Raw genomic sequence first — 230,686 nt, 5'->3', positions numbered from 1 at the left:
GCTCACCAGCACACAACCAATGACCAGAAGCAGTCCATGTACGATGTGGTGATAGTTAATTTTGTATTTCTGTAAGAAGTGGTATCCGACCATGCCACTTGTCATTCCGACTAAAAATGCCGGCATTGCCGATCCAACGAGACTGCTGACCTCTGATGTAATAAGCCCTTCAGTCCAAAAACTGGCTATCGCACCTATCATCTGTAGCATGAAGAAGAACACTAGTGTCGATTTAGCCTGATCTGCAGTCCAAGGCTGCATTGAGGTATACGCAATAACCGGGGGCCCCGCTTCACCAACGCTTGCCCCAAGCACGCCAGAAGCAAACCCTGTTCCCATAGTGACAGGCACTGAAGTTTTGGAGAACGCAGGTTTCGTGCTACGCATGGAGTGAATACTCGATAAAATCAGCACAATACCCATCGTTATTAAAATGTATTGAGATGGCAGGCTAGCCAGCAACTTAGCACCCACAAATGACGCAGGTAACGAACCCGCTACGAGAATCAGACCAGCTTTATACTGAATCGAGTGACGCATTTTCCACACAATAGGGAATGTTACTAACCAACCGAAAATTCCCGCGATCGGCACCGCCATCTTTGCGTCGACAACGAGCGAGAGTAACGGCACAGAAACAAGAGCAAGACCAAACCCGGTCAAGCCTTGCGTAAAGCCCCCTAATGCGATGATCAGGGAGACTAATATGACAGTCATATCCATAGTAGCGTCCTAATGAAGGGCGATGGTTCACCCTAATATGGTTATTGAAAGGAGGTATTACTTCACTGAGAAGCGATGGAGTGTTTTCTCTTCAAACACATCACCAGGGTTTAGCCGAACACTTGGAAAGTGAGGTTGATTTGGGCTATCTGGGAAATGTTGTGTTTCTAAACACATCCCTTCAAATGATTGATATTGATGACCATTTCGACCTAGCCAAGTATTATTAGATAACTTCGAAGCGTTGTAGAACTGAACCGCAGGTTGCGTAGTTAACACTGTCATTACTCGGCCGCTTTTTGGGTCGTAAAGCTCCGCAGCATAATGGTACTCACCTTCATTATTAGACTGGTCGAGAATAAAGTTATGGTCATAGGCTCCATCGAGCACTTTCTTTTTGTTGTCACCGATGACCATCGAAGACGTAAAATCTAAACCCGTATCTTTAACACTCAGCACTTCCCCTGTCGGGATCATATCTTCAGTTACCGGTGTATAAAATTGAGAGAATAACGTGAGATGATGGTTATCGACTGAGCCCGAATCGTGACCACCAAGATTGTAGTAACCATGATTGACTAGGTTGACTACCGTAGGCTTGTCAGTGGTTGCTTTGAAGTTATAGTGAATCTGATTCAATTCATCTAAACCAATGGTATGCGTGACATCCATAGTGCCACCATAACCAGCTTCACCATCCGGTGAGGTTCGGCTTAGATGTATATAAACCGCTTCGGGTTGCTGTTCGACTGCATAATTCCATACATATTTGTCGAACCCCCGGATGCCACCATGCAGGTGTGTACGCGACTGCTCATTGGTATCAAGTTGGAAGACCTCACCATCAAGCTCGTAACGCCCGTCTTTAATACGATTGGCAAAACGCCCCGCCACCGCACCAAAAAAAGGATGCCCGGCAAGGTATTTATCTAGGGTTTCATAACCCAATACCACGTCAGCCTTATTGCCTTCTCTATCCGGTGTTTCTATCGATGTAACAATACAACCGAAATTAGTCAGCTGTACCTTCATACCCTGACTGTTTTCTAGGGTAAATAGCTTAACGGGCATCGCTTGACCATCTACTTGCCCCCAATTTTCGACATCTAGTTTCACGTTATTGTCTCTATTCTAATTATTGTTTTATTTTTGCTTCTAAGCCTGACGTAACACGAAGTTGTTCAAAGACAGATGTCCAGTCTTGACGACCACGCCCTGCAGCTCGAGCAATACTGTAAAGCTCACGAGATGCAGCACCACACGGCATTGGTACATTCACTTGGTTAGCTAAGTCCAAAGCGATACCCAGATCTTTATGTGCTAAATCCACCATGAATGCCGGAGTCAAATCGCCCGCTAGCACTTTACCCGGCCAGGTTGTCGTAAAGTGTCCTTTGCCAGCCGGTGTACCACTCATTACTTGCAATGCCGTTTCGAATTCAAGACCAATTGCTTCAGATAAAGTAGCGGCTTCTGCCGACAACGCATTAAGCGCGATACTCATGTAATTATTGATAATTTTTACGCGAATACCTTTACCCGCACCGCCACAATCTACAGTTTCGGAACCCATGCAATCAAAAAGAGGCTGTGCTCTGTCTATTTGGGCTTTGCTACCACCAGCAAGAATCAGTAACTCGCCTTTAACCGCGTGGTCTGAAGTACGCCCTACCGGAGCTTCCATCATCTGTAGACCTCGTTGATCCATATCAGAAACCAACTTATCCGTTTGGAATGGGTGAATAGTAGACATATCAATCAACAACGTTTCAGGCGTCATTACTTGTGCAATCCCCTGCTCACCAAACAATACATGACGCACTAAGTCGCCATTCGGTAGCATAGTGATAATAAAGTCGACATCTTTTGCAGCGTCTAGCGCTGATTCCGCAGCCGTTGCTCCCAACTCAACCAGTCCGTTTACTGCATCTGCATTTAAGTCAAAAACCTTTACCTCATGGTCACCTTTTAGAATGTTTGAAGCCATTGGGCTTCCCATTTGACCAAGACCAATAAAACCAACGCGACTCATAATCCTTTCCTTTTATAAATACCAACACACTTTGAGTGGGTTAACTATAAACAAATGAACAAATTGAACTGTTGACCATGTCACATTTTGTCTATTTTTGTTGTTTAATGTAAGTTTGTGAGCATTATCGAAGTATTAGGTGACACAGGAAATATAATTTACTCTGTACTTATATTTAGATAGCTGTATTGGCTAAAAGGAAGAAAGATGAAAATTGCTTGCCTAGGTATTACCGTTCTTGACCGTGTTCAGCTTGTTGAAAAACTGCCAACAACAGGGGGGAAGTATGTATCAAAAGACTACTTTGAAATTGGCGGAGGCCCAGCGGCAACAGCGGCTGTCGCCGTTTCTAAGTTAGGGCATGAAGTAGAGTTTGTCGGTCGTGTAGGGAGTGATAGCGTAGCTAATACCATGATCGAAGAGCTCAACAATTACGGTGTTAAAACAAATCATATTGTTCATATAAACAATGCATCTTCATCTTTCTCTAGTGTTCTTGTTGATGATGAAGGTGAACGTATGATCATCAACCACCAAGACCCTATGCTAAGCCGTGACATTCGCATGTTGATGGATGTTGATTTTAGTCAATTTGATGCAGTGCTGTGTGACGTACGCTGGCCTGAAGGCGCTAAGTACCTATTAGAAAAGGCAAAAGAGTATGGAATACCGTCAGTTCTAGATGCTGATTTATCACCGGATCCCATCGATGAATTGGTCAAATTGGCCGATCATGTCGCATTTTCAGAGGAAGGATTGTCAACTTTTGTACAAAATTCAGAGGTTGAAGCAGGATTACGCTTAGCAAAACAAGAAACTTCTGGCAAAGTATACGTCACTGTAGGAAAACACGGCTGTTATTGGTTAGAAAACAACGAGCTGCAACATGAAGCAGCCCCAGTGATTGATGTTGTCGACACAACCGGAGCGGGCGATACATTCCACGGAGCTTTGGTTGTGGCTGTAGCTGAAGGAATGGATACCCGTGCTGCAGTCAAATTCTCAAATATTGTCGCTGCAATCAAATGTACTAAATTGGGTGGCCGAGAAGGTATACCAACTCGCTCAGCAGTGAATAAACACATAAATGAATAATAAGAAGGTTTAGTATGACTAATCCTAGACAAGATAAATTACTAAAGTTAGTTATTGATGAAGGCTACTATACCGTTGAAGATTTAGCGGAAAGCCTAAATGTCTCTACCCAAACCATTCGCCGAGACATCAAAAAGCTCAGTGATGATAAGCTGTTGATTCGTCATCACGGCGGCGCAAGTTCGCCAGCAAGCAAAACGAACTTGGATTACGAGCTACGCCGAAGCGCTGAAACTGACGAGAAAAATGCAATTGCGAAATGTATTGCTGAGTTAGTTCCTGATAATTCGACTATCTTCATCACTATTGGTACAACGGCTGAAACTATCGCTAATCACCTATTAAAAAAGAGCAACTTACAGGTGATTACTAACAGTTTACGCGTTGCAAACATCCTACACTCAAATCCATCATTTGATGTGTTGATACCTAGCGGTAAAGTAAAAGCATCAAATGGGGGTATTGTCGGCACAGAAGCTATCGATTTTATCTCAAAATTCCGTTTTGATTACCTATTAACGAGTGCTGGCTCTCTTGATACCGACGGCACTCTCCTTGAATATGATCTCAACGAAACCGAGTTAGTACAAACTGTCATGAAGTCAGCAAGACACATGTACGTTGGACTCGACTCAACCAAGTTTGTACCTAAAGGTTCAATAGCGCTTTGCCATATTCGTGAAGCAACAACGTTATTTACCGACAAAGCATTACCAAACACTCTAGCCAAAAACCTTCAACACGAAAACATTCTCATTGAAGTGTGTAAGCCAGAATAGCTTGGTTAGCCTATCTAGCAAAAAGCTCCCAAATTAAGGGAGCTTTTTAGTATTAACGATATGTACGCACTGCTATCTAGCTATTCATGAAGGCACTTATCTAGCATCGGCATCAGAATCTCAGCCCAAGCCTGATAAGCCCTGCCATTCAAATGTAAATCATCACACGTGTATTCATTCGACAAGTGTTGATTTGGCGCTAATACCGCATTCACATCTAAAAACTCGATGCCATGCTGCGCACAGTAATCTTTTAGCTTTCTATTTAAAGACTCAACACTTGGGTTTAAGCTTTGCAACTTAGTACCAACATAAAGCGTCGACTGCACCAACACTTGGATACCATTATCTCGCCATATGTTGACCATTTTTACGTAGTTGTCATACACATGTTCAACGCCGTAGCCTTGAGCCAAGTCGTTGATTCCCGCCATGAAACAGACTAACTGGGGATTCACGTTTAACGTGGTGTCAATACGTCGCAACATGCCTGATGTAGTATCACCAGCCAAGCCGCGGTTAACCATAGAAATATCACGAAAAATATCAGCCCACGGCGCCCACTCGGTGATCGAGTCTCCAAACATCACTAAATCCGCTTGAGGTGAAAAGTGGCGATGATTGTCCGATGTCATGATGTAACGACTCATGCTGTGACCTCGCTGCTGAATCTCAGACTGAAGAGCGACTGCCTTGAGGATGTCACTATCTGGTGTAGTGCTATCGAATTGAGCCAACAACCCTTCGATATGAGGTTTAAAAGGACTAAGACGAGTACTCAGTTGGTGGTGTTCTTTAAGGGAAGATAACCTATCTAATAGTGCATATAGAGAGCTATTTTGACCAACTTCTTGGAATAACTGATAGAGATCGAGGACAGGGTGTTGCTGCAGCGCGGCAAGTAATTGCTTGTCTTCCATGGTGTTATCTAACCCTTCAATTATTTGATGATGAACTCAAGATAATATCCGATTGCGTACGGGATAGATAACACTAGAAGCAGAGAATGACTTATTCTAAACAAAGTTGTTTACATACCACGTAAAAACATCTTGCTGTACAAATCTCGTTCCGCCTCAAAAATCAGCACTTCATCATAATATGTATAAGAAATTAACCACATATTGTGACTCCTGTCTCTCAGCCTATCGCCTACTCCTATTGCCACTATTTAACGGAGGATTTATAGATTATCAGGATGGTGAATAATAAGTTAAATCATAATAATAAGGACCTTAACGTGAAACTTTCTCTATCCAATACCGCGTTGGCCGTTGCCGCCATCCTACTTGCAGGTTGTCAATCTGCACCTGAATCTGTTCAAGAATTAACGGCATACCAATGCCAAACGAATACTAATACTAATACCGACGTAAATGACTTGAGGATCTATCAAGTGATGGTTGAGAGCTTTGTTAATGGCGATGACTCAATTGGTCATGGGACAGGATACGGAACTAGCCACCACAAAGGAGATATTCAAGGCATTATCGACTCACTTGATTACATCGAGTCCCTTGGAATGAACGGTATTTGGCTAACCCCAATCTTTAATTCAGAGCCTATCGAAAACCAGGACCATTGGGCTGATAGACTGGATGCCACCGGTTATTTTGCCACTGATTATTTCAATATTGATCCGAGATTCGGCACGATGGAAGAAGCGAAAACGTTAGTTGAAGAAGCGCATGCTCGCGGGCTTTACGTCTTCTTTGATGGCGTATTTGGTCACCACAAAAAAAATGTAGTGCCGTCACCAACAGGTAAACTGCCTCAAGGGGAGGATAATCCAGTCTCATACCCCGAGAGCCTAGCCTTCTACCAAGAAGTTGCAGAGTATTGGATCAAAGAACTCAAAATCGATGGTTGGCGCTTAGATCAGGCTTACCAAGTGCCAAAAGAAGCTTGGAGTCAAATCAGAGAAACGGTAGACACCGCTTCTTCTCAAGTCGAATATGTAAACAGCGAAGGTAAAACCGTGAACCCTCTGGGCTATATGGTTGCGGAAATTTGGGCTGGTGAGAACCGCATAATAGAAACGGGTTATGGCTCAAATGAAGCACCTGCTTTATGTTCTGCGTTTGATTTCCCAATGCGCTACCGACTCACAGAAACCTTTGCTGTAAACGAAGCAGGCGTGGGGAACAAAGGTGGAGAATGGCTTGCAGAAGGCATGTCTTTACATTCGTTATACCCAGACCATGCAAAACCCAATTTAATGATTGGTAACCATGACCTTGTTCGCTTTGGTGACTTATTACAGCGCGGTGATATCGCTTCTCCACAAGACAAAGAGTATTGGCTGCGTTATAAAGCGGCATTTTCATTCCAAGCGGCTTATACAGGCCCAATAACCACCTATTATGGGGACGAAATAGGCGATCAGCTAGAAGGTTTCTCAGATAAAGTATGGACTGATGACTGTGCTATTAATGGCTTGTGCGATGACCACGTAGCACGTACTAGCGGTAAAGTAGAAGGTGTCACAGCTCAACTCAATACCAACGAAAAAGACTTAAAGCAGTACGTTACAAATTTAATGAAACTGAGGGAAACGCACCCTGCTCTATCACAGGGTAAACGTACGAACCTAATCGCCAACGATATCGCATATGTCGATCACAAAGCCTATGACGGCGATGCTGTTATCTACGCAGTGAATGTTACCAACAAAGAGCAGACCATAGAACTAACCAAAGAAAAAGCAGGCTCAAAAGCTGAACTGACGGATATTGAATCAGAGCAATCTATATCAGCAATTGATGGTCATTACTCTATAGTTCTAAACCCTTTTGAGGCTCGTTTCTTGTCGATAACACAACCAAATGAAAAAGGTCCTATAGCGGCCATAATGGCGACAGGAAATGAAGTTGGACAAGGCTTCATGGCTAAATGTAACAATCCAACGATTAACGCTGAAGGGCCAATTTCAAGTCCACTTTATGTGGTTGGCAACTTTGCTGATTCAGGTTGGAAACACGTAGCTAAACGAGAGCTTGAGTATAAAGGTGCTAACACTTACCAAGTCGTTACTACTGAAAAGCCTGGTAGCTATCGCATGCAATACGCGTCTAAAGCTTGGTCACCACAGTTTACAGCGGATGGGCTCAACCTAAAACTGGGGCAACTAAACTCATTAACTAAAGGTGGTTACGGGCAAGATACTGCTATTACCATTCGTAATCCAGGGCAGTATGTATGGAGCTTACAATTCGATGAGGCAGGACAACCATTAAAAATTATGGCTTCCAAATGTGCTGAATAGCCAAGCCTAAGATCCGAGAACAACCAAGTAAAAACCCCTTATTCCTACAAATAAGGGGTTTTCTTTAATCTACATTAGATATTAAGAGACCAGATACGATTAGAACAATATCTCCCCTTGCTTCACTTGCAGGTGATTACGGTTATCGCGGCTTTTCTTAATAAGCTCGTTGCTCTCATCCATTTCATCTGACTTAGCAAGGCGATCATAAAGCAGCACGTTAACTGTCGCAGCCAAGTTCATGCAACCAACCGTTGGTACATACACGACGTGGTCCGCTCTGTCGGCGACATCTTGAGAAATAGAACCGTCTTCAGGGCCAAAGATATAAATGGCATTTTCTGGGTGTTTAAAACGCGGCAGTGGTGTTGCACCCTCAGCGAGTTCTACACAAACAATTTTCGTTTCTGAATCAAGGTTATCCAAAAAAGACTCGACACCCGTTAGTGGGATAGTACGCGCAGCACTCTTGGTATCGGTATGAAATTTAGCGGCTTTTTCGTAGCGTTGCCCTGTGTATTTAACTTCGTCGACTTGGTAACAACCAGCCGCGCGCATAACAGCACCAACGTTTGTCGGGCTCTTTGGGTTAGTTAAACCAATAGTCACATGGCTTTTGTTCATGAATCTTTCTCACTTAACGAATATACATAGCAGGGTGCTACAAAGCGTCGCATTCTACCAAAGCAGCGCCAAATTCAAAAGCATCGTAACAAACCGCTCTTTTTATCATTAAGCCCCTAGTTGCAAGGCTTCTAACGTCAAAAACCTAACCGCCATCATGTTTATAAAACAAAAACATTTCTGGATAACAATTCAACAACAAGTCCATTTACATTTTAAAACCACATTAATAATGTGTTCAAAATTGCATGAGATAATCACACAGGAAGCGTGACATGACCCTAACCATCAAAAACCGCCTTTATATTCTCTCTTTCATTCCCTTGCTACTTATGGCAATCGGCATGATGAGCGTGACGTATATGAAGAGCACCGAGCTAACCGCACAGCAAGTTGAATCGACGCGTAGCAATATGATGGCGATGAAAGAAAAGGAACTCAAAGCGTATCTACAAATGGCCTATTCTTCGATCAGCCCATTTTTGGATAGAGGTGCAACATTAGAAGAAGCCTTACCGACATTAAGAACATTAGAATATGGCGAGTCTGGCTATATTTTTGGTTATGACTCCAAAGGTGTTCGAGTCGTTGTTGGGCAAAATAACGATGGTATTGGTAAAAACTACTACGACCTGCAAGACAAAAAAGGCAACTACCTGATTCGTGACCTGATCAAGAACTCAAAGCTTGGTGAGTTCACTACCTACTACTTTCCAAAACTTGGTCAGTCCGAAGCCCTACCGAAGCTAAGCTACTCGATATTCGTTCCCCAGTGGGACTTGATGCTAGGCACAGGTTTCTATACTGACGACATCGATGCTGTAATCGCAGAGATGAAAGAGAGCTCGAATGTCGCGTTACAAAGCTCATTGACGGCGATCGCTATATTCTGTGGTTTGATTGCCCTAGTAGTTGCTGTGTTTGCCGTTGCTGTCAACCGCACCATCATGCAACCACTCGAGCAGTTTGATCGTTCAATCAGCGCATTCGCGAGTGGCGAAGCCGATTTGACCGCTCGAATGGAAACCTTCAAAGCGCCAGAGTTCACTAAGCTCAGCGAGAACTTCAATGCCTTTGTGGCAAGCCTGCAAACCATCATTCGCAGCGTAAGTGATGTCGGCCAGCAAGTCGTCGCTGAAACCAGCAGTATGTCTGCTCGCGCCGCTCAGGTTGATGAAATTGCTACAGGGCAGCGTGAAGAGACAGAACAAGTTGCAACGGCGATGACTGAGATGACCACAACGGCGCAAGAGATCTCGAGCAACGCTAGCCAAGCGGCGGATTCCGCAAAGGTTGCAGAGGGCAATGCCAAAGAAGCGCAACAGATCGTAAACGCAGCTGCAGATTCAGTTGCAGGACTTGCTAGCGAAGTATCAGAAGCGAACACCGTGGTGTCTCGTTTAGAAGGCGATGTACAGAACATATCTTCTTCATTGGCGGTGATCCAAGACATTGCCGAGCAAACTAACCTACTCGCGTTGAATGCCGCGATTGAAGCTGCACGTGCAGGCGAACAAGGGCGTGGGTTTGCTGTGGTTGCCGATGAGGTTCGTAAACTGGCAAGCCGTACTCAAGAAAGCACTGGCGACATTCACAAGATGATAGAGCAACTAAAAGCTGCCTCAGATGCTGCTGTGAAAGCAATGGATTCAAGTCAAAACCGAAGTGCGCAAACCGTGGAAGAAGCGAATGCCGCAGCCGAAGCACTGGCGAAGATCCAAGCGTCGATTGATACCATCATGGACATGAACTCGCTTATTGCTACAGCCACTGAACAGCAAAATATTGTCGGCCAAGAGATATCTCAACGCATCGTGGTAATTTCTGACCAAAGCTCACAATCGGCCGAACTCGCGAATCAAAACCGTACAGGTAGCCAAAACCTCAACAGTCGTGCAAATGAGCTGTACCACTTAGTAGATCGTTTCACCGTCTAATACATTTTCGGTTTAGTAAGCCGTAATCAAACGCGACTTAACCCTAAAACACGTCGGGCTTCAGAATCTCTATTCTGAAGCCCGAACTTTTTGAGTTATACAATTTTAAGACCAATAGAAAAGTCCCCTCTCCCTCGCTATTCATCTTAAGTTTTGAGTACCTATTTTCAGAAGTTGGTTAAGCTTATTGAGTTGGTGTAGATCATCGATTCGAGTAGAGGAACGCTGCATGTTTAATTCAGATAAGAAGAATGTTCGCGATTTATTGATTGCCACTCGCTTTGGCGTATCGGCGTCGGAGATGAAAACTATTATTGGTGTAGAGCAGAACAAAGCGATGAAGTGTATCCTTCAACTTAAACAAGAAGGCGAAGACATTCGAACACTTGGCGAAGGCACCAACCCAGAAGAGTTGGTTTTATATTCCATCGGAGAAATTGAACCTTAAGCTAACTAAGTTTTAGTATGAGTTTTAGCTTCTAGACAGGTGGCGTTAAGCGGGCAATCGTGACACTTGGGTTTAGGGTTACAAAACTGCTGACCATGTTCGACTAACAAACCATGATAGTAGCCGTACCTTTTGGTATCCAGAGGGATTACGCTTTCCATCAAAGCTCGAAATTTTTCATACGATTTAGGTACATCGAGTCCATTACGAGTGAATATCCTTCTTGCGTAGGCATCAATCACAAAAGACGGTTTACCTATCGCGTACACCAGAATCGCGTCAGCCGTTTCGCCACCGATCCCTTTGACTTCCAATAGCTCTTTTCGGAGCTGATCTTTGTCCTGTTCTCGCACCACCGACATATCGTATTGGTATTTCGAAAACCACTCAGTCACGGCCTTCAACTTAATGGCTTTTTGATTGTAGTAACCACTCGAACGAATCTTTTGGGCAAGATCATCAAGATCCATCTCAGCGACTGACCTTGGGTCGCACTTATCACCTAAGTTGATGAGTGCTTTCTCTGCATTCTTCCAGTTGGTGTTCTGAACCAGAATAGCGCCTAGCACTATCTCGTAAGGGTCTTCCCTTTGCCACCAATCAAAATAGCCATAGTGCTGCTCAAGGGTATTAAATACACTGAGTATCAGCTCACTCTGGTTAGTAAGATCCTGACGTCCGACAGTCATACACTAATCCAATTGTTCAGAAAGGAAGTCCACCAGCAAACGAACTTTCGAAGACAGGTTTCGGTTCTGAGGATAAAGCGCCCATATGCCTTCCTTGTCGTCTCGATAATCGGACAGCACTTCCACCAACTCACCAGAATCAAGGTCTTCACTCACGTAGTATTCAGGTAACTGCACCAAGCCAATGCTCTGCTTAGCTGCGTCTAACAAGGCTAAACCACTGTTGCACTTAATGCGTCCATTAACACGAACTGAGCGAGGGCGACCATTTTCTTTAAAGCGCCAGTGTTCAAATCCACCGACTAAACATTGGTGATTATTTAATTCGGACAATGTATGCGGCTCGCCATAACGTTCAATATATTCAGGGCTGGCACATACATAAAGTTGGCGTTGAGAGAGCTTCTTTGCCACAAGGCTTGAGTCTTCTAATCGGCCAAGACGAATCGCCACATCAACACCCGAATCGATAAGATCGAGCTTTTGATTGGTCAGCATCAGCTCAAGCTCTACTTGCGGGTGAAGCTTTAAGAATTGATGGAGTATTGGAGCGAGTTGGCGTTCACCATAAGTCACAGGCGCGGTGACTTTCAGTAAACCTTTGGGTGTGGATTGCATCTGCGTGACCGCAAGCTCAGCAATTTCTAAACCTTCGACCAGCAACTTACACTGCTGATAATAGAGTTGCCCAGCCTCTGTTAGAGAAACCTTGCGAGTCGTCCGATTGAGCAGTTTCACTGCGAGTCGCTCTTCGAGGTTTGCCACCCTCCGACTGATTTGAGCGACTGACGTAGCGAGTTTCTGCGCCGCACCAGTAAAGCTTTCACGCTCTGCCACTGCAACAAACTCACTTACCCCTTCCCAATTGGCCATGCCTTTACCTTATGCTGAACTTTGGTTACCCATACAGTGTATTGAAGTTAGATATCAGTGTCACCTTGCTTGATTTGCGCTGGGCATAAATCTTCGGCACCTAAAGTCATTCCCTTACAGAACCATATTTTTGTCCTAACATTAATCTCATCCCCTATTGCTAGGGTGAGAATCTCTAAATCACCAGTACAACAAGGTAAGGTATCCCTATGAAGAAATTCATCATACTTGCATCAACTCTTGTACTCAGCACCACAGCGTTTGCAGCAACTAAAACAACGATTCAAGAAACAACGTTAAAATCTGACACATATGCTAGTGAAGCCGAAGCATACGATGCAGGCACCAACCTTATGGATGAGTTAAGCGAAAAAACACCTTTTGAGCTTTCAAGAGAACTGCCACAGTTCCAACAGACAACCAAATACGATTCGTTCAAGATTGATGATGCGAATATGGAAGTGAAAAAAATCACTAACATGAACGGCGACATCCATTACCAAGCGAACGTAAAAGTTGACTACCGTTACACATACAAAGACGGACGTAGCAGCTAACACTGAATGATTGATTTGGTCTAAAAACGGATCACCTAGTCAAAAAGAAAGCCCGCACTCATAGAATGCGGGCTTTCTTGTCGTTCAACGCTAATTAATGGAATTCAAAATGAGCAACTATTATCAGCTCATATTCGTCTGTCTAATTTTGAAAATTACACTTCAAACTGAGACACAAGGCTATCAAGCGCTTCACACTGTTCGGCCAATGCCATACATGCATTTTCTGCGCTGCTCGCCATTTCGACCATTTGCATGGTGCTTTCAGCGATGCGTTGAACATTCTTATTCACTTCTTCAGACACTTGAGACTGTTGCGAAGCCGCCGTAGCGATTTGTGTGTTCATGTCATTCATCTTGCCGATTGAGTTGCGAATCTCACTCAATGAAGACGCCGCCGTTCCTGCCTGAACTATGGTTTTCTCGCCACTCACTTTGCTTTCAGTCATCACGCCAACCGCGTGTTTCGCGCCAACTTCTAAGCGTTCAATCATTGATTGGATTTCGCCTGTACTGTCTTGAGTTTTGCTCGCAAGCGCTCGAACTTCATCAGCCACAACCGCAAAGCCACGACCTTGTTCACCCGCTCGTGCTGCTTCAATCGCCGCATTCAATGCCAATAGGTTAGTTTGTTCTGCAATGCCTTTAATCACACCAAGGATTGAGGCGATGTTCTTCACGTCTGTGTCCAATTCTTGAACCACACCACCCGCGTTCTCGATATCTTGTGCAAGGCGTTCAATCGAAGTCACGGTTAAGCCAAGCGTGGTATCAGCCGATTCCACTTCATGGTTTGCAACGTTACTTGCGGTTGCTGCGTCTAATGCATTACCACTCACCACTTCACTGGTTGCTTGCATTTCATGAACTGCAGCCGCGACCACTTCACTTTCTCGCTGTTGGTTCGATGAAAACTCAGCAACACTTTGCGTGAGTGATTTGATGTTTTCCATCTCGCCACGTACTGCGTTCGATGTGAGAATAACTTGCTCCACGGTGACATGGATCTTGCCAACAAACTGGTTGAAAGCGGAACTCAAACGAGCGATCTCATCATTACCTTCGACCTTCATACGTTGAGACAAGTTACCGTCGCCCGATGCGATCTCATTCATCGCTTTCTCTACGTTCTGGATTGGCTGAACGATAAAGCGATTTGATAACCACATAGCGAAAAGTGCAGCGAAAACAGCAACCGCCATACCCACTTCAATAATCAACTTGCTTGATTCAATAGAGTCATCGGCTTGCTGGCGAAGCTCTTTCTGCTTCAGTTCGATTAGAGTTCGGATATCGCGCAGTTGAGTACGAATGATCGCAAACTCTGCGTCAAGCGCTGGCGAGTAATCAATATTGTATTGGTCTGCGTTTGCTGGATCAGCGAACATTGGCTCGTGCAGTGCCACCCACTTACTCATCGCGTTAACAAGCTTTGCTAACTCGCCACGGGAAGATGGTTCCAACACTCCCGCTTGATACAAGGTTTCGACACTTTGAAAACGAGGAACCGCTTTGTAAGCGTTGTCTTTAAATTCAAACTTTTGGTACTCGATCGCCGCTTGGTCTTTAGCAAGCAACAGACCTTGTGCCGAAGCGATAATTTGGTAGATATCTCGGTAGCCATCTTCTAGGTTATCTAACACTGGCTGAACCACATTATTGAGCTCGTTATTAATCGCAGCTTGAGCATTTGATCTGATAACGTTGAGCACTGTAACGGTAGAAAAAACAATCACAATCACCAACAGCGGGATCGCGATTTTACTCTTAATCGAAAGATTATTGATATTCATTGGGATTAATAACCACACTTCAAATAGGGATGCGCGCGCAATATACAGTACACATATGAAATCCCGCTAAGCTTTTGTGAGCTTCATCTCATAGCAAACGATACCGTAAATTCGCGTGATGTTTTTTCAATCAAAGGTTAACTTTCGGCGACTAAAATACACTCTGATTTAGACTTATTTGCTGCTGATACGCGCAAATACTGGAGAAGTGTTAGAAATAACACCATAATGTAGGGCTCTAAAATAAGTAGGTAAGAACATGAAAATTTGTGGTGTTGAAATCAAAGGTAACGATGCAGTCATCTGTCTTCTTTCTCTATCAGATGGTGTATTTAACATTCCTGATTGCCGAGTTTCTAAAGTTTCAATTAGCGACGCAAACGACACACAGAATATGAAAGACTTTCAATTCTCTTTTGCAAAGTTAATGGAAGATTACCAAGTAGATAAAGTTGTGATTCGTCAACGCCAAACTAAAGGCAAATTTGCTGGCGGTGGCTTTGGTTTCAAACTAGAAGCAGCGATTCAACTGATCGACGGCCTAGACGTAACCGTTGTATCACCAGCAGACATCAAAGAGAGCCTTAAGCGTAACCCTCTAATGATGAAGTTCAAAGAAACTGGCCTTAAGCAATACCAAGAAGCACCGTTTACAACGGCATACGCTTGCTTGATGAAGCGCTAATCAAAAGTCGCTAGCCAATATTTGATACAGAAAGAGCCTGAATATTTAGGCTCTTTTTTGTTTCTAGTCATCGGCTTTAAGTCGGATGAGTTTGGTATACAAACTACCGCTCTAACACTGTTCGACTGCGAGCCTTAATCCATTCTGGCTTCCTCACCACCAAATAAACCGCGGCGGCAGACAAGGCGAAGCCCATCGCGCCATAGATGTCGAACGACTCACCGAAAATAAGCCAGGCTTGAATTGCTGTCGTCGGTGGTACTAAGTAAAACACTGAGGCCACACTTGAAGATGCACCGTGTTCTACCATGTAAAGCAGCAAGAGGATAGCAACACAAGACAAAACAACCACCAACCAAATTAGAGTCAACGTGAATTCTACTGTCCAGTTCACTTGCATCGTTTCGTAACGCACTGCGAACGGCAGAAACAACGCCGCTGAAGCCAAGTATTGCACCATCGCACCGCCTACCATATCTGTCCCCTGACAAAAGCGCTTCTGATACAGAGTGCCGCAGGTAATACCCACCAAAGAAACCAAACACAATAACGTTGCCAAGCCTTTTTGGTCATCTGACTGCCATTCAATATTGCCCATCAACACCAAACTGATACCCGCAAAACCAAGCGCTAAGCCCAGCCACTGCGCGAAATTAAAACGCTGCGAAGTACAGCTGATCATAATCAATGCGGTAAGAATCGGTTGTAAGCCAACAAGTAGAGAACTCAACCCGGCGGGCATACCCATATCAATCGCCAGATAGGTACCACCAAGGTAGAAACCATGAATCAAGATGCCGACCACACTTGCGTGGAAGAATGCTCGACCACGAGGGATACGACGCTTAAGGATTGCAATCAAAACCAAGAACAGCGCCACGTTGGCTACCATCCTTAGTGAAAGTAATGTTGCGGGTTCCGCGTATTCCACACCAAGACGTGCGCCGACAAAACCTGACGACCACAATATTACAAACACAAACGGAATCATTTTAATCAGCATTACAAACCTCTGGTCAACTCTTCATCAATGCTGTTACCTTAGTTGGGTACAGATAACTAATAAAGATACAGATATAACACTTTAAATGGTTACAGATTGAGAGTGAGCAACGAGGGAGAAAAACGTGGAAGCAGAACTCAGCGGCAATAAATACCTTGCTACCGAACAACATATTAAGGCTCAAATCGATAAAGGGCTCTTTCATCCAGACGATCGCCTTCCCTCAATCCGTCAACTAAGCGAACAGCTTGGCGTGAGCAAAAATACCGTGATTCGTGCCTATCAAGAACTGGAGGCGACAGGCTGGGTTTATTCTGTGCCTAAATCTGGCTATCGCGTGAAAGCACCGAGCACCACCAGCTGGGATGCATCAAGCCAACCTCAAAAAGTCGATCTGTTGTCTGTCACTAAATCGGTACTCTCTCGTCCAAAAGGTCGTCTGAAACTGTTGGCCGGCTCCGCGCATCCGAACATCAACAATCCTGCGATTCGTAGCTTATATGCCGAGATTGGCCGCCATAGCCGTTTGCAAACTCAGCTTCCCGGTTATTACCAACTCCCCCCCGGCGACGAGCAATTAGTAAAGCAATTGTTAAAGATCACCCATGATCTTGGTGTACCTGCGGGATCGAAAGAGATTGCGATTACTCATGGTGCTCAACAAGCGATCAGTTTGGCACTACGTGCGCTCACCAAGCCCGGTGACATCGTGGCAGTCGAGTCACCGTGTTACTTCGGCAATCTACTTTTACTTGAATCGCTTGGCTTACAAGCCCTTGAAATACCAAGCAGCGTTAGCCACGGTATTGATATCCCATCACTACAGAGTGCGTTGGACAAATGGGAAGTGAAAACCTTACTGCTAACGCCAAACTTTACTAACCCAACCGGCTCAAGAATGCCATTGGCGAATCGAAAAGCATTACTGGAGATCACCGGATCTTTACCAATTATCGAAGACGATGTGTTCGGTAGCTTGGCGTTCGATACACCAATCGCTAGCCTCAAAGAGCTTGATGACCAAGATAGAGTCATCTACGTCAACTCACTGTCTAAAACCTTAGACTCACGCTTGCGAATCGGTTGGTTACTGTCGGGCCGTTATCAGCCCTTGGTCGAGAAGTATCTACTATGCGACAACATGGGCAGTTCTAACCTGATGCAATCGGCGGTCGGACAGTTTCTCACGACAGGTAAATACCGGAGCCATTTATCTAAGATGAAACGGCTCTATCAAACCAATCAAAAACAATTCCAAAGTCTATTAATACAAGCTCTGGATAGCTACCCGCACCTCGTCGGGCAATACCACCTATCAAAACCGGAAGGCTCTTTTTTAAACTGGATAACACTGCCTGAATCGGTCGATAGCTACGCAGTCTATCAAGACTGTTTAAAGCATAAGTTGGGGATTTTACCCGGAACAGTATTTGGCACCAACGACCAATATAAACACTGCTTGCGCTTCACTGTCGCCAATATTGAAGAGAGCAAAGAGTGGAAAGAAGGGGTTGTGACACTAGCGGAGATAATCGCTAAACACGTACGTTAGATATTTCCAGTATTCGACTAATATTCTCAGTCCAGAGTTAATAGCTTTGACCTTACTAACATATTAAACATTAGAGATTCGCTACACTCGCAGCCTTTCTATGCTTGGCAGAATTAAACGTGGCAACAATAAAAGATGTAGCAGCACTTGCAGGGGTTTCAACAGCAACGGTTTCTCGTGTATTAAACCGAACCTGCTACGTTGAACCTATCACGCTAGAGCGCGTAGAACGTGCAGTAAAAGAGCTCAATTACCATAAAGATGCTCGCGCAACAGCCTTGGCAAGTAGAAGCAGCAATACGCTTGGATTGCTGACAGGTAACCTTGCCGATCCATTTTTTGCGCTGGTCGCGAAGAGTGTCGAGGAAGTGGCTAGAACCAATGGCTATCAATTGGTCGTGGTAAGTGGCGGACACAATGCTCAGCGAGAAAAAGAAGGCCTCGACTTTCTTATCAGCCAAGGTTGTGAAGCAATGGTCATTCATTCAAAGATGCTCGATGACACCACATTACTGCGCTACTCCGCTCAATTACCTGCAATGGTTTTACTCAACCGCACGATTGCTCAAATATCGAATCGCTCTGTATGGGTAGACAATAAACTCGGATCTCAAATATCAGTGCAGCACCTCATCGAGATGGGTCATCGAAAAATCGCCTACGTCTCGAGCGACCTTCCAATCCAAGACAGAACAGACCGTTTACAAGGCTACCAAGAAGCTATGAAAGCGGCCAATATCGAAATACAACCTAGCTGGATCATCAACCAAAACTTTAGTGAATCAGGTGGTGAAGCGGCAGGTGACATCTTGGTAAACCAATGCCCAGAGGTCACAGCCGCAGTCACCTTCAATGATGTAATGGCTGCAGGCTTAATGACTAGCTTGCAAGATCAAGGCATCTCGGTTCCCAACGATATTTCAGTCATCGGCTTTGATGATGTTTTGCTCGCTCGCTACCTTTACCCTCGGCTAACCACCATGCACAACCCTATCGACGAGATGTCGACTTATGCGGCTAACCTTGCCATAAAACTAAAAGCCGCAGGATACGCACCTCCCAAGCAACATAAGTTCGAAGCAACACTGGTTGAAAGACAGACAGTTAAGTCAATCAAGCACTAAAATGAGACAAAATGTGACCAAAATCTCATGTACACACCTCATGTAACCGCTTACATGAAAACAGCATTGAAGTCGCACTTTCGATTTCAGAGCACGCTTATTATCCATTCCGAACAAACCCTACATTCACCTGAGGACAACAAATATGAATAACTCAAAGCCTCTACCATCGTTCGGATTAGCATTAGCACCTATAGCCGTTATGTTTGCGCTGCTTGCTATTGGATACGGTGTTTTAGGACTTCGCATTGAAGTTCTGCTACTCATTTCTGCGACTTTCACTGCATGTATTGCTTGGAAGATGGGCTACAACTGGGATGACATCATCAACGCCATTGTTGAGAAACTCGCAAAAGCGATGCCTGTTATCTTGATATTAGTTTCGGTGGGCGGTCTTATCGCAAGCTGGATGATCAGTGGCACCATCCCTTACATGGTTTACTGGGGACTTAAAGTCATCAGTGCAGAATACATACTCATTGCTGCCTTTTTTGTTACTTCTGTTGTCTCTGTATGTACCGGTACTTCTTGGGGATCTGCGGGTACCGTTGGTGTTGCACTGATGGGCGTTGCGGCGGGTTTAGATGTGTCACTGGCTGCAGCTGCCGGCGCTGTTGTCTCTGGTGCATACTTTGGTGACAAGATCTCTCCTCTTTCTGATTCAACAAACTTTGCGCCTGTCGTTTCAGGCACCACATTGTACGAACATATTCAGCACATGCTTTACACAACGCTGCCTGGTTTTGTGATTGCTTCTGTTGTCTTTTTCTTCGCTGGCCAAAGTGCAGATATCGCGAACGTAGGTGAACCAGAAAAGGTCACTCAAATTCTTGCGGGACTGGATGGCCTATACAACTTCAATATCCTTTTGATCATCCCACCAGTAATGATTCTGTGGGGCGCACTCACCAAAAAGCCTGTTCTACCACTGATGTTAGGTGCCTCGGCTCTTGCGATTGTATTAGGTATGGTTCTACAAGGTTTCTCTCTACAACAAGGCTTCCAAGCTTATGTCGATGGCTTCAATGTCGCTCTGTTTGAAGCGAAAGGTACAGCGATTGATGGACTAATTCCTGATGTGTCCAAGCTGCTAAACCGTGGTGGTTTGTTCTCAATGATGAGCACTATCCTACTGGTTTTCTGTGCGTTCTCTTTTGCAGGTGTTCTAAGCCTAACCGGTGCATTAAATGTGGTACTAGGTCGTTTCTTGCATATGATTCACTCAACAGGACAACTTATTGCATCAACTGTGATCGCGACGATTACAGTAGTTTTCACGACATCTGACGGCAAACTAGCCCTTCTTATTCCAGGTGAATTATTCCAAAACGCTTACCGTAAAATGGGGCTAGACACTAAAAACCTATCTAGAACCATCGAAGATGCAGGCACAATCATCGAACCACTGGTTCCTTGGACTGCTGCAGGTATTTACATGGCAAGCACGCTCGGTGTTGCAACGCTAGATTACCTACCTTGGGCAATCCAATGTTACACAGGTGTCGTTTTCGCTCTGATTTATGGCTTCACTGGGTTTGGTATTGCACGTGCAAAGCCTGAACAATCAGAAGACTCCGTAGAAACTTCTCTAGCTCACAGTACTAAGTAAGGCTCACATCCTATGAATTCTTTCGACAATACGATTAACCGCCGAAACACAGGATCGGTAAAGTGGGATTTTATGGAGCAGAAGCTTGGCTTAGAAGGCACCGACTTGCTACCTATGTGGGTGTCTGACTATGATTTCCAAGCACCTCAACAAGTATTAGAACGGTTAGCTCAAGATATTTCACATGGTGTTTTTGGTTACTCAGAACGTCAGGATGACTACTACCAAGCTGCGATCGATTGGTTTAAAAACCAGCATCAAACCGAAATCAAACGAGATTGGATTACAACGGTGCATGGCGTTTTGCCCGGTATTGCTATGGCGTTGCAAATGCTCACGAAAGTGGATGATCAAATCGTGATTCAAAGCCCGGGCTACGGTTCATTCCGTAAGATCATCGAACTAAATGATCGTAAGGTGTTGAACAATCCATTGATTGAATCAGAAGGTCATTACCAGCTTGATTTCGCACATTTGGAAGACTGCTTTGCGAGTGGTGCCAAAGCGTTGATTTTCTGCAACCCACACAACCCAACAGGCAGAGCATGGAGCGAGCAAGAAATAATGCAAGTTGCCAAGCTTTGCCAAAAATACGATGTGTGGCTAATCAGTGATGAAATTTGGAGTGACCTAGCACTCACACCGAATACATTTCATTCAACATTGAAACTACCAAGTTCGCTAACCAACAAACTTATTGTGGCGACTGCGGCCAGTAAGACTTTTGGCTTGTCATCATTGAGAATCTCTAACTTCATCATTCCCAATGCAGAATTGAAGGGGCAGTTTGTTCGCCGTTTGGATGCTCATGGCATGGATTGCTTCAACAACCTATCAATGTCAGCGGCAACCACTGCTTATCAAGAGTGTGAGACTTGGTTAGAGGACTTAAAGCAATACCTGCAAGACAATATAGAAACGCTAAACGGATTCCTAAAAACAGAGTTGCCTCATATTCGTTTCACAAAACCCGAAGCGACTTACCTTGCATGGCTTGATTGCCGTGCAATGAAGCTAAGTGATACTGAGCTTGAGCAAAAACTCATTGCAGCCGGAATTGTACCGAGTATGGGGTGTGCCTTTGGCGAGGAAGGCTCAGGGTTTATTCGATTGAATCTAGGGTGCCCTGCAGAAGTATTAGCAGACGCTTTGGTACGACTTAAAGTGGCATTAGTTGTAGAACAATAAGTAATTAGAAAACGTAACCCAACCCAAACAACAAAGCCCCACTCAACTGAGCGGGGCTTTCATAATTCTCATATCTTGAGTTGCTTAAATACGATGGTTAGTTAAATGCGATTACCCTTGCCAAGCGAACTGTTCAAATACTTTGTCTACAGGCGTTTTAGCAACGTGGTTTACGTAGTTACTGATCACTTTCTGAGACAGGCCAAGAATCACTTCTAGCACTTGTTGCTGACCGTAGCCCGCTTCGAAAAATGCTGCCATTTCACTTTCAGGCACATTGCCGCGGTTGCGTACCATACTTAACGTAAAGTCGTGCAGTGCTTGCAGCTTTTCAGTGGGTAGAGCCGTGCGATTACGCAGTGCTTCGGTGATTGCAGGATCAACCTTCATTGAATGTGCAATGCCAGTGTGTGCAGGAACACAGTAGTGGCACTCGTGTTCAACGTTAATGGTTTGCCAAACTACCGTCAGCTCTTCTGCATCGAAAGATGACTCGCTAAACGCCTGATGAAGCTGAGTGTAAGCCTTAAGTGTGTTTGGAGATTCAGCCAACACACCAAACAAGCCCGGCACTCTGCCCATCTGCTTTTTGGCGCCTTCAAGAATAGGTTGGCTTTGTTCTGGCGCGGATTCTACTGAGTGAATTTTGAAGTTGCTCATTGCTCTATCCCTATCAATTTACGGTTCTAAAGTTATTCAGTCACGGAGCAATTAATGAATGTTCTCCGTTGGTGTGAAAACAATATAGAACAAACAAGAACGATCGTTCAAGTATTATTTTGAACACTCGTTCAAATTACAGGTTAGAACCTTTCGAATATCTTGTACTCCTAACAAGAAAGCCCAACAGGCAACACCTGATGGGCTTTCTCTTTTCTCAATTTTTATTTCAAGCGGCTACCAATATTCTGCGTGAGCCAAGCCTTTAACGCAGCTCGACTGTTCACTCGCCACTTTAATCTCACCGCCAATCAGCGATTGAGCTATCCAACCGTGAGGGAAACTCAATTCAAAGGGAGCTGGAACCTGCTCAACGGTAATTTGCCCAAAACCCACTTTTGAATAGTAGTCAGGATCACCGTACGTCACTGCAAGCTCAATATCCTGCTCTTTTAGAACCTGCAAACCAAAGTTAATCAGTTGCTGGCCAATACCACGCTTTTGCACCTGAGTGCTCACCGCCACAGGTGAAAGCAAATATGCCTTGGTTTCATCGTCAAATGAAAGCGACGTAAAGATAATCACGCCAACAATCGTGCTATCCGACTCACTAGAATCGTCTTCAGCAACAAAGCAAAGTAGCTCTGTCGGGGCTGTGGTCGTTAAAAGATCGTTGGAAAGCTTGCCCACGGTTTTACCTTCGTTCTCACCTTCTGAATCCGTAAAGGTCTGAGTAAAAACTTGAGTGATTGTTTCGATTTCGTTTGAATTATATTGTCTAAATTTCATGGTGTTACTCATTTACTTTAATTTTTTGAGCACAAAGAACTGATAATCAAAATCACGTTGTTCAGAACCTTTCGAAGGCTGTTGAACCAAACCGTTCTTTGATGTGCTGCTATCGAAAAATTGTTTAACTTCATTGTCGCAATCGACGAGCGCTTTTGAGTTCAGCATCGTTGCTTTAAGCGCTTCTACTCGCTTTTGAAAGGGCTGGTAATACGCAAGCCAACCAGCATCGCTCATTGCAAAGTGATCCAAAACTTCATAACCCGCAGCTTGTGATTGTTTAATTCGCTCGGATACCGTCGTCATGTCTGGGTACTCTTTTTGCCAGAATGTTTGACTCGATTCGTTAGGTTGTTCGGTATTCCACACCAAATCATTGACCACCAATATGCCGTCATCACTGAGTAAATTTCGCCACTGCTTTAGCGCTTTTTCAACACCCATGATGTAAGCGCTGCCTTCCGACCAAATTAGGTCAAACGACTTAGCTTCAAACGGAAGATCCATCATGCTCGCGCATACGGTTTTGACGTTGCTTTCTAAGCCAAGAGCCTGTGCTTGCTGAGCCAGAACATCTAAACTCGGTTGATCATTATCTACCGCCGTTATTTGCACATCCACTTGATGTTCTACTAAGGCTTTCGCTAACACAGAGGTGGCAATACCTTTACCACAACCGATCTCAAGCACACGTTTAGGAAAAACCGGAACTTGTGCCAGCGCCGCTAAAGTATCTTCCGCGGTTCCTGGCCCTAAACGCTGTAAACCCTCAAAGATCACGTCAAAATCCGCCATGTACTGGTCATGATCGTTCATATCTTTTGAAAGCCATTTCAGTCGCAGTGCTTGCTTCTCATCAAAGCCTTGCTTAATTAGCCAATCGAGATGTGCATCAGGCGCCACTTTGTCCATCGATTCATGCCAATCTTGCAAACCACTCTCGCCTAACAAGGCCGATAAAAGATCTCTCGAACGCTGTTTCTGAGCGATCTCTTCGTCTAACTGTTCGAGTCGGTTTTGTAACAAGGAGCGGTCAACCTTGGCATCTAAACACGCCTGACACTCTTTCAACGTCAGGCCACCCGCTTGTAACTGCTGCAACAATTTCACACGCTGCAAGTCGCGTTCGGAATAACTTCGATAACCATTACTGGTGCGTTGAGCTTCAATCAAACCCAACTTTCCATAGTACAAAAGCGTTGAACGGCTCAGGCCAACGAGCTCCGCTAATTCAGATATGCGATACATGCACTTCTCCCTCATTTCTATCTATAAGATAAACTATGAAGTTGTAGTCAGGTCAACACTCAATCAAGCATTTTTCTCATCTTGTTTAGCTTCAAACTGATAACGCTCTTTGGCATGTCTTTTAGCGATAAGCTTTTCCTTTTATAACTAGCCATTATTCTCGCTGAACGTATCTTTGATGGAGGCGTACATTAAGCCGCTAATGACACAAAGAGCTCCCATAATTAAATAGCCGGCACTCATACCAAACAGCTTCACGCTTATCCCCGCGATCAAGTAAGTAAAAAACCACCAGAAATGCGTTAAAGAGAAGTGAGCAGCAAAATACGGGGCGGTGTCCTCTCCCTCACACGCTTGGGTGATCAATAGGCCTGCGGAAGTTTGAATACAAGACATTCCAACGCCCATGGCTAAACACATGACGCCAAAGCCAACCCAACCGGGTGTGAAACTGCCAACGGCAAAAGAGCCGCAAATCGTCAGCAACCCTATCCAATGAAAATGTTGCGGCGAGTGACTCTCTAACCACTTGGGTAACCGCAGTGCCATAAGCATGGAACCCAAACCAACGACCATCATTGCTAATGCGGTTTGCGTTTCGTCACCGTGCAGCACTTCGTGTACGTAGATAACCGTATTCACTAGCACCATCGCAGAAGCACTGGCCGCCGCTAGATATGCGAACCACAGAGCTCTCAACTTGGGTTTATTCAAGTAATTACGCAGCGCTTGCACCGCGCTGGTCTTTTTCGTTTTATGCGCTGATTCTGTCACTCGTTTCAAATTCGGTAATGTACACAGTAAGATCAACACACCAGACAGCAGAAAAGTGGCCGCATCGAGCATGAATAACTGTCTAAAACCGATTAAGCTCAACAATAGAGCCGTTAACATTGGGCTAAAGATCTGTTCGAGATCATAAGCCATTCGGCTGAACGACAATGCTTTCGCGTACTGCGTTTTATCCACCAAGACCAAAGGTAGCGTTGATTGAAACAAGGGAGTAAAACCCGCAGAGCACGCATTGATGAGAAACATCAAGACATAGACTTCCCACACTTCGGTGACAAACGGTAAACAGACAAACAACAGCGCCCTAATCAAATCCAGCGCGAACAAAGTCCTTCGTTTCGGTAACTTATGTGCGATTGCACCAAATACTGGCGCGAGTCCTATGTACGCCAACATCTTCAAAGCAAATGCAATACTCAGCACCATCCCTGCTTCATCGCCTGACAGCTCATAAGCGAGCAAAGCTAAGCAGATGGAGCTCATGCCAGTGCCGACTAACGATATGATTTGAGCAGACAGCAGGCGAATGTAATCTCTATTGCGCCACATTGGAGTAATGTCCATTCTAGTGCTCATTCGCTTACCTCAATCCGACCTACTAAGTCAGAGAATAGACCACGTAACCAAAGTTGAATGCTGTCCCAAAGTCGTACTATCCAAGTTCCTTGATCTACAGATTGCTCCGCCACTAAAGCGAAACTTGCCACCGTATTTCCGTTACTTTTCCAAACAATTTGTCCCACTTCATCCCCTTGCTTAATAGGCGCGAGCAGCGGTTCAGTCATGGCCACCGATTTTTGCAGCGAATCGACTAACCCTCTTGGCATGGTGAGGTACGCATCTTCAGCGATCTTGGCTCCGACTTGTTCTGTATTCCCCTTCCAAACTCGCACCTGAGACTCTATTCGATCCTCTTGCATCACTTGTTTGGTGTCGTAAAAACGAAACCCATAACTCAATAGATTCTTTGAGGCAGAGGTTCGCGCTTGTGGACTAGTCGTGCCCATAACGACCGATATCAAGCGCATCTTCCCTTCCGTCGCCGAGCTGACTAAGCTGTAACCCGCATTCTCGGTATAGCCCGTTTTTCCGCCATCGACATTAATTGACTTGTCCCAAAGCAGCTTGTTTCGGTTGTATTGAATGATCTTATTCCAAGTAAACCGACGCTCTTGGTATAAAGCATAAACGTCAGGTACATCCTGAATAATCGACTTCATCAAAATCGCCATATCCAACGGAGAAGTTTGGATTCCTTCGCCATCTAAGCCATGCGCATTCACAAAGTTAGTATCTTGCAGCCCAAGCGACTTCGCCCAACCATTCATTAGGCTAACAAAGGCTTGTTCACTCCCCGCGATGTGCTCTGCCAGTGCGACAGAAGCATCGTTACCCGATTGAATGATCACCCCTTTCATGAGGTTTGAAACTGAAATCTCATCTCCTGGCTGAATAAACATCTTGGATGACTCTGAGAACTTTGCCGACCACGCGTTTTCACTGACCGAGACTTTATCCTGCCATGTCAATCGACCGGCTTTAACCTCTTGCCCAACGACATAAGCCGTCATCAATTTGGTCAAACTGGCAGGGGCTAAAATGGCACGAGAGTTTTGCTCTGCAATGATGCTCCCCGATTGGAAATCCATCAAAACATAACCTTTGGCCGCCAACTCAGGTGGGTTCGGGGTCACCACCGCAAAGCTTGGAGCACTCAATCCTACTAACAATAAGTAAGCCAATGCTCTCGCCCAGCGAAGATTTTCTTTTAGAAGCCTCTCTTTTAGTTTCTTTTTAACCTTTGCTTGCGCAGCTGATGGCGATGAGAGACTGAGCTTCAATACCGAAATCTTACTCATAACACTTCCTCCAAAGTCAGTGCGGCAACATCGCCAATATAGCGTTGGCGACCGACTTGATTCGTCGTGATGTACTGGTGCGTTTCTGAGCCTTTACCGCACACTAAGATAAGGTCACCGCCGCGACTCAGTTGTTTGGCTAATTGAATGGCTTCATAGCGGTCGCTAATCTCATAGCAAAGCGTGGGGCTAACTTGCGAAGTTAACGCACGAAAAATATCCTCTTGCATCTCACCAAGTGGATTATCGGAAGTAAAAATAACAACATCAGAATGGGTTGCGCATAGTTTGCCGATATCAGCAGCATCTCGTATCCGGTCGCCAGTCACACCAACGACAGTAATCACTCGCTTAGCCGACTGGGATTGGATGCCTTGATAGAGAGCCGATAGACCATCAAAGTTATGTGCGTAATCAACTAAGGCCAATGCGCCATTATCCAACGACAGATATTTTGAACGTCCATCCGGCGCAACAACGCTATTCAAGGCGTTAGCGCTATCAGCTAGAGACCAATTAAGTGCCAACAATGTTGCCGCCATCGCTAAGGTGTTCTCAACGTTAAACAGAAAAGGCAATTGGCTGAAAACGCGCTCTTTGTTGCCTTGATTATTGAGGCTAAAGGTGGCGCCAAATGGCTCAACGTTTAAATCTTCGACATAAAGATCCGCGTCTGAATTATTCATTGAGAACGTTAGGACATTCACTCGGCTGCTTGCTCGCTCTATCGCGACATTGGCATGGGGATCATCAAGGTTAATCACAGCGGTGCCGTTGGGATGAATGCGATCAAGGATCTGCAGCTTAGCCTGAACATAACCATCCAGTGTTTTATGATAATCAAGGTGGTCGCGGCCTATATTAGTGATCACTCCAACAGACAGCGGCACAAACCCTGCTCTATCTTGCACCAACGCATGGCTGCTTAGCTCCATAACATTATCAGTGACCTGCGCATCCGCCATATCTTTGAATAAGTTCAATAATGTCACGCTGTCTGGCGTGGTATTACTCAATTCTTGCTTGTTACCCGCATATTCAACGCCAAGTGTTCCAATATAAGCGCTCTGTCGATTGGTCTTTAGAACCTGATTCAAACCATGTGCAACGGTCGTTTTTCCGTTTGTACCCGTAATACCAATATGGCGAATTTTCTTATGCGGATACTGATAAAAAGCCTTAATGAGCAGCAAGCTTTGGTAGTAGCTTCCCGTTACGAATACTGGTACCGATGCCGATATAGGTTTTGTAGCAATAATGGCAACCGCTCCATTGGTAATCGCACTTTCAATATAACGATGACTATCATGACTCGTCCCTTCACGACAAACGAATACATCCTGACACTGAACGTGTTCACTGTTTGTTGAGAAACGCCTAATTGACAATGCGCCCAGTTGTTTTAAGAAGCTTTTCAATTTCTCGCTCAACATTCATTTATCCTTTCTGTTAGCTAGGAATTATTAATTGAGTCGAGTATATTTTCCTAAATCCCATCGATGAAATTGAACAAATCAATTCAAGTCATCAGCCATTTTGATAACCTGTTTTCTTTAGTGTTATCTCTACCAAATGAGAATATTGCTGTGAAAGATCTAAATTGGCGTGGAATCGACCTCAACCTACTGCTCACTTTTGACGCGCTTTTTCGCTTAAAGAGTGTATCGGCAGCTTCAAAAGAACTGCATTTGGGACAGCCAGCCACCAGTTACAACCTAAAACGACTTCGGGAATTATTGGGGGATCCTCTATTTGAAAGGCAAGGCAATAAGATGCAACCGACGGTGAGAGCGCATGAGATAGCCCCTAAGGTTCAGACGATTTTGTCGATTTTCACGCAAGATATTTTACCGGCAGAACAATTTGAGCCAGAGAGTTACTCTGGACAGTTCACCATTGGTATAAGTGATTACGCAGAACAGATTTTTGGTCCTGAGATTTTCGACACTCTTCAGCAACTCGCCCCGCTCAGTAAAGTCCTGCTCAAGCCGGTCGATAGTGCGAACTGCGTGACATTACTCGAAGACCAAAACACGGACCTCTGTATTGGTGTTTTTCAGGAGTTACCAAGCCATTTGGATACCACCTTTGTTTACCGAGAAAAGCACCTATGCACCTTTGATAACAAGGTGTTGAAGACCACACTCCCGATACCGCTCGATACCTATTTAAAGACACCGCAAATGATAATTACGGCTAACCAAGAACTGACGAGTCAAGTCGATATCACGCTAGAAAATATCGGTGTAAAACGTAATGTGGTGCTTGGTACAACGCGTTTTTTGACCATTCGAAGAATGCTTTCGGGAAGAAATGTATTAGCCGTGATGGCAGAGATGGTAGGCCGCTCTGAATTGATAGATGATGACTTAGTACTATGCGACCCACCTATTGAAATCCCAGATTTTAACGTCGATATGGTGACATTAAAACGCGACGCTAGTCATCCACGTATCCAGTTTCTTACCCAGCTCGTCCAAAACTTGATTCAAGAAAAAGTGAAAGAACTTCGACTCATCAAATGAGTTGAGGTTTACTAGCAAGGGGCAGCAAGGATTCATGAAACAAGTAAGGTTGGCTCCTACTTAGCTCAAGTTAAATCACCACTTAATCGACCACAGATCCCAAAATTATTGAGCGGCCATCAATTTACAAAAGTTATCAAAACGCTAAAACAAACCAATAAGTGAATACTTAAACCAGCCAAGCATACTCCTCACAAATCACTTCTTAACTTTTTTAGAAAAATTCAAAATTTATTAGAAATTAACCCCTAACTTTACTGAGTATTTTGTTAGTCTTGGAAACAATTATTTACAATCCAAACAAAAATTAATTGGATCGCTTGAGGTTGTTTTTCTTGAATATGAAATTATTCGGCAGTTCCCTAATCCTTTCGGGAACGGCATTAGGGGCTGGCATGTTAGCTATCCCAATGGTGTTGGCTCAATTTGGCTTCATGATCAGCTCAGTGTTGATGCTACTTATCTTTATCGGCACCACCTACTCTGCTCTTCTGCTAGCCGAGGCGTGTACAAAAACGAAAGACAATAGTGGCATGAGCAGCGTTGCTTACTTAACGCTTGGCAGTAAAGGCAAACATTTTATCAATGCCCTCTTTTACCTGCTGCTGGTATGCATGTTGATCGCTTATATCTTGGGTGTCGGTGACATCATTCATAAGCTACTGCTCGATGTTGGTGTCGATGTATCGGCATCCGTTGCGTATACCATTTTCAGCCTATTGATGGGCGCTATCGTCGTCTCGGGCAAGTCTTATATCGACAAACTGAATCGTGGACTATTCATCTTAATGGTCGTGATGCTGTTTATCGTTATCGCGTCATTGTTTAGCAATATTCGCCTTGATTACCTCACTCAAACCAGCCAATACACGGCCAATGACGTAGTGCAATACAGCGCGGTCATCTTTACTAGCTTTGCCTCTATGGTGGTGATCCCGTCACTGGTTATCTACAACCGTGAAGCGACTCAAAAGCAGATCCGCAATATGATTCTGTTAGGCTCAGTGATCCCGCTAGTGTGCTACCTCACTTGGTTATTCGCGATTATCGGTAACCTAGGCACAGACGCGATCAGTCAATTCCACAACATTTCAGAACTGATCTCTGCGTTTAGCGGCCAATCCGCTTGGTTGAAAGTGGTGATTGCTCTGTTCTCTGCTTTAGCCTTGGTGACTTCTTTCCTCGGCGTGTCGATGGCGCTTTACGACCAAAACAAAGATGCGGTAACCAACAACAAAGCGTTGGCTTATGCGTTGACCTTCATCTTACCTTTGGTATTAGCAGAGCTGTTCGCTAGCCAGTTTGTAAGCATGTTGGATTACGCAGGTATGGTGCTGGTGTTCCTAGCTATCTGGGGCCCACTCGCAATGGTGGTTAAGGTGCGCAGACCTGACTTCCCTCACCTACAAACCGAAGGCAGCTACACAGCAGCCGGTGGCGATACCGCACTGATGGCAACATTTGGTTTTGGCGCGTTGATTTTCGTGTCTTGGTTTATGGGGTAGATCATCACTCGGTCATAGACCTAAAAAGATACCAAGAAGAGCAGCTTTGGCTGCTCTTTTTTTATGCCTAATATTCTTATCTACAAACTCTGCCTTCATCGCCAAATCCAAATAACTAAGCCTTCAGACAAAGTAATTAGAAACAATCATTTAGATAAACCCTCCCTCAGTATTTCAAACTCCAGCCCTGCTCAAAACAGCATGATCTATGATCATATAAAGTAGATCGATTGCTGATACATCTGATAATTAGATCACAAAACAACCTCAATGGTATTGTATTGGTATTATCTTTTGAAATACCATCATTCGCGTACCCTACAGTACTAAAGGACATAATAATGAAATCGAATAACTTCAAACTGTCTTCAATGATGTTCATTGAATGGTTTATCTGGGGAGCATGGTTTGTTCCCCTATGGCAAATACTCAATACCAATGGATTCACACCAACTGAGATAGCATGGTCTTACGCATGTACCGCGATCGCCGCAATCATTTCACCGATCTTAGTGGGATCGATCACCGACCGATTCTTTGCTGCTCAGAAAGTACTTTCTGTGATGTTGATAGCAGGTGCAGGTTTGATGTACTTAGCGGCACAGCAAACCGAGTTCGCCACCTTCTTCCCACTACTTTTGCTTTACTCTCTGACCTACATGCCGACGATTGCACTGACCAACAGCATTGCTTTCTCTAACGTAGAAGACGTAGAACGTGACTTCCCACGTATTCGTGTCATGGGTACTATTGGTTGGATTGCTTCTGGTATCGCGATTGGCTTCTTACCAGGTTGGTTGGGCTACGGTGATATCTCATCAAGTAATATCCCACTGATTCTGACGGCTCTTGCTTCTGCTGCACTGGGTATCTTCGCATTGACTCTGCCAGACACACCGCCAAAAAGTACCGGTAAACTAAGCCTTAAAGTGATGCTTGGCCTAGACGCTATCGTGTTACTGAAAGACAAAAACTTCTTAGCATTCTTCGTTTGTTCTTTCATGTTCAGCATGCCTCTGGCGTTCTATTACATCTTCGCTAACGGCTACCTAACTGAAGTAGGCATGAGCAATGCGACAGGTTGGATGACGCTGGGTCAGTTCTCTGAAATCTTCTTTATGCTGGCACTACCATTCTTCACAAAACGATTTGGTATTAAGAAGGTATTACTTCTTGGTCTATTTACTGCCGCGGTTCGTTACGGATTCTTCGTTTACGGTAGCGCAGACACTTGGTACCTCTACTCGCTACTGTTCGCAGGCATCCTATTGCATGGTGTGAGCTACGACTTCTACTTCGTAACGGCCTACATCTATGTCGACAAAAAAGCACCGGCTCACATGCGTACCGCTGCGCAAGGCCTTATCACACTCGGTTGCCAAGGTATTGGTAGCTTGCTGGGTTACCGCTTAGGTGGCGTGTTGATGGAGAAGATGTTCGCTTATGACGAACCACAAAACGGACTAACGTTTGACTGGGGTGGTATGTGGGGCTTCGGCGCTATCATGATAGCCATCATCCTCGTTATCTTTATGTACTTCTTCCGTGAGCCAAACGGCGAGATCAAAGAGATCAAAATCGACAACAAATCAGATGGAAACCCATCAGAGCAAACTCAAGTAGAAAAAGCTCAAGCGTAATTTTATACCTGCTCAGTCTCTCTCCTGGTTTCTGACTGAGCAGCTTTTAGATAACCTATTTTTGGTGAAGTAAGATGAACATTTCAAAACAAGACAGAATTTTAGGCACTTTTTATGGTCAAGCATTGGGTGATTCAATGGGAATGCCATCAGAGCTTTGGCCAAGAAGCCGAGTAAAAGCACACTTTGGTTGGATTGACTCTTTCCTGCCGGGGCCAGCTGAAAACAACGCCGCTTGTTATTTCGATGCTTGCCAGTTCACAGATGACACCTCAATGGCATTGGCTCTTGCAGACGCTATCATTGAATGCGATGGCGAAATCTCACCAGAGATTATTGCTCGTAACGTATTAAGTTGGGCTGAAGGTTTTGATGCATTCAATAAGAACATTTTTGGCCCGAGTTCAAAAGCCGCGATGCGCGCTATCAAGGAAGGGACATCAATTGATGAACTAGAAAACAACGGCGTGACCAATGGTGCGGCAATGCGCGTGTCTCCAATGGGCTGCCTAGTACCAACTACCAGCCTAGACACCTTCATCGACCAAGTCGCATTAGCTTCAAGCCCAACCCATAAATCAGACGTAGCGATTTCTGGTGCTGTAGCTATTGCATGGTCGGTATCGAAAGCGATTGAAGGTCACAGCTGGAACGCAATCAAAGATCAACTACCCGCGATTGCGGTTGCAGCTCAAACTAAGAACATCACCACCTTCAGCGCTTCGATGGGGGCACGCATTGAATTGGCTCTGATGGTTGCTTCAGAAAACAGCGGCGTTGAAGAGCGTATGGAAAAGATCTATAACCTTGTTGGCGCTGGTGTGAGCACAATTGAGTCTGTACCAGCAGCAATCGCCATGGTCGAACTAGCTCAAACCGATCCAAATCGCTGTGCCATTCTATGTGCAAACTTAGGTGGTGATACCGATACGATAGGCGCAATGGCTACAGCAATTTGTGGCGCATTGAATGGTATTCAAGCTATCGATGTCGAACTGAAAAAACAGCTCGATGACGAAAACCAACTCGACTTTACCGGTTACGCTGAAACCTTCGTACGCTTAAGAGAGATTAAGGAGCAAGGGTATGCCTCATAGTGCTTTGATTACACTGATTCCAACTCTACAGAACCAACGACAGTTGTGCCTAATCGGCGCTGCTGTGGTCGATATTGTGACAGAAACACCTGCCCTACCGAAACGTGGTACTGATGTCGAGCTCACAGAGAAAGGCATTCACGTTGGTGGTTGTGCTCTCAACATCGCGATTGCTTTAAAAAAGCTCGGCGTTGAATCTATTAATGCTCTACCGATTGGCCAGGGTAAATGGGCGGACATCATCACTGCTGCGATGGCTGAGAAAGGCCTAACAAGTAGCCTGCAAGATCCAAGTGGCGACAATGGTTGGTGCTTAGCGCTCGTTGAGCCAGATGGCGAACGCACCTTCCTATCTGTTAGCGGTGTTGAGAACAATTGGAATCAACAAGCACTTGAGCAGTTGGATCTTCAAGACGATGCAATCGTCTACCTTTCGGGTTACCAATTGTCCTCAGCATGTGGAGAGCAGATTGTTAGCTGGCTTGAAACACTGCCGAGCGGCATTGAGCTATTCATCGATTTTGGCCCTCGCATTGGTGATATTTCAAAGCCCGTGTTTGAGCGACTAATTAAGCTAAAGCCGACTGTGTCTTTGAACCGTCAAGAAGCCGAAGTGCTAGGTATGCAAGACATCAACACCTTTGTTGAGCAATGGCATAACCATTATGGCTGCCCACTAATCTTGCGCATCGACAGCGATGGCGCACTATTCGCCAACCAAGATGGTCATGGAAATGTTGCACCATTTAAAGCGACCGTGGTTGATACTATTGGCGCAGGTGATACCCATGCGGGTGGCGTGTTAGCGGGCTTGGCTTCCGGCTGGGAACTGCCTGACGCGATCTTACTTGGCAATGCGGTTGCGTCTTATGTGGTGAGTCATGTGGGTGGCGACTGCGCGCCAAGCGTTGACGAGATAACTCACTACCTTAACCAATACTAATTCCTGTTAAGTCATGTAGACACAAGGCTCAGTATTACTGGGCCTTTTTGTTATGCCTGTCTTTCTTTTACCTAGCTTTTTTGGCCTTTCTAATATGAATCATTCTTCTGTTATGAACCGTTCTTCTAATGCAAATAACAAAGCGACGAGGATTCTGCTTGCGAGCTGTGGGATCAACCTTTGTATCGGCGTGCTCTATACCTGGAGCGTTTTTAAGAACTCGCTACTAGAACTCGGTTGGAACAACACTCAAGCTTCGATGCCCTACACCATCACTATAATCACCCTATCATTGGCGCTACTCATTGCTGGTCGTATTCAAGATAAAATCGGCCCACAAAAAGTATTAATGGTGGGTTCTTTGATGGCTGGCGCGGGAATGATCTTGGCGAGCCTCTCCCTAACGCCTTGGAACCTTAATGTGAGCTTTGGTCTAGTCACTGGTGCCGGTATTGGATTCGCTTATGCGTGTTTGAATCCAACCGCTATGAAGTGGTTTCACTCTTCTCAAAAAGGCATGGTCAATGGGTTACTCGCCACTGCATTCGGGCTGGCTGCTATTTACTTGGCACCGCTTACTAGCTATCTAATCTCAGAATACGGTCTAGAGCAAAGCCTTCAAATACTTGGGGCAGGTTTGATTCTTATCGCCTTTCCACTGGCCTGTTCTATCAAAAATCCGCCAAAGGGCTATGAGCCTAAAGTCAGCTCATCACAGCCTGACGCATTAACGCCTGCATCAACGGTCAGCCGAAATTACATGTGGAGAGAGATGCTCGCCACCAAACAGTTCTATTTATTGTGGTTCACCTACGCATTCGGCGCGGCAGCTGGCTTGATGATCATCGCCAACATCACCTCTATCGCTGCAGAGCAAGCCAATATCTTAGAAGGCGCGTATTTAATCGTGACTTTATCGATATTCAATTCAGCAGGCCGATTGGTTTCTGGACTTCTCAGCGACAAGATTGGCGCATTGAAAACTTTAGCGATCGCACTGAGCCTGCAAACCATCAATATGCTGCTGTTCAGCCAGTTTGTCTCTAGCCCTACTCTGATGGTGGGTGCCGCTTTGGCGGGCATTGGGTACGGCACTTTATTAGCTGTATTTCCTTCAATCATGGCGGACTTATACGGCCTGAAGAACTTCGGCGCCAACTATGGCGTGCTTTATACCGCTTGGGGTATTGGCGGCTTTATCGGCCCTATCCTTGCGGCAATATCGATGGATTGGTATGGCAGTTACTCAATCGCCTATTTGATCTGTGCTGTCTTGGTGAGTATCGCCACAGTCCTGACCTTCAAAGTAAAACCCATTTCAACGGAGCCTTGTAGCAACAAAGCGTCATCCTCTCGTTATCAGCTGAAACGTTCAAACTAACTGGATAAAACCTCTGAGTGGTGGAATCTTTGTTTCGCCCTCAGATTTCACATTTCTATTAAGTGTGGACTCAGACTTCGGGTATACTTCGGTTAAATATAAAAGCTAAAACAGACCTTTATGAGCGCTTATCAACCACTGCTTACCTTGATTCAGGAACGAATCGACCAGAAAGATAAATCACCTCTGTATCTGAAGATTGCCGATTCAGTAAAGCTCGCGACTGAGCAACAAATGTTGAAGGGCGGTGACTTTATCCCAACGGAACGTGAATTCAGCGACAAGCTTGGTGTTTCTCGAATTACGGTCCGCAAAGCATTGGATATTCTAGATAAGGAAGGTGTGATAGTTCGCTCTCGTGGTTTGGGTACTATGATCAGCGAGACTGTTGAATACTCAAGTAAAGAAGCGACAGGCTTCTCTCAACAAGTGGTTCTAAAAGGCAAAAAACCCGACACATTGTGGATCAAGAAAGATGTGGTTCCTTGCTCTTCAGAAATCGCCAAGATGCTTAAAATTGCCGAGAACGATCAAGTCTTTCTATTGAAGCGCGTTCGTTACATCGACGAGCAAGCAGTATCTATTGAAGAGTCTTACGTCCCTGCTCATTTGATCCATGACCCAGACGAAATTCAATTGTCGCTTTACGACTACTTCCGCAGCCAAGACATATCACCAACCAAAACGCAAAGTCGTGTGTCTGCAAAAATGCCAACTGAAGAGTTCCTAGAAAAACTCAATATCGACGAAACCGTGCCTGTACTGCTTATCGAACAAACCACTTACGATAAAAAAGGCGTTCCGATTGAATACAGCATCAACCGCTGTCGTGGTGATATGTATGTGTTTGTGAGTGAAGATTAAACCTCGCATCCAAAATACAGCAGATACAAAAAGCCCGTTAGTCCTGCTATTAAAAGTAGAGACTAACGGGCTTTTTACTTCTTATTGGAGTGCGTGCTAGTTAGCTCTTAAACGTACTCGCAATATCTTTCAGTGAAGCCGCCAGTTCAGCTTGTTCTTTGGCTGTCGCTGCAATTTGAGTTGCGCCAGTGGTCGACTCGGTCGACTTCTGCTCTACTGCCATCACGTTCTGAGCAATGTCTTGAGTCACTACCGCTTGCTCTTCGGTTGCGGTCGCGATCTGCTCAGTCATGCTAAAGATCTCGCTTACCGATGCTGAGATTCCTTGTAAAGTGTGCTCCACCTCTTTTGAATCCTCAACCGCTTTAGATGACATCTTCTGGCTGTTATCAATCACATTAAACGCGGTTTGCACATCAGACTGTAGCGAGCTGATGAAACCTTCAATTTCAGCTGTCGACTGCTGAGTACGCTGTGCTAGCGTGCGAACTTCATCGGCGACGACGGCGAAACCACGGCCTTGCTCACCCGCACGAGCCGCTTCAATTGCCGCGTTCAACGCAAGTAAGTTGGTTTGTTCTGCTACCGACTTAATCACATCAATCACACTGTTGATGTTGTTGCTGCTTTCGTGTAGGTGCGCGATCTTTTCAGCGAGGTCATTAATTTCAGATGCCAGTTTTTCAATCGAGTGATAAGAATCCTGAACTGTACTCAAACCTTCTTGTGACTGCTCATCGACCATTTTAGCGGAGCTAGCTGTCTGCTGTGTTTTCGCCGCGACTTCGTTCACCGTTGCCGATAGCTCTTCTGTCGCCGTTGCAACCAAGCCAATTTGGTCTTGTTGTTGCACTAGCGTGTTCGAATTGTAGTGACAGGTTTGTGAGGTTTCTTCAGCGGCAGAAGCCAAGGTCAAACTCGATTGAGACAAGTTATCGATGACATTCGAAAACTTCTCTAGCGTTTCGTTGAGTGCCGAAGAGATCAGTCCAAGCTCACTGTTGCCAACGAACTTAGCGCGAACTGTTAAGTCGTTGTCATTACGAACCTTAGACAACATCACTGTAAGATCTTTTACTCTCATCGTCAGGTCGCTGATCGCCTTATAGCTCACGAAGGTCGCGAACAAGGTTATCAAAGCAAACAGACCAATACTCATCATCATCGCAGACTGCGCCTCTGACATTTTAGTCTCTGTCAGTGCGATAAGTGATTGTGCTAGGTGATTTTCAGTTTTCTTCAGCTGAACAATACGCGCGGTAGATTGCGAGAACCAGTACACAGGATCAACATCAAAACCGCTCATCTTAGATTCAGCCAAACCACGTAGCTTTTCTACTTCTGCCACCGAACGATCATTCAATTGCTGTTCAAAGAAACGAACGTTAGCTGGGTTACTCAATACCTCAAAGTTTGAGAAGTAGGTATTTTGCTCAGTCACCAAAGAGATGAATTTAACCAACATGCCTGGGCCAAATTCATTTTTAGAGAAGGTGTTGTTGAGAACCGCACGCTCGATACCCGCTCGCTCTTTACCTTGTAAAAAGTTGTAGTAAGCGATGGTTTCAGTGGTGATGGCAGCATCAGAGCTAAGCTCAGCAATTAACGCCGATACGCTTAGCAGCTTTGCATTCAGTTGGGTGTAGTAACCCAAAGCTTCAGACAGAGGAATCGATTGAGAATCGACTCGATTTCGAATAGAAGTAATTTGATTTAGGCTTTGGCTTATTTCAGTGTTCAGCCGAGTGATCTGCGGTAAATCGATTTCAGCAGATTGCCAGTATTCGGTTTTCAGATTACGTCTATTATCTGCACTGGCTCTTTGTGCGCGTAGTTCACTGACAAACTTAGTGCCCTGTGAGCCGATAAACCCAGCCGTCATTCCACGCTCTTTTTGTAACTCATGCACAAGTTCACTGTACACAACCGACAAACGGGTAAGTTGGTTTAATGAAGACAATTCACTGGTGGTTTCTACGCCTTTTGAAATCGCAGAAACGCTAAGCCATAGAAATCCCAAGATCGGTAAAATAAGCAAAGCGATGATTTTTTGCTTAAAAGACATATCGGTTAATTTCATTATCATTTCCCTAGCAGCTAACAAATTTTTTCAGCCATCTAACTCGCACATCCTTAATAAGATGCGCCTCAATTGTGACTGTATAATTATTCAACTTGATCAATGTGCATCAATTACTGTGCCACACAGATCGCGATGCGATGAAGGTAACATTTAACCTTACAGAACACATTGATTTACCGATAAAACTGTTAGCTAAGCGACCTAACGATAACAAAAACACGCGCAACAACATTTAATTGACGCAAGCGAGTGAAATATGACACATCTTAACTACCCAAAAGGGGTAGTTCTGCACCAATTATGTGCTCAGAGAAAACGATATATTCAGAACTAAATATAGATTCAACGCTCACCAGCGATTGACTCACAACTAGCCAACTCCCTATTCTGCGCTGATTAACTGTCTATTCCTCGTTAACTAAATATGTATAATGCCGAATTATTAAAGTAGAGATTCGCAATAAATATGCGACAAAAACTGAGAGACATTGTATGGATTGTCCCGCTTGCGAAGAACATATCGGTTGGGAATGGGTAGAAGAAGCGGCCATTGAGCCCAATGAGGAATTCGATTGTCCAGAGTGCGAAGCAACATTGATGTACACCATCGATGAAGGCACCTACTACGGCGCTCAGCACAAGACCGTAGAAGTTATTGATGATTAAGAGATTTCCTGATGATCGAGACGTTTTATTAACTCTTTTATGTACTAAGCCTGTGCAAAGCAGCCAAACACACCTTTACTAGAACGGGCGTTCAGCATAAAATATTGAACATATGTTCAGATTAATGAAGTAGATGTTATGGCTAAAACCGCTAAGTTCGATAGACAAGACGTAGTAGATAAAGCAACGAACCTGTATTGGGAAAAGGGCTTTCACGCGACTTCTATGCGTAACCTGCAAGACGTGATTGATATGCGCCCAGGCAGCATCTACGCGACGTTCGGCAGCAAAGAAGGTTTGTTTAAAGAGACACTTGCTCGCTATACCGAACTTGGCATCCTGAATCTGAACCGCTTCCGCAGTGAAACCGAATCGCCTATCAAAGCGTTGGAAAACTTCGTAAAACGCGCCGTTGTCGAATCGAAACAGAGCGCGCCAAATGGCATGTGTATGCTGGCTAAAACGGTCGCTGAACTGACTGATGAACACGCAGAGTTATTAGCAGAAGCAAAGAAATCACTCAAGATCATGGAAGGTGAATTCGCCAAGCTGATTGCAGAATCACAAGAATTGGGTGAGATAAGCAAAGAGCGCGAGCCGACTCAACTCGCTCGTCATGTTCAGGTTCAAATCGCAGGCCTGCGTACCTACGCCAAAACTTGTGACGATATCGATTTACTCAACTCAATGGTTGAAGACGTATTTAAGTACCACCCTTTTTAGTGTCTGACCTGATAGATTGGGCACAATACCAAAAGACTCCACTTTCGCCTTAACAGGTCTGAGCGGAGTCTTTTTAGTTTTGATCTAGTTAACTTTATAGATGATAAACTTTGCGGTTTAAAGAGTTACACCTTTCTCATGATCAACGCCTGAGCATTAAGCATTGCTTCCTTAGTACTGACATCCAAGGTTTTCACGTTCGCAAAGCGTTCAACTTCTTTAATCGCCACATCGTGAGCAAAGATCACCAACCTCGCCCTTTCAATGTCTTTTTGGGTAATTCGATTGCCTATTCCGTTGGCACCTTGGGTTTCGACTTTAATCCGAACTCCAAGATGATGCGCCGCCTTTTCTAACGATTTCGCAGCCAAGAATGTATGGGCAACACCAGACGGACAAGAAGTGATCGCTAATACATCCGCTTGCCCTTCTTCTGTTACTGAACCACCGGTAAACTGATTAGAATTCACTTCACCTTCGACCACGTTCTTCTTCAGAAGAATCACGATAAGAGCTGTTGTTAGAGCTCCAGCTAGTGTGCCGACGATATAGCCAATCTTGCCATCAACCACTGGCAACACTATCCATCCGCCCCATGGTGCATGGTTCACTACATGGAACATAAAGCCAACCACGTTACCGACAATGCCACCAGCAACAACCGCAGGCAGAACGCGCGCAGGATCGGCGGCAGCGAAAGGAATTGCGCCTTCACTGATGCCAATCATGCCCATGATGCCCGCCGCTTTACCGGCTTCACGTTCGTCTCTTTTAAATTTCTTTGGCGATAAGAAAGTCGCCAATGCCATACCTAGCGGTGGCGTACAAATCGCTATCCCGACACCGCCCATCAACCATGGTTGAGTATTCACCTGAGTTTGGGCAAACAGCGTTGCTACTTTATTGATTGGGCCGCCCATATCAAAGGCGGTCATTGCGCCTAAAATACTGCCCAACAGCACTTTTCCTGAGCCTGCCATGCCAGTCAGCATTTGGTTCATCTCTAGCATCACTTGGGCAATCGGTGAGCCTATCACCCACATCACCGCACCACAGGTTACAAAGGTGCCGACTAGTGGATAGATGAAGATCGAGCTCAGCGAGATCATGCTGTCTGGCAGTTTGATCTTCTTAAGTAGATTAACCACAAAGCCCGCGAAGAAGCCGACCACAATCGCGCCAAGGAAGCCGGTATTGTATTGATTGACCGCGACCCAAGAACCAATCATTCCGGGCGCTAAACCCGGTTTGTCGGCCATTGAATACGCGATGTAACCACCGAGTACCGCAGTAAACAGGGTTAACCCCGCAATGCCCATCTGTGCGATGTCAGCCAGAACACCGCTTTCAGGTACTGCGCCATGACCCGACATCATCACCGACAAAGACAAAAGCACACCACCTGCAACCACGAAAGGAATCATATGTGAGGTGCCGTATAATAAGTGTTCTTTGAGGCGATTAAGAGATTGTGCCCAAGGGCTGAGTGGTTCGACATACACTTCATGATGGCTTGAAGCATAACTATCGAACGATTCAGAATTGGCTTCGAGAAACAGCTCTTGAGCTTCCTCAACAGACTCCACCGCCTTTAATTTTGTAACAAAGCCATCTTCGATAAGTCTGGTCGAAATCTGAGCCAGTACCTCGATATGGTGGTCGTCGTTGTTGTCTGGGGAAGCGAGCATAAAGAACACATCCGACAGCTCGCCGCCGTCTGCGCCATAATCGATGCCAGAGCGGCTGATACCTACCGCCACAGCAGGTTTAGCTACGGCAGTGCTTTTCGCGTGTGGAATCGCAATGCCATCGTCAAAGCCTGTATTACCGATAGCTTCACGTTTCCATATATCATCAAGGAATTCACGTTTATTGGAGAGCTTACCGGCACGGTCGAGCAGTTCAACAAGCTCTTCAAATACCGCCTGTTTTGAGTCTGCTTGTAAATCTAAGCAGATGATCTCGGGCTCGATAATGTTGGTGATATCCATATGCTGCTCTGCCTCGCCTGATTTCAGACTGAAGTAATTACGTAAGTGATAAGGTTAATAAGATGAAAAGATTAACGGTGTGAAGGCACTCAATATATAGGACGAAAGGTGCATTAACTGGATTATTGTAACCAAGAACTCAGAGTGTGACTTTCACCTTGGAATAAAAAACGCCAATCCATAAAATCCACAGAACCCATAACAATATCGCCCCTCCCCTATGCGAGCTTTCCATACTGGAGTTCCCATGCAAGATAGCTTTTGCCGGGTAGCTTCTGAAAGGTAGCTTATGTAACGTAACAGGGACGAGATTAAGCCGAGAATAATAATGAGAATTGTAGCGGTAACTGCGTGCCCTACAGGCATTGCGCATACTTATATGGCAGCTGATGCTCTAAATAAAACAGCCCCTAAGTTCAACGTTTCAATAAAGGTAGAGACGCAAGGCGCTATGGGTATTGAAAACTTACTGACCGCCCAAGATATTACCCTCGCAGACAAAGTGTTGATCGTCTCTGATATCGACATCGAACAACCAAGCCGATTTGACCCAGCTAAAACCGTATTTGTTCCAATGGAAGAAGTATTGTTGAGTGTCGATAAAGTCTTTATTAAGCATTGTCGAACTTAAACTTTTGATGAACGAATACCAGATCACCTTCTTCGTTAACGATCCTGCCGCGAACTCACATGTCGCGCAGCCGCTGACTCGCTTAGCGAAGAAGTTCAAAAGCAACATCCGCATTATCAACATCACTCAAAATCGAACCGCTGATCTCTCCAAATCCGTCGCGATGCTGCAAGTAGGTTTACTTCGTGGTGATTTGTGCCAGATAACCGCGGTTGGTATTGATGCTGAGCTGGCCTGCTTCGTTCTCAAAGACGTAATTGCCGAGCATTACGACATGGTTGGCTCACAAGTGAACCATGAGTTCTCTAGCGATTTAATCCAGCGAATGCCGCAGATATGCCCACCTTGTGATATCAAATGGCACCACGCTAAGGCGCAAACCCAGCTGACCAAATTTGAGTGCTTAAAAGGGCTCGCTCACCTTGTTTATCCAGAAGATCCAGATGAACTGATTCTGGCATTTATTAAGCGAGAGGAACGTTCGTCTACGTGTGTGTCACCGGGTATCGCACTGCCGCATGTGATGTTTGAATCGACCAAAGATCTCTCGATTGCGGTTATCGTTAGTGACGACCCGATTGACTGGGCATCACGTATCGGCGAAGTGCATGTAGCCATTGCTCTTGTTCTACCAACCAAGCCACAGCGTGAGCACATTGTGGCGGCGACTAACCTAACTCGAAACCTACTGCACGATCAGGTCAATGAGCGTCTGCAAAAGACTCGAAGCAGTGTCGACCTGCAAGCTCTGTTGATGTACATCTCATCTCGTCTTATCTAATTTTTCTATTCTAATTCATCCCATCTAATTCACCCCACCTGATTCAAGTATTCTGGTCAAGTTCAGCGAATCCATTTATTTCCTGTTATGACACCTATCCAACCCTTCTATGCTCATTTTCTCACACAACAAAAAACGGCTGAGCATTAGAGCTCAGCCGTTTTATGTATAGTTATTTGTTTAACTGGTTAGCTAACTTAAGCTGTTTTTTTCGCTTGTTTCGCATCCTCAACCGAGTCGTCTACAGCTTTCACTAACAGTAGACCAACGATAAACACGATACCGCCACACAGTACGAACATCATTCTTCCCCAGAATGGGTTTGGTAGAGCAAGCATCGCCATCACAGCTACACCAGACACTGCGATCAATGAACCCAGCATGTGACGTTGTTTGTTATCCAGTTTCTTCTGCGCGGTTGATTCAGAGACCAATGGAGTCGCTAGGTTGTTGAAGAAGGTATCAACATCTTTCTGACGAGACGCTTCCAGTGGTTTGTAGAACAGAGTCGAAAGAATGAAGAAGCCAGCAGTAAATGTTAAGTGTGCAATCAGGCCTACTGCTACTTTTAGGTCAGACCATTCACGGCTCGTTAGCGGCTCTAGGTTGAACAAGTTTTGTAGCATCTCAGCGGTAATCACGAAACCAACGATGTAAGACACAATCGCACCGACCACTAGCGTACCCCAACCTGCCCAGTCCGGAGTCTTCTTAAGGAAGAAACCACAGAATGCAGGGATGGTCATTGGGAAGCCGATTAATGCGCCCACGTACATCATGGTGTCGAACAGGCTCAAGCCTTTTAGCGAGTTGATAAACAGCGCGATAAGGATGATGGCAAGACCAAAGAAGGTAGACATCAACTTAGACACAATCATCAGCTCTTTCTCTGTCGCGTTTGGACGAAGAATCGGTTGGTAGAAATTGATTACAAAGATACCAGAGTTACGGTTTAAGCCTGAGTCCATAGAAGACATAGTTGCCGCAAACATAGCTGCGATTAGAAGGCCTACCATACCTGCTGGCATGTATTGCTCTACGAAGTAAAGGTAAGCGAAGTCGCCTGCTTTAGAACCTGCATCTGGATAGTGTGCCGCAAGGTCAACGCCTTGTCCTGCTACGAACCAAGGTGGCATGAACCAAATGATTGGACCGATGGTCATCAGAATACACGCCAACAGTGCCGCTTTTTTCGCGTTCTTAGAGTCTTTTGCCGCTAGGTAACGGTAAGAGTTCAACATGTTGTTGGTGATACTGAACTGCTTGAAGAAGATGAAGAATGCCCAGATTCCGAAGATGCTTACGTAGTTCAGGTTGTTACCAGAAACGAATGATGCGCCTTCTGCTACAGGGAAATCGTTGATAATTTCAGTAACGCCGCCACCTTGCACGATAGCCACAGCGGCACACGTTACGGTTACTGCCATGATGATAACCATCTGCATGAAGTCAGACGCGATAACCGCCCAAGAGCCGCCCGTTACCGACATCACCAGTACAACAAGACCCGTCAGAATAATGGTGGTTGTCATATCGAAGCCAAAGATGCCCGATGCGATAATCGCCAAACCGTTCAGCCAAATACCCGCAGAAACAATACTGTTCGGCATGCCAGACCAAGTAAACACTTGCTCGTTGAAGCTACCAAAACGCATACGAATCGCATCAATTGGCGTTACTACGCGTAGTTGACGGAATTTCGGAGCGAAGTACAGGTAGTTCATCAGGTAACCAAATGCGTTCGCTAGGAAGATAATGGCTACCGCCAAACCATCAGCATACGCTTTACCTGCCGCACCAGTGAAGGTCCAAGCACTGAACTGAGTCATAAACGCAGTTGCGCCAACCATCCACCAAAGCATGTTACCGCCCCCGCGGAAATAGTCACTGGTTGTACTGGTGAACGTTCTAAACATCCAACCTATTGCGATAAGGAAAAGGAAATAAATTCCTACGATCAGAGTATTGAGTTCCATGTATAAGTCTTCTTTATGATGAATATCTGAAGAGCATATTATCTATAGAATTTTTAATTTGTAGTATTATAAGTCAAGGTTGTGATGGGGCGTATAAACCTGAATATTTGATTTCGATGCATGAATTACAACTTAGTAAACAAAGAATAACCAGATGCAAATTAAGCATTTTAAATCAATAACTTAAAAAGATTTCAATCAGTAAACCGGACAACAATAACAAGATTTTGTCGTCTCGATAAGTGGTTTTTAATTTACTTAGCATTCATTAAATGCATCGAGTTAATACATCAACTTTGACAGGTTTAATTCAATAAATAGGTAGCGAAAAATAATAAGTAACACGCAAAGCGAACCCTTAATGTTATTAATTTTGGTTATTTAGTGAAACGGGATAAATAGAGAACGTGCCTAAGATAGGTTTCGAAATAAGGTGTAGAAATAAACAGCAGAGGAGAATACAAAGCGAATTAATCACCACAACACAGGGTTCACTGTGGTGATCTAGTCATACAAATTTCGGTCGTATAGCTCTGGTCAAAAATGGCAATTTGAAGGGATATTAGATTGAACCACGATATTCAGTCGGCGTTCTTCCTGTGCGATTCTTAAACACTCGACAAAAGTAGTTCACATCCTTAAAGCCGCAACGTAATGCCACTTCATTGAGCTTGAAGTTGTACTTTTTGAGCATGAACTTAGCGCGGTCGACTCGAACACGGGTGATGTATTCTGCCAGCGTCATATGGCCTTGCTGACGGAACATTCGCGACAAGTGATTGGATGAAATACTAAAGCGTGAGGCAATGCTGTCTCGGGTGATTTGACGGTGGAAATTCTCTTGAATGTAGATACAAATCCCTTGATACACATCCTGCACGCGGCTGTGAGATTTCTCGACAGGCGCATCCAACATCGTCTTGCTGTATTGGAGCAGAGCTTGCAGCAATAACTCATCCATCGGCTGCTTGTTGCTCTCTCTCGCTAACGAGCTAAGCGCCTCCAAGATGTTATCAATCGCAAACCCTGATCGAGTCTGAATACTGTGTTTTTGGATATCGTAAAAGCTCTCTTCCCCTTTGCGCTTACTCACTAAGCTTAAACCAAGCTGACGACGCCCAAACAACATGCTCAGCACCGAGCAGTCAGTATCCCAGTTAGGTTTATTCCAGCAGTTGGGTGGGATGAAAATCGCGTCTCCGGCTTTGGCAATAACGTTGGTGATCTTGCGATCATGACTCTCCATTTCATTAATATACTCTCCGTCTAACACCAACTCTAAGCGCGGAAAGTTCACCTGATAGCTGCACGCTGAAGGCGTGTGAAAATCTCCAGCAAACCAGATGTTATGAAACGGTTCTCGCTCATTTAACACCGACGAGATTAAGTCATGAAATATCATTATTCGAACTCTTATGGGCAGCAATAAGGCTACGGAAATAGATATACCTGTAACTGAAACATAGCGCTATTGAGCAAAATCACAATTTGAGATCTAGGTTACAAAAATCCAGTCGTAGAAATAAATCTCCAGTGCCGAAACCGATGAAGCACGTTATTCCCCAGATAACAAAACACGCCGAATCCCTTATAAATAAAAGCTTAAAAGCACGACAAACCTTGTCAACACAGACCTAAAAACGCCCGTTCGACCGATCAAAATCACACTCCACTTATAACGCAACAATCATCCAGTAAATGCATTTTTTCTTCACTACAGAAGGTAAGCCGTAGATTCCAGAATACCCCTAACAAAATAAAAACAGAGTAGGGGTTCATTATGATCACGACATTGATCAATCAAGATTTGATTAAGCTTTCGCTTAGCGCTAATTCAAAAGAAGACGTATTTAAAGAGCTGATAAACGTACTTTACGCACAAGGCAGAATCTCAGACAAAGCACAGTTTCTTGCCGACATTAAGGCTCGTGAAGAACAAGGTAATACCGGATTTGAAGAAGGTATTGCTCTGCCACACGCGAAAAGCGCTGCGGTGATAAAACCCGCGGTTGTTATCGGTGTCCACCAACAGGGTATCGAGTACGGCGCAGATGACGGCCAGCCATCAAAACTGTTCTTCATGATTGCCTCTCCTGATGGCGGTGATAACCACCACATCGAAGTACTGGCAGAGCTTTCTTCGAAACTGATTGAAGAAGGTTTCATCGAAAACTTCATGAATGCCGATTCCGAGCAAACCGCGTTGGAACTACTTCTGACGAAACCAGAGCCAGTTCAAACCGAAGAAACGACAGAAGCCCAAGGCTTCATCATTGGTGTGACAGGCTGCCCAGCTGGCGTGGCACACACTTATTTGGCAGCAGAGGCGTTAGAGAAAGGCGCAGCAGCACTTGGCTACGATGTTAAGGTTGAAACTAACGGCTCTATCGGCGTTAAGAACAGCCCAACTCAAGAAGAGATTGAACGTGCCGACGCGATTGTCGTGGCTTGTGATAAGCAGGTCGACATGGCTCGCTTTGCGGGTAAACGCGTTATCTGCACCAACGTAAAAGCACCAATCAAAGACGCGCAAGGCTTGATCAAACAAGCACTCAACGCACCTAGCTACCAAGCAGAACAAACGCCGACCAATCAATCCGTTGCCGAAAAAGCCTCACAAGCGCGTTCAGACCTTTACCGTTACTTGATGAATGGCGTATCACACATGATCCCATTCGTAGTGACGGGCGGCCTTTTGATTGCCCTAGCTTTAGCGATTGGTGGCGAGCCAAGTGAATCTGGAATGGCTATTCCTGCTGGCAGCATGTGGAACCAAATTCTGGAAGTGGGTGTAGTGGCCTTCACCCTGATGATCCCGATTCTGGCAGGTTACATCGCTTACGCGATCGCTGACCGCCCTGCTCTAACCCCTGGCTTGATTGGTGGTTGGATTGCCAACAATGGCTCTTTCTATGGCGCCGACGCAGGCACAGGCTTCATTGGTGCAATCATCGCAGGCCTGTTAGTCGGTTACTTCGTTAAATGGATTACCTCGTTTAACTACCACAAATTCGTTCAACCACTTGTGCCTATCATGATCGCTCCGATCACTGGCTCTCTATTCATCGCAGGCCTGTTCATCTTCGTTATTGGCGCGCCTATCGCGGGACTAATGGATGCGCTTACAGCACTGCTAACCAGCATGAGCACAGGTAACGTGGTTCTGCTTGGCATTGTCCTTGGTGGCATGGCTGGCTTTGATATGGGTGGCCCATTCAATAAAGTCGCGTTCCTATTCTCGGTCGGCATGATTGCTAGCGGTGAAACTCAATTCATGGGTGCAATGGCGTGTGCAATCCCTGTCGCTCCCCTTGGTATGGCTATCGCAACCAGACTTGGCCGTAAGTTCGACCTATTCGAATCTTCTGAGATTGAAGCAGGTAAAGCAGCAGGCGCGATGGGCTTGGTGGGTATCTCTGAAGGTGCGATTCCTTTCGCGGCTCAAGATCCAATGTCAGTTATCCCAGCCAACGTACTTGGCTCAATGACTGCTGCGGTTATGGCGTTCTCATTCGGCATCACCAACAGCGTTGCTCACGGTGGTCCAGTGGTCGCCCTACTTGGCGCAATGAACTACCCACTGCTAGCACTTCTGTGCATGGCATCAGGTGCGGGTGTGACTGCGGTTACTTGTATCGCGCTTAAAAATCTACGCAAAGCCAAGCTAACAGCAGCAGCGGCTTAAGCCATTTCAACTCCAATGGCTTGAACCCACTCTACTCTCACATTTCATTAGATCGAGTAGAGCTCAAGCCATGTTTCCCTTCATGGTGATTTCGATGTCTGATTTTTCTTTAGCGAACGATTCGTTCGTACAACGTTTTTTCTACCCTATGACTAATGTGGTTCAAAACTACGCATGGGGTAGCCCTTCTTCGTTTAGCCAACTGTTTGGCATAGATAACCAGTCTGGTGAGCCGCAAGCAGAGATCTGGATGGGTGCTCACCCGAATGGTTGCTCAATGGTGAACGACAATGGGCAGCAGACCACATTATCGAGCTTGATCTCTAAGAACCTAAACCTGTTTTTAAGCGAGAAAGTTGCAAGTCGTTTTGGCGAGCTGCCTTACCTATTCAAGGTGTTAGCTGCGGAGAAGGCACTGTCTGTTCAAGTCCACCCAAACAAGCAGCAAGCGGAATCTGGCTATGCTCTTGAAGAGCAGCAAGGCATTCCGATGACCGCAGGCAATCGTAACTACAAGGATCCTAATCACAAGCCAGAACTGGTGTATGCCCTAACCGACTACACAGCAATGAATGGCTTTAGGTCGATCAGTGAGATCCTTGAGCATTTTCATTACCTCGACATTCCTGAATTACATTCGATGGTAAACGATCTCGCGGGCGATCAAACACCCAATGGCTTAGCCTGCTTTTTTGCGAGCTTATTGTCTTTGGAAGGTGAACAAAAAGGCATGGCGCTGACCATGTTGATCATGAAGGCCAAGCTTTCTGATAAACGTGTATTCCAATTGATTTCAGAACTGGAAAACCAATACCCAGGTGATGTCGGCCTGTTTGCTCCGCTACTATTGAACGTGATTACGCTAAAGCCGGGGCAAGCCATGTATTTAGATGCAGAAACCCCTCACGCTTACATCAAAGGGACAGGCTTAGAGATCATGGCGAACTCAGACAATGTGCTGCGTGCCGGGTTAACGCCTAAGTACATGGACGTGAACGAGCTGGTTTCTTGTACTCGATTTAATGAAAAGCCTGCGGATAGATTATTGCTCAGCCCGATTGAGCAAGGTGATGTGATGGAATATCAAATTCCAGTTGAGGATTTTAAGTTCTCTATCGTGCAAAACTCACATCAACGCCAGATCACGACCGAAGGTGCCGAGATCCTATTGCCGCTCGACGAATCTATGGTGCTCACTCACCAATGTGGCGAAACCTGCGTGATAGAGAAAGGCCAGTCGGTGTTTATTCCTGCTTATGCCGAGAGTTACAAACTCGACTGCGTTGGACGTGTAGCGCGCGCTTACAGCTAGCTCCATCACCACTAATCACACACTATCTATGCCCTGCTTTTGCAGGGCATTTTTGTTTCTGAAGAGGCCAGTCTACGTGTCAAAAACATAGACAAATACACCATCAAATATGACCCATCTCACACTGGATGAATGATGCAAATCACACTTAATTTTGCTTGGTACAAATGTACAGTGAAGGGCTTTTATTTGCTATTTCGCGAATCAGGTTAATCCATTAATTTTAATTCAAGAACTTCAATAGTGAATGAGTTAATAAATGATCACACAGCTAACTAACGTCAACTTAATTAATAACAACCTTCAAGCGAATAATAAAAAAGAACTGTTTGAAGAATTGGCAGACATGTTATTTGAGAACAACCGAATCAGTAATAAAGAAGCCTTCTTGGCAGACATCGAAATTCGTGAATCTCAAAGTATTACCTCGATGGATGGCATCGCTTACCCACACTCAAAAAGCAAGGCGGTCACTGAGCCAGCGATTGCAGTCGGCGTTAAGCGTCAAGGCATTGAGTATGGCGATGAAGACGGCATCAACCCAACCGTGTTTTTTATGATTGCCTCACCCGATAACGGTGCTGACCATCATATTTATGTACTACAAGAACTATTTGGAAAATTCAGTGATGAATTTATTCAAGATATCCATAACGCAAAAGACGAACAACAAATCCTTAATATTTTAATTAATTCATAAGGCGTAGAAAATTATGAGCACCCTAACAACTCAAGCTACGAATACCACTAATAAAAATAGTAGTAGCGACTTTAAAAAAATCCTTAGTACCATGAAAGGTCACCTGCTTTTCGGAACCTCACACATGCTGCCTTTCATCGTAGCCGGTGGTGTTCTGTTGGCGTTAGCGGTAATGGCATCAGGCAAAGGTGCTGTACCAGCAGACGGTTTACTAGCAGACATCTCTAATATCGGTATCAAAGGCCTTGTTCTTTTCCCAATCATTCTTGGCGGCTTTATTGGTTACTCCATTGCAGATAAACCAGCACTAGCACCTGCAATGATCTCTTCTGGCATCATGGCTGACATGGGCGGTGGTTTCCTTGGCTGTATCGTGGCAGGCTTTATCGCCGGTGGCGTGGTATTCCAACTTAAGAAGATCCCACTTTCTGCGAACATGACGGCGCTAGGTGCGTACTTCATCTACCCGCTTCTAGGCACGTTAATCTCTGCAGGTATCGTACTGTGGGGCATCGGTGAGCCAATCAAACTGTTCATGTCTTCAATGAACGAGTTCCTAGCTTCAATGGCTGGTGCATCTAAGATGGTTCTGGGCACAATCCTTGGCGGTATGACGGCGTTTGATATGGGCGGCCCTATCAACAAAGTAGCGACCCTATTTGCTCAAACTCAAGTAGACACGCAACCTTGGCTAATGGGCGGTGTAGGCATCGCGATTTGTACTCCACCTCTAGGTATGGCTCTGGCGACTTTCCTATTCAAAAACAAGTTCTCTAAACAAGAGCAAGAAGCAGGTAAAGCAGCAGCAATCATGGGTTCTATCGGTATCTCTGAAGGTGCTATCCCGTTCGCAGCAAATGACCCAATGCGCGTACTTCCTTCAATCGTTGCCGGTGGTATCGTGGGCTGTGTATTCGGCTTCATGACAGACGTTCTACTGCACGCACCGTGGGGCGGTCTAATCACGGCGCCAGTATCAAGCAACATTCCAATGTACGTCGTCGGTATTGCGCTTGGCTCATTAACCACAGCCGTTATCGTAGGCTTCTGGAAACCAGTCGCAGTAGAAACGGAAGAAGACATAGTTGAAGCGCCAGTACAAGCTCAAGCGGCGCCTGTAGCAGGCGAAGGCGAGTACGACATCGTAGCAGTAACATGTTGCCCTTCTGGTGTTGCACACACCTTCATGGCAGCGAAAGCACTAGAGAAAGCAGGTGCGGCAGCAGGTCTGAAAATCAAAGTAGAAACACAAGGTCAAAACGGTATTCAGAATCGCATCACCGACCTAGATGTAACGAACGCGAAACTGGTTATCTTGGCTCACGATATTCAAGTGAAAGACGCACACCGCTTTGCCAATGCGAACGTGATTGAGTGTTCAACCAAAGAGGCAATGAAAAAAGCAACGACGTTAGTGGTCGCGTAACCCAAATTAAAGCAAGCTCCTAACTCAAGAGCCCTTCCCCCTAAGGGCTCTATTTTTCTCTTCTCTATGAGCTCGTTACATGCTTTTCAGTCCCCACTTCTCAGCTGTTTGCTTAAAGAAACCTTGCGTCTTTTTCAATTCAACCCAGTGATTAATGTAGTTAATCCAAACTTGATCATCTTGTGGTAGTAGCATCGCAATTGGAGTTGGTTTACGTAGATCTTTCACCGGAACAATCGCGAGTTGTTTAAACTTCTCTACTAAGGTTGCAGCCTCTACGTTTGAAGTCACGGAGACATCAGCGCGGCGAGCTAAAAGCTCTTGGAAATCCCGTGCCGGCGCTTCAATCACGATGTGTTGTGCCGATGGGAAGAAGTCCTTCACCATTTTTTCTTGTACTGTGCCGAGCGTAGCGGCAACTTTGATTTCTGCTTTGTCAAAGTCACTCCAATCGGAGAACTTCTCTATGTCTTTCTTTTGCACGACAGGGACAAAAGCCAGATAGAAGTAAGGTTGGCTGTACCCAGCGACTTTTGCTCGAGACATGTTGAGCGATGCGCTGCCAGTCACGTCGTATTTGTTGGCCGTGATGCCATTCACCAAGGTTTTCCAGTCTGTTGCGACGTATTCCACTTTTACGCCTAGGTCTTTAGCCAACTCAGTCGTGACATCGATATCAAAGCCGCGGTAGCTGTTGGTTGCAGGATCCTTCATTGTCATTGGGTTCCAATCCCCCGTTGTACCAACGCGAAGAACTCCCGCACCCAGTATCTCCTGCAAACGACTTTGGGCATGTGCGATTTGTGTAAAAGCAAGCAGGCACATTCCTAATGCGATTAAGCTTTTTTTCATTTTTTATTCCTTTAAAGAATGCTGATTTCTAAGTGATGAATGTAGATATTATTTTTAATTATTAACCATTAAACAGATTTGGTTGTTAACATGGCAATAACAAATGGAGTTTTTGGGAGTAAATGTGAACTATCGTCACTTATCGCTAGTTTCTCTGCTGTTTCTGACAGGATGTTCAGATTATCAATGGGGATGGTATGTACTCGACCCGTCGACGGAGCAGGGACGAACTAATATTCAGTTTTTGATGGCTGGTTTTAGCGAGACTATTCAGGTTTCGTTGTTGAGTATGTTTTTTGCCATGGCTCTCGGTCTATTGGTCGCCTTTCCTGCGCTTTCAAGCTCACCAGTACTCAAGGGAATTAATCGACTTTACGTAGAGGTGATTCGTTCTATCCCTGTGTTGGTATTGCTATTGTGGGTGTATTACGGAATGCCGACATTACTCGATGTCTCTTTGAACCACTTCTGGGCAGGGGTAATCGCATTGACCGTTGCCGAGAGCGCCTTTATGGCTGAAGTGTTCCGTGGGGGGATTCAAGCGATTAATCGTGGGCAACATGAAGCGGCCGAATCCTTGGGATTGACCTATTGGCAAAAAATGCGATTGGTTATCCTACCGCAGGCATTCCGTCAAATACTGCCGCCCTTGGGCAATCAGTTTATTTATATCCTCAAGATGAGCTCGCTAGTGAGTGTGATTGGTTTGAGTGATTTAACAAGGCGAGCCAATGAGCTGGTAGTGAACGAATATTTACCTTTAGAGATCTATACGTTTCTGGTTTTGGAGTACCTTGTTCTTATTTTGGTGGTATCACAAGCGGTTCGTTGGCTAGAAAAAAGGATTGCGATTCCGAGCCATTAAATGGTTCTAACCCTCAAGATCGTTCAGCTATCTCCAACAAAAAAGCCTCGAGCACAAACCCGAGTTCCTGTTGATACTCCCCCTAAGAAAAATCCCCACTCTCATCTGAGCGGGGATTTCTTTGTTTTGACTATTTGACACATCGACTTATTCAGTTAGAACTTCTTCTGTCTCTAGGTCAAACAAATGACATTGTGATGTATTGAAATGAAGCATTGTCTCTTGCCCACTTTCCGCCATTCGGTCAGCATCAAAAGGCACGCGAGCCACCAGCTTATCTGCTCCAAGTTTGAAGTAGAGATACAACTCATTGCCCATCGACTCGACCACATCAAGCTTGTGCGTTTGAGTATTCACCTCCGACAAAGGCGCATCGTGATTAGCCAGTTGAATGTGCTCAGGACGAACGCCAAACCACAGCCACTCATCGAGTTTCTCTCGCGCGATAGCTTGCTTGTCTTGTGGTAGCGTCCAACGTGCGCCACTTTCTGATACTACATTCATTACGCAGTCGATCTCGTCTACTCTGACCTTGATAAGGTTCATCGCTGGCGAACCAATAAAGCCTGCGACAAACTTGTTTGCTGGGTATTGATAAAGATTCATTGGCGTATCGACCTGCATGATCTCGCCTTGATTCAACACACAGATGCGATCGCCAAGGGTCATGGCTTCCACCTGATCGTGTGTCACGTAGATCATGGTGGCGTTCTGACCTTCTTGCTTCAGATTGTTATGCAGCTGCGCAATGCTGACTCGTGTTGAAACACGCAACTTTGCATCCAAGTTAGACAAAGGCTCATCAAACAAGAACACATCTGGCTTACGAACCATCGCACGACCAAGCGCCACGCGCTGCCTTTGACCACCGGACATTTCACCTGGCTTATTATTTAGCAGGTGTTCGATATCCAGAGTCTTGGCTGCATCTTCAATACGCTCATTGATTTCGTGCTTTGGCAGCTTCTGTTGTTTCAGACCAAAAGCCATGTTGTCGTACACCGACATGTGCGGATAAAGTGCGTAGTTCTGAAAAACCATTGAGATGCCGCGATCTTTGGGTGGCAGTTCATTTACACGTTTATCGCCAATGTAGACATCGCCTTCTGAGATATCTTCAAGGCCTGCGATCATACGAAGTGTGGTGGATTTTGCGCAGCCAGACGGCCCAACAAACACCATAAACTCACCTTCGCGAATATTCAGATCGACACCGTGCACGGCCTTAAAACCATTTGGGTAGGTTTTTTCTACCCCTCTCAGTGTGACTTCAGCCATAACCTGTCCTTAAATCAATTCGTTAAATACTATCTTTGGAATCTGTCGTTAAACGTTTTAGCCACGTTCTTGCAGTTGATTGAGCTCAAAATGGGCAACCGATGCGATAACCAGATCCGCTACTGGCTCTAATTCGCTGTGTTGTGCCGTGCCAGTCAGCACACCAACATTGCTTGCGCCTGCATTACGGCCAAATTCCATATCCGAAACCGTGTCACCAAACATGATCACTTCGTGTGGCTCAATGCCGCATTTTTCACAGAATGCGTTAAGTAATGCGGGCGCTGGCTTAGGTTCAATATCACCGTCGGAGTAACCGATATAATCGAACATCTCGCTCAAGCCAGATTGCTCTAGCGTGTAGATGGTTGAGTCTTTGGTATCTGCGGTCGCGATGCCTAAAATCATGCCTTGCTGCTTGAACAGACCGAGCTTTTCAGTCACACCCGGTAGGGCTTCAATCCAGCTTGGGTTCTCTTCGACTTCGTCGTTGAACGCTGCTTTGGTCACCTTGGTGAATTCAGCGAGCGAGACATTCGGTTGCAGCATGTTGAACCACGCTGTTGCCGTATCTTCCACTGGGTTCGAAGCTAATAGTCCGTAGTTATCAACCACATCACCCTCTACACCGATGGCCAAGAGTAACTCAGCAGGTGTGACAGTTTGATTACCTTGGTGCTGGTCACTGTAAGATTTCACACGCTCACAAGCACCACGAGAAACGTTAAGCCACATCTTGTGGAACTCTAACAATGTGCCGTCTTTATCAAATAACATCGCCTTAAACTTCATCACGGCTCATTCGCTCCATTAGTTCTCCCCAAGTACGCACTAAGGGTTGATTAAATTCTGGTTGTTTGCCGTCGAATACGGCATTGATGCAGCCTTCAAACTCACGCTCGTCAGATGCAGGTTGAGTACTGTTCATTAACATCGTAGAAAGCTCTCCACGACGGATATCCACTCGACACCAACGGTAGCCCTCATCAATATGGATACTTTGTCGCTCATCACTCAAAGCGATTCGATCTACAATCTCGCCATCCACCACGCACTCCGCGTAGTAAGGGTTTTCTGAGTCAGAGACTGCGATTCGGTATGTAAGAGTTTGCCCTTGAGAGTCGTTGCCCGGCAGCAAATCACCTAAGTTGATGTCAAACTTCAAACCGCAACGTCGCTCCAAATACACTTGCCCATTACGCAGACCAGACAAGATGCCTTCGCCACTCAAGCCATGGCTATATACGAAGGTTGATGGGTCACCGTAAATAGAAGGCTCATCCGATTTTGGGTTGCGTTCATGTGGCTCAAGGTGTGAATCACTGCCGCCAATTGCGGTAATGCGCTGACCACAATTCCACATTTCATTGAGAACCAATAACGCCTCTTCGGTCGCTTTAGGCGAGGTCGACCATGTTGGGTCGCAGCACACTTCAAACGTAGACACTTGGCTGAGTTCCACTTGATCGTAATGCCAATGCCACGGCTTCATCATCGGGTGATTAATGCCAAGGGAACTGTGTCCACTTTTAGCTAAGTTCAATCCCGCTTCCATCGTCGCTTGGCTGCTGTGCTCAACATCTCTAAGGTCTAAAGACTTAACCGGGCCATGCACATTGAAGTGTCCGAGATCGGTTGTGACTTCTAACGCTGGTAAAAACAAACATTGGTTTGATACAGGCAGTTTAGGCTGGCAAATGTTGTGCTCGGTGAAAAAGAAGAAATCGAGCCCTTGTGATTCAACAATATCTTTCGCTGCGGCTAAGGTATTGTGACCATCAGAAAGCTGAGTGTGAGCGTGTAAATCACCACGATACCAGCGAGAATCAGAGCTCAGCATGTGGCTGTAATCAAACTCGATATCGTGATCCGTTGTGACTGTTGGGTTCAGTTCTAGTTCACTCTCAATTCCGTCAGTATTTAGCTCATTAGAATGATTAACTAACTCATCAGAGCAAAGCACATCGACTTGATACTGCATCGCACGCTCGGTGCGAAACTCACCTTCGAGATTGTAAAGTTCTAAGAACCATTCGCCCGATGGAATCGCGCCGTCAATCGCGCCTAGACCAGAGTTTTGCGGTTGAATAGTGAGTGACTTGTGCGCTTTTTCAAACAACACCTTACCACGAAATGCTTGATTGGCATCATAGGCTGCCGCGTACAAGAATCCTTTTTTCACCGTCGTACCAGTAATGGTTACGCAGTGAGAACCTGCTGGCACATCAAAGGGGATACGTACTCTGCCAAACGGCAGCTCACCTTGAAATTGGGTCATTGTCTTCACCAAATTCGTCCTAATTGGAGGACTGGGTAAAAAGAGGCCCACCCGAATAGATGGGCCTTTATGCATGCAAAGATAGTTTTAACCACTTTACAGATTAAGAACGATTCGCTCGGTCTAGTGCACGTTGTGCTTTCTTCGCCGCTTGTTTTAGCGCTTGGTCAGCTGGGACGTTTTGGATTTGAATCTGATCCGCTGCCACTTTCAGAGCGTCCATGATCTTACCGTTAGTAGGGTCTAGGAAGTCTTTGGTCGCCGTGTTCGCTTGCTTCAAAGGAATCAGAGCTTGCGGGTTATCTTTAGTGAACGCTTGGTATTCTGGTACTTCAGAAACGCTGTTACGCACTGGAATGTAACCCGTGAACATTGACCATGCCGCCGTGTTCTTAGCATTGGTGTAGAACTCAACGAATTCGAACGCACCTTTTGCTGCTGCTTCGTCTGTGCCTTTTGGCATCACGTAAACCAGCGCACCCGCTTGTGGCGCAGAAGGGTTTGATCCCCAACCTGGCTGTGTGGTTGCTGAAAGCTTAGTGAAGTCCAAGTCACCTTGGTCACCCGATGAACCGGTGTAACCCAACGCGTTATCTTTCATGACGTCATCAATGGTTTTGTACCAGTATTCCCAACCTTGACCGCCGTAGTGAATACGCATGATTTGATCATCGTGGATCCACTTACGGAAGCTGTCCCATACTTCAACCCATTCAGCCGAATCGATTAACACTGTTTTGCCATCATCACTGATGATCTTCGCGCCGTTAGAGAAAGCCGCATCAATCATGTTGTCTTGGCCCCACATCGGCTCCCAGCCGTAGAAGGTCACGTTGCCTTTGTCATCACGTTGGGTAACTTTCTCAGCCACCTTAGCCACGCCTTGCCATGTGTTTAGGTCTTGCTCGGTAAAGCCGTTATCTGCCAATACCTGCTTGTTGTAGTAGAACACTTGAGTTGTACCGTAAGCAGGCAGGCCGATGATGGTGCCATCGTCTGCTGTCACTTGATCTTTAAACGCGCCAATGAAATCAGAGAAGTTAAACTCTTCATCCATGAACGGCGTTAGGTCGCGGCTCAAACCACGTCCGTACATCGCTTCCGCACGACCTGAATCTAGCAGCACAAGTTCAGGTGCAGTTCTAGACGCTAGGCCTGCTTGCAGCTTCTGGTAGGTTTCCGTGTAGTTGCCTTGCAATGCTGGCTTCACCACATACTCATCTTGGCTCGCGTTGAACTCTTCGATGAGCTTAGTCATCATTTGCTGTGGCTTAGTACCACCGGAATACCAAAAGTTAACTTCGGTTGCGGCTAGAACACTGCTAGAGAACATAGACGCGCTTGCTACGCCAGCACACACTAGTGCGAGAGTTTTTAATTTCATTTCCGTTTACTCTTTTACGCCGTTATCGGCGATACCTGAAAGAATCGTCTTTTGACAAATGACGAATAGAATTAACAAAGGCAATACTGCAATGGTGCTCGCCGCCATGATTTGCGACCAGTTCAATCCATAGTTACCTTCGGCAATAAAGTAGTGACGAATCCCGGTCGCAATCAGGTTAAGTTCCTGAGTGGTAATAACCAAGCTTGGCCACATGTAGCTGTTGTAATTGGTAATAAAAGTGATGAGGAACAGTGTTGCGACTGCTGCTCGGCATTGCGGTAAGATGATTGCCCATAAGATTTTGAGCTCACCTGCACCATCAATTCGTGCCGCTTCAATCAGCGACGGATGCACCTTGATAAACACTTGGCGTAGATAGAACACACCGAAAACCGACGCCGCGTTCGACGCCACCAATCCCATGTGTGAATCCAACAAACCCAGTCTTGCCAAGGTGATGTAAGACGGAATGTACGTCACTGCGCCCGGCAGCATGTAACAGCCCATCACGATAAAATAGAGCACGGTTTTCGAACGAAACTTCAGCTGTGTTAATGCGTATGCAAACATCGCAGAGTTAACAATCACCAACAGCGTAGTAAACAAGGCCACACTAAAACTGTTGAAGATGTACAAGCCAAACGGCGCGCTGTGAAAGGTTTCGACAAAGGTTTCCCAACGGAATTGCTCTGGAATCAAATTCAACGGGCTAGCAAAAATCTCGTCATTGGTTTTCAGCGAGCCTGACAGCATCCATAAGAACGGGAACACCATAATGGTTCCGCAGGTCGCTAAAAAAAGATGCTTAGCCAGTGCGATAAACGAACGGCGATCCACTGAGTTTTTCTTTGGCGCAACCTCTGATTTGGTCGCTTTCGCTTGGGCTGTGACTTTAGATTCAGCCACTCTTTGATTTAAGACTTGATTGGCATCCAATACTTGCGTGGTCATAATTCTGTCCTTTCAAAAATCGACTAGTAGTACACCCAGCGCTTGCCGATGTAGGTATTAATAAGTGCCAACAATCCAGTAATCAGGAATATCACTAACGATGTCGCGGCCGCAGGTCCCATTTCGTAACGTTCAAACGCTTGTTGGTAGAACAAGTACAGCAAGGTACGTGTCTCACCACCCGGCCCGCCTTGCGTTAGGATCTGGAACTGATCGAACGCCTGCATTGCCGTGATAATGTTGACCACTACCAAGAAGAATGTGGTTGGTGAAATCAGTGGCAGCGTTATCTTCAAAAAGCGCGTTAAGCTGCTGCAACCGTCAATCAAAGAAGCCTCATACAGTGATTCAGGAATCTTGTTGAGTGCACTGATGTAGAACAGCATCGTCCAGCCAATCGCCTGCCAAACCGTCACGATAATCACCGCAATCAAGGCTGTGTTTCCGTTCTCTAACCATGGAATCGCGCTAAACCCTGCCGACTCTAATAAGCGGTTTGCCAAGCCCGATTTCGTTTCGAACACCCAAGACCAAACAATCGACACCGCGACCGTTGGCGTAATCCAAGGAGAGAAGATCACCGCACGATAGAACTGGCTGCCCTTGAAGTTTTTGTGCAGCAACATCGCAAACACAAGCCCAAGAATGATGGTCGGAATCACCACACCGACCGAAAACCAAAACGTGTTAAGCACCGCTTGAATGAACTCGTAGTCCTCAACCATGTACTCGTAATTTTCTAAACCGATGAACGAATAATCTGGCGAGATGTAATCCCAATCGGTGAAGCTGATATAAATTGAATAACCAAATGGTACGAGCCAAAAAGTAAACAGTGGCACCAACAGCGGTGCGGTAAATAACAGTACCTTTAAGCGGTTTTTCATTGGTTGTGAGAAAGCACTCATGGTGACCTCGTCCTTATTTGTATGCGGTTAAACTAAGTGTTTTTTATGACAGGTTAGTAAGAGTGCCCTTCATTTTTTTTATGGCTATCCATAAGAAAATCTTCACTCCAGTTCACCGTCTTCCATCTGGTGATAAAGCCAATCACAGAAGAAATTCACCTTCGCGCTGCGACTGTGTTTAGTAATCAAATAGTGAGCCGATTCAGCTGGCATCGAGGATTCGCTTGCCAATACCAGGTCTTCTTTCTTGAGTAGTTCAGACACCGCGAGCGAACGCACTAGCAACATTCCAATACCATGTTTAACTGCTTCTAAGGCATGTAGAGAGTTACTCACTTCGAGCAGAACCTTAGGTAATGTCATCTCGAATTGGTTGTGGCCAAGCCATTGCAGCCAGTTCTCTCGGTAGCCTTTCACCTGAACCGTCGGCAGAGCAGCAAAGTCATGCTTACTGAGTAATTCTTGATGCTCAGATTTGAATTGAGGGCTGCACACCAACTGCCAGTGTTCTTGAAACAGTCGCTCACAATGGGTGTCTTCGCTTTCAACCTTGCCGTTAGTCAATTCGATATCGACATTCTGACAAGGGTTGGTTGACGGCCAGTCCACCAGCTGAATATCAAGCCTGATAAAAGGGTATTTTTTATAGAAGGATGGCAGGCGAGGTAGCAGCCAGTTATGACAAAAAGTGTGGTTTACGCGCAGGCTCAACACGTCGGTTTCTTTTTCCCCGAACAAGATCTGAGTCTGCAATTTAAGGTGAGCAAGTGAACCTGCCACAATCGGTTGATAATGCTGAGCCGCTGACGTCAGCTTTACGCCTTTAGAGCTGCGTTCAAACAAGGTGGTATCGAGGAAGGTTTCTAAACTTTTGAGCTGTTGGCTAACCGCCGCTTGCGTGACACAAAGCTCTCGGGCAGCCGCACCAATGGAACCAAGACGAGCAACAGCTTCGAACGCAACAAGGGCGCGTAGAGGGGGTAACATAGCTTCACCTGATTGAAATAAAAGTGAAAAATACTTCAATCAGGTTTCAGTTTTTTGCGGTTACCGTTACAGATTAATGACGAAGGGACGTTGATCAGATATTTATGATCAACGTCCCTTTTCTTCTATTTCATATTATTATGCGAGATGCTAGAACTCGCATCCAGCCTATCTATTCTTTGATGTAGAGGTCTTTAGAATAGATGCGCCCTTCCACGTTGTTCTTCGCAAAGCCGCCAACACTTGGTCGAACTAGGCGAGCCTGCATGTAGTAATAGATGGGTGCGATAGGCATATCTTCAGCCAGTAACTGCTCCGCTTGATCATAGAAACCTTGGCGATCTTGCTCGTTAGTTGCTGACAGTGCGCTGTCCATTGCAGAGTCGTATTTATCGTTGTTGTAACGCGCAAAGTTACCCGAAGACTCAGAACGCAATAAGCTCAAGAAGGTCGATGCTTCATTATAATCACCACACCAAGAAGCGCGCATCACATCGAAATCACCTTGGCGACGAGACACCAAGTAAGACTTCCACTCTTGGTTTTCCAGCTCAACTTGCGCACCTAGGTTGCCTTTGAGCATGGAAGCAATCGCCACTGCAATCGACTTGTTCGATTCACTGGTGTTGTACAGTAATTTGAAGTCCAACGGATTAGACTTATCGTAGCCCGCTTCTTTCAGCAGCTCTTTTGCTTTTTGATCACGTTCCTTTTGAGTCCACGTGCTGTATTCAGGTTGTGTTGCATCAAAACCAGCCGTGTACTCATGTGCAAAGGTGTAAGCCGGTAAGTTGCCCACCTGAGTTACACCATTGGCGATAACGTCACGCATCATAGAATAAGAGACGGCTTTACGTACCCGCGCATCATCAAAAGGTGGTCTCGTAGTATTGAATGCGTAGTAATAAGTGCACAGCAAAGGCACCGCGGTAAACGCATCTTGGTATTTGGTTTTAAGCTGCTGCGCCATGTGTGTCGGCACGTCCGAAGTAATATCGACCTCACCCACCGCATAACGGTTAATCGAGGCATTCTGATTCTCAAACGGAATATAAGTTACTTCGGTTAAGTGGGTATCCGAACTGTCCCAGTATTTCGGGTTCTTCTTCAGTTCAATGCGTTCGTTAACCACCCACTCGTCCAACACAAACGCGCCATTACCGACAAAATGCTTAGGGTCACTCCACGGCTTATCGCTGTTTTCTAGCGTTGCCTTATGAATGGGCATCATGGAGGTGTGACCTGTCATCGCAACAAAGTACGGCACTTTGCTATCAAGCTCGAACGTCACCGTGTGCTTATCGACGGCCGAAATACCGAGCTCTTCAACGGGCTTCTTACCTTCTGCTACGTCAGCAATGTTGTTGATCTTGGTGAGCTTGAGATACCACACGTTTGGCGAAGCGAGTTTCGGGTCAACCGCACGTCTTAACGCATACACGAAGTCATCGGCCGTCACCGGATCGCCATTCGACCATTTCGCGTCTTTACGCAAGTGGAATACAAACGTTTGGTTGTCTTCGGTTTCCCAAGATTCCGCGACACCTGGGGTGATATTGCCATCGCGGTCTTGAATCACTAAACCCTCAAAGAGGTCACGTAGAATGTGCATTTCCGGCAAGCCTTCTGCTTTCGCAGGATCAAGCGTCGCCGCTTCTGCATCGTTCGCGCGAACTAAATGCTGGTCTTTTACCAGCGAAACACCAGCAGGTAAGGTTTCAGCAACGGCAGTCACTGATATAAAAGGGGTCAATAAAGATGAAATGAGTAAAGCCGTTGAATGTTTTTTAAAATCCATGTTTGTTTGCTCTCCTAGCCTATCTTTGAAGCAAGTAATAAAATTAACAATGCGACGGTTGACGAGTTTTGACGCTATGGTTTATTTAAAGGGGTTCATCTAATCGACTTAGTTAATGATTAATATAGCCAATAGTGAATACTTGATAGTACTTGATCAATCAGGAGATTAAGGTGAGTTTAATTCCAAGAACGGAAAGAGCTGCGTTTTCAATAAAGCCGCTGTCATATGGAAAATCAGTGCTGGGTGCGCCTTTGCTCTATTTCCCCGCGCAAATCGAAAGCGAATCTCGCGGGCTGATTTTGGCAGGTACACACGGCGATGAAACCGCATCTATCGCAGGATTATCTTGTGCGCTAAGAAGCTTGCCAGCCGCCAGTTTACGACACGATGTGATTCTATCGATGAACCCAGATGGCAATCAATTAGGCACTCGCGCCAACGCAAACCAAGTCGATCTGAACCGCGCCTTTCCAACTCAAAACTGGACAGAAAACGGCACCGTCTATCGCTGGAGTTCTCACACACCAGTCAGAGATGTAAAAGTAAAAACGGGACAAGCCGACCAGATTGAGCCGGAAGTACAATCGCTCATCAACCTCATTGAGCAGCGCCAACCTAAATTTGTCATCTCTTTCCACGAGCCACTCGCCATGGTCGACGATCCCGATCAATCAGAACTCGCCACTTGGCTAGGTAAGCAATTCAACCTGCCGCTCGTTGAAGACGTCGATTACGAAACCCCAGGTTCATTCGGCACATGGTGCCAAGAAAGAAACCTGCCATGCATTACCGTAGAACTACCGCCAGTTTCTGCGGATTTAACTATAGAGAAGTATTTGGATGCATTTGTGGCGGTGTTGGAGTGTGAGGAAGATTAGCCCACAACGCACGAACTTCACTTCAAATGCCTACCGCCATCAAGGTGCAAAGTCCTTCCTGTCATATAGTGACTAGCCAAAACAAACTTGATGCCATCTATCACTTCTTCAAAGCCTGCCTCGGCGGGGATCAACGCTTTTTTCAGAGCTTTAGCCTTGTACGCCTCATCATCATGTTCATTGAATTTGATCATGGCTGGAGAGACAGTATTGACTTTCACCTTGGGAGCCAGCATCGCCGAAAACGACAGCGTCAGGTTGTTGAGTGCGGCTTTACTGGCCGCGTAAGCGATGTGTTTTTTACTGCCTTTTTCCGCAACGTAATCACTGATGTGGATGATGTCCGACGTTTTATCGCCAGACATTAATTGGTCTTTGAGCATTAAATTAACCAGATAAGGTACTGTAGCGTGAACCGTCATCATCTGGTTCATGATCTGTAATGCGTTTTCACTGGGATTTTCTTTGTTCTCCGGTTGCCAGTCGGAAGCATTATGGATGATGGCTCGGATCGCTTTATATTCTTGTCCAACGTAATGAAGAAAACCCTCTAGGCTACTTTGTTGATAAAAGTCTACCTGTTGCAAGTCGGCTCCACTGTCGCGCAGTAATTGCAAATGAGGATAGTCACCTCGGTAAGTGCCAACCACTTTGTATCCATCAGATAAAAGTTGCTGCGCCAGAGCGAAACCCAAACGCTTCCCCACACCCGTTATTAGAATCGTCTCACTCATCGTAAAAACTCAGCTCTAGTTTGAGGGTTAGTTTTGAAACTGCCACCGAGCGCGGTAGTTGTGGTTTCAGAGTTTGCGTCCATAACGCCTCTCGATTTAACGCAGTAGTGGGTTGCTTTAATCGTCACAGCCACGTTTTCTGTTTCAACCAGAGCCTGTATCGCGACCAAGATTTGCTGAGTAAGGCGTTCTTGAACCTGCGGACGCTGAGCGAAGAATCGAACAATCCGGTTTATTTTAGATAGCCCGAGAATCTTGGATTCAGGGATATAAGCCACTTGTGCTAGACCATCGATGGTAACGAAGTGATGCTCGCACGTAGAAGTTAAATTGATGTCTGATACCTTGACCATTTCATCAACCGACATTTTGTTGTCGATAACACTAATTTTTGGGAAGTTACTGTAGTCGAGCCCTGAAAATATCTCATGAACGTACATCTTTGCAATGCGATGAGGTGTTTCAGCGAGACTGTCATCCGTTAAATCCAGCCCAAGCGTACTGACAACTTCCGTCAAAAGTCCTTTGATGCGGTTGTACTTCTGGTCGGGATTCATTTCGCTCGATGTCATCGGGGTTTCTAGCCCCTTTTCGAGCAAAGCCTCTCTCACTTTTGCAGCTTCTGTGGTTAGCATGAGTCGCTCCTTATGATTTAATCTTCGAGTTCTGCTTCATAGCTCAGGGTGAGCGAGACTGAATCGGCGAAACGTAGAGCATGAGGCTTGTCAATTCTCACTTGAGCATATCGAACCCATGAATGGTCGATACAAATACCGAGTACGTCACTGGTTAACTTTTCTAAAAGCAGAAACCGTCCAGATTCAACATGTTCAATAATTTTTTTGCAGATATTTTTGTAGTTAAGTGCGTTCTCCACATCATCAGAGAGGCAAAGATTGTTTGCGGGGTAATGGATCTCCGCATTTATGACGATATCTTGCTGCTTAGTTTTTTCTTCTTCGTTGAAGCCGATGAAGGTTCTTAATCTGAGGTTTGTGATGGTGATAATCGCATTGTGATTCATAACAGTTTCCGATCCTTAGAAGGTAGAGTGAGTTACGTGCCTGTTAGAGGAAAAGATCAATAAAGCTCAAGCGTTCTGTTAAAAGCCGTTGTAGGGACTAAGTGAAGCTGACCTCGAACGGTATAAGTTCGGTTTTCTGACTCAGCTGATCGAAGTTGTTCCAGAGATGCTGAAAAGAGATATCTAGAGTGGGATGAAGTTTTTGCGCGGCAACATCAACTAACGGTCGAAGCACAAAAGCGTACTCGGTGATTTCACCTCGCGGCAGCTCTACTCCATCAATAATGCCCACTTCGTTATCGTAAAGAAGGATATCGACATCCATCGTGCGCGAAGCATATTCTTTAGTTTCACGCTTGCGATCATTCTCTAATTCGATTTGATGCAGAACCTTAGCCAGTTCAGCGATAGAAAGGTCACATTCAAACCCAACGACTAGGTTTAGGAAGTTGTCCCCTTCAAAACCAACAGGCTCACAATCGTAGAAATTAGAGATGTGTAGAGGTGCAAAGCGGCTATTCAATGCTTTGAGAGATTCTGTGACGTGATGTTCGCGGTTAATGTTGCTTCCGATGCTGACATAAACGGTGGCCATATTGTTTTCTCCCTTTTAATTGGCCTGTTACGTTGTAAGTCGCTAGTAAGATCAGCTATGGATCCATTTGATGTCGGGAGGGTAAACGAAAACCTCCCGACAACTCATATTGAGATCGGTTCTAAGTTGGAAAGGGGACTTTCGAACTAGGAAGTACCACCGGTAAAAATTCAGCTTATGAAGGTTCTGGACAAAAGTGAGTTACGAACTAGAGAGTACTCTGATTTTTCGGATTACTTCTAGTATTGCATCATTCGCTCCGCCTACATGTAGTTGGAGATACCCCCTTATCCACTACACTTTTTCCAGCAGCAAACGAAATAATTAATCAAGTAACTAATGTGACGAGTGGTTAGCAGCATTATATTTAGATAGCTCCAGTACTTTTCGGCTCACTGTTAGCCATACTTAGACCTAGATAATGTTTATTAACGTCTACAAAAATCGAAACTCTCTTATGTGTTAGACAGGTTTCAGGCTGATATGCGTATTTTTATCTGAAGTGTCAAAGCCTGGCGCTAAGCACATGGACGTCAGACTGGCCAGCTCATAGCGATTAGCTAGGTGCAGTGGAAACTGCACCGCAGGTAGTGCAGCTTCGGCCGAACAATCGACACGCCATTCTTGCAGGCAATACCCGGCCATAGCTGCGCTGATACGTAGATTCAAAACTGGTTTGTTTTCCAAGCCGAGATCCAGCCGGATAGCCTCTGGCTGATGATGATTCGGGTGAGGGACCAAAGTTAGAACCACTTCGGTAAGCCACTCACTGTCCACAGGAAGTGGCGACGGGATCGGAACAGTGTCAACTACCTGTTTGAACCTGCTGAGCCTAAACACACGGAACTCACCTGACTCACCGGCTGAAAAGTCAAAGGCTCGGCAGTACCAATTACCCAAACTGTTGAAAAAGTGGGTTGGGGCTAAAAGGCGCTCACACGCACCTGAGCTCAGCGATAAGTACTGAACGGTAACCGCAGAGCTACGGCATGCAGCCGATGTCAGCGTACGTACTTGTTCCGGATCCAACGCAGGTGCAATTCCTGCGGGTAAGTTGGCAGGAACAAGCGGCGACGATATGTATCGTGTTATTAAACCGGTTGAGATTAAGTCCAAGCCCGCCAGGGGATCATGCGAGAACACCGGAATATAGCAAGATTCGGCGATATAGAGCTTTTCTGAGTGCTTGTAAGTCAGATTGTGAGGCCAGCGGCGGACATACTCGCCAAAAGTGCGCGATGCGGTAGCCACACTGATTTGTGCAAACTCCATCAGGTCATTCCGGCTAACCTGCCCGCAGAACGCCAAGTAGAAATCAACACAGCGCAGATTTCTTTCCATGCTAGTCGACATCTGGTTCTCCATAAATTCTTGAAATAATTGCATCATATTCCAAATGACACTCATCTTCAAGGTTTACAGTATCAAATGATTCGAATAAAATGTTGGTACCGTACTAAAATTGAGCAGGTTTACCCATGAAGTGGACGATTGAAGAAGATTTAAAACTCCTAACCATTGTTCGCCAACGCTTTCCGGAGTTGGTCAAGCACACCCGACTGGATGCAGGCATGGCCTTTAGCCAACAATTGAATATCGACTTCAATTCGCCACACCGCGATGCAGCAGCGCTGTTATTTCGCCTTGAGGGTGCCAAGATCCTGGCCAAGGCTAGCCGCCCAACGGGTGACGCCAACAAACAACGCTTTCGCTGCCTGCTCGCGGACGACCTGGCGCTGTATGACTACAGCGTCACACTGCCTACGCTGAAGCGGGCGCTGAACCCTCAGACTGTTAATGCGGTACTACACCACTTTTCTGTGAGCGACCCACATCAGCCGCTTTCCGATACGATCGGAGAGATCTCTGCAACCTTATTCTTGGTGCCGATGCAGGTGGAAAAAGTGCTTATCGAGCACAACCAGCTGGTCATTAATCGCTATCGCCAGTGTGAGCGAGCTGAAGCTGCGCGAGCTAGCCTCGGCCTTAGCGACCTGATCATCAAACAGACTCCGGCCGCCAAGCTCGTCGACGACATCAATAAATGTCGCGCTCGAGCCTCAAAGCTATACCATGTGCACGAGCGTGACGGCGCAGAGGTGCTCTTCAGCTCTGACGGCACCGGATTTGGTAAGAGCTACGGCGTGATCCAGGGTTACGTTGAGTACATCGAACGCTTCGCAGAAACCCAGGCTTCTGACTACCTGTTCCCAGAGGGTGGCTTCACCAATCTGCTGTTCATGTCGCCACAGAAGTCGCAAATCGACCTCGAACGTAGTCAAAAAAACAAAATTCTGGCCGCCGGCGGTGAGTTCATCTGCGTGCTGGCACGCAAGGACATCACTGACCTCGACTTCGTGGACTGGGCCTCTGGCAAGAAAAACCGCAAACGCTATAACCAGTGGTACGAGGGAGCGAAGGATAGCTCTTACATCAAGTCCGCGATGCGCACACTCAACTACCTAATGATCCAAATCGACCGTTGTGAAGAGCAGATCGAGAGACTTTCTGCCTTCGGCACGTTAGACGCGATCCAAGACAAAGAGATGGCGGAAGATCAGCTCAAGAGCTACCGTAACAGCCTTCGTTCCACTATCGAGTCCGCCTGCAAGGCGCTGTTTGATGCAAGCAGCTCGGAAAATCCAATCCGTGACTACGTTGGCCGCGGCATTCAGGCTCGCCGCGAACGCCTGCACAAAACCGAACAAGTTGAGGCCGAGGGCAAGAATCAACCGAAGATGAGCGTGCACGAAGTCTACTTCGAGCTGATCAAGCAAGTATTGCCGTTCGAGGTCTGTAAGTTCCGCCCTTCTGTACTGCTAATGACCACCAACAAGTTCGACACATCGACCTACCGTCTGGCGCCGCGTCAGCGGGGTGAAGGAATGCGCTTTGAGTCGGTGGGCTTCGACCTGCTGATTGGTGGCAAGGTGAAGCCGGAAAAGCCACAGATCAGCACCGTCGCTGCTGAAAGTCACGCGGTGCAGGTCGACTATCTGCGCAACGAACACTTCAAGAGCAATCCGGATTGCCCGTTCCGCCGCAACAACATTCGCTTCACCGTGGTGGTAGACGAACTGCACGAAGCCTATACCCGTCTCGAAGACAGCTGCCATGTCAAACTAGTCAAACAGGAAAACAATCTGGCGCATGTGCTCTCGGTCACCGGGCGCATCTACAACGCGGTTCTTAGTTTGGAGCGCCGGGAAAAACCTCACGAAGAGCAAACTACCTTCGAGCAGGAGAAGGTCAAGTTCATCACGGCCTTGCGCGAGCTGCTTGCCGACAAGTGCGAGCTGTCACCAGGAACGACTCTGGGCTCTGTACTGGAAATGTTCCGTGACCAGCTGGGTGCGTTTGAAGTTAATGGTGACGCTGCGGAGCGCATCATCTCAATCACCCGCAATGTCTTCAGCTTCAATGCCAAGATGTACGTCAACGAAGAGGGGCTAAAGCGCATCCGAATGCGCAACAGCGAAGACGACGTCACCCGCACGGAGCTGTATTACGAGATCGAGGGCGACACCACCGACGCTAACCCCACACTGCACGATCTGTTCCAGCTGATCTCAGCTATCTTGGCTGCCTGCGCCCAGATCACTAACCGCCATTTCAAGCGCTGGGTGAAGAACGGTGGCCAGGATAACGCTAGTAGCCAGAACACCCCTCTGGGCCAGTTTGTCGATGCCGCCAACAACGTTGCCGGTGAAGTGCGCCACATCTTTGACCGCACTACCGATGAAAACTTGCTGATTGACCATTTCTACACCTATCTGCAGCCGAAGACTGTGTTCACCATGACTCCGGTGACCGAGCTGAACTACGTGAACAAGGGGGCAGAGCGCACCGTGATCCTGGCCTTCGAGATGGATCTGGTGAAAGAGTTACCTGAAGCGATGCTGCTACGCCTACTGACTGGCACTGAGAATAAGGTGATCGGCCTGAGTGCCACCAGTGGCTTTAGCCACACCAAAAACGGTAATTTCAGCCGTCACTTTCTGCAGCGTTACGCCCGCGACCTGGGCTATAGTGTGGTCGAGCGCGAGCCGGCAGACATCAGCATGCTCAAGGAGCTTCGCGAACTGCGAGCCCGTATTCGCGATGCTCACTTCAAGGTGTTTGATGCCGAGCTACCGGTACTGACCGATACTTACCAGTGCTGCGAGACCTTCCGAGCGGTGTACGACGACATCTTCAGCGCTCTGCGTGAACCACTGGAATACGCTCTGAGCAACCCCTACAAGCGGCGCCAGCACTGCCGTGAACTGGAAGCGCTGCTTCTCGCCGCCTACGAAGGCAAAAACAGCCTAATCCTGTCGCTCTCCGGCGGTTTCAAAAACGCTTTCGCTCGCGCCTACCGCCAGCATCAGGCCGCATGGCGCAAGCAGTACGGCATGAGTTCCAAGTGCGATGAAAAGCATGAGAAGCAACATGACCAGATCCTGACCTTTACCCCGTTTCAGGGACGTCACACGATCCATCTGGTATTCTTTGACTCGCCGCTGGCCAATGTAGAGGATATCAAGCGGGAAACCTATGTCAGGGACGACAATAGCGTGCTGGTGTTCATGAGCACCTACAACAGCGCGGGTACCGGCCTCAACTACTTCGTCAAGTACCATGATGGCGACATCGAAGATGCAAATGTGCCGCGCCTGGACGTCGACTTCCAGCACCTAGTGCTGATCAACTCATCGTTCTACAGCGAGGTGATGGGCAACGGTGCCAACCTCAACAGTCTGCCCAACTACGTCAGCGTGCTAAAGCACCTGGCCGATGACATCGCCGGTCACCAGATGGCCGACTTTAGTGTCAACTTTGCGCAAGGAGACAACTATCGCCTGCTGATGGCCGAGCATGGCATGAGCTTGTTCAAGGTGATTGTCCAGGCGGTGGGGCGGGTCGAGCGCCGTGATACCTTGCTGAACACTAAGATCTTCCTTCCCAGTGACGTTATGCACAACGTGGCGTTCCAGTTTGCGGGATTAAACGAGGACGCTGGCAACGAGGTGGTGCTGGAGAGCATGTCCCTGCTCAACTACCGTCTCAAGGAGTTCTGTGAAGAGCTTAGCCGAAATCATTCTTTCGACAGCGCGGAGTTGCGCCGTACGTTTGAACAGTCAGTATTGAACGATGGCCGCCGGATCGACGCTGTCCACAAACGTGTCCTGAAGACCGATTGGATGAACCGTGTGCGTGGTGGTGGCTTTGAATACCTAGATCTGTGCAACCTGTTCCGTGATCGTGACTCTTTCGCCAACCCTGAGCGCTGGCTGGAGAAGTTGCAAGCCCATCCCCAGTATGCCGTCAACCGTCAAATGCAGTCGATCCATGACAAGCTGTTCATCTCGCGCCGCCAGGGCAATCAGCCTATCTTGTTGTGTCATAAGCGCGGCCCTGATGGACTGGCCCACCCTGACTACTCGGCCTTGTCCGACTTTGCCGGCGGAGCTCGTGAGTACCGCCCTGAGCTGACCATCTTCCCGCAGTACAGCAAGGACGTCGACTTCACCCCAGGAAACCTGGTGGGAGAGCTGATGCGAGAATGTGCCGACATCCAGAAAACGGCGTTTGCCAAGGTGGTACCGCACCCTAAGCTGGTGCCACTACTCAAAGGCAATGTTGGCGAATACTTGTTTGACAGGGTGTTGGCTCATTACGGGGTGCTGCCGCTCGACGACATGCAAGTCTTTGAGAGACTAGAGCCGTTGGTGTACGAATTCTTCGACCGTTTTATCGAGGTAGGTGATGATCTGGTCTGTGTTGACGTCAAGCGTTGGGCAACCAAGCTGGACGATTTGACGCGGGCGGAAGACACCCTAGAGAAGAGCGATAACAAGATCCGTCAGATCCGTGACATCGCCAGCCAAGCTGCAGACCTAGATGGTCAAGAGCAAGTGCGGGCGGCGTTGGCCGGTCGCTACCAGCGCATCAAATTTGTCTACCTGAACGCGGCCTACAGCCAGAACCCGAACAACCTGATGTGGCAAGATAATGTGGATCATACCATCCACTATCTAAATCTGCTTCAGGCCGACCACCAATATTATCAGCCGCTGGATCGCGAGCGTCTACGACGTCAGGACAAGTCCAAGCTGGACACTACTCTGCACATCAACCCGATGCTGGACACCTTGCTCGGACGGTAACCTACAAATAACCGGCGGCCTGCGGGCCGCCTTGAGGATAATAATGTTCCCCAATCTACAAAAACTGACCGATACCCCGATTGCTCGCACTAACCTGATCCAGCTTGAAGAGGCGCCGTTGGCCACCATTCGCCGCTTGCTAGCGCCTGTCTCTGATCTGTACGTGATCGATTTTGGATTGCAGCGTTTCAACAAGGAGCGAAAAGAGAAGAGCCGAGACTATCACGCACGCGTTCATCGTGAGGTCAAGGTGCAACTGCGGCAGACGCTGGGGCTAGATGCCAAAGACGACGTGAAGTATGAGTTGCACCGCCTGCCCAGCGGCCAGCACGTCTATTTTTACCTGGCACCTTCCGCGGCACGACACACGCCGGCTCACCAGTCGCTATCGACGCGTATTGAACAAGTATGCCAGCAACTGACTGCCAACGAGCAGAGCCTGGCACGCTTGATCCAGGGATTGTTCGGTCTGCACTTGAAGATGATACTTCTGGAACAAGCAGCTGACCGTTTCCCAGTGTGTCCCGTCTACTTCAACGCGGTAATGTACCTTAACGCCCGCCTGAGCCAACCGGTCACCAAGAAAAATGGTACTGGGGTGATGGAGGCTTTCGAACTTGATGTGTTTGCCTCAGAGGAGCGTGAGCTCGCGTTCACCTTGTACAAGCGCAAATTCCTGGTCGAGCCCGCTGAAGAGCTGCACTTGGCTCTGAATGATGACAAGGTATGGTTCAACACCGATAGTGGTCGGGTAAAAGCCCGACGCAAGCTCGATGCCCGTGACACTAAGCTGGAGTTTTTCCGCGAGCGCAGCGGCTATGGTGATTGTCAGGCCTACACCTACAACGTAGTGATGAATGCTGTAGTCGAACGTCTCATCGAACTAGAGATCCCCCACGCGCCAATCCCATTTCAGGCTACCCACGAGGTCAATCAATTTGTAACCGACCTAGATCAGCAACTGGCCAATACTCTACTGGTAGTGAACAACGGCGTAGATTTTAGCGCCACGCAAGAGGCCTACTTCTTCAACGCTCTGGCCACGCAGCTGCCTGGGTATCAGCTGTGGCCCGTAGACTCGTTGGAGCAGGCGAAGAAAACCCGATTCTCCGAATTGCCGTCAAATACCTCGGTAATGGTGCTTAACCCGGTGGAAGATGATACCAGTAACAGTATTCGCCAGCTCTGTGATGGTACTGCTGAACATGGCAACTTCTTTGCAGCGTATGACACAGACCGGAAGCAATCTGGTTTACGTTGGGACACTTACACCCAGCTCAAACTAGATCGTCTGCATGGGTGGTTGCAACAAGAACCACTACACGTGGCCCTGCAAGGCATGAACATCGATAGCAAGCTGCTTGAAGCTATCAACTATATCGATGAGCTGTCCAAAGCCAACCCAGAGCAATACAGTGCCGACCTGGCAAAGCCCAGAAGCCGCCTGAAGTCTGCGGTTAACTTGGTAAATAGCAAGATCTGTCGCACCAAGACTGAACTGTGGTTCAAAGAGAGCCTGCTCACACAGTGCCATATCCAGTTGCCGAACATCGCGGCAGGGCGCTATACAGCGTTTGCAGTGCGCTCGACGGATAACGGCACCAAGTTGCTTGGGCACGTCGAGTTGATGTCAGATGGTAACCAGCTGAGAGTGGCAAATACTGGGGTCACAGAGGGTGATCTGGAGTGGCTGGCTGTCGATCATCCGGCACTGGCGAGGTTGAAGAAACTATTCAACAATAGTTTCTACCTTTATGACCACGCTGCGGATGTGCTGCTCACCACCTACAACAGTGTGCGGGTGCCGCGCCTGATCGGCCCAAGCCACCTAGACGTGGTGGACTTGTACTCCTTTCAGGAGCAGGAAAAGAAGCAGACCGAACGCGATGGGGGTAAGTTCAGCGATTACACTATCACACGCTCGGCCAAGGTGGAGTTGAACGTGCTGCCCTACCTGATGTCGCCTGGTCGCTCGATTCACGATCCGCTGACTAAGTCGCAGAAGATGAAGCATCACCATACGTACCTGCAGCCGCATGACTACGGACTCTATGTCTTGGTAAGCGACTCTCAACCAGCAAACCCGTCAATGGCGCGCCCCAACCTGGTAGAGAACCTACTAATTTGGGATGCTAAGGGCGAACCTTTGGATGTGTTCAGCAACCCACTAACCGGTGTCTACCTCAACTCTTTCACGCTTGATATGCTGAAAAGCAGTGACAGCAGTAAGAGTTCGATTTTTGCTAAGTTAGCTCGTCTGATGGTGGAGAATTAATTCGGTTAAACCTTATTCAAGGCTGGGGATATGGGCTGATGCATAGTAGAACTTTAAATAAAGTGGTCATTAAGATAAGTGATATTAAACTGTGTATCGATATAGGTTGGCACTGAAATTTTAACGTAAATTAAACGGGCATATAGCCTTTACAAAATCAGGCTAAGTTAAACAGCCTAGTTTGGTGAAAACGCTATTATCACCCAAATGCCCACCCGACAAGGGCAGTCATTTAGACTACCTTTTTGCATAAATCACATAGATTAAGTTAATCCGAATTAATTATTAATAATTAATTCGGATTATTTGTTCTAACTCACTTTGGGGCAAAAATAAGTTAGAGGTCCTACTGTTCACTGTGTGATCACCACACCAGACAGAATCAAACTAATTCCAATCACCGCGTAAATATCGGTTTTACCCGTAGACCAACCAACACAACGCGCGCCCAACAACATCATTACGCCATACTCAACACACAAAAAAGCGCGAGAGACGGATGTCATTCTCGCGCTTTTTTAGAACCGTATAACTCGAAGTTTACGGTTAGATCTTAGCAGTAAACGTACGGCTAATAACATCCTGTTGCTGCTCACGTGTTAGCGAGTTGAATCGCACAGCGTAACCCGACACTCGGATGGTTAACTGTGGGTATTTTTCTGGATGTTCAACGGCATCCAACAACATGTCACGGTTAAGCACGTTAACGTTAAGATGTTGCCCACCCTCAACACGAATCGATCCTGCATTTTCTTCGTGGTGAAAGTAACCATCCATTAGTGCTGCTAGGTTCACTTTTTGGCTTAGGTCATCTTTACCTAGTGCATTTGGTACGATTGAGAAGGTGTAAGAAATACCATCTTTAGCGAATTCAAACGGCAGTTTGGCAACTGAAGAAAGTGAAGCCACCGCCCCTTTCTCGTCACGACCGTGCATTGGGTTTGCGCCCGGGCCAAATGGCATACCTGCGCGGCGACCATCTGGCGTGTTACCGGTTTTTTTACCATATACAACGTTTGAAGTAATCGTAAGGATAGATTGCGTTGGAACCGCTTCACGGTAGGTGTTCATTTTCTGAATTTTCTTCATAAAACGTTCAACCAAATCACAAGCAATATCATCGACACGTGAATCGTTGTTGCCGAATTTTGGATATTCGCCTTCAACCTCAAAATCGACAGCGATGCCATCTTCGTTACGTACTGGTGTTACCTTCGCGTATTTGATAGCCGCAAGCGAGTCAGCAACAACCGACAGCCCTGCAATACCACAAGCCATTGTGCGATGAACATCGCGATCCATTAATGCCATTAACGATGCTTCGTAGCTGTAACGGTCATGCGAGTAATGGATCACGTTCAGCGCAGTGACGTATTGCGTTGCAAGCCAATCCATCATGTCATCAAAGCGAGGCATTAAGCGGTCAAAATCGAGAACTTCATCTTCGATACGAGCAACTTGAGGACCAACCTGCATGTTAGATTTTTCATCAACACCACCGTTAATGGTGTAAAGCAACGCTTTAGCAAGGTTTGCCCGAGCACCAAAGAACTGCATATGTTGGCCAACCACTTGCGGGCTCACACAACACGCAATCGCGTAATCGTCATTATCAAAATCCGCACGCATTAGATCATCGTTCTCATACTGAAGTGATGAGGTTTCGATAGACACTTTAGCCGCGTATTGTTTAAACGCGATAGGCAGTTGTTCAGACCATAGAACCGTCATGTTCGGCTCTGGTGCTGGGCCCATCGTGTGCAATGTGTGCAAGTAGCGGAAAGTCGTTTTGCTAACGAGTGTACGACCATCAACACCCATACCTGCCATTGCTTCTGTTGCCCAAATTGGGTCGCCAGAGAACAATGAATCGTATTCAGGAGTGCGTAAGAAACGAACCATACGAAGCTTCATGATGAAATGGTCAATCAACTCTTGCGCTTGTTTTTCATCAATCAGACCAAGTTTAAGGTCTCGTTCGATGTAAACATCTAGGAAGGTTGATGTGCGGCCTAGCGACATCGCAGCACCATTTTGAGACTTAACCGCAGCTAAGTAGCCAAAATAGGTAAATTGGATTGCTTCTTGCGCAGTACGAGCAGGAGAAGACATATCAATGCCGTACTTCAAACCCATTTCTCGCATTTCATCAAGGGCACGAATTTGATCAGTAAGCTCTTCACGTAGACGCAATGTCTTATCTAAATCACCACCCGTTTCAAGCATCTTCTGAGTTGATTTGAACTGCTCATTTTTGTCTGATTTTAGGAAGTCGATACCGTACAAAGCAAGACGACGGTAGTCGCCAATAATGCGTCCACGACCATAAGCATCTGGCAGACCAGTAATAATACCAGAACGGCGACATGCTTTAATTTCGTCAGTATAAAGATCGAACGCTACTTGGTTATGCGTTTTGCGGTACTCAGTGAAGATCTTTTCGATTTGTGGCTCTAGTTCACGACCGTACACTTCGCACGACGTTTTCACCATTCGAATACCGCCATTAGCGATGATGCCGCGTTTCAGTGGTTTATCGGTTTGTAGACCCACGATTTTTTCGAGGTTTTTTGCAATGTAACCTGCATCGTGTGAGGTGATAGTGGAAACGATATCAGTATCAAAATCGACAGGGGCGTGAGTGCGGCTTTCTTCTTTAATACCTTCTAGCACCGATTCCCATAGCTGTGTCGTCGAGTCCGACACGTCCGCAAGAAAAGATTCATCACCTTCATAAGGGGTGTAGTTTCGCTGAATAAAATCACGTGCATTAACGGATGTTTGCCAGTCGCCAGCTTGAAATCCCGCCCAAGCTTCCATCATATCGGTTGTCGGAATAGTCACAATGACCTCCTAAGTTATTGATAAACATACAGTATCGATGATTATTTATAATCATTGGTTTCTGCTGGCTATACTAAACCGACCAATCTATGAGTAAAGTGAGCTGTTTTCATAAAATACATGCACGAAATGCATTTATTGGAATTACTATTTTATATTCAATATCTTAAGTTGGAGGTTAACAACTCTAGATTCCAATTAGTTTGTTCCTTCAGAAGTAGGAAATAGACTCTTAGTGACTCACCGACGTTGAAAACAGGTTGATGATCACCACACCAGACAGAATCAAAGCGATGCCAATGATCGCGTAGATGTCTAGCTTTTGCCCGTAGACCAGCCAAGACAACGCCGCGACCAACACTATCCCTGCCCCACACCAAATCGCATACGCCACACCCAAAGACATGGTTTGAACCGTGAGAGACAACAGATAAAAAGCAAAGCCATAACCGACGAGTACTGCGGCGGTCGCAGGAAGGGAAGTAAATTGCTGCGTTTTAGGCAATAGAGAAGTCGCGACAACTTCAAGCACGATGGCAAGTGACAGCATCACTGGAGGCGGAAGAGATAAAAGCATGTTTGAGTCCACAACATTTAATACGGCGCTCAGAATATTGTAGTTTTATTTCCAATTCATGCGATTTTCAGTAAGCAATTATTATGACTTACCTTAAAAGTTCTTAAGTGCGATGGCTCATTCATCGAAGAACAGAAAGACAAAAAGAGCCCTACAACATCATGTGTAGAGCTCTTTTCAAATAAGCTAATTAGTTAATTAGCTAACAATCTAAATAGCTTAATTTGCTGATGTTGAGCCTCTTAGGATATCGCGCTTCACTTCACCTTTAAGATCGGTCAAGGTTTGTTGGTCGATATCAATCAAGAAATGGTCACTTGCTTGGCCTGTTGCAAATTTTTCAAGAATCACGAACAAGCTACCGAAACGAGAGCGGAACACTTCACCGACGGTATATTGGCCAAGGTCACCCAATTCTGAATCCACAGTGCCATCGAACTCTGAAAGTTCACGACTCAGCAACTCATATTGGCGCAATTGTGTTTCACCGATATCACGGAATGCCAGTTCGTCTGCATTGCGTAAGCGGTAGAAGTCAGTCGCTAGCAACTCACCACTCCATTCTGCAAAATCTTCAAGCACTAGACCTTCTTGAGATGCAATAGCGTCAGCTTCAACTTTCGCTGCCTCCCAGTCTTGTTGAAATTGTTCGTAGTCGTCTACTCCATTTGCAACACAACCCTCGACTGGATAATTCATTTCATCAGCTAACTGACAAACCGTGAACTGCGTTTCCAGTTGAGACATGATCATCATCTCTTCGCCACTCATTCGCATAATCATTTCACGCATCTCTAACGGCCAGTCATCCGGAAGGAATCGCAGGCGCGTTAGCTCACGGATGTGCCAATCGGTCAGTTCGTAGTAGCTCTCTGACTTCAGAATATCTTCGTTCCAGATTTTCGTTTTTGCTTCTGGGTCATTACCTGCTCTTGCCGTTAGGTACTCATACTCTTCTTCATAGTGGCTAAACAGCTCGTTGTAACGTGCGACTTGATCGATGACCACCGTCTCAACTTCAATCTGATTATCAGGACGAATGTTCAACAGTTTGTAGGCAGGAATATAGCCCGCTAGCGATGGTGCTTGGATATTAAATAGAGTGTGCTGTACACCATCAATATTGAAGCTCTTCTTACCCGTATCGTTAAAGTGCATGTGGCCACCAACGTGGATATTTAGGCCAGTAGCAGCCAACGCGCGGCTGGTATTGTCATCCGGTTCACGAGCCAGTTGATGGCTTCCTTCGCCAAACAGATCTTCAATCTCTTCAGAAGCGCCGTTGTAGAAGTCGGTCATTGGGAAGTGCGAGAAAGAGACCAGCGTCTTGTTCTGCTCTTTCGCTGCTTTTACAACATCAGAGATCCAATCAATCACGTGTTCTTTGTGAGTCAGCATCATGTTGTAACCAGCGCTGCTTGAACCATCAAACGTGTTTCCATCGACAGAGCTATCAGACGAGTTTTCTTTCGGGCGATAAACGTTCGCGTCGATCGCCAGCAACCAAAGCCCTTTCACTGGCTCTACTAAGTAACTGGTATCCGGCACTTCAGAACAGCTTGAGTAACCACTTTCTTTGTAACTGCCGCCCGTACCTTCATAACAGATCTCGTACATGCGCTTATCAAAAGCCGCTTCTTCTTTAGCTAAATCATAGCTGTAACTAGCTCGAGCTTGGTCGCTGCTGTAAGGCGTTTCAAAGTAGAGATAATCTTGCTGAGGATAGAAGCCGTGAGTGCCTAGGATGCTCATGATCTCTTCATAGCCCCATTCACGTACTTCTTCAGTACAGATGGTTGCTAAGTTGTCACCTTCACCGGGAATCGTCGTCCACTCATCGTCATAACCAACACACTCTTCTTTACCGCGACTGTAGATGCGCTGCTTCTTACCACCTTCGCCTAGGTAATCAGATTTACCTGCAGGGATTGTAAATGGACGCCCTGGATCGTGGTTGCCTGGCGCTGCAAAAAACTCAAGACCGTAAGTGTCGCGGTAGTGATCAAAAATGCTCACCAAGCCACGCATATGAATCGGCTGACCGTCGTCACTAAAGTCACCTGGCAAGGCTACGTATTTCACGCCACGCTCAACCACATCATCAAGCGCCGCTATCATCGCAAAGTAGTTTTCATTGAATAGACGAGTGGAGTTCATCTGAGACTCCATCGTTCGAATTGTCGCATACTCGCCACTATCCGAATTGTAGAGTCCCGCGAACGAACCGTCTTGAAAATCACCGTAGACATCATGGAAGTGGATGTCAGGCATGAACGCCACTTGCACTGCGCTATCTAGATTGCCGCTGTCGTCACTTGGTGAACTTGAATTACAACCAGCTAATGTGGCTGCTATTAAGCCTGACAGTACGGTCAATGTACTCTTTTTCATTTTCTCTTCCCAAAAAGTTAGAACTCAAAATTTGGCGAGGAGACTAGATGAGAAAAATGACACTATTGTTTCTTATATCTTACAAAACGTCGCACAACGAACGCTTATGCGACATTGCTTCAATCGTTAAAATTCAACAAGTTATCATTCATTTTAAAAGCTGATAGTTCAATAATACGAATCGGAGATTAATATATAAATCGCCATAAAAACCCCACCTAAACATCTGTAAAAACAATACATTCAGACAGCTTGGATAAGTCACATGTCCTCAAAACCTGAGTCGCTCTAGCTAAGATAGTTGCCAATAAGAAAACTGACCGCCCCATACTTATTATTACAAATACGTAATAATCATTTTCTATTTAAGGGGATTATCAAAGCTAATACTCACACCTATACTAGCTCCAACAAAACGAGAGAGCGGAAACAATTAAGCTCGACTACGCTTAACGGGTTGAATTTAATTGCACAGTTATCCGCTGTACTGACATATATAGGAAACATCCAATGACAATCGAAATTAAACCTGGTCAAACGCATATAAAATCAAAAGCAATGGTTGCATGGGCAGCTGGCGAGCCACTAAAAATGGAAGAAGTTGATGTACAACTTCCTAAAGCTGGTGAGGTTCTAGTTCGCATCGTTGCTACTGGTGTTTGTCACACTGACGCATTCACATTATCAGGTGACGATCCAGAAGGTATCTTCCCGTCAATTCTTGGTCACGAAGGTGGCGGTATCGTTGAGATGATCGGCGAAGGCGTTACAAGTGTTGAGATTGGCGACCACGTTATCCCACTTTACACGGCTGAATGTGGCGAATGTAAGTTCTGTAAATCTGGTAAAACTAACCTATGCCAAGCCGTTCGTGAAACGCAAGGTAAAGGCCTAATGCCAGACGGTACAAGCCGCTTCTCTATTAATGGCGAAACGATTTTCCATTACATGGGCTGCTCTACTTTCTCTGAGTACACAGTACTTCCAGAAATCTCGCTAGCGAAAGTAAGCAAAGAAGCACCACTTGAAGAAGTTTGCCTTCTAGGTTGTGGTGTAACAACAGGTATGGGCGCGGTACTGAACACAGCTAAAGTTGAAAAAGGCGACAACGTTGCTGTATTCGGCCTAGGCGGTATCGGTCTTTCTGCAATCATTGGTGCTCGCATGGCTGGTGCTAACCGCATCATCGGTGTTGATATCAACGAGAGCAAATTCGAGCTAGCAAAACAGCTTGGCGCGACTGACTGCATCAACCCAACTAAATTCGACAAACCAATCCAAGACGTTATCGTTGAGATGACAGACGGTGGTGTTGAGTACTCTTTCGAGTGTATCGGTAACGTCAACGTGATGCGTCAAGCACTTGAGTGCTGCCACAAAGGTTGGGGCGAATCGGTAATCATCGGTGTTGCGGGTGCAGGTCAAGAGATCGCTACTCGTCCATTCCAACTAGTAACTGGTCGTGTATGGCGTGGTTCTGCTTTCGGTGGTGTTAAAGGCCGCTCTGAGCTTCCAGAAATCGTAAACCGTTACATGGCGGGTGAGTTTGGTCTTCAAGAGTTCATTACTCACACTATGGGTCTGCAAGACGTAAACGAAGCATTCGACCTAATGCACAAAGGTGAATCTATCCGTACTGTTCTACATATGGATAAATAATACCCCTTGGTCTCGAGACCACAGTTCTGACTTAAACATCAGAGCGAAACTGTCTTCACCACCTCCTGCCCGGTGGGTGGTGAAACTTTAAATGATATAGATACATTATTCCCCAAAACCATCAACCTAACGGAGCAAAATAGATGACAATCGAAAACATTAGCCAAGCAAAGGTTGCTGGTGGTTGGCACAAACAATACACCCACTTTTCTGCAACGCTTGACTGCAATATGCGTTTTGCGATTTTCTTGCCACCTAACGCAAGCAAAGAAAACCCAGTTCCTGTTTTGTATTGGTTATCAGGCTTAACCTGTACCGATGAAAACTTCATGCAAAAAGCCGGCGCTTTCAAAGCCGCGGCTGAGCAAGGCATCGCGATTGTTGCCCCAGACACTAGCCCACGTGGCGAAGGTGTTGCCGACGATGAAAGCTACGATCTAGGCCAAGGTGCAGGCTTCTACGTGAATGCTACTCAAGCGCCATGGGACAGCCATTACCACATGTATGATTACGTGGTAACAGAGCTTCCAGCACTGATTGAATCTTTCTTCCCAGTGACTTCTGTGAAATCGATTTCTGGTCACAGCATGGGCGGACACGGTGCCCTAACGATTGGCATTAAAAACGAAGATAACTACCGTTCTATCTCGGCATTCAGCCCAATCACCAACCCAATGCAATGCCCTTGGGGACAAAAAGCCTTCAACCAATACCTAGGCTTAGATATTGAAGAGTGGAAACACTACGATGCTTCTGAGCTTCTAAAAACCAAAGGCACTAAACTGCCAATGTTGGTCGACCAAGGTGAAGCGGATAACTTCCTGATTGAACAGCTTAAACCTGAGCAATTGGTCGAAGCGGCTAAGGTAACCAATGCAGATTTAGAGCTACGTATGCAGCCAGGCTACGACCACAGCTACTACTTCATCTCTAGCTTTATTGATGAACATATTGAGTTCCACGCTGCTTACTTAAACAAGTAGCCAGATGAATTTAGCCCACACTTTGTAAACACAAGGTGCGGGCTTTTTTATGCCTACTGATTTTACACCTGTTGCTTTTTATAACTGCTGAATACGCTGCTTTAACGCTTCTAAATCCACATCATTTCCAACAATTCGTAATCGAACATACTCTTCAGACATCGCCTCGGACGTAATTGCAAAATCGACACCGGAGCACGTCTTGATACCGATATTCTCAAATAGCTTTGAAAGGTTAGTTCCTGTCTTTTTCAGCAACATAATGGGTGTTGATATTGACGTACCAACCACCTCAATATTGTGCTCAGACAACAAGCCGATCATTTGCTGCTTAAAGTATTCGGTTTTGCTGCGGTTCATTTCTAAGAAGTGTTTTGCATTGGGTAAGGTCGCCGATGCGATTTTTATTGAGGGGTAAGTCGGCGTGAACACACTCACCGCAGCTTCGATTGCAGAAGTCAGGTTTTCACTGCTGGCTAAGTAACCGAGTCGAATCCCTGCAAGGCCTAAGCCCTTAGAAAAGGTTCGTAAAACTATTAAGTTGTCCAAAACCAAGGTTTGATCGAGCATAGACTGCTCAGGGGTCAGGTATTCACCATATGCCTCGTCGACAATCAAAATAGCGCCATAACGCTCACATACTCTCGCTATCTCGACCAGATAAGCTCTGTCGTAGATTCGACCCGTTGGGTTGTTGGGGTTATCGATATACACCAAGGCAGGATTTTGGCTGCTTATTTTTGATGCCAACACACCGAACAAATCAGACTCGTTTTGATAATCCAACATGTTGATGGACTGGTACTTCCCGCCCACCAAAGTGAACTCTGATACTGCTTCAACAAACTGAGGGCCAATGCCTATCATGGTGCGATTGTTGTGATCGATAAGTTTATTGAAGATAAGTTCTAGCGCCCCTAGAGAGCCCGTGGTGTACGTAATACGACAATCTTCAATCCCAACAAACTGGCGAGTCAGATAAGTCAGCTCCGAAAGCTCCCTGTGGCAATAGTACTTATCAATACCGTAGATAATATCTTTGATCACATGTTCAGGAATTTCTGGTGCGCCAAATGGATTAGAGCCGAGTGAGCAATCGATACGAAATGAGTGATCGACATAAGAATGGTATTCGCCACTTAACCGTGGATTTAAATGCATAAGAAAACGCTCAAAAAATATTCATGCGCTATTCTTATCGTATTAGTTTTTATCGATATAGGTCATTTCGCGACAGTTCTTCGCCTTGTTTCGAGAGACTGGTTAAAAACAAAGATTGGTTCAAATAACGAATTCTCTTAAGCCATAATCATGAGTTAAGCACTCGTGTTTCCATTTCGAGTTAACCGAACCGCTTTCTTTGCGCTAGATTAAGCTGAGATAAAATAGGGTAATAACAGAGCTTGCATCTTTACTCTCCCTAGTTACCATAGCCCCATTAACATCCCCCATATTTTGAAGGTTGCTATGAAAGCAATTAAGACTCTTTTCTTCCTAATGGTTTTATTGAGCGGTCTGTTTACCGCTTGGCTGTTTATTCCAATTCCAGCGACCATGGACAAGCAAACGCTCGACGTTCCATTAACGGAACCATTCAAGCTTGTGGCGTATCGCAGCAACCCGAATGATGCGAGCAAGCCGCTGACTTACCACTACTATGTGATTTCAGATGTAGTTGGCGTGGACGACATGGACCCGTTCCTGGTTACTACAGACCAGTTCGTGAAGCTTGGCGAATTCGACGAGAACACATTCAACCTTACGGTTAACGGCAAGATTGATAGCTACACCAACGATTTGTGGATCAAGAAATCTGATGGCAAGCTTCAACACTGGTACGTGAGTATTAACGCGAACTATATTCGTTAAAATCGAACTGCAATAAACCTCATTTTAAAACTGCGCTTTGGCTTCCAAGCGCAGTTTTTGTTTCTAGCAACAACCTCCACTTATCCCGACCCGTTCGACATAAACTGCATTGCCTACTTTTGATTCACTGCTGCCCTTGCTCTCAAGGTGTTATAAGCTCTTTAGATACGATAAGCTCAGACCATGCTCGACGCCCAATAAATCAAAATAATAAAGGATCACCCGTGGAATTTACGCTCGACAAATTTAACGGCATCATCATCGACCCAGCAACAGTCCCTCACGATGTTGACTCATTCAATGCCGAACTCAGCGAGATCTCCGAATTTTCAAAGCAGAATAACAAAGGCATTATTTGGATTAGCCTGCCTATTTCGCTCTCGCACCTCATTCCGGTAGCGACCGAACTTGGCTTTGTGTTTCACAACTGCTTAGAAGACGAGATTACACTGATCCACAAATCCAAGATTGTCGAGTTTGTGCCTTTCATTCCGACCCACACCTTGGGTGCTGGCGCGTTAATCACTAACGAACACAACCAAGTGCTGATGATTAAAGAGCATGGCATGACAGGCTACAAATTACCGGGCGGTCATATTGAGTTGGGTGAAGGCATTGAAGAATCGGTGGTTCGAGAAACCTTAGAAGAGACTGGCATCGAAGCCACGTTCGTGTCTGTGGTCGGCATGGCGACAAGGCACCCATACCAGTTTGGTAAATCAAACCTCTACTTTGTTTGTCACCTTATTGCTCAAACTCAAGAGATTGCGATTCAAGACACAGATGAAATTGCAGAAGCTAAATGGATTGATGTTGAAGAGTACATTAACAACCCCGACAGCTACCCGTTCAACCGCCAATTAGTCGGCTCTTTGATAGGCAAACAAGGATTAGAACTTACCCAACTAGAAGGCAACTATGGCCCGAACCATAAGCCAGAGATCTTCTTTTCGAATAACTAGAACACTTCAAACATAAAAACGCCAAGCTCATCAGGACTTGGCGTTTTGCTTTTCGTTTATGTTTTTGTTTAAGCCATCTCGTTGTTAGTGACCTCCTAATACACTGCTCTAGAACCTATCTATTTTAGAAAAAGCCTAACGGGTTCGTATCGTAGCTGATCAGTAGATTCTTGGTGTTTTGGTAGTGATCGAGCATCATCTTGTGTGTCTCACGGCCAATACCCGATTTTTTGTAACCACCAAACGCGGCATGTGCTGGGTAAGCGTGGTAACAGTTCACCCAAATACGCCCCGCTTCAATGTTGCGACCCATGCGATACGCTAGGTTTGCATCACGCGTCCACACCCCTGCACCCAAGCCATATTCAGTGTCATTGGCTATCTCTAGTGCTTCTGCTTCGTCTTTAAACGTCGTCACCGCGATGACAGGGCCGAAGATCTCTTCTTGGAATACACGCATCTTGTTGTGCCCTTCCAACATGGTTGGCTGGATGTAATAACCATTACCGAGATCATCAGATTGCTGCGCAACTTCGCCACCTGTCAGCACTTTAGCGCCTTCTTGGCGACCGATTTCTAGGTAGCTCAGTATCTTATCGAACTGCTCTTTAGAGGCTTGTGCTCCAACCTGAATATCAGTATCTAGCGGGTTACCTTGTTTAATAGTTTGAGCACGCTCGACCACCTTGGCGATGAACTTATCGTATACCGATTCGTGGATCAGCACACGTGATGGACAGGTACACACTTCACCTTGGTTGAAGAACGCCAGCAACATACCTTCAACACACTTATCTAGATATTCATCTTCATGGTTAAAGATATCTGGGAAGTAGATATTTGGAGACTTACCGCCAAGCTCAACCGTTGATGGAATCAAGCTTTCAGCCGCACATTTCAGAATATGGTGGCCGACTTCTGTCGAGCCTGTGAATGCCAACTTCGCTAAGCGATCACTGGTTGCTAACGCTTGACCCGCTTCGCTACCAAAACCATTGACGATGTTCACTACGCCTGCTGGTAGAAGATCAGCGATCTTCTCCATCATCACTAAGATCGATGTCGGTGTTTGCTCCGCTGGCTTCATTACCACACAACAGCCCGCAGCTAACGCTGGTGCCAATTTCCAAGCCGCCATTAAAATCGGGAAGTTCCAAGGAATGATCTGACCTACGACACCGATTGGTTCTGGGAAGTGGTAACTCGCGGTGTTTGAATCTAGCTCTGCTGCGCTGCCTTCTTGAGCTCGAATACAGCCCGCAAAGTAACGGAAGTGATCAACAACCAAAGGAATGTCTGCTGCCAAAGTTTCACGCACAGGCTTGCCGTTTTCCCACGTCTCCGCCACCGCGATTTCTTCCAAATTCGCTTCAATGCGATCGGCAATTTTAAGCAGGATGTTCGAACGTTCAGTCACACTTGTCGCCGCCCAATTTGCACGAGCTGCGTGCGCTGCATCAAGTGCCAAGCTAATGTCTGCCTCTGTTGAACGTGCCACTTGGCAATACACCTGGCCATTCACTGGGGAAGTGTTATCAAAATACTCGCCGCTGACAGGCTTCACCCACTCGCCACCGATAAAGTTATCGTATTGCGCTTTAAAGTTCACCACTGCGTTGTCACTACCCGGCTGTGCGTAAATCATAGTTAGATCCTTCTTCGATTTGTTATTCGTTATTGAGCTAGAGCTGTCTTATTTTTGTGGCGGCTCCTCTTGAGAAAAGAACTCATGACAAGACGCCCATGTTTATACTTTCTGTTTAAAACACTGATACTTCGTGTTTTCTTCACAACAGTAACAACGCAAATCACACGCCAGAACTTCAAAACTTGTTGTTAATAAATTGTAAAACTATGATTACCAAACGTTTACAACCCAAAGTGAGTTGGCATTGAACGGACGTATGGAAACCACTCCAGTGTTCAACTGTTCCAAATTGGTACACCCTCACTGTTACGACATGGAACAGTCATGCACCTTCAACAAGCAAACACCTCTGATTGGCTTTCGTCTTCTTGGCACCGCAGTACAGAAGCGGGTCTAAAACAGAGACGACTTCCCGAAGATATTCGCCTGCCTCAATCAATTCTTAAGCAGCGACGACATAAGTCTTCTGACTTAATCAACATCGTCGAACGTAATGCTCTACCCCTGTTTAATCAGATGTTTGCACGCACCGACAGTCGTTTGATTCTGACGGATATTGAAGGGGTGATTCTGGCGAGTTGGGGACAGGAGCGGTTTAAGGAGAAGTTGACATCAATTGCACTCAGTTCTGGAGCGTGTTGGCAGGAACAACTTAAAGGCACCAACGCGATTGGCACCGCCATTGTGGAAGCGAAACCCGTATCCATCATTGGCGAACAACACTTCATCCACCAGCATCGATTTATCAGTTGTTCAGCAAGCCCTGTGTTTGATCATCAAGGGCAGATGGTTGGCGTATTGGACATTACCAGTGAGCAGCAACAACACGACAGTTCTGTCCAATTGCTGGTTCAAAATATGGTTCAGCTTGTTGAAAATCAGCTATTAAGTCATATCCCACAAGGCACCACTCGTATTGACCTCGCATGTGAAAAATCGTTATTACACAGTGGTTGGCAAGGGATAGTGATAGCCAATGAAGCTGGCGAAGTAGTCGCGCACAATCAGGTTGCCTCTCAATTGTTGGATCAAACCTCGATCGTCGGCGAATGCATAGATACCCTCTTCAACCGAACCTCATTAGACACGCCCTTTGTATTTGAGAAACAGCATCTCAAACAACCAACCACCAAACGCACGCGCTCCATTTCAGCATCGTGTGATTTGCACCATGGCGAACAACAGATAGAACACGCTTGGCAACAGGCCAATAAGGTTATCGATAAAGGGATCAGCCTATTAATCTTAGGTGAAACAGGGGTTGGTAAGGGCGAATTTGTTAAAGCATTACACAAGCAGAGCCAACGTAAATCGTCGCCCTTGGTTGCGGTAAATTGCGGTGCGCTGCCGAAAGACCTTATCGAATCCGAACTATTTGGCTACGCGCCGGGCGCGTTTACGGGCGCGAGCCACAAAGGTTTCCAAGGTAAGATCCGCCAAGCAGACAAAGGCATTCTATTTTTGGATGAAATCGCCGACATGCCGCTAGAGGCTCAGTGTCGACTGCTACATGTTCTGCAAGATAAATCCGTGGTGCCCGTGGGTTCGAACCAAAGCTACCAAGTCGATTGTCAGATCATTGCTGCTACACATAAAAACCTAGAACAGTTAGTTGCAACAGGAGAATTTAGGCAAGATCTGTATTACAGACTAAACGGCTTAGCCTTCACTCTGCCAAGCCTACAACACCGACAAGACAAGCACGCCTTAATCGAGCACATTCATCGTAAATACGCCGAAGACGAACAGACAATCTGCCCGCACTTAATGAGCTTACTGTGCGCTTACGCTTGGCCGGGCAATATTCGTGAATTAGATAATCTACTGAAAGTCGCCGCCCTACTGGCGAGCGATGAACCACAACTCACACTCGAGCATGTGCCCAGCCACCTTGCTCAACATCTCACGTCGTTAGCGCAAGACAATCACCATCAACTGACGACTCCTAATACCATCAAAGGTGCAACGAATAACGATCTAAGAAGTACCGTTGAAGAAACCTTGTTGCAAACGTATCAAGCGAACCAAGGCAACATCAGCAAGACTTCACGAATACTCGGTATCAGCCGCAATACCATTTATCGAAAGCTGAAAAGTTTGGGGATCCTCCAATAATCAACATGGATGATCCTGGCCCGCTTTTTCGTTATCAATAAATAAATTCACTTCTAGTGAGACATTTCGCCCTCTAACTCGTAGTACTTCAAAACGAACGAGGGCTCAGATGCAAACAATCAACATAGTGTGGCTAAAGCGAGATTTAAGACTCACCGACCACGCACCTTTACGACACGCTTTATCTGATAAACACCCAACGATATTGCTCTACATTTTCGAACCCATGCTGTTAAACAATGCCCATTATTCTGAGCGACATTGGCGATTTGTTTGGCAATCACTGCAATGCATGAACCAGTCATTAAAAGAGCATGGACATCAGGTTTCAATACTCTATGGCAGTGCTATGGACTGCTTCAAAGCGATCCAATCTCGTTATCACATCCAAAACGTATTCTCCCATCAAGAGATAGGCTTAAATTGCACATTTGAGCGTGACAAGCAAATATCTGACTGGTTTCAAGAGCACAACATCCAGTGGCAAGAGTTCGCACAGGGCGCTGTTGTAAGAGGGTCAAAAGATCGAATCGGTTGGGACAAACACTGGAACAGTGTCATGCGTGCTCCCAAAGCACAAAGCCAGTTGACCACAGAGTCATTGTATACCCTTGATGCTGAAGAAGTTGGTTTGGCAATAAATCCTCCACAAGCATGGTTAACCAAAAGTAACGGAATACAAACGGGCGGTAGCGTACTGGCTTGGGCAACTTTGCATGATTTCTTTGAACGCCGTGGTCGTGATTACTACCGCAGCATCTCAAGCCCAGAAGCGTCACGCCATGCCTGTACTCGCCTATCTCCGTATTTGGCTTGGGGCAACATATCGCTGCGTGAAGTTTATCAACACCTGTTGGGACACTGGCAAGTTGCAGGGTTTCGTCGCAGCCTAATTGCCCTTTCTTCAAGGCTTCATTGGCACTGTCATTTCATGCAGAAGTTTGAATCGGAATGCGAGATGGAATTTCGCTGCATCAACCACGCCTACGAGACGTTATTGCAGAATGAGACGGTAAAAGATCCAACACGTTTGGAGGTATGGAAGGCGGGATTAACAGGCGTGCCATTGGTCGACGCCTGTATGCGCTGTCTGCATCATACGGGCTATATTAATTTCCGTATGCGCTCAATGCTGGTGAGCTTTCTCACTCATCATATGAATATGGACTGGCGTGATGGCGTCACTCACTTAGCGCAGCTGTTTCTCGATTTTGAACCTGGTATTCACTACCCACAGTTTCAGATGCAAGCTGGGGTTACAGGAATCAACACTATCCGAATTTACAATCCGACTAAGCAAGCGCAAGAGCACGATTCAGATGGAGACTTCATCCGTAAATGGGTGCCAGAACTTTCAGACATACCCACTCCACTTTTGTTTGAGCCTTGGAAGATGACGCCTATGGAAATGATGATGCATGAGCTCAAACCGGATTCCCCTTACCTGAACCCAGTCGTCGATCTCGACACTAGTGCCAAAGAAGCGCGGGTGCGTTTATGGTCGTGGCGAAAACTGACTGAGGTAAAACAAGAACGTAGCCGTATTTTGGTTCGCCATGTCAGGCCGTCGAAGAAGAAGCCTAATCAGAATCCAACTCCACAAGTTGATTGAGCACTTCTTTATCCAATACCGGATGATGCTTACTCGCTAGGATCAGCACAATATCGACCGAAGGCAACGGTGGCATATCATCGAGGATTCTCAAATCTGAAGTCACGCTCAGCTTACCCATCGCGCCAATCGCTAATCCGGCTTTAACGATCGCTCGCTGCGCTGAAGCGGTATTGCTACACGCTAATAACTGATAAGGCGTGCCCTGCTTGGTCAAACCATTCACTGCCGCTGCGTGATACTTACAATCGGTCTGAAACAAAGCTAATGGGACTGGTTTAGAATCATCGAACACATAATCAGGGCTGCTTATCCATACTCCGATATCATGAGTGAGCCAGTAACCCTCTTCACTATCGGGCGCTCGGGTGACAATCGCCGCATCAAGCCTGCCGTCATCCAACCACTCTCTCAGCGTAATGCTCGGCAGGCTGAATATTTGGATTGAACAGGTGGGTTCTGCTTGCTGCAACTGGCGAATCACTTTCGGCAGAATGGTGTCATTGTAGTCTTCAGGGCAGCCGAGTCGCAGAGGTTGTTTGTCTTCGTAACGCTTTACATGCTTAAGCGCGGTATTGTGAAGGGCGACCAACTGTTCGGCATGAGATCGCAGCGCTAAGCCTGCTTCTGTAAGTATTAAGTTACGTCCTTCTTTTTGGAAAAGGGTGACGTTGAGTTCTTCTTCCAACTTACGCATCTGAGCACTGAATGCCGATTGGGTACGATTTATCTGTTTCGCTGCACGAGTGAAACTACTGGTTTCTACAAACGCGAGAAAGCCTCGCAAAGCATCAATATCCATATTGAAATCACCACCCATCGTTTTTGTTAATGTATTGCATCAAAATTATCCGTTAGTGCGCCGCAATACAATCCCCTAAGCTCAAATGCATGCCCCTAGGCTCAAATGCATACCCACCAAACGCAAGGAAGCAACGATGCAGCTTTATATTGGAAACCAGAACTACTCAACTTGGTCACTGCGCGCATGGCTAATATTCGACAACTACAACCTGAATGCAGAAGTCATCAAGCTCAAGCTATTCACCTCTGATTTTTACGACACTCTGGCGAAAGTGACGCCAACGGCCAAGGTTCCAACCCTAATTGATGGTGACGTTGCAGTGTGGGATTCATTGGCCATTCTCGAATACGTTAACGACGCCCACTTGAACGGTGCAGCATGGCCCAGTTCAGTGAAAGAACGCGCCCATGCCCGAGCAATTTCCGCAGAAATGCACTCTGGATTTTTTGCCATCAGAAATGAAATGCCGATGAACTGCCGCGCGCAACGAAAGCTCACACTCAGTGAAGAAGCACTAAAAGACATCGCTCGTATTGATGCAATATGGTCAGCACAAATGGAACAATACCCTGAAGAATGGTTGTTTGGTGAATGGTCGATTGCCGATGCGATGTTTGCACCTCTGGCTTTACGTGTAGAAACCTATGGCATCCAACTTTCAGGGAAGGCATCGCAGTATCAACAACGTGTGCTTAACAGTCCATCAATACAAAAATGGCTCTCGGAGGCAAGTTTAGAAACTGATGTGGTTGAAGAAGATGAGGCGGGCGAACCTGTATAAGTAGATAGCAATGAGTCTCGATATAGCATCGAGACTCATTCAATATTAGGCGGTTAGAAAGCGATTTCTTTAAAGACTATTCTGCGGCAACAGGGTCACTGTGATCATTCGGTTCAAACTCCAAAATATCACCAGGTTGGCACTCTAAAACCTCACACAGTTTGTCGAGTGTCGATAACCTCACGGCTTTTGCTTTCGCATTTTTTAATACTGACAAGTTGGCTTCTGTAATACCAACCTCTTTTGCCAATGTCTTCAATCGCATTTTTCGTTTTGCCATCATAATGTCTAAATTAATGCGGATAGTCATGACAAGTCCTTTAAATCGTTTGGCTGTGCTCATCAGCCAGAATATAACCTTCTTTCATCACCCATGAGATGATCAAAATAATTATACCCAATATCAGTGTTAAAAAGTCCATACCTACAAAACTAATCCCCAAGATACGTTCGCCTGGGGGATTATTGAACGATAGAATCACTGACATCAATGAACTATAGATAACTGAACCTAATACCCAATAGAACAAGCTATACCCAAGCTTCTGGTAGGACATTGCGTTTTCCAAAGAGAAGATTTCGCCTCGTTCATAATTACGGAATAAACGAATCAGAACCATTAGTGCGTACAAAAGGATGCTGGACATAGCTAAACTGGTGAACGCAGCAACCATTCTTGTTGTCATAGACAGCGGCAACATCGTGAGATGCCCGATGTCGTAATAATAAATACCCGTTGCACTTATAAAGTCATAGGGAGTCTCAATGGTTAGCCAGAAGTAGCACACCATAATCGGAGTGAGTGCGAGAAAGGACTGCAGTAGTAATCGCACACGTCGGCTTTGTTTTTGGATGTTAGACATAGTTAGTATTCCTGTTGAGTTGACGAAGGAATACTAAGATCAAAATAAATGATGATCAACAATAAATTATCGTTAATCGATAATTTATTGTTGAATTTCAATTTCCATAGAAACTTATGACCGACATAGTTTTTCATTAAAGTTGCAATAATTTGGTCGATTGTGATCGCCTAATCACAATGTGCAGATGTGATTGTTTATATTCAAAGAAATTCAAATAGTTAAGATAAACATCATGTTACGAGCAACCATCGCATTACTCAGTGTTACTAGCTTCGCCGTATCTGCCAACGCCCCTCTTCCTTCTGGAGAAGAATGGCTCAATCATGCTACTGAAGGGCTTGCACCTTACTGGTTGATGCCTAGCGCTCAAGGGGACCCGATAGGCAACTTCCCTACGTTCCGCTGTGATGACGGTACCTTGCTCGATGTTTCTGATGTGTGCCCTGAACTGAGCAAAGGCTGGATCACGCCGCACTTCGGCAAAGAGTTTACGCGCATGAAATCACGTCAAACTTATGCCTATGGCGTGCTCTACCACCTTACTGGCGATAAAAAGGCTTTAGCGCTTGCCAAGCAAGGTGCCTACTACATCATTGATCAGCTAGAAGATAAGCAAAACGGCGGCTTTATCGGCTACACAAAAGAGGGAAAAGTAGGTCAGGATTGGCAGCAGCGTACTTCTCAAGATCAAGCGTATGCGCTGGTTGGCCTTGCCATGTACTACTACCTGACTCAAGACAAAAAGGTAGAACAAGCACTCATCGCACAACAAGCTTTTATCTTTGATAAATATCGACTTAGCGACAACAGTGGTCTTGCTTGGGTACTTGCTGACGGTGAAGATGGCAGTGCAAAACGACGTGAATTGGTTGCACTACTTGATCAAATCAATGGCTACATGTTGCTCGTCGCACCTCTGCTCAAAGAGCCCGTCAAATCAAAATGGCTTGATGACTTAAACTGGCTCACGCAATCCATGATTGACCAATACCATTCTGAAGATGAACAACGCTTCTACGGTGCAATTCACGATAAAGCAGCGATGATGCCGAATGCTAATCACAACGATTTTGGGCACACCATTAAAGCCTATTGGATGACTTACCTTACAGGCCAAACATTGAATAACTCTGAATGGAAAGAGTTTGGTATCAAAGGGATGAAACACACTCTCGCTCAGGCGCAATATCAGAAAGAGTTCGTGAGTGTATCCCAATATTATGGCGAGGAACTTCAGAAAGCGTGGAAAGGACAAGAGATAACTGGCTGGCAAAGCCGACCAAACACAAATTGGGCTTCATCGTGGGAGTGGGCGGAGCTTGATCAAGCGGCCATGACGATTTCACTGGTCGATGGTTCAATGAAAGACGTCCTGCAATACACCTTACCGACCTTTCATGATGTATGGGTCGACCACAAATACGGCGGTGTGGGGCTTGATCCTAAGCGCACCAAAGCTTTCCATTGGGGCAACGGTTATCACCAGTTTGAACATGCGCTGATTGGCTATTTATATGCTCGACAAGAGGAAGGTAAACCCGCTGTACTTCACTACGCAAGGCCAACCAATAGCGAGATGCCAATGGAACCGTATTACTATCAAGGGGATGTGGTTAAGTTGGAGAACCTAGACGATGGGTCACAAAAGGTCAGTTTCAATAACATTCGACCTTAGCGCTGGTATTGGTTCTGAATAAGCGGATTGACCACCAAGCCTGAAATCAATTTTCAGGCTTTTTAATGGCTATTTTCTCTTCCCTTGCTCCACCAACTTTTCATTCCATGCCGTATTGCCGTCACGCTTAGTCACGTCATACTCTGAACAGAACTGAGAGATAGTCATGTTGTTGTCGCCAGTCGCCAATTTCAACGCCAACTGGACTTGTTGAAGTTTGCTTTGCAGACGCAGAATCTGACCAGCATTTGGGCTCTTCTCTTTGGCATACTTTAAGGCTGCATGCTTACGCTCGGCCGCGCCCGCTCGGCGATCTGCTTCTGATAACAGATACTTGAGTTGAGCAACACTCTTGCCTTTCTTGAAGGCAGGGTCAAGCAACTCAACGCATTCATCAAACGATGGTTCGATAACGTATGGGTCAACTTTATGAGCTTGTTGGCGCATCCACTCTAGTGCGAGCTTTTCATCTGACATAATTACATCTTTACCAAAGAAACAGCCTTATATGGTATCGCTCAATAGCAAACCGCTGCAATAACAAATTTAGCGACTTCGTATCTTTGTCCTACTGCTGATTCATAATTCCTTTGTTAGGGCGCTAACCAAGTATCCTAAGCTCCCTTCCTTTCTTAAACACCCAAGTACTTTCTCAAACATCCAAGCAAGTAGCCGCAGACTCTTTGATCGATAAAAGCGGACTCTTCGTACATATAAGTCCGTTAGTGAGCATGCTCGAAGATAACAATAAATGAGAAGAAGAGAAGATATGAAGGACATGACCCTTTCTAAACAAGATATCCAAACAATGGACCAGCGACATCGCATTCGTTTGGTTAATTCCTTGTCTGGATTTAAAAGCGCCAACCTAATTGGCACTTGTGATAAGCAGGGGTTTGAAAACCTTGCGATAGTAAGCTCTGTCATTCACCTAGGGTCTGATCCTGCGCTGCTTGGTTTTATTGTTCGCCCCGACAAAAGCCGCCGTCATACGCTAGAAAACATTTTAGAAACAAAGTACTTCACCGTTAACAGCATTGGTGCTGACTTTGTTAAAAAAGCTCATCAAACCTCGGCTCGCTACCCTAAACCAGTCTCAGAATTCAACGCGGTCGGTTTAACGGCCTATTATGACGACGAATTCCCCGCTCCCTTCGTCTTGGAGAGCAGTTTAAAGATAGGGTTAGCGTTCAAAGAACAGATCACAATCGAAAGCAATCAAACTCAAATGTTGATCGGTGAAGTTATAACGATTCACGCACCCAAACGCGCCGTGATGCCGGATGGCTACCTTGATTTAGAAGCGTTGGATTTGGTCACGGTATCAGGGCTTGATAGCTACCACGTAACTCAAAGACTGCACCGATTAAGCTATGCAAAACCACAGGAGCCACTCTTTCCACTCACTCGTGAAGGTAACCCAACCTCATGGGAAGCGTTTGAACTCAATCTAGACTAATTTTGTTCGGCAATTTGCTATCAAAAGTGCTAACGTCCTTTAATTCCAAGAGATGCATCTCACACAAGTGCATCTCGCTGAGCACCCAAATCATTCTTACGCCTGTTTCCAAGGACCCTTTTGAAGTTAACTCACTTTAAATACAAAACGCGCGAAGGCCCAGACTACCGACATGGCGACCAGGTGTCTTTTATGGACATCAAACAGACCTTTGGTATGAGCAGCATTCGTGTGGGCGCTTGGGTGACAAAAGAAGAAAAAGAGCTGGCCGCAAATCTGATATTCGACTCACTAGCAGACTTGGCTTACATATTGGCTTTGCCACCAGAGGCAATCGGCCTGCGGGGCACATTAGGCTTAGCGTTTGGCAGTGGTGGCAGAAAAGGCGTACAAGCACACTACGCGCCGAACCAAAGAGAATTAGCCCTCGCTAAAAACGCCGGAGCTGGCGCGCTCGCTCACGAGTTTTGGCATGCGTTTGACCACTATATCGCTGAGAAAGCGTTTGAAATCGGCGATACCTCTGGCCCTCGTAAGCAAATCTTGTTCGCCAGCGACTGTTGGTTGCACGACAGAAAAGTAAGACCTCATCCATTAAACGAGAGTTTGATGTCTCTGTTTGACGCCACTTTGCTTAGCGACAACAACTTGGACAAACACGATTACGTGGCTCGCAGCGTTATTGCCGACAATGCGATGTCTGCCCGTTACTTCTCACTACCCACAGAGATGATGGCGCGTGCTTTTGAGTCTGTGATTGAATCGTGCTCCGATATCAAGAACACTTATCTGGTCGATGGCACAACCAAGCCTGACATGTACCCCGTGTATCCAGATATGGCGCATCGCAAAGAGATATACCAAGCCCTGCAAGGTTACTTCGCACCATTAGGCCGATCTTTGAGTAAATAGTGCTTAGGACAGCACATGACCAAAGCTTCGAAAGCGTTTATAGTCCAGACACACACTTCAATATGCATGATTTAGAGGCAGTAATGATCAGTTGGCCATCTTTGGTAAAACTCGACGGTGACGATGAGCTTATTTACGTCACGTCAGAACAAGATTTCCAGGCGGAATGCTCAGACATGATCTTGGGCGAAGAGGATTACCTCATCGATTCTGCAGGTGACAGCTACGCACTTCAATCGAGCTCAAATCAACTGTCTCTAGCGAAACGAGCAGACCAGTATTCGGTTGAAAGCATAACTAAACTGATTCGAAACCACGAGTTCCAGAAAGCCGAAGTGTGCCTGATGAAGATCCACTTCCTAACGATAGAAGAAGCGATTCAGTCTTTGGCTTTTGAGCCACGTTAATATTGGTTTAGAGCTCGTATCAAAGCTAATTCCCAAGACAGATTGAACAAAAACAGCGCCAATTCAGGCGCTGTTTTTGTTTGTTATTTAGCTAATTCATTAAGCGATAAAAATCTGTGCCAGTGCGTAACCTAAGCAACATGCGCCTACTACGCCGATCAAACCAACCGACATAAATGAGTGGTTGAAGTACCACTTACCAATCTTGGTGGTGCCAGACACATCGAAGTTCACCGTTGCGATATCTGATGGGTAGTTAGGGATGAAGAAGTAGCCGTAAACCGCTGGCATCAAGCCGATAAGCAGTGCTGGATCTAATCCTAAGCCAAGGCCAACCGGTAGCATCATACGTGCTGTTGCTGCTTGTGAGTTCACCACAACCGATACGATGAATAGCGCTAGTGCGAACGTCCATGGGTAGTTGGTCACCATTTCCACGATGCCAGATTTGAACTGAGGCATTGCGTATTGGAAGTAAGTATCCGACATCCAAGCAATACCGAAGATAGCAATCGCTGCCACCATACCCGATTTGAATACCACGCCGTTTGGCACATCTCGCGGGTCAGTTTTGGTCGCTAACAAGATGATACCGCCGAAACAGAGCATCATCATTTGGATGATCACCGACATCTTGATTGGCTTGTCGCCGTCTACGATAGTTCTGATCTCAGGCACCATCGCCACGATAACAATCACGACAATTGAAAGTAGGAAAATCAATACCGCATTACGAGCCGAAGTTGGCAGCACTTCATCCAAAGACGTCGCAGTGGTGCTTTCGATACGTTTTTTCCACTCAGGATCTTTTAGACGAGCTTGATATTCAGGATCGTCGTTCAGCTCTTTGCCGCGTTTTAAGCTGTACAAAGAAAGTAAAAACGTACCAAACAGCGTTGCAGGCACCGTCACCATCAAAATGGAAAGCAGAGTAATAGAGTGTTGGATATCTGAAAGTTGAGCGAGGTAGTACACCACTGCTGCTGAGATTGGTGATGCCGTTATAGCCAGTTGAGACGCGACAGACGCAGCTGCCATTGGGCGCTCAGGACGAATACCGTTCTTCAGTGCGACATCACCGATGATCGGCATGATGGAGTAAACCGCGTGGCCAGTACCCAATAGGAAAGTCATCGAGTAAGTCACAAACGGAGCTATCAGGGTAACGCGTTTCGGGTTCTTTCTTAGCACCCTTTCCGCCACTTGCAGCATGTATTTCAAGCCACCTGCAGCTTCGAGAATCGAGGCACAAGTAACAACTGCGAGGATGATCAACATTACGGTGACAGGTGGAGATGTTGGTGGCATCTTGAAGACAAACACCTCGATAACCAAACCAATACCAGAAACAACACCTAAGCCAATACCGCCATACCGAGACCCGATATAAAGGACGACTAGTAAAAATAGAAACTCGAAATACAACATAAGCAACCCTGCTAAAAATGTGGACTAATGTTATTTTCTCCCTAAGCTCAGCCATTTACTTATTGCTTGGTCACACTATGATTGCAGGCTCCCGGCAATTGTTTTTTATAAGATTACGGTCACGCTAACACGTCCGTAAGTTTATGAAATGTAATAAGAAGCCAGACACACAAGCTAGATTTGTTATGTGGAATAATCATAATTGTTTCTGTTAGATCTGGATGGCCTATAAAATATCAAGCTCATAACTGAACGATATTATTCCAACCACAATCAATCACATTTAAAGTCATTCAGAAGCATATTGCTGAGCCGATTGGATACATTCTTACTGAACGCTGACTCGCCTATCACTAGACACTATGTCAAAATACCCGCCCTCACGACGACAACACAGAAAGAACCACGTATATGAATTTTCAAGCTGCTATTTTTGATATGGATGGACTGCTGCTCGACACCGAGCGACTTTGTATGCAGGTTTTTGAAGAAGCATGTCACGCGCAAGGTGTTCCGTTTTTACAAGATGTCTACCTAGGCATCATTGGTTGTAACGCAAAAACCATCGAACAGATTTTTCGAAATGGTTACGGTGAAGGGTTAGACTACCCAGCGCTGAATAATGAATGGCGCACGCGCTACAGTGCAATTGTTAAAAATCAAGCAATCCCAGTAAAAGATGGCGTGATTGAGCTGCTTGAATGGCTAAAATCGAATGACGTTCCAATCGCGGTGGCGACCTCCACTCAGCTTGATATCGCAAAGAAGAAGCTTGAGCTGGCTGGCCTAGACTCGTACTTCACCTCGTTAAGCACGGGCTGCGAAGTGACTCACGGTAAGCCTCACCCAGAGATCTACTTGCTAGCGGCAGAACGCTTAGGTGTTGCCCCTGAAACCTGCCTAGCGTTTGAAGACTCAAACAACGGTATTCGTGCATCAATGGCAGCGAACATGATCAGCTTCCAAATTCCAGATTTGGTTGAACCTTGCGAAGAAGTTAAAGCGCTTGGTCACACGATCAGCCCGTCACTGCATCATGTATTGGCGCAGCTGCAACAGGCCGCCGCTTAAAAGCCGATACAACAAATAAAGACCAATATTAAGCCGACTCACTGAGTCGGTTTTTTTGTGGGTATTCCTTTTATAAAAGATAAAAAATCGCGCTAGAAACTGTTACAGTCGGTGTGAAACTGATGCTAACTGACAAGCAACATTGATAACGTCTAGAAAGGGAGAAAGGGACGCGTGATTGAAAAAATAGAAAGCCAACTGCTTGATTTTGCACAGCGAGAAATGACACAAGATGCAGCGCACGACATTAGCCACATTAAGCGCGTAGTCAAAACCGCTAAGGCTTTGTGTGCTCAAGAACAGGCTAAGCTTGAAGTCGTTTTACCCGCCGCTTACCTTCATGATTGTTTCACCTTTCCTAAGAACCATCCAGACAGAGCCAAAAGCTCGCAAATGGCAGCAGACAAGGCGATCTCTTTCCTCAAATCTATCGAGTATCCTGCGCCCTATCTCGACGAGATCCATCATGCGATTGTCACGCACAGCTACAGCGCCAACATCACACCTGAAACCTTAGAAGCTCAGATAGTCCAAGATGCCGATCGCCTTGATTCGCTCGGAGCAATTGGCATCGCTCGCTGCTTGTATGTGGGTCAGAGCTTTAATGCCGAGCTGTATAACCACGAAGACCCGTTCGCTGAATATCGTGACTTGGATGACAAGCATTACAGCGTCGACCACTTCTACGTGAAGCTGTTTAAGCTAGCAGAAACCATGAATACAGAATCAGCCAAGTTAGAAGCCAACAAGCGCACCAACTACATGCGTGGCTTTCTTGAACAGTTAGGTGCGGAAGTTTAGTGGTTTAGAGTTAGCAGCTTAGAAAAAGAGACTAGCGATAAGGAAGAGACAAGGATATGGAAATAAACCGCTTTAAAGCCTCCGATGCCAATGAGATCGTCACTTGGTTCACATCACTCGAAGACTATGTACTGTGGGGCGGACGAACATTTGGCTGGCCGTTAGAAGCCGCCTCCATCATCGAACGCTCTCAAGAGCCTCAAGTTGAGCTATATACCTTTTCTGCATCTAAGTCATACTCTGAACCGAACGCCGATTCAAACACCAACTCAAACGCCAGGGACTTGCTTGGCTTTATGGAATTTCAACGCATGTCAGACAACGAACTTCGTTTCTGCCGAGTTGCGATTCACCCAAACCAACGAGGCAAAGGGTTAGGACAGTCGATGCTTGAAACGGCCTTAGAGGCGGCGAAAGAAATACCGAATGTCACCACCATCACCTTGGCCGTATTCAAGCAAAACCACGGCGCAAAACGCTGCTACGACAAAGCGGGCTTTGAGGTGGTCGACAAAGAGCCGAGCGTGAAAGAGTTCAATGGTAAAATATGGCCCTTGTATCAAATGGAATTAAAGCTCTGCTAGCTTGTTTTGATCAACAGACTGGTTTTAATTGCTAGATTCAACCCCATATCATTAAGCATTGGCTACACAGATGTAATTTGGAACCTCCAATGACCCAAGAAAAATTCGACACCATTTATCAACGTGCGGCTCACCGTAAAGGCGGAGCGGCCGAGCTCGAAAAGATTGTTCGTGCGCCCCTTTCCCAAGCCGAGTTATCGCAAATCACCGACGATCGTTGGCTAGCCGCCTTTACCGAAAAGGTATTCCAATGTGGTATTTCGTGGAATGTGGTGAGAAAGAAATGGCCGCAATTCGAAGAAGTGTTCTTTGAATTCGACATCGAAAAAATGCTAATGCTACCGAACGAGATGTGGGAGCAGAAAGCGCAAGACCCGCGCATTATTCGTCACCTTACTAAGGTGATGACTATCCCTGCCAATGCCACCATGATTCATAATGCCAAGCGTGAAGCCGATTCATTCTCACAAATGGTTGCCGACTGGCCATCAGAACGCATCACCGAACTTTGGGATTACCTAAAAAAAACACGGCAAGCGATTAGGTGGTAATACTGGCGCTTACACCTTACGCCAAATGGGCAAAGATACCTTCATCTTGTCATCGGACGTTGAAGCGCACCTACGCAGCACCGATGTGGTCGATAGCGGTCGTAACACTAAGCGAGCACAAGTCGCGGCGAGTAAGGCTTTCAACGAATGGCAGCAGCAATCAGGTCGTAGCCTCAGCGAAATCAGCCAGATCGTGGCGTACAGCTGCGGCGATAATCGCGTCTAGTTTTAGGGAGAATGACTTAAAGCTCTAGATCGCACACAGTTCTCTGCAAACTAAATGTTATAAGTCATTAACAAATAAGCGTGCATCGCACTTTCATCCAGTGGCATTGTATAGATAAATGTATACAATATAGAGTAATACTCATGAATTATTCTCGACCAAGCCAACTCGACTAAACAAGGGTCCTTATCTCTATGACAGTTCTCAAAAACTCTGTCTCCAAAGGTGTAAAAACGAAAGTAACAGGCCAGACTCAAGACGATGTTGTTTACTGCCATATCTTCGACGCGATACTAGAACAAAGGCTACCACCAGCCACAAAATTAAGCGAAGAAGCACTAGCAGAAATCTTTGGCGTTAGCCGTACTATTATCCGCCGTGCCTTGCTGCGCCTCTCCTTAGAACAAGTTGTGGTGATCCGTCCTAACCGAGGTGCTGTGATTGCAGCCCCAACAGTAGACGAAGCCAAGCAGATATTTAAAGCACGTGAAGTGATGGAGATTGCTATCACTGAGCTAGCGGTTAAGAACGCAACCAAAGCCCAAATCGACGAGTGTAGAAAACTGGTCGCGAAAGAGAACTGCGCCTTTGACCAAGGTGACTATGGTTCTGGCTTACGTTTGTCTGGTGAGTTCCACATCAAACTGGCTGAAATGGCTGAGAACGCGCCACTGCTGGCTTTCCAACGCAGCTTGGTATCGCAAACCTCTCTGCTTATTGCCCAGTACGAAACTGGCAGCCACTCAAATTGCTCTCTCGATGAGCATGAAGGGTTACTTGATGCGATAGAGTCTGGCGATGAAGAGCAAGCCGTTGACCTAATGCGAGAGCATTTAAGCCACATTCGCTCCAAACTCAATCTAGACAGCAACACAGCTTCGAGCGACCTGCATGTGGTGTTCTCTGATCTGCTCAAGAGCAAGTCATAGTTCTGCTAACTAGATAGCTAAATCTTTTGTTAACAACTTTTTGTTAACAAAACAGAAGAGAAGTAAGCCTCAGCGTTTACTTCTCTTTTTTATGCGTAAAATCCTTTTCCATCGTTAGAAAATCACCACTACCTCCCCTGTTCGCCTTGTTATTACTTGCCTGAATGAGGCTATAGAACTGAATAACACCGATGTACTCGCTTCCTTAAAATTCTACAATTCTTGTATACATAGCTAAAAACACATTCACACGATTAAACTTACCAAAAGACCGTCAAATCCTTATAAAACAAATAAATAGACAATGAAATAGATTGTATACAATTCACGGCAGTACTCATTTGTTGCATTTTTGTAAATAAATAGTTGACCACAGGGTCAGGATGGATAATTATTGACCTAGAAGTCAAAAAGAATACACATGGAAATATGTCGATATACAAGGAGGTCTCTTGATTACTTTTTTGCTCAATCAGGAAATAAGACGTGAAGACAATCTGTCACCTAACATGACAGTGCTCAACTACCTTCGTACCAAGATAAATAAGACGGGTACAAAAGAAGGTTGTGGGTCGGGCGACTGTGGCGCATGTACGGTAGTTCTGGGTGAAGTGGTTGATGGACAACTGCAATACCGCTCGGTGAACTCTTGCCTTACGTTCGTTTCAGCGCTGCATGGCAAACAACTGATCACGGTAGAAGATCTACAAAACCGAGATCGCTCTTTGCACCCAGTGCAGAAAGCGGTGGTGGATTTTCACGGTTCACAGTGTGGTTACTGCACGCCGGGCTTCATCATGTCGATGTTTGCACTAGGCAAAAACAAACCCGATGCGAGCAAAGAAGACGTCATGGAATCACTGGCGGGTAACCTATGTCGCTGTACTGGCTACCGTCCAATTGTTGATGCTGCGATGTCGCTCTCAACAGACCAACCTTTGATCGACCAATTCGCTGAACTTGAACGCAACACCATCAAGAAGCTAGAAAGTATTCAAGACACGGAGGCCAACTTACGCCTTGGTCACCTCACCGCTTTTTCCCCGAAAAGTACCGATGAGCTGGCCAAGCTTTTTCAAGCCCACCCAAACGCTAAGCTGGTTGCTGGCGGTACGGATTTAGCACTGGAAGTGACGCAATTCCATCGTGAGATTGAAACACTGATCAGCGTGAACCTTGTTGAAGACATGAAGGTATGTGAAGAGACCGACACCGATTTAATCATTGGTGCCAACCTGCCTATCAGTGATTCTTACTCACTACTGAAAAAACACTACCCAGATTTTGGTGAGCTACTGCACCGCTTTGCGTCACTGCAAGTGCGTAACCAAGGCACCATCGGCGGTAACGTGGCGAATGCCTCGCCTATCGGTGACACTCCTCCTCTGTTGATTGCCCTGAACGCGAAGATCAAACTGCGCTGTGGTGATGAGTCACGCACCATGCCGATCGAAGATTACTTCATCAGCTACAAGGTGACGGCTCAAAAAGAGAGTGAATTCATTGAACAGATCATCATTCCTAAACCAACTAACGATAGCTTTCGAGCTTACAAACTGTCTAAGCGTTTAGATGATGACATCTCTGCAGTGTGTGGTGCGTTTGATATTCAAATCGAAGACGGCAAGGTTTCTTACGCTCGTATCGCCTTTGGCGGTATGGCTGCAACACCTAAGCGCGCGGCGCGTTGTGAGAATACGTTATTAGGCAAACCGTGGACAGACGCTAATATTAAGTTAGCGATGCAGGAACTGTATAACGACTTTGAGCCGCTCTCTGATTTCCGTGCAAGCCAAGAATACCGTTCATTGTCGGCGGCCAACATGCTGCGTCGCTACTTCATTGAACAACAGAACAAAAACAACCAAATCGAAACAAGGGTAACGTCTTATGTCTAATTCAAACAAGCATGCGATGACCCACGAAGAGATGGTTACCATTGCAAAACAAGACCTAAAAACTGGCGTAGGTAAAAGCGTTAAACACGACAGTGCAGCCAAGCAAGTAACGGGCGAAGCGGTGTACATTGATGACCGCCTAGAGTTCCCAAATCAGCTGCACGTATACGCACGCCTGAGCACTCAAGCACACGCCAACATCACCAAAATAAATTTATCACCGTGTTACGAATTTGAAGGCGTGGCAATTGCCATTCAAGCGAAAGACGTACCGGGTGAACTGGATATTGGTGCAATTCTTCCGGGTGACCCACTGCTTGCCGATGGCAAAGTAGAATACTACGGCCAACCCGTGATTGCTGTGGCAGCTAACGATTTAGAAACGGCACGCAAAGCCGCACATGCAGCCATTATTGAATACGAAGAGCTGCCAGCAATTCTTGATGTAAAAGAAGCGCTAGAGAAAGAGCACTTCGTCACAGAGAGCCACACTCAACAACGTGGTGACTCGAAAGCAGCACTAGCAAAAGCAAAACACGTGATCTCTGGTGACCTAGAGATCGGCGGCCAAGAGCACTTCTACCTAGAAACTCAAATCAGTAGCGTGATGCCAACCGAAGACGGCGGCATGATCGTGTACACCTCGACCCAAAACCCGACCGAAGTTCAAAAACTGGTTGCGGAAGTGATTGGCGTACCGATGCACAAAGTCGTGATTGATATGCGTCGTATGGGTGGTGGTTTCGGTGGTAAAGAGACTCAAGCAGCCTCTCCAGCGTGCATGGCCGCGGTGATTGCTCACCTCACCGGACGACCGACCAAAATGCGTCTGCTGCGCAGTGAAGACATGCAGCAAACCGGTAAACGCCACCCGTTCTACAATCAATATACGGTCGGTTTTGACGACAATGGTGTGATTCAAGGTGCCGACATTACCGTTGCAGGTAACTGTGGCTACTCACCAGACTTATCAAGCTCTATCGTCGACCGCGCGATGTTCCACTCAGACAACGCCTATTATCTAGGCGATGCAACAGTGGTTGGTCATCGATGCAAAACCAATACCGCATCGAACACCGCTTACCGTGGTTTTGGTGGCCCGCAAGGAATGATGACGATTGAACACATCATGGACGAGATTGCGCGTTACCTGAAAAAAGATCCTTTGGAAATACGTAAGGCGAACTACTACGGCGAAGAAGGCCGTAACGTGACCCATTACTACCAAACCGTTGAAGACAACTTTTTACCTGAGATAACCGAACAGCTTGAACGCAGCAGTGACTATCACGCACGTCGTAAAGAAATCGCTGAGTTCAACAAGCAAAGCCCTATCTTGAAGAAAGGCCTTGCGATCACACCAGTGAAATTCGGCATCTCGTTTACTGCGACTTTCTTGAACCAAGCAGGTGCGCTCATCCATATCTACACCGATGGCAGTATTCATTTGAATCATGGTGGTACGGAAATGGGGCAAGGCTTGAACATCAAAGTGGCACAAATCGTTGCACAGGAGTTCCAAGTCGATGTCGAACGTATCCAGATCACCGCTACAAACACAGACAAAGTTCCGAACACATCACCAACCGCAGCCTCATCGGGCGCCGACCTCAACGGTAAGGCCGCGCAAAACGCCGCAATAACCATTAAGCAGCGCCTGATCGACTTCGCTTCTTCGCACTTCAAAGTGTGGCCTGAAGAAGTCGTATTTAAGAACGGCATGGTGCAGATCCGCGATGAGATCATGACCTTCAACTCATTTGTTGAACTGGCTTGGTTTAACCAAATCTCGCTATCGAGCACTGGCTTCTACCGCACTCCGAAGATCTATTACGATCACGAGAAAGCACGCGGCCGTCCGTTCTACTACTACGCGTATGGTGCCTCTTGTTCAGAAGTCATCATCGATACCCTAACTGGCGAGAACAAGATTCTGCGTGTCGATATTCTGCATGACGTGGGCGCTTCATTGAACCCAGCGATTGATATCGGCCAAGTCGAAGGTGGCTTTGTGCAAGGTGTTGGCTGGTTAACAACGGAGGAGTTGGTGTGGAACCAACAAGGCCGCTTGATGACCAATGGCCCGGCGAGTTACAAGATCCCTGCGATTGCAGATATGCCGATTGATTTCAGAACGCACCTTTTGGAAAACCGCAGCAACCCAGAAGACACAGTATTCAACTCGAAAGCCGTGGGTGAACCACCTTTCATGCTGGGTATGTCGGTATGGAGCGCATTGAAAGATGCGATTAGCTACGTAGCCGTTGATGGCGCGATTCCTAAGCTCAACACACCTGCAACGCCAGAGCGTATTCTGATGGCGATACAGGAAGTCACTGAAACGGCTCCGACCTCGGTCGATGCACAATCAGAAACGGCTTAGGGCGTAATAAACAGCCAAGGAAGTACAGAAGGGATTTAGGAGGACATATGTTTAAGGATAATTGGATTCACGAACTGGCAAAACTGGAAGAGAACTACGAACCGTGTGTGATGGTGACAGTACTTGAAGACAGAGGCTCAGTGCCGCGTGATGCGGGTACCAAGATGCTTGTCACTCGCGACCGAATCATCGCTACGATTGGTGGTGGTCACCTTGAACATGTGGCCACTAAAATGGCTCGCGAGATGCTGATTGCCAGCGAAAAATCACTCAAAGTAGAACGCTTCAACCTAGGCGCTCGTCTAGGCCAATGTTGTGGCGGAATGGCGACGTTAAGCTTTGAACCGATTGGCACTCAACAGAATCACCTTGTGCTGTTTGGCGCTGGGCACGTTGCCAAAGCGCTGCTACACATTGTCGCGACTCTTCCCTTCCGTGTGACCTGGATTGATGAACGTGAAGAAGTGTTCCCTGAAACGCTGCCACACGGTGTTAAAAAGCTTGTTTCAGACGATCCGGTTGGCGAAGTGAAACACATGCCACCAAACAGCTACTATCTTGTGATGACGCACAACCACCAGCTCGATTTTGACCTAACCAAAGCCATTATCGACCGTGAAGACAGCCGTTACTTCGGCATGATCGGCTCGCTCACTAAGCGTAAGAAGTTCGACTTCCGCTTAGAGCAACGTGGCTACAGCCAAGAACAAATCGAAACCATGATTTGCCCAATTGGTATTAGCGCCGTGAATGGCAAACATCCGGCTGAAATTGCGGTATCGGTTGCGGGTGAACTGATCGCACACTATCAAGGCCAAGCGCTTGAACAAAAGCGCCCAACCAAACAATATCGAAATCAGGATTTGACCGTTCAACACAGTCAACCAAGCGATGTAGGCGAACCACCATTGGAAGAGAAGATCGCCTAACACAAGTCGCAAAGCTTCGGTAGCCATAACGTTACTGAAGTCATTAAAAGGAAGTAAACATGACAACGCAACGCAAAGCTTATCGCGCCAGTATTTTACACAGCGTAGCCGACCCAAAAGACGTCGGTATCGATGAGTCTTACGACTATTTTGAAGACGGTGTTTTAGTGGTAGAGAACGGCCATATCGTCGACTTAGGCCATGCCGATGACGTATTGGCGCGTCAGCCTAAAACACTCGAAGTAAAAGAATACAAAGACAAGCTGATCACCTCTGGATTTATTGATACGCACATCCACTACCCTCAAACAGGGATGATCGCGTCTTACGGTGAGCAGCTACTCGATTGGTTAGAGAACTACACCTTCCCAGAAGAAAAACGCTTTAAAAACCCAGTCTATGCACACAAAGTCGCTAAACTATTCCTAGACGAGTTAGCCAGCAACGGTACCACCACAGCTCTCGTGTTCGGTACCGTACACAAAGAGTCGGTCAACGTATTCTTTGAAGAAGCCGAGAAGCGTAACCTACGCATGATTGCAGGTAAGGTATTGATGGATCGCAATGCGCCAGACTACCTCACCGACACACCAGAATCTGGCTATGCTGACTCCAAGGAACTGATTGAAAAATGGCATAACCGCGGCCGTTTGCTTTACGCGGTGACACCTCGTTTTGCGCCAACCAGCACACCAGAGCAACTTGCAACCGTGGGTAAACTGCTAGAAGAATACCCAGACGTGTACATGCACACTCACCTTTCTGAAAACGAGAAAGAGATCGAGTGGGTGAAATCACTGTTCCCAGAGCGTGACAGTTACCTAGATGTCTATGACCATTACGGACTACTTCACAAACGTTCGGTATTTGCTCATGGTATTCACCTATCAGATTGCGAATGTAAACGCCTTGCTGATACTGAATCTGCCATCGCCTTTTGCCCAACTTCGAACTTGTTCTTAGGCTCCGGTTTGTTCCGATTACCAGAGATGGAAGAACACGGTATTCGTGTCGGCGTCGGTACTGATGTAGGCGCAGGCACCAGCTTCTCAATCCTGCAAACAATGAGTGAAGCGTACAAGATCATGCAGTTACAGCATAAGAAGCTGCACCCGGCTAAGTCGCTGTTCTTGGCAACACTAGGCGGCGCTCGCTCACTGCATCTAGAAGACAAGATTGGTAACTTGGAAGTCGGAAAAGAAGCGGATTTCGTGGTGTTGGATCTACACGCAACTCAGCTGATGCGCTTTAGAATGGAACAAACCACCAAGCTTGAAGAAAAACTTTTTGTATTGATGAGCTTGGGTGACGACAGAACCGTTAGCGAGACTTACATCTACGGCGAAAAAGCTTATGACGTAAACTTCAAAGATTACAAGAAACTCGTTAGTTAGGCTTAAAACCGAGTAACAATCGCTAGACAGCGACTGCCGTCGTTAATTAAAAATCCGTCCAGATTTATCTAGCCTTTAAAGACCAGTTGCTGATGCCACTGGTCTTTTTTGTGCTTCATTCAAAGAAATATAAATTAACCGCTCACAGACAACGATCTTCGGTGACGCCAAGTCATTATATTGATAGGTTAATGTTTATACATTTCGACTTCATACTTCATTTTAGCGTCTCTCTAAAACATTCGTTTCTCAGCTAAATGAAAGCACTCAATCTAGAAAGGAATTCTATGTTCGAACAGGTCGTCAGCATTCTGTTTCCCGTTTTTGCTTTAGCCAGTGCTGGCTTTGCGGTGGGTCGTTGGCTCAAGCCCGATTTCAAACCGATCAATCGCATCAACATGGATGTGTGTATTCCTGCGCTAGTATTTGCATCGCTGACCACCATGCCTCTCGACACCGAACAACTGCCACTCATCACCGCCTCTTTGGTTGCGGTGTTGGTGCCTGCTTTATTGATGATACCAATCTGCAAGATCTTTAAGCTCAACTTCAAAGCTTGGGCTCCGCCACACATGTTCCGCAACAGTGGCAACCTCGCGATTCCTCTGTTCACGTATACCTTTGGCGAGAGCGCATTAGCCCCTGCTGTACTGCTGTTTGTGGTATCGGCGTGTGTCCATATTAGTGTAGGTTTGGCGCTTCTAAGCGAAGGTAACCCGATCAAACAGATCCTCAAAATGCCGATATTCTTAGCGGCTGCATTAGCGATGACGCTCAACCTATCTGGCATTGCAGTGTGGAATCCAATCTACGAAGCCACATCGCTACTCGGCCAAGCAGCCGTGCCTATCATGCTGTTATCGCTGGGTTCGCAAATGGTAAACTTGAAGCTGAGTGGGCTCAAAGTTGGCTTGTTATGTACAGCGCAATCTTTGTTTACTGGTGCCATCGCCTTTACCATCATCTACCTCTTTATCCCACTGCCTACGCTGCATCTACAGATGATGGTACTGTTCACCATGCTGCCACCCGCCGTGATGAACTACCTGTTTGCAGAACGCTTCAATGTCGAACCGCCCAAGGTCGCATCTATGGTGTTGTTCGGCAACTTCCTGAGCGTGGTGACTTTGCCTATTTTGCTGTCGTTCGCGCTGTCTATGTCGAGTTAATTGTTTACGCACTTATCCAGTTTAAGCTCTGCCGTCACTTTAGTAAGGCGCAGAGCTATAGCAAAACAGACTAAGTAAGGACTCACATACCAGAAGAGGCTTTCTAGTGGCTGCTTCACCTGTGCTTCTCTGGTTTTTATGTATTGGTTTTTCTGCTTCTCATACTGACTCAACATACCATCCACCCACACCGCATCACTTTCAACCAGCGACACGCTCGGTGCAGGAACCGTAAATTCCGATGCGTTGGGTAACAAGGTAAAATCGACATCTTTGAACGTGATCGCCGTATTCAAATACCACAAACACGCTTCATGGTGCTGAGCGTGATTATCTAAAGAAGGCTGACCGGTGCAGGTATCACTTCTTAATTTATCCAAAGAAAACTGCTGAACCGATTCTAAAATCGCCACCGCTCTGGTTTGTTCTGTTTCAACCCAATCACCCGCTACTTTCGCACGAATCTCAGACACTGCACCCAGCATCCCGATACCCGCCAAGAACGGCCATAAATAATCCATGAGCTTCCACTTTCGACGGCTCAAATTGAACCCACACCAAATCGGAAGATGAAAAAGGAGCGTTAGCCCAAGCGATAGCAAAACGAAATTCAAAGAGCTAGAGAGCATGAGTTCGCTATCAAAGAAGTTCTTCATAATTAGAGACTTGCCTGTATAACAAAGAGAAATTTGATACTAAATTCGATATTTGAAAGGAGTGTAAGGGGAAAGTAAAAACAGCACAAAGAATTGGCGTTGGCGCTGCTTATTTAAGCAAGCAACTGCTTTTCCATTGGGATGCAGTCGAGGCTAATACCTCTAGGGGAGTGGTAAGTGGAAAATTCATCACCGATAAAACCACACGAACGATAAAACGTAGCGGCATTCAGGGTCGATTCTAACTTCATTAATGGCAAGTTGTGTTGAATCGCGAGCTCCTCTAAGAACTGCAACATCTGCTTCGCTGCGCCTTTTCCTGCAAAGTCAGGGTCCACAAAAATAGCATCAACCATACCGGTTTCAATGTTGATCTTACCGCTGCCAATCACTTGACCATCAACTTCTGAAACGTGGAAGGTTTCAACTACATCACTGATGAATCCATCAGACATTCCACCCTGCGTCCATATTGACAGCTGTTCTTCTGAGTAATAAGCCGAGCACTTCTCGACAATGGCACGGCTTCGAATATCGAAAATATCCTGAGCATCAGACTCAACTGCTTTTCTAATTGTAATCATAAGCCTACCTCAAGGAATCAATGGAAAATGTAAAGCCAGTCTGTGTCACTAACCCAATCTATCACAAGACGATTTGCTATTTCACCGCCAGCACATGCTCGATAAAGTCAGACTTCTTTTCACGGTACTCTTCTTGCGGCCAACCTTCACAAGACATTTTGAGGGTGTTGTATTGTTGAACTAATGCCGGATTCGCACGTAGCTTGTCACGAAACCTTAGAAAGCATTCGAACTCAGAACCATTGGCAACTACTTGCAAGGCCACGTCATGTCCTGATGTAGACTCCAACATGCACAGTTCCGGCGTTCTTAAGGTATCGAGTTTCTCATTGAAGCCGAGTGTTGTGATTCTCCCTATAACATCCTCAAGTTCGCCAAGCTCAACTCCAACGAAGATATCTAGATCGCCCTTAGACACGGCAAAAGGAATAGAAGAGGCGCCTACGTGCTCAACTCTCGCATTAGGGATTAGCGTTTTGATGTCACGTTCGTATCGGACAAACAGCTCGTTGCAAGCCGCTTGGTATTGTTCCGCGGGGTAAAATTTCATATATCCTTACTCGAATCACAAACTATTGAACACACCAATTGCTAACAGAAGCAACACGATGCTAATAGCTCCGATATAAGAGATTCTGGTTCGCTCTTTTTCAGTTGGAATCAATGGGGGGAAGCGCCCTAATGTGAATACTTTACAGACTATCCAGCCAGCTCCGTAACCAATGAACTCAATCAATATCGACTGAAACAGATACCTAAAGAATGAGCTCAATGCCCTAAAATACGCGACTATTAAGTCTTCCACTTTTTGTCCTAACCAAAGTCAATTTAGACTAAAAGTGCCATGGGTAGAGATTCATATCAAGTGTCTTATACAGGACTGTATATGTAAAAAACACTAATACGCGCGACGACTATAAATCCATTCCATATTGACTTAAGCAAACCTTAAAAGCATCGCGCTCACCAGTCGTATTTATCAATGCCGCTGCACTACTTTCCCACAACTCCACGTGACCGTTAGTTAGAACATCTGTACTAACAAGTAGCATTCTTCCACCAGCATAAGTTTCTACACGATAGCCATCTTTGCGAACCTGTTGCCTAGTATCTATATCAGTCAACATTGAATGTGACCGAAGGAAACCATCGTACACGCAGTTAGCAAACTCCAACACCGCACCTTTAGGAACCGTCCCACTCATCAACGATTCAAATTCTCCAGTGTCTAACCGTGTTGGTGCCGATGAACAACCGACCACGGAACTTAAAACTACAAAGGCCGTTATTAACTTCTTCATATAGTTACTCGTAAGTACACAATTTATACCTGACGAACTTTAATTTCATATGCACACTTAGTCACTAGCTAAATGATAATTCTGCATTTCCTTTGTTCAAAAACAAAAAGCCCCGGTTATAGGAACCGGGGAAACAGGGTGGGATGAGTTTGGCGCGTGCCCGTAAACCAAACTCTCCCCAAGCCTTACCTAAGACTCATGCTCTTAGGTGAAGGATTCACATCATTATTGAAGCGTAGCGCCTTGCTCTACCCAAGTGCCGATGAGTGCGCGTTCTTCGTCGGTCATTTGAGTCATGTTGCCGAGCGGCATCACCTTGGTTGTTACGGTTTGGGCAACAATCCTTGGGACGTTGGCTTTAATCTCTTCTGGGGTATCAAACATCACACCACCTGGCGCAGCAGCAAAAGCAGCGTGGCTCGGGGTTGATGAGTGACACACAGAACAGCGCTCTTGAATGACTTTGTTGATGGTTTCAAAGCTGACGCCTGCGCTAGCAGTTTGCATTGCGTGGTCTGCAGGTGCAGCTTGAGAACTAGTCGTTGAAGCGGTGTCGTTTGCAGCAAGTTCTTCTGTCGCTGATTCAGTTGCGCTGACTTGCACTTCTTGAACGGCTGGTGCTTGCACAACCGGAGTCATCTGTTTTTTCGCGTAAGGTGAGGTCACAAACGCAAGCGTGATCATACCCAATGCTGCTACTGGTATTGTCCATGCAAACTTCTGACTACCATGACGGGTGTTGAAGTAGTGACGCACCAAGATACTGAAGATCGCTAAACCAGCAAGGATCAACCAGTTGTATTCCGAGCCGTAAGTGCTTGGGAAGTGGTTACTGATCATGATGAACAACACTGGCAATGTCATGTAGTTGTTGTGACGAGAACGCAGTAGGCCTTTCGCTGGCAGTGCCGGATCCGGTTCACGCTTCTCTTCAATCGCTTTCACCAAGTTGCGTTGTGCAGGCATGATAACCCGGAATACGTTACCCACCATGATGGTACCAATAATGGCACCCACGTGGATATAAGCACCACGACCACTGAACACTTGAGTTAGGCCATATGTCGCAGCAACAAGCAACACAAACAGCACTACGCCAAGCAGTACGGGGGTTTTACCTAATGGTGAGTCACACAATAGGTCATAGATAAACCAACCAGCAACGAATGAACCAATACCAATCGCGATTGCCGTTGTTGAATCAAGGCCAGAGCCCGGTGCAATCAGGTAGATTTCAGCGTTAAGGTAGTAAACCACACCCAATAGACACACACCGGTGATCCACGTGAAGTAGGCTTCCCATTTGAACCAGTGCAGGTGCTCTGGCATTTCTGGTGGCGCAAGTTTGTACTTCTCTAGGTGATAAATACCACCGCCGTGAATCGCCCATAAGTCGCCTGAAAGGCCCGTTTTAGGGTTAACTCGGTTAAGGTTGTTCTCTAACCAAACAAAGTAAAATGATGCGCCTATCCACGCAACACCAACAATCATGTGAGCCCAGCGTATTGCTAAATTCAACCATTCTGTAATATGCGGATCCATAATAAACTCCTGTATCACAACGCTTTAGCTAAGCGTTGCTCTTCCTTATTGTCGTCCGTTGGCAAGTCGTCCAAATGCAATGCCACGCGATCGCTGTCGAAATAAACTTCGTCACAGTTGTGCCCTTCGCCGCCTCTATCGACGATCAAGAACTGGTCTTGATCGGTAAGCGCAAGAACTGGGTGATGCCACACCCCTTTGTGATAGTTCACTCCTTGACGGCCATTGCTCAAGAAAGCTCGGCTATTGGCTAATGTTGGATCGTCGCCTTTTGGCGCAACAACAATTAAATAGGGTTGACCAAGTAATGGAATGAATGCCTGAGAGCCAAGTGGATGACGCTCTAACATTTTGATGGTCAGTGGGTAGCTCAACGGTGTGGCTTGGAAGATGCTGATGATCGCTTCTCCGTCTTGGTCTTGCACATCCGTTATCGCTAGCTTGTGGTAGCGACGTGTTGATCCACTGTTGATCATGAAGAAATCACTATTATCGGACTCGATAACATCGCCAAACTCGGCAAAAGCCTGCTTGGTTAACGGTTCGATGGATAAACGACGTATTCCATTACTCATACTCATTTCCTTACCTATTTCGCTTTCGTACCAAACAGACGCAAACGGCTGATACCACCATCTGGGAATATGTTTGCACGTACGTGGGTAATCGCACCAAGGTCGTTTACCTCAGAAATGAATTCGTGAATTTCGTGTGCTTGCAGCTTTTGTGCAGGTAACAATTCACGCCAGAATAGGCTTTGTGTTTCTACTTGGTCGTCGGTACCACCTTTCACGTAAGCCGCTTGAATTGAGCAGCTATCAGGGTAGTTACCTTTGAAGTGAGCTGTGTCCACTACGATACGTTCGATGTTACCTGGGTGGCCTAGTGCCACGATAACCCAGTCGTTACCCGGTGTACGACGACGTGCTGTTTCCCAGCCATCACCCATGTTTTCACCGCGGCCAGGGCCTAAGATGTTGGCTTTGTTGCCGTAGTGCTCGTCGCTACATGCGAGTGCTCGGCCACCGTGTTCAACGGCTGCTAGGTCGACTTGTTGCTGAGAATCTATTGCGTCCCAATCCACACTTGGTCGACCATAAACACGTAAGCGTGCGACACCGCCATCTGGGTAGATGTTCAAACGTAGATGCGTAAATACTTGGTCACTTTCGATGGCTTCAAGATGATGATGATCACCTTGTAGTGCCATTGAAGGCAGAATTTCTTGCCACTCTGTTGAGTCAGTTGGCTCACCTTGTGGTGAATAACACGCGTCAATTGATGCCGAAGGTGGGAAATTACCTGTGAAGAATGAGGTATCAATATCAACGCCAGCAATGGTGCCAGCTAGGCCGAGGCGAACGACACAGTAGTCGTAACCTTCACCACGTTTACGTCTGCTTTCCCAACCGTCCATCCACTTGCCGTTATCGTCGTATAAGTCGTCTTTCCACTCTGGCGCTGCGTGGCTGAGAAGACGGCTTTTATCTGCGAAAAAATCGTCGGTTGCGAAGGTAGCTTCTGCGCCGAGTTTTTCGTCTGCAAGATTTATGTATTGTTCAAATGTTTGGGTCATGTCCGTGTAATCCTATCCAATTAATCAAGTAATAATAAAATGAGAACTCAGTGGCTTATTCGCTTATAAAGCATACTCTTAGCGCACTAAGACTGGGCTGAGATAGCTGTTAACTCCGTTAACTTACATATCCCAGAGACGAAACATCGCGATCTTGTTGATCTCTTGAATCGCCGTAGCAAACTCAGTTTCACTATCATTTCCTAATCGCATCTCGAACGACTCAAGAATTTGGTAACGATTGGCTCCCTTCACCGCCATGATAAAAGGGAAATTGAAGCGACTTTTGTAGCTGTTGTTGTAAGAAGTGAATTTTTCAAATTCTTCGGCGTTGCACTGGTCGATGCCCGCCCCCGCTTGTTCTTTGGTCGACGACTCTGTGAGTTCGCCGTTTACTGCTGCTCGACCGGCTAAATCCGGGTGAGCATTGATCAAAGCCAACTGTTTGCCTTGGTCTGCACTTAACAAAGTCGATGCCATTTTCAGATGAAGATTCTCGATATGGTCGTCTTCGGCATTCAAACCTTGGTCATACACTACTTCTGCAACCCACGGGCTGTGCTCGTAAACATCAGCGAAGTGAGCGACAAAGGTATCGCGGTCCATAGTTGTTGGTTGGCATGATCGAAATTCAGTCACGTTAAGCCTCCTTGCTTCACTGCTAATTCTGTTGTTGATGAACGTTGTTCGGTTGATATGGATGATGTTGGTGCCAGTGGTTGGCGATATCGATTCGACGACATAACCACACGCTGTCGTGTTCTTTGACGTAATCTAAGAAGCGTCTTAATGCAGCAATACGACCGGGGCGACCAATCAGACGACAATGCAACCCAACCGACATCATTTTCGGTGCGGTTTCGCCTTCCATATAAAGGGTGTCAAACGTGTCTTTCAGATATTGGAAGAACTGCTCACCCGAGTTAAAGCCTTGCGCTGTTGAAAAACGCATGTCGTTTACATCGAGTGTGTAAGGGATCACCAATTGCGGATGACCAGTCTCGGTGTGCCAATAAGGCAGGTCATCATCATAGGCATCGGAGTCGTAAAGAAAGCCGCCTTCTTCTGCCACTAAGCGACGAGTGTTCGGCCCAGTTCGACCCGTGTACCAACCTTGTGGGCGTTGACCCGTCACTTGTTGGATGATCTCAATCGCTTTGGTCATGTGGTCGCGCTCTTCAGACTCATCAATGTATTGATAGTCTATCCAGCGATAACCGTGACTACAGATTTCGTGGCCCGCTTCGACCATGGCTTTGGCAACATCTGGGTGACGCTCAATCGCCATTGCGACCGCAAAGACGGTCAGTGGGATTTCATATTCATCGAACAAGCGAAGAACACGCCATACACCCGCACGGCTACCATATTCATAGATGGATTCCATGCTCATGTGACGTTCGCCTTTGATCGGCTGTGCTGACGGGATCTCTGAAAGAAAAGCTTCAGACTCGTCGTCTCCATGTAACAAACAACGCTCACCGCCCTCTTCATAGTTCAATACAAAAGAAACCGCGACGCGCGCATTACCTGGCCATTGAGGGTTTGGAGGGTTAGCTCCGTAACCGATCAAATTTCTTGAATAATCCTTATTCATCCAAGTACTCCTAACATAAGTGGTTGGCTTAGCCGCTCTTTCATTGGTTCATCAAAATGAATCAATGAATGGATTTTCCAAAAACTGAGCAACCTTACCCCTGTACATTTATTGTATACAATTATTTATCTCAATGTAAAGATTTTGTTATTCAAGTTAATTTTCCTTATTCAAGCCATTTAAAAACAACACCTTAACAATACAATCCTCGACCAAAAACCAATAACCCACATCTAAAAAGCCAGAAAAAACGACTAAATAGTTAACATTTTTCCAACAATTCGCTTTACTAATTGTATACAGTTCGTACATAGTTAGTGATAACAAAGTGACCAGTTGCATTCTTTGCAGGGTCGAATTACACAGATAAACCACGGAACAGAGGAGCGCCAAAAGCGCTATTAAAGGACTATGGGAAGACTAACAACACACGTATTAGACACTACTCACGGCTTACCGGGTGCAGAGATCAAGGTCGAGCTTTATAAGGTCAACGAAGGCTCAACAGAAAAACTGGCTACGGTACTCACTAACTCCGATGGCCGAACCGATGCGCCGATTCTGGCAGGAAATGATTTCCGACCGGGGAAATACCAATTGGTGTTTTATGTCGCCGATTACTACAGAAGCAAAGGCGTGGAGCTGGATGGCGTGCCCTTCCTAGATGATGTGGTTATTCGCTTTGGTCTAGATGACCCAGACGCGCACTACCACGTTCCTCTTCTCGTCTCGCCTTACAGTTTCTCAACCTATCGGGGCAGTTAGTTCCGTGACCTAGAACTTCGAACTAGGCTCAACCGACAAATATTAAACAGATTGGTGCGTGCATCTAAAATGATGCGCGCTCACTAAACACGCTCATATAAAAATACTAACAACGTTATTAGTTAGAAGTTGTTGACTAAACAACAGATAACTAAAGAAATAACGGCTAGGAAAAAACCTTAAAACTTAATATTGAAATCTCGCTGTATTCAATAAATGGATCACAACATAAAAGGACTTGCTGACATGAGTGAGAGTAAAACAGAAATACTCAACCAAGATGCGAACAACGGAATTTTAGAGAAGTTTTTTAAAATTAAGGCCCACGGAAGTAGCGTAAAAAATGAGTTAGTCGGTGGTGTCACCACCTTCGCAACCATGGCTTACATCATCTTCGTTAACCCACAAATCATGGCCGCTTCAGGCATGGATTCAGGCGCGGTATTCGTCGCGACCTGTATTGGTGCTGCGATTGGTTGTTTGTTAATGGGGCTATTTGCGAACTGGCCTGTCGGACTTGCGCCGGGCATGGGCTTGAACGCCTTCTTCTCGTTCACAGTAGTAAGCGAAATGGGCTACAGCTGGGAAGTCGCGTTAGGTGCGGTGTTTATCTCCGGTATCTTGTTCGTCGGGATGAGCTTCTACAAAGTCCGCCAATGGATCATTGAAAGTATCCCAGTGAGTCTGCGTTACTCCATGACCGCGGGTGTTGGTTTGTTCTTAGGTCTGATTGGCTTAAAAACAGCAGGTATCGTCGTCGAAAACCCTGCAACTTTGGTATCACTAGGTGACTTCACTAAACCAGAAGCGCTACTGGCTGCTATCGCGTTCTTAATCATCGCGGTTCTCAGTGAGCGTAAAGTCTTTGGTGCGGTGTTAATCGGTATTTTGAGTGTAACGCTTGTCGGTATGATGCTTGGCTTAGTGCATTACAACGGCTTCTTCGCAGCGCCACCAAGTTTAGCGCCTACATTCTTAAAAATGGACATTATGGGTGCGCTAGATGTTTCGATGATCAGCGTTATCTTGGCTTTCCTTTTTGTAAACATGTTCGATACCGCGGGTACTTTGATGGGCGTGGCTGAGCGTGCAAACCTAACCAACCCAGAAACGGGTAAGATCGAAGGCCTGAGTAAAGCGCTGAAAGCTGACAGTATCTCAAGCGTGGCAGGTGCGTGTGTGGGTTGTCCGCCAGTAACCAGTTACGTAGAAAGTGCAGCGGGCGTTGCAGCAGGCGCACGAACTGGCCTATCGGCAATTGTGGTTGGTGTGTTGTTCTTAGCAGCGATTTTCCTATCGCCATTAGCAGGTATGATCCCCGCTTACGCAACGTCTGGTGCTCTTATTTACGTGGCATTCGTGATGATGAGCAGCATGCAGCACGTTGATTGGAAAGACTTCACCAACGGTGCACCTGCTGCCATTACCGCGTTAATGATGCCACTGACGTTCTCTATCGCGAATGGTATCGCACTGGGTTTCATTACCTACACAGTGCTGAAACTGGCGACAGGTAAAACAAAAGACGTATCAATTTCGATGTACTTCCTAGCGGCTATCTTCATCGCCAAGCTCGTGTTCATCGGCTAATCACCAAACGTAACTATCGCTTGGCCTGTTCGCAGGCCGAGCTATCAAGAAACAGGTTACAACAACATTTTTAAGAAAAAGCTAATTGTGCTAATCAGCGGAACGCACAAGCAATCCGTTCCTTTAGTGCACCTTTTTTATGACCCTACGCAGTTTGTAGAAGTCATTATTTGACCGCCAATCGCCTGTAAACGTAAACGCAGGCAGAGGAATATCAAATGAAACTTCTGTACACCCTAAATGAAAGACCGCCTCATGGGCTAACCCTCCTACTCGCACTGCAACACATGCTCGCCTCGATTGGTGGCATCGTCGCTGTTCCCCTTATTGTCGGCGCTTCTATCGGCTTGCCTAATACAGAGATCGTCTCACTGATCAATGCTGCGCTATTGGCGTCAGGTATTGTGACCGTCGCTCAATGTCTCGGTTTTGGCCCTGTTGGCATTCGACTGCCTGTGGTGATGGGTTCGAGCTTTGCCTTTTTAGGTGTCGCTATCTCGATTGGTAACGAAGGTGGCGTCGCCGCCATTATGGGCTCAGCGCTTATCGGCTCATTCGTGGTAATTGGTGCCAGCTTCTACATGGACAAGGTTCGAAAGCTGTTCCCGACCGTGGTAAGTGGTGTGGTGGTTACCTTAATCGGTTTAACCATTTTACCGGTTGCCATGAACTGGGTCGGAGACTCCCCTGCCAACACGGAACAATTCGCCACACTACCTAAACTGTTTCTAGCCCTTGTATCGTTAGGCATCGTAGTCGGCGTATCGGTTTACTGTAAAGGCGCGGTTGCTGCTTCAGCTATCGTGATTGGTTTAGCGGGCGGTTACATTGTGGCGCTATCGCTTGGCATGGTCGATCTCGAGCAAATCAGTTCTGCCGCTTGGGTTGGTGGCCCAGAACCTTTCAAATACGGCTTCACCTTTTCTGCGAGTGCCATCATCAGTATGAGCTTGGTGTACATCGTGGTTATCGCTGAAGCAACGGGTGACTTCATGGCACTCGGTAACAACTGCCAAACCCAAGTATCCGGTAAAGATTTAAAACGTGGTCTTCTAGGCGATGGCCTTGGCAGTACCTTATCTTCAGTTTTAACGGCAATGCCACTGGCATCATTCAGTCAAAACGTCGGTATTGTGGGTATCACAGGTGTAGCGAGTCGTTATGTAGTGGCTGCAACTGGTGGTTTGTTGATTTTAGGTGGTTTATTCCCGAAATTAGCTGCCATTGCCGTCACAATACCTAAGCCTGTTCTAGGTGGTGTGGGCTTTGTGATGTTCGGTATGATTGCTTACGCGGGTATCCGCATGTTGATCAAGGCCGCAGACACCAAGCGAAATGCCTTGGTAATCTGTGTCGGTTTAGCGTCAGGTTTAGCTGTAACTTTCGAACCACGATTGTTGCAACACTTGCCACATGATTTGGCGAATTTTCTTCACTCAGGCATCACTACCGGTACTATTATGACGGTATTACTGAACCTTATTCTGCCGAAATCTTCACGAGCAGAAGAGCAAGAAGCGTTAGCCGAGAGCCAAGCGCAAGTTGAGTTAGAAATGAAAGAACAAGCTGAAGAAGCGCTTCAAGCAGACGAGCAATTAGAGATTCAACAAGCAAGCACAGAAGCAGACGTTCAAGCGGCATCAGATACCCCTGAGCCCAAAGCGAACTAACTGGTTCACTGACTAACGTAAAACCGATTTCCGTAGGATCAGGGCTGATTAGAGCATTGAACGTTTTAACGCCCTGATTCGAATTTATCTTTTAACTACAAATACCAAATAAAGACCCTCTTCCCTGAAAAGGCTGAGATGGCTAAGGACTACTATGAATGGAAACCATCTGGATTAAGAATCCTCTCGCAATCTACACTGGCTCACTTGCTGATGCAGAAGGCGGAATTGTCATTAAAGGCAATACAATCATTGAGCTGGTTGGTAGACACAAAGAACCGACCTTACCCGTAGATTACAGCGTCGACGCCTCTCGTCATGTTGTGACTCCTGGGCTTATCAATGCGCACCACCACTTCTATCAAACCCTAACGCGTGCCTACCCTGGCGCACTCAATAAAGAACTCTTCCATTGGCTACAAAGCCTCTATCCAGTTTGGGCCAACCTCGATTCGGAGATGATGAGCCTTGCCACAGAGTTGGCGCTGGTCGAGTTAATGATGTCGGGTTGTACCACTGCGTCAGACCATCATTACTTGCTGCCAAACGGACTAGAACACGCCATCGATTTACAAGTCGAGGCCGCAGAGAAACTGGGTGTAAGGGCGATATTCACTCGCGGTTCTATGAGCCTAGGGGAAGATGACGGTGGGTTACCGCCACGACACACCATTCAAACCGAACAAACCATCATTGATGACAGCCAACGCTTGATTCGTGATTACCACCAGCGTGATGAAGGCGCGATGATTCAAATCGCACTCGCGCCTTGTTCACCGTTCTCAGTCACCACCGACCTCATGAAAGAGACCGCCAAGATCAGTGAGCGTCAAAACGTGATGATGCACACTCACCTATGTGAAACGCTCGATGAAGAAGACTTCTGTATCAAGAAGTTTGGCCTGCGCCCTGTCGATTATCTAGAAGATGTGGGCTGGCTCAACGAACGCACTTGGCTTGCACACGGCATTCACTTCAATCCAGAAGAGATCAAACGATTGGGCAAAGCAGGCATTGGCATCAGCCACTGCCCTACTTCCAACATGATGTTGGCTTCTGGTATTTGTAAGAACAACGATCTTGAAGCCGCTGGCGTAAAAGTCGGTCTTGGCGTGGATGGTTCAGCCTCGAATGACGGCTCAAATATGATTGCCGAAGTACGCATGGCGATGTATCTACAACGCCTGCAATATGGCTCGGCCAACGTTTCACACTTCGATGCACTGCGTTGGGCTACATCAGGCTCTGCTGCAGCAATGGGCAGAACGGATATCGGTACGCTAGAAGTTGGCAAACAAGCTGACATCGCGATGTTCAAGCTCGACGATATTCGATTCTCTGGTAGCCACGACCCACTGGCTGCATTGCTACTCTGCGGTGCGCAACAAGCGGATAAAGTGATGGTAGCCGGCAAATGGCGAGTTAACGATGGTGCTGTGATTGGCGTAGACATGGAGCAACTGATGCACCGCCACCACGCTGCGGCGATGAAGCTCGGTAAGTTGGCGATGAATAACTAGAGTTTCGATATTTTGGATTCACCGGAAAGCAAAAGGCCGACGTGATGTCGGCCTTTCTTGCTTATTCATTCTATTCGATTTTTAGAATCCGCTTGACGTCCTAATCTATCAAGCTCTTAGACTTAATCGCTTTCTTAGAAAGCTCTTTAGCGAACTCAGTGATGTCTGCTTCGAACTCATCGACGCTTTGGCGGATGTCATCCAGTTGAACTGTCTGCATCACTCGGTTTTCCATTACGATTTGGCCGTTAACAATCGTGGTGTCGATATTGCTTGGGTTCGCTTGGTAAACCAAAGTCGCGTATGGGTCGTAATTAGGCATCATGTTCGCCGATTGTGTCTCTACAATCACGATATCCGCCTTCTTACCCACTTCAAGAGAACCAATTTGATCTTCCATGTGTAGGGCTTTTGCACCACCTAAGGTTGCCATTTCAATAACCTGTTCAGGGATCATAATGGTGCGGTCTGAATGCTTTAAGCGCTGCATATTAGCTGCGTAACTTAGGGTGCGCATGATATCGACTTGGTTTGAGCTCATTGGGCCGTCTGTTCCCAAGCCAATACGCATGTCAGCACGGTACATCTCCCACGCAGGTGCAATGCCTGTCGCTCCTTTGGCGTTCGCCATTGGGTTGTATGAGATACCTGCATCTGCTTGTTTCAATAGCTTTTGGTCATTCTCTGAAAGGTGGATACCGTGAGCAATCACAACACGCTCATCAAGTACGCCGATTTCATCCATGTATTCAACTGGCGATGTCGCTTTGGTTTCGTCTTTGATGCGCTTTTCTTCATTCGGGAATTCAGCAACGTGAATCAACACAGGCACATCGTATTGAGCAGACAGTTTATTGATTTCTTGCAGCTTATCTTTGCTAACTGTGTACACCGCATGTGGTGCATAAGCAGGTGTGATTAACTCATCGTTTTTGTATTGTTCGATAAAACCCTTCGCATAATCAATTCCACCGTAAGGTTCTTTGGCATCGACCACCGGGAACTTAATCACGGTTTCGCCGAGCACGGCGCGTAAGCCGACTTCTTTGGTCGCCTTGGCCATTTCATCCATGTGGTAATACATATCGGCATAAGTGGTTACACCGCTTTGTGCTAATTCGATAGAGCCAAGCTTAGTTGCGTTGTAAATCAGTTCACGGCTTAGCTTTTCGGCTTCTAGAGGGAAGAAGTAAGCGAACAAGCGGTTCGAAATACCCTCTTCCCCTAAGCCACGAAACGCAATCATAGGTAAATGGTTGTGCGCGTTCACCATGCCTGGCATAACGACTCCGTCTTGAGCATCAATCACCTTTTCAGCGCGATATTGAGTGATCAAATCCTCGTTACCAACTGCGATAATCTGGTCGTTTTTCACTACCACAACACCATCTTCAATCACATCCATTTCTGAATTGATGGTGAGAACCTGTCCGTTGGTGATGATCAGATCTGCGTTGTATGTTTGCGTCGCGACTGTTGAACCGCAACCTGCAAGCAGAACTGCGCTGATGGTGCATGCCAAGCTTTTAAGCGTCATTGCTAAACCTTAATGTTGTGCGTGTAATATTGTTAGCGGCTTCATCTATAAGTTTCCAGCTTTTCGCTTTTCGCTTTTCGCTTTTCGCTTTTCGCTTTTCGCTTTTCAGAAGAGTAAGTGCCGCCAATTTTCGCGATACTATAACCTGTCATTTAAATAAAATGGCATACCTAATCGAACCGAATTCAAGATAAATGAGTTATTGCACAACGGGTCACAAAAAGTGGCTTTACGCTTGTCGTCGCTCATGTGCAAAAACGAAAAAGGCCTGCAATCGCAGACCTAAATAAACGTTCAAACAACGTTAGCCTTTCACACCACACCCTTTAATCACCAGCTGAGTGATAAACTCAGCGGCATCAGCATAGTCTTTATCATCGAGCTGTTCTTTCTGCATCACGCTGCAAATCTGCCAGCCAAAATCGGCGTAGGTTTGAGTGGCCGCCCAAATGGTGAACATCAGGTGGTGTGCAGGAACATCGTCCATTAAGCCTTGCGCCGACCATGTCGAGAACTTATCAAGAATCATCTGGGATTGCGTATACAGCTCGTCACCAATCTCTTTTGGTAGCACTTTCGCACCCGACATCACTTCATTGGCAAATACCTTAGAAGCATGTGGATGGTCGCGAGAAATGATCAGCTTGGTTTGAATATATTGAGACAAGGCTTCAACAGGGTCGCTGAGCTCTTCAATCGGACGAGATGCTTCTAGCAAGGGCTGAGTGACGGTTTCAAGCACAGCGTTGTAGAGCTTATCTTTTGAGCTGAAGTAATAGAATACGTTGGGTTTGGGAATGTCGGCCGCTTTCGCGATATCGGCCATTTTTGTTGCGGCATAACCATGAGTGGCGAATTGTTCACACGCGACTTCGATGATTAAATCTTGATTCTTTTGTCTGATCCTAGACATATTGCATCCTTTACAGCTCGTTACTGAAATCATAGTAATCAACGTGCTTCATTAGTCCAGAAGATAATTTCAGAACTCAAGGTCACCGCATTGATAACAATAAAATGGCCGCTCTATTTGTTAAGAAGCGACCATTCCATACTGTGTTTTTGAACTGTTCAAATTAAAGAATCAATATCGCGCGGAAGTCATTCACATTAGTTAGCGTCGGCCCCGTGGTAAGAAGCACATCGACTTGCTTGAAAAAATCGTAGCTGTTGTTGGCATCGAGATAGTCTTGTGCTTTAAGCGACAGGCTCGAACCTTGCTGCCATGTTTGTGGGGTAATCCACGCACCCGCATTGTCTTCCACGCCATCAATCCCGTCGGTATCAGCAGCCAATGCAAATATGTTGTCTTGGCCTTTGAGTTCGTTATATAGGCTCAACAAGAACTCACAGTTACGCCCACCGCGACCATTGCCTTTAACGGTTACCGTGGTTTCGCCGCCAGAAAGTATCACGCAAGGCGTCTCAAATGGGTGCTTATGATTGGCCACTTGCTTAGCCAGCGCAGCGTGAACCTTCGCGACATCTCGCGCTTCCCCCTCTATGCAATCACTCAACACATAAGCCGGAATGCCTAAGCCTTCAGCTTCTGCAGCAGCGGATTCCAATGCAGACATTGGTGTCGCGATAATATGGTGCTCGGCGTTTTTCCAGCACTCATCATCCGGCTTTACCGTTTCTGACTCTGGGTTGTTCAACCATTCGAATGCCGAAGGTGGTGTTTCAATTCGATAGCGTTCCAGTATTGCCATCGCATCAAAACGGGTGGTGGTGTCTGGTACGGTCGGACCCGATGCAATCACACTAATATCGTCTCCCGGCACATCTGAAATCGCCAGTGACACGACTCGTGCTGGGTAAGCAGCTTTCGCTAATCGCCCACCTTTGATAGAAGATAAATGCTTACGAACGCAGTTCATCTCATCAATGGCGGCGCCTGATTTGAGCAACGCCTTATTAATTTGTTGCTTCTCTGCCAAGCTGATGTCGCCGCCGGGCAAGCTTAGTAAAGCAGAGCCACCGCCAGACAGTAGGCAAATCACCGTATCGTCAGCACTCAAGCCACTCACCAATTGCAGCATACGCTGGCTTACTTCTAACCCCATCGCATCTGGTACTGGGTGAGCCGCTTCAATCACCTCAATGTGTTCGCAAGGTGCGGTGTGCTCATAACGAGTCACCACTAAGCCTTCAAGATCACGCAGTGCAAGGTCTTGTTGTTTCTTTGCCTGCCAAACCGCTTCAAGCTCTGCTGCCATTGACGCGGCCGCTTTTCCTGCTCCTATCACCACAGTTCGCCCAGCTTGATTAGCAGAGCGGTAAAAAATATCTTGAGGAAGAAAAGGTTCGATGTGATTTTTAGGTAGCGCCTGATTAACAGCACTTGAGAAAAGGGTTTGCAGAAACTGCTTAGCATCAATGTCCATCAGCCACTCCTTAGTTGACGGAGAAAAAAAGAACCCCAATACAAGGCGAAAGGGTGCCTGCTAAGATCAAGTTGGAAAGGAACAACTTCAACCTTTGCCTCGTATCAGGAACGCGTATAAAAGGAGACGAAACTACGCGATTTATAAACAAACTGTTGGGCTACGAATCGATAGCAGCCCTAATTAATTAACGGATAATCGGTTGATTGACTAACCACTAAACGGACAAACCGTTAACTAGATTAACGAATCGAGTGGTCAGAACGTTTCTCAATCGCTTGGATAAGCGCAGAGTGGTCCCAACCTTCACCGCCCATTTCGGCACACTCGCCAAACAACTCCTGAGCATTCGCCGTATTCGGCAGTGCGACCCCTAGCTCTTGTGCGCCCGTTAGCGCTAAGTTCAGATCTTTCTGGTGAAGCGAGATCCTAAAGCCCGGGTCGAATGTGCCTTCAACCATGCGCTCGCCGTGCACTTCCAATATCTTAGAGTTAGCAAAGCCGCCCAATAGAGCCTGACGAACGCGTGCTGGATCGGCACCGGCTTTTGAAGCAAATACCAAGGCTTCAGACACCGCTTCGATATTCAGAGCAACGATGATCTGGTTAGCCACTTTACACGTTTGACCTGCACCGTTATCACCCACCAGCGTGATGTTCTTACCCATGATTTCAAATAGCGGACGGGCTTTATCAAAGGCGTCTTGCTCACCGCCCACCATGATAGTCAGCGCCGCATTGATAGCGCCTACTTCGCCACCTGATACCGGAGCATCAAGGTATGACGCACCACCTTCGTTGATACGCGCTGCAATAGCTTTAGTCGCGATGGGTGAGATAGAACTCATATCGATAACCAGCTTGCCCGTCGCCCCACCAGCAGTAAGACCTTGCTCGACACCGTTATCACCAAACAGCACCTCTTCTACTTGAGGGGTGTTAGGCACCATTAAGATAATGATATCCGCCGCCTCTGCCGCTTCTGCGGGTGAATGGCAGACCGTTGCGCCTGCTGCCACAAGATCGGCAGGTGCTGCATTAAAGTGATCCGACAGAATCAAATCGTGACCTGCTTTTTGAAGGTTACTCGCCATAGGTTTCCCCATGATGCCAGTTCCGATAAATGCAATTTTAGACATGTTGTTCTCCTTAACGTTTGAGGGTTACCAGACGTAATTAACGGTACTGGTGTAGCCAACCAAGGCCTTCTGTCGTTGTTGTTTTCGGCTTGTATTCGCAGCCAACCCACCCTTGATAGCCAAGTTCATCAAGATAATTGAGCACGAATGGGTAATTGATTTCTCCCGTCCCCGGTTCGTGTCGACCTGGATTGTCAGCCAGTTGAACGTGTGCGATTTGGCCAATGTTTTGCTGCATGGTCGGCGTAAGATCGCCTTCCATAATTTGCATGTGATAAATATCGTATTGGATAGAAAGGTTATCGCTCCCTACCTCTTTGATGATCGCTTTGGCTTGCTCTGTGGTGTTCAAGAAGAAGCCCGGAATATCACGGGTGTTGATCGCTTCTATCACTAAGCTGATTCCTTCTGCTGCTAGCGCGTTTGCCGCGTAATGCAGGTTAATCACAAACGCTGATTGCGCATCTTGTTGGGTCACACCTTGCGGAACAATCCCGGCCAAGCAATTCACTTGAGTACAACCGAGCGCTTTTGCGTAAGCGATAGCTTTAGGTACACCCGCTTGAAACTCTTCAACTCGTGCAGGGTCGACCGCGATACCACGGTCGCCAGCGTCCCAATCACCCGCAGGCAAGTTAAATAGCACTTGCTCTAGGTTATTAGCATCGAGCTTTACTTTGATTGCCTGAGCATCAAAGGCGTAAGGAAAAAGGTATTCCACACCTTGAAAGCCCGCTTCTGCGGCAGCTTCAAAGCGATCCATAAAATCAACTTCCGTGAATAACATTGACAAGTTTGCTGCAAATTTTGCCATGACTCTGTCCTTATTCTTTATCTGTAAAAATCTGGTTATTTGTAGTAAAGCCGCGCTCTATTGGAGGCTTTCCGTAGAGCTAAACCTCAGCTCTACGGATACACATTACTTAATGATTACTTGTACGCTAGCGCCGTTGGAGCATCGCCGCGGCTTTCGGCAAGTGGCTCAAATTCGTTAATAGCGTTGATCTCAACGCCCATCGCTATGTTGGTTACTCGCTCAAGAATCAGCTCAACAACAACAGGTACTTTATGCTTGTTCATCAGCTCTTTTGCTTGCTCAAACGCTGCTGCAATTTGGTCTGGCTCGCGAACTCGAATCGCCTTACAACCAAGGCCTTCAACAACTGCCACATGGTCAACACCGTAGCCTTCAAGCTCTGGCGCATTCTGGTTATCAAATGCCAATTGCACACAGTAATCGATATCAAATTGACGCTGTGCTTGGCGAATCAAACCTAGGTATGAGTTGTTCACTAACACATGAATGTATGGCAAGTTGAACTGCGCACCTACTGCCAGTTCTTCGATCATGAATTGGAAATCATAATCACCAGAGATAGCAACGATATCGCGATTTGGATCGGCAGCTCGTACGCCCAATGCAGCGGGTGTAGTCCAACCTAGCGGGCCTGCTTGACCACAGTTGATCCAGTTACGAGGCTTATAAACATGCAGGAACTGAGCGGCGGCGATTTGCGATAAACCAATGGTGCTCACATAACAAGTGTCACGACCAAATGCCTTGTTCATCTCTTCATAAACACGCATCGGTTTCATTGGTGCTTCGTCGAAATTGGTTTTACGCAGCATGGTCGATTTGCGTTCCTGACACTCACTTGCCCAAGCATTTCGGTTCGGCAACTTGCCTGCATCACGCCACTCTTGCGCCACTTCGATCATTAGCTCTAGTGCTGCTTTCGCATCAGAAACAATGCCTAAATCTGGACAAAACACGCGGCCGATTTGGGTTGGTTCAATGTCCACATGTACGAACTTTCGGCCTTCGGTGTAAACATCCACAGAGCCGGTATGACGATTTGCCCAGCGGTTACCGACACCAAACACAAAGTCAGAGTTGAGCATGGTTTCGTTACCGTAACGATGGGACGTTTGTAGCCCCACCATGCCCGCCATTAAGTCATGATCATCCGGGATCGATCCCCAACCCATTAAGGTTGGAATCACAGGAACACCAGTGATCTCGGCAAACTGTTGCAACAATTCGGACGCGCCAGCGTTAATCACGCCACCACCCGATACAATCAACGGTTTTTCCGATTGAGACATCATAGTTAACGCTTTCTCAACCTGCGCGCGAGTTGCTTGTGGTTTGTAAGGTTCTAGCGGTTCATAGGTATCGATATCAAATTCAATTTCAGCCAGCTGAACATCAATCGGTAGATCAATCAGGATTGGACCCGGGCGACCCGAACGCATCAAATGAAAGGCTTTTTGGAATGCGCGTGGCACTTGTGCAGGTTCCAGCACCGTAGTCGCCCACTTAGTCACAGGCTTAGCGATGGATTCAATGTCGACCGCTTGGAAATCTTCTTTGTGAAGACGAGCACGTGGCGCTTGGCCTGTGATGCATAGAATTGGGATCGAATCTGCAGACGCCGAATAAAGCCCCGTGATCATGTCCGTACCCGCAGGACCAGAAGTACCAATACACACACCTATATTGCCTTGATTGGTACGCGTGTACCCTTCAGCCATATGGGATGCACCCTCTACATGACGAGCTAAGACGTGGTCGATTCCTCCGAGCTTTTTCATAGCCGCATACATAGGGTTAATTGCTGCGCCGGGAACACCAAATGCGATGTCTACACCTTCACGTTTAAGCACCTCTACCGCTGCTTCAATCGCTTTCATAATTGCCATTCGAACCTCCAGTTCAGATTGTATACAATTAAACTAACTTTTGTGTACTATGAACCATCCTCGCTATTTATCAACCCCAAAATGAAACAATTTCGTTACATCACACTGCCATTCTGAGTAAGCACCCACCCTGAAAAGCTTACAATTCATTGCTTTACATAAAATATCTTTACGTGAAAATAAATCACAAAAAGACCAAATGATAAACAAATGTTAAATACCCTTTGCTTGTTTACAATTTATGCAATATAAATATCCTTAAAAAGAGCATTTTGTATACAAAGTGACATCGTATTGTTCAAAGGAGACAACAATGATGAATGACGTAAAAGAGAGAGAAGAAGTACAGTGTATGCAGGTACTCGGGAATATGGACAACTCCGAGTACAAAGAGATCTTGTCTAAAGATGCATTAAAATTCTTAGAAGCTCTCGTCAATAAGTTTGGAGATCGCCGTCATGCCCTGCTAAGTGACCGCGACGTAAAACAAGCTCAATATGACGAGGGTGAGTTACCCAATTTCAGAAAAGACACCATTTCCATTCGTCAGAATAAAGAGTGGAAGGTAGCAACGCCTCCAACAGAGCTACTCGATCGCCGCGTAGAGATCACCGGCCCTATCGAAAGAAAGATGGTGATCAACGCGCTAAACTCAGGCGCGAAAGTCTTCATGTGTTGCTTTGAGGATGCGTCTTCCCCAACTTGGGCCAATATGGTCGAAGGGCAAATCAACCTAAGAGATGCCAACCTTGGCACCATTAGTTACTTCGATGAGAAAAAGCAGAAGCGTTACCAGTTAAACGACGATCCTGCACTGCTGATTGCCCGCCCACGAGGGATTCACCTTCCAGAGCAGTCCATTCAATTCAACAATCAGCCTATCGGCGGTTGCTTGATGGACTTCGCCTTGTACTTTTTCCACAACTATCAATCACGTGCACGACAAGGTTTAGGGGTTTACTACTACATTCCAAAACTTGAAAGCATGGAAGAAGCACAATGGTGGGACGATATTTTCAGCTTCACCGAAAACTATTTCCATGTACCAAAAGGCACCATTCGCGCGACAGTATTGATCGAAACGCTACCAGCCGTGTTCCAGATGGAAGAGATCTTGTATGCAATGCGTGATCACATCGTGGCAATGAACTGCGGTCGTTGGGATTACATTTTCAGCTACATCAAAACGCTGAAGAACCATAAAGACCGCATCCTGCCAGATCGTCACGGAATCGGCATGGACCAAGAATTCCTCAACGCCTATAGCCAACTGTTGGTGCGTACTTGTCACGCTCGTGGTGCACTGGCGATGGGTGGTATGTCAGCCTTTATTCCAGCGAAAGACCCGCAAGAGATGGCGCGAGTGACGGCCAAAGTCATTGAAGATAAACAGAGAGAGTCTCAAAACGGACACGATGGCACTTGGGTCGCGCACCCTGCACTGGTTGATTTAGCGATGTCGATCTTCGATAAGCACCTCGATGGCAAAGTAAACCAAATGGACTTCCAAAGCTCAGACCATGTGATCAATGCAGACTCTCTGCTAAAACCTTGTGAAGGCAGCCGCGACGAAGCGGGCGTTCGTAAGAATATCCGCATCGCGCTGTATTACATCGAAGCTTGGATTCAAGGCTACGGCTGTGTACCTATCTACGGCCTGATGGAAGATGCGGCGACCGCTGAGATCTCGAGAGCCAATATCTGGCAATGGATCCACCACGGGGTAACTCTCGATGATGGCCAAACCTTTACCAAATCACTATTCCACTCTTGGCTTTACCAAGAGCTGGACACCATAAAACATGAAGTCGGAGACTCACGCTATGCAGCAGGTCGATTTGAAGAGACAGCCGATCTTTTCTATCAACTTTCTACAGCCGAAGAGTTCGCTGCCTTCCTAACTTTACCCAGCTATGGGCTATTACAAGAGTCCAGTTAGGACTCTTGTACCGAGCTGAATCAGTCGATGATATTCACAACAAGAGTAATGTTCGGCTGACTTAGTTTGGTACATGGCCCCTTGAAAAACTAGGAGATAACATGGGAAGTTTGACTCTACAACAAGCGTTAACCATCATTGATGGCACCTTAAAAGCAGGAAACAAGATCCACACAGAACCTTTGACGGTCGCTGTCTTAGACAGTGGTGGCAAACTGATTTCTCTGCAACGTCAAGACGGCTCTAGCATGATGCGACCAGACATCGCGATCGCTAAAGCATGGGGAGCACTCGCACTGGGCTGTTCCTCTAGAAAACTCGCCCAAGATGCAGACAACCGACCAGCATTCATCTCCGCCGTAAACGTACTCGCACACGGAAACATGGTGCCAGTGCCAGGGGGTCTACTGATTCGAGATAAGGACAAAACGGTACTTGGCGCGATTGGTGTCAGCGGTGACATCTCAGACATCGACGAAAGCTGCGCCATTAATGGCATTGGTTGTGCTGAGCTGTTCAGTGACGAGATGCTGCAAGCTTAACTCGCCAATTCGCTGTACTTGAAGTTCTTAAACAAGAACAAAAAACCGAAGCTATTAGGCTTCGGTTTTTTATTGAATCTAAAGGAAGATCAGCAAAACTACTCGTACGCACTCAACCATGTTTTCAGAAGTTGGTTGGTGTTCTTCTTCTGACTCGCAGACAATGATTTAACCAGTTTTTTCTGCGTTTCGACATGCTCTGTCATCATTTGGTCAATCAGAATAAGACCGTCTTTGGTTAGCTGAACACTCACGCTGCGTCTGTCTTCTTTGCTGTGTTCACGACTGATTAGCCCTTTAGCTTCTAGCTTATCAAGGCGATTGGTCATCGCGCCAGATGTCAGCATCATGGATCCAATCAGTTCAGATGGCGTCAGTCGGTAAGGCTTTCCAGAACGTCGCAACGTCGCCAACACATCAAACTCACCCAGCTTCATGTCGTATTTTTTATGAAGCTCGGCAACTTGCGTCTCCATATACTTGGCAATACGCATAATCCGACCCATCATTGCCATAGGCTCAGTTTCTAGTTCGGGCTTTTCCTTTGCCCATTGCTCTACTACGCGGTCGATAGCATCCATTTGCAATCTCGCTCCGTTGTTAGTCTGATTACTTCAAACTAGTTTAACATAAAGATACTTTACAACCACTAGTTCTCAGTATACAGTTCACACAATAGTTATCTTAACGTAAAGATATTTCAGATGAACATATTATTAGCAATGATCCCCGCGTTCTTTTGGGGAACAACCTATGCAGTGACGCAATTTACGCTACAGGAGTGGCCACCATTATTATTGGGTGCTTTGCGTGCGTTACCTGCTGGTTTGTTATTGCTAGCAGTAAAACCAACACTGCCTAAAAAAGGCGAGTGGCAAATCATTTTCACACTAGGCCTTATCAATATTGCGACCTTCTTTGGCTTAATCTTCGTGATGGCGCTGACGCTACCTTCAGCAATCTCTGGCGTGGGCATGATCTCTGTACCTGTGTTCGCGATGATCTTCCACTGGGTAGTGAAAAAACAGCGCCCACATCTGATTCAAGCCCTTTCAGGTATTGGCTTGATCACCTTAGCGTGGATACTGTTTAACCCAAGCCAAATTGCTCTGAACCCAATCGGTTTAGGCGCAATGTTTGCCGCAATCATGTGTATTGTCATCGGCAGCAGCATTACCAAGTCACTGGGTAACCGCATGCACTGGTGGAAGGTACTCACGTGGCAACTGATTCTGGGAGGTACGATTTTGTCTATCGCGTCTGGCGTTCATGCATTCATCGACCCGCAGCCTTATGTTAATGCCGTGACTCATTTCGATACTCGTAATGCAATGGGATTAGTTTGGGTTATTGGGCTAAACACAGCGCTGGGATACGGCATGTATGTGTGGTTACTACAACGTATGTCAGTGGTTGATTTCACCTTCGGTGGTATTGCAAACCCAGTTGCAGGCATCGTGACCGGTATGGTGTTAATGGGTGAATCCTTCACTGCAGTCCAGTATTCACTAATGACCGGCATGATCGTGATGTCACTACTACCGCAGCTTATTCTGGCAGTAAGACAGTCCAAACAAGTTAAGCCTGTTACGCAGTAGACGCAACCTCTTAAACGTATTGATCAAAAACGCGCCTAATTGTAGGCGCGTTTTTTGTTGCTATGCTGATAGCAATAACCCAACAGCCATACTAGACGAGTTGATTACTTCCTGATCAAAATTAGACCTCACAAAGAACAATGACTTTACTCAGGCTATCTAAAGTGAATTTATTTTCTATAAAATAATTATATTAAAGATTTTATTCCTACAAAAAACTCAAATTAGAGATAAAAAGGCAAAACTTTTCTCCGACTACCTTTCTATACTGTGCCACGTCATTAAGGCGCCACAAGCCTATGATTTAAAATAATTATTAATGAGTAGTCACCATGAATTCGAAGTCGCTAACTATCTTGCTTTTTGTCTCTGTTTGCTTAATTTGGGGAACCACTTGGTTCGCTATGGAAGTAGCATTGCATTCTATCCCACCTATTTTTGCTACTGCGTTGCGCTTTTTACTTGCAGCACCTCTGCTTGCGGTATTGGCGAAAGTCTTCAACCAACCACTGCTGTTCCCTAAAGGTAAGCGCCAATGGCTGCTTATTGTTGCGCTGATGTATTTCGCGATTCCGTTTACGTTGATGATCTATGGTGAGCAATACATCTCTTCTGGTCTAGCGTCGATCATCTTCGCCAACATGCCAGTCGCTGTCATGCTGATGTCTGGCTTATTCTTAGGTCTACGATTGGCGAAACATCAAATCTTTGGTTTGATCACAGCTGTTGTGAGCCTATGTTTAATCCTTGGCAATGAAATGCAAATGGGTGGTGATGACTACCTTATTGGCACGGTTTGCTTAGGCCTTGCTGTTGCGATTCACGCAGTGATGTATGTGCTAGTTCAAAAGCACTGCAAAGGCATTGAAGTACTGACCTACAACGCCGTACCGAGCTTAATTGCCTCCCTATTCTTGTTCGCAGTTTCTGCAATGGGTGAAAGCGTTAATGTTGAATCCTTCACTTGGGATTCAATCTCAGCCGTGGTTTACCTAGGTTTTGTGGCGAGTGTTGGCGGCATTGTGGCTTACTTTAAATTAGGACAGGTTTCGACGCCGTTCCAAGCATCTATCTGCTTCTTAATCTTCCCTGTGGTTGCGCTACTGATCTCTTGCTACATCAATGGTGAGGTTCTATCTGAACAATCTCTGCTTATGATGATCCCTCTACTTTGTGGCATCTTGCTGACCAAGGCACCTAAGGGAATCTTCAAGCTACGCTCTTCTTTGAAAACAGTAAGTAGCAACTAGGCTAAGCTAGACTAATAATCTGTATATATAACCCTAGGGCTCGCAATGAGTCTCTAGGGTTTTATTTAGTTACCACTCCGACTTAAACCTCTCTCTCACTTCCAGCCGCATATAAACTCTGTTTACTCTACTTTCCGAAATTACGTGCATTAAAGCTAGCGTAACTGATTCGATCGTAGGTTGAATAATTAGAAAACTAAAGCCTTTGTAAAGTGCTAAACATCACGTTTATTGAAAAGTAATGTTGACAATTTAAATTTAGAATTAACGGGGATTAGTAATTATCCTACGGCTCAACTAATCAATAAACAGAGTTTCAGGTACTCATCAACACTTCGAGTTAATTTTCTACTTATGGAGGGTCACAATGACCAAAAAGTACATTTTTCTTATATTCACCGCCTTAAACTTATCTGCATGTGGAAGTGGTTCATCTCCATCATCAGACACTCACCAAGACAACTCTTCTCTGACCGTATCCCAATCAATTCAAGCTAAAAGCATACTTTTGGAATGGAATAAAATTGAAGGCATTAAACATTATAAGTTGATACGTTATAGACCCTCGACTCAAGGTTTAATTAGCGAAGTAGTTGACCCCTCTATCACTGGTACTTCATATAAACTAAAGATCGACCTCGTCGATTTTGATGCCGCTTCTTCTGATTATGAACTGTTAGCCTGCAAAGATAATGATTATTGTCTTGTTCAATCCCCACAATTTCAATTAAAGAATCTAGAACAAACTGTCATCCGCGTTAAAACATATCTTGACCATTCTGAGTGGAACAACGTTCGATTTGGCGAAGCTATAACTTGGCAAAATGACCATTTAATTGTCAATTCAGGTAAAGATACAACTCGCGTAGTTGATATTTACACAAAGCAGAAAAGTGGTAATTATGGTTATGATGAATACATAGCTAATAGTACGAGCTATAACACTGACGGACAAAAAACAACGAATAGTCTGGTGGGCATAGGTAACACTTTCGAAGACATGATGCTTGCAACATCTACGTGTTCGACGAAAAAAGAAGTGCTAGTTCATATTAACAAAATGCACCACGATAATAATGGGCGTCCAAAACTTTCGCTTAAAAATTACAGCGATTCAAGTGGGCAAGCTTTAGCTAGTTCAGGTGAAAATGGCGGTATCATCATCATGGGAGACCCCGAAAAAAATGATGCAGGGGAAGTCTCATTCTTCATCAATAAAGACCTCAACTTTCCAGCAGCTCCTGAATCGGGCATAAAAACTTTACGTCACCCTAATGAGTTGAAACTAAAGCGTCCAGATGACCTAGCTGTAGATGCAAGGTTCGGTGCTAGTGTCGCTATTGCACAAGACAACGTTTTAGTTGTTGGTGCTCCTATGGATTCAATGCGAAAAGGGACAGGAAGCGAAGTCCAACACGGTGGTGCTGTCTATGTATACCGTCTTAATCCCTCTCCAAACGAATACAATGATATTTGGCACTTAGAAACCATACTGAAATTACCTATTCCAACTGAGAACAGTGGTTATGGGTCTTCAGTGACTATAAATAAAGACGCAGATCTCATTCTTGTTGGAGCTCCGGGGATCGATCAAGTTTTGAGTTATAGATACGATTCACAAAAAGGGTTTTGGTCAAACGTCGATACAATAGATCCAGTAAAAGCGTTTAAGGGGCAAAAGTTTGGTACTGGTATTTCGCTTAGTGACAATGGTTATCTAGCGGTATCCGCCCCGCTTGCCCCATGGCGTGGATTTGGTTTTCATCACAGCTCTGATACCTTAGAAGTTGGTGGCGACCCAGATGGTGCTGTTTATATTTACCACCTAACTAGCTATGGTGATCGAGACTATGCATGGGAAGGGGTTTTTACGGGTGATAGTGTCAGTGGTGTAAAAGAAGAGTTCGGAAAATCAATGATGTTTAAACCCGGCACTGACGAGCTTGCTATCGGAGCACCTGGACATCCTTCTGATCCTCTTCTCGATTGGAGTGACAATTCTTGGAAAGACGCTGGAGCCGTGTACATTTTCTAAATCAGTAAAGTAACTGTACATCAGCTGAAAAGGTATGAGGAACCGAACTACAACCCTCACTTGAGAAAAGTAATTAATGGAATCAATAACGTAGATATTCACATCTAGGGTTTTATTGTGATTTATTAATTATTTTACGTTAGCGGATTATTTTACTGTTAATAAACTCGGTGACTTTACTTATACCCGTATCCATTGTTGATGGTATCAACCACTCTATAATTAATCAGAGCCAAGGTAAGTTATTATAAAGTTTTATTTAAAATACTATTAGTCACTAAAAAGTAGGAACATTGGAATGAGATCAGGTTATGAAAGTGAACTATCACTTATTTTTGGTGGTGAAGATATAAAAATGGATCGTATATTATTTCTGTTGGAAAGAATTCATCAGTATGAGAGAAGTCTATATTGGATGAAAATGAAATTTATGGTCTTCGGAATGATAATTCCCACAGTACTATCAATAGCTGCACTCTTTTTCTCGGTTATTAAATAAACCATTCACGTGTATTAACTTAGTCGTAAGGTCGAGTTTTCACTCGACCTATCACACTAAACTCAATTCAAAAATCGTGATTCGAACCCAACATACGATATTTGTCCATTTAGGCCGCTATACACATTCCTTTGAACAAGAGAACTGAAGCGAAAACTGCTTATTTTGTCTCGCGTTGATAAGGTATATCACACCTTACCTTACTGTTCGTAAATCCGAGTCTTCAAGTTCATCCGTTTAAAGCATATCGTTTCTCGACCATAAACTAGCACATAAAAAAAAGCTCCAATTGCGATATTGGAGCTTTTTATTTGTCTCTACCTAGCATTAACGCCAGCTAAACATTCGTACTTCATTACCTTCTTCAGGTGTCTTAGGAATGTTTAAAGACAACGCCAAAGAAACCGCCGCCATCGCAGCACCGATGTAGAAAACCGTTGCAGGGGACGACAACCAAATCACACCAAACACGACCGGAATAACGACTGCGGCAATATGGTTGATGGTGAAAGAGACACCAGCGGTTGATGCCATGTCTGCAGGGTCTGCGATTTTCTGGAAGTAAGTTTTGATCGCCAGCGCCAATGCAAAGAACAGGTGATCGATCACGTAAAGTGCCGCCGCCCATTCCGCGCTTTGCACCAAGCCATAACCGACAAACACACCAATCAAACCCACATACTCGAAGATCAACGCTTTGCGCTCGCCAACCACACCGATAAATCGACCAATGCGCTTCGCAAACAAGAAGTTAAACAGGTAGTTAACTAAGAACAACAATGTGACGTCGGCAGCTGAGTAACCAAACTTCTCTACCATCAAGAAGCCTGCAAACACGGTGAAGATTTGTCGTCTCGCGCCGCTCATAAACGTTAGCGCGTAGTAGAGCCAGTAACGCTTACGCAGTACCAACTTTTTATTCTGTGGCGTCTTGGTCTGAAACTCAGGGAAGCCAAAGGTCATCACCAAAACTAGAATAAAACCAATCCCGCCAGTAATACCGTACACCCAAGCAAAGTCGAGCTTCAGCTGTTCTAGCATCACCCAGATAGATCCGTAAGTGATTAAAGATGCCAGTGCGCCGACTGAGATCATCTTACCTAGCATCTCTGGCGCTTCTTCTTTGCTTAGCCATTGCAGTGACAAAGACTGCTTCAGCGTTTCAAAATAGTGGAAACCCGTCGACATCAAAATAGTGGTAAGCAAAAGGCCTGTCAGTGAAGGGAATAAACCGGTAATCGCGGTGCCCACAGTGAGCATCGCCAACGATATCAACATGAAGCGTTGCTCACGAATGAAGGCTAAAACAAACACCACAGTAAACGCTAAGAAGCCCGGAATCTCACGCACACTTTGCAGCAAGCCTATATCTGCACCGTCAAAGTTCGCTTTCTCAATCACGAAGTTATTAAGCAAAGCCATCCAGCTCGAAAACGCGATCGGTACAACAATCGAAATCAGTAATAAAAAGTTTTGCGGCGTTTTCCAGCTCGCGGTTCTATCGAACATTGACGGACTCCTGTTCGTCTAATTGAGTGAGCACTCGTAAGGTCAGCAGCTCAGTATAATAGTTAATCTTCCAATGCTCCGGGCTCCAGCCTTTTACGAAGCGTTGGAAATCGGCCCACGCCACGTAAAACATGGGTCGCCATGCGGCTTCTACCTCATCGAACGAAAGGTGTGGCTGATAGTACGCCAATGCTTCTTTCAAGTAGTGGAAGTAAGCATCCAGGACTTCTGATTCAAGCTCTGCGCAATCTTGCGGCCTCACAGCACTGCTCATGAACAAGGCCACGTCTTTCATCGCACAGCCGTGGCCCACATATTGGAAATCGACCGCAGCCGCGCGCTCGCTTTCAGAATCAAAACAAAAATTAGCGAGCTTAGCATCGCCATGGACTAAGGTTTGATATGGACATTCTTTTAATAAACGATCGATGTGCTTGGCCTGATTCTTCAATGGCAAATCAGCTAAGGCATTGAGCTCATCAGGACGTGTATTTAGATGCCAATAAGTACCGACTTGCCACAATGATGATGACTGCTCTTGATTGATATTGATGTGCTTGGCGTGAAAGTTAGCGAGCCATTTAAGGCAAGCATCGCGTTGTTTTTGCTCTTCTCGTGTGTAACTAGATACCTGATAGTCAGAAGCAGCAAGCACATCAAACTGAGAGGTTAACGGAAAACCTATATCCGCTAAGTCTTGCATCACAATCAGCCACTCATTCTCTTTTAGTTCACATTGCAGCCCAACAGGTGCTGGGCAGCGCTCATCCCATTGTTGGGTGAACGACTGATACCAAGCCGTTTCCACTTGGTAAGAGTGTACCTTTCGTTGGTGAGAGAGTTTGGTGTTCCACCCTTTAGGATGTTCGGCTTTATCTGGCAACGCGACATGTTTAACAATCACACTCTTGAGTTCAACACAGCTTGCTTGAGAAAAGACTAAGCGAACTAACTCGCCATATCCACCCCACAGGCGTTGAATCACTTGGACATCAAACCCTTCATGCCCCCCCAACGAGGTCGCAATTTTTTGATAAAGCTCATTTTGATAAGACTCTTGTTGATAAAGCTCTGGCTGATTTTGACTTGAACTCGCTTCAGGTTGAGCTCGATTATTCGATGATATTGATTGAGACATATTACTCGTTATTATGCTTTATCGGATAGAAGATGTGACCACTGTGGCTGCCTGTTCATGTAATGCACTACGTAACTACACACCGGAACAATTTTAAAACCCGCCTGTTCAATTTCAGGCAATACCGACTCCATCATCACCTTACCAAAGCCCTTGCCTTGCAGTTCATCAGGAATGCGTGTCGACGTGATATGTAGTACATCTCCGTCCTTTTGATACTTAACGACGGCGAACTGGTTGGGTTCTAGCTCTACCGTGATCTGGTTCACTTCTTGATCCCATTTTACTGCCTGCATTCTCAACTCCTGCAAATAATTGATACGACAAACAATAAAAGTTTGAAGTATGAGTTCCTTGTAATAGACTAACGCAAGTGCATATAAATAAAACTAAGTACTTACAAACACAGCAAATAATTCAGTGCAATCGGCTTAATATAAAATCAGCAATGATAAAAAGCACTCTATAAAACTATGTGAGTACGTTCACTAAATGTAGCACGTAATAACCCCTTGTTAGCAAGTTACCAATATAACTAACAGACGCATGTTGGCGCATGGAGAACATATAATGAACGCACCCCTGAAGAAGCCTTTGGAGCATAATCAGGCACTTCAAGACCCTCGTAATCGCACTATTTCCACCATCAATAGCACTGATGCACTGGCCATGATTGAGCACGGCAGTGAGCTGACATTAAATGTCTCGACTCCCGTTGGCACGAAGTTTCTCGCCACCACCAGGTTTATCGGAACGCACAGTGATAACTGTATTGTGGTTGAGGTTCCCGAGGTATCCAATGAAGATCTGAACTTTTTCTTTCAAGAAGGTTTTTGGATGACTGCTCGAGCGTATTCTCTGCGAGGTGAAGGCGCACTTATCCACTTTAGAAGCCAAATTCACCATAAGATTGGTGAACCCTTCCCTATTCTTGTGCTGTCTACACCAAGCACGATGCAAGTGACTCAGCTGCGTAAAGAGACACGCTATGAAGTGAATCTGGCTTCAAGAATCATCTTCAACGACCAGCGAGCAAACTGTGAGATAAGAGACTTATCGAAAAGTGGTTGTCGTTTCGTTACTTCGCCGACCTCCCGTGCGATTCAGATTGCCGATCGAGTGTCTATTGAGATAACCCCTGAGAACTACAATGGCCCATTGATTCCGCCATTAAGAGGCATCGTCTGTAATCTGCAGAAATCGACGCACTACGCTCGATACGGTGTCGAATTTGATGATATTGGCCGAGCTAACGCCAAACACTTATTGGCAAAACTGAAGTTCGATGGCACCAAGCTCTGCTTGCGAAATGGGTAACGCCTTTAAGACGCGACTTTCACCGAATACAGCAAGCTGACCAAATACAGATAGCTCACTAGCGAACCAAATCGTAACCAACAAAAAAGCCATCGACTCTATAATCGATGGCTTTTGCGTTTTGACTGTTTATCTGTTTGTTTAGCTATTTTAACTATCTATTTAGCTATTAAACTTTGTATCTAGATTTTCAGCTATTTACGCAGTGCGTTCAGCTTCGCTTGGGCGATACCAAAGATAGTATCAATTGGATAGCTACCCTCATCACTTGCTTCACCAGCGGCTTTGCCTGTGAACAATTCAATCGCTTCTGTTACATGGTCAATCGCCCAGATATTAAACTCGCCCTTTTCAACCGCTTTCACGATATCGCTACGCAGCATCAGGTTGTGAACATTTGAACGTGGGATGATCACCCCTTGTTCGTTTGAACGCCCTTTGATTTCACACACATCAAAGAAACCTTCAATTTTCTCGTTCACTCCACCAATTGGCTGAGACTCACCAAACTGGTTCATCGAGCCTGTAATCGCGATGTCTTGACGGTTTGGCTGCTTAGAAAACGCTGACACCACCGCACAGAACTCGGCCATACTCGCACTGTCACCATCGACGCCACCATACGATTGTTCGAAGGTGATGTTAGTGGTGAGCGGTACTTTCGCTGTCTTACCAAACACAGAAGAAAGGTAAGCCGACAAGATCATCACACCTTTCGAGTGAATACTGCCACCTAGGTCAACGTTTCTTTCAATATCAATAACTTCACCATCACCATAAGCGGTGGTAGCCGTGATTCGGTTTGGCGCACCAAACATATGATCGGTTGTGCTGAGTACAGACAGCGCATTCACTTGCCCAACCGCTTCACCGTCCACATGAATCAGCGTTGTACCGTTGGTGAAGGTTTCCATTACGCTGTCTTGCAATCGTCCAACACGCATCTGTTGGTTAGATAACGCTTGGTCAACGTGTGTTGCACGAATCAGGTTCGATTTTGAGCCTCTCGCCACATAGTTTGACTCACGAAGCAGATTAGCAATGTGTGCCGAGTGCAGAGACAATTTACCTTGGTCACCCGCCTGACGAGAACTGTGCTCGATGATGCGAGCAATCGCTTTGCGGTCACAATGCAACATGTTGTTGTCGTGCACAATACTTGAAATAAAGCGCGCGTAATGCATTTCAGAATCCGCGGTGCGCTTCATCTCATCTTCAAAGTCGGCTGTCACACGGAACAGTTCACCAAACTCCGCATCGTAATGTTGCAGCAGCTGGTAAGTTCGGTAGTCGCCAAACAGGATGATCTTAACGTCCAATGGAATCGGTTCAGGATCAAGCGATACCGCCCCCGTTAGGGTCACCTCTTTTTCTAATGAAGTGAAACTCAATTGACGTGAACGCAGCGCTCGTTTCAAGCCTTCCCAAACGTACGGCTGCTCAAGTACCTTCACCGCATCCATCAGCAATACGCCACCGTTGGCTCTGTGTAAGCTACCTGCGCGAATCAATGAGAAGTCAGTAAAGACAGTGCCCTTGAACGTTGCCGTTTCTACATAGCCAAACAGAGAGTGATAATTTGGATTCTCTTCCACCACGATCGGCAGAGTCTCCTCCTTTTGGCTCACAATCACGTTAACTTTGTAGCGACGCGGCATTTTCTTATCCAAAGAAGCGGTTGCAACTTCGGCTTGCTCAGTGCTCTCTTCTAAGAAGATATCAGCGTTGTCGACAATGTCTTTACGCAGTGCCGTTAGGTACTTTTTGATGTCTGGATATTGGCTGTAATCCTTCTTCAATTGCTTGATGAAGTGAGTGATCACATCTCGCGCCGTATCATCATTCAGCTTTTGAATTTTCTCAGTGTACGTCTCTTCAAGTTCCGTCAGTTCACGAGAAATGGTTCGTAGGCCGACTTCCAATCCATCAATAGTTTTATCAAATTGATCTTGTTCTTCCGGCGAAAGCAGATCGAAGCTCTCTTCGGTATGAAGATCATCACCATTCATGGCCACAAACTGGTAATCACCCTGAGTGGTGATCGTCAGGTTAATGCCCTTGTCTTTGGCTTCTTGGCTAATGCTTTCTAACGCGGCTTGTTGCTTAGCTGCCAGTTGATTCTTAAGCCTGTCAGCACGGCTAAAGTACATCTCGTTATCAAACGCTAGAGGCATACCTTTCAGCAGTTTACGCATCAATTTTTCAATATCTTGCTTTAAGCTGCTGCCAACGCCACGCGGCAATTTCAGTACCTTAGGTGTACGAATATCTTCAAAGTTCGCGATATAACACCAATCAAAAAGCTCCTGCACTTCTTGAGGGTGACGGTTCAGATAGCGCAAGATCATGGTGCGTTTACCCAGACCATTTCGCCCTATCGCATAAATGTTGTAACCCTTTTCCTTGATTGACATCGCGAACTCAACGGCTTTTTGTGCCCGTTCCTGCCCGACGATTTCGTCAATTGGAGCCAGTTCTTTGGTCGACTTACATGGTAGCTTGTCTAAATCCGCCACCTGATACAGCTGTTCTGTATTGAGTCTTTGCATCGCCATCGCCGCCTCCTTAGTCCTTCATTACTTGGGTGTAGATAAAATCAGTGTAGATGTAATTTCCTACAAATTTAGTGACTTACGCTACACAGCTGTTCAACTGAACAAATAACACACAATTTAAGCCATTTTTGGGAATAGCTCGTCATTTAATTCACCAACTTAACGTGTGAATGATTTTAATTTGCAATTGATAATAAATATCATTAACATTTTCAGATATTATAAATTGAGGATGTGGATATGGAAATTGAACGATGCTGGATGCACTACCTAAAAGCTGAACAGTTAATGGAACAAGGTCACTGGCCTGAAGCACAGCGCCTGTATGGTGATGTTCTAACCTCACTTCCTCATCACATCCAAGATGCAGCATACCAAAGCGATATTAAGCCTTGCCAATTTGCCTGCCTGCTTGCCGGGTTGAGAGACGCAAGTGTCGCTCAATCAGAGATACTCAACCGATTAGGTCAGCATCAACAAGCCTTCGATACCTTGAATCAATCTTACGCTCTGATGCAATTTATCTCTCTGGAGAACACTGAGCTGATTCAACGTACCTTTGGGTTATTGGAAAAGCAGAGCGAAGATTTGCTCAATCACCTGATCGCTTTTTGTAGCGCTCAGCGCAGTTCGCATTGGATGCTCGAACTAGAACAAATTCAACGTGCTCATCACCATTTTGGGCAACTTAAAACAACGTCAGAAGTTCAATCTTCACCTAATGTCTTAAATTGATAAGGATATATCATGTCGGACCGGGCCATACTTAAAGTCAATAACCTCTCCGTTAGCTTCACAACCAATGATGGAATCATTGATGCGGTCAAAAAGGTTAACTTTACCCTTAACTCAAGCGAAACCTTGGCCATTGTTGGTGAATCAGGTTCAGGTAAATCCGTCTCTTCCAACGCGCTTATGCGTTTGCTTCCTGATAACGCGATTATTGATCAGCAATCAAACATCGAGTTTGAGGGGCAATCGATTCTTGGCAAGACTGAGCGAGAGATGCAGTCAATTCGTGGCGATAGAATCGGCATGATCTTTCAGGAGCCGATGACCTCTCTCAATCCTTACCTTCGTGTTGGCATTCAAGTGGCAGAAGCCATTATGTGTCACCGTAATGTATCGAAATCAAAAGCAAAACAGCGCGTACTAGAGCTCTTCAATCTGGTTCATTTACCAATGCCAGAACAGGCTTACACCAAGTACCCGCATGAATTTTCGGGTGGTCAGTTACAGCGCATCATGATCGCAATGGCACTGATCAATGAACCGGATATTCTAATTGCCGATGAACCCACCACCGCATTGGATGTGACTGTTCAGGCGGAAGTACTTTCTCTTATCAAAGAGATTCAAGGCAAAATGGGTATGGCGATTTTGTTCATCACCCATGACCTAGGCGTCGTGAAACACTTTGCCGACCGTGTACTCGTCATGTGTAAAGGGGAATTGGTTGAAGAAGGGCAAACGCAAGAGCTGTTCGATAACCCTAAGCACGACTACACGCGCATGCTGATTAACTCGATTCCGAAAGGCGCTAAGGTTCCTGTTGAAGCGACAGCCCCAGAGTTATTGTGCGCTGACGACATCAGAGTTCAGTTCTTGGTCAAATCACACTTTATCAAGAGTAAAAGCCAGTACTTCGAAGCCGTAAAAGGCATTTCGTTGAATCTTAAGCAAGGCGAAACGCTAGGCATTGTTGGTGAATCTGGATCAGGTAAATCGACCCTTGGACGTGCATTAATCGGCTTGCTGCCAAGCAGCGGACGCATCGTTTACAAAGGCCAAGACGTCAGCTTATTGAACGACAAAGAACGTCACAAGCTTAAGAAAGATGTTCAGATGGTGTTCCAAGACCCTTATGGTTCTTTATCACCACGGATGACGGTTGGGGAGATCATCACCGAAGGCTTAACGGTGCATCAACCTCATCTATCCAAGAAAGAGAGATTAGAAAGAGCTCGCAAAGCGTTGATTGAGGTTCGTTTAGAGCCAAACTCAATTAACCGCTATCCGCATGAGTTCTCTGGAGGACAAAGACAACGTATCGCGATTGCTCGCGCGCTGATTCTTGAACCTTCTTTTATTTTGCTGGACGAACCAACTTCGGCACTCGATCGCTCAGTACAACTGACCGTGATTGACCTACTCAAAGACATTCAAGCCAAGCACAATATCGGCTTCCTGTTCATCAGCCACGACCTTTCGGTAGTAAAAGCACTGTCGGATCGCGTACTGGTGATGCAGAAGGGCGAAGTGATGGAAGAAGGGTCTGCAGAAGAGATTTTCAATACGCCGAAAAACGACTACACCAAGAAACTGATCGCAGCCTCATTCGACTTAGAAAATAAATCGAAAAAAAATGCCGCATAAAGGGAACTAATCAATATTAACAGCGTCTTAAAAGTACATTCTGAATAATCTCCTAATGGATTGAACTCTAGAATGGATATAGCAAGACTGGTTTGGCCGCCAAAAGAAAAATGTCGCATGGATGCGACATTTTTCGTTTCTGGCGTATATGAAAAGCCAACTCAGTGATTCGTGCCGATGATTATGAAGGTTTGCTAAAATTGACGGACTATAAACAGGGTTAGCTGGTAATCAAGTCATAGTCGCAGAGCGGCTTCGTTCATCTCGTTTTTGGACTGAAATGAGTTTCGGAGAACCAAGTATTAGCAAATCACGAATTAGCACAAATATGGAAAGCCACTAAGCTCACTGTCCAGTATTGTTTTCACACAAATCTGACATTGATGGATGCCATAAGCTATCGATATAAACATCAATATATTGTATTATTATATCCGTATTTATACTTATTAGGATTTTCTATGTTGATTCACGAATTTTCGAATAAGGACGTTACCGCTGAGCATGTAATTTTAGCTCAAGCAATACTAGCAGGGACTGCTCAAGGTGATAAAAGTAAAGCACAGCGCTTTATGATTTTTGTAAATGAGATTCCCGATGCGCCGACTGTGCAAAGCCTGATTCCATGCTTTAGTCAACTTATGAAGCGCTTTAAAGCCAGCTGACATTCAGAATACGTTACACAGGGATGTGTAATTAAGATCACCAATTCCCCCCCTAACCACTACCTACTTTTAAACACGGTTCTGGACAGAACCTTGTTACGAAAGGAACAACACTAATCTCATTGACATAAGAATATGCATGGAAACCCCTATCTTATTGGCCAGTTTGATGAACCACTACACTTTTAAATGGATACTCTTCTTTATTCACAATAAACGGACGTTGCTTTGTATTGGTGATATCCGCATTGCATAAAACTGGGTCTGGTGTCACTTCATAGGTGACTGACTCAGAGTCTGTAGCTGCGAGCTTTCTTAGTGCATCAATCGACATTTTTACTCCGGAATTAAATTCAAATCTTATTATCTCGTCAGTACAATAAGAGAAGGTAGACACATCCCATTAAGTGCCAAACTGACTATAATAGGTATTTTAGCACCTACTTCCATGGTTATTATTTCTAAATAATCAATTATAAATTGACTGTATCACTCTATTTCAATGGAATGGAAGACGCCATACTTCACCAAAACCAGCTACGCTTATGCTGGGCGTCATATCGAAGTCAATTTTCCATTACGGAGTAAAATCATGCACTTAAACTTAACATCAGTACTTTTGGGACTGTCCTTATTCTTTATTCATGCAAGTCAGGCTGCCTCTCTGTCCCCTCAATGGGAGCTATCAGGTTTTTCCGGGCCAGAATCAGTGTATGTGTCTCCCGAGCACCAGTGGGTCTATGTCACAAATATTAATGGAGAACAAAACGGCTTTATCAGCAAGCTATCCAAAGATGGACAACTAAACCAACTAAAGTGGGTTGATGGATTAGGAATGCCAACCGGTATGGGAATGTTTCAAAACAACCTTTATGTTGCAGATGGCAAAAAAGTACACATTATTGATGTAGCAACAGGACACATTCTCCAGAGTATCGAAGCAAAAGATGCCGTTATGCTTAACGACCTGACCATTAGTCATTCAGGGCAGGTATTTGTAGGGGATATAGCATCAGGAAAAATCTACACCCTCGTTGAAGGCGAGCTTGTTGTATGGCTGGAAAACGAGAACCTACCACATCCTAACGGATTACTGGTTCAGGGAAATACACTGATTGTCGCTAACATGGCAAGCAAACTGGCTCAACAATTTGAACCAGACGAGTTCGGCTCGGTTTACAAAATTGACCTCGCGAGTAAGTCTGTAACATTAATGAATACCAGTTACCGCCTTGGTGGCTTAGATGGCGTAACTGAGCATAATGGCTCACTCATTGTCAGCCATTTCCCTGCGGGTGAAATCTATCAAATTACAGATAAAGAGCGCACTCTTTTAGGTACAGTAGATATTAGTGCTGCGGATATCAGTGTTGATGATAGTACTGATACCCTATTTATCCCGTTTTTATTTAAAGGCAAAGTAGCTTCTTATAAGATCACTAATAACTAAGCGGATAAAAGACATGAACAGAAGGGATGTATTAAAAGTCACGGCTGCTACGGCTCTGGGTGCGGCAGCGACATTAAGCAGCAATTCGGTATTGGCTCAGTCTGGCGCAGAAGATACAAGCACAAAATTTAAGAATATTATTGTTACCAGAGATAAGGGCATCCTTATATTACGCATCAATAAGCTTCCTCGAAATGAAGTGTCACAAGCAACCTTGAATGAACTTAATATCGGTATTGATATTGCTGCAAAGGACAAGTCAATTGGTGCCATTGTCGTAACAGGAACAGAGAATGTTTTTTCAGCAGGTGCCGGATCTGATGCCTTGCAGGAACAGACAGCAGGAATGCCAACCCATGCATCACTTGCTCATCAGGTCTTCAACAGAATAGAAAGTTTTCCAAAGCCTATCATAGCTGCGATTAATGGGTATAGCGGAGGTGGAGGTAATGAGTTGGCATTAGCTTGTGATATACGTATTGCAGGAAAAAGCGCCAAGTTCAGCCAACCAGAGCTTCAGGTAGGGCTTATCCCAGGCTTTGGTGGTATGCAAAGACTACGTCGTTATATCGGGCTCGGAAAGGCCATGGATATGATGATCACCGGTCGTGTGATAGAGGCAGATGAAGCACTCTCATTGGGGTTAGTAACATCGGTTGTTGCTGATACGCAGGTATTGGAAACCGCTGTATTGATGGGTAAAAAGCTAATTGAAGATGTAAATGCACCTGCTTTAGCAATCTTTAAAGAGCGTATGGCGGCATCTTATAGTGAGCCTTTCGCCACGGCATTGAAAAATGATCAGCTTGCATTTGATCGTGTAGTGGTGACAGAAGAAGCACACGAGGCACTGCAACGTTTTATTGCTAAACAAAAAGGTTAAATGGCTTTTTAACCTAATGATTAATGCATTAGAATCAAGACACTGATGCATTTTGCTTTTTGAAAGTTGACGGAAATCATATGGATATTGCTACTCGCCTTGACCTATTTCTTGACATTGTCTATCAGGGATCCTTTGCTAAAGCTGCTGAACTAAGGCATATGGACAGAGCAGTGGTGACTAAACAGTTTAAGATACTGGAAGATACGCTGGGCGTTAGGTTGCTCAATCGAACCACACGCTCACTATCTTTGACAGATGCGGGACGAGAAATCTTAAAGCAAGCCAACGTTATCCGAAATGAGATAAATAAAACTCAGCGTTTGGCGGAATCCTTCCACACCGAACCACGGGGGCTATTGCGGATAACCAGTTACGTCTCGTTTGGAAATCTGTATCTCCAGAAAGCCATTAACCTCTTTATGAAAAAGTATCCGGATACCTATATCCAGCTATCACTAGACGATAGACTGGCAGATATAGTTGGAGAAAAATTCGATATTGCCTTTAGGCTGGAGTCTCCTAAAGATTCAACAAACATCGCTAAAAAACTTGCTTCAACGAAACTGGTTATTCTTGCCTCACCGGATTTTATTGAGGAGCACGGTAACCCGAAAACGCTTAAAGAGCTTGTTGCTTTACCTGCGATTACCTACTCAAATGGACCTTTTACATTTGATAAGTTGGAAATGGCGGCTTCCGGCCAAAGCAAAGCAGAAAAGTACAGTATCAATGGACGTTTCAAAGCGAACAGCGTTGATTCTCTCATCAGCGCCACTCAGGCTGGACTTGGCTACTCTGTCGCAGATTTATCTGTACTTAAGTCCAATATCAAAGATCTAGGGCTTATTCCTATACTACAAAACTACCGATTTCCCAGCGATTTTGGGGCTCTATATGCCGTTTATCCACACAGAAATCAGACACCGTTAGTTAAAAAATTTATCGAAACCGTGCAAGAAGTCATTGGCACACCGCCAGTTTGGGAAAACTATCTAGAGAACTATTCTTCTATGTACATCTAATGACGCTTACATTGGCCATTTCATTTGAAGGTTCGCAGAAATGCATACCTATTCACTCCCAAAGTAATGGTGTAGACACCTATTTTGCTCAAAAGTGAGAGTTTTTCTGTCACGCTCTTTCTGCGTGTAACCATAAGCAAAAGTACGGTAATTTCAGTGGCACCATCTGCCACTAAGTAATCGTGCTAAAGCAGAAAGGGGCAGAAGTGTTTTAGCTTACCTGCCCCAGATTGAACAGTGTGAAGGCACAAATATCAGCTATGAGGATTGCTTTACTCAGCGGCATTCCGGCCATGGTTCGCATTGACATCAATACGAACCATCACGGGCGAACCACCTTGAGGCTTTTCTTGAAATTAACGATACAAAGACTTGGTTGACTCTCTGACGATTAAGTCAATCGGTGGCAGTCGAGCTTCATGTCGCTCGCCAGATAACAAGTTCAAGATCGACTGAGCACACACCTCGCCAATCTCTTCAATTGGCTGCCTTAATGTTGTTAACGCGGGTGTGAAATACTTCGACGTTGGCAAGTCATCAAACCCAATAACTGACACATCTTCTGGCACTTTATAACCGTGATCGTGTAGCGCCTTAATCGCCCCGTAAGCGGTTTGGTCATTGGCTGCAAATAGAGCGGAAAAATGAACTTTCGACTCGATTAATTCAACGGTCTTCTCATAGCCAATTTCACTACTGAAGTCACCTTGTTTGACGAGTTTTGGCATCACTTTAATCCCCGCCTCTTGAAGGGCTTTCTTATAGCCTTCAAAGCGATTTCCTGCATCAGGCTGGCTTGATAACCCCTTGATGTGAGCAATATTCACATGTCCTTGTTGCAGTAAATGTAGGGTTGCCATATAGCCACCCAACACGTTGTCGATATTGATGGAGCGAACATTATTCTCAACAAAATCGTAACCAACCATCACGATAGGGATGTCTTGTGCATACTTAGCAATCTCTTCCTGAGTAATGCTTCCTGTCACGATGATCATTCCATCCACGTTACTTTTCGCCAGATACTCCAACGCGTGCATTTCTAGCTTTTTCTGCCAATGCCCTGTTGCGATCACTAATGAATAGCCTTGAGCGATCAGCGTTTTTTCCATGTCGTTGAGGATACGACTGGTGTAGGGGCTATCAGGGTGTTGCACCAAGACACCAATAGTGAGCGAGCGTCGGTTGGTGTTTTCTTGCATTTGGAAGTTAGGTTTGTAGCCCGTGTCTTTAATGGCTTGCTCAATGTTTTGGCTTTTATCATCCGACACATAAGTGGTTCGATTAAGGAAGCGAGACACGGTACTGGGAGAAACACCAGCCAGTCTTGCCACATCGTATACTGTTGTTTTTTTTGTTTTAGTGCGCATCTCGATACCCTAATCAAGTGACATTCGGGGAGCTTTAAGCTCCCCATCAGTTTCAACCTGCATACCACTGCTTTAGCTGAAAATCGTGTCATTAAGTTAATACAAGTAGGCGAAGATCATCCCCGGTCTAAAGTAGCGACCAGCCGTGTATTTCAAGCCAGTACTCAGTAACCATTTGTGCAAGCCAGCCAGCTTTTCTAGCGGGATTTCACCGCTCAACATTTTAACAAAATTATCAGTATCTTTCGTCAATGTTGGGTTGACACGACCGTCAGACAGCACACAGTTTTGATATTTAAGTACACTTAGCCAGTTTTTCGCATCATTTTGCGACAATTTAAATGCTTCTATAAGATCGTTCTCATTGACAGACACAGAGCAATTGAAGCCCTCTGGCGCTGCAAATGGAATTTTCGAATAGTCATACAGCGCGGTATACACGGTATCCATCAATGTTTCTGCTTGCTGTGATTTGCCCGCTAAACTCAACGCTGTTGCGACACTAAATTGCACACCAATCCACACATCTTGTGCCTGAAAAGCCTCATGTGGTGAACCGTCTGCCAATGTCATATTCGCAACACCCAGCTTAGGGCTGTTGATCTCAAAGTTATGTTTATAAACATAGTCCAATGCGCGTTGAATACGCTCTTGCGGGAAAATGCCCTCTAAGCCAATCAGCTTGAGATAGCTGTCTGCAAGCAGTGCATCACCAAAGCTGTTGTCTGAATCTGGTACTAGTTCTAGATATTCTTGAGTAAAGGCTTGAGGCGCGGTCTCACTCAGCAAGCGTTTCTTAGAGACTCTTTGAGATACCTTATTGATGTTAATGGAGGTATCCGTCTCATTGAGATAGGCATTGAGCGTATTCTTGTCAGCAATCGTATCACCCGTCAAAGTCAGGCCTAAGGTTTCCAGGTTTTGGTAGCCTTCGCCCGTTAGATGCTTGGCTTGAACTGGCGTCACGAAGAAATGGTAGTAGCCCTCTTTGTCATCCCACAAGCTTTGCTCAACTGTTGCTAATGCCTTTTTCGAACGTGTTAGGTAATCCGAACCCAGATCGTTTTCGCCCATCAATTGTGCAAGTTCACTCGCGGCTTGAAGGCCAGCAACCCAAAGGCTCGCGCAGTAAATTGAAATACCATGAGAAGCCAGGTTATCAAAGGTATCGTCTGTGCCTCGGGTGAGCGGTAAATCATCTCCTTCAGCAATCAAGTTCGATAAGAAGTCGATGCTCTCAGTGACAGCCTGCCAGCACTCTTCAACCACAGAGATATCTTGTGTCTTTTGATAGTGGCGGTACACCATAAGAATGTATTTCGGCGCCAAGTCCTTCCATTCCTTAACATTGTGCCAGCTATACGCATCAGGCTGAATGTCGAACGGGCTGCCCAAATCATGGATTACCGCGCCTCGAATGGCACGTACGCCTTGGTATTTGTCATCAATCAATTCGGCATTAGGCGTCGCTTCGTATTCCCAGTAGCGGCGCTGAGTGAAATCTTCGGCCAAAATGGCTTTCGAGAACTCTTTCATCACGCATCCATCAAGCTCAGGCAGCAGATAAAGCAGCGAGAACGAACCGTAGAAGTACACATCCAAAGAATTAAAGAATGGGTAATCGACACACTCTTTCACCAAGAACTTATCTTCTTTATCCCATACCGTTGATTCGGCTAGGAAAGACAATGAATTCATCGCCATCGTCGCATAGCGCAGTGCCGATTCAGGCTGTAATATTTTGCGTTGAGCTTGCTCTAAGAAGGCCGTTTGTTGCGCGACGATCTGTTGCTCAATGGTTTCGAGTTTTGGCAACATGTCTTCTAACATCGGCAGAGCCGGTTGCGTTTGCGGGTAGAATTGCGTGTAAGCCTTGTCTGAATGCCAGCCATTAAGCATGACTTTGCTGTGAGCCATCACTTGAGCAAAACGCAGATCAACAGACTCACCCGCTTCCAATTCAACCTGAACCACAACCAATGCGCTCAACGCTTCACGCCCTGTGTAAATTCCTGTTTGGAATTCAGCGTTGGTACGGCCTGTTTTCAGTGCGAACTCTGTTTGTTCCGCTGTCTTAGAGCTATAAAGCGTTGGCTTGACAGAAATCGAAACCTTGCCAGATTCTGTCAGTTGATTATCCGCTTGAACACCAAACACCACTTCACCTTCAATATCGCTTTGATAAGGCGATTGGCTGGTCAGTTGAACGCCAGTAAAGCTGCGACTTTCACCCTTTAAGTTAACCGTTTGATGCTGCTGAGCAATTGGGTTTTGAGACAAGGTACACGCCGAATCTTGAATGCCATCACGACCTTTTTGATAGGTTGAGCCAATCAAGTTTTGTAGCGGCTGAGCAAGCGTAATCACACGTGTTTGCGATGAATCATTGGTTAATTCAAAGTGATTCCAGTGCATCGGCAAAGAACACAGTCGTTTGTCCTCTTTAACGATCGGAGAGACTACCTTACGCTTTATTTTAATATCATCGAAACTACTATATTTATATTCAGCCAGTGGATACAAAGCTTGATATTCTATATCTTCACCATTAACACTACCTGTATCATTATTTTCACCCGCAGTAAGTGATAATAATCTCGTTGTATCATTAATTAATAAACCATTAAAGAAATCCAAGGCGACATATAATTGACAAATAATCGACGATGAATCTTCTTCAATCAATAATTGAGTCTTATTTGAAAATTCAACGTTCCATTTTGTAAAGTTAGCTTTATTTTCTTGGTAGAAACGACCATTTTTTAATGCTGATTGGATGAGACTAATCGCATTCGACATTTCTCTACTTTCAATCTTTTTTCCATCGAACAAAGCCGGATAAAAGTTCAGGTGAACGCTTAGCTCTTGTTCATTAAGAACTTGCAGCGTGTCGATAGTTGGCACATTCATCACTGACGCATAAAAATCATTAAAATTAACAACTTGCTCTGAACAATCGACAAATATTCCCGGAATAAAGCTGAAGTTAGGCGTGTTACCGTTTGGTGTGAGTGTAAATGTGTTACCAATTCCGCCGACTGCCATACCGGTATTTTCTGGTGTAGTCGAAATTGGCGTGTACCAAGGTTGAATAAATTCAACTGCATCACCTTTTTTACACAAGTGTTCTGAATTTCCTGAGTAGCTCGTATATGGAATTTTATTATTCATTTTAAAACCGCCATTGAATATTTTTTTCTTCTTGTTAATATCTTTTAAAAATGGAGACATCAACATGTTTAAAATTATAAATGAAAAATTTGGAAATATTGACTCTGTCACATTAATAAACCACCAACATGGTATAGAACTTCAAATAATCAATGGATTTGGTGCTGTTATTAATAAATATATCGTAAATAACAGTCCATTCTCTTTTATTTGTGGTTATCAGAATTATGATGAACTGATCAACCAACATCCGTTCTTTTCCCGCAGTGCTAAATTATTCCCTTTTCCAAACCGTTTAAACTTAGGTCGTTACAGTTTCGATAACCAAAACCATCAACTCCCAGCTAACTTTCCTTGGTCTGATCACGCCGTACACGGCCTGCTCTACAACCAACCTTTTTCAATCACAAACAACGTAGCCACTGAAGAATCCGCCAGTGTGACGTTGCAGTATCAAACGTCGTCATTGCACCCTGCTTTCCCGTTTGCGTTCAACCTTGAAGTGACCTTCACTATCGACATCACGGGTAGACTCTCTTCCTCAACGACCGTCTCTAATCTGGGTGATTCAGCCTTCCCATTCGGTGATGCTTGGCACCCTTACTTTTCACTCGGCACTGAGCTAGCACAATGTGAACTCGCTATGTCGCCTTGCTCTGAGGTCATACACGAAAACGACTTACCCAATGGTGAAAAACACGCTTTTGACCGCTTGTCTTTGGACGATTCACTGACCAATCAAAGCTTAAATCACTGCTTTGAATTTGATTCCAAGACAACCAACCAACTTGCGTTTACGCGCTCAGATTCGTCTGCCGCAATTCGCTACCAACAAGATGAAAGCTACCCATTCGTTCAGCTTTACACGCCAACTAGCGAGCAAAGTATTGCAATAGAACCAATGACTTGCCCAGCTGATGCGTTCAATAACCAGATCGGCTTATTGACACTTAGCCCGAACCAATCTCAGACCTTTACTTGGCAATGCCAAGCCACCTATCAGCCAACATAAAGAAAGCAAAGTAAAGCAACTGCTGTATGCGAAATCAGCCCCCAGAGAACGCATTGCTAACGAAACAACTGCAACGAAAGAACCAAACTAGAAAACCAAACGAAAGAAGCAATAAAGGGCGCATAAAGCGCCCTTCTCTTTGTTAACCTAAAACCACTTCTATCGAGTGCTCACCCGATGTAAATACCGGTGCTTTATTACCTGAAATCAGGTCACCATTTATCTTCATTTCAACCACACCCTTACACACGTTATTCGGGTTAGTGACATGAATATGATAAGTCGCACCACGGAACTGACGACGTACTTTGAACTCAGGCCACTCAGCCGGAATACATGGGTCCACCAGCAAGCCATCCACTTCAGGGCGAACACCCAGAATCCATTGCGTACCCGCAACGTATGTCCAAGATGAAGTACCTGAAAGCCATGCATTTCGGCCTAAACCAAACTGCTTATGTTCATCACCCAAAATGTTTTGTGGGTAGCAGTATGGTTCAGATTCAAAGGTATCAATGTCGTCGTTCTTAGAAGCAGGATTAATCTGACGGTAGTACTCGTAAGCACGTTCGCCGTTACCCATTTTCGCTTCTGCGATCATCACCCATGGGTTTGAATGCAAGAAGATACCGCCGTTCTCTTTCGCACCTGGTGGGTAAGTTGAAACACCGCCTAGCTGAGGATCAAAGCCGTTGTAACCCGGTGTTGAAAGCTTGATGCCATTGGTAGTGTTTAGTTTGTTGTAAACCGAGTCTAGCGCCTGAGTCGCACGTTCTTGAGTCGCGAAACCAGAGATCACAGGCCAGCTTTGACCGTTGGTGTAGATCTGCCCTTGCTCATTTTTATGAGAACCGATCGGCAAGCCCTGCTCATCAAAGTAACGAACAAACCATTCGCCATCCCAGCCGCATTCATTGACTGTGCTCTGCATCTGTTGGTACTGGTCTTTAAACTTAGCCGTCAGTTGCGCTTCACCACGCAGCTCACACAAGTCCAACATGTCGAGCAGTGCTTTGCCGTACATGTTCGCCACCATCATCGATTCTGCACCCGTTGGCAGGTTCACCGTGTCATTCCAGTCAGCGAAACCTAACAGCGGTAGGCCGTGCTCACCAGTATTGGTATAAGTAAATTCAATCGCGCGGCACAGGTGGTTCCAAACCGTTCCCGTTTCAACTGGATTGCCCGCTTTGTCTTTTTGATAGAACGGGATCTCTTTATTCAAGAAGTCTGCATTGCCCGTTTCTTTTACATATTGCGTCACCGCGTAGATGATCCACAGGTGATCATCACCGTAGTAATCAGGGCGATCTTCCTCTTCACGAGAGTCACCCGCGTTCGCTTCCATGGTTGATGGGAAGAACTGGTGCATCGCAGAACCGTTGGTGTTTTGCACAGATAACAGACGCTCAATGAACTCACGCGCTTCTTCTGGCATGTGAGTAATTACGCCTAACGTATCTTGCGAAGAATCACGGAAACCAATGCCACGTGCGCCATAGCCAAGCTGGTACAGAGACAGGTAACGAGACCAGTTTTTGGTGGTGTGACACTGACGTGGGTTATGTACATTAAGCATTGAGTTCATTGCAGGATCTGGCGTTTCAACCTGAACTGCTTGTAGGTAACCATCCCAATGTTCAGCCAGTTCAGCGAAAGCTGAATCAACCACTTGATGGTCACGATATTTAGCCAGCAGAGGCAATGCTGCTTCTAGGCTCTGTTCTTGCGCGATTTGTACAATCGTACGTTCTGTATGCTCTGGAGATAACCAACCTAGGCGCAGGTTAAGTGCACCAATGTTGTCGCCACGTAAACACTCGGTGTTGCCTAATTCATCATTGTTTAGTGCTTCTGGCGCTGCCCATGTACCGTAGCCCAAATTACCTAGGAACGATTGGCGATCACCATCAAAAGACGTCGCAGGGCGATCCGCTGTCATCAGGTTCACCGCGTAGTCACGCTTCATGAAGGCATACTGCTCAAGCACGGTATGACCCGACTCTTGCTGGTGTGCTTTTAGCGTCATGGTTTGTGGAACCCAGTCCGCATTGAGTAGCTGTTTAAGCGCATCGAAGTGTGTAAATTCGTACACAGGCACCACATCAACGTGCAGTGCTTTGTCTGAAATGTTGGTGACTTTGATGTCTTGTAGCAGTACTTGGTCAGCTTTTGGTACAAAGAACGTCGCTTCACAACGCACACCAAAGGCTTCTGCAATAATAGTTGTGTATGATAAACCGGTGTGGTTTTCAAACTTATCCAACGGCTTCAAGGTTGGGGTGTAGAAAGGCGAGAAAGTTTCTACATTGCCCGCTTCATCACGTACTTTTAGATAAAGGGTCGAACCTTTAAAGTCTGAGTTTGGCAGTTGTGCAATGTACTTAGTGATACGGTTGAGTGCAGGATCGCCCTTACACAACAATACGCCCCCGTTGCTATCTACAATGCCACCGAAATCTAATGTGCCCACATAGTTACACCATTTGATCGGTGTACACGGTGTGGTTGCTACGTATTCTTTGTTTTTATCGTCAAAATATCCGAATTTCATCATCACTATCCCTAGCCCCTCCCAAATCAGGAGGAGCCAAAACAATTTGTCGTAAGTTGGTTGGAGTCAGCTCAATGGCTGATTTAAATTGACTGGCTAGCTCGCTAGCGAGTTCTCACTCAGTGCGTCAAACAGGTGGAAAGCATCCAAATCCAAGTAAAGAGTCAGCTCTTTCACATCTACCTCAGCAGCTTGGGTTTCAACCATCAACGGCTGACCGCCAATTTCTGTTTTCAGAAGAATGCTCGCGCCGAGTAGTTCCTTGTCTTTGATTTTCACAGGGAATGGCAGTACGCGATCGTGGTCGACTTGCTCAGCACGTAGGTGGATATCTGTTGGACGAACACCAAAGTGAAGCGCTAGGTTTTTAGAGGCCAAAGACTTAAAGCGATCTGGCAGTGGGATATGAACATCGCCAAGTTCAACGAAGTACTCGCCTTCTTTTTCAATCAGCTTCGCTTCCAACATGTTCATTGATGGATTACCAATGAATTGCGCGACAAATTTGTTAGCAGGGCGTTGGAAAACCTCGGTTGGTGTACCCACTTGAGCCACATAACCGTCTTTCAGGATCACGATGCGATCCGCCAATGTCATCGCTTCGATCTGATCGTGAGTTACGTAGATCGTGGTGGTTTTAAGCTCACGATGTAGGTGTTTGATCTCTTCACGCATCACACCACGCAGTTTTGCGTCTAGGTTAGATAACGGCTCATCAAACAAGAACACTTTAGGTGTACGAACCATCGCACGGCCCATTGCTACACGCTGACGCTGACCACCAGAAAGCTCTTTTGGCTTACGGCTCAGTAGCGGGTCAAGCTCTAGCATTTTCGCCGCTTTTAAAACTTCTACGTCGATTTCTGCTTTCGGCATGCCTTTCAGTTTCAGGGCAAACGCGATGTTCTCGTAAACGGTCATGTGTGGGTACAGAGCGTAGCTTTGGAATACCATCGCCAAGTCACGGTCTTTCGCATCGACTTTATTCATCAACTTACCGCCAACCACAATGTCGCCAGAGCTTATGCTTTCAAGGCCAGCAAGCATACGTAGCGTAGTCGATTTACCACAGCCAGATGGGCCAAGAAAAACCACGAACTCACCGTCTTCAACCGTAAAATCAAACTCTTTTACAACTTCAACATCACCGAATGATTTTTTGATGTTCTTAAATTCTACTTTAGCCATTATCTGTTCTCCTCAGCGCGCTCTAGAAGCATATTTCGGTACGCAATTGCGCTCTGTTTCAATGTTCTTTCTTGGGTGGTGTAATCAACGTGGACGATGCCAAAACGCTGGCAGTAGCCGAATGCCCACTCAAAGTTATCCATCAGGCTCCAAGCGAAGTAACCATCGACTTTCACGCCAGCTTCAACTGCGTTGTGAACCGCTTCGATGTGGCCTTGGAAATAACGAACTCGTTGGTCGTCCATCACTTGTCCGTTAATACGCTCGTCGTTACCTGCAGCACCGTTCTCTGTGATGTAGATAGGTGGCATGTTTTCGTAGCGAGCATCCAGTCTGACCAATAAATCGGTTAGACCTTGTGGGTTAATTTCCCAGCCGATGTAAGTGTGTTCTGCGTCAGTCTGTTTTACTGATTCAATGTCGCCATTCTCATTGAAGCGAGCGACATTACGTGTGTAATAGTTGATACCGATGTAATCAACCGGTGCGCTGATGATGTCTAAATCACCTTCAAGGATCATCGGCATGTTCATCGCTTGGCGCTCAACAACTAACTGCGGGTACTCGCCTTTCAATACTGGGTCGATGAACCAGTGGTAGTTCTCGGCTTCGCAGTAATCTGCCGCACCTTGATCTTGTGGCGTGAGCGGGTAAGCCGGCGTCGCGTTGAATACCACACCATGCTTAGCGTGAGGTGCATTGTTACGAAGGATCGGCATTGCCAAACCGTGAGCCAACATTAGGTGGTGAGATGCTAAGTAGCCCTCTTTCTCACCCTTGATACCTGGCGCATGTTCGCCCCAACGGTAGCCTAGGAATGCAGAAACAAACGGTTCATTGAGCGTGGTGTAAACGTCGATGGTATCGCCAAAGTACTTGCTCACCACTTCTGCATATTCAGCGAATTTGTAAGATGTTTCTCGGTTTAACCAACCGCCCTTGTCTTCAAGGTATTGTGGAAGATCCCAGTGATACAAAGTCACATACACCTTCATACCTCGAGCATGACACTCATCGATGATCTGACCGTAAAACTCAAGGCCTTGCTGATTCACCACACCGTCTTGCGGCAGGATGCGTGGCCAAGCAATGGACAGGCGGTAAGCATCAACGCCTAAGCCTTGAATCATTTCGATATCTTGTTTCCATAGGTGGTAGTGATCACACGCCACATCACCATTATCACCGTTATCGACCTTGCCCGGCTTCTTACAGAAAGTGTCCCAGATAGACGGTGTACGACCGCCCTCTTCAACGCCGCCTTCAATTTGGTATGAAGATGTCGCGACACCGAATACAAATTCCTTACTGCGTAACTTTGAATCACTTGGAAGTTGAAATTTATTCATTGTTATAACCCTTAAACCTAACCTTTAACTGCGCCGGACGTTAAACCACTGATCATCTGTTTCGATGCGAACAGGTATGTAATCACGAGTGGTAAAATAGAAATTGTGGTACCTAGCATTACCGCGCCCCATGGCGTATTCGGAATGCCTTGAACACTTCGTAGTGCTTGTGTGATGACGTAATTGTCAGGGTTGTTTAGCACCACGAGAGGCTGCATAAACATGTTCCAGAAGAAGACGAACTGAACAATCGCAAGCGTTGCTAATGCTGGTTTCATCAGTGGCAGTACCACGCTCCAGTACGTTCTGAACTCGCCTGCACCATCCAGTTTCGCCGCTTCTAATAGCTCTTTAGGAATCGATGCAATCACGTGCTGACGCATCAAAAAGATACCAAATGGTGTGGTGGTGAACGGTAGCCATACCGCCATATGGTTATCCAGCAAGCCTAAGAATTTCACGATCATGAAGTAAGGGATCAAGCTAAGCACAGGCGGAATCGCCATCGAGCCAACCAGCATGCCGAACAACACGTTCTTGCCGCGAAACTTAAACACAGCAAATGCGTAACCACCCATGCTACAGAACAGCAGCGAGATGGTGGTGCCTAGGAAAGCCACGTAAATCGAGTTAAACATCGCTTTCCAAAACGGCATGATTTCAAGCAGTTTTGCATAGTTCACCATTAGGCTATCGCCAATCGCAAAGCTGATGCCTGAACCGAAGATCTCCGAACGGTCACGTGTTGAAAGCAGTGCTGACCACACAAACGGGAACACCGTAATGATTGCGGAAACAATCAGTAATATGCCGAGCATCACCATCAAGATCTTAGTCATGATGTACATGGTGCGTTCGCTTGGCATTAGGCCACTTAGTGGTGAAGTATTTGTCTTAATTGATGTCGACATCTTAATGTTCCCCTAAGCCTTTCTTACCGAAGAATAAAAATTGAACCAAGGTACACGTTGCGATGAGTGCAAACAGAAGCCATGAAATCGCTGAGGCCGTGCCCATTTCTAGCCATTCCCAACCCACTTTGTAGAGGTACATAGAGATAGTTAAACCAGATTGGCCTGTACCACCTGTGCCACGCGTTAGTACGAACGGTTCTTCAAACATTTGCAGGTTACCGATGATGGTCATCGTAATTGCAAAGAAGATAAATGGACGAATCATTGGTAGTGAGATGTTCCAGAAGCGGCGGAAGGCATTGGCACCATCCATACGAGCAGCTTCTAAAATGTCTTTAGGAATCGTCATTAAACCCGTGGTGTAAAGGACGATGTTAAAACCGGTGTATTTCCAGAAAACCATGATCGCGATAGACGGCTTCACCATAGTGGCATCGTCTAACCAGCGGATGGGTTGAAAATCATTAACCCAAGCAAATGCCCAACCAAACAGCGTGCTATCAGCCAGAGCCATCAGCGTTTGGTTAATAATTCCTGAGTTAGGAGAGTACATGTTGAAGAAAATCAGTGACGCTGCGACCGTTGATGTGATGAACGGTAGAAAGTACGCCGATGTTAGCCAGTGACGCATACGGTCACCCATCGAAACCAACATGTAAGCCACTGGAATAGCAACTAAATGCTGAGCCACACCTGACGTGATTGCTAGCCACAATGTGTTCTTTAATGAGCGCCATAACCATGGGTCAGTTAAAGCAATGTGATAGTTCTCAAAACCCACAAACTCCATCGCATCCATGCCCTTCACAGGGTTCCATTCATGGAACGAAAGATAAACAGAGAACAACAGCGGGAAGATCCCAAATACAGAAAAAATGATCAGAAACGGTAGAAGAAATCCATACGGTGTAAGCGCTTTCAAATTCAGACGAGAAAAAAAGCTTTGCTCCGAAGGTTCTATCGTTGTGCTCGCTGTATGATTCATAGTAACGACCTCTTAAAAAAGGAAGCGCGCTATCCGCGCCTCCTCACTTACTCAAAGTAATAACAAATTAAAGATTACGCGTGCGACGCTTGATTAGACGCTCAGCCTCTTTAAGCGCTGTCTCGATGTCTTTACCTTCATCAAGTACTTCCATCAATGCGTTCTCTAAGATGATAGAACGTGCAACATGGTCGCCTTGTGCTGGAGATACTGGCTTGATGTTTTGCGCAACTTCAGCAAAAATAAGACGGGCTTTTTGTCCGCCTAGGAACTCCATCTCTTCTTGGAAAAGCTCATCGTCATACGTTGTTGTATTCGCTGGGAAAGCAGCAATCGTTTCGAAGTGCTTAAGCTGTACTTCACGGTCAGTCGTCATGTATTCAATAAGCGCCCAAGCTTCATCTGGGTTGTCTGATTGAGTTGGAATTGAAAGGAATGAACCACCCCAGCTGCCGTAGATACCATCAGGTAGGTTTTCTACTGCCCACTTACCTTTAGTTTCCGGTGCAATCCAGTTGTTTAGGTGACCAAGAAGCCAAGCGCCAGAAAGTTGAGTTGCAAATGTGCCGTTGCGAAAGCCTTCGTACCATTCGTTAGACCAAGCTAGGATACGGCCGTCTAAACCTTTGTCGCGAATCTCTTTTGCTACTTCAAAAGCGTGAACAAAACGCTCTGATGTCACAACAGGGTTGCCATCTTTATCGAAGTACAGACCTTCACCTTCAGGAACCGTCGTGAAGATAATTGCTTGTGCTACGTCGGCTGCTGAAGCAATAAGTTGTACGTTTTGCTCTTTCAGTTTTTCACCAGCAGCAATGTATGAATCCCAATCTTTGATTGCTTCTTCTACATCAATGCCCGCTTTTTCGAATACGTCGGTACGGTAGTACATAACACCTGGACCTAGGTCGACAGGAATGCCGTACATATCGCCATCAGCGCCTTTGCCTTGTGCCCATGCGTAAGGTGCGAATCGTTCTTCGTATTTATCTGCACCGTAGTTTTCAGACAGGTTAACTAGACCACCAGAGCCAACGAATGGACCAATTTTCTCAACGTCGACAACAATCACATCACCTGCACCAGAACCCGTTGCAAGGTTCGTTGTCAGTTTCGTGTGGTGGTCACCATGGTTGTTCATAAGGTAATCAACTTTGATACCCGTTTTCTTTTCGAAATCAGGCAGTAATACCTTCAGGCTGCTATCGAAATCAGGGAAACCGTCGAAACGAATTTCTTTGTCTGCTGCATTTGCAGCTGTTGTACCTAATCCTAAAGCAACCGCGCATGAAAGCGCTAAGGTCTTAAATTTCATGTTCTATCCTTAATATTTTTATAGGGTAACTAGTAAATCCGATACCGAGTTTCTAGTGACCAACGTCGGCAGCAATTTAAAGTTCACGTCATGTTTTATTTTCTTTAGCTTTTGCAGAGTGAGCTGTACTGCTTCAACGCTCATCTCTTCAATAGGGAAATTAATGGTGGTCAAACTAGGGGTCAGATAACGCGCGAAGATGGTGTTATCGAAGCCCACCAGTGATACATCTTTCGGAACTGACAGTCCCTCTTGATGCAGCACCTCAAAGGCGCCGAATGCCATGTGATCATTCGAAGCAAATACTGCTGTGAAATGACACTTACGATTCATCAGCTTTTTCATAGCGCTGATGCCCGTCTCTTCAGTAAAACCCGCTTCCGAGACTAAGGCTTCATCGTATGGCACACCCGCTTCTTCCAAGGCCTTTCGATACCCTTGCAAACGCCCCCTAGCGTCTGCTTTATCTAAAGGCCCGGTAATACACGCGATATCTGTATGTCCCTTTTGCAAAAGATATTGAGTAGCGAGTAGCCCCCCGACTTCGTTATCAATATCAATGCAACTCATCGCCATTTCTGGGATGAAGCGGTTAATCAAAACCACAGGGGTCCCCTGTTCTTCCAATTCAATTAAATAATCATCACTGAGCAGTTGAGTATGAAGAATCAAAGCATCAACACGACGCCCCAGCAGAAACTCCACAGACTCGCGCTGCCCTTGTTCGGTGTTCGAACCCGCTGTAACCACAGCGTGATAACCAAAGCGGCGTAGGTTTTCTTCTATGCAATGCAAGATGCCTGAATAGAAAGAACCGCCAAGTTCTGGAACAACAACGCCAACACTACCGGTACGACTTGACGCCAAAGCTTGAGCGATAGAGTTCGGGCGATAACCCAATTCTTTGATCGCTTTTTCAACCTTTAACTTCTTGTCATGACTCACTCTGCTAGTGCCATTAATAACCCTAGACACTGTCGCCTGAGACACACCTGCATGTTCTGATACGTGTTTAATTGTCGCCACTCGAACCTCGATACTTCATTAGCTTGTAACCGCTTACAAAACGATTATTAAGAAATTACGTTTTAGTTGAAGTGAGTGTCATCACACTAAAGTTGGAGGTAAAAAGGCCAGTTGTGGAAATCATGAAAGCGCTTACAGATTCGCTTCATGCTATGAAACTGTTTCATGAGATTATTGTTTATATTATCAAGATGACGTTCGATTACTTGCTCGTCAGATCAAACAAGTACGCCAAAATTCATTTTTTGAAAGCGTCATTTGATGATAAATCCGCAGCTGACGGCAATATACACGGGGAAAGTGACCTTGTTATTTCAATGGCCTTTCGAAATTGTATGAGAACATTTCCTCTCATGGGCACTCACATTAATGCTCCGTTGACCCGACACAAAAATGCCCAGCAAAAGCTGGGCATGGAAGAGGGTAGAGTCTCCTCTAAACCGTATTTTCTGATTGCTCGGCGAGCTTAAACTCTTGAGTTAGTGAGAATTGCTGCTGCGACATGGTTTCAAGCTGTTGACCATGAGAAAACAAAACCTGAGATCGTTGAGAGTTGTCCTCTGCCAAGGTGTGTATCTGACTGATGTTTTTTGTGACTTGAGAAGCAACCACTTGGTGTTCCGTGGTTGCAGTCGCGATTTGATGACTCCTTTGCTCAACCTCATTAAGCAGATCAGACACCGTTAAAATTGAATGATTCACTTCGCCCGTTTGCTCAACACATTGAACCATACCCACCACACATTGATTGATTTGTTCCACCGCCAATTTAGAACTGGTTTGCAGCTGTTCAATCTTATTGTGTATCTCTTGCGTTGAGGCATTGGTTTTGGCCGCTAACACGCGAACTTCATCAGCCACCACAGAGAAACCGCGCCCTTGTTCTCCCGCTCGAGCGGCTTCAATGGCGGCATTCAATGCCAACAAATTGGTTTGTTCGGAGATCCCAGATATCACATCCAAAATGGAGCCAATGCTGGCACTTTCGCTTTCGAGCTGGCCAATGGTCGCTGTTGATTCTGCCAACTTACGTTCTAAACTGCCCATCAACTCGACGCTTTTATCCATGGTCTTCTGGCCATCACTGGAACTGGATACAGCTTCGGTCACAAGCGTTAGCGTTTGATTCGCGGCTTGAGTTATTTCTGTCACCGAGCACTCGATCTGCTCCATAGCTGTTGCCACCATCACCGTTTGATTGGTTTGGTCTTGCATCGCCTCACTCAAAGAGCGGCTAGTGCTTTGGTTCTCTAAAGACGCCTCTTTTAAGCGTGTAGACGACTGACGCATGTTATCAATCATTTGAGTCAGGTGGCTGATCACTAAGTTGACCTTGTCGCTAACTGAACCGAACTCATTATTGGCTTGATATTGCACCATCGTGCTCAAGTCTTTATTGGCAACTTGGTCGAGTGCACTTTGCAGCAGCTTGCTTGGTTTACGGATCCCTTTGGCAATATTCAACCCAATCAACAGTGCAATAAGTACGGAAGAAAGTGCAATAACGCTCTGCATCACAAGGGCTTGCTGTGAAGAGTCCATCGACTCATGATACAAGCGCGTCGCAGTATCTTCAGCGTACGTAGACAGCTCATCAAAGTGACTTAGCTGAACATCAATCAACTGTTCAATTTCCTGCTTTTGGAGGGAGATAGACTCATCGAGTTTAACGGTTTCTTTATGGGTAGATACTGAACCATTGGCTGAAAACGCATGTGAAGCGAGTAGTGATAAAGACTGTTTACTGCGGCGCAGCAAAGATGAATCTAGGTTGTCTAAATCTGCTACCGCTTGTTCGAATCGCTCTTTGCGACTTTGCAGGCGGCGCTCAACACCGCGTACTTCCGATGACGTTTGCAGTGAAAACGCTTCGTTAGCTTCCGATGCGATCAAACTCAATTGCACCAACAGAGCTTCGACTGCCTTTTGTGTCTGCTCCGAATCTGCACTCGCGAGTTGATTCACCAAGGTATTGTTAAGCTGCCCCACTACAGATTGAAATTGCGCCTGCTCCATCGAACCGAGATCTTTGCTATCCAAATACTCAACGTAAAGCTCCAATACCCGCTCTATCTTATCGATCGTCGACACGCCAGTTTGAGTGATGTTGTTGAGCATGGCTTCCATTTGCGAACCAGCCTCACCCTTGCCTTCGAACCAGCTCAATTGCTGCTGATATTGCTTGATGTTGTTTAAGAAAGTTTGCTTCAGTGGCTCCAGTTCATCAACATAATTAGCGGACAAGTAGGGTGTGGTGCTGCGATTAATGTCCAAGAATCGAATCGTCAGCGTAGATGATTGAAGCATTAATGGGGTGGCTTGCTGGGTGATGTTTTCGATTCGAGTCGTTATGTCTTTATTGCTACTGATACTTAACCATGCAGAGCCCAGCATGATCACAATCAGTACAAAGAAACCTAAATATACTCGAGACACGATGGAAGAAAGTCTCATGGTGAATCCTTGATCTAGTGGCGAAAAAAAGGGCACAAAGAATGTGCCCAAGAATGGAGTTAATTGAAACGTGCCCTAATTAATCTGCCTTTAGGGCTAAAATGGACAGTCTTTACTACTTTCAAACACAGGCTCTTTGAAAATATGCCTAATTCAAAGAGCCGCTGTTGCTAGCTTATGATTACCACCAAGCTTCAAACATTGCGCCGAACGACAATGTATCAACGTTGGTTGTCTTCACTGTATTGCCTTTCGTTTCTACATCACCCACGGTTGTGTAGAAGCGAAGCATTGGACGACTCCAAGGTAAGCCACCTAGAGAAACGTTTTGAGACAGCGTTACTTTCCACGCGTTCTCTTCACCGTCATCATCGTAATCAACCATGCCATAGCCAGCTTCTAACCATGTAGAGTGAACATCATCCCATTGGTATTGAGGACGAACGATACCTGCGTATTCCGTGTTCTCGCGATCTAAGTCTGAGCCGGAGTTGTCTTTGTACGACACTAAGTAATCGATGATGAAGTTGTCTGATGCTGCGTAGCTACCTTCCACACTTGCGTACAAAGTTTGGTAGTCACCTTTTAGGTCGAATACTGATGAATCTGCACCGTCACCGTACTTAACAACTAACTTGTTAGACTCACCCAAGCCTAATGTTGCACCTACTAGGTATGCCGTTTCATCACTGACTTTTGGATCACCCGCTACGTCTGAGTCTGCTTCATCTGAAGCAAAACCATAGTTCGCATATAGGTCTAGTTGACCGATACCCGCGTTAATTGAGTGAAGTTTAGAAGTGATTGCGTATCGACCGTTGTCGTTAACGAGGCCGCCTTTCACTTGGCCCACAAAACCCATATCCAGCTTAGCGCCACCGAAATCTAGATTGTTAAAGCCTGCACCTTGACCATCATGTGTCATCCAGAAGTAATCGTTCAGACCTTGTTGTGGACGCTGATGGAAGTCGCGACCAGCCCACATGTAAAGCTCAGGTTGGCTTTCAAATACATTGGTTACACCAGCGTACATTTTTTTCATACTCAAGCCGCCGTCGTCAGCCCAAGCGTCTGCTTCCCAATGGTCAGCCATGAATACGACGTCCCAGATAGCGCCGTTGTCAGCTTGGAAAAGCTTAGCTAACTGAACCTCACCACCATTGGCTTCGTTACCCAAACGACCGACAGAACGACCTGTTGTACCGATGTCTACGTAACGCTCATCACCGCTCTTGTAGTGAGCGCCGTAACGAGCATAACCAGAGAAGACGATGCCTTCTGGCACCTTAGTTTCTGCAGTTAGGACAGCGGGCTGTTGATCGTTAACATAATCAATATCCACAACCTTAGATTCTAACTCTTGAATTCGTTTTTCTAATGCTTCTATATCAGTATCAGCAGCAAAAGAAGAGAATGAAGCAAGCGACGCCGCCACTGCGACTGTTATTGGCAAAAGCTTAAATTTTTGCATTGTAATTCCCTATTATTTTTTTGAGTTTTCATCGAACAGGGAAATATTAAGCAATGAAAGCGTTGAAAAGTTGGTCGCTGTTCACACTGATAAATCAGCTTAAATGTCATGAAACCTTTAGAAAATTCACGGAGAAAACTACTGCATTTAGATCAATAAGTTATGAACAAACATCCGTGAAATGTCAGCTTGAAATCGCTTTCATTTCATCAGTAATGGTGGCGGCTATCACGGAAAACAGTGTGTGAAAGTGAGGGGAATATGGTGCAGCTTTGATTGATTTTCATATATATGAAAAGCCTCAAAATCTAAGGCAGATTTTGAGGCTTTTTGGTCTGAGTAAAATACCCCGTTATCTAGAATCAAGCATTCGCTAAAGTGAATCTAGAGACTCAATCCCCATATTGAACAGAGTAAATGCGTAGATATCGGCGGTTAAATCGATCGCTTTGCTGAGCGGCATTCCGGCGCCATGGCCCGCATTAACATCAATACGAATCATCACGGGCGCGCCACCTTCATGCTTATCTTGCAGCTCTGCAATGAACTTATAAGAGTGAGCTGGCACCACGCGGTCATCGTGATCAGCCGTCGTAACAAGAGTCGCCGGATAATCAACGCCACGCACCACATTGTGAACGGGAGAATAGCCAAGTAAGTATTCAAACATCTCTTTGTTTTGTGCTGATGTGCCGTAGTCGTACGCCCAGCCTTCACCAGACGTGAATGTGTGGTAACGCAACATGTCCAACACACCAACCGCAGGCAGAGCCACTTGGAACAGCTCAGGCCTTTGTGTCATACAAGCGCCTACTAGCAAACCACCATTAGACCCACCGCGGATCGCTAACGTATCGCTGCTGGTGTAGTTTTCCTCAATTAAGAACTCGGCAGCAGCAATGAAGTCATCAAACACGTTCTGCTTTTTCTGCTGAGTTCCAGCTTTGTGCCATGCCTTACCGTATTCACCGCCGCCACGCAGGTTTGGCACCGCATATACGCCACCTAGTTCTAGCCAACTGCCCACCGTACCTGAGAAAGAAGGCGTCAGACTGACATTAAAGCCGCCATAGGCGTACAACATGGTTGGGTTACTACCGTCTAGTTTTAATCCCTTTTTGTAAGAGATAAACATCGGAATCTTGGTGCCATCTTTTGAGGTATAGAAGACCTGTTTAGACTCGAACTTGTCCGATTCAAACGGAGACTCAGAGCGCTGATAGATTTCTGAACTGCCCGTTTCGACATCGAATGAGAAAATCGTTGGCGGCGTGACATAGTTGGTAAAGGTGTAATAAAGCTGGGTTTGCTCTTTTTTACCACCTAAGCCACTGGCCGTTCCCACCCCTGGCATGTGAAGTTCTCGAACTAAGTTACCTTGGTAATCAAGCTGATCGATTTTAGACACCACATCCACCATGTAGTGCGCAAACAAGTAACCACCACCAGTGCTGATGTCCAATGGCTGTGGCTTCTCAGGGATGATATCAAGCCACTTTCCATCGCGAGTATCAAAGCTCACCACCTTGCCATTGGGTGCTTCTAAGTTGGTGTATAAGATGAAGACTTGGTCTTGGTTATCGATGAGGTAAGTGTCGCTTTCAACATGTTCAATCAGCGTGTTCAACGATTGCGCCTCTGAACCTAAATCGATATAGAACAGTCTGTTACCTGATGTCGACTCTTTCCCAAGAATAATTAAGTAACGATCGTCTTCCGTGGTGTAGCCCGACACATATCGGTGTTGTTCAGCGTTGCTCTCACCAAAGATTACCTTGTCGCTAGCTTGCTCTGTACCCAACTCATGGAAGTACAGCTTGTGTTGCTCAGTACGAGCAGAGAGCTGGCTGCCGTCTGGCTTGTCGTAGCTAGAGTAATAAAAGCCGCGATTACCCAACCAAGAAATACCGGTAAATTTGGCGTCAGTGATTTCTGTTTCAAGCGGCTGTTTAGTCTCGGTATCAATAACAAAAATCTTACGCCAGTCACTGCCACCCTCAGAGATGCTGTACGCCACTAAGCTGTAGTCTTTAGAAAACGACACCGAGCCTAGAGATGTGGTGCCGTCTTCCGAGAAGGTATTCGGATCTAGGAAGACTTCAACCTCCTGCCCCTCTTTCTGACGATAGAGAATGCTGTGGTTCTGCAGACCATCGTTCTTATAGAAGTAAGTGTACTCACCTCGAACAAACGGCTGCGAGCTCTTTTTGTAGTCTTGCGCTTTCGCCAATAGCTCTCGCAGTTCTGCGCGATACGGGATTTGAGCAAGGTAATCGAACGTGACCTCATTTTGACTCGCTACCCACTGCGCGGTCTCGTCACTTCTATCATCTTCTAACCAACGATACGGGTCTTCGATTATCTGGCCAAAATAGTCATCGCTGACGATCTGTTTGTTGGTGACTGGATACTCTTTTAGATAGCTCATCGTGATCCTTATTAAAAATAATGTGAAATCGTCAGGTAACGGGTTCTGATGTGTTCAATCAATAACTTAATCTTGTTCGGTGGCTGGCGCGTAAAGGGGTACACCGCATAAATACCCAGCTTTTTACCGACTAAATCAGGGAAGATGTCCACCAGCTGGCCGTTGCGAATATCGTGATACACCAGACAACGTGGCACGTACGCCACACCATGGCCGCCCAACGCAGCTTTACGAAGTGCCGTGGCGTTATCGGTAGAAAATGAACCCGAGACACGCACTATGTATTTGTCGTTGTCAGTACATCCGTCTTTACTATGCAGGAACTGCCATTCACTGGCACCCGTTGTTTGATACGCGTATTGCAGACAGTTATGTTGCACTAAGTCTTTAGGTAGCATCGGCTTACCGTTCTTAGCGATATAAGACGGCGAAGCGCACACCACCCATTGTGAATCCAATATATGACGAGCAATGAGGCTTGAATCTTCCAAGTAGCCGGTTCGAATCACCAAGTCGAGACCATCCTCAACCAAGTCGACAAAGCGATTGTTCAGAGACATATCGACCGTTAAACCTGGGTGCATATTACAAAACTCAGCCACCGCGTCTGCGAGAATCAAATCTCCGGAGATAGTAGGCACTGACATTTTGATATGACCACTGACATTTTCACCAAAGCCTGAAACTGCGTCCATAGCCTCTTGAGCTGCCTGCTTCACATTTTTGGCCCCGTGTAACATTGCCTTACCCGCCTCAGTCAGGGTCAATTTACGCGTGGTTCGATATAATAATTGCACGCCGATCTCTTCCTCTAAACGCGCAATTCTTTTACTAACTACCGAATTTGTAAGGTTATTTTGCTCTGCCACTTTACTGAAACTGCCCAGTTCTACCACCTGTGAAAACAGGATCAAATCGTCTGCTCGCATCTGATTATGCCAATTTTGGAATTAATTATTTTCATTATTTCCCTATATCAATAAAAAATAAAGGGGTAAATTCACGCCAAATTAACAAAACAATTACAAAAACAGTCATTCCAATTACAAGAGTCGCCCAAAGAAGGTTCCCGTTTAGAGGCCAAAGCGATTCAAATAATGACAAACCATAACGTGATCTTTACTTCAAACATGAACGTTTGAAAACAGTACGAGGAAGTACCCATGAGTGAAACTCTACTAGCCCTATTGGCATTTTCACCAATAGTTGTTGCAGCGATTCTGCTGGTTGGTCTTAACTGGCCAGCAAAAAAAGCGATGCCTGTGGCATTTGCCTTAACCGTTGCTATCGCCCTACTTGCTTGGGACATGTCTGGCACTCGCGTGCTGGCTTCTGTATTCCAAGGCTTCGGCATTACCGTGTCGGTTCTCTGGATTGTGTTCGGCGCCATCTTCTTATTAAACACTTTGAAACACACCGGAGCCATCACCACTATCCGTAATGGATTCACTGATATATCCGCTGACCGTCGTGTTCAGGCAATCATCATTGCTTGGTGTTTCGGTTCATTCATTGAGGGCGCATCTGGCTTCGGCACACCTGCTGCCATCGCTGCACCACTGCTGGTTGCTATCGGCTTCCCAGCACTTGCTGCGGTACTGATGGGCATGATGATCCAATCTACGCCAGTATCATTCGGCGCGGTTGGTACACCTATCATCGTTGGTGTGAACAAAGGTTTGGACACGCACAACATCGGTGAAAGCCTGATTGCTCATGGCTCAACATGGGATGCTTACCTACAACAAATCACGTCAAGCGTTGCGCTGATTCATGCTTCTGTTGGTGTGATGATGCCTGTATTGATGGCGATGATGCTGACTCGCTTCTTCGGTAAGAACAAAAGCTGGACTGAAGGTCTTGATATCCTGCCGTTCGCACTGTTCGCAGGTGCTGCTTTCACTATTCCTTATGCGCTTACAGGTGTCTTCTTAGGCGCTGAATTCCCATCGTTGATTGGTGGTTTGGTTGGCCTAGCGATTGTGGTTACTGCAGCAAAACGTGGCTTCCTCGTACCAAAATCAAAATGGGATTTCGAAAGTGAAGACAAGTGGCCAGCAGAATGGCTAGGTTCTTTGAAGATCGATTTAGACGACAACAAAGATCATAAAAAGATGAATATGGCGATGGCATGGGCACCTTACGTGCTGCTCGCTGTCACTCTAGTTGCTAGCCGTGTAAGCCCTGAGTTCAAAGGCCTACTTAAGAGCGTGAGCTTATCGTTCAGCAACATCCTAGGCGAGACTGGCGTAAGCACTGCGATTCAACCTCTGTATCTACCGGGCGGTATCTTGGTCTTCGTCGCGCTGGTTGCGGTTCTCATGCAATCTCGTAGTGCAACGCCACTAACTAAAGCGTTTGGTGAATCAAGTAAAACACTGATTGGCGCAGGCTTTGTGTTGGTGTTCACCATCCCGATGGTACGTATCTTCATTAACTCTGGCGTGAACGGCGCTGATTTGGCCAGTATGCCGGTAACGACTGCGAACTTTGCAGCTGACCTAGTTGGCGGCGCATTCCCAGCACTAAGTGCAACGGTTGGCGCGTTAGGTGCCTTCATTGCAGGTTCGAACACAGTTTCAAACATGATGTTCAGCCAGTTCCAATTCGAAGTAGCACAAACTCTGACTATCTCTAGTGCGGTGGTTGTCGCTCTGCAAGCGGTTGGTGCAGCAGCAGGTAACATGATTGCGATTCACAACGTGGTAGCGGCATCGGCAACAGTAGGTTTACTAGGACGTGAAGGTGCAACGCTACGTAAAACAATCATCCCAACGTTCTACTACTTGGTGATGACAGGAATCATCGGCCTAGTGGTTATTTACGGTTTCAAAATGACAGACGCACTTATGTAAACCATAAGTCGTTACAAAAGCACTTGGCGTTAATACTCAATTCCCCGACTGCAACACCGTCTAATAAGACAGTTGATGAGTTTCGGAATGGATACTGAAACACATCAACACCCTCGGGTATTAACGCCATTTTCCCGTTTTATCGTTTTATCGTTTTATCGTTTACAGCTTCAAAGATTAAGCAAGATCGAACACTTACTTTCAAGAATTAAAGCAGCCCAAACCAAGCTCTCATAGAAGGGCAACATCCCAAGAATTTAGGACTGAAATTATGATCATATCCGCATCGACTGATTACCGCGCCGCAGCAAAATCGAAATTGCCACCGTTTCTTTTCCACTACATTGACGGCGGTTCTTACGGAGAACATACCCTACGCCGCAACACGGCCGATCTGGCAGAGATCGCGCTCAAGCAGCGTGTCCTCAATGATATGTCGGACCTAAATTTGGAAACCGAGTTGTTTGGCGAAAAGCTCGCAATGCCAATCGCACTGGCTCCTGTTGGCCTAACAGGCATGTACGCACGACGTGGTGAAGTACAAGCAGCAAAGGCCGCCGACAACAAAGGCATCCCTTTTACCATGTCGACTGTATCGGTATGCCCGATTGAAGAAGTCGCACCTAAGATTGAACGCCCAATGTGGTTTCAACTTTACGTATTAAAAGATCGCGGCTTCATGAAGAACGTTCTTGAGCGCGCCAAAGCAGCTGGCGTCACAACGCTGGTCTTCACCGTGGATATGCCAGTACCCGGCGCTCGCTACCGTGACATGCACTCAGGAATGAGTGGCCCGAATGCATCAATGCGTCGTGTATTCCAATCGATGCGTCATCCTAGCTGGGCCGTTGATGTTGGTTTACTCGGCAAGCCTCACGATCTTGGCAACATCTCTACTTACCGCGGTTCTCCAACCAAACTGGAAGACTACATCGGTTGGTTGGGTGATAACTTCGACCCATCAATTTCATGGAAAGACCTAGAGTGGATCCGTGACTTCTGGAATGGCCCAATGGTCATCAAAGGCATTCTTGATGAAGAAGATGCAAAAGACGCCGTGAGATTTGGTGCAGACGGTATCGTAGTTTCAAACCACGGCGGTCGTCAGCTTGATGGCGTTCTATCAAGTGCTAAAGCACTGCCTGCAATTGCAGACGCAGTAAAAGGCGACACTAAGATTCTGGTCGACTCTGGCATTCGTACTGGCTTAGATGTGGTTCGTATGATGGCGATGGGCGCAGACTGCACCTTGCTTGGTCGCTCTTTCGTCTACGCGTTAGCAGCGCAAGGACAAGCAGGCGTTGAGAACCTACTCGACCTGTATGACAAAGAGATGCGCGTTGCGATGACTCTAACTGGCGCTAAGACAATCAAAGACTTAACTCGTGAATCTCTGGTAGGGCTAGATTAATCGGCCACGACTCAGGCTCAGATTCGGACTAATGCTTTGGTCTACTTAGACTGAAGTTCAATCGGTGTCACAGCAATTCCACTGCCGTTGTGACACCGTTTAAGCACTGGAAAATAAAATAAAAACAAATCAGTGCCAAATAAGAAGCACAAGGAAGCAAAGATGGAGACAACCACATCCCATGAGCGAGTAATAGACGCACAAGCCTATCAGCAGCTTGAAGCGATACTGGCTCAAAGAATAGAAACAGAACGAATTGTCACGCAAGAGGCAAAGCGCTTGGCTTACGGCACCGATGCGAGTTTCTATCGCTTGGTGCCGAAAATGGTTCTAAGGCTGAAAAACTTAGACGAAGTGATATTCACCATTCAAAGCTGTCGCGAACTGGGTATTCATTTTACGTTTCGTGCCGCGGGTACCAGCCTATCAGGACAAGCGGTTTCAGACTCGGTACTCATCACACTGACCGACGACTGGCGTGGCCATGAAATTGTCGATAACGGCAACCAAATCATTCTTCAACCAGGTGTGATTGGCGCCGATGCTAATAAATATCTTGCCCCTTTCCAACGTAAAATCGGCCCAGACCCAGCCTCTATCAACACCTGTAAAATTGGCGGTATTGCCGCGAACAACGCCAGCGGTATGTGTTGTGGTACTGCGCAAAACTCCTATCGCACCGTCGAGAGCATGAAAATCGTATTGAGTGATGGCTCCCTGCTTGATACTGCAGATAGCGCTAGTGTTGAGGCATTCAAGCAATCACACAAAACGCTATTTGATGGCATTGTTGAATTACACCGCCAAACCAGTTCGAATCAAGAACTGGCAGACAGAATCCGCCACAAGTATCGTCTTAAAAACACTACTGGATACGCGCTCAATGCTCTAGTTGATTACCACGACCCAATTGAGATCATCAAACACCTGATGATTGGCTCAGAAGGCACGCTAGGCTTCATCGCAGAGATTACCTACAACACGGTTATCGAACACCCGAACAAGGCTTCGGCGCTGTTGGTGTTTGCTGACATAGAACAAGCAAGTAAAGCCGTGACTACGCTATCTAAAACTCCAGTTGCTGCTGTTGAGTTAATGGATGGCAGGGCGCTACGTTCTGTCGCGGATAAACCGGGTATGCCTGCGTTTATGCGAAACCTAGATTTAGAAGCGGCGGCTATTTTGGTTGAATCACACGCCAGCTCCCAGCAGGACTTAGATTTACAATGTAAATCAATTTTGGATGCATTAGCTGATTACACGATTGTTGAATCAGTCCCTTTCACGTCCGATCCCAAGACTGTCGCAACCCTATGGGGCATTCGAAAAGGCATGTTCCCTGCGGTTGGGGCCGTTCGTGAAGTTGGCACAACCGTTATCATCGAAGATGTTGCTTTCCCAGTAGAGAACCTTGCGAACGGCATTCGAGAGCTGCAAGAGCTGTTCGATAAATACGACTACAGCGAGGCGATCATTTTCGGCCATGCACTCGAAGGCAACCTGCACTTTGTGTTTACCCAAGGCTTCGATAGCCAAGAAGAGATCGACCGTTACGGCGGTTTCATGGATGACGTTGCCGAGCTCGTCGCAGTGAAATATCAAGGTTCACTGAAAGCGGAACACGGCACGGGTCGAAACATGGCGCCTTATGTGGAATTGGAATGGGGCAAAGATGGCTACGCCTTGATGCAACAGATCAAAGCACTGTTCGACCCAGAAAGGCTGCTTAACCCCGGCGTTATCATCAACGACAATCCAAACTCCCACATCACAGACTTAAAGCCGATGCCTGCTGCCGATGATCTAGTCGACCGCTGTATCGAATGTGGATTCTGTGAGCCTGTTTGTCCTTCTCGCACACTGACTCTATCACCTCGCCAACGTATTGTTTTATATCGTGAGCTACAACGCCGCCGAGCAGCAGGTGAAGAGATAGAAGCAAGCGAGCTAGAGAAGACATTTGAATACCAAGGCATTGATACCTGCGCTGCAACAGGCCTGTGTGCCGAGCGTTGCCCAGTGGGCATCAACACTGGCGATTTAGTGAAAAAGCTTCGTATCGCCAAATATGAGAAGTTCACTCCAATTGCTAAGTGGACAGCGGATCACTTCTCAACCACCACCAAACTGACCAAAGCTGGGCTAAAAACCAATCAAGTGGCTAATAAGGTTCTAGGCGCAAATACAGTTGGTAAGCTCACCAATGGCTTGCGCTCAATAACCAAAGGCACGACACCAGTTTGGATGCCAGAGATGCCGCAATCCAATAGTCACTCGCTTGCCTCATCACCCGTGACGGCAGAATCTTCAAGCAATCATAAGAAGGTGGTTTACCTGCCTTCGTGTGCAAGTCGAATCATGGGGCAACAAAGCGATGCGGGCGACCAACGCCCTCTTACTGAAGTGACCATGTCTTTGCTCCACAAAGCGGGATTCGAGGTAATTCTGCCGAAGAAGCTAGACGACCAATGTTGCGGTATGCCTTACGACAGCAAAGGTATGACCGACTTAGCCCAATCGAAAGCGCAACAACTCGAAGAAGTGTTGTGGCAAGCCAGTCGTCAGGGTGAATACCCAGTCTTGATGGATACCAGCCCTTGTGCCAAACGCAGTATTGAGCAATTCACTAAACCATTAGAAGTGCTAGAACCAACAGGGTTTGTGAACCAATACCTGCTAGAGCACCTGACACTTAAGCCGCTGCAAGAAACCGTAATGCTGCATGTGACCTGTAGCTCTCGTCGAATGGGTTTAGAAGGTGCGATGTTAAACCTTGCTAAAGCGTGTACCGAAGAGGTGATTGTTCCAGAGCATATTCAATGTTGTGGTTGGGCAGGTGACAAAGGCTTCACTACACCAGAGCTGAATGAGGCGGCGGTACACCCACTCAAGGAACAAGTGCCGAACAACTGCAGTCGTGGCTTTAGTAACAGCCGAACCTGTGAGATCGGTTTATCGCACCACAGTGGCATTCCGTATCAATCAATCTTGTATTTGGTGGACGAAGTCGCGCAATAGATCCACTCATACTGCGAGCAACGTGCTCTAGCTTAAAACGAAAAATGGCAGCCCAATCAGGCTGCCATTTGTTTATTCGATTTAAAACGTATTACCGAGCTAGATATTGCTGAGCTAGCGGCTACTGAGCTAGGCGCATCAACTCTTCTGGCGAGTAGTGTTCTGCTTCTGCGCCTTTGGCGATTAAGTCGATCACTTGGAACTCGATCATGTCACCAAACTCTTTGGTTAAGTAATCACGGAACGCTTTCTCGTTCGGCCATTTGCCTCGCACGATATAGCCATCTTCCTTATCGAAATCTTCCGTCTCAAAGAAAGAAAAATCGGTCATACCAATATTGTGACAATACAAAACGAGATACATGTTGAATCCTTTACACTTAACTAGGGCCTGTTTAACTTTCGAGCCGATCAAAAAGCGTCTCTAAAAAGCAGGGCTAAGGTTACAACATAAATGCTAAATCGAATACCCAATCGGATCGTCAATTTAGAAACCTCAGCGACCGGCTCTTTACGTTAGTCATCAAACATCATGTTAATGGCTGCACCCAACAAGATCAGCCCAACAATTGGCCCCATGACTGCTAATGGCGCGCGCTCAATGTATGGAAGGCTCTCTGCGATCATCAAGCCCCATTCAGGTGTTGGTGGCTTTGCCCCTAATCCGATGAAGCTCAGCGAGGTCAGACTTAGAGTGATAACCGGTAGCCTCAACATCGCGTGTCTTAACAACGGTGGCAACACATACGGAAGCAAGTAGAAACGGAAGATTCTAAGCTTACTGGTGCCCCATAGTGGCGCGAGGTGTGTATAAGGTTGAGCCTTGGCTTCTACGATCAAGCTTGAACAGTGCGCGGCTAACGGCGCCCACGACACCAATACAATCGCGATTAAGGCGCTGTTCGGATTCATCCCCGTTAAACCTGCAACAAGCAAGCCTGCAATGATGTATGGGATACCCTTAGTGATCTCGATAAGGCCTTGGCTAAAGCGGGTGTTGAAACCCATGATGATGCCCGTCACCAAGCTCAAGAACGTTGCCAATATGCCGGCTTGGAAGGTCGCAATCATACCAGAACCAATTCTCGCCAGTAGGTCTCGGCCAATGCCATCTGCGCCCAAAGGTGCTTGCCAACTCGGTGATGCCAAGCGTGCGAATTGGCTAGTGTATGGGTCTCGGAATGCAGCCCATACAACGATAGCAATTAGGAAAGAGAAGATCGCAAAAGCAGTGACACGCTTTGCGCGGTTCTGGGTAAAACGAAACGAAGAGTGGCTACTGATGAGCTTGCCGCTTTTCAGGCTGTGGCCAAGAATCAATTGCTGAACAAACAAGCTCATGCTGCTCACGGCAATTGAAAATAGCAGCAACACCAATAAGCCGCCTTGCAGCGTTGGTAAGTCTTGCGCCTTGGCTGCACCAAGAATCATGCGCCCGATACCAGGGATCGAGAAGATAAGCTCAACCGCGACTGCGCCACCAGTTAAGCCAATCACGATCATCGCGATTTGCGGGATCAGACTGCTCAGCGCTCTTTTCAGCGCAAAGCGAATAATTTGATTGGAATGAACGTTGGCACTGAGCCAAGTGATCACCCAAGGTTCATTGAGAACGCGTTGTAAACTGTCTCTGAGTAGGCGACTAAACAAGCCACTTGCAGGCAGTGCGAGCGCCAAACTCGGTAGCCATATGTCTTGCCAACCTTGCCAACCATACGGCGGCAGCCAACCTAACCAGATAGAGAACACCAGTATTAATACCGAGGCCACAACGTACTCTGGCAAGGATATTAATACGGTGCTTAAACTGCTGTAACTCTGCCCTAGTTTGCCCTTCTTCCAACTGCGTAAGGTAGCCAGTAAGCCTGCACCACACAGTACGAAAGTCATCACAAGTGCGCTAGACATCAAAAACAGAGACGTAGATGCTGTTTTTTGAATGCTTAATGCAACCGAGGAACCATCAATCCATGATTTACCTAGATCACCTGAAAAAGCACTTCCTACCCAGTCGATCAGGCGCTCAATGGCTGAACGATCCAGCTGAAGATCAGCACGTACCGCCGCTAAAGCTTCAGGCGTAAGCAGGTGTTGTTGCCCCGCCCTAGCCCGCAGAATAGATTGGCTTGGATCGATGCCTGCAATGTCAGGCATCAAACCAACAAGAATCACCACCACAATCAGTGAGGCGATTCTTGATAGCCAAGGCGTCAAGATAAATAGAGTTCGACGCAGAGTCTCAGCAGATAACATTTATTTAGTTAGCCTGTGTTGCCGGGTTAACTTGTGTCGTTTGATCAACCAAGCGACGTTCACTTGGGTCACGAACGACATTGCTTACACGCTCACTTTCACCTTGAATCACACGTTCGTGAAGCAGCGGGATAGCCGCGAAATCGTTAAGGATTTTTTGTTCAGCTTCGATGATCGCTTGGTGACGCAGCGCACCTAGCGGTTGTAGGTCAGCGTGATTCAGTGCTTTATCTACCTCTTGAGAACAGAACTGGCCAAGGTTGAATGAACCCTTACAACCAAAGTCACTCATCATGTATGCCACTGGGTCACCCGAATCTAGAACCGTTGCACGAGAAAGGATAAACGCGTCGAACTTACCAGATAGCGCATCGTTCTCGATCTGAGCGTATTCACGAATATCCAGCTCAACCTTGAAACCAGCCGCTTCAAGTTGTTGCTTCAGTAGCGCTGCCACTTCTGGAAGCTCTGCACGGTCGGTAAAGGTACCGATAACAATGCTTTCACCGTTTGCTTTTAGTGATTTATCGACTGCCTGACCTTCAGGTCGAATCGGCTCAGCCCAAGCAAGTGCAGGACCTAATAGGCCTTGCGCGATATCCGCGTGGTTTTCATAAACAGTATTCACGATCTGCTCACGGTCTACTGCAGCTGCCGCTACCTTACGCAGTTCAATATCGCTAAATACGCCTGACTTGTTGTTCAGGTAAAGCGTATTAGTACGAGGCATTGCCACTTCGTAAAGTAGGTTCGGATCAATAGTCGCGATTTGTGAAACGGGTACCGCTTCAACGACGTCAGCCGTGCCGGTTCTTAGAGCCGCAGCGCGAGCAAAACCATTAGGAACGTATTCTGCAATTACAGATTCTACTTGCGCTTTTTCGCCCCAGTAGCCGTCAAAACGTTTCAGTTTCGCGCTGGTTGTACCGTTAATTTCAGTCAATTCAAACGGACCAGTACCTGCACCAATTGGGCTAACACGACCATCTTCTTGATAAGCACTTGCTGCAAGAATCGCTAATTGAGGGCTTGATAAACGGCTTGGTAGAAGAGGGTCATCAAAGCTGGTTTTGATCTCTACGCGGTAGTTGTCCATCGCTTTCACTTCTAGCTCTACACCATCTAGGATGCGTGGCTTAGGTGCTGCTTCAAGCGCTTTTTGTAGAGAGTTCACTACAGAGTTTGCCGTTAATGTCGAACCATCATGGAATTTAACGCCTTGGCGAATCGTGAACTGCCAAGTCAGAGGATCAAGATGTTTCCAATCCGTTGCCAACATAGGTTGTGCTTCTGAGGTTGGGCTCAGGTTAACCAGAGTTTCTGCTGTGCTCCAACGAGATAACTTAAAAGCGTCATCAGAAAGTGGCGATAAACCCGTTCTTGGTGGTTGCATCATCGCAACTCGAATTTCAGATTTTACTGCGGCATCGCTAGACCCTGGTTGAGAGTCAAAACAGCCCGTCAAAGGCAGAGCCAACGCAAGCGCGCAAGCCAGTTTGATTGAATTAAAACGCATAATTATTTTTTCTCTGTAGCTGTATTTTTTTAATAAATAAGGTTGTGTTTAACAAGTAGATTTCGAAAGAGGCTGAGACTCGATCAGCATCTGAGTCGCAGGATGAGCAGGTTTACTCATCACTTGATCGGTCGGTCCGTGCTCGACCATTTCACCATGGTCGAGAACCAGTATTTCTTCACAAAGGGCTTTTGCCGCACCGAGATCATGCGTAACCAAAATAAGGCGCATATCACGCTTCTTTTTTAATGAATTAACCAAGTCCAACAACCTTTGGCGATTCACCGGGTCAAGGCTGGCAGTGGGTTCATCGGCCACCAGCACTGCGGGTCTAACGACAAGAGCCCGAGCAATAGCCACACGTTGAGCTTGACCTGTAGAAAGCTGATTAGGTTTCAGTAAGAGCAAACTGGCAGGCAATCCAACGTCTGAAAGCGCCTCTTCAATGATGGCTTCATGATTACCCGAAACATCTAAGTTGCTTAGCGGTTCGGCTAAGATCTGTCGAACGGTATAGTAAGGATTGAGGCTAGTGTGGGGCTCTTGAGGCACCAATTGAATCAAGCGACACACAGTTGCTTGCGCTTTGATATCGCGAATTGGGAGCGAATAACCGAACAAGTTTATTTGACCAACGGTTGGCGCTTTAAGGCCAAATAGCAGTTCAATCAACGTTGATTTACCGGCACCAGAACGCCCAACAATTGCTAGGCTTTTGTCTTCAACATTAAGGTCTATGTTCTGTAGCGCTTTGAACGCTTTACCACCCAACCAACTTGGTACGGAGTAGTAGTGAATACTCACATTGTCGAACTTAATCTCTATCGGTGTTTGTGTTTCTGAATCAGTCACTGGCATTAATGGCGAGGCTTCTGAGTTTAGTGGTAAGGTCGAGCTCATTCGATTAAGTCTCTCAATGAACAGCAGAAAGCGTGAGAGCTCGACTCAAGTGCGTGTTTTGGTGCGCCATAAGCCACCACTCCGCCATCATCGATCACCAATAACTTGTCACACGCGAGCGCGCTGTTCAGGTCATGGGTAATAAGCAAGCCTCCGATTTGTCGCTGCTTAACATTGTCGCGAATCAACTTGAGTATCTCTTGCTCTGTCACCGGATCTAACGCACTGGTTGGTTCATCGGCAATGATGATATCGGCGTTACTCAGCAAGCCAATCGCTATGCACACTCGTTGACGTTGCCCTCCAGAGATTTGACTCGGGTATAACGGCAAGATGGTTTCTGGATTAGGGAAACCGAGTTGTACTAGCAATTCGGTGAGCTTGGTTTTGTCTTGCGATTTAAGCTTAGTGCGAGTGCCTGTCAATGCCAAACTGAGTTGGCCTTCTATTGAAACCAGAGGGTTTAAAGCTTGAAGCGCATCTTGGAAGATAACTGCGGGGCGTTGTGCTGCAGTTCTTTGCAACATAGGTAAACCACACACCGCTTCACCAGATAGAGAGATATGACCTTCAGCCTTAACCGTCTCTGGCAGAAACCCGGCAATAGCGCGAGAAAGCATCGACTTACCAATGCCTGAAGGTCCCATGATCGCCAACAGCTCGCCTCGATAAACATCGAAGTGGATATCTTGGAAAAGGGTTCTCGAAGAGGTTTTGATCGTTAGGTGGTCAACAGACAAAAGTGGGGCGTTCACGCAGATACTCATAGATAGATGTTATAACATAACAACTCTATCATTTAGCCGACATGATGAAAAGAGAACATTGAACCGTATCGCATTTTATTTGCTATTTAATTGACCGATTATGATTAGTCACTGAATACAAAAAAGCGCTCTCTAAATTTATCGTGTAAAAATAGTAAAGCGCTTTCATAAAATATTAATAATGTATTAAAGATGGCGATTAGACAGCTTAGTTAATGGCACCCTACACTGCATCTTTGACTGGGTAACACTTCTGCTTAACTTGCGCGATGAAGGGATACAAAAACGCAATACGCCCAAGATAGAACAAGGTAAACGCCAACCACAGACCATGATTGCCCCAAATATCGATGGTGAACGCCTGTACCGCTAAGAATACCAACAAAGTCGCGATGCTAGAGTCTCGAACCGGACGTGTGGTTCCTGTTCCAGTAAAGATGCCGTAAACCGTTAAACCAAAGCCTGCCACCAGCGGGAATACAATCAGCCACGGAGCCATCTCTTGATACAAGGCAACCAGCGCTGGAATATCGGTAAACAAGAAAACAATCATGTTTTTAAATACCAAGGTCAGTAGCGTTAGCGCAGTAATAAAACCGGCCGTCCACTGGAAGTTGAGCCTTAACACACGATCAAGCATTGAAGGGTTTTTCTGGCCGACAGCTTTGCCAGCAAATACACTTGATGCGTTAGCAATGCCATCAAACATGTAACTGACAATAAAGGTCACTTGCATCAAGATTGCATTAGCAGCCAAAACATCGGTACCCAGCTTTGAGCCTGTACGCGCCATCATATTGAAGAACACTAAGATACAGATCGTGCGTAACAGTAGGTCAGTATTTGATGAGATGATTGTCGACAGGTCTTTCTTGGTCATCTTCGAGCCTTGCAGGAACTCAGAGATCGAGATGTTGCTGGTCTTCATCACCAGCGTCATACCAATCGCAAAGGTGGTGATTTGTGCAATCAAACTTGCGTATGCCACACCAGCGACACCCAAGTCGAAATAAAGCACGAACACCGCATCTAAAACAATGTTCAACACGTTACCAAACACTTGTGTGTAAAGGACTTCTTTGGCTTTCGCCTGCCCCATTAACCAACCAATAATGGTGTAGTTAAGCAACACGAAAGGCGCACCATAAATCAAAATACTGAAGTAGATATGCGCGTGCTCGGCCACATTGGCTTCAGGCTCTATTACCCACATTGCACCTTGCCAGATGAGTGGTTGTATCAAGATAAAGATCAAACCGACTAAACCAGACAGCACAAACGGACGCATCAAGCTACCCGCCAAATCAGAGCGGTTTCCCTTACCCAATGCCATCGCGCTTTGCCCCGTGGTACTGACACGGAAAAAACCAAACAACCAATACATGGTGTTCATAATAATGGTGCCGATCGCTACGCCACCAATCAGTTCAGCAATACCAAGTTGGCCGATAACAGCGGTATCCACCGCACCTAGTAGAGGCTGTGTCACCGTTGAAATGATGAAAGGGAAGGCAATTTTCAGATAATCTTTGTGGGTAATGGTCATGTTTACTAGCAGGTGATATTAAGAACTATTTGCAATAAGAGGGTGATGCTATCGTTTAATCCGTACGTTGTCATCTTTTAATGGGGTACATTATCAACAAAGTGTGTCTATCTTAGCCCACCTGCATAGAATCGTTGGTAGCTATTGTTCGTGCTAATTTGTCCCAACAAAAGAGCAAAGTCTGGTTCAACAAAACAGCACAACCATCGATCAATAGAAACTCACCGGAAGATAGAAATCGAGTTTGAACACTTCATCACTATTCAAAAAATGATTCTGATGATAATGCACATAGGCTGGTGTTGAACGCTGCTTGAAACCTGATGTAGGTAACCATTTTTCTAATACCATACTGATCTGTGGTAGCAATTCTCCATAACGGCCATTGAGTCGAAACACAGCATGCAAACCGCCGGGAATCACCATCTGATTAACTACGCTACGGTACTTAATAGGTTCACTGATCGCGATACACGCCACATAGCGACACTGATCCATCTCGACCCAAGCAGGGTTTGAATGGTGCAAACCAAACTGGGTCGAAAAATCACGTTGCTCAGAGTTCGCCCACGCTTTCAATATCAACCACGCATTGCGAATAGAACGGTTATAGCCAGTGTGTCGAACATAGGCTGCCATGCGTTCAGGTGTTTCCACTATTTTGGGTTCGGGTAGTAACCGCTGTGCGACGTTTTGATAACCAGCCGCCACTTCAGGATCTTTCAAATAAGGCTTTTCGGCGATCTGCAAATCGTGCTTGCGCCACTCACCCGGAGACATATTAAAGGTCGCTTTGAACGCTCGGCTAAACGAAGACACCGAACTGAAACCACATTTATTGGCTATCTCAACCACCGACGATCTGGTATCGAACATCAACTGATTAGCGGCATACTCCATTCGGGTACGTCGAATGTATTGATGTAACGACTCCCCCACCACACTTTTGAAGGTGCGATGAAAGTGTTGCTCTGAGTAGGCAGCTATCTCAGACAACTCTTTAGCAGACAACGGCTGACTGATGTCTTGATGAATATGGAACAGAACATCATTGATTCGAGATATATGTTGACGTGACATCGTTTAAATAGCATAAATGGACATGTTTAAGAGCATAAATGGACACGCTAGTTTTTACAATTGCCGTGTAATATCAAGCGATAGAATAAAAACGAAAAACGACGAGACACAACACATGGAAATCGCACAGTCATTACAACAAATTCAATCTTCATATATTCGAGAGATCCTCGCTGCAGCAAGCGATCCAAACGTCATCTCGTTAGCAGGTGGTCTGCCGGATGAGAAAACATTCCCAATCGATTTAATGAAGCCAACGCTAGAAAACCTAGCGAACATGCCTGAAGTTTTCCAATACGGCTCGACTGCCGGTTACGGCCCGTTGCTTGACCACCTAACACAAAGCTACCAATTGCCAGAGTCACACACGGCAATGATTTGTACTGGCTCTCAGCAAGGTTTGGATTTGATTGCGCGTGCGTATGTTGACCCGGGTGATGTGGTTGTGATGGAAGCGCCAAGCTACTTAGGTGCGATGCAGGTGTTTGGCCTAGTTCAAGCAAACATTACGACCGTGTCTCAAACTGAATTTGGCCCGAACCTAGACGAACTGGAAACGTGCTTTGCACAGCAATCACCGAAGATGTTCTATGCCGTGCCTGATTTCCACAACCCAACAGGTGTGTGCTGGGCAACAGAAACTCGTCAAAAAGTGGCTGAGCTGTGTATCAAATACAACGTGGCATTCATTGAAGATGCGCCTTACCGCGAGCTACGCTTTACAGGCACTGAACTGCCAATGGTTTCTTCGTTCTGCCCTGACAACTCTATCGTTCTTCGTTCATTTTCTAAGATTGCATCGCCAGGTCTACGTATTGGCGCGGTAACAGGCAAACGCAGCTACCTTGAGCCACTGATCAAAGTGAAGCAAGGCGCTGACTTACACTCAAGTGTACCGATGCAAGCGCTGCTTGTTGGTCTTCTAAAACATGAAGATTTCAACCTGCACATGGAAAACATTCGCACCCTTTACAAGTCTCGTTATGAAGTGTTGTTTTCAGAGCTAGAGAAACAGCTGCCTGCAGATTGCGTGTTAAAAGCCGTAGATGGCGGGATGTTCATTTGGGTTGAGATCCCAGAGTGTGACACCTTCGAACTGGCTAAAACTCTACTATCGAATGGCGTGGCGGTTGTACCAAGCCCAGTATTTTATCCAAAAGCCGATGAAGCCAAAGCCGCACTGCGCTTAAACTTCACCAACGCCAACCCTGAAGAATTGACTGAAGCGGTAAAACGCTTAGCAGAAGTACTTAACCAAGCGTAATCGCTGACAGTACTGGCCGCTTTGGTGATTGCCTGATCGGCTTATTAACGAGAAAGCTGTCACCAGTCAGCATTAAAGGCCAATGTCATTCTCAACAAGAGAATCACATTGGCCTTAATTTTAGGTCTCCATAAAGCACAGAAAGGACATCAGTTTGCCGCATTGTATAATCGAACACTCATCCACTATTGATGGTCAGCAACTCAACCAAAAAGTGTTTCTCGGCGCGATGGAGTCTCAGTTGTTCTCACCAACAGGAGAAGACATCAAAGTACGCAGCCTTGCCTATCAGCATTACCAAACCGGTGAAGTAAAAGAAGACTTCGTGCATGTCTCTGTGCGTATTTTGTCTGGGCGTAACGAAAGCGTTAAAGCGATGCTCTCCAAGTCCATTTTGGACCAATTACTTACTCTTCCACTATCCAATGCTTCACTGACCGTAGAGATCATCGATATAGAGACAAGCAGCTATTCAAAAGCCTTAGTTTAAGGACAAGTTACAAACGTACAGCCCCTCACAAATAGGGGATTTTCAAAACATTCGTTAGCAGCATGGAGCAATGAAATGGAATTGGTGATTGGTAACAACCCAGAATTGATAACGAAAGCACAGTCCATTCGTCATCAAGTATTCGTTGTTGAACAAGGTATCCCACAGGTATTAGATCTTGATGAGTTAGACCCAGTATCACATCATGCACTCATCACCGATGAAGATAATTTAGTCGCGACGGCACGCTTGCACATTGATGAATCAGGACACTCAACCATGGCGCGAGTTGCTGTTCTGCAGCCTTATCGAGGATCTGGTATCGCGTCTAAAATTGTTCGCGCACTTCTAAAACACGCCTCTGAACATGGTGCCAAAGTCATTGAAATCCACGCCCATCAATACCTAAAGGGTTACTATGAAAAGTTTGGCTTTGAGTTCATTCGTGAAGTAGAAATCGTCGGAGAACACCAACTCATTGAGATGAGATACTACATAAGTGCTTAGCCGAATATTCAATAGGCAACAAAACACCACTGCTTATTTGAGCTAACATTCCTTATCAAATAACGGCCTTTTCACCACACCTAAAGCCACACCAAAAATGATGTTATATAGCCCTACGTTTGGTTGGTTTTTGTCCCGCACCGCCTTGGTTATACTGCGCCTGATTTTAATAAGCCAACAAGACAGAACTAAGTTGAAATACTCAGTTCTGATCAAAACAGGCAACCGCTCTGGATTTACGTTCCAGCTCGCAGAAAGGAAAAACCATGTCTCAATATGTTGTATGTGCTCTGTATAAATTCGTAGCACTTGATGATTACCAAGAAATTCGCCAGCCACTAACCGACGTGTTAGAAGCCAACCAAATCCGCGGTACTTTGTTACTTGCGAGTGAAGGTATCAACGGCACCGTTGCAGGTAAACGCGAATCGATCGACGCCCTTCTTCAATGGTTCAAACAAGATTCTCGCTTGGCGGATGTTGTTTACAAAGAGTCGTTCAACGAAGAACAACCATTCAACCGAACCAAGGTTAAGCTTAAGAAAGAGATCGTAACCATGGGTGTTGAGGGCATCGACCCACGCCACGTTGTCGGCACTTACGTGAAACCAAACGAATGGAACGCATTGATCTCTGATCCTGATGTGATTCTGGTTGATACTCGTAACGACTACGAAGTGGACATCGGCACATTCAAAAATGCCGTAAACCCAAACACAGAAACCTTCCGTGAATTTCCTCAGTACGTTGAAGACAACCTTGATCCTAAGAAGCACAAGAAAGTCGCGATGTTCTGTACTGGCGGTATTCGTTGTGAAAAATCAACAGCCTACATGAAAGAGCAAGGCTTTGATGAGGTTTACCACCTTGAAGGCGGCATTCTTAAGTACCTAGAAGAAGTACCTGAAGAAGAGAGCATGTGGGAAGGCGACTGCTACGTATTTGATGGTCGTGTTGCAGTAAACCACCAGCTAGAAAAGAGCGGTTACGACGTGTGTAACGCGTGTCGTCTGCCTATCACAGACGAAGACAAAGCCTCTGAGCACTTCGAAAAAGGCGTAAGCTGCCCTAAGTGTGTTGATAAGCACAGCGACGAACAGAAAGCCCGTTTCCGCGAGCGTGAAAAGCAAGTTCAACTGTCGAATGCTCGTGGCGAAACCCACGTAGGCGGCGAAGCTGCTCACCTTATCGAGCAACGCAAAAAAGAAAAGCTTGCACACAAAGAGCAGCAACGCTCTGGTAAGAAAGCGAAGTAAACTCTCTGCTTTAAACTCTTTGAATTCTATACATATAACTATAAATAGTTAGCTATATACATACAAAAGGGCGCAAGTTCGAGGATAATCCCACGAGTTTGTGCCCTTTTTTGATCGCTTTACGGCTTTGTGTTTTGAACCACATTTCTTTCGATAAATTGCTTCTATACTGTTAATAATCCGACTAGAGAGGAAGTGCCAATGCTCAATGAAAACCATGCCTTTATCTTAGATTTCCCAGATCTTAAATTAGACATTGTTCAGCTCAACCACGACGACGAAAAATTCAAAGCAGACATGCAGAAGTACCACCAACTCGACTACGACATCCGTCAGCTAGAAATCTCTGGCAGCCCTATCGATGACGACAGCATGCACAACCTCAAAGTAGAACGCATGGAGCTAAAAGACTCGCTACACAAACAGCTCACACGCCATCACGCGCTTAAGATCGTATAACAACTCATATGCTAGTGTGGCTAACTTAGCCACACTACTCTCCTTCTCAAAGGGTTCTTTGTTTGAAATCGAAACTACCTGCTACCCAACTAGATTATTCGCTGAAAAATCTAAGTAAGTACTAAATTGAAGCCCATCATCTTGAGTTTCAAAACTCCAACCCATTCGCTCACAGATTCGTTGCACAATCACTAAACCACAACCATAGCCTGCATTGTAAGTATCATTGCCATCATGACGGTTAGTGATCACTAATTGAGAACCTATCACCACAATTCCAACATCGCCAACACTGTAACTAAACGCATTTTTAATTAAGTTATTCAATACAATAGTAATAAAACTCTCTGGTGCATATACCGTGGTAGTCTCTTTTACGTCCAGGTCATAACTCGCACCCTGCTTGGCAAATAAAGGCGCCATTTCAAGCAGCTGATTCTGAACTTCGACTTCCAGGTCATAGTGACCGAAATGGTGCTCATCGATACTCTCTTTACCAAGCAGCAAAAACATTTCAGTCAGCACTCGCATCTGTTCACTCGCTTCTTGCAGGCGATTAATCGCTTTTAACGCAACAGGAGGTTGATTGGGTACCTTAGTTAGCAGATCAGCCGACCCTTTTATCACCATAATAGGAGTTCGTAGCTCATGAGAGGCAAATCGATTGAACTCCTCTTCCCGCTGAAAAAATCCTGAAATGTGATTCTTTGAATCTAAAAGTGTTTGCTCAATATGTCGTGTTTCAGCGTAAGACGTCTCGACTTCAAAACTTGGCTGCTCAGGGTGCATTTGCCCTATTTTCTTTTCTATCTGATTGAGTGGCCTCGACAGCGAGCGTACAACATAGATCCCATACAAAACCATGAAGATTGAGGTTAAGCCACCGAGTATGAGGGTGTAGTTGTGGAGGCTCCATTCATACTCGTCGAGGTAGTCGTCGGCGTCATCTTGAAACAAGATATACATCAGCCCTTTACCTGACGGGTGTTCGAATACGTAAAAATGTTTATCTTCCGTACCTAACAGATGTTCATAGAAACCGGGCTCTTTGTATCGAGCTAACCAATTGGGCAATTCTCTTTCACTCCAATAGGTTGAAAACTCATTTTTATTCGGCAACAACGCTTCTTCGCCAAGCAACTGATATTCTGACGTATAACGATTAGCTTCAGTGTCTAGCCAGTGGTGCAGGCTGATCACTTCCATCTGGTTTTCAGCGATATAAATAACTGTCCAGAAAAGGCCAAACATGACCAAAGTCATCAAACCAAAGCTGCGACGGATTTTTCGGTAAATGCTCGGGTAATCGGTGTGGCTTAAACCGTTATGCTTTGAGTCGGTAACCTTGTCCATGAATAGTCTCTAATCGTGAGTGTTCAAACCCTTTATCAAGCGCGTTACGCAGGCCATAGATATGACTTCGAAGTGCATCACTGCTTGGCGATTCATCACCCCAAACAGAATCAATCACTTCAATTCTTGAAACAATTGATGGCGCATGACGCATAAGGACTTTTAGTATTCTTAACTGGATTCGACTCAACTTAATAAGCCTCCCTTCTCGGTAAACCTCGTCGGTCTGCGAATTGAGAGTAATATCAGCAAAACTCAGCTTTCCGATATCTTGGCGTGGTCCTCGGCTTGCCAATGCGTTGAGCCTTAAACTGAGCTCTTGCATGGCGAAAGGCTTAACCAAGTAATCATCTCCGCCCGCTTGAAAAGCCGCAATTTTGTCGTCCAACCTATCTTTAGCGGTTAAAAATAGAATTGGCGTAGGGCTCTGCACCTCTTCTCTTAACTTTCTAACAGCTGAGATGCCGTCTAATTTAGGCATCATGATGTCCATGATAATCACGTCATAATGATTCTCAGACGCCAACTTCAATGCCGCTTCACCATGATAAGCACAATCGATCACCATCCCTTCCAACTCTAGGTAATCGGCAATGGTTTCTGCAACATTGTGGCTGTCATCAACGATCAAAACTTTCATCGATTTATTTCACCTTTCTTCACGAGTGCTTCACGTTTGAGTTTATAAGATACACCCTCAATAAACCAAATAAAGAGTATATAGATGAAAAAGTTAGCGCTGATTTCGGTTGTCGGTTTAATTCTAACTGGCTGTGGCGGTAGTGACAGCAATAGCAATGGAAGCAACGATAACAACACGCAAGCTCCATCAGCAGTTCAAGGTACCATTGACTCTGTTTCTGGCAACACCATTGTTGTGAATGGTTATGGCTATCAAGTAGACAGTGCTACCTACGCGGGTAAAGACGTGGACATTGCGGACCTAGAAAAGAATATGATGGTCTCCATTTCATCTAATGCTCGTAGCACAAATGACGGCGCACAATTAACGCTAGAGCCGACTATCGTAGGCCAAATAACATACATTGCACCTAACAATATCAGTTTTATAGTAAATGGCATCACACTGACTTACTCGGGTCTATCTGAAGAAATAGGCGTTGATGATTGGGTTATGGTTTCATCTTTACCAACCGCTAATGCAGGTTACAAAGTACTTTCTGTTGTTAAGTTTGCCCCTTCAGAGCCATACGAAACAGTTGAAGTTGAAGGGCTAATCACTAACTTGGACGTCAATACACTAACGTTCAAGTTAGGTGGAGCTCTGACTGTCGAATATACAATGGATAGTATTGACAATGACTCGAATGAATCACAGTTAGCTGATGGTCTTTGGGTTGAAGTTACAGGCTCAATGGTTGGCTCTGTATTGCAAGCAAAAGAAGTTGAAGTCGAAGATTTTGATGAGATCGATAATGATACAGAAATTGAAGGCATTATTACTTGGGTAGCCAACGACAAATTATCATTTGATTTAAGCTACAAAGGTCGCTTTGTTGTCAATGACAATACTCGTTACGAAGACGGTAACAAGTCAAATTTAACTGTAGGTACAGAAGTCGAAGTAACAACGAAACAAGCTAACGGCGAAAATGTTGCAACCGAAATTGAATTTGAACACCACGATGACACACAAGATTGGAGTGATAATGACATCGAATTTGAAGGTAGAGTGCACAATGTCAAAGGCCAATCAAATTTTGAAATCCAAACTAAATCCGGCGACCAACTTATATATGTAAATAAGAATACTCGTTATGAAAATGAATGGGGGATGGATGTAGCTCTAGATCTTGACGAGCTATCTGGAAAATTAGTTGAAGTTGAAACCTATAAGATAGATAACCAATACATCGCTAGCGAAATCGAAGCTGAAGACAACGACTAAAGTCATGACATTTAAGAGCCACGTATCTACGTGGCTTTTTCATTTAGTATAAATATCAGCCAGTTATGGTATTATTTTCTTATCCAAAATTCAGGGTAAGGAAATAGAAAAAATGACTATCAAATGCGGAGAACTTGGATTAGAAACCGTCTTAAACTCCGAGTTTGACGAGCTGTTTGTTTGCGTCAAACAAGGTATTTTCGAACACGTCGACAATGTGTTTGGTTGGGATGACGAGTTCCAGCGCAAACGACTTTTAAACGATTACCATCCTTCTTGGTTTCATTGGGTATATCGCGAAAATAAAAGAGTAGGGCTCGTCTGCTTTAAGCCTTATGACAACGCATACCATATTCATCTGCTGATCATTTTCCCTCAATACCAAGGCCGTTCGCTTGGCAAGCAAGTCATGACTCTCATGTACAGGAGAGCCATGGAAGAGCGACGTGAGCAAGTCACTCTGTCGAGTTTTAAAAGTAACACTCGCGCCATTAGCTTTTATCAATCACTTGGCTATCAAGTTGTTGATGATGGTGATACTCACTTTATCTCATTGAAATCTAAAGTTTATAAAATACAGCAAGATATATAACAAAAGTAATTGATAGGTATGTGAATTACAGATACCAAACATTCACCATAGATATCACTCGCATATATAACTCCACCAATTAGATATGTCTCTAGAATAAAAACACCCACTATTTCCACTACATTCCGTTTTGATACATTTCTCACCAATGGCATTCAATTTATAAATAGTCATATTTATCAATGACATTCTCCCAATTGATTCCAGAGTAGTAAATTTTTATCAATAACTTAATAGGAGAACTAACATGAATGGTCAACGTTCACTGTTAGCAGTGGCAATAGCCCTAGGGATAGCAGGATGTGGTAGCGACAGTTCGGATAGCTCTACAACTGATACTGGCGGTTCAACAGCAACTTCAGCGTCTTTAACAGCAAAAGCCGCTGATGGCTATTTGGTAGGAGCCAATGCGTGTTTGGATCTAAACAGCAATAAAGTTTGTGATAAGGATGAGCCAAATGCCGTAACGGGTGACGATGGTTCGTTTACGATTGATAATCTAACTCAAGAACAACTTGAACAAGGTACTCTGTTGATCGAAGTGGTTGCCGGACAAACCATCGATACCGATAATCCAGGAGTCGTTTTAAGCAAGAGCTATCGCCTAACAGCCCCACCAAAATCGGCATTTATTAGCCCATTAACGACTCTGATTCAAAATGAAATAGAGAGTGGTTCTTCGTTAGAAGAAGCTAAAACAGCTATTCAAGAGAAGTTAGGGACAACTCTCGATTTAACGCAAGATTATATCGAAGCCAAAAACAATAACGACTTAGCCGATGCACAAAAAGCGGCTTTTGAAAACCTACACCGCGTTGCTCAAGTTACCGCTTCAGTCATGGCAGAGAACACGGATGCGTTATCAGAAACAGCAGCGGGCGCCGGTATTTCTGTCGAAGCACTCACCGCATTGATTAATGAAGAAGTCACTCGAGTCCTCGAGGAAGTCGTAAAAAATATTGAAGCAGCTGGAGATAACTTCAACCCAAGCGATATTGCTGGCAGTATTAATCGCGATCACATCGCCATTGATGACTCTAATCTCGAAGATAAAATTAAAGAAAATGAGGCAAATAAAGGATCTAAGCAAGCCGACCTCGCGAAGCTTATCAAAACAGACGGTATCAATTGGTTTGGCGGCGATAATGACACTGGCAAAGATTTAGTAGTTGCCTATGGAACATTGAAGTCTGATGCAGATAACTCAGTTACCGATACCAGTTATATTTATGATTACTTTGCTGAGCAATTTGTTGAGTTTGAATATACCCCTGACACAAATAGCATGGTGTTAGGACAAAACGGTTGGGAAGCGAGCGATGATACCTTAACCAGCATTAAGCCGAACAAAGACGGCAGCTTAACTCTAGAATCTAGAAGCTCGATTTTTAATGAAGTTGCTAGCGCTAAGCAATTAGATATCAGTGGGCTCAATGTTCGTTCCATCATGGATCAAACAGATGATGAGAACGTTTGGTCTCACATTATGCCAGTAGGATTAAAATTCCCAGATAACACAACGGCATACAAGTTGTCTGTAGCGGATATCTACGACAATATTTTTACCTTTTACAAGGGTGATTGGTGTGCAGAGTACGATCCAGATCGTTACCAAGAGCTCAATAACTCGTGTAACGGAATAAGTGCTTTCAAGAATGGTGGCATTACAGATACATGGCTTACAACTTTAGCATCGACCATTGCTGACGATGAGTCAGATCGTCATGAAACAGCGTCTAACAATCATGATGATTTAATCCCGATGGCAGGCCTAGAAAATGCTGAGGTATTTGCACAGCTTCTTTCTAACGGAACCGTTGTTTATTATTCAAGAGCGTGGAATTTAGATTCTACATTCTCCAAATTGTCAGAACTCGGTTCGTGGAAAGATATATCAGTAAATGGCGAGGTATTACGTCAAGTTACGATTCCTGAATCTATCCACTCGCAAGCTACATGGTCTAACTACCAAAAAGAAGATAATTCAGCTTACTTGTCTGTAGTCGAAGGCTTTGTACGTATTACCTACAAGGAAGTTGAAGATGCAGGCAGTGAGGCTTATGTTTTTGACGAAGCGACTAAGCAGTTCATTTTGGATAACGCATTAACACCACAACCTTTACACCCTCTCAACCTACAGGCTTGTCTTAACTCGCTACCGGATGCTGAGTTCATTGCTACAGCTAATGACGTCACGGTTTACGATGTACAACGCACGCCTATGTGGGAAGAAGTTCCTGTTACAGAGTACCTCACTTATGAGTTTACCTACTTGGGTGACACTTTCTCTTGGCTGAATGACGTTACGTTAGTCACCGGACTTCCAAGTTGGATTTCTGACTTAGCAGGAAGCCTAGAAAAAACACGTGTCGACATCAAAGATTCTGAAGGTGTTTTAATGGGGTACGAGTATTCATATAGCTCTGAAGATCACTACCTAGGTCAAGAGGGCTTTAACTCTGATGACTCACTAGGTTGGGGGGCGGCTAAAGCAGTATTACCACTGACGATTACTGATAACCAAAAAATCATCAATCAGATGGTAGATTTCGGGACCTCAACCAATGCACCACTCACATCACAATACGACTATTGGTATGACGAGATCAGCGATGAATTCGGTGAAACTGAGTACCCAGGATTAAGAACCGTTTCTGTAGAGACCTCACTAGACGACATTATCAACGCGCAAACTTACTTTCTATCTACCTTCGACTACCAAGAAACCTACTTAGGTAAAGAGGAAATAACAGTACCAGCTGGTACTTTCGCTGCATGTAAAGTAACAAGTGAGACACAGTTCGAAAATGACGGACCTCTTGACACTCAAACTACTTGGCTTACAAACCGAGGATCAATTAAATCCATTCGAGAGGAACAATCTTGGAGCATGTCGATTAATATGGAAGCAGCTAGCTTACCTTCTATTAAATAATCGATAGATAACATGAACAAGCCAATATGAGTTTGGCTTGTTCATTCTTCCATTAGCCTTTATAAGCCAACATCTTCATTCGCAAAGCTTGATAGCCTTTCAAGATCATCACTTCCCTTAATTAAACGCCCTAGCCACTCGGCCCTCACTACTCAATTCATAATGGCCAATATAGGCTGGGATAAATACCGATTGCCCTTTAGTAAGGGTTAAATGCTCACCTTTCTGACTCATTAACGTTAAATCATCGTCTATCGCCATTAATATTTCAGCGCCGCTTGTGATCACTTCTTCTTGATGAGGGCGATGAAATATATTGAAATCAAAATCACTGACCGGGATATGATAGCTATCACATTGACCCAGTTTTGAGGGTGCTAATAATAAGCGTTCGAACGGAATTGGCGTGAATTTTGTGCAGGCGACTAACTCAGCGACATCAATGTGTTTTGGCGTTAAACCGGCTCGGAGCACGTTGTCTGAATTTGCCATGATCTCGAGCCCGGTTCCCTTAATGTAAGCGTGCGGTGTGTTCGCATTCAAATACATCGCTTCACCTGGCTTTAGTGTGATCAAGTTAAGCAGCAGAACACAAAATAGTCCGATATCGTTCGGGTATTGATGGCTAAGCTCAGTAACCAAAGCAAACTCAGCTTGGTCTTGATGAGATGCTGCGTAAGTCAGAAGTTGCTCTAATGCACGGTGTTTACGTTGGTCATTCAACGTTAATAAATCACGGAAAAACGCCTCTAAACCTAGAGAATCAAGGCTGTTGCCAAACTCTTCAACCAAACTGACCAACTCGCTCGAATCCAACTTTCTGAACAACCCTAATATTTCATCAAACTCTCGAAAGCCATTCATCGCTTGATATTCAGTGATCGCGTAAACCAATTCAGGTTTGTGGTTAGAGTCTTTGTAATTACGATGCCCTGCTGTTAGAGGGATTCTTGCTTGCTCTTCTCTTGCAAAGCCAACCTCTGCTTGCTGCTTGTTTGGGTGAACCTGAACAGATAGCGCTTTTTCTGCTGCCAAGATCTTAAACAAGAACGGCAGTTCACCGAACTCCTGCGCAATATCGCTTGATAGATAAGCGGGTTTATTCTTGTTAATCAGCTCAGATAGAGGCACCAAATGTTGGTCAAGCGTGACCATTGAACAGCCCTTCGGATGCGCTCCCATCCAAACTTCCGCTTGCGGCTCTTGTGACTCATTCTTAAAGCCAAACAGCTCACGTATCGAAGAAATGCTCCCCCATGCATAATTTTGGATGGTGTTTTCCATTGGGAAAAATGAGTGTTCTGAGAAGTGGCTGAGTGACATGGCGTTTTCCGTAGTAAGCCCTTTGAACACAATTCAGAGAGCTAATTTCTAATAACGTAAATAATTAGAAAGACTACAGAGCTCGGCTAGAACCCACATGAGATGAGGTCTTAGACGCAATAGGAAAAATTCTTAGAAACAGGTGAGAACGATGAAAAGCGTGAAAAGGGTCACATTTGAGTATCACGTATAGAAAGCGCCGAAAATAAGATAGCGGCTTGTATCGCACTGGTTACAGCAGCGATACAAGCATCTGAATCCAAACACCAGCGACTATCTTATTATCGTGAAGAGCCCTTAAAAACCAGAGCGAGCCTCTGCACTTTTCTGAGGTGATTGAGCTTGTAGGAAAGGCAGTAACAGCAAGCCAATAACGGCCGCACAAGTAGAGATGGTAATGAAGAATCCACTCCAGCCATAAGTTTCTAGAACGAGCGCCAATGGGTAACCAGAAAGTGCTGCTCCCATATAAGCAAACAAGCCAACAAAGCCTGTCGCCGCCCCGGCAGAGTCTTTATGCGAACATTCAGCCGCCGCCATACCAATGAGCATTTGAGGGCCAAAAACAAAAAAGCCAACACAAAACAACCCAGCCGCTTGAAACACAAAGTTGGTTAAAGGCATAAGCCATAAAGCGGATACCGAGAGGAAAATACCAATCGCAAACAAGATGTTCATCGGGCCTCGGTTACCACCAAACAGCCTATCCGATCCCCACCCAGCAACAAGTGAACCAACGAAACCGCCAATCTCAAACAGAGACAAGGCAGCGTTAGCGTTTATCAAACTGTAATCGTGTTCTTCGGTGAGATATAAGTTGCCCCAGTCGTTAACTGCCGTTCTTACGATGTAAACCAACACATAGCTAAAGGCGAGCAACCAAATGTACTTATTGCTGAACACATAGGTTTTCAGGATCTCTCGATAGCTTAACCCTTGCCCATGGCTCTCTTGCGCTAATTCCAGGTGATCATTACGCCACTTTCCTACCGTCGGAAGTCCCATGGTGGTGGGCTTGTCACGTAAGCGCCAGCAGACAATAAGACCGATAAAAACACCAATAACACCTGGCCAGATAAACCCAGATCGCCAACTGAACTGCAGCGTTAGATAACCCACAAGAATAGGGATAAGCGCTCCACCAACGTTGTGCGCTGTATTCCAGATTGCCCAGCGAAAGCCTCTTTCGGAGCGAGAATACCAAGTCGTCAATAACTTGGAACACGATGGCCAGCCCCAACCTTGGAACCATGCATTCAGTACCCATAGCGAGATAAAAGCCACTAACGAACTCGAAAAGCCAAACGCGATGTTTATCAGACCAGTCGCGATTAGGCCAAGCCCCATGAAGTAACGAGGGTTTGACCGATCCGATATCGTGCCTGAGATAAATTTCGATAAGCCATAAGAAAGATAAAAGAGTGTGCCAATTAAGCCGATATCGCCTTTATCCAAACCAAGATCGGTGATCATGGCAGGCGCGGCGTAATTAAAGGTTTTACGAGTGAAGTAAAAACCCGCATAGCCGACATACATACCTATCATGATATGGAGGCGCCAGTAACGATAACTCTGATTGATCTCATCATCTGTTAGAGCATCACTCTTGGACGTTGTTGAGCGCAGAAATCCAAACATATTCGTTCTCACACTTTAGGTAATGTAACGCTGATATTGGTACCCGAAGATGAGCCATTAGCGTTGATTGTCATCTTGCCGCCGAGCGCCTGAACCCGCTCTTGCATACCGCGAACACCCATTCCTTTGAGAAGGTCTTGCGCTGTAAAACCAACGCCATTATCTGTAATCTGAAGGTCAGCTTGGTCGCCTAAAATCAGTTCAATTTTAATCTCGCTCGCTTTGGCGTATTTAGAGGCGTTGTTTAGAGATTCTTGGCACAGCCTGAAGATCGTGACCTTGAGCGTGTCACTCAAACACGAGTAATCACCTTGCCAATTTAATTGGATATCAACGCCGTGATCCGAAAACTCCATCTCTCGAATAAGCTGTTCCACAGAATCTTTTAGATCCAGATCGTCCAACATCTTAGGTCTTAATTTTGTAAGTAGACGTTTGGTGGTGTCATAAACATTCAAAGACAATGACTCAATGGTACCCGCACAGCGAACGCTCATCTCAGCGGTATCAACGCGTTTAATGATGCTTGCCTGAGTACGAATTGCCGTGATGTTTTGGCCGATTTCATCATGCAGTTCACGCGCAATATCACGACGAACCGACTCTTCAGCGGTCACTAACTGACGTGAAAGGTTTTGATTTCTGGAGAGTTCACTTCGCAATTTGGAGTTGAGATCTTTCTGCTTTTGAACCGCTAAACCAAGCAATATGCCTGTGATGGTTTGAGCAGACAGAGACAAGAGCAAGTCGGTAATTTCGAGTTTGGATGTTCCGCTGTGAGCAGCAATCAACGCGACACTATTTAGCATTGTTGCAAGCAGAGCACCTTGCCATCCATAACGAACGGCGAGCAAGATAATAGGGATCGCCATACAGAACGGGGCGAAGCGCCTTAATTCATCAGGCAAACTGGTTTGTATCAAAATACTGGCCACCAGCAACACACTGTATAAAGCGATGTGACGAATTTTGAACTCTACAACATTATGGATTAAGTAAGAGCTCAGCGGCGCCCACTTATTTTGGAATAGATAGTTCCAGACCAGATAACACATAGGCACCAGCATCAATCCACCCGTGATACTCGCTAACCACACCATGTAAACGGCTGGTACATGAGAGCCCACCACGGCAACATTAATAAATGCTGTGACCATGATTAAGCTCGCCATCACTAACAAGTGACGATTTTGGTCACCAGAATAATAACGCTTGGCAATTAGAGTGGCAGGAATACTCAACCCACTGGCGATGAGTATCGTCAGCCATTGAGGTTCATCAAGTAGCAGAGCTAAAGCAATCGCAAGCCCCCACTCTGCAATATAGATAGCGGGCCAATAGTGGGTGCGAGTGTGCAGCGTCATTCCCAATCGAAGTGAGAATGGGAAAAGCAGAATGGCTAACTCAGGGTCATTAATGAAATAGAAGGCAATAACCCATAAACAGAACCATGCACAGCCAGCCATAAAAACCCCACACAGGGAGGTGGCTAGATAGGAACGCATTAGTACTGGTCTTGTGTGAACAATTTAGCTAACTCGACGTTGTTCTTAACATTGAGTTTGTCCATCGCATTGGCTCGATGTACATGCACCGTTTTATGGCTAACTCCTAGCTCTACGGCAATAGATTTTACATCGAGCCCTGTTGCCAATAACTGACACACTTCGCTTTCTCGGCGGGTGAGTTGATTTAAAGAGGCTTTATTCTTCATGGGTGTCGCAAGCTTTATTGCGATATCGGGCGTGAGATAACAGCCACCATTTGCGCTCGTGTGTACGGCTTGAATTAACTCATCAGGGCTACAGCGCTTGCTGAGATAACCTTTGGCTCCTAACTCTAATGACTTCTCAACCATCGCCGGAGAGTCATGAACGCTCAACATGATGCTGGCAATGCCAGATGGAATCTCTTCCAATAAGCTCAGGCCACTTTCGTCTTGCATTGAGATATCTAAGATCACGACATCAGGGTGACAACTTGGCAATCCGAGGCGCGCTTCTGCCGCAGAGTTGAATTCCCCCACGACCGTAATATCAGCTTCAAGACTGAGTAATTGAGCAAAGCCAGATCGAACAATGACGTGGTCATCAACAAGCGCAACATTAATCATGATATTAACCAGAATTAAGAGTAAGAAAGAAAAATAGCCCCAACAGGAGCTATCTAAAATTGAGTTTATTGATAGAGATGATACTGAATCGAACTAACGATTGGTATGATCTCACGTGCTTTAAACCAATAAAGCACGTGAGACTCGCTACGCGTTTTGAGACGCTAAGTGCATTTTCTTAGCATGGCGAATCTTCTTCTCTTCCGCAACCGCAACGAATAGCAGTAACACGATACAAATGGCAGCTGACGTATCAAGCGCTGCGAACGTGCCTTTCCAACCCGTTAAGCCAAAAATAGGCGTGCCGTCTGCAATCATACCTAGGCCAAGTTTGGCAAAACTGTCACCAATTAAGTAAGCAAATGTACCTTTCACGCCATCCGCAACGCTGATTGCTTTCTTAGGCACGAAACCTACTGCAGCAACACCAATCAGCAACTGAGGACCAAACACAAGGAAACCAAGCACAAACAGTGATGCTAGGTACATGAACTCACTGGTTGCATGCTGGTAGAACTCTAGAGAAACGATGATCAGGCCAAGTGACACACAAGCAACCAAAGCACGGCGTCCGTTCGCAAGGTCTGACAGATAACCCCACATTAACGTACCGACCAGTGCACCAACCTCAAACAGAGTGAAGCCTGAAATCGCCGTTTCTTTTGATAGACCTAGCTCTTGATACGCATAAACGGTAGACCATTGATCGATACCGATACGAACAATGTATAAGAAGATATTCGCGAAGCAGAGCAACCAGATCACTTTGTTTTTCAGGATGTATTCAACAAAGATCTCTTTCTTAGTCATTTGATTTTCTTCAGCAGCTGTATCTTCTTCGCTGATTTCTTCATCAAACAACTCTTCGACTGTGCCTAAGCCGTATGCTTCTGGAGAGTCGTTACCAAAGCGCATACCAATAAAACCAACCACAATCGCGATGATAGATGGGAAAACAAACATACCAATTACGTTGCCATCAAATAGGTAGTTCGCACCAAACAGAGCAACACCAGCAGCACCCGCACCACCCACGTTGTGCGACATATTCCAAAGACCTAAATATGAACCACGCTTGTTACGAGGCGTCCATTTAGTGATGGTCGAGTAGCTTGAAGGACCGCCCGTACTTTGGAAGAAACCACTCAACGCATAGAAGGCAACCATCAAGAATAAGCTAGCACTGCCACCGCCCATACTGAAGCTGAAGCCCAACATAGCGATACCAGAAAGGACAAGCATAAATGGCAGGAACTGCTTGGTGTTTTTACCATCGGCATAATAGGAAACGACAGTTTTACCGATACCGTAAGTGATAGAGAAACCCAGACCGATAAGACCTAGATCCGTCATCGATAATCCATAAGTAGAAATCATGTCGTTTTGCGCGACATTGAAGTTCTTACGGATCAAATACATGGTTAGATAACCAATGAACACGACGAGGTAAGATTGTAGGAATGGTTTAAACCACATTTTTCTTCTAGTTTCGACCGGAAGATCCAGCGTCGGTTTTCGAACCTGATCTAAGAACTTTAACATTGTGAACTCTCTTATTTTTTGTGAGGTCTGCACGGCATAATTGCGGCCATACATTGTTTATTAGTTGACCGTGAAATAATAAGGAGTCTAAAAATCGACCGCATGAGAGAGGGTCTTAGAATAACTAGGAAAAATTCTTAGTTCAGAATTGGGAGTCAAGAAAGCGTGAACAGCATCACTTTGTTTACGGTCTGTTATGGATTGATATTACGATAACAAAAGTCACTCATTTCAAGGCTGACGAACCTTGTAAACAAACAGAAACAAGTGAAACACTTCGCAACAAACATAGTATTATTCATAATGGTTGCCTGACATTGCATTGATAAAGTTTGGATCCTTTTTGTAAACACATTTTTAGGTTCCAACTATGAATTCAATGGTCAAATCATCACTTGCGATTGCTATCAGCCTTCCACTACTTGCTGGGTGTGTGACACCTGGTGAAGATGATCCCAATGCGAGCACCAAGCAGGGCGCTGTCGGTGGCGCACTGTTAGGACTCACGATAGGTGCATTAACAGGTGATGCAGAGCTAGCAATGAAAAGTGCCGTTGTCGGCGGAGTAGCCGGCGGGGTTGCAGGTGCAGGTAACGACATTAGAAGTAATCGAGACAACATCCGTCACGATAGCCGTAACGAAGCCATTGCGCATACCAACGTGAACACCGCAGCAGCAACAGCAACAGAGGCGAAGCAAAAAAATTGGGAAGAGCTCAATAATTTCATTGGCGAATGGGATGTCACTATCCACAATCACGTTAACACTCTGGATATTATCTCGGACTTAGAGTCGACAGGAAAACTGAACAGCATTAGTCAAGCAGAGGTGAGCGTAGCTAATTCACAAGGAGTCAACCTAACGGCTCAGTTCTCTTACGATGAAGCTCAAGGCTACCAAATGGATGTCACCAACCAAGCTACCCAGGTGAATGTCAACTTTGCTGGCGAGCCTCAATCTCAAAATAATCGTTACAATTTTTATCCAACTAACATCCAAGATGTCATCTATCAGGGTGTAAATAGTGCTGATGTTCGCATTGAATTGGGTATGCTCAATAGCCAACTTTGGATCTTAGAAAGTTACGCTTACCTAGATGGTAGTGAAAAGAAAATACAATCGATTCGATTTAACAAAGCCAGCTAGCTTTTCGTTATGAGCGGTTCGTTATTAGTTATTAGCTTCTAAATCGCAGATCAAATACAACACCAGTATCGGTTCATCACCATAAAACTCCATGGTGTGACCGATACTGGTTCACATTCATTCTTATTAAAATAGATTCGATAGGCTTGTTACGTTTCGCGTGAATCGTACTACAGTCGCTTGCCGCTACCGTCTTCCCACATTACTTCGCATTCATCCTTGATAGCGGCCTTTAATAATTCAACCAGTGGGAACGCTCGGCTACCGATATTAACAGGCGCTTCAACCACCTCTTCTTCATTGTCGTCATCAGTATTTTCTTGCTCTACGGGCTTGCTCTGCTCTGCTGCAATAGCAGCACGTAGATTATCCAGAGCTTGAGGAACCTCTGAAGCATCCATAGCACCTGGGATGGAACCGCTATGCCCAAGCATCTTGATGAACTGAAGGCCAACTTCACCAAACATCGTGACGCTAGCATGAGCTTTACAACTAAAGGTAATTAACATAGTGAGCCTTTCTTAATTTTGGTGGTTTACAAACTATGTGGAGTAACTCACAGGAAAGCAAGTAGATAAACATCAAACAACGGTTACAAATTTGATGCTTAAATCTAATCTTTTAGAGATGACCTGCACCATCGGTGATATACATCACTATTTGGAATTGATTGAACAGCCTTTCATATGAAACCTTGATAGTAGTCACACTAAATAGACATCTAAGCCTCTGCATAGCTTGTTATTTAATCTACTATTAACACCATTATCAAAAACTTTGGCACAGATCACATGAAAAGGCTCGTCGGCAGGCACCTAGAAGAAATGGCGGACATACGATCCACCCGCAAGCAAAAAATTGTCCACTCCTTTTCACTGACTGCCGCTGCGTTATTCATTTTCTATACTTGGGCTTACTTCCAAGGCGAGCATTACACGCTGTCAATGTTCGAATTGTGCTTCGCCATCATTGCCATTTCTAACGCTTTATATGTAAGAAAAGTCATCAATCCTGAGTATTCCGAATTGATTCTGAGTGGTGTTCTTCTAGTTCAGGGCGTCATCCTATTCTTGTACAGTCACGCCATCCCAGATCGCATCCTCTGGCTCTACCCAATTCTGGCCGCGGTCATTTTCATTAATGATTTCAGAATTGGCATAATCTTCAGCACCTCGTTTTGCCTGTTCATCAGCACCTTGATTACAGCGATGCCCAATAACTTTTCTTTGCCATTTAACAGCACACACAGATTTGTCCTTAGCTTATTTACCATGAGCTTGGTGTGCCACACATCCGCCTATTACTACACAAAAGCCGTCAGTTATATTCAGCGTCTGTATAAAGAAGGCATTGAAGATCTCGCCTACAGAGATCAGTTAACCGGCTTGGCAAACCGTTGGAGCTTTGAACGTTGGGCGACAGAAAAACTAGCTACCGTGGATAGTGAGCGATCACTTACAGCATTAGTCTTTTTGGATATTGATGACTTTAAAGGCATTAACGACAGCTACGGGCACGATGTGGGAGACAGTGTCTTACAGCATTTTGCCAATCGCTTGAGCAACAACATTCGAACCAGAGACAGAAAAAGCCATGAATACGATTATTCCATCGCGCGCTTTGCTGGAGACGAGTTTGTTCTGATGCTCTACGATATCCCTACACGTAAAGATCTAGACGGCATTCTAGATAGGATTTGCGGGCTGTTCGAAAGCGGCTGCCAAACAAACGAGAGAATCAAGGAATTGACATTAAGTGTTGGGGTTGCTTTATACCCGCAAGATGCCCAAGAATTACATGAGCTGACGAGATGTGCTGATAAAGCGATGTATGTTGCCAAGCATTCAGGAAAAAACCGCTACGCTTATTACCACGACAACCCAGTATCGACTTTGATAGAAGAACTACCAACGAGCCTTGTTAGCTCAGCACCGGATTCATCTGAACTTGAAGATTGCTTTGAAGCGAAGATCGAAGGGAACAATGTTACGCTATTAAAAGCGCGTCAACGCTAGCCATTCCTATAACGGAGCGGCGCTGCTAACCTGCAAAGTACATAAGCCAAAGGCTCACTAACCCGATCATAATAATCCATATGACTTGACGTGTTCGGTTTGGGTTATTCCCTTTAGGTCGCCTCACCACGGTTTTAAAAGCGGCTTGCTTAGCTGACTGAATAAACGGCGCTTCTATCTCACGTTTTTTCACGCGGCGTTTAACTGCGCTGTTTGCAACCTCTGTAAAGCGCTGACTTTGCTCCGTTGTAAAGTCGTTATCAAAACCCATCCGACTATGCCTTTCGCCATGTTTTTGCTGAACTGCCATAGCGGCCTCCTTGGCGATATACTCTCTATTGAGTATAGACATAATTTCATATTGTTACCTGTTCAAGATTTTCGAATAAGTCACTCAACGCTGTGCCATCTTCTTTTTAATTCAAATTACATAAACTACAGCCATTCAAGTTTATGAGGTTTTCAAAATGACGAATGTAAGAGCAGTAGATCATGTGATTGCAGCACATGCCACCTCAGATGGTGACGGCGTCAAAATCCAACGACTCGCGGGTTTTAATAACGCGTGCTTCTCTCCATTTTTGATGGTTGATGAACTAAAGTCGGATGAAAGCAAAGACTATGTTGGCGGCTTTCCTCCACATCCTCACCGTGGGATAGAAACTCTCACTTACATGCTCCAAGGTCACTTCCAACACAAAGACCACATGGGAAATGTTGGAGAGCTGCGCAGCGGTGGCGCTCAATGGATGGCCGCAGGTCGTGGTGTCATTCACAGTGAAATGCCAATGATGGAAGAAGGTGCGCTGCATGGTTTTCAGATTTGGATAAACCAACCTGCGACACACAAAATGCAGCCAGCGCAATATCACGATTTCCAAAGTGAAAGCATCGCGGAGCATCAAAGTGAAAAAAGTGGTTTGTTAAGAGTGATTGCCGGAGGGTTTGAACTGCACAACCAAACTGACAAAGATTCAGAAGCTTTACGAGCGCAAGGCCCATTACAGAAAACAGGTGTGCCGTTAAGCGTTGCGGATTGGCGCTCTTATTATGGGCAAAAAATCACGTTAGGGACTAATGTTAATCACAATGCCATGACTTACGTGTATCGAGGCAGTATTAAGATCGGCGACAAAGTGATCAACCAAGGTCAACTTGCCCTGCTCACCAAAGCTGACTTGCTGTCTTTGGGTAGCTTAGAAGATTCAGGGGTACTGATTTTTTCTGGTGAACCGATTAATGAACCCGTTGTGCACTATGGTCCGTTTGTCATGAACTCGATGGAAGAGATTGAACAGACAATTCAAGACTACAACAACGGTGTGTTTGAGACTTACTGATATCTTGGCTTTGAGCTTTGAGCTTTGAAGATTGAAGATTGAAGATTGAAGAGATTTTGTAACGAACAACGATTTGGTCATCCATTTGATGACTACAAAAACAAGTGACACTATCCACTGCCGGTTACTATCACTTATTTAACCACGCTCCTAGAGCGTGGTTTTTTTCTATTCAATCAGAGACAAAAGATGCCCTGATTGAACAAATTTAGATCTGATTACAAGTACTCACATAGGTAAGCCGTCGCTTCTTTTACCTGTAGGTCGAATGAAGAGTCACCCGCAACGTCAAAAGACTCACCAGATTGGTATGTCGTCCAGTCATCATCGCCAACACGCTTTACAATCAAAGCACCTTTAACAACGGTCATCTTTTCTGGAGCCGCAGTACCAAACGTGTACTCACCAGCTGCCATTACACCAACACTCACATCAGCACCAGACTGGTTAAACGCTAACGACTTAACGCCACCTTCAAAGTATGTGTTTTCTTTAATCATTGTACTTCCTTGTTATCTTCAAATTGCAATTATTGAGCTCACCGAGTAAGCCTATGCGTAAATTTAGGTAATAATTGTTTTAACCAATTCGAGACTTTCCTACAAGAAATAAATACGCATAGCTTAAGCATTTCTGGAATTCGCTTTCATTGATAGCGTAAATACTGAGGAGCAAGGCTAAAAACCACTAACGCAACCAAATTTATTAGAACATTCGATCCTGCTTCTAACTCTTAGAACAATTTTTGCAAACTAAGGTTTTAGTTAATAGAATCTAAAACAATATCAGTCGAAAAATGAAGAGATAATGGCAAAAAAGCCGACTAAAAGCAGAGATCTATTTGCCAACTCGTTACTCTACGGCTTCCTATTAGTTGGCTTTATGGTTGCCCTCACCGCTGGCTATTTTGCTTACCAAGCCCACCAGCAATCTGTCAGCCCAAGCAACGTCTATGGCACATGGATAGAGATTGCGGCGCCACCTTACAACACCGACATCCTGACACTTTCAGAAAACGGTGTGATGATGAATCATCGTCTTATCACTACCTCATTCGATTTTGACGGTAAGATCGTCACGATCAACACTGGCTCTGGAACCACCGTTTACACCATCAGTGGTACTTACGATTCGCCTCGCTTGAAGCGATTAGAGCCAAGCGTACCATCTCAGCAATTTATTAAAGAAGGCTACGAAGATACTGCGACTGGTGATACCCATAGTGTCATGCAGCAACGACGCGCTTCCCTAGCTGAACAATTCAAAAGATAACCCTCTTATCCATACTGCCATAAGCATTCGTCTTCAAGTTTACTCGTCGATCGACCCCGCTCGCTCAACATACTTCACTTTGTGATTCTGCTTCAATCCACAGTATTTTCTTATAGTTTGTCGCACCTTTTCATAACTTCATGTCGTGAATTTTCACTTGTGAGATTTTCCTACTGAAGGGTGTTTTATTTTATAAAACATGGACTCAGCCTCTCATTCATTAAGCAACAGAATTGTAACAAGATACAATTTTTTAGTTGTCCATCGAAAACGGATTTATTTTCAGTTATGAAATTAAAACTCTCTCGAATACTGACTGGGAAGCTCCTTCAAAACTGATTGGAGCCGTTTATGGGGCCAATTGGTTCTCGTAATCTTCAAGGAATGAGAGAAATAGTATGATTCGTATAAATACCTGTGCTGCAAGCATTGCTCTAGCGCTATCTGGTACAGCATTAGCTGCTCCAACAGCACCTAGCATCGACATGTACGGTTCCAACAACCTGCAATTTTCTAAAATTGAACTCGCGATGGAAACCACCTCTGGCTACAACCAGATGGTGAAATATCACGATAAAGCAAAGGTCGACGTTAAGTTCAACCAATGGAGCGGAACGTCAGGAAACACGTACAACATCTACTTTGATGGCGTTAAAGTGGCCACCGGCCCAATCACTGGCAGCCAAACCACGGCTTCATTCGAATACGGCCAAGGCGGCTTATTCGATATGGAAATTGAAGCGTGTGACGAAACTGGTTGTAGCAAGAGCGCACCCGCTAAAATCACCATCGCAGATACCGATGGCTCCCACTTAGCGCCACTTGCGATGAATGTGGATCCAAACAACAAGTCATACAACACAGATCCAAACACGGTAGTAGGTACTTACTTTGTTGAATGGGGTATTTATGGTCGTGACTACACGGTAGATAACCTACCCGCTGACAACTTGACCCATATCCTTTATGGCTTCATCCCAATTTGTGGTCCGAACGAATCAGTTAAATCAGTAGGTGGTAACAGCTACAACGCACTCATGACGGCATGTCAGGGCGTTAACGATTACGAGGTGGTGATCCATGACCCTTGGGCGGCTTTCCAGAAGAGCTTCCCTCAAGCGGGTCACGAATACAGCTCACCGATCAAGGGTAACTACGCAATGATGATGGCGCTCAAACAGCGTAATCCTGATTTGAAGATCATCCCATCAATTGGTGGCTGGACATTATCTGACCCGTTCTTTGATTTTACAACCAAAGCCAACCGTGACACCTTCGTTGCATCTGTTAAAAAATTCCTAAACACATGGAAATTCTACGATGGTGTAGATATCGACTGGGAATACCAAGGTGGTGGCGGTGCTGCGCCAGAGCTTGGTGACCCAGAAAATGATGGCCCAGCCTACATTGCACTGATGGCAGAATTACGTGCGATGCTCGATGAGCTAGAAGCAGAAAATGGCCGTACTTACGAGCTAACATCTGCGATAGGTGTTGGCCACGATAAAATTGAAGACGTGAACTACGGCGATGCTATCCAATACATGGATTACATCTTTGCGATGACTTACGACTTCTACGGCGGTTGGAACAACGTATTAGGTCACCAAGCAGCATTACACTGCGGTAACTTCATGCGCCCTGGTCAGTGTGATGGCTCAGGCATTGATGAAAATGGCAAACCATACACAGGCCCAGCTTACACAACGGACAACGGCATCCAATTGCTGCTCGAACAAGGCGTTCCAGCTAACAAGCTTGTCGTAGGTGCAGCAATGTACGGTCGTGGTTGGGAAGGTGTATTACCCTCATCACTTTCGGATCCTAGCGACCCTATGACAGGTGTTGGTAACGGCAAACTGAAAGGTAGCTCTGCGCAAGGCGTCTGGGAAGATGGTGTTATCGACTACAAAGGCATTAAGGCGAACATGCTTGGTGCGAATAACCAAGGTATCAATGGCTTCGAATACGGTTACGACGAAATGGCAGAAGCGCCTTACGTATGGAACCGCACTTCAGGTCAGCTGATCACATTTGATGATGACCGCTCGGTAAAAGCAAAAGGCGCGTACGTTCGTAGCCTTGGCCTTGCAGGTCTATTCTCTTGGGAAATTGATGCAGATAACGGCGATATCCTAAATGCAATGCATGAAGGTCTAGCAGGTGGCACCACCGATCCTGTAAACCGTAAACCAACTGCAGCAGCAGGTGCCGACCAATCTGTTGAAGGCCCAGCTTCTGTTTCTCTAGATGGCAGCGCTTCAAAAGACAGCGACGGCACAATCGCGAGCTACGCTTGGTCACAAGTAAGCGGAACTGCCGTAACACTGGCTAATGCCAATGCAGCTGTTGCAAGCTTCGATGTTGTTGAAGTCGCACAACAAGAAGCACTCACGTTCAGCCTAACGGTAACCGATAACGAAGGCGCTACTGCAACTGACACCGTTGTTGTAACCGTAACCCCTAAGGACACGGGCCCAGTCAATACAGCACCGGTTGCTGTGGTTACGGCTCCGGCTGAAGTTAATGCGGGTGATGTAGTCGTGGTTGATGCTTCGGCTTCGAGCGATGCAGACCAAGACACATTGACCTTCACATGGGATGTACCTGCTGGTATTGATGCAACGGTTCAAGGTTCTTCAGTGAGCTTTGTCGCGGCGGAATACACGCAAGATACAATGCTGAACTTCTCTGTAACGGTCAGCGATGGCACAGAGACGTCAGTAGCGGCTACTTCAGTGAAAGTTCTTAAGAAAACCACAGGCGGCGGTACGTGTACTAACGCTTGGGATTCAGGTGCGGTTTACACGGGCGGCGACCAAGTAACTCAAGGCGGTAAGGTTTGGGAAGCGAAATGGTGGACAACCGGTGAAGATCCAACAACGACAGGCCAATGGGGCGTGTGGAAAGAGATAGGCCCAGCAAGCTGTGCTAACTAAAAATAGGGTTTAGCTAAACGCGAACTAAGCGTCGACTAAACACCTAAAAGCAAGGCCAACCAGATAATGTCTGGTTGGCCTTTTTATTATTTGTTTTCTGACCTTTGAGCTTACGATCTTTTTACTGGCGTCCTACTGACTTACGATCGTTGGACTTAGCCAATTAAGTTATCAAAGCTCTCGAATACTTGTGGGCACTTCATTACTCGACCGTGGCCCTGTCCTTGAGTCGCAATTAAAGTAACGCGACCCATTTCATTAGCAGCACGCTGAGACACATCAAACTTAGTAAACTTGTCTTGCTCATCATGAACGATGATCGTCTGAGACTCACGAAGCGCTAGCTTTCCATAGGGGTCAACAGACTGAATTGGGTAGTTAAACTGCTCTTCTACTTCTCCGACTACCGCTTCAAACAGTTTCATTGAGTAACCTGAACGCGCGACGCTGCCAAAGAGGTTTTCTAGATAATCCAACACAGGTGCAATCAGCAATAATGGCTTGTTTTCCAATTTAACGTGCTTACATTCCAACGCAGAAGCGGTACCCATGCTATGACCGACCAAACCAGCTACCTCACCCACCGAATCGAGAATCGCTTCCAAACCATTCACAAACGCAGGAATATGACCATGTACACCATCGCTGCCACCATGAGCAGGATGGTCGTAAGCCAGAGCCGTAAAGCCTTTGGCGGCGATGTGTTCCATCAAAGGGAAGAACTGACTCGCGGTGCCAGACCAACCATGAGTCAGCACCCAAACAGGCCCCGTACCTAAAGAATAGGTTTTTAAAACGCCATCACGACCTTCAATTTCACTCTTGATAAGCCCTTGGGGATCAGCATTTTTTTGCTCGGTACGCATTGGAGTGAGCAGCAGCTTACGTGCCGTTTTCTTCGCATGGCTCGGCGCTAAGATGTAATGCAGATTGGTTGTAGCGCCAATTAAGCTGCGCTTGAAGCTGAATTTGTTCGATGTATTAAAGTAGATTTTGTCACTCATGACCGTTCCTTGTATCGCCATCATCATTGGCGGATCGAGCTCGGCCCTAAAAATCGAACGACCGTGCTATTTATTAGTGTAAAAAATGGCGATAGCGCTTTTTATGACTGCTTGCCGCCACTTCTCTTAAATTTCTTGTAAACCTTAGTTAAACAAAGTCACATGCTTTGCGAGCTCAATAGTTTGCGAGCTAAGTAGCTTGCGAACTCTATGGTTTCCCGAACCAAGTGGCTTGGCGAGTTAAACCACTTTCCAGCTAGCGATTAAGCGCTCTACACCACTCCAAAAATGGGTATGGCTCGCTTGTTGGCCTCGTAACGAGTAGAACAAGTTAGCACTCAAATAGAGACCGTATAACTCAAAGGTTGCCTGTTTAGGATCTAAATCGGCTCTGAACTGTTTGCTCTCAACCGCTTTTGTTACCTGAATCGTCAAGTAATCAATCCACACTGAAATCGTTTTCTGCAATGCTTTCTGAATTACAGACGTTTCACTGCCCGCATCTTTCCATGCATCAATAAACATGCAACTGCCTTGGAACGAATGGTTCCAGCCTAGCCAATTGTCGAGCAGCTGTTTCAATTTCGCTTCAATATCACCATCTCCCAGCTCTCTTGCGGGAATGATGACTCTTTCGGTGAATATGGCGTTGGAATACTCGAGTACAGAGAGTTGCAGGTTTTCTTTAGAGTTGAAGTGTGCAAACAAGCCACTCTTAGACATGCCACACTGCTTGGCTAACTCGCCAATCGTCAAACTCTCAAGCCCATTCTCACTCGCAAGCGCGAATGCATGGCTCAAAATATACTCTTTGGTTATCTTTCCCTTACTCATTATTCACCAATAATAAATCTGATACATTATTTTTAGCACGTTCGTTCTTTTTTTCAAGATTTTTTACTTAACCCTTGGTATTCATTTTGTCTTATCAAAGAATTATGGAAAAATGCGACAGTATTCAAAGGAAATTGAAATCGACTAGCTAAAGGAAAAACAATGAACACACTTTGGGAACAGTTTGCGTTTTCGGCGTCAGTAACAGGCCCTATCTGTTTAATGCTGTTTCTTGGTGTGATGCTCAAGCGAATCGGCTTAATCAATGACAATTTCATTGATGTCGCATCTAAGGTGGTATTTCAAGTCACCCTGCCCGCAATGCTATTTCTGAGTATTGTTCAATCGAATCACAACTTTTCAGCCAGTAGCGCGTTAGTTGCGTTTGGCGTCATCGCTAACTTTATCTTTTTCTTGTTCACGATTTTCTCGACCAAGTTGGTATTCAAAGGTTCGAAAGATCAAGGTGTGATTGTCCAAGGTGGATTTCGCGCTAATACCGCGATCATCGGCCTCGCCTATGTGGCTAATATCTATGGCAACCAAGGTGTGGCATTGGCGGCTATCTATGTCGCATCTCTAACCGTGCTGTATAACATTCAAGCCGTGATTGCACTGACACCCAAAGGCGAAGACACTGGCGCGAAAGCGATTAAAGTGATCGCCAAGTCGATTACCAAAAACCCATTGATCATCGCTATTTTCTTAGCGGTCGTCTTCTATGCACTTTCTATTCCTATCCCCAAAATGGTCACTGACGCTGGTCAATACTTTGCCAACATGACGTTGCCTTTAGCACTGCTGTGTACCGGTGGGTCGCTGGACATCAGCTCGCTCAAACAAGAAAAACTGTCCACGTGGTTCGCCTCTAGCTACAAGTTAATTGCCTCACCGTTACTGATTACACTGGCGGCTGGGTACTTAGGATTTGAAGGGCTCGATCTCGGACTTATCTTCTTGATGAGCGCAGCACCAACAGCAGCGGCAAGCTATGTTATGGCTCGTGCGATGGGAGGAAACTCAACACTGGCAGCTAACATTATCGCGCTTACTACTGTTGTTTCTCTTATCACTTGTACTCTCGGTATTTTTGTACTTACTGCAATGGATTTAATATAGCTGCGACAGGCTTCAAAAAACCGACACAAGCCTTGAAACAAAGGTCATAAGCCTTGATTTAGGACTAACTGGTTGGGCATAAAGACTGCTAGATTTCGTAAAAATTTTACTAAGAGATCTGATATGTCTTCCGTTCAACATACGCCTTCACAACACATCGCCAGTATCGAGTTAGGCCGAGTGATTGCTATCTTGGCGATCATTGGTTTACACGGTCAAATGGCACTCACTTATTGGCAAATAGATGAAGTGCCTTGGTTCGGTTATGTACTCAACCAAACCGCTCGTTTTGCGGTACCTCTGTTTTTCCTAATTTCCGGTTATCTTATTCAACCCAAGTTGACTGCAGCCCCCTGGCAGACCGTCATTAACTACTCTAAACCACTGCTTAAGGTTTGGTTAGCATGGAGCATCATTTGCTTAGTGATGCCATTCAACCTCGCAAAGGTAGAAGAGTTTGGTTACCTAGGTGAGCGCCAAGGCTATTGGGGTTTCTTAATGAACACGCCACTTAACTCTTTCTTAGAGGGTGGATTGGTTCATTTATGGTTTATTCCCGCTCTCGTATGTGCAGTTTTGATCATTGCTTTGATAGTCGAAATGAAACTCGACAAACTGCTATTACCAGCGGCCATTGTACTTTACGTTTATGGTGTTTTGGCAGGAAGCTACGCAACGCTAACCGGGTTAGAAGCACCCTTCTTCACGCGTAATGGCCCGTTCTTTAGCACGTTAATGGTGACCTTAGGTTTCCTTATTCGTCAGAATCAATGGAAGGTGTCATCAACTAAAGCGTTGGGGCTATTAGCGTTAGGCATGTTGATTCACTTTGCTGAGGCGGCATGGCTCACCACGTTCGACGTCGGATTCAACATGAATGATTTCTTGTTTGGCACGGCTCTGTGGGGGATGGGTGTGTTCATGTGGCTTTTAGCTAATCCAAACATGGGTAACTACGCTTGGGTTCATGCCATTTCAAATCGCATGCTGGGTATCTACGTCAGCCATTTGCTGATCATTATCGTGTTGTTCAATGTCTGTGGAGTTTTCGGCATTACGGAATTGGCAAAAGACGTTACGGTATTTTTTGGTACCGTATTGTTAAGCTTCGGGTTGGTTGTTGGAATCGAGAAAACGCCACTGCGACACATGCTACTTCGCTAGGGCGTGTTTATGCCTAAAACTATCCGCTAAATCAGTTTTAAAGAGCAACAAAAAATAAAGGCAAGATAACGGATTATCTTGCCTTTATTTCATCATCTCAGTAACGAGAGTCTGTCACTCGTTGAAGTGTTATCGGAACGCCATTGCGCCCTTGCCAACACCTTCATAAGCGACGATTTGTAGTGATTGGTTCTCTGCTAGGCTAGGCTCAACTTGATCCGCAATATAGCCCGCAAGTAATTCCACCGTGGTATCGGTCGGCAAGATTTCCGTCTCACTCTTAGCAATCGCTAGCTCAAATTCGCCTTGTGGCGCGGTGTAGCGGAAGCCATAGTGACTTTCATCATTAACACTGTTCGCGTTTTCACTCAGGTTAAGTGATGAAACTGAAACTTGGTCTTCTTTAGAACCTAAATAAATGTCTTCCCAACGCTGAGCAAATGCTTGTTCACGTTGCTCGTCACGCTGACCATCGACCACAATTTCTACTGGAGAACGGTGACCGTGGGCGATACGTTGGCAGTTGCCATCATGCTTTTTCAAACCATGAGTGTAGTGGTAAAACGCGCCATTAATGTTCTCATGACGTAGGGTGATCTCTAACCCTGTGACGTTACTTGGTAGGTTATCGCGAAGAATATTGTAAACGTGTGCGGTCACACTCTCGATAGTAATCGCTTCTGCATCAATCAAACAATATGCTTCATCAGGGCAATGTAGATGAAGGCTCTTGTCACCACGCAACACATCAACCTTAGAGTAGCCCGCTTTGCTCGCTTGATGTACGATTGCAGAGCTTTTCATTGGCAGCAGTAAGCGGTGGTCAACATGTTGATCAACCAGCTGTTTGATCTGCTTTTTGACTCGGCTAAAGTCCAGAACCATGCTCATTTCGTTCAGTTCACCAGACATGGTGACATCTAAAATCCAACTATCTCCTACGACCCCTCTGTGTTCACAGATGTATGAAGAATCGATAACGGTAAGGTCTCTTACAAATAGGTTCAAGTGGAACTCCTTAGTGCTTTAATGAGATACGGGAGGCTGAATAATGTTCAGCAGGCACTTCGTCTCATTGATGTCTGATAAAATAGGACGGGCAGGATGTTACAACAAGCTTATAAAGTCCACCTTTTTACACCGTCATTCGAGAAATGAACAAACTACGCTCAATTTCCGCAATAACATAGGCCAGTCTCATGCCAATAGCCATATTGCAGGTAGGGTTGCAAGCGCTTCACATTACATTTTGCTTTAGCCATAAACGTGGCGACATTCCGGCAACATGTTGAAAAGCACGTGAGAATCCTGAATAGCTATTGTAACCCACTTCATCAGCGACCCAATTGATCGGCTTATTTTGCAATAACAGAGATTGAGCCACAGAGACTCGCCACTTTTGCACATAATCTCCCGGCGTTTCACCCACTTCTCGTTTGAACGCTTCAATAAACTGAGTGCGAGACATCGCGGCCAGTGACGCCATTTCGGCAATCGAATAGTGACGAGCAGGTAATCGATGAATAACCGTGACCACAGAAGCCAATCGCGGGTGAGCAAGCGCCGAGAAAACGCCGCTATCAATTTTCTGTTGTTCAATGAGATGACGGAAAATCAAAGCCATCAAGGCATCGCTCAATTTGTCCATTAAGTACTGCTGCCCCGACGATTCTTGGCTCGACTCATTAGATAACACCTCAATCACTGGCATTAAGTTAGGTGCATCCTCAAACGGAATCACTATTACGTCAGGCAGAGCCGACAATAAAGGATTCATCTGTCCTGAACGATACTCCACGTTCGCACACACGACCTCCGCACCGTCTCCCACACCTTCAATCGCATGTGGTGTGCTATTCGGCAGATAAACAATGCAAGGCTGCGACAAATGCCGGTGTTCCGTGTGAGTACTAGACAAGCTCAACTCCCCTGCGCTCAATACATGAAGATGCCCCTCTTTACCTTGTTGCGCGTTAAATGACGATACTCCACACAGGTTTCCTGAATAGAAAACGCCAGTGCGTATCGAGAAGTGTTCCATTAATTGTGAAAGCAGATCCATGCATCCTCCGAACGATTCGCTTAGTTTTTAGTTCTTTTGTCCCTCTATAGACCGGACGAGTGGGCTAAATTATTTCAAACAAGATAACCAACACTGACAAGGAACTTGATATGTCACACATGAAATCGACCAGTCAAAAAATCACTCTATTGGCCGCGTTACTAGGCACCAGTTTTTCGTTAATGGCAGCAGACCTTGATATGAGTGTCGACAGCAATGACCTCGCAATTAAAGGCTATGACCCTGTCGCTTACTTTTCCAATGAAGGCCCAGTAAAAGGCACATCAGAGTTCACAGCGACCTATAAGAATGCGATCTATAACTTTGCTAGCAGTGAAAACAGAGATGAATTTCGAGCCAATCCAGAAGCCTATGCCCCTCAATATGGCGGTTACTGCGCGTTTGGAGTAGCCATGGGTAAGAAGTTTGAAACCGACCCTCTCGCTTGGAAAGTGGAAGATGGGAAGTTGTATCTGAACTTAGACAAATCGGTTCAAGAACGTTGGTTGGAGAATACACAAGAGTTCATCCAAGACGCCAACAGCAACTGGACAACCATCAAAACCGTAGAAGCCTATAAGCTCTAAGTTCTAAGTTCTAAGTTCTAAGTTCTAAGTTCTAAGTTCTAAGTTCTAGCCTACAGCGCTTATCCATTGCCCACGAATAAAACGGAAGCGACCGAACGCTTCCGTTTTCATTGGGATTTCCCCAAATAGGTCAACCCAAAGCGATTGGCAACACCTACAAAGTCCATTTCTATTCTATACTCCTAGCAGATAAGCTTTTCTTTTTATGGAAGAATAATGACATTACCTAGGATTTTGGCACTCGGCCTCTGCGCCCTATCGACACTGACTTATGCCAACCCGTGGCAGTTCGTCAAAAGTGAAGATGGCATCATGATTGATAAAAGGCCACACAGCGAAGGCTTGGTCGAGATACGAGCGCAAATGCAAACGCCCACCACTTATTCCGGTTTTTTACTGTTATTGGAAGACAGCGAGAACGTACCAAACTGGATAGATAATGTGTCGCAAAGCCGTGTGTTGATGCAGATATCTGAGGCGGAAAACATCGTCTATACCCAATTCAAAGCACCGTGGCCTGCTAGAGATCGAGACATGGTGACCTACTCAAAATACAGCATCGAGGATGGGCAGTTTGTCTTGTCGATAAAGGATGCGTCGAACTATTTAGCGAAAGAGTCAGGGTACATTCGAATCTACGATGTGGACGCACTTTGGACACTGCAACCGCTGACTAATGGCAATACCTACATCACCTACACCGCTTATGCGAACGCAGGTGGCATCCTACCGAATTGGTTGATGAACAAGTTATCGATAGGCAGTGCACTGAGCACGTTTAAGGGACTAAAAGAACAGTTACCAAAGTACCAAGGCCAGCAGCATCCTAACCTGCCAAGTGAGTCTCGCTAACGGTAAAGTAGACAAGTAAATAGAGGAAATAAAGTTAAAGACTAAGGTCTTCTAGCGAGATCGCGCGCTAAGATAAGCGCCAAGCCAAATACTTGAAGAAACAGGGCTATGTTCTTATAGAAAGCCATTTTCTCATCAAGCCTTTGGATTAACTCAACCAAGGTCAGGTTATCCAAATAGTAGTCATCGATTCGAGTTCGTTGCGACTCTTGAGCACCGTTTATCAGCATCATCAGTTTCGGCAAGTTAGACAAAGAGATATTTGGCACTTCGCTACTCACCCAACGCCTAAGTTGCCCACGCAGTGCTTCATCAAGAACAGTGGTAGGCTGCCCCGTTTCTGGTTTATCAAGGTGAATCAGAATCGCTTCACGCTTACGCTCTAGGGTTTCAATCGTATTCCAAGCAAGCTGTATTGAGTACACATTGCCGAATTTGCGATCGTTGTATTCCGCTTTCTCAGCTTCAATTTTATCGAGCACCAAGCTCGACATGACAATCGCCATGATGTTGAGTATCAAGCCTGCGAGGACAATCGCCCAAGCAGGTGGAAGGCGCAACGCCATAATGCTCCCTAGAACATTTTATCAAAAGGTAGGTAAGCTAAGTTTAGGACAATCAAAGAGATCATGCAGATAAGCGTTAACACCATCCCCACTTTTCGACCTTTGAAGTTCTTCGCTAAGATCCCTTTCGCATGAATCACTCGCCCCAGAATAAACGCTACACCAATGACATGAATCAGCCACACACCGGCACCATTCATCTCTAACAATCCCATCAAAATCACGGTGATTGGGATGTAATCCATCGCGTTACTTTGTGCCGAACGTGCTATCTGTAACGACTCAACACCGCCATCAGCATGAGCAACAAGATTGATTCGCCTTTGCTTGATCACCTCTATTGCTAACCAAATCATTACGACCGTCAGCAAGGCTGCGTAAAGTGCTGTAACCATCATATTTCCCTATTATTTTGTGTTTACTCAGTGTTCTTTGTTATCTGTTCGACAACACCCGCCGAGATAAAATGAAAATCGCGCCCGAGCACTTGTAAGAGATCTCTCACACCGAACGTAAGAGATCACAATCAAGCTTCGCAGAAAATTCGTAAAATACAAACCCAAGCCCTTGTTTTGTATGAATCCACGCATATTTCTTTCGCTCAGTGGGTACATTTATTTCTTAGGGTGGATTGTGAGTAAAGCCTCTGCAGTGTTTAATACACATGTCGACAGGGAGTTGGCAGGAACAGGAAAAAGCCTAACGGATTAGGTATCTTCAGGATGAAGATTTGATGGCTTAGGATGAGTTATCAGCAAGGAAGTTATGCTCTAGGATAGAGTCGCTTATCAGGATGATGAGTTTGCAAGGACACCGCTAGGACGGCGATGAATTGGATAGGTTAAAGGATTTAGCCACGTCAAGGAACGATGCAGGGAGCACCAGTTACCTATTGAAAGATAAGTAACGCGCAGTAGCAGGATGGCTACGAAAAGAATAGACCCCGTTTGGTGAAAGCCAAACGGGGTTTCCTTTTTTGTAACGTCTAAAAGCTATTCGCAGCTAACCGCTCAAAGTCACGTTACAAAATAATGTTCATCAAGAACATTGCACCAAACGCATTCAATACCGAAATCGCGATCATCACCGGGATGTAGCGACCTTCAGTACCAATTGGTCCCATAATACGGCCCATGTATTGCACCTGAGAGCCCATCAAGTAGATAGCTGGCGCCAAGATAGCGATATGGTTGCCGTTCAGAATACCTTGGTCAAACAGCGTGATAACCACGCCCACCGCGCCACCCATCGACATCCACGCACCGATCAATACCGCTGCCGCTTCGCCAGGTAAACCAAATACCGCCATAATTGGAGCAAATACACTGCCCATCAAATCCAGCGCACCCGTTATCTGCAATGCCTTGATGATCACAAACGCCATCAGAACATTCGGTACCGTAGAGGTAGTCGCAATAACCCAGCCTTTCTTAGCACCTTCAACGAAAATATCAGTAACCATTGGTTTCTTTGCTTTAACTTCGCTCATTATGCTACTTCCTCTTCCAGTTTTTGTTCTTTGTCTGATTTTGGTTTGTCTTCTTTGCCTTCAGTAATGTTGAGATAAATACGGAACAGGTTCGCGCCGACAAACTTAAAGATAAACATCACAGCGACAGCCAAACCAATTGACGACGTCACCGCTAAAGAGCCGTCCATCGCGGTTAGAGTGAACAGCACCGCACCTGAAGAGAAAAAGTTAACGATCGCCGCACCCGCCGTAAACTGGAACATGGTGAACACATCGGTTTCACGCTTAGTGAGATGCCCTTCATCTTTCAACTGACGTGTCATCGCTGCGCCAGCATCGGTACTTTGCAAAGAAGCGATCAGTGCCAAGCCTGAGTTACCCGGAATACCCATTAAAGGGCGAAGCAGAGGTGTCAGCAGTTTACGAGCCGCATCCAGAGCACCGTAGTGCTCAAGTACGTTGATCATACCCAGTGCAAACATTACGGTCGGAATAAGTGTCAAAGCAAAAATGAAACCGTCACGAGCACCACTACCACCTTTACCACGCAGTGACGTCGTTGCCGCTTGAATACCATCGGCCGTTTCACTCACATCGTAAGCAACCTTACCGAATGAACCATTGAGCGTTGTAAAATCGAACACTCCATACCATTCATTGGACTGCATTAAGCCTGAAAAGAACACAATCGCGAACGCGAGTGCGATATAGCTGCCGATCGTGACTTTACGATCGGTTTTGGTTGGATTAGTCATAAGGACCTCTATACATCTCGTTTATGTGGAACAGAACACGTATAGATAGTGCAAACTAATGAGCGAAAGGTTAATGACCAAAATCAAATAGCGTATCGGTTTGAATAAAAGAAGCACAGCAACATATAAAACTGTGATTTGGATTTGAAAGCAGGACCATACGCTAAATAAATCAGAATATTTCACATACAAAACTAAACAAATCTTGCTTCAACAGCGCAACCAAAAACGCACACAATCGCCACACAAACCTGGCTTCTAGTGAGAAGTTTTTACCTAGTGCGATCTCTGACAATGTTGTAAGAGATCTCTTACATTTTTTTCTGATCAATTTTAATTCGATTATAATACAGAGACTTAAAGAGTGATTTCGCTTCCAGAACGCAACCGTTTTCCCTTAGTTGATTGAGTTTTGAACCAAGCGCAAACAGTGAGCCATTTTATAAAGCATTTGAGCTTAATTCGAAATTTCAGCCCTCAGAGGTGCTATAGACTTCGCGCAGCCAATATAGAAGGAGAACGGTGATGGCTATGGAAATGAGAACACTTAAATATCAAGTAATGGGCAAAGGCATGTGGATCACTGCAACAGTATCTCGCGTAGTAGCGGACAAACTTGCGCTTGAATACCAATCCTATGGCTGGCCTGTTGAAGTATGTGCAGCAGAACAAACACTGACGTTTGATCTCAATGCTGCATAATGTTGGCAATTTCGAATAAGCTCTATCGGCACTGAGTCCGGTAGGGCTTTTTCTTTAGTCTTTAACTTAAAGTAATTTTGAGCATGCAAGACCGTATTTCGTTCACATCACAGTCTATTCCTTTCATTATAATCTATTGAATTATTAAGATATCTATCACACTGCACATGGTTATTTAGGTCTACGCTTTTACCCGTGTTAATAACTTATTAACTTCGGAGCGTAATCCATGTTAGGTATCCAGCTTTCTGCTGTTCTCTCTTTGTTACTCTTTTCTACGGTAGCAGGTGCTGCCACTTCTCAGTTGGGAGAACCACTCAAGCTCACCAACTCATTCGCTGGCTACCTATCCCTAACCATTTTCGTTGTCGCCTACATCGTGGTGATGATGGAAGAGTACCTAAAGCTCCGAAAATCCAAGCCAGTGTTACTTGCGGCAGGCCTGATCTGGATAATCATTGGTTTTACCTACCAAGAACACAACCTTGTTGAAGTGGCTAAACAAGCGCTCGAACACAACTTACTGGAATACGCTGAGCTCTTACTATTCCTACTCGTCGCCATGACCTATATCAGCGCCATGGAAGAGAGAAGACTGTTTGATGCGCTGCAAGCATGGATGGTGGGCAAAGGCTTTAATTTCCGCTCTCTGTTCTGGCTAACCGGTATTCTGGCCTTCTTTATCTCACCTATCGCCGACAACCTCACCACAGCTCTATTGATGTGCGCCGTGGTTTTGAAAGTCGCAGGTTCCAACCCTAAATTCGTTAACCTAGCCTGTGTAAACATCGTGATAGCCGCTAACGCTGGCGGCGCATTCAGCCCATTCGGTGACATCACAACGTTGATGGTGTGGCAGGCTGGCTATGTAAGCTTCAGTGAGTTCATTCCCTTGTTTATTCCTTCAGTGATGAATTACCTCGTCCCTGCAATGATCATGTCTTACTTTGTTCCCACAACCCAACCCGACACGGTGCATCAGCACGTTGAATTAAAACGAGGTGCAAGACGCATCGTGTTGTTGTTCATCATGACCATCGGCACTGCGGTTGCTTTCCATGCCGTACTCCACTTCCCTCCAGTAATGGGCATGATGATGGGGCTGGCGTATCTACAGTTCTTTGGTTATTTCTTGCGTAAGACCTTGCCAAATTCACTGGCGAAGAAAAAAGCAGTCGCGATTGCCAACAATGATGAAGGGGCGTTGAAGCGACTCGGTTCAGTCGTGCCCTTTGATGTATTTCGAAGAGTGTCGCATGCCGAATGGGACACCCTGCTGTTCTTCTACGGCGTGGTGATGTGTGTCGGTGGCTTGAGTCTACTGGGATACTTGGAGCTTGCCTCTGGTGTGATGTACAGCCAGTGGGATCCAATTTGGGCCAACATCATGGTGGGGATCTTATCTGCGATTGTCGATAACATTCCGGTGATGTTTGCGGTGTTATCGATGGAGCCTCAAATGTCGATGGGTAACTGGCTACTGATCACCTTAACCGCAGGCGTTGGCGGCAGCTTGTTATCTATTGGTAGTGCGGCAGGTGTGGCGTTAATGGGCGCGGCGCATGGCAAATACACCTTCTTTGGCCACTTGAAATGGATGCCAGTGATCATGATTGGCTATGCCGTCAGTATCGCGGCTCACCTGTGGCTTAATGGCGATCTTTTCTAATTCGGAGATCTTTTCTAGTTCGAACTGTCTTTCAGAGGCTTATCAACACGTGTCCAGACGTTACTCAATTGTATCGCTGGGCACTGGTTGCAAGTTAACATCTCGCCCTGATGTTGAATGCGCATAACCAGTCTAGAGTCAGTTCGGCTGCTTCCAGAATTGAACTCAATGGTGATCAAGTCATCATCGACACGATAGGTTCGAGTCACGGAATTGTCCGTTGTTTGATAAGTCACCTGTCCGGATTCAAAAAGTAGATAACTGTCATTATCTGCGTTTTCATACATACCTTTGAACAGAGCAAGCTGTGGAACCTCGAAAGGTCGGCTGGTATCAGTTAAACAACCTGTCAGCAATAATGCAGAGCTGCAGCCAGATATTAGTGAAGGGAATCTATTCATTTGGGCATCCTTGCCTAGAGAACATAGTCAAAGAATATGCAACCAAATCGATATTTTCCAGAAAGCGTTGATTTTAATGCAAAGTCACATTTTAAGTACCACTCGCCTTCACTATGAGTAGTACGTGATCCTCGGTCAACATCTCGACAGGCTCATTGCTAAATCGCTTGCTAGTTCTGCTCTCTTCCCTCTATCACCAATAAGCGCTGTTTACGTTCTACGCCACCTGCATACCCCGTCAGCTTGCCATTTTTGCCAATCACACGGTGACACGGCACAATCACTGAAACCGGATTTTTGCCATTCGCCAAGCCTACAGCACGAACGGCTTT

The 230,686-nt window shown here is 45.7% G+C and carries 195 protein-coding genes and 1 pseudogene (2 of these 196 running past the window's edge); 90 read left to right on the top strand and 106 right to left on the bottom strand.

All coding sequences use genetic code 11. The features are described 5' to 3' along the window. The 3 genes in view from MSG35_RS05140 to yihU are tightly spaced (at most 57 nt apart) and all read right to left on the bottom strand, a layout consistent with a single transcriptional unit that may run on beyond the window. A protein-coding gene (locus MSG35_RS05140; protein ID WP_172378336.1) for a sulfite exporter TauE/SafE family protein crosses the window boundary here: on the bottom strand, positions 1 to 723 show its 5' portion. 18 nt of this gene lie to the left of the window's left edge; only the first 723 of its 741 coding nucleotides appear in the window; its start codon is at positions 721 to 723; its stop codon lies off the left edge, out of view. Positions 724 to 780: 57 nt separating this feature from the next. Next, positions 781 to 1,839, bottom strand: a complete 1,059-nt coding sequence (locus MSG35_RS05135) for an aldose epimerase family protein (protein WP_172378338.1) — start codon at positions 1,837 to 1,839, stop codon at positions 781 to 783. Between the two features lie 19 nt (positions 1,840 to 1,858). After that, positions 1,859 to 2,755 (bottom strand): sulfolactaldehyde 3-reductase, encoded by an 897-nt coding sequence (gene yihU / locus MSG35_RS05130; RefSeq protein ID WP_248383169.1) that lies wholly within the window; start codon positions 2,753 to 2,755, stop codon positions 1,859 to 1,861. 207 nt (positions 2,756 to 2,962) lie between these two features. On the opposite strand from yihU, the gene MSG35_RS05125 reads away from it, so the two are divergent. Both MSG35_RS05125 and MSG35_RS05120 read left to right on the top strand, forming a co-directional pair. Next, a complete protein-coding gene (locus MSG35_RS05125) occupies positions 2,963 to 3,850 on the top strand; it encodes a sugar kinase (protein WP_086714313.1) in 888 nt (295 codons plus the stop codon). 14 nt (positions 3,851 to 3,864) lie between these two features. Beyond that, on the top strand, positions 3,865 to 4,629 hold the full coding sequence (locus MSG35_RS05120) for a DeoR/GlpR family DNA-binding transcription regulator (RefSeq protein WP_086714314.1): 765 nt from the start codon (positions 3,865 to 3,867) through the stop codon (positions 4,627 to 4,629). 80 nt (positions 4,630 to 4,709) lie between these two features. On the opposite strand, the gene MSG35_RS05115 is transcribed toward MSG35_RS05120, so the two are convergent. Continuing rightward, positions 4,710 to 5,549 (bottom strand): SGNH/GDSL hydrolase family protein, encoded by an 840-nt coding sequence (locus tag MSG35_RS05115; protein WP_248383167.1) that lies wholly within the window; start codon positions 5,547 to 5,549, stop codon positions 4,710 to 4,712. Between the two features lie 278 nt (positions 5,550 to 5,827). Between MSG35_RS05115 and MSG35_RS05110 the strand changes: the two genes are divergently transcribed. After that, a complete protein-coding gene (locus MSG35_RS05110) occupies positions 5,828 to 7,894 on the top strand; it encodes an alpha-amylase family glycosyl hydrolase (RefSeq protein WP_248383165.1) in 2,067 nt (688 codons plus the stop codon). A 99-nt stretch (positions 7,895 to 7,993) separates the two neighbouring features. Here MSG35_RS05110 and MSG35_RS05105 read toward each other — a convergent pair whose 3' ends face one another. Then, the gene (locus MSG35_RS05105; RefSeq protein WP_248383163.1) at positions 7,994 to 8,518 is read right to left on the bottom strand and encodes an RNA methyltransferase; all 525 of its coding nucleotides are present in this window, start codon (positions 8,516 to 8,518) and stop codon (positions 7,994 to 7,996) included. 275 nt (positions 8,519 to 8,793) lie between these two features. On the opposite strand from MSG35_RS05105, the gene MSG35_RS05100 reads away from it, so the two are divergent. Continuing rightward, a complete protein-coding gene (locus MSG35_RS05100; RefSeq protein ID WP_248383162.1) occupies positions 8,794 to 10,455 on the top strand; it encodes a methyl-accepting chemotaxis protein in 1,662 nt (553 codons plus the stop codon). A 229-nt stretch (positions 10,456 to 10,684) separates the two neighbouring features. Continuing rightward, positions 10,685 to 10,903, top strand: coding sequence for a hypothetical protein (locus tag MSG35_RS05095; RefSeq protein ID WP_248383160.1), 219 nt, complete (start codon positions 10,685 to 10,687; stop codon positions 10,901 to 10,903). A 5-nt stretch (positions 10,904 to 10,908) separates the two neighbouring features. Here MSG35_RS05095 and MSG35_RS05090 read toward each other — a convergent pair whose 3' ends face one another. After that, positions 10,909 to 11,592, bottom strand: a complete 684-nt coding sequence (locus MSG35_RS05090; RefSeq protein ID WP_248383159.1) for an endonuclease — start codon at positions 11,590 to 11,592, stop codon at positions 10,909 to 10,911. 3 nt (positions 11,593 to 11,595) lie between these two features. Next, positions 11,596 to 12,465: a LysR family transcriptional regulator gene (locus tag MSG35_RS05085; protein WP_048611669.1), complete on the bottom strand. Its 870-nt coding sequence runs from the start codon at positions 12,463 to 12,465 to the stop codon at positions 11,596 to 11,598. A gap of 209 nt (positions 12,466 to 12,674) precedes the next feature. Here MSG35_RS05085 and MSG35_RS05080 point away from each other — a divergent pair, with 209 nt between their 5' ends. Continuing rightward, entirely contained in the window at positions 12,675 to 13,022 is a 348-nt protein-coding gene (locus MSG35_RS05080) for a DUF3316 domain-containing protein (protein WP_248383157.1), read from the top strand. Positions 13,023 to 13,177: 155 nt separating this feature from the next. Here the strand turns inward: MSG35_RS05080 and MSG35_RS05075 are convergent, their stop codons facing one another. Further along, positions 13,178 to 14,815, bottom strand: a complete 1,638-nt coding sequence (locus tag MSG35_RS05075; protein ID WP_248383155.1) for a methyl-accepting chemotaxis protein — start codon at positions 14,813 to 14,815, stop codon at positions 13,178 to 13,180. Positions 14,816 to 15,074: 259 nt separating this feature from the next. On the opposite strand from MSG35_RS05075, the gene MSG35_RS05070 reads away from it, so the two are divergent. Continuing rightward, a complete protein-coding gene (locus MSG35_RS05070) occupies positions 15,075 to 15,500 on the top strand; it encodes a DUF3010 family protein (RefSeq protein ID WP_017069797.1) in 426 nt (141 codons plus the stop codon). A gap of 103 nt (positions 15,501 to 15,603) precedes the next feature. On the opposite strand, the gene MSG35_RS05065 is transcribed toward MSG35_RS05070, so the two are convergent. Next, positions 15,604 to 16,503 carry a DMT family transporter gene (locus MSG35_RS05065; protein ID WP_248383154.1) on the bottom strand — a complete coding sequence of 300 codons (900 nt, stop codon included), beginning with the start codon at positions 16,501 to 16,503 and terminating at the stop codon, positions 15,604 to 15,606. Between the two features lie 124 nt (positions 16,504 to 16,627). Here MSG35_RS05065 and MSG35_RS05060 point away from each other — a divergent pair, with 124 nt between their 5' ends. From MSG35_RS05060 to MSG35_RS05045, 4 genes are all read left to right on the top strand, one after another. After that, positions 16,628 to 18,055, top strand: coding sequence for a PLP-dependent aminotransferase family protein (locus MSG35_RS05060; protein WP_248383153.1), 1,428 nt, complete (start codon positions 16,628 to 16,630; stop codon positions 18,053 to 18,055). Between the two features lie 119 nt (positions 18,056 to 18,174). After that, positions 18,175 to 19,179 carry a LacI family DNA-binding transcriptional regulator gene (locus tag MSG35_RS05055; RefSeq protein ID WP_248383151.1) on the top strand — a complete coding sequence of 335 codons (1,005 nt, stop codon included), beginning with the start codon at positions 18,175 to 18,177 and terminating at the stop codon, positions 19,177 to 19,179. Positions 19,180 to 19,324: 145 nt separating this feature from the next. Next, on the top strand, positions 19,325 to 20,788 hold the full coding sequence (gene nhaC, locus MSG35_RS05050; protein WP_248383150.1) for a Na+/H+ antiporter NhaC: 1,464 nt from the start codon (positions 19,325 to 19,327) through the stop codon (positions 20,786 to 20,788). 12 nt (positions 20,789 to 20,800) lie between these two features. Continuing rightward, complete coding sequence (locus MSG35_RS05045) at positions 20,801 to 21,976, top strand: MalY/PatB family protein (protein ID WP_248383148.1); 1,176 nt, start codon at positions 20,801 to 20,803, stop codon at positions 21,974 to 21,976. Between the two features lie 111 nt (positions 21,977 to 22,087). Here MSG35_RS05045 and MSG35_RS05040 read toward each other — a convergent pair whose 3' ends face one another. The 6 genes from MSG35_RS05040 to MSG35_RS05015 all read right to left on the bottom strand — a co-directional run bounded on the left by MSG35_RS05040 (position 22,088) and on the right by MSG35_RS05015 (position 28,757). Further along, a complete protein-coding gene (locus MSG35_RS05040) occupies positions 22,088 to 22,636 on the bottom strand; it encodes a carboxymuconolactone decarboxylase family protein (protein WP_059018236.1) in 549 nt (182 codons plus the stop codon). Between the two features lie 237 nt (positions 22,637 to 22,873). Continuing rightward, positions 22,874 to 23,437 (bottom strand): N-acetyltransferase, encoded by a 564-nt coding sequence (locus MSG35_RS05035; RefSeq protein ID WP_248383146.1) that lies wholly within the window; start codon positions 23,435 to 23,437, stop codon positions 22,874 to 22,876. Further along, positions 23,438 to 24,673, bottom strand: coding sequence for a methyltransferase domain-containing protein (locus MSG35_RS05030; RefSeq protein ID WP_248383145.1), 1,236 nt, complete (start codon positions 24,671 to 24,673; stop codon positions 23,438 to 23,440). A gap of 147 nt (positions 24,674 to 24,820) precedes the next feature. After that, positions 24,821 to 26,041, bottom strand: coding sequence for an MFS transporter (locus MSG35_RS05025; protein ID WP_248383144.1), 1,221 nt, complete (start codon positions 26,039 to 26,041; stop codon positions 24,821 to 24,823). Beyond that, the gene (locus tag MSG35_RS05020; protein WP_248383142.1) at positions 26,038 to 27,324 is read right to left on the bottom strand and encodes a D-alanyl-D-alanine carboxypeptidase family protein; all 1,287 of its coding nucleotides are present in this window, start codon (positions 27,322 to 27,324) and stop codon (positions 26,038 to 26,040) included. Before MSG35_RS05020 ends, MSG35_RS05025 begins: the two co-directional genes overlap by 4 nt. Further along, positions 27,321 to 28,757: a UDP-N-acetylmuramoyl-L-alanyl-D-glutamate--2,6-diaminopimelate ligase gene (locus tag MSG35_RS05015; protein WP_248383141.1), complete on the bottom strand. Its 1,437-nt coding sequence runs from the start codon at positions 28,755 to 28,757 to the stop codon at positions 27,321 to 27,323. The genes MSG35_RS05020 and MSG35_RS05015 overlap by 4 nt, the downstream gene beginning before the upstream one ends. A gap of 66 nt (positions 28,758 to 28,823) precedes the next feature. Here MSG35_RS05015 and MSG35_RS05010 point away from each other — a divergent pair, with 66 nt between their 5' ends. The 7 genes from MSG35_RS05010 to MSG35_RS04980 all read left to right on the top strand — a co-directional run bounded on the left by MSG35_RS05010 (position 28,824) and on the right by MSG35_RS04980 (position 37,279). After that, positions 28,824 to 29,849 carry a LysR substrate-binding domain-containing protein gene (locus MSG35_RS05010; RefSeq protein ID WP_248383138.1) on the top strand — a complete coding sequence of 342 codons (1,026 nt, stop codon included), beginning with the start codon at positions 28,824 to 28,826 and terminating at the stop codon, positions 29,847 to 29,849. A gap of 341 nt (positions 29,850 to 30,190) precedes the next feature. Further along, positions 30,191 to 31,354: an aromatic amino acid transport family protein gene (locus tag MSG35_RS05005; RefSeq protein ID WP_086969313.1), complete on the top strand. Its 1,164-nt coding sequence runs from the start codon at positions 30,191 to 30,193 to the stop codon at positions 31,352 to 31,354. 341 nt (positions 31,355 to 31,695) lie between these two features. Then, on the top strand, positions 31,696 to 32,994 hold the full coding sequence (locus MSG35_RS05000; RefSeq protein WP_248383136.1) for a nucleoside permease: 1,299 nt from the start codon (positions 31,696 to 31,698) through the stop codon (positions 32,992 to 32,994). Between the two features lie 74 nt (positions 32,995 to 33,068). Next, positions 33,069 to 34,091, top strand: a complete 1,023-nt coding sequence (locus tag MSG35_RS04995) for an ADP-ribosylglycohydrolase family protein (protein ID WP_248383135.1) — start codon at positions 33,069 to 33,071, stop codon at positions 34,089 to 34,091. Next, the gene (locus tag MSG35_RS04990) at positions 34,081 to 35,034 is read left to right on the top strand and encodes a PfkB family carbohydrate kinase (RefSeq protein ID WP_248383134.1); all 954 of its coding nucleotides are present in this window, start codon (positions 34,081 to 34,083) and stop codon (positions 35,032 to 35,034) included. Before MSG35_RS04995 ends, MSG35_RS04990 begins: the two co-directional genes overlap by 11 nt. Positions 35,035 to 35,128: 94 nt before the next feature. Then, the gene (locus MSG35_RS04985; protein ID WP_248383132.1) at positions 35,129 to 36,415 is read left to right on the top strand and encodes an OFA family MFS transporter; all 1,287 of its coding nucleotides are present in this window, start codon (positions 35,129 to 35,131) and stop codon (positions 36,413 to 36,415) included. A gap of 120 nt (positions 36,416 to 36,535) precedes the next feature. Beyond that, entirely contained in the window at positions 36,536 to 37,279 is a 744-nt protein-coding gene (locus MSG35_RS04980) for a GntR family transcriptional regulator (protein ID WP_248383131.1), read from the top strand. Positions 37,280 to 37,379: 100 nt separating this feature from the next. On the opposite strand, the gene MSG35_RS04975 is transcribed toward MSG35_RS04980, so the two are convergent. Continuing rightward, positions 37,380 to 39,359 carry a methyl-accepting chemotaxis protein gene (locus MSG35_RS04975; protein WP_248383129.1) on the bottom strand — a complete coding sequence of 660 codons (1,980 nt, stop codon included), beginning with the start codon at positions 39,357 to 39,359 and terminating at the stop codon, positions 37,380 to 37,382. A 495-nt stretch (positions 39,360 to 39,854) separates the two neighbouring features. Between MSG35_RS04975 and MSG35_RS04970 the strand changes: the two genes are divergently transcribed. Both MSG35_RS04970 and MSG35_RS04965 read left to right on the top strand, forming a co-directional pair. After that, the gene (locus MSG35_RS04970; protein ID WP_017061661.1) at positions 39,855 to 40,028 is read left to right on the top strand and encodes a hypothetical protein; all 174 of its coding nucleotides are present in this window, start codon (positions 39,855 to 39,857) and stop codon (positions 40,026 to 40,028) included. 138 nt (positions 40,029 to 40,166) lie between these two features. Next, entirely contained in the window at positions 40,167 to 40,751 is a 585-nt protein-coding gene (locus MSG35_RS04965; protein WP_017087226.1) for a TetR/AcrR family transcriptional regulator, read from the top strand. Positions 40,752 to 40,876: 125 nt separating this feature from the next. On the opposite strand, the gene MSG35_RS04960 is transcribed toward MSG35_RS04965, so the two are convergent. Continuing rightward, entirely contained in the window at positions 40,877 to 42,742 is a 1,866-nt protein-coding gene (locus MSG35_RS04960; RefSeq protein WP_086969301.1) for a fructose-specific PTS transporter subunit EIIC, read from the bottom strand. A gap of 328 nt (positions 42,743 to 43,070) precedes the next feature. Here MSG35_RS04960 and MSG35_RS04955 point away from each other — a divergent pair, with 328 nt between their 5' ends. Both MSG35_RS04955 and MSG35_RS04950 read left to right on the top strand, forming a co-directional pair. Beyond that, positions 43,071 to 43,373, top strand: a complete 303-nt coding sequence (locus tag MSG35_RS04955; protein ID WP_017070485.1) for a PTS fructose transporter subunit IIB — start codon at positions 43,071 to 43,073, stop codon at positions 43,371 to 43,373. A gap of 7 nt (positions 43,374 to 43,380) precedes the next feature. Further along, on the top strand, positions 43,381 to 44,154 hold the full coding sequence (locus MSG35_RS04950; RefSeq protein ID WP_248383257.1) for a PTS sugar transporter subunit IIA: 774 nt from the start codon (positions 43,381 to 43,383) through the stop codon (positions 44,152 to 44,154). 197 nt (positions 44,155 to 44,351) lie between these two features. Here MSG35_RS04950 and MSG35_RS04945 read toward each other — a convergent pair whose 3' ends face one another. Both MSG35_RS04945 and MSG35_RS04940 read right to left on the bottom strand, forming a co-directional pair. Continuing rightward, a complete protein-coding gene (locus tag MSG35_RS04945) occupies positions 44,352 to 46,130 on the bottom strand; it encodes a transporter (protein ID WP_248383127.1) in 1,779 nt (592 codons plus the stop codon). Positions 46,131 to 46,692: 562 nt separating this feature from the next. Continuing rightward, entirely contained in the window at positions 46,693 to 47,532 is an 840-nt protein-coding gene (locus tag MSG35_RS04940; RefSeq protein WP_048611710.1) for an AraC family transcriptional regulator, read from the bottom strand. A 378-nt stretch (positions 47,533 to 47,910) separates the two neighbouring features. On the opposite strand from MSG35_RS04940, the gene MSG35_RS04935 reads away from it, so the two are divergent. The 4 genes from MSG35_RS04935 (at position 47,911) to MSG35_RS04920 (ending at position 53,253) form a co-directional block, all read left to right on the top strand. Continuing rightward, complete coding sequence (locus MSG35_RS04935; protein ID WP_248383125.1) at positions 47,911 to 49,815, top strand: fructose-specific PTS transporter subunit EIIC; 1,905 nt, start codon at positions 47,911 to 47,913, stop codon at positions 49,813 to 49,815. Between the two features lie 94 nt (positions 49,816 to 49,909). Then, complete coding sequence (gene manA, locus MSG35_RS04930) at positions 49,910 to 51,127, top strand: mannose-6-phosphate isomerase, class I (RefSeq protein ID WP_248383124.1); 1,218 nt, start codon at positions 49,910 to 49,912, stop codon at positions 51,125 to 51,127. Positions 51,128 to 51,386: 259 nt separating this feature from the next. After that, a complete protein-coding gene (locus MSG35_RS04925) occupies positions 51,387 to 51,827 on the top strand; it encodes a PTS sugar transporter subunit IIA (RefSeq protein WP_248383122.1) in 441 nt (146 codons plus the stop codon). Positions 51,828 to 51,840: 13 nt separating this feature from the next. Then, complete coding sequence (locus MSG35_RS04920; protein ID WP_248383121.1) at positions 51,841 to 53,253, top strand: fructose-specific PTS transporter subunit EIIC; 1,413 nt, start codon at positions 51,841 to 51,843, stop codon at positions 53,251 to 53,253. A gap of 75 nt (positions 53,254 to 53,328) precedes the next feature. Here MSG35_RS04920 and MSG35_RS04915 read toward each other — a convergent pair whose 3' ends face one another. Then, positions 53,329 to 54,105, bottom strand: a complete 777-nt coding sequence (locus tag MSG35_RS04915) for a transporter substrate-binding domain-containing protein (protein ID WP_248383120.1) — start codon at positions 54,103 to 54,105, stop codon at positions 53,329 to 53,331. A 124-nt stretch (positions 54,106 to 54,229) separates the two neighbouring features. Between MSG35_RS04915 and MSG35_RS04910 the strand changes: the two genes are divergently transcribed. Further along, the gene (locus tag MSG35_RS04910) at positions 54,230 to 54,970 is read left to right on the top strand and encodes an amino acid ABC transporter permease (RefSeq protein ID WP_248383118.1); all 741 of its coding nucleotides are present in this window, start codon (positions 54,230 to 54,232) and stop codon (positions 54,968 to 54,970) included. A 147-nt stretch (positions 54,971 to 55,117) separates the two neighbouring features. Here the strand turns inward: MSG35_RS04910 and ugpC (MSG35_RS04905) are convergent, their stop codons facing one another. The 8 genes from ugpC (MSG35_RS04905) to MSG35_RS04870 all read right to left on the bottom strand — a co-directional run bounded on the left by ugpC (MSG35_RS04905) (position 55,118) and on the right by MSG35_RS04870 (position 64,557). After that, positions 55,118 to 56,248: a sn-glycerol-3-phosphate ABC transporter ATP-binding protein UgpC gene (gene ugpC, locus MSG35_RS04905; protein ID WP_248383116.1), complete on the bottom strand. Its 1,131-nt coding sequence runs from the start codon at positions 56,246 to 56,248 to the stop codon at positions 55,118 to 55,120. Positions 56,249 to 56,305: 57 nt separating this feature from the next. Next, positions 56,306 to 57,040 carry an HAD family hydrolase gene (locus MSG35_RS04900; RefSeq protein ID WP_248383255.1) on the bottom strand — a complete coding sequence of 245 codons (735 nt, stop codon included), beginning with the start codon at positions 57,038 to 57,040 and terminating at the stop codon, positions 56,306 to 56,308. Continuing rightward, on the bottom strand, positions 57,030 to 58,526 hold the full coding sequence (locus MSG35_RS04895) for a CehA/McbA family metallohydrolase (RefSeq protein WP_248383114.1): 1,497 nt from the start codon (positions 58,524 to 58,526) through the stop codon (positions 57,030 to 57,032). Before MSG35_RS04895 ends, MSG35_RS04900 begins: the two co-directional genes overlap by 11 nt. 103 nt (positions 58,527 to 58,629) lie before the next feature. Beyond that, on the bottom strand, positions 58,630 to 59,910 hold the full coding sequence (locus tag MSG35_RS04890; RefSeq protein ID WP_248383112.1) for an extracellular solute-binding protein: 1,281 nt from the start codon (positions 59,908 to 59,910) through the stop codon (positions 58,630 to 58,632). A gap of 6 nt (positions 59,911 to 59,916) precedes the next feature. Further along, a complete protein-coding gene (locus tag MSG35_RS04885; protein ID WP_248383110.1) occupies positions 59,917 to 60,864 on the bottom strand; it encodes a carbohydrate ABC transporter permease in 948 nt (315 codons plus the stop codon). Between the two features lie 23 nt (positions 60,865 to 60,887). Further along, positions 60,888 to 61,772: a sugar ABC transporter permease gene (locus MSG35_RS04880; RefSeq protein WP_248383109.1), complete on the bottom strand. Its 885-nt coding sequence runs from the start codon at positions 61,770 to 61,772 to the stop codon at positions 60,888 to 60,890. 102 nt (positions 61,773 to 61,874) lie between these two features. After that, positions 61,875 to 62,759, bottom strand: coding sequence for a LysR substrate-binding domain-containing protein (locus MSG35_RS04875; protein WP_046224776.1), 885 nt, complete (start codon positions 62,757 to 62,759; stop codon positions 61,875 to 61,877). Positions 62,760 to 62,931: 172 nt separating this feature from the next. Continuing rightward, positions 62,932 to 64,557, bottom strand: coding sequence for an ABC transporter substrate-binding protein (locus tag MSG35_RS04870; RefSeq protein WP_248383107.1), 1,626 nt, complete (start codon positions 64,555 to 64,557; stop codon positions 62,932 to 62,934). A 173-nt stretch (positions 64,558 to 64,730) separates the two neighbouring features. On the opposite strand from MSG35_RS04870, the gene mpaA reads away from it, so the two are divergent. Then, the gene (gene mpaA, locus MSG35_RS04865; protein WP_248383105.1) at positions 64,731 to 65,438 is read left to right on the top strand and encodes a murein tripeptide amidase MpaA; all 708 of its coding nucleotides are present in this window, start codon (positions 64,731 to 64,733) and stop codon (positions 65,436 to 65,438) included. A 17-nt stretch (positions 65,439 to 65,455) separates the two neighbouring features. Here the strand turns inward: mpaA and folM are convergent, their stop codons facing one another. From folM to MSG35_RS04840, 5 genes are all read right to left on the bottom strand, one after another. Next, on the bottom strand, positions 65,456 to 66,172 hold the full coding sequence (folM, locus tag MSG35_RS04860) for a dihydromonapterin reductase (RefSeq protein ID WP_248383104.1): 717 nt from the start codon (positions 66,170 to 66,172) through the stop codon (positions 65,456 to 65,458). Then, positions 66,169 to 66,807, bottom strand: coding sequence for a GTP cyclohydrolase I FolE (folE, locus tag MSG35_RS04855; protein ID WP_248383102.1), 639 nt, complete (start codon positions 66,805 to 66,807; stop codon positions 66,169 to 66,171). Before folE ends, folM begins: the two co-directional genes overlap by 4 nt. A gap of 17 nt (positions 66,808 to 66,824) precedes the next feature. Beyond that, complete coding sequence (gene folX, locus MSG35_RS04850) at positions 66,825 to 67,196, bottom strand: dihydroneopterin triphosphate 2'-epimerase (RefSeq protein ID WP_017067658.1); 372 nt, start codon at positions 67,194 to 67,196, stop codon at positions 66,825 to 66,827. Between the two features lie 97 nt (positions 67,197 to 67,293). Further along, the gene (gene folK, locus MSG35_RS04845) at positions 67,294 to 67,791 is read right to left on the bottom strand and encodes a 2-amino-4-hydroxy-6-hydroxymethyldihydropteridine diphosphokinase (RefSeq protein ID WP_248383101.1); all 498 of its coding nucleotides are present in this window, start codon (positions 67,789 to 67,791) and stop codon (positions 67,294 to 67,296) included. Positions 67,792 to 68,253: 462 nt separating this feature from the next. Next, positions 68,254 to 69,177 carry a WYL domain-containing protein gene (locus MSG35_RS04840; RefSeq protein ID WP_060467799.1) on the bottom strand — a complete coding sequence of 308 codons (924 nt, stop codon included), beginning with the start codon at positions 69,175 to 69,177 and terminating at the stop codon, positions 68,254 to 68,256. Between the two features lie 92 nt (positions 69,178 to 69,269). On the opposite strand from MSG35_RS04840, the gene MSG35_RS04835 reads away from it, so the two are divergent. Next, positions 69,270 to 73,940: a hypothetical protein gene (locus MSG35_RS04835; protein WP_248383100.1), complete on the top strand. Its 4,671-nt coding sequence runs from the start codon at positions 69,270 to 69,272 to the stop codon at positions 73,938 to 73,940. A gap of 43 nt (positions 73,941 to 73,983) precedes the next feature. Further along, positions 73,984 to 76,215, top strand: a complete 2,232-nt coding sequence (locus tag MSG35_RS04830; protein ID WP_248383099.1) for a hypothetical protein — start codon at positions 73,984 to 73,986, stop codon at positions 76,213 to 76,215. A 353-nt stretch (positions 76,216 to 76,568) separates the two neighbouring features. Here the strand turns inward: MSG35_RS04830 and MSG35_RS04825 are convergent, their stop codons facing one another. The 4 genes from MSG35_RS04825 to MSG35_RS04810 all read right to left on the bottom strand — a co-directional run bounded on the left by MSG35_RS04825 (position 76,569) and on the right by MSG35_RS04810 (position 82,027). After that, on the bottom strand, positions 76,569 to 76,721 hold the full coding sequence (locus MSG35_RS04825; RefSeq protein ID WP_248383097.1) for a hypothetical protein: 153 nt from the start codon (positions 76,719 to 76,721) through the stop codon (positions 76,569 to 76,571). Positions 76,722 to 76,761: 40 nt separating this feature from the next. After that, a complete protein-coding gene (pflB, locus tag MSG35_RS04820) occupies positions 76,762 to 79,059 on the bottom strand; it encodes a formate C-acetyltransferase (RefSeq protein WP_348983473.1) in 2,298 nt (765 codons plus the stop codon). 232 nt (positions 79,060 to 79,291) lie between these two features. After that, positions 79,292 to 79,636: a multidrug efflux SMR transporter gene (locus MSG35_RS04815; RefSeq protein ID WP_017069768.1), complete on the bottom strand. Its 345-nt coding sequence runs from the start codon at positions 79,634 to 79,636 to the stop codon at positions 79,292 to 79,294. A gap of 219 nt (positions 79,637 to 79,855) precedes the next feature. After that, positions 79,856 to 82,027, bottom strand: coding sequence for a metallophosphoesterase (locus MSG35_RS04810; protein WP_248383095.1), 2,172 nt, complete (start codon positions 82,025 to 82,027; stop codon positions 79,856 to 79,858). 510 nt (positions 82,028 to 82,537) lie between these two features. Between MSG35_RS04810 and MSG35_RS04805 the strand changes: the two genes are divergently transcribed. Both MSG35_RS04805 and fghA read left to right on the top strand, forming a co-directional pair. Continuing rightward, on the top strand, positions 82,538 to 83,686 hold the full coding sequence (locus tag MSG35_RS04805; protein ID WP_017076927.1) for an S-(hydroxymethyl)glutathione dehydrogenase/class III alcohol dehydrogenase: 1,149 nt from the start codon (positions 82,538 to 82,540) through the stop codon (positions 83,684 to 83,686). A gap of 143 nt (positions 83,687 to 83,829) precedes the next feature. Beyond that, entirely contained in the window at positions 83,830 to 84,669 is an 840-nt protein-coding gene (gene fghA, locus MSG35_RS04800) for an S-formylglutathione hydrolase (RefSeq protein WP_248383093.1), read from the top strand. A 78-nt stretch (positions 84,670 to 84,747) separates the two neighbouring features. On the opposite strand, the gene MSG35_RS04795 is transcribed toward fghA, so the two are convergent. Next, positions 84,748 to 85,830 carry a pyridoxal phosphate-dependent aminotransferase gene (locus tag MSG35_RS04795; RefSeq protein ID WP_248383091.1) on the bottom strand — a complete coding sequence of 361 codons (1,083 nt, stop codon included), beginning with the start codon at positions 85,828 to 85,830 and terminating at the stop codon, positions 84,748 to 84,750. A gap of 306 nt (positions 85,831 to 86,136) precedes the next feature. Here MSG35_RS04795 and MSG35_RS04790 point away from each other — a divergent pair, with 306 nt between their 5' ends. After that, positions 86,137 to 86,538: a hypothetical protein gene (locus MSG35_RS04790; RefSeq protein WP_248383090.1), complete on the top strand. Its 402-nt coding sequence runs from the start codon at positions 86,137 to 86,139 to the stop codon at positions 86,536 to 86,538. A gap of 224 nt (positions 86,539 to 86,762) precedes the next feature. Continuing rightward, positions 86,763 to 87,500: an NUDIX domain-containing protein gene (locus tag MSG35_RS04785; RefSeq protein ID WP_248383088.1), complete on the top strand. Its 738-nt coding sequence runs from the start codon at positions 86,763 to 86,765 to the stop codon at positions 87,498 to 87,500. Between the two features lie 124 nt (positions 87,501 to 87,624). On the opposite strand, the gene MSG35_RS04780 is transcribed toward MSG35_RS04785, so the two are convergent. Continuing rightward, positions 87,625 to 89,145: an aldehyde dehydrogenase family protein gene (locus MSG35_RS04780; RefSeq protein WP_248383086.1), complete on the bottom strand. Its 1,521-nt coding sequence runs from the start codon at positions 89,143 to 89,145 to the stop codon at positions 87,625 to 87,627. A gap of 327 nt (positions 89,146 to 89,472) precedes the next feature. On the opposite strand from MSG35_RS04780, the gene MSG35_RS04775 reads away from it, so the two are divergent. Together MSG35_RS04775 and MSG35_RS04770 are read left to right on the top strand one after the other, a co-directional pair. Further along, the gene (locus tag MSG35_RS04775; protein ID WP_248383084.1) at positions 89,473 to 91,263 is read left to right on the top strand and encodes a sigma-54-dependent Fis family transcriptional regulator; all 1,791 of its coding nucleotides are present in this window, start codon (positions 89,473 to 89,475) and stop codon (positions 91,261 to 91,263) included. 109 nt (positions 91,264 to 91,372) lie between these two features. Continuing rightward, positions 91,373 to 92,875 carry a deoxyribodipyrimidine photo-lyase gene (locus MSG35_RS04770; RefSeq protein ID WP_248383083.1) on the top strand — a complete coding sequence of 501 codons (1,503 nt, stop codon included), beginning with the start codon at positions 91,373 to 91,375 and terminating at the stop codon, positions 92,873 to 92,875. Here MSG35_RS04770 and MSG35_RS04765 read toward each other — a convergent pair. Next, a complete protein-coding gene (locus tag MSG35_RS04765) occupies positions 92,844 to 93,695 on the bottom strand; it encodes a LysR family transcriptional regulator (RefSeq protein ID WP_248383082.1) in 852 nt (283 codons plus the stop codon). The genes MSG35_RS04770 and MSG35_RS04765 overlap by 32 nt on opposite strands. 118 nt (positions 93,696 to 93,813) lie before the next feature. On the opposite strand from MSG35_RS04765, the gene MSG35_RS04760 reads away from it, so the two are divergent. Continuing rightward, on the top strand, positions 93,814 to 94,461 hold the full coding sequence (locus MSG35_RS04760; RefSeq protein WP_248383081.1) for a glutathione S-transferase family protein: 648 nt from the start codon (positions 93,814 to 93,816) through the stop codon (positions 94,459 to 94,461). A 76-nt stretch (positions 94,462 to 94,537) separates the two neighbouring features. On the opposite strand, the gene MSG35_RS04755 is transcribed toward MSG35_RS04760, so the two are convergent. Then, on the bottom strand, positions 94,538 to 94,771 hold the full coding sequence (locus MSG35_RS04755) for a helix-turn-helix transcriptional regulator (RefSeq protein ID WP_248383079.1): 234 nt from the start codon (positions 94,769 to 94,771) through the stop codon (positions 94,538 to 94,540). A 10-nt stretch (positions 94,772 to 94,781) separates the two neighbouring features. Then, the gene (locus MSG35_RS04750) at positions 94,782 to 95,324 is read right to left on the bottom strand and encodes a DUF2975 domain-containing protein (protein ID WP_248383077.1); all 543 of its coding nucleotides are present in this window, start codon (positions 95,322 to 95,324) and stop codon (positions 94,782 to 94,784) included. A gap of 235 nt (positions 95,325 to 95,559) precedes the next feature. On the opposite strand from MSG35_RS04750, the gene MSG35_RS04745 reads away from it, so the two are divergent. Then, positions 95,560 to 97,002 carry an N-acylglucosamine 2-epimerase gene (locus tag MSG35_RS04745; RefSeq protein WP_248383076.1) on the top strand — a complete coding sequence of 481 codons (1,443 nt, stop codon included), beginning with the start codon at positions 95,560 to 95,562 and terminating at the stop codon, positions 97,000 to 97,002. A gap of 69 nt (positions 97,003 to 97,071) precedes the next feature. Here the strand turns inward: MSG35_RS04745 and MSG35_RS04740 are convergent, their stop codons facing one another. Then, a complete protein-coding gene (locus MSG35_RS04740) occupies positions 97,072 to 97,479 on the bottom strand; it encodes a hypothetical protein (protein ID WP_048611773.1) in 408 nt (135 codons plus the stop codon). 292 nt (positions 97,480 to 97,771) lie between these two features. Here MSG35_RS04740 and MSG35_RS04735 point away from each other — a divergent pair, with 292 nt between their 5' ends. The 3 genes from MSG35_RS04735 to MSG35_RS04725 all read left to right on the top strand — a co-directional run bounded on the left by MSG35_RS04735 (position 97,772) and on the right by MSG35_RS04725 (position 99,780). Further along, positions 97,772 to 98,461 carry a flavin reductase gene (locus MSG35_RS04735; RefSeq protein ID WP_248383074.1) on the top strand — a complete coding sequence of 230 codons (690 nt, stop codon included), beginning with the start codon at positions 97,772 to 97,774 and terminating at the stop codon, positions 98,459 to 98,461. A gap of 120 nt (positions 98,462 to 98,581) precedes the next feature. Beyond that, positions 98,582 to 99,373, top strand: a complete 792-nt coding sequence (locus MSG35_RS04730) for a CLCA_X family protein (protein WP_248383072.1) — start codon at positions 98,582 to 98,584, stop codon at positions 99,371 to 99,373. Between the two features lie 83 nt (positions 99,374 to 99,456). After that, entirely contained in the window at positions 99,457 to 99,780 is a 324-nt protein-coding gene (locus MSG35_RS04725) for a DUF4144 domain-containing protein (protein WP_248383070.1), read from the top strand. Positions 99,781 to 99,879: 99 nt separating this feature from the next. On the opposite strand, the gene MSG35_RS04720 is transcribed toward MSG35_RS04725, so the two are convergent. Continuing rightward, positions 99,880 to 101,208, bottom strand: a complete 1,329-nt coding sequence (locus tag MSG35_RS04720; RefSeq protein WP_010432780.1) for an anaerobic C4-dicarboxylate transporter — start codon at positions 101,206 to 101,208, stop codon at positions 99,880 to 99,882. Positions 101,209 to 101,619: 411 nt separating this feature from the next. Here MSG35_RS04720 and MSG35_RS04715 point away from each other — a divergent pair, with 411 nt between their 5' ends. The 10 genes and pseudogenes from MSG35_RS04715 (at position 101,620) to MSG35_RS04670 (ending at position 113,143) form a co-directional block, all read left to right on the top strand. Further along, positions 101,620 to 102,279, top strand: a complete 660-nt coding sequence (locus MSG35_RS04715; protein WP_050653200.1) for an HAD family phosphatase — start codon at positions 101,620 to 101,622, stop codon at positions 102,277 to 102,279. Between the two features lie 174 nt (positions 102,280 to 102,453). Then, the gene (locus MSG35_RS04710) at positions 102,454 to 103,080 is read left to right on the top strand and encodes an HD domain-containing protein (protein ID WP_248383068.1); all 627 of its coding nucleotides are present in this window, start codon (positions 102,454 to 102,456) and stop codon (positions 103,078 to 103,080) included. Between the two features lie 56 nt (positions 103,081 to 103,136). Then, positions 103,137 to 103,664 (top strand): N-acetyltransferase, encoded by a 528-nt coding sequence (locus tag MSG35_RS04705; protein WP_248383067.1) that lies wholly within the window; start codon positions 103,137 to 103,139, stop codon positions 103,662 to 103,664. A gap of 89 nt (positions 103,665 to 103,753) precedes the next feature. After that, positions 103,754 to 104,441 (top strand): annotated as a pseudogene (locus tag MSG35_RS04700) (DNA-3-methyladenine glycosylase I). Between the two features lie 194 nt (positions 104,442 to 104,635). Then, complete coding sequence (locus tag MSG35_RS04695; RefSeq protein WP_048611788.1) at positions 104,636 to 105,370, top strand: GntR family transcriptional regulator; 735 nt, start codon at positions 104,636 to 104,638, stop codon at positions 105,368 to 105,370. Between the two features lie 452 nt (positions 105,371 to 105,822). Further along, the gene (xdhA, locus tag MSG35_RS04690) at positions 105,823 to 107,268 is read left to right on the top strand and encodes a xanthine dehydrogenase small subunit (protein WP_032549154.1); all 1,446 of its coding nucleotides are present in this window, start codon (positions 105,823 to 105,825) and stop codon (positions 107,266 to 107,268) included. Continuing rightward, positions 107,261 to 109,651 carry a xanthine dehydrogenase molybdopterin binding subunit gene (gene xdhB, locus MSG35_RS04685; RefSeq protein ID WP_248383065.1) on the top strand — a complete coding sequence of 797 codons (2,391 nt, stop codon included), beginning with the start codon at positions 107,261 to 107,263 and terminating at the stop codon, positions 109,649 to 109,651. The genes xdhA and xdhB overlap by 8 nt, the downstream gene beginning before the upstream one ends. A gap of 47 nt (positions 109,652 to 109,698) precedes the next feature. After that, positions 109,699 to 110,580: a xanthine dehydrogenase accessory protein XdhC gene (gene xdhC, locus MSG35_RS04680; RefSeq protein ID WP_017071665.1), complete on the top strand. Its 882-nt coding sequence runs from the start codon at positions 109,699 to 109,701 to the stop codon at positions 110,578 to 110,580. 59 nt (positions 110,581 to 110,639) lie between these two features. Then, positions 110,640 to 111,974 carry a guanine deaminase gene (guaD, locus tag MSG35_RS04675; protein ID WP_248383063.1) on the top strand — a complete coding sequence of 445 codons (1,335 nt, stop codon included), beginning with the start codon at positions 110,640 to 110,642 and terminating at the stop codon, positions 111,972 to 111,974. 287 nt (positions 111,975 to 112,261) lie between these two features. Then, entirely contained in the window at positions 112,262 to 113,143 is an 882-nt protein-coding gene (locus MSG35_RS04670) for an AEC family transporter (protein ID WP_248383062.1), read from the top strand. Here the strand turns inward: MSG35_RS04670 and MSG35_RS04665 are convergent. The 10 genes from MSG35_RS04665 to puuE all read right to left on the bottom strand — a co-directional run bounded on the left by MSG35_RS04665 (position 113,140) and on the right by puuE (position 120,399). Further along, positions 113,140 to 113,664 carry a hypothetical protein gene (locus tag MSG35_RS04665; RefSeq protein ID WP_248383061.1) on the bottom strand — a complete coding sequence of 175 codons (525 nt, stop codon included), beginning with the start codon at positions 113,662 to 113,664 and terminating at the stop codon, positions 113,140 to 113,142. The two genes, MSG35_RS04670 and MSG35_RS04665, sit on opposite strands and share 4 nt — an antisense overlap. Before the next feature lie 248 nt (positions 113,665 to 113,912). Continuing rightward, positions 113,913 to 114,383, bottom strand: coding sequence for a GNAT family N-acetyltransferase (locus MSG35_RS04660; protein ID WP_248383059.1), 471 nt, complete (start codon positions 114,381 to 114,383; stop codon positions 113,913 to 113,915). Positions 114,384 to 114,459: 76 nt separating this feature from the next. Beyond that, the gene (locus tag MSG35_RS04655) at positions 114,460 to 114,933 is read right to left on the bottom strand and encodes a GrpB family protein (protein WP_248383057.1); all 474 of its coding nucleotides are present in this window, start codon (positions 114,931 to 114,933) and stop codon (positions 114,460 to 114,462) included. A gap of 15 nt (positions 114,934 to 114,948) precedes the next feature. Then, a complete protein-coding gene (locus tag MSG35_RS04650; RefSeq protein WP_017086627.1) occupies positions 114,949 to 115,188 on the bottom strand; it encodes a hypothetical protein in 240 nt (79 codons plus the stop codon). Positions 115,189 to 115,297: 109 nt separating this feature from the next. Next, positions 115,298 to 115,684 (bottom strand): hypothetical protein, encoded by a 387-nt coding sequence (locus tag MSG35_RS04645; RefSeq protein ID WP_248383056.1) that lies wholly within the window; start codon positions 115,682 to 115,684, stop codon positions 115,298 to 115,300. Positions 115,685 to 115,909: 225 nt separating this feature from the next. Continuing rightward, positions 115,910 to 117,226, bottom strand: coding sequence for a urate hydroxylase PuuD (locus MSG35_RS04640; protein ID WP_081229023.1), 1,317 nt, complete (start codon positions 117,224 to 117,226; stop codon positions 115,910 to 115,912). Positions 117,227 to 117,240: 14 nt separating this feature from the next. Next, positions 117,241 to 117,801: an ureidoglycolate lyase gene (locus tag MSG35_RS04635; protein ID WP_248383054.1), complete on the bottom strand. Its 561-nt coding sequence runs from the start codon at positions 117,799 to 117,801 to the stop codon at positions 117,241 to 117,243. A 14-nt stretch (positions 117,802 to 117,815) separates the two neighbouring features. Continuing rightward, complete coding sequence (gene alc, locus MSG35_RS04630; protein WP_050052786.1) at positions 117,816 to 118,802, bottom strand: allantoicase; 987 nt, start codon at positions 118,800 to 118,802, stop codon at positions 117,816 to 117,818. A gap of 123 nt (positions 118,803 to 118,925) precedes the next feature. Further along, positions 118,926 to 119,441 carry a 2-oxo-4-hydroxy-4-carboxy-5-ureidoimidazoline decarboxylase gene (uraD, locus tag MSG35_RS04625; protein ID WP_017067791.1) on the bottom strand — a complete coding sequence of 172 codons (516 nt, stop codon included), beginning with the start codon at positions 119,439 to 119,441 and terminating at the stop codon, positions 118,926 to 118,928. Between the two features lie 22 nt (positions 119,442 to 119,463). Next, on the bottom strand, positions 119,464 to 120,399 hold the full coding sequence (puuE, locus tag MSG35_RS04620; RefSeq protein WP_248383052.1) for an allantoinase PuuE: 936 nt from the start codon (positions 120,397 to 120,399) through the stop codon (positions 119,464 to 119,466). A gap of 411 nt (positions 120,400 to 120,810) precedes the next feature. On the opposite strand from puuE, the gene uraH reads away from it, so the two are divergent. The 4 genes from uraH (at position 120,811) to MSG35_RS04600 (ending at position 125,944) form a co-directional block, all read left to right on the top strand. Then, entirely contained in the window at positions 120,811 to 121,164 is a 354-nt protein-coding gene (gene uraH / locus MSG35_RS04615; protein ID WP_048611819.1) for a hydroxyisourate hydrolase, read from the top strand. A gap of 246 nt (positions 121,165 to 121,410) precedes the next feature. Continuing rightward, positions 121,411 to 122,754 (top strand): NCS2 family permease, encoded by a 1,344-nt coding sequence (locus tag MSG35_RS04610; RefSeq protein ID WP_048611821.1) that lies wholly within the window; start codon positions 121,411 to 121,413, stop codon positions 122,752 to 122,754. 218 nt (positions 122,755 to 122,972) lie between these two features. Beyond that, complete coding sequence (locus tag MSG35_RS04605; protein ID WP_248383051.1) at positions 122,973 to 124,424, top strand: nucleobase:cation symporter-2 family protein; 1,452 nt, start codon at positions 122,973 to 122,975, stop codon at positions 124,422 to 124,424. A gap of 158 nt (positions 124,425 to 124,582) precedes the next feature. Continuing rightward, positions 124,583 to 125,944, top strand: coding sequence for an 8-oxoguanine deaminase (locus tag MSG35_RS04600; protein ID WP_248383049.1), 1,362 nt, complete (start codon positions 124,583 to 124,585; stop codon positions 125,942 to 125,944). Positions 125,945 to 126,044: 100 nt separating this feature from the next. On the opposite strand, the gene MSG35_RS04595 is transcribed toward MSG35_RS04600, so the two are convergent. From MSG35_RS04595 to gcl, 6 genes are all read right to left on the bottom strand, one after another. Beyond that, positions 126,045 to 127,481 carry an amidohydrolase gene (locus tag MSG35_RS04595; RefSeq protein ID WP_248383047.1) on the bottom strand — a complete coding sequence of 479 codons (1,437 nt, stop codon included), beginning with the start codon at positions 127,479 to 127,481 and terminating at the stop codon, positions 126,045 to 126,047. A 304-nt stretch (positions 127,482 to 127,785) separates the two neighbouring features. Continuing rightward, positions 127,786 to 128,394: a TetR/AcrR family transcriptional regulator gene (locus MSG35_RS04590; protein ID WP_248383045.1), complete on the bottom strand. Its 609-nt coding sequence runs from the start codon at positions 128,392 to 128,394 to the stop codon at positions 127,786 to 127,788. Positions 128,395 to 128,557: 163 nt separating this feature from the next. Continuing rightward, on the bottom strand, positions 128,558 to 129,868 hold the full coding sequence (locus MSG35_RS04585) for a glycerate kinase (protein ID WP_086969211.1): 1,311 nt from the start codon (positions 129,866 to 129,868) through the stop codon (positions 128,558 to 128,560). A gap of 242 nt (positions 129,869 to 130,110) precedes the next feature. After that, positions 130,111 to 131,007, bottom strand: coding sequence for a 2-hydroxy-3-oxopropionate reductase (locus tag MSG35_RS04580; protein ID WP_248383044.1), 897 nt, complete (start codon positions 131,005 to 131,007; stop codon positions 130,111 to 130,113). Positions 131,008 to 131,044: 37 nt separating this feature from the next. Then, positions 131,045 to 131,821, bottom strand: coding sequence for a hydroxypyruvate isomerase (gene hyi, locus MSG35_RS04575; protein WP_102511279.1), 777 nt, complete (start codon positions 131,819 to 131,821; stop codon positions 131,045 to 131,047). A gap of 116 nt (positions 131,822 to 131,937) precedes the next feature. Further along, positions 131,938 to 133,710, bottom strand: coding sequence for a glyoxylate carboligase (gene gcl / locus MSG35_RS04570; RefSeq protein WP_248383042.1), 1,773 nt, complete (start codon positions 133,708 to 133,710; stop codon positions 131,938 to 131,940). Positions 133,711 to 134,023: 313 nt separating this feature from the next. Between gcl and aceB the strand changes: the two genes are divergently transcribed. Further along, positions 134,024 to 135,649: a malate synthase A gene (gene aceB / locus MSG35_RS04565; RefSeq protein WP_248383040.1), complete on the top strand. Its 1,626-nt coding sequence runs from the start codon at positions 134,024 to 134,026 to the stop codon at positions 135,647 to 135,649. A gap of 101 nt (positions 135,650 to 135,750) precedes the next feature. After that, positions 135,751 to 136,191, top strand: a complete 441-nt coding sequence (locus MSG35_RS04560; protein ID WP_008220964.1) for a heme-binding protein — start codon at positions 135,751 to 135,753, stop codon at positions 136,189 to 136,191. 98 nt (positions 136,192 to 136,289) lie between these two features. Here the strand turns inward: MSG35_RS04560 and MSG35_RS04555 are convergent, their stop codons facing one another. Continuing rightward, positions 136,290 to 136,772 carry a MarR family transcriptional regulator gene (locus MSG35_RS04555; protein WP_010432677.1) on the bottom strand — a complete coding sequence of 161 codons (483 nt, stop codon included), beginning with the start codon at positions 136,770 to 136,772 and terminating at the stop codon, positions 136,290 to 136,292. Positions 136,773 to 136,895: 123 nt separating this feature from the next. On the opposite strand from MSG35_RS04555, the gene MSG35_RS04550 reads away from it, so the two are divergent. The 3 genes from MSG35_RS04550 to MSG35_RS04540 all read left to right on the top strand — a co-directional run bounded on the left by MSG35_RS04550 (position 136,896) and on the right by MSG35_RS04540 (position 141,074). Continuing rightward, on the top strand, positions 136,896 to 137,789 hold the full coding sequence (locus MSG35_RS04550) for a DMT family transporter (RefSeq protein ID WP_248383038.1): 894 nt from the start codon (positions 136,896 to 136,898) through the stop codon (positions 137,787 to 137,789). Positions 137,790 to 138,121: 332 nt separating this feature from the next. Continuing rightward, on the top strand, positions 138,122 to 139,039 hold the full coding sequence (locus MSG35_RS04545) for a DMT family transporter (protein WP_248383036.1): 918 nt from the start codon (positions 138,122 to 138,124) through the stop codon (positions 139,037 to 139,039). Between the two features lie 367 nt (positions 139,040 to 139,406). Further along, positions 139,407 to 141,074: an FG-GAP repeat protein gene (locus tag MSG35_RS04540; protein WP_248383034.1), complete on the top strand. Its 1,668-nt coding sequence runs from the start codon at positions 139,407 to 139,409 to the stop codon at positions 141,072 to 141,074. 826 nt (positions 141,075 to 141,900) lie between these two features. Here the strand turns inward: MSG35_RS04540 and MSG35_RS04535 are convergent. The 3 genes from MSG35_RS04535 to MSG35_RS04525 are packed head-to-tail and all read right to left on the bottom strand — an operon-like array spanning position 141,901 to position 144,516. Continuing rightward, on the bottom strand, positions 141,901 to 143,082 hold the full coding sequence (locus MSG35_RS04535) for an MFS transporter (protein ID WP_050620146.1): 1,182 nt from the start codon (positions 143,080 to 143,082) through the stop codon (positions 141,901 to 141,903). Next, positions 143,072 to 144,220, bottom strand: coding sequence for a phosphotransferase (locus tag MSG35_RS04530; RefSeq protein WP_248383033.1), 1,149 nt, complete (start codon positions 144,218 to 144,220; stop codon positions 143,072 to 143,074). The genes MSG35_RS04535 and MSG35_RS04530 overlap by 11 nt, the downstream gene beginning before the upstream one ends. An 11-nt stretch (positions 144,221 to 144,231) precedes the next feature. Beyond that, a complete protein-coding gene (locus tag MSG35_RS04525) occupies positions 144,232 to 144,516 on the bottom strand; it encodes a GNAT family N-acetyltransferase (RefSeq protein ID WP_004732803.1) in 285 nt (94 codons plus the stop codon). Between the two features lie 274 nt (positions 144,517 to 144,790). On the opposite strand from MSG35_RS04525, the gene MSG35_RS04520 reads away from it, so the two are divergent. Further along, on the top strand, positions 144,791 to 145,537 hold the full coding sequence (locus tag MSG35_RS04520) for a flagellar brake protein (protein WP_248383031.1): 747 nt from the start codon (positions 144,791 to 144,793) through the stop codon (positions 145,535 to 145,537). Between the two features lie 194 nt (positions 145,538 to 145,731). Here the strand turns inward: MSG35_RS04520 and MSG35_RS04515 are convergent, their stop codons facing one another. After that, positions 145,732 to 148,092 carry an ATP-binding protein gene (locus MSG35_RS04515; RefSeq protein WP_248383030.1) on the bottom strand — a complete coding sequence of 787 codons (2,361 nt, stop codon included), beginning with the start codon at positions 148,090 to 148,092 and terminating at the stop codon, positions 145,732 to 145,734. A gap of 240 nt (positions 148,093 to 148,332) precedes the next feature. Between MSG35_RS04515 and MSG35_RS04510 the strand changes: the two genes are divergently transcribed. The 3 genes from MSG35_RS04510 (at position 148,333) to MSG35_RS04500 (ending at position 151,133) form a co-directional block, all read left to right on the top strand. Continuing rightward, positions 148,333 to 148,827 carry a hypothetical protein gene (locus tag MSG35_RS04510; protein ID WP_029235272.1) on the top strand — a complete coding sequence of 165 codons (495 nt, stop codon included), beginning with the start codon at positions 148,333 to 148,335 and terminating at the stop codon, positions 148,825 to 148,827. A gap of 12 nt (positions 148,828 to 148,839) precedes the next feature. Continuing rightward, positions 148,840 to 150,468 (top strand): ABC transporter ATP-binding protein, encoded by a 1,629-nt coding sequence (locus MSG35_RS04505; protein ID WP_248383029.1) that lies wholly within the window; start codon positions 148,840 to 148,842, stop codon positions 150,466 to 150,468. 461 nt (positions 150,469 to 150,929) lie between these two features. Continuing rightward, positions 150,930 to 151,133, top strand: a complete 204-nt coding sequence (locus MSG35_RS04500) for a hypothetical protein (protein ID WP_052880474.1) — start codon at positions 150,930 to 150,932, stop codon at positions 151,131 to 151,133. Positions 151,134 to 151,287: 154 nt separating this feature from the next. Here the strand turns inward: MSG35_RS04500 and MSG35_RS04495 are convergent, their stop codons facing one another. Next, the gene (locus MSG35_RS04495; protein ID WP_248383028.1) at positions 151,288 to 151,467 is read right to left on the bottom strand and encodes a hypothetical protein; all 180 of its coding nucleotides are present in this window, start codon (positions 151,465 to 151,467) and stop codon (positions 151,288 to 151,290) included. 258 nt (positions 151,468 to 151,725) lie between these two features. On the opposite strand from MSG35_RS04495, the gene MSG35_RS04490 reads away from it, so the two are divergent. The 3 genes from MSG35_RS04490 (at position 151,726) to MSG35_RS04480 (ending at position 154,491) form a co-directional block, all read left to right on the top strand. Continuing rightward, positions 151,726 to 152,583, top strand: coding sequence for a hypothetical protein (locus tag MSG35_RS04490; RefSeq protein WP_248383027.1), 858 nt, complete (start codon positions 151,726 to 151,728; stop codon positions 152,581 to 152,583). A 13-nt stretch (positions 152,584 to 152,596) separates the two neighbouring features. Beyond that, a complete protein-coding gene (locus tag MSG35_RS04485; RefSeq protein WP_248383025.1) occupies positions 152,597 to 153,466 on the top strand; it encodes an enoyl-CoA hydratase-related protein in 870 nt (289 codons plus the stop codon). 80 nt (positions 153,467 to 153,546) lie between these two features. Further along, the gene (locus MSG35_RS04480) at positions 153,547 to 154,491 is read left to right on the top strand and encodes a LysR family transcriptional regulator (RefSeq protein ID WP_248383024.1); all 945 of its coding nucleotides are present in this window, start codon (positions 153,547 to 153,549) and stop codon (positions 154,489 to 154,491) included. Between the two features lie 356 nt (positions 154,492 to 154,847). Here MSG35_RS04480 and MSG35_RS04475 read toward each other — a convergent pair whose 3' ends face one another. Together MSG35_RS04475 and MSG35_RS04470 are read right to left on the bottom strand one after the other, a co-directional pair. Continuing rightward, a complete protein-coding gene (locus MSG35_RS04475) occupies positions 154,848 to 155,861 on the bottom strand; it encodes a substrate-binding domain-containing protein (RefSeq protein WP_248383022.1) in 1,014 nt (337 codons plus the stop codon). Between the two features lie 96 nt (positions 155,862 to 155,957). Continuing rightward, on the bottom strand, positions 155,958 to 159,032 hold the full coding sequence (locus MSG35_RS04470) for a GH116 family glycosyl hydrolase (protein WP_248383021.1): 3,075 nt from the start codon (positions 159,030 to 159,032) through the stop codon (positions 155,958 to 155,960). Positions 159,033 to 159,096: 64 nt separating this feature from the next. On the opposite strand from MSG35_RS04470, the gene MSG35_RS04465 reads away from it, so the two are divergent. After that, a complete protein-coding gene (locus tag MSG35_RS04465; protein WP_248336392.1) occupies positions 159,097 to 160,044 on the top strand; it encodes an aldose 1-epimerase in 948 nt (315 codons plus the stop codon). A 142-nt stretch (positions 160,045 to 160,186) separates the two neighbouring features. Here MSG35_RS04465 and MSG35_RS04460 read toward each other — a convergent pair whose 3' ends face one another. The 11 genes from MSG35_RS04460 to MSG35_RS04410 all read right to left on the bottom strand — a co-directional run bounded on the left by MSG35_RS04460 (position 160,187) and on the right by MSG35_RS04410 (position 176,657). Further along, positions 160,187 to 162,601, bottom strand: a complete 2,415-nt coding sequence (locus MSG35_RS04460) for a glycosyl transferase (protein WP_248336391.1) — start codon at positions 162,599 to 162,601, stop codon at positions 160,187 to 160,189. Between the two features lie 93 nt (positions 162,602 to 162,694). Beyond that, on the bottom strand, positions 162,695 to 163,786 hold the full coding sequence (gene ugpC / locus MSG35_RS04455) for a sn-glycerol-3-phosphate ABC transporter ATP-binding protein UgpC (RefSeq protein WP_048611927.1): 1,092 nt from the start codon (positions 163,784 to 163,786) through the stop codon (positions 162,695 to 162,697). Continuing rightward, positions 163,786 to 165,135, bottom strand: a complete 1,350-nt coding sequence (locus tag MSG35_RS04450) for a GH1 family beta-glucosidase (protein WP_048611929.1) — start codon at positions 165,133 to 165,135, stop codon at positions 163,786 to 163,788. The genes ugpC (MSG35_RS04455) and MSG35_RS04450 overlap by 1 nt, the downstream gene beginning before the upstream one ends. A 17-nt stretch (positions 165,136 to 165,152) precedes the next feature. Beyond that, positions 165,153 to 166,001 carry a carbohydrate ABC transporter permease gene (locus tag MSG35_RS04445; RefSeq protein ID WP_017061568.1) on the bottom strand — a complete coding sequence of 283 codons (849 nt, stop codon included), beginning with the start codon at positions 165,999 to 166,001 and terminating at the stop codon, positions 165,153 to 165,155. Between the two features lie 46 nt (positions 166,002 to 166,047). Then, positions 166,048 to 167,034, bottom strand: a complete 987-nt coding sequence (locus MSG35_RS04440) for a sugar ABC transporter permease (protein WP_048614012.1) — start codon at positions 167,032 to 167,034, stop codon at positions 166,048 to 166,050. A gap of 67 nt (positions 167,035 to 167,101) precedes the next feature. After that, entirely contained in the window at positions 167,102 to 168,349 is a 1,248-nt protein-coding gene (locus MSG35_RS04435) for an extracellular solute-binding protein (RefSeq protein ID WP_248383019.1), read from the bottom strand. An 18-nt stretch (positions 168,350 to 168,367) separates the two neighbouring features. Continuing rightward, entirely contained in the window at positions 168,368 to 169,375 is a 1,008-nt protein-coding gene (locus MSG35_RS04430) for a LacI family DNA-binding transcriptional regulator (protein ID WP_105058726.1), read from the bottom strand. Positions 169,376 to 169,810: 435 nt separating this feature from the next. After that, positions 169,811 to 171,829: a methyl-accepting chemotaxis protein gene (locus MSG35_RS04425; protein ID WP_248383017.1), complete on the bottom strand. Its 2,019-nt coding sequence runs from the start codon at positions 171,827 to 171,829 to the stop codon at positions 169,811 to 169,813. Between the two features lie 181 nt (positions 171,830 to 172,010). Continuing rightward, a complete protein-coding gene (locus MSG35_RS04420) occupies positions 172,011 to 173,300 on the bottom strand; it encodes a carbohydrate porin (RefSeq protein WP_248383016.1) in 1,290 nt (429 codons plus the stop codon). A gap of 373 nt (positions 173,301 to 173,673) precedes the next feature. Continuing rightward, positions 173,674 to 175,728, bottom strand: a complete 2,055-nt coding sequence (locus tag MSG35_RS04415) for a prolyl oligopeptidase family serine peptidase (RefSeq protein ID WP_248383014.1) — start codon at positions 175,726 to 175,728, stop codon at positions 173,674 to 173,676. Positions 175,729 to 175,739: 11 nt separating this feature from the next. Next, positions 175,740 to 176,657 carry a LysR family transcriptional regulator gene (locus MSG35_RS04410; protein WP_048611944.1) on the bottom strand — a complete coding sequence of 306 codons (918 nt, stop codon included), beginning with the start codon at positions 176,655 to 176,657 and terminating at the stop codon, positions 175,740 to 175,742. A 234-nt stretch (positions 176,658 to 176,891) separates the two neighbouring features. Here MSG35_RS04410 and MSG35_RS04405 point away from each other — a divergent pair, with 234 nt between their 5' ends. From MSG35_RS04405 to MSG35_RS04395, 3 genes are all read left to right on the top strand, one after another. After that, positions 176,892 to 178,583: an L-lactate permease gene (locus MSG35_RS04405; RefSeq protein ID WP_248383013.1), complete on the top strand. Its 1,692-nt coding sequence runs from the start codon at positions 176,892 to 176,894 to the stop codon at positions 178,581 to 178,583. 271 nt (positions 178,584 to 178,854) lie between these two features. Then, entirely contained in the window at positions 178,855 to 179,994 is a 1,140-nt protein-coding gene (gene lldD / locus MSG35_RS04400; protein ID WP_248383011.1) for an FMN-dependent L-lactate dehydrogenase LldD, read from the top strand. 162 nt (positions 179,995 to 180,156) lie between these two features. Further along, entirely contained in the window at positions 180,157 to 183,012 is a 2,856-nt protein-coding gene (locus MSG35_RS04395) for an FAD-binding and (Fe-S)-binding domain-containing protein (protein ID WP_248383009.1), read from the top strand. Between the two features lie 121 nt (positions 183,013 to 183,133). On the opposite strand, the gene MSG35_RS04390 is transcribed toward MSG35_RS04395, so the two are convergent. The 7 genes from MSG35_RS04390 to MSG35_RS04360 all read right to left on the bottom strand — a co-directional run bounded on the left by MSG35_RS04390 (position 183,134) and on the right by MSG35_RS04360 (position 191,074). Next, positions 183,134 to 183,376, bottom strand: a complete 243-nt coding sequence (locus tag MSG35_RS04390) for a hypothetical protein (RefSeq protein WP_248383007.1) — start codon at positions 183,374 to 183,376, stop codon at positions 183,134 to 183,136. A gap of 152 nt (positions 183,377 to 183,528) precedes the next feature. Beyond that, entirely contained in the window at positions 183,529 to 185,265 is a 1,737-nt protein-coding gene (locus MSG35_RS04385; RefSeq protein WP_248383006.1) for an ABC transporter permease subunit, read from the bottom strand. A 4-nt stretch (positions 185,266 to 185,269) separates the two neighbouring features. Next, the gene (locus MSG35_RS04380) at positions 185,270 to 186,781 is read right to left on the bottom strand and encodes an ABC transporter substrate-binding protein (protein WP_248383004.1); all 1,512 of its coding nucleotides are present in this window, start codon (positions 186,779 to 186,781) and stop codon (positions 185,270 to 185,272) included. 48 nt (positions 186,782 to 186,829) lie between these two features. Then, a complete protein-coding gene (locus MSG35_RS04375) occupies positions 186,830 to 187,681 on the bottom strand; it encodes an ATP-binding cassette domain-containing protein (protein ID WP_248383003.1) in 852 nt (283 codons plus the stop codon). Continuing rightward, positions 187,678 to 188,436 carry an ATP-binding cassette domain-containing protein gene (locus MSG35_RS04370; protein ID WP_052879424.1) on the bottom strand — a complete coding sequence of 253 codons (759 nt, stop codon included), beginning with the start codon at positions 188,434 to 188,436 and terminating at the stop codon, positions 187,678 to 187,680. The genes MSG35_RS04375 and MSG35_RS04370 overlap by 4 nt, the downstream gene beginning before the upstream one ends. A gap of 235 nt (positions 188,437 to 188,671) precedes the next feature. Continuing rightward, a complete protein-coding gene (locus MSG35_RS04365; RefSeq protein WP_248383001.1) occupies positions 188,672 to 189,994 on the bottom strand; it encodes an MATE family efflux transporter in 1,323 nt (440 codons plus the stop codon). Between the two features lie 210 nt (positions 189,995 to 190,204). Beyond that, the gene (locus tag MSG35_RS04360) at positions 190,205 to 191,074 is read right to left on the bottom strand and encodes an AraC family transcriptional regulator (RefSeq protein WP_248383000.1); all 870 of its coding nucleotides are present in this window, start codon (positions 191,072 to 191,074) and stop codon (positions 190,205 to 190,207) included. A 115-nt stretch (positions 191,075 to 191,189) separates the two neighbouring features. Between MSG35_RS04360 and MSG35_RS04355 the strand changes: the two genes are divergently transcribed. The 5 genes from MSG35_RS04355 (at position 191,190) to MSG35_RS04335 (ending at position 195,050) form a co-directional block, all read left to right on the top strand. After that, on the top strand, positions 191,190 to 192,338 hold the full coding sequence (locus MSG35_RS04355; protein ID WP_248382998.1) for a PLP-dependent aminotransferase family protein: 1,149 nt from the start codon (positions 191,190 to 191,192) through the stop codon (positions 192,336 to 192,338). 154 nt (positions 192,339 to 192,492) lie between these two features. Further along, a complete protein-coding gene (locus MSG35_RS04350; protein WP_048610333.1) occupies positions 192,493 to 192,828 on the top strand; it encodes a 5-carboxymethyl-2-hydroxymuconate Delta-isomerase in 336 nt (111 codons plus the stop codon). Between the two features lie 75 nt (positions 192,829 to 192,903). Next, complete coding sequence (locus MSG35_RS04345; RefSeq protein ID WP_048610331.1) at positions 192,904 to 193,335, top strand: GNAT family N-acetyltransferase; 432 nt, start codon at positions 192,904 to 192,906, stop codon at positions 193,333 to 193,335. A 266-nt stretch (positions 193,336 to 193,601) separates the two neighbouring features. After that, on the top strand, positions 193,602 to 194,591 hold the full coding sequence (locus tag MSG35_RS04340) for a rhodanese-related sulfurtransferase (RefSeq protein ID WP_048610330.1): 990 nt from the start codon (positions 193,602 to 193,604) through the stop codon (positions 194,589 to 194,591). 201 nt (positions 194,592 to 194,792) lie between these two features. After that, positions 194,793 to 195,050: a YdcH family protein gene (locus MSG35_RS04335; protein WP_009846137.1), complete on the top strand. Its 258-nt coding sequence runs from the start codon at positions 194,793 to 194,795 to the stop codon at positions 195,048 to 195,050. An 81-nt stretch (positions 195,051 to 195,131) separates the two neighbouring features. Here the strand turns inward: MSG35_RS04335 and MSG35_RS04330 are convergent, their stop codons facing one another. Both MSG35_RS04330 and MSG35_RS04325 read right to left on the bottom strand, forming a co-directional pair. Beyond that, on the bottom strand, positions 195,132 to 196,403 hold the full coding sequence (locus tag MSG35_RS04330; RefSeq protein WP_248382996.1) for a HAMP domain-containing sensor histidine kinase: 1,272 nt from the start codon (positions 196,401 to 196,403) through the stop codon (positions 195,132 to 195,134). Continuing rightward, the gene (locus tag MSG35_RS04325) at positions 196,375 to 197,043 is read right to left on the bottom strand and encodes a response regulator transcription factor (protein WP_248382994.1); all 669 of its coding nucleotides are present in this window, start codon (positions 197,041 to 197,043) and stop codon (positions 196,375 to 196,377) included. The genes MSG35_RS04330 and MSG35_RS04325 overlap by 29 nt, the downstream gene beginning before the upstream one ends. 84 nt (positions 197,044 to 197,127) lie before the next feature. Between MSG35_RS04325 and MSG35_RS04320 the strand changes: the two genes are divergently transcribed. The 3 genes from MSG35_RS04320 (at position 197,128) to MSG35_RS04310 (ending at position 201,839) form a co-directional block, all read left to right on the top strand. After that, entirely contained in the window at positions 197,128 to 198,312 is a 1,185-nt protein-coding gene (locus tag MSG35_RS04320) for a DUF5666 domain-containing protein (RefSeq protein ID WP_248382992.1), read from the top strand. Between the two features lie 112 nt (positions 198,313 to 198,424). Beyond that, the gene (locus tag MSG35_RS04315; protein WP_248382991.1) at positions 198,425 to 198,904 is read left to right on the top strand and encodes a GNAT family N-acetyltransferase; all 480 of its coding nucleotides are present in this window, start codon (positions 198,425 to 198,427) and stop codon (positions 198,902 to 198,904) included. Between the two features lie 247 nt (positions 198,905 to 199,151). After that, on the top strand, positions 199,152 to 201,839 hold the full coding sequence (locus tag MSG35_RS04310; protein ID WP_248382990.1) for a hypothetical protein: 2,688 nt from the start codon (positions 199,152 to 199,154) through the stop codon (positions 201,837 to 201,839). Between the two features lie 117 nt (positions 201,840 to 201,956). On the opposite strand, the gene manA (MSG35_RS04305) is transcribed toward MSG35_RS04310, so the two are convergent. The 5 genes from manA (MSG35_RS04305) to uhpT all read right to left on the bottom strand — a co-directional run bounded on the left by manA (MSG35_RS04305) (position 201,957) and on the right by uhpT (position 208,455). After that, positions 201,957 to 203,162, bottom strand: coding sequence for a mannose-6-phosphate isomerase, class I (gene manA / locus MSG35_RS04305; RefSeq protein WP_248382988.1), 1,206 nt, complete (start codon positions 203,160 to 203,162; stop codon positions 201,957 to 201,959). A 297-nt stretch (positions 203,163 to 203,459) separates the two neighbouring features. After that, positions 203,460 to 204,800: an MFS transporter gene (locus MSG35_RS04300; protein WP_248382987.1), complete on the bottom strand. Its 1,341-nt coding sequence runs from the start codon at positions 204,798 to 204,800 to the stop codon at positions 203,460 to 203,462. 8 nt (positions 204,801 to 204,808) lie between these two features. Next, positions 204,809 to 206,305 (bottom strand): signal transduction histidine-protein kinase/phosphatase UhpB, encoded by a 1,497-nt coding sequence (uhpB, locus tag MSG35_RS04295; RefSeq protein ID WP_282449803.1) that lies wholly within the window; start codon positions 206,303 to 206,305, stop codon positions 204,809 to 204,811. Continuing rightward, the gene (gene uhpA, locus MSG35_RS04290; RefSeq protein ID WP_017061545.1) at positions 206,305 to 206,913 is read right to left on the bottom strand and encodes a transcriptional regulator UhpA; all 609 of its coding nucleotides are present in this window, start codon (positions 206,911 to 206,913) and stop codon (positions 206,305 to 206,307) included. The genes uhpB and uhpA overlap by 1 nt, the downstream gene beginning before the upstream one ends. A gap of 147 nt (positions 206,914 to 207,060) precedes the next feature. Then, positions 207,061 to 208,455 (bottom strand): hexose-6-phosphate:phosphate antiporter, encoded by a 1,395-nt coding sequence (uhpT, locus tag MSG35_RS04285; RefSeq protein WP_060980915.1) that lies wholly within the window; start codon positions 208,453 to 208,455, stop codon positions 207,061 to 207,063. A gap of 370 nt (positions 208,456 to 208,825) precedes the next feature. Between uhpT and MSG35_RS04280 the strand changes: the two genes are divergently transcribed. After that, on the top strand, positions 208,826 to 209,602 hold the full coding sequence (locus tag MSG35_RS04280; protein WP_248382983.1) for a hypothetical protein: 777 nt from the start codon (positions 208,826 to 208,828) through the stop codon (positions 209,600 to 209,602). A 170-nt stretch (positions 209,603 to 209,772) separates the two neighbouring features. On the opposite strand, the gene MSG35_RS04275 is transcribed toward MSG35_RS04280, so the two are convergent. Further along, on the bottom strand, positions 209,773 to 210,111 hold the full coding sequence (locus tag MSG35_RS04275) for a DUF1840 domain-containing protein (protein ID WP_048610005.1): 339 nt from the start codon (positions 210,109 to 210,111) through the stop codon (positions 209,773 to 209,775). Positions 210,112 to 210,426: 315 nt separating this feature from the next. On the opposite strand from MSG35_RS04275, the gene MSG35_RS04270 reads away from it, so the two are divergent. Continuing rightward, entirely contained in the window at positions 210,427 to 211,617 is a 1,191-nt protein-coding gene (locus MSG35_RS04270; RefSeq protein WP_248383252.1) for a GGDEF domain-containing protein, read from the top strand. 25 nt (positions 211,618 to 211,642) lie between these two features. Here the strand turns inward: MSG35_RS04270 and MSG35_RS04265 are convergent, their stop codons facing one another. After that, positions 211,643 to 211,927 carry a hypothetical protein gene (locus MSG35_RS04265; RefSeq protein WP_050632569.1) on the bottom strand — a complete coding sequence of 95 codons (285 nt, stop codon included), beginning with the start codon at positions 211,925 to 211,927 and terminating at the stop codon, positions 211,643 to 211,645. Between the two features lie 157 nt (positions 211,928 to 212,084). On the opposite strand from MSG35_RS04265, the gene MSG35_RS04260 reads away from it, so the two are divergent. Further along, a complete protein-coding gene (locus MSG35_RS04260; protein WP_248382981.1) occupies positions 212,085 to 212,957 on the top strand; it encodes a pirin family protein in 873 nt (290 codons plus the stop codon). A 218-nt stretch (positions 212,958 to 213,175) separates the two neighbouring features. Here the strand turns inward: MSG35_RS04260 and MSG35_RS04255 are convergent, their stop codons facing one another. Continuing rightward, on the bottom strand, positions 213,176 to 213,457 hold the full coding sequence (locus tag MSG35_RS04255; protein WP_017057600.1) for a pyrimidine/purine nucleoside phosphorylase: 282 nt from the start codon (positions 213,455 to 213,457) through the stop codon (positions 213,176 to 213,178). Positions 213,458 to 213,764: 307 nt separating this feature from the next. Between MSG35_RS04255 and MSG35_RS04250 the strand changes: the two genes are divergently transcribed. Both MSG35_RS04250 and MSG35_RS04245 read left to right on the top strand, forming a co-directional pair. After that, positions 213,765 to 214,229 carry a DUF2850 domain-containing protein gene (locus MSG35_RS04250; protein WP_059018030.1) on the top strand — a complete coding sequence of 155 codons (465 nt, stop codon included), beginning with the start codon at positions 213,765 to 213,767 and terminating at the stop codon, positions 214,227 to 214,229. Positions 214,230 to 214,627: 398 nt separating this feature from the next. Next, complete coding sequence (locus MSG35_RS04245; RefSeq protein ID WP_248382979.1) at positions 214,628 to 217,168, top strand: glycosyl hydrolase family 18 protein; 2,541 nt, start codon at positions 214,628 to 214,630, stop codon at positions 217,166 to 217,168. A 155-nt stretch (positions 217,169 to 217,323) separates the two neighbouring features. On the opposite strand, the gene MSG35_RS04240 is transcribed toward MSG35_RS04245, so the two are convergent. Beyond that, complete coding sequence (locus MSG35_RS04240; protein ID WP_048610017.1) at positions 217,324 to 218,172, bottom strand: alpha/beta hydrolase; 849 nt, start codon at positions 218,170 to 218,172, stop codon at positions 217,324 to 217,326. Between the two features lie 240 nt (positions 218,173 to 218,412). After that, positions 218,413 to 219,006, bottom strand: a complete 594-nt coding sequence (locus MSG35_RS04235; protein ID WP_050620178.1) for a TetR/AcrR family transcriptional regulator — start codon at positions 219,004 to 219,006, stop codon at positions 218,413 to 218,415. 162 nt (positions 219,007 to 219,168) lie between these two features. Between MSG35_RS04235 and MSG35_RS04230 the strand changes: the two genes are divergently transcribed. Next, positions 219,169 to 220,125 (top strand): AEC family transporter, encoded by a 957-nt coding sequence (locus MSG35_RS04230; protein WP_017072390.1) that lies wholly within the window; start codon positions 219,169 to 219,171, stop codon positions 220,123 to 220,125. Between the two features lie 123 nt (positions 220,126 to 220,248). After that, a complete protein-coding gene (locus tag MSG35_RS04225; protein WP_248382977.1) occupies positions 220,249 to 221,289 on the top strand; it encodes an acyltransferase family protein in 1,041 nt (346 codons plus the stop codon). A 129-nt stretch (positions 221,290 to 221,418) separates the two neighbouring features. Here the strand turns inward: MSG35_RS04225 and MSG35_RS04220 are convergent, their stop codons facing one another. Further along, complete coding sequence (locus MSG35_RS04220; protein ID WP_248382975.1) at positions 221,419 to 222,297, bottom strand: 6-carboxytetrahydropterin synthase; 879 nt, start codon at positions 222,295 to 222,297, stop codon at positions 221,419 to 221,421. 229 nt (positions 222,298 to 222,526) lie between these two features. Beyond that, positions 222,527 to 223,351 (bottom strand): AraC family transcriptional regulator, encoded by an 825-nt coding sequence (locus MSG35_RS04215; protein WP_248382973.1) that lies wholly within the window; start codon positions 223,349 to 223,351, stop codon positions 222,527 to 222,529. 110 nt (positions 223,352 to 223,461) lie between these two features. Here MSG35_RS04215 and MSG35_RS04210 point away from each other — a divergent pair, with 110 nt between their 5' ends. Then, on the top strand, positions 223,462 to 223,938 hold the full coding sequence (locus MSG35_RS04210) for a YHS domain-containing (seleno)protein (protein WP_248382971.1): 477 nt from the start codon (positions 223,462 to 223,464) through the stop codon (positions 223,936 to 223,938). 216 nt (positions 223,939 to 224,154) lie between these two features. After that, positions 224,155 to 224,790 carry an START domain-containing protein gene (locus MSG35_RS04205; RefSeq protein ID WP_248382969.1) on the top strand — a complete coding sequence of 212 codons (636 nt, stop codon included), beginning with the start codon at positions 224,155 to 224,157 and terminating at the stop codon, positions 224,788 to 224,790. A gap of 41 nt (positions 224,791 to 224,831) precedes the next feature. Here the strand turns inward: MSG35_RS04205 and MSG35_RS04200 are convergent, their stop codons facing one another. The 4 genes from MSG35_RS04200 to MSG35_RS04185 all read right to left on the bottom strand — a co-directional run bounded on the left by MSG35_RS04200 (position 224,832) and on the right by MSG35_RS04185 (position 227,582). Next, on the bottom strand, positions 224,832 to 225,356 hold the full coding sequence (locus tag MSG35_RS04200) for a DNA mismatch repair protein (protein ID WP_248382967.1): 525 nt from the start codon (positions 225,354 to 225,356) through the stop codon (positions 224,832 to 224,834). Between the two features lie 8 nt (positions 225,357 to 225,364). Continuing rightward, complete coding sequence (locus MSG35_RS04195; RefSeq protein WP_004732742.1) at positions 225,365 to 225,751, bottom strand: MAPEG family protein; 387 nt, start codon at positions 225,749 to 225,751, stop codon at positions 225,365 to 225,367. A 626-nt stretch (positions 225,752 to 226,377) separates the two neighbouring features. Beyond that, positions 226,378 to 226,845 (bottom strand): YjiG family protein, encoded by a 468-nt coding sequence (locus MSG35_RS04190; RefSeq protein ID WP_004737023.1) that lies wholly within the window; start codon positions 226,843 to 226,845, stop codon positions 226,378 to 226,380. Then, complete coding sequence (locus tag MSG35_RS04185) at positions 226,845 to 227,582, bottom strand: nucleoside recognition domain-containing protein (RefSeq protein ID WP_048610036.1); 738 nt, start codon at positions 227,580 to 227,582, stop codon at positions 226,845 to 226,847. The genes MSG35_RS04190 and MSG35_RS04185 overlap by 1 nt, the downstream gene beginning before the upstream one ends. A gap of 525 nt (positions 227,583 to 228,107) precedes the next feature. Between MSG35_RS04185 and MSG35_RS04180 the strand changes: the two genes are divergently transcribed. Beyond that, positions 228,108 to 228,284 carry a hypothetical protein gene (locus MSG35_RS04180; protein ID WP_248382966.1) on the top strand — a complete coding sequence of 59 codons (177 nt, stop codon included), beginning with the start codon at positions 228,108 to 228,110 and terminating at the stop codon, positions 228,282 to 228,284. Positions 228,285 to 228,513: 229 nt separating this feature from the next. Continuing rightward, on the top strand, positions 228,514 to 229,953 hold the full coding sequence (gene nhaD, locus MSG35_RS04175) for a sodium:proton antiporter NhaD (protein ID WP_248382965.1): 1,440 nt from the start codon (positions 228,514 to 228,516) through the stop codon (positions 229,951 to 229,953). A gap of 14 nt (positions 229,954 to 229,967) precedes the next feature. Here the strand turns inward: nhaD and MSG35_RS04170 are convergent, their stop codons facing one another. Together MSG35_RS04170 and MSG35_RS04165 are read right to left on the bottom strand one after the other, a co-directional pair. Next, complete coding sequence (locus MSG35_RS04170; protein WP_248382964.1) at positions 229,968 to 230,354, bottom strand: hypothetical protein; 387 nt, start codon at positions 230,352 to 230,354, stop codon at positions 229,968 to 229,970. A 170-nt stretch (positions 230,355 to 230,524) separates the two neighbouring features. Further along, on the bottom strand, positions 230,525 to 230,686 hold the 3' end of the coding sequence (locus MSG35_RS04165) for a methylated-DNA--[protein]-cysteine S-methyltransferase (RefSeq protein ID WP_248382963.1). The gene runs 321 nt beyond the window's last position; 162 of the gene's 483 nt are visible here — the last part of the coding sequence; the start codon falls outside the window, past its right edge — the gene reads right to left on this strand; its stop codon occupies positions 230,525 to 230,527.

Origin of the sequence: Vibrio sp. 1CM23M (assembly GCF_023161755.1) — a bacterium.
Classification (GTDB): Bacteria; Pseudomonadota; Gammaproteobacteria; order Enterobacterales; family Vibrionaceae; genus Vibrio; species Vibrio coralliirubri.
This window is presented reverse-complemented; position numbering and strand designations above follow the sequence as displayed.

Bases quoted from the DNA above. Each gene is read 5' to 3' on its own strand.
- yihU (WP_248383169.1), bottom strand. From the start codon at position 2,755: ATGAGTCGCGTTGGTTTTATTGGTCTTGGTCAAATGGGAAGCCCAATG.
- MSG35_RS05125 (WP_086714313.1), top strand. From the start codon at position 2,963: ATGAAAATTGCTTGCCTAGGTATTACCGTTCTTGACCGTGTTCAGCTT.
- MSG35_RS05120 (WP_086714314.1), top strand. From the start codon at position 3,865: ATGACTAATCCTAGACAAGATAAATTACTAAAGTTAGTTATTGATGAA.
- MSG35_RS05115 (WP_248383167.1), bottom strand. From the start codon at position 5,549: ATGGAAGACAAGCAATTACTTGCCGCGCTGCAGCAACACCCTGTCCTC.
- MSG35_RS05110 (WP_248383165.1), top strand. From the start codon at position 5,828: ATGGTGAATAATAAGTTAAATCATAATAATAAGGACCTTAACGTGAAA.
- MSG35_RS05105 (WP_248383163.1), bottom strand. From the start codon at position 8,518: ATGAACAAAAGCCATGTGACTATTGGTTTAACTAACCCAAAGAGCCCG.
- MSG35_RS05100 (WP_248383162.1), top strand. From the start codon at position 8,794: ATGACCCTAACCATCAAAAACCGCCTTTATATTCTCTCTTTCATTCCC.
- MSG35_RS05095 (WP_248383160.1), top strand. From the start codon at position 10,685: ATGTTTAATTCAGATAAGAAGAATGTTCGCGATTTATTGATTGCCACT.
- MSG35_RS05090 (WP_248383159.1), bottom strand. From the start codon at position 11,592: ATGACTGTCGGACGTCAGGATCTTACTAACCAGAGTGAGCTGATACTC.
- MSG35_RS05085 (WP_048611669.1), bottom strand. From the start codon at position 12,465: ATGGCCAATTGGGAAGGGGTAAGTGAGTTTGTTGCAGTGGCAGAGCGT.
- MSG35_RS05080 (WP_248383157.1), top strand. From the start codon at position 12,675: ATGAAGAAATTCATCATACTTGCATCAACTCTTGTACTCAGCACCACA.
- MSG35_RS05075 (WP_248383155.1), bottom strand. From the start codon at position 14,815: ATGAATATCAATAATCTTTCGATTAAGAGTAAAATCGCGATCCCGCTG.
- MSG35_RS05070 (WP_017069797.1), top strand. From the start codon at position 15,075: ATGAAAATTTGTGGTGTTGAAATCAAAGGTAACGATGCAGTCATCTGT.
- MSG35_RS05065 (WP_248383154.1), bottom strand. From the start codon at position 16,503: ATGCTGATTAAAATGATTCCGTTTGTGTTTGTAATATTGTGGTCGTCA.
- nhaC (WP_248383150.1), top strand. From the start codon at position 19,325: ATGAATAACTCAAAGCCTCTACCATCGTTCGGATTAGCATTAGCACCT.
- MSG35_RS05045 (WP_248383148.1), top strand. From the start codon at position 20,801: ATGAATTCTTTCGACAATACGATTAACCGCCGAAACACAGGATCGGTA.
- MSG35_RS05040 (WP_059018236.1), bottom strand. From the start codon at position 22,636: ATGAGCAACTTCAAAATTCACTCAGTAGAATCCGCGCCAGAACAAAGC.
- MSG35_RS05035 (WP_248383146.1), bottom strand. From the start codon at position 23,437: ATGAGTAACACCATGAAATTTAGACAATATAATTCAAACGAAATCGAA.
- MSG35_RS05030 (WP_248383145.1), bottom strand. From the start codon at position 24,673: ATGTATCGCATATCTGAATTAGCGGAGCTCGTTGGCCTGAGCCGTTCA.
- MSG35_RS05025 (WP_248383144.1), bottom strand. From the start codon at position 26,041: ATGAGCACTAGAATGGACATTACTCCAATGTGGCGCAATAGAGATTAC.
- MSG35_RS05020 (WP_248383142.1), bottom strand. From the start codon at position 27,324: ATGAGTAAGATTTCGGTATTGAAGCTCAGTCTCTCATCGCCATCAGCT.
- MSG35_RS05015 (WP_248383141.1), bottom strand. From the start codon at position 28,757: ATGTTGAGCGAGAAATTGAAAAGCTTCTTAAAACAACTGGGCGCATTG.
- MSG35_RS05010 (WP_248383138.1), top strand. From the start codon at position 28,824: ATGAAATTGAACAAATCAATTCAAGTCATCAGCCATTTTGATAACCTG.
- MSG35_RS05005 (WP_086969313.1), top strand. From the start codon at position 30,191: ATGAAATTATTCGGCAGTTCCCTAATCCTTTCGGGAACGGCATTAGGG.
- MSG35_RS05000 (WP_248383136.1), top strand. From the start codon at position 31,696: ATGAAATCGAATAACTTCAAACTGTCTTCAATGATGTTCATTGAATGG.
- MSG35_RS04995 (WP_248383135.1), top strand. From the start codon at position 33,069: ATGAACATTTCAAAACAAGACAGAATTTTAGGCACTTTTTATGGTCAA.
- MSG35_RS04990 (WP_248383134.1), top strand. From the start codon at position 34,081: ATGCCTCATAGTGCTTTGATTACACTGATTCCAACTCTACAGAACCAA.
- MSG35_RS04985 (WP_248383132.1), top strand. From the start codon at position 35,129: ATGAATCATTCTTCTGTTATGAACCGTTCTTCTAATGCAAATAACAAA.
- MSG35_RS04980 (WP_248383131.1), top strand. From the start codon at position 36,536: ATGAGCGCTTATCAACCACTGCTTACCTTGATTCAGGAACGAATCGAC.
- MSG35_RS04975 (WP_248383129.1), bottom strand. From the start codon at position 39,359: ATGAAATTAACCGATATGTCTTTTAAGCAAAAAATCATCGCTTTGCTT.
- MSG35_RS04970 (WP_017061661.1), top strand. From the start codon at position 39,855: ATGGATTGTCCCGCTTGCGAAGAACATATCGGTTGGGAATGGGTAGAA.
- MSG35_RS04965 (WP_017087226.1), top strand. From the start codon at position 40,167: ATGGCTAAAACCGCTAAGTTCGATAGACAAGACGTAGTAGATAAAGCA.
- MSG35_RS04960 (WP_086969301.1), bottom strand. From the start codon at position 42,742: ATGGATATCACCAACATTATCGAGCCCGAGATCATCTGCTTAGATTTA.
- MSG35_RS04955 (WP_017070485.1), top strand. From the start codon at position 43,071: ATGAGAATTGTAGCGGTAACTGCGTGCCCTACAGGCATTGCGCATACT.
- MSG35_RS04950 (WP_248383257.1), top strand. From the start codon at position 43,381: ATGAACGAATACCAGATCACCTTCTTCGTTAACGATCCTGCCGCGAAC.
- MSG35_RS04945 (WP_248383127.1), bottom strand. From the start codon at position 46,130: ATGGAACTCAATACTCTGATCGTAGGAATTTATTTCCTTTTCCTTATC.
- MSG35_RS04940 (WP_048611710.1), bottom strand. From the start codon at position 47,532: ATGATATTTCATGACTTAATCTCGTCGGTGTTAAATGAGCGAGAACCG.
- MSG35_RS04935 (WP_248383125.1), top strand. From the start codon at position 47,911: ATGATCACGACATTGATCAATCAAGATTTGATTAAGCTTTCGCTTAGC.
- manA (WP_248383124.1), top strand. From the start codon at position 49,910: ATGTCTGATTTTTCTTTAGCGAACGATTCGTTCGTACAACGTTTTTTC.
- MSG35_RS04925 (WP_248383122.1), top strand. From the start codon at position 51,387: ATGATCACACAGCTAACTAACGTCAACTTAATTAATAACAACCTTCAA.
- MSG35_RS04920 (WP_248383121.1), top strand. From the start codon at position 51,841: ATGAGCACCCTAACAACTCAAGCTACGAATACCACTAATAAAAATAGT.
- MSG35_RS04915 (WP_248383120.1), bottom strand. From the start codon at position 54,105: ATGAAAAAAAGCTTAATCGCATTAGGAATGTGCCTGCTTGCTTTTACA.
- ugpC (WP_248383116.1), bottom strand. From the start codon at position 56,248: ATGGCTGAAGTCACACTGAGAGGGGTAGAAAAAACCTACCCAAATGGT.
- MSG35_RS04900 (WP_248383255.1), bottom strand. From the start codon at position 57,040: ATGAAGTTTAAGGCGATGTTATTTGATAAAGACGGCACATTGTTAGAG.
- MSG35_RS04895 (WP_248383114.1), bottom strand. From the start codon at position 58,526: ATGACCCAATTTCAAGGTGAGCTGCCGTTTGGCAGAGTACGTATCCCC.
- MSG35_RS04890 (WP_248383112.1), bottom strand. From the start codon at position 59,910: ATGAAATTAAAAACTCTCGCACTAGTGTGTGCTGGCGTAGCAAGCGCG.
- MSG35_RS04885 (WP_248383110.1), bottom strand. From the start codon at position 60,864: ATGACCACGCAAGTATTGGATGCCAATCAAGTCTTAAATCAAAGAGTG.
- MSG35_RS04880 (WP_248383109.1), bottom strand. From the start codon at position 61,772: ATGAGTGCTTTCTCACAACCAATGAAAAACCGCTTAAAGGTACTGTTA.
- MSG35_RS04875 (WP_046224776.1), bottom strand. From the start codon at position 62,759: ATGTTACCCCCTCTACGCGCCCTTGTTGCGTTCGAAGCTGTTGCTCGT.
- MSG35_RS04870 (WP_248383107.1), bottom strand. From the start codon at position 64,557: ATGGATTTTAAAAAACATTCAACGGCTTTACTCATTTCATCTTTATTG.
- folM (WP_248383104.1), bottom strand. From the start codon at position 66,172: ATGAGTGAGACGATTCTAATAACGGGTGTGGGGAAGCGTTTGGGTTTC.
- folE (WP_248383102.1), bottom strand. From the start codon at position 66,807: ATGCTAACCACAGAAGCTGCAAAAGTGAGAGAGGCTTTGCTCGAAAAG.
- folX (WP_017067658.1), bottom strand. From the start codon at position 67,196: ATGAATCACAATGCGATTATCACCATCACAAACCTCAGATTAAGAACC.
- folK (WP_248383101.1), bottom strand. From the start codon at position 67,791: ATGGCCACCGTTTATGTCAGCATCGGAAGCAACATTAACCGCGAACAT.
- MSG35_RS04840 (WP_060467799.1), bottom strand. From the start codon at position 69,177: ATGCAATTATTTCAAGAATTTATGGAGAACCAGATGTCGACTAGCATG.
- MSG35_RS04835 (WP_248383100.1), top strand. From the start codon at position 69,270: ATGAAGTGGACGATTGAAGAAGATTTAAAACTCCTAACCATTGTTCGC.
- MSG35_RS04830 (WP_248383099.1), top strand. From the start codon at position 73,984: ATGTTCCCCAATCTACAAAAACTGACCGATACCCCGATTGCTCGCACT.
- MSG35_RS04825 (WP_248383097.1), bottom strand. From the start codon at position 76,721: ATGACATCCGTCTCTCGCGCTTTTTTGTGTGTTGAGTATGGCGTAATG.
- MSG35_RS04815 (WP_017069768.1), bottom strand. From the start codon at position 79,636: ATGCTTTTATCTCTTCCGCCTCCAGTGATGCTGTCACTTGCCATCGTG.
- MSG35_RS04810 (WP_248383095.1), bottom strand. From the start codon at position 82,027: ATGAAAAAGAGTACATTGACCGTACTGTCAGGCTTAATAGCAGCCACA.
- MSG35_RS04805 (WP_017076927.1), top strand. From the start codon at position 82,538: ATGACAATCGAAATTAAACCTGGTCAAACGCATATAAAATCAAAAGCA.
- fghA (WP_248383093.1), top strand. From the start codon at position 83,830: ATGACAATCGAAAACATTAGCCAAGCAAAGGTTGCTGGTGGTTGGCAC.
- MSG35_RS04795 (WP_248383091.1), bottom strand. From the start codon at position 85,830: ATGCATTTAAATCCACGGTTAAGTGGCGAATACCATTCTTATGTCGAT.
- MSG35_RS04790 (WP_248383090.1), top strand. From the start codon at position 86,137: ATGAAAGCAATTAAGACTCTTTTCTTCCTAATGGTTTTATTGAGCGGT.
- MSG35_RS04780 (WP_248383086.1), bottom strand. From the start codon at position 89,145: ATGATTTACGCACAGCCGGGTAGTGACAACGCAGTGGTGAACTTTAAA.
- MSG35_RS04775 (WP_248383084.1), top strand. From the start codon at position 89,473: ATGCACCTTCAACAAGCAAACACCTCTGATTGGCTTTCGTCTTCTTGG.
- MSG35_RS04770 (WP_248383083.1), top strand. From the start codon at position 91,373: ATGCAAACAATCAACATAGTGTGGCTAAAGCGAGATTTAAGACTCACC.
- MSG35_RS04765 (WP_248383082.1), bottom strand. From the start codon at position 93,695: ATGGGTGGTGATTTCAATATGGATATTGATGCTTTGCGAGGCTTTCTC.
- MSG35_RS04760 (WP_248383081.1), top strand. From the start codon at position 93,814: ATGCAGCTTTATATTGGAAACCAGAACTACTCAACTTGGTCACTGCGC.
- MSG35_RS04755 (WP_248383079.1), bottom strand. From the start codon at position 94,771: ATGACTATCCGCATTAATTTAGACATTATGATGGCAAAACGAAAAATG.
- MSG35_RS04750 (WP_248383077.1), bottom strand. From the start codon at position 95,324: ATGTCTAACATCCAAAAACAAAGCCGACGTGTGCGATTACTACTGCAG.
- MSG35_RS04745 (WP_248383076.1), top strand. From the start codon at position 95,560: ATGTTACGAGCAACCATCGCATTACTCAGTGTTACTAGCTTCGCCGTA.
- MSG35_RS04740 (WP_048611773.1), bottom strand. From the start codon at position 97,479: ATGTCAGATGAAAAGCTCGCACTAGAGTGGATGCGCCAACAAGCTCAT.
- MSG35_RS04735 (WP_248383074.1), top strand. From the start codon at position 97,772: ATGAAGGACATGACCCTTTCTAAACAAGATATCCAAACAATGGACCAG.
- MSG35_RS04725 (WP_248383070.1), top strand. From the start codon at position 99,457: ATGATCAGTTGGCCATCTTTGGTAAAACTCGACGGTGACGATGAGCTT.
- MSG35_RS04720 (WP_010432780.1), bottom strand. From the start codon at position 101,208: ATGTTGTATTTCGAGTTTCTATTTTTACTAGTCGTCCTTTATATCGGG.
- MSG35_RS04715 (WP_050653200.1), top strand. From the start codon at position 101,620: ATGAATTTTCAAGCTGCTATTTTTGATATGGATGGACTGCTGCTCGAC.
- MSG35_RS04705 (WP_248383067.1), top strand. From the start codon at position 103,137: ATGGAAATAAACCGCTTTAAAGCCTCCGATGCCAATGAGATCGTCACT.
- MSG35_RS04695 (WP_048611788.1), top strand. From the start codon at position 104,636: ATGACAGTTCTCAAAAACTCTGTCTCCAAAGGTGTAAAAACGAAAGTA.
- xdhB (WP_248383065.1), top strand. From the start codon at position 107,261: ATGTCTAATTCAAACAAGCATGCGATGACCCACGAAGAGATGGTTACC.
- xdhC (WP_017071665.1), top strand. From the start codon at position 109,699: ATGTTTAAGGATAATTGGATTCACGAACTGGCAAAACTGGAAGAGAAC.
- guaD (WP_248383063.1), top strand. From the start codon at position 110,640: ATGACAACGCAACGCAAAGCTTATCGCGCCAGTATTTTACACAGCGTA.
- MSG35_RS04670 (WP_248383062.1), top strand. From the start codon at position 112,262: ATGTTCGAACAGGTCGTCAGCATTCTGTTTCCCGTTTTTGCTTTAGCC.
- MSG35_RS04665 (WP_248383061.1), bottom strand. From the start codon at position 113,664: ATGGATTATTTATGGCCGTTCTTGGCGGGTATCGGGATGCTGGGTGCA.
- MSG35_RS04660 (WP_248383059.1), bottom strand. From the start codon at position 114,383: ATGATTACAATTAGAAAAGCAGTTGAGTCTGATGCTCAGGATATTTTC.
- MSG35_RS04655 (WP_248383057.1), bottom strand. From the start codon at position 114,933: ATGAAATTTTACCCCGCGGAACAATACCAAGCGGCTTGCAACGAGCTG.
- MSG35_RS04645 (WP_248383056.1), bottom strand. From the start codon at position 115,684: ATGAAGAAGTTAATAACGGCCTTTGTAGTTTTAAGTTCCGTGGTCGGT.
- MSG35_RS04640 (WP_081229023.1), bottom strand. From the start codon at position 117,226: ATGGATCCGCATATTACAGAATGGTTGAATTTAGCAATACGCTGGGCT.
- MSG35_RS04635 (WP_248383054.1), bottom strand. From the start codon at position 117,801: ATGAGTAATGGAATACGTCGTTTATCCATCGAACCGTTAACCAAGCAG.
- alc (WP_050052786.1), bottom strand. From the start codon at position 118,802: ATGACCCAAACATTTGAACAATACATAAATCTTGCAGACGAAAAACTC.
- puuE (WP_248383052.1), bottom strand. From the start codon at position 120,399: ATGAATAAGGATTATTCAAGAAATTTGATCGGTTACGGAGCTAACCCT.
- uraH (WP_048611819.1), top strand. From the start codon at position 120,811: ATGGGAAGACTAACAACACACGTATTAGACACTACTCACGGCTTACCG.
- MSG35_RS04610 (WP_048611821.1), top strand. From the start codon at position 121,411: ATGAGTGAGAGTAAAACAGAAATACTCAACCAAGATGCGAACAACGGA.
- MSG35_RS04605 (WP_248383051.1), top strand. From the start codon at position 122,973: ATGAAACTTCTGTACACCCTAAATGAAAGACCGCCTCATGGGCTAACC.
- MSG35_RS04600 (WP_248383049.1), top strand. From the start codon at position 124,583: ATGGAAACCATCTGGATTAAGAATCCTCTCGCAATCTACACTGGCTCA.
- MSG35_RS04595 (WP_248383047.1), bottom strand. From the start codon at position 127,481: ATGACGCTTAAAAGCTTGGCATGCACCATCAGCGCAGTTCTGCTTGCA.
- MSG35_RS04590 (WP_248383045.1), bottom strand. From the start codon at position 128,394: ATGTCTAGGATCAGACAAAAGAATCAAGATTTAATCATCGAAGTCGCG.
- MSG35_RS04585 (WP_086969211.1), bottom strand. From the start codon at position 129,868: ATGGACATTGATGCTAAGCAGTTTCTGCAAACCCTTTTCTCAAGTGCT.
- MSG35_RS04580 (WP_248383044.1), bottom strand. From the start codon at position 131,007: ATGTCTAAAATTGCATTTATCGGAACTGGCATCATGGGGAAACCTATG.
- hyi (WP_102511279.1), bottom strand. From the start codon at position 131,821: ATGGCAAAATTTGCAGCAAACTTGTCAATGTTATTCACGGAAGTTGAT.
- gcl (WP_248383042.1), bottom strand. From the start codon at position 133,710: ATGGCAATTATGAAAGCGATTGAAGCAGCGGTAGAGGTGCTTAAACGT.
- aceB (WP_248383040.1), top strand. From the start codon at position 134,024: ATGATGAATGACGTAAAAGAGAGAGAAGAAGTACAGTGTATGCAGGTA.
- MSG35_RS04560 (WP_008220964.1), top strand. From the start codon at position 135,751: ATGGGAAGTTTGACTCTACAACAAGCGTTAACCATCATTGATGGCACC.
- MSG35_RS04555 (WP_010432677.1), bottom strand. From the start codon at position 136,772: ATGGATGCTATCGACCGCGTAGTAGAGCAATGGGCAAAGGAAAAGCCC.
- MSG35_RS04550 (WP_248383038.1), top strand. From the start codon at position 136,896: ATGAACATATTATTAGCAATGATCCCCGCGTTCTTTTGGGGAACAACC.
- MSG35_RS04545 (WP_248383036.1), top strand. From the start codon at position 138,122: ATGAATTCGAAGTCGCTAACTATCTTGCTTTTTGTCTCTGTTTGCTTA.
- MSG35_RS04540 (WP_248383034.1), top strand. From the start codon at position 139,407: ATGACCAAAAAGTACATTTTTCTTATATTCACCGCCTTAAACTTATCT.
- MSG35_RS04535 (WP_050620146.1), bottom strand. From the start codon at position 143,082: ATGTTCGATAGAACCGCGAGCTGGAAAACGCCGCAAAACTTTTTATTA.
- MSG35_RS04530 (WP_248383033.1), bottom strand. From the start codon at position 144,220: ATGTCTCAATCAATATCATCGAATAATCGAGCTCAACCTGAAGCGAGT.
- MSG35_RS04525 (WP_004732803.1), bottom strand. From the start codon at position 144,516: ATGCAGGCAGTAAAATGGGATCAAGAAGTGAACCAGATCACGGTAGAG.
- MSG35_RS04520 (WP_248383031.1), top strand. From the start codon at position 144,791: ATGAACGCACCCCTGAAGAAGCCTTTGGAGCATAATCAGGCACTTCAA.
- MSG35_RS04515 (WP_248383030.1), bottom strand. From the start codon at position 148,092: ATGGCGATGCAAAGACTCAATACAGAACAGCTGTATCAGGTGGCGGAT.
- MSG35_RS04510 (WP_029235272.1), top strand. From the start codon at position 148,333: ATGGAAATTGAACGATGCTGGATGCACTACCTAAAAGCTGAACAGTTA.
- MSG35_RS04505 (WP_248383029.1), top strand. From the start codon at position 148,840: ATGTCGGACCGGGCCATACTTAAAGTCAATAACCTCTCCGTTAGCTTC.
- MSG35_RS04500 (WP_052880474.1), top strand. From the start codon at position 150,930: ATGTTGATTCACGAATTTTCGAATAAGGACGTTACCGCTGAGCATGTA.
- MSG35_RS04495 (WP_248383028.1), bottom strand. From the start codon at position 151,467: ATGTCGATTGATGCACTAAGAAAGCTCGCAGCTACAGACTCTGAGTCA.
- MSG35_RS04490 (WP_248383027.1), top strand. From the start codon at position 151,726: ATGCACTTAAACTTAACATCAGTACTTTTGGGACTGTCCTTATTCTTT.
- MSG35_RS04485 (WP_248383025.1), top strand. From the start codon at position 152,597: ATGAACAGAAGGGATGTATTAAAAGTCACGGCTGCTACGGCTCTGGGT.
- MSG35_RS04480 (WP_248383024.1), top strand. From the start codon at position 153,547: ATGGATATTGCTACTCGCCTTGACCTATTTCTTGACATTGTCTATCAG.
- MSG35_RS04475 (WP_248383022.1), bottom strand. From the start codon at position 155,861: ATGCGCACTAAAACAAAAAAAACAACAGTATACGATGTGGCAAGACTG.
- MSG35_RS04470 (WP_248383021.1), bottom strand. From the start codon at position 159,032: ATGAATAATAAAATTCCATATACGAGCTACTCAGGAAATTCAGAACAC.
- MSG35_RS04465 (WP_248336392.1), top strand. From the start codon at position 159,097: ATGTTTAAAATTATAAATGAAAAATTTGGAAATATTGACTCTGTCACA.
- MSG35_RS04460 (WP_248336391.1), bottom strand. From the start codon at position 162,601: ATGATGAAATTCGGATATTTTGACGATAAAAACAAAGAATACGTAGCA.
- ugpC (WP_048611927.1), bottom strand. From the start codon at position 163,786: ATGGCTAAAGTAGAATTTAAGAACATCAAAAAATCATTCGGTGATGTT.
- MSG35_RS04450 (WP_048611929.1), bottom strand. From the start codon at position 165,135: ATGAATAAATTTCAACTTCCAAGTGATTCAAAGTTACGCAGTAAGGAA.
- MSG35_RS04445 (WP_017061568.1), bottom strand. From the start codon at position 166,001: ATGCCAAGCGAACGCACCATGTACATCATGACTAAGATCTTGATGGTG.
- MSG35_RS04440 (WP_048614012.1), bottom strand. From the start codon at position 167,034: ATGAATCATACAGCGAGCACAACGATAGAACCTTCGGAGCAAAGCTTT.
- MSG35_RS04435 (WP_248383019.1), bottom strand. From the start codon at position 168,349: ATGAAATTTAAGACCTTAGCGCTTTCATGCGCGGTTGCTTTAGGATTA.
- MSG35_RS04425 (WP_248383017.1), bottom strand. From the start codon at position 171,829: ATGAGACTTTCTTCCATCGTGTCTCGAGTATATTTAGGTTTCTTTGTA.
- MSG35_RS04420 (WP_248383016.1), bottom strand. From the start codon at position 173,300: ATGCAAAAATTTAAGCTTTTGCCAATAACAGTCGCAGTGGCGGCGTCG.
- MSG35_RS04415 (WP_248383014.1), bottom strand. From the start codon at position 175,728: ATGAGCTATCTAAAAGAGTATCCAGTCACCAACAAACAGATCGTCAGC.
- MSG35_RS04410 (WP_048611944.1), bottom strand. From the start codon at position 176,657: ATGCGAGCAGACGATTTGATCCTGTTTTCACAGGTGGTAGAACTGGGC.
- MSG35_RS04405 (WP_248383013.1), top strand. From the start codon at position 176,892: ATGAGTGAAACTCTACTAGCCCTATTGGCATTTTCACCAATAGTTGTT.
- lldD (WP_248383011.1), top strand. From the start codon at position 178,855: ATGATCATATCCGCATCGACTGATTACCGCGCCGCAGCAAAATCGAAA.
- MSG35_RS04395 (WP_248383009.1), top strand. From the start codon at position 180,157: ATGGAGACAACCACATCCCATGAGCGAGTAATAGACGCACAAGCCTAT.
- MSG35_RS04390 (WP_248383007.1), bottom strand. From the start codon at position 183,376: ATGTATCTCGTTTTGTATTGTCACAATATTGGTATGACCGATTTTTCT.
- MSG35_RS04385 (WP_248383006.1), bottom strand. From the start codon at position 185,265: ATGTTATCTGCTGAGACTCTGCGTCGAACTCTATTTATCTTGACGCCT.
- MSG35_RS04380 (WP_248383004.1), bottom strand. From the start codon at position 186,781: ATGCGTTTTAATTCAATCAAACTGGCTTGCGCGCTTGCGTTGGCTCTG.
- MSG35_RS04375 (WP_248383003.1), bottom strand. From the start codon at position 187,681: ATGAGCTCGACCTTACCACTAAACTCAGAAGCCTCGCCATTAATGCCA.
- MSG35_RS04365 (WP_248383001.1), bottom strand. From the start codon at position 189,994: ATGACCATTACCCACAAAGATTATCTGAAAATTGCCTTCCCTTTCATC.
- MSG35_RS04360 (WP_248383000.1), bottom strand. From the start codon at position 191,074: ATGTCACGTCAACATATATCTCGAATCAATGATGTTCTGTTCCATATT.
- MSG35_RS04355 (WP_248382998.1), top strand. From the start codon at position 191,190: ATGGAAATCGCACAGTCATTACAACAAATTCAATCTTCATATATTCGA.
- MSG35_RS04345 (WP_048610331.1), top strand. From the start codon at position 192,904: ATGGAATTGGTGATTGGTAACAACCCAGAATTGATAACGAAAGCACAG.
- MSG35_RS04340 (WP_048610330.1), top strand. From the start codon at position 193,602: ATGTCTCAATATGTTGTATGTGCTCTGTATAAATTCGTAGCACTTGAT.
- MSG35_RS04335 (WP_009846137.1), top strand. From the start codon at position 194,793: ATGCTCAATGAAAACCATGCCTTTATCTTAGATTTCCCAGATCTTAAA.
- MSG35_RS04330 (WP_248382996.1), bottom strand. From the start codon at position 196,403: ATGGACAAGGTTACCGACTCAAAGCATAACGGTTTAAGCCACACCGAT.
- MSG35_RS04325 (WP_248382994.1), bottom strand. From the start codon at position 197,043: ATGAAAGTTTTGATCGTTGATGACAGCCACAATGTTGCAGAAACCATT.
- MSG35_RS04320 (WP_248382992.1), top strand. From the start codon at position 197,128: ATGAAAAAGTTAGCGCTGATTTCGGTTGTCGGTTTAATTCTAACTGGC.
- MSG35_RS04315 (WP_248382991.1), top strand. From the start codon at position 198,425: ATGACTATCAAATGCGGAGAACTTGGATTAGAAACCGTCTTAAACTCC.
- MSG35_RS04310 (WP_248382990.1), top strand. From the start codon at position 199,152: ATGAATGGTCAACGTTCACTGTTAGCAGTGGCAATAGCCCTAGGGATA.
- manA (WP_248382988.1), bottom strand. From the start codon at position 203,162: ATGTCACTCAGCCACTTCTCAGAACACTCATTTTTCCCAATGGAAAAC.
- MSG35_RS04300 (WP_248382987.1), bottom strand. From the start codon at position 204,800: ATGTTTGGATTTCTGCGCTCAACAACGTCCAAGAGTGATGCTCTAACA.
- uhpB (WP_282449803.1), bottom strand. From the start codon at position 206,305: ATGCGTTCCTATCTAGCCACCTCCCTGTGTGGGGTTTTTATGGCTGGC.
- uhpA (WP_017061545.1), bottom strand. From the start codon at position 206,913: ATGATTAATGTTGCGCTTGTTGATGACCACGTCATTGTTCGATCTGGC.
- uhpT (WP_060980915.1), bottom strand. From the start codon at position 208,455: ATGTTAAAGTTCTTAGATCAGGTTCGAAAACCGACGCTGGATCTTCCG.
- MSG35_RS04280 (WP_248382983.1), top strand. From the start codon at position 208,826: ATGAATTCAATGGTCAAATCATCACTTGCGATTGCTATCAGCCTTCCA.
- MSG35_RS04275 (WP_048610005.1), bottom strand. From the start codon at position 210,111: ATGTTAATTACCTTTAGTTGTAAAGCTCATGCTAGCGTCACGATGTTT.
- MSG35_RS04270 (WP_248383252.1), top strand. From the start codon at position 210,427: ATGGCGGACATACGATCCACCCGCAAGCAAAAAATTGTCCACTCCTTT.
- MSG35_RS04265 (WP_050632569.1), bottom strand. From the start codon at position 211,927: ATGGCAGTTCAGCAAAAACATGGCGAAAGGCATAGTCGGATGGGTTTT.
- MSG35_RS04260 (WP_248382981.1), top strand. From the start codon at position 212,085: ATGACGAATGTAAGAGCAGTAGATCATGTGATTGCAGCACATGCCACC.
- MSG35_RS04255 (WP_017057600.1), bottom strand. From the start codon at position 213,457: ATGATTAAAGAAAACACATACTTTGAAGGTGGCGTTAAGTCGTTAGCG.
- MSG35_RS04250 (WP_059018030.1), top strand. From the start codon at position 213,765: ATGGCAAAAAAGCCGACTAAAAGCAGAGATCTATTTGCCAACTCGTTA.
- MSG35_RS04245 (WP_248382979.1), top strand. From the start codon at position 214,628: ATGATTCGTATAAATACCTGTGCTGCAAGCATTGCTCTAGCGCTATCT.
- MSG35_RS04240 (WP_048610017.1), bottom strand. From the start codon at position 218,172: ATGAGTGACAAAATCTACTTTAATACATCGAACAAATTCAGCTTCAAG.
- MSG35_RS04235 (WP_050620178.1), bottom strand. From the start codon at position 219,006: ATGAGTAAGGGAAAGATAACCAAAGAGTATATTTTGAGCCATGCATTC.
- MSG35_RS04230 (WP_017072390.1), top strand. From the start codon at position 219,169: ATGAACACACTTTGGGAACAGTTTGCGTTTTCGGCGTCAGTAACAGGC.
- MSG35_RS04225 (WP_248382977.1), top strand. From the start codon at position 220,249: ATGTCTTCCGTTCAACATACGCCTTCACAACACATCGCCAGTATCGAG.
- MSG35_RS04215 (WP_248382973.1), bottom strand. From the start codon at position 223,351: ATGGATCTGCTTTCACAATTAATGGAACACTTCTCGATACGCACTGGC.
- MSG35_RS04210 (WP_248382971.1), top strand. From the start codon at position 223,462: ATGTCACACATGAAATCGACCAGTCAAAAAATCACTCTATTGGCCGCG.
- MSG35_RS04205 (WP_248382969.1), top strand. From the start codon at position 224,155: ATGACATTACCTAGGATTTTGGCACTCGGCCTCTGCGCCCTATCGACA.
- MSG35_RS04200 (WP_248382967.1), bottom strand. From the start codon at position 225,356: ATGGCGTTGCGCCTTCCACCTGCTTGGGCGATTGTCCTCGCAGGCTTG.
- MSG35_RS04195 (WP_004732742.1), bottom strand. From the start codon at position 225,751: ATGGTTACAGCACTTTACGCAGCCTTGCTGACGGTCGTAATGATTTGG.
- MSG35_RS04190 (WP_004737023.1), bottom strand. From the start codon at position 226,845: ATGAGCGAAGTTAAAGCAAAGAAACCAATGGTTACTGATATTTTCGTT.
- MSG35_RS04185 (WP_048610036.1), bottom strand. From the start codon at position 227,582: ATGACTAATCCAACCAAAACCGATCGTAAAGTCACGATCGGCAGCTAT.
- MSG35_RS04180 (WP_248382966.1), top strand. From the start codon at position 228,108: ATGGCTATGGAAATGAGAACACTTAAATATCAAGTAATGGGCAAAGGC.
- nhaD (WP_248382965.1), top strand. From the start codon at position 228,514: ATGTTAGGTATCCAGCTTTCTGCTGTTCTCTCTTTGTTACTCTTTTCT.
- MSG35_RS04170 (WP_248382964.1), bottom strand. From the start codon at position 230,354: ATGAATAGATTCCCTTCACTAATATCTGGCTGCAGCTCTGCATTATTG.